Below are 230686 nucleotides of genomic sequence, written 5' to 3' on the forward strand. Positions count from 1 at the left end.
TCCGCGGATGATCCGGAGCCACCCCGTACCGCACCAAACCAAACGGCGCAGGAAGACGCTCGAACAAGTCGATACCCACCTCGACACCCGACTTCGACAGAATGTCCGCCGCATAGATCCCCGCAGGACCAGCACCAACAATGGCTACACGCAAAGGACGAGAGCTGCTCACAAGAAAGAACGCCTTCCGGTCGAGGAGGGGAGGTGCGGTCCACGCCGGGGTCGGCAGCCGCACGCTTCGACGGTACGTCCTCAACCAGGGTTGAGGTCAAGATGCACGGTGGAGGCGGCGAGGAGGACCTGGACCATCAGGGCTCGTAGCCCTCGACGAATCCCCGGATCTCCCGGCGCATCACGTCCTCGCCCAAGGGCTCCCGGGTCGACGTCCCGATCGTGAACCCGTAGCCCTCGACCGGGCCGTTCGTCCAGGAGAAGTCGTACACCCCCGGGTCGTGGGGCCTGTCGACGACCGTGAAGGCCTGACCGTCGACCGTCAGGTGCCACACCTGAGGGGCCGTCCGAGGTGCAGCGCCGGCCCGGCTCTGCAACCGCTCGATCCGCGGCCTCAGGAGCGCGTCCATCACCGCCGGGTCCTCCCATGTCTGGACGCTGACGAGCAGCCGGTGCGGACCGAGGTCCCTGTGCCACGCGCCGCCCACGGGAACGAGCTCGACGTCGTAGACCACCGCGACGTCCGGGTCGCCGATCGGCTCAGGGACGTAGCCGTCGGGGAGATCGGCCTCCGAGAAGAAGAAGTTCGGTCGCACCATCTGCTCGTCCCACGCCCGCGCCTCGTCCGCGAGGGCGTCGACCACCGTCGCCAGCCGCTCCGACGCGGGCCTGACGTCGCGCCCGGCGGGCACCTCGGCCAACCGGTCCCACCACTCGCGCCACCCGTCCGCGAGCGCCACGGCCTCGTCGCCCGGCAGGGGCTCGACCGCGATGCGGGGGACGAGCGCCGGGACGTCGTCGGCCACGGGCAGCGCCAGCCGGTCGCGGACGAACAGGGCCACCGTGAAGCCGGTGCCTCGCCCCACGTTGATGTCCCGCAGGTCCTGTTGTTCGTGCGTCATCGCTCACCTCGTCGTCGGGCCCGGCAGGAGCCGGACCGCCCATGCTAGGCCGTCGCCGACGTGCCACGACGTGCGACAGCCCCCGAGCGGCTCCCAGGTGACCGCACGGCATCCCCGATGACCACCCGACGAGGCGTCGATGAACGCCTCGGGAACGTTCGTGGAACAAGGCCGCGGAGGCCGCTTTCCGGTCACTTCGCCCTCCTAGGGTGACGGCGTCCACCCGCTCGTGACTGGAGCCCCACCCCATGACCTCCGTGTCAGCCCCCGTGCGCCCCGCGCCACCCGCACGCCGTCGGACGATCCCCGGACGGGCCCCGACGGCCCGGTCCCGCTTCACGCGGCCGACCCCGCGGGCCCTGCGCACCTGGCTCGCGTTCCTGCTGCTCGCGGGACCCAACGTGGTCCTGCTGCTCGTGTTCGTCTACCGCCCGCTGCTGCAGAGCTTCTACTACTCGACCCTGCAGTGGAACATGGGCTCCCCCACGGCCCGCTCGGTCGGTCTCGGCAACTACGTCGAGTGGTTCCAGGACCCGACGACGGCCGACGTCATGGTCACGACGGGCGTCTTCACGGTCGCGACCGTGGGCGGCTCGCTGGTCCTGGGCCTGGGACTGGCCCTTCTGCTGAACCGACGCCTCAAGGGCCGCGGGTTCGCGCGGACCGTCGCGTTCGCACCCTACGTCCTGTCGGGCGTCGCGGTCGGCATGCTGTGGCTGTTCATCTTCGACCCGCGCTACGGCCTGCTCTCAGCCGGCCTGCGCGCGATCGGGCTCGAGTCCCCCGACTGGTACACGACCTCGCCGTGGGCGCTCGTCATGATCATCGTCGTCTACCTGTGGAAAAACGTCGGGTACGTCGCCCTGATCTTCCTCGCCGGTCTCCAGGCCGTCCCGCAGGAGCTCAAGCAGGCCGCCGCGCTCGACGGCGCGTCCTCGGCCCGCACGTTCCGTTCGATCGTCCTGCCGCTGCTCGCGCCCACGACCTTCTTCCTCACGGTCACGACGCTGCTGAGCTCGCTGCAGTCCTTCGACATCATCCAGGCCATGACGAAGGGCGGGCCGCTCGGCTCGACCACGACCCTCATGTACCAGATCTACGAGGAGGGCTTCGTGACCGGCCGCGCCGGCTACGCCTCGGCCGTCGCGACGATCCTCTTCCTCCTGCTGCTGGTCGTCACGGTCGTCCAGCTGCGCTTCGTCGAGAAGAAGGTGCACTACGCATGAGCGTCCAGAACCCTGTGCGAGAGTCCCCGGCCCCCGCACCCACCCAGCACCCGACCGCGACCTCGGGCGCGTCCCGCGCTCAGCACCCCGGGTCGCCCGTGGACGCACCACCGGCCTCGGGTGGTGCCGGCCACCGCCCGAGCGGCGCCCGGACGCCGGAGCGCACGCGCCGTCGTCGGCCCCTGCACCTGGGCTCGTACGCGACCCTGCTGGTCGCGACCGTCGTCATGGCGCTGCCGCTCGTGTGGATGGTGCTCGCGAGCTTCAAGCGCCCCGACGAGCTGTACTCGATCCCGCTCCAGTGGCTCCCGCAGAACCTCGACCTCGCGAACTACGTCCAGACGACGCAGAGCATCCCCGTCGGGCAGCTGTTCCTCAACAGCGTGGGCCTGACCGTCGTCGGCTCGACGCTCAAGCTGCTGCTCGGCCTGTGCTGCGCCTACGCGCTCGTCTTCCTCGACTTCCCGTTCAAGCGCGCGGTGTTCGTCCTGGTCCTGTTCACGCTGCTCATCCCGCAGCAGATCACGATCATCCCCAACTACACGCTCGTCGCCCAGCTCGGGTGGCTCAACACCTACCAGGGCATCCTCGTGCCGGGCCTGGCGAGCGCGTTCGGGACCTTCCTGTTCCGTCAGCACTTCCTGTCGCTGCCGATCTCGATCCTCGAGGCCGCCGAGCTCGACGGGGCAGGCCACTGGCGCAAGCTGTGGAGGTTCGTCGTGCCGCTCTCCTACCCCACGATCGCGGCCGTCGCGCTCGTGTCCGTGGTCGCCGAGTGGAACGACTACCTGTGGCCGTTCCTCGTGACCGACGACGCCGAGAAGATGACGCTCCCCGTGGGCCTCACTCTCCTGCAGAGCGTCGACGGCATGAACAACTGGGGCGTCCTCATGGCCGCGACCGTGCTCGTGACCCTCCCGATCCTGATCGTCTTCCTGTTCCTCCAGCGCCGGCTCGTCGCCGGGCTCACTGCCGGAGCCGTGACCGGCTGACCTGCCGGTCCTCCCCTGTCCCCCCGGCACCTGCCGGGTCGCTGTTCCCCACCCCAAGGAGCATCACGTGAACCAGCCCCTGCCCGCCCAGTGGACCCCGTCGCGACGCGACGTGCTGCGCCTCGGCGGCCTCGGCGCCCTCGCCCTCACCCTCGCCGCGTGCGCGGGACCGACCGTCGGCGGCGGCACGTCCGCCCCGTCCGCCTCCGCGGGCACCGACTGGTCGACGATCAAGCCCGCCTCGCAGATCACGTGGTGGAGCAACCACCCCGGCGCCTCCAAGGCCATCGAGGAAGAGCTGATCCGCCGCTTCAACGCCAAGCACCCCGACATCGCGGTCAAGCTCGTGACCGCAGGCGCCGGGTACGACGAGGTCGCGCAGCGCTTCCAGGCCGCGTCGTCGTCGAACAACCTGCCCGACCTCGTCATCGCGAGCGACGTGTGGTGGTTCCGCTACTACGTCAACGGCCAGGTCATGCCGCTCGACGACGTGTTCGCGCACCTCGACGTCGACGTCGACGACTACAACCCGACCCTCTACGGCGACTACGCGTACGACGCCAAGCACTGGGCCGTGCCGTACGCGCGCTCGACGCCGCTCTTCTACTACAACAAGGACCTCTGGGCGAAGGCCGGCCTGCCCGACCGCGGACCCGCGACGTGGGCCGAGCTCGCCGAGTGGGCGCCCGCCCTGCGCGCCCAGGTCCCGGCCGACGGCGCGCCTCTGGGCCTCGCGACCGGCACGTCGTGGGCAGCCTGGTGGTTCGAGAACATGCTGTGGGGCCACGGCGGCACGTACAGCGACGAGTTCACGGTCACGCTCGACAGCCCGCAGGCGCTCGCCGCAGGCGACTTCCTGCACGACCTGTTCCACGGCTCCAAGGTCGCGGGCGTCGGGACCGACGCCGGAGCGGATTTCGCGGCGGGCATCTTCGCCTCGACCATCGGGTCCACGGGCAGCCTCACCGGACTGCTCGACGCGGCCACGTTCGAGGTCGGCACGGCCTACCTGCCCGACGGCCCGAACGGCTCGGGGACCCCCACGGGCGGCACGGGCCTGGCCATCCCGGCCTCGCGCACGCCCGAGCAGCAGCTCGCCGCCGCGATGTTCCTCGCCTTCCTCACCGACGCGGACAACACCGCATACTTCTCCCAGAACACCGGGTACATGCCGGTGCGCACGTCCGCGGTCGAGGGAGAGACCATGAGCAGCATCTACGCGGCCACCCCGCAGTTCCGCACGGCCGTCGACCAGCTCGCCGAGAAGTCGCGCTCGCAGGACTGGGTCCGGGTCTTCGTGCCGGGCGGCGACCAGATCCTCACCGACGGGATCGAGCAGATCGTGCTCAAGGGCACGCCCGCCGCCGACGCGTTCGCGTCGATCACGCCGCGCCTCGAGAAGGCGTACCAGGAGAACGTGGAGCCGTACCTGTGACGGGCGCTGTGGCGGTCGTCGCGCACCGCGGGAACTCGTCCGTCGCCCCGCAGAACACGCTCGCGGCGTTCGAGGCCGCGTGGCGCGCGGGAGCCGACAGCATCGAGCTCGACGTGCAGCTCACCGCGGACGGCGAGGTCGTCGTGATCCACGACGACACGCTCGACGCGACGACGGACGGTCGCGGCCGCGTCGACGCGCACACCCTCGCAGAGGTCCGTACCGTCGACGCGGGCTCGTGGTTCGCCCCCGCCTACGCCGGGCAGCAGGTCCCGACGTTCACGGAGCTCGTGGACTTCCTCGTGACGCACCCCGGCATCGACCTGCTGCTGGAGATCAAGGGCGACTGGGGGCCCGACGACGTCCGCAAGGTCACCGAGCCCGTCCAGCGCGCCGGGCTCACGGGCCGCGTGATCGGGCAGAGCTTCTGGCCCTCGACGGTCGCAGCCCTCGCGAAGGTGGCCCCGGACCTGCGCCGCGGGCTGCTGGTCGGCGAGCTCCCCGACGACCTGCTCGCGACGTGCGCCGAGCTGGGCGTCATGACGTGCAACCCCGCAGGGCACCTGCTCGTCGAACGGCCCGGCCTGGTCGACGAGCTGCACGCCGCCGGGCTCGAGGTCATGGTGTGGACCCTGAACGAGCCCGAGCAGTGGACGCTGGCCCTCGTGGCAGGCGTCGACGCGATCATCACCGACCGGCCCGATCAGCTGCGGGGGTGGCTCGCAGGACGCTGATCCTGGCCCGGCCCCGCGGCCCGGCCCGCGGCCCGCGCGGCCGCCCGGCCGCCCGCGCCGAGAAGTGAGCAGATGCCCCCGGATCGCGCGATCCGGGAGTAACTACTCACTTCTCGGCGTGCTCGTCCTGGCCCGGGCGCGAGCAGTCAGCCCCGAGCGTCGACCATCCGGGCACCCGACACGACCCCCGACACCCCGCGCCGGTCGCGCGTGAGCAGGACCGAGACGACCGCCACGAAGGCGACGAGCGCACCGAGGGGCGCGGCGACGTCGGGCAGAAGACCACCACCCGGGACCTCCGCCACCACCAGGCACACCCCCCAGAGCCCGCCCGACGCGAAGCCGCGCACCACCCGACGCACCGTGGTCCCGCGGCCGAGGCCACCCGCACCGACCGGGCCCTCGGCGACGTCCGCCGTCCAGCGAGGCTCGAGCCACAACGCCCGCTGCCCCCACGACGCCCCGCTCCCCAGGAACGGCGGCACGAACAGGACCAGGACCACCGGCACGAACGATCCGAGCACGACGTCGACCGCCCCCGCCTCGGCCGGGACGTCCTGCCCCGACGCGACGAGCACCACCCGGTAGAACAGGACCAGCACCATCCCCGTCACCGACACCAGGAACGCGTCGATCGCCATGCCCAGCCACCGCCGCCACACCGTGACCGGGCGCGGCACGCCCCGCTCCGTCGCGAGGTCGGTCGAGCGCGGCATCCACCGCAGGACCACCGGCGCGATCAGCGCGCCGACCAACCCGCCCAGGGTGTTCGTCAGGAGGTCGTCGACGTCGGCCAGCCGGTACGAGCACGGGACGAGACCGAAGATCCCCGTGCCCTGCGTCGTCTCGATGAGCAGCGACGCCGCGAACGCGGAGAGCACCGTGAGCGGCAGGCGCCACCCGAAGAAGCGCCGCACCAGCACGCCCCACGGGACGAACAGCACCACGTTGAACACCGTCTGGAGCACGGCAGGGCTGCGCAGGCGCGCCGCGGCGCTCATGCCGGCGGTGTCCCGGCGGACGTCCTCGACGAACTGGAACGGGTTCAGCTGCGGGCCCGAGAACCCGTGCTGCGCGCACCACTGCGCGAGGTCTCCCGAGGGCAGCGGCAGCAGCGTGTACGCCACGAGCGCGACACCGTAGACCGCGACCGCCGCCGACCCCAGCAGGCGCAGCCAGCTCAGCCGCCCGTACCGGCGGTACTGCCAGACCACGATCGGCAGCAGGAACATCACGAAGACGACGACTCCGCCGATCACGCCCACGTACGCGGGCCAGGTCCACCTGCTCACGACGAGACCCTAACCAGCGGCGCCCTGCGCGGCGCGGTGGACCCGGGTCGTGTGCGTCACCCTCGACGGGTGAGGGCGTCACCCTCGACGGGTGAGGGCGTCACCCTCGGCAGGTGAGGGCGTCACCGTCGACGGGTGGGGGCGTCACCCTCGGTGTCAGGCGTCGCCGTCGTGACCGGCATCGCCCTGCGACTCCCCGCGCCCCAGGTCGCGGTCGCCGGGGCGGTCACGGTCGGCGGTGCGGCGCACCGCGTCCTGGTCCTGCTCCCGCTCGTCGGCGTCGTCCTGCGACGCCGCTGCATCGCGCTCGTCCTCGACCCGGTTCCGCTCGGCCGTCTCCTCACGCTCGTCGATGACCTCCTGACCCGGGCCGGCGAAGGCCTGCGCACGCTCGACCCCCTCGGCCGTGCCGCTGAAGAAGGCCGACTCGGACGCGCCGCCAGGCAGGTCCTCGGGTCCGATCTCCCCCGTGTCGCCCGCGCCCGGCGCGCCCGCGAGCGCCGCCTCGACCGGTGACATGACCCGGGTCTCGACGACGTCCTGCGGGGCGCTGACCGTCCCGATCACCCGCGTCTGGTCGCGTACCGACACGCGGCGCGTCGCCTGACGGGTCGACAGGGGCGGCTGGCCCGGGATGCCCGGCCCCACGGGGATCGAGGGCGGGAGCTGGACCTCGGGTTCGGGGATCGCGGGCTGTGCCGCCGCACCGTCGGCCTGTGAGCGGCCGGGCGCGACGTCGGGCTCCTCGCTGATGCGCCCCTCCTCGACGCCTTCGAAGCGCGTGCGTGGCAGCGAGTCGGAGCTCGACCGCTGGAGCCACTCGACGAGCCCCTCGCGCACGAAGCACCGCAGGTCGAACAGCGTCGGGGCGTCGCGCGCGCTCACGAGCGCGCGCACCCGGACGACGCCGTTGATCGCGTCGGTCACCTGCAGGATGCCGACGCGCTGGTCCCAGAGGTCGGTGTGCGCGAGGAGCCGCTTGAGCTCGGCGCGCATGGCGCCGAACGGCACCCGGAAGTCCAGGTCGAGCTCGACCGTGCCGAGCAGGTCCGCGGCCCGTCGCGTCCAGTTCTGGAAGGGGGTCGTCGTGAAGTACGTGCACGGCATGATGAGGCGCCGGTCGTCCCACAGGTGCACCACGACGTACGTCATGGTGATCTCCTCGATCCGCCCCCACTCGCCCTCGAGGACCACGACGTCGTCGACCCGGATGCCGTCCGTGAACGCGATCTGCATGCCCGCGAACACGTTCGCGAGGGACGTCTGGGCCGCGAGGCCCGCGACGATCGAGATGACACCGGCTGACGCGAGGATGCTCGCGCCCGCGGCGCGCGCCGCAGGGAACGTCAGCAGGACCGCCGCGATCGCGCAGACCACGATGATCGCGACGGTCAGCCGCCGCACCACGATGATCTGCGTGCGGATGCGCCGCGCGTGCCGGTTGTCGACCACGTCGACCCGGAAGCGCTTGAGCGCACTGTCCTCCAGGACGAACGCGAGCGCTCCCACCCACCATGCACCTGCCGCGATGAGCGCGATCAGGAGGGCGTGCTCGACCGCTGGGCGCCAGCTCACCGACGGGTCGGTCGTGACCCGCACCGCGATCCACACCGCGACGACCATGAGCACCGCACGGTCCGGGCGGCGCAGCCGCTTCGAGATGCCCCGTGCGAGCTCGCTGCGCCGCCCGAGGCGGTTCACGACCGCCGAGAGGATCGTGCCCAGCACGAACGCGACCACCAGCGCTCCCGCGACGGCGGCCAGGGTCAGTGCGACATCTGTCGCGTTCTCGATCTCGTCGTCCATCCGTCCACGCTATGGCCGGGCGCTGGGCGGCGCCCGGACAGGGCGGGAATGAGACGGTCCTCACAGGCCGGGCAGGCGTGCCTCAGCGTGCGAGCCACGGTGCCAGACGGCGGGTCACCCACGGCAGGACGGCGTAGGTCATGATCGGGGTCAGGACGAGCGTCGTCACGAGGACCCTCGGGACGACGGGCAGCTCGCCGAAGCTCGGGACCGCCCATGACACGAGCAGCGTGAACGCCAGGTTCACGGGGAAGAACCCGAGCCAGATGCTCACCGACTGCTTCCACCGGGCCGGCGCACGCTCGGCGCCGAGCTGCGGCTCCTCGACGCGGGCAGGGACGTCGAACCACCCCTCGATGCCCGTCCTGCGCTCGACGCGCTGGTCCTCCACGAGCCCCTGCCCCTCCTGGAGCCACGCGACCCGCTCGGGCGAGGAGTCCCACGCGTCGAGCGTCGCCTCGTCGGCGAAGCGGTAGAGCATGTGCCAGTCGTGCGAGTCCTTCGCGGCGCGCACCCAGCCCGACCCGAGGAACCCCGGGTACGTGTTGGCCATGTTGACGCCGGTCTGGACCCAGCGCGTCGCGTCCGGGACCAGGTCGGGGTGGATGCGGCGGTGGATGGAGACGGTGACGGGTCGGTCCGGGGATCGCCCGGCCGTGCCCGTGGAAGGAACGGTCATGAGGGCGAGTACACGACGCCGACGTTTCCGGGGTGTGACGACCCGGCCGTCGTGGGACGGCGCGTCCCGACAGGTGGGCGCCCGCCGGGCCGCGCCCAGCGTCCTCCGGAGCGACGGCTCGCTACGCCGAGGCCCCGTGCTGGTCGAGCAGGTGCCGCGAGACCGTCTCGATCACGCCGTACGGGATCGGCTCGGACAGCATGAACTTGAGCGTCCCCTTCGAGGCCCGGTACGGGGCGACGAGGCGCTCGAAGTCCACGTCGCCGTCGGGCACGGGGTACAGGCTCACGTGGTGCTTCCACCCCGCGAAGTACACGACGACCCGGCCACCGACCGTCACCGCCGGGATCTGGTAGCTGATCTTCTCGCCGGCGTCGGGCACGACCCGGTGGATCGTCCGGCGCATCTCCTGCAGGACCGCCTGGGTCTCGGGCGGGAACGAACCGATGTAGTCGTCGACGGTCGCGAACGTCCCGGTCATGCCGGCCTCCCCGTGCTCGGGCCCCGCGGGCTGCGGGAGTCCTTCCCCTACTGTCTCGCGCGAGCGGGTGAAGGGCCTGCGGAGCGTCACCGTCGGCGGTGCCGGGCGTCACCGCCGACGGCCTCGGCGGTCACCCTCGGCGGACCGGGGCGTCACCCTCGGCGCGCCCGGGCGGGCCGACCCGACCATACTGGCGAGATGATCTCCTGGGACCTGGCACTCGCCCTGCGCGAGGCGGGAGTGCGCTGGCACCCCGAGTCCGGCGACCGCTTCCGGCTCCTCGGCACGGGTCCCACGGGCGACCTCTTCACCGTCAGCGACATGACGATCGAACCGCACGAGTTCGACACCGGCGTGATCCTCGGCTTCAACGGGACCACCGAGTGGGCGCTCGACTCCGTGGCGCTCGAGGACGCGCTGTGGCACCCGCTCGAACCCCAGCTCCGTACCCTGCTCGGCGGCACCTTCCGCTGGCTCCAGCGCTTCGTCGAGGACGACGACCACCCCGCCTACCTCGTCGAGATCGAGCTCGGCGGACGCCCGCTCACCTTCCGCGGCCACGACCCCGCCGACGCCTACGCCGAGGCCCTGCTGCACCTGGTCGCGGCGTCGACAGGACCGGCGGACGCGTCACCCGGCTCCTCCGACGCCGGGACCGACCCTGCCGGTGGACGCGGGGTGGCGAGCTGAACGCCGCGGGTCCGCCCACGGACGCACCACCCGAGCAGGTGACGACTCCCGACGGCGCCCCCGCGGCCGCCCTCCGCGACATCCCGCCGGACACGACGGGGACCGGTTCCTCCCCGGCCGACACCCCCCAGACGGCTGAGAGGTCCGAGACGGCCCCCGGTTCCAGGCGCCGGCCACGGTTCCCCGTGCTGTCCGGGATCCGTCGCGCCCCCTCGACCCTCCGCCGGGTCCTCCAGGCGCTCGGCAATGAGGCGACGCCCGACGACGAGCCCGACGTCCCGGAGATCTCCCCGGACCTCGTCCCGCTGCTGCGCACGCTCGGCCGGGCGATGCTCGACTCGGGGCAGTCGGTCAACGACGCGCAGGACGTGCTCAAGCAGGTCGCCGACCTGCACGGGGCGCACACCGTGCAGACCCTCGTCCTGCCGACGTGCGTCTTCATCCGCGTCCAGACCGCGTCCGGCGTCGTCACGGACTTCACCGACGCCGCGGGCAGCGGGCTCGACCTGGACCAGATCGGCGCGCTCTACGCCGTGATCCGCAAGCTGCGCAACCAGACGATCGACCTCGCCGACGCGCGGGCCGAGCTGCGTGTGATCCGGAGCCGCCCGCCCAGGTTCGGCGCCGTGCTCACGGTCGTCGGGCACGCGATCCTGACGCTGGGCTTCGGCCTGATCCTCAACCCGACCCTGGACCTGCTGCCCGTCTTCGTGGTCCTGGGGCTCGGCGTCGGGCTCCTGCGGTGGCTCGCCGCGCGCTGGCCCACGCTCAGCACGGCCCTGCCCGTCGTCGCGTCCTTCCTCGTGACGGTCCTGGCGATCCAGGTGGTGCAGCCCTGGCTCGGCGACAGCCCGCTGCAGGTCCTGGTCCCGCCGCTCATCAGCTTCCTGCCGGGGTCCGTCCTGACCGTGGCCGCGATCGAGCTCACGAGCAACCAGATCGTCTCGGGCGCGAGCCGTCTCCTCTACGGGATCGCCCAGCTCCTGCTCCTCGTGTTCGGCGTCGTGGCCGGCGCGGCGGTCGCGGGCGACCTGATCGCCGGGCACGGGGGCGAACGGATGGGGTGGTGGGCCCCGTGGGTCGGGGTCGTGCTCGTGGGCGTCGGGCAGATGCTCTTCGCCTCGACCCCGCGCCGGAGCCTGCCCTGGGTGCTCGTGGTCCTGTTCGCGGCCTACGCGGCCCAGCTCGTGGGGTCCTACGTCGCCCCGGAGATCTCGGGCTTCTTCGGTGCTCTCGTGATCGTGCCGCTCGCGACCCTCGTCGAACGGACCCGCACCGGCCCGCCGGCGATCATCACGACGCTCCCGGCCTTCTGGCTCCTGGTGCCGGGCGCCCTGAGCTTCCTGGGCCTCTCGGAGCTCGTGGCGGGCAGTGCGGGCTCGGTGTCGGACATCGCCAACGCCGTCGTCGCCGTCTTCGCGATCGCGTTGGGCATGCTCGTGGGTACGGCGCTGACTCGCGACGCGAGACGCGTCGGTCGTACCTTCTTCACCGAATAGGCTCGGACCCGGCACACCATCGCCAGCGGATCCTTGCTCTGCGGGGCCAGAGCACTCACAAACGTAGTTGAAGATGGAACGAGTCGGCAGGCACCGAGGACCGCCCTCGCATCCCATCTGCCGGCGCACGCGGCTCCCACGTCATCCGGACGCGCCGCGACTCAGGCCGCTGAGGCTCCAAGAACGATTCCCGTCACCACGACGGCACGGTACGGCGTCGAGCTCCCGCTCGACCGCCGCAGTGCGCACGTGGTCCCGGCCTCGGCCCGACGAACGGAACATCGGAACACCGTGACACCTGCACTGCTCAGTTCTGCCGCGCCCACAGCGCGCCGCCCGCTCCCGGGCACGGACGACCGCACGACCACACTCCTCGGCGCAGCCGACCAGCCGGGACCCGGCACGAGAGGGGGTCGCTGATGGGGAAGCACTCCCAGCGCCGCTTCGCCGCGACCCTCCCCGGACGCTCCGTGCGCCGACGATCCCCCTTCGCGGTCGCGGCAGCCCTAGCCGCGGTCGCCGTGACCACCACCGCCGGCGCCGCCAGCCTCGTCACCACCCCCACCACCGCCCAGGTCGCCGCGGCGAGCACCACCGGTACGGCGGCCTCGACGGTCACCAGCATCGCCGGGGCGAGCGCCTCGACCCCTGAGGAGCAGGCTGCCCTCGAGGCGGCGAGCACCGAGCTGGTGCGCGCCGAGTACCTGGCGAGCGAGGGCACGTCCTCCCTGGCCCCCGAGCAGCTGGCCCAGATCACCGCGACCCGTGACCAGCTCCGCCAGCTCCTCAGCGCCGCGACCACGAGCACGTCGGAGAACGGCGGCGAGACCGGCCGCGGTGCGACGACCTCGCCCACCGACGTGCCCACCGGCACGGTGGCCGACCCGTCGCTCGACGCCGGTGGGCTGGCCCCCGGACCGACGCTCGAGGCCTCCGGGGCGGATGCCGCCCTCGACGGTCGCGACACGTTCCGCGCGAGCCGCGCCGGCACCGAGGGGCGCGAGTCCCTCAGCGCCGACACCGCCACCACGATGCCCGAGACCGCGACCGCCGACCCGGCCGACCCGGCCGACCCGGCCGACGCTGCCGACGCTGCCGATGCGCCGGCCGAGCCCGCTGCGGCGGACGCCGACCCGGCGACCGTCGAGGAAGACCCGTCCGGCCAGGCACAGGTCGCCCCGACGATCGAGGAGATCGGAGCGGCGACCGAGGCCCTGCGCACGCTCCTCGACGCGACGACCGTGACGGTCTCGGTCGAGCCGGGACCGCCGACGGCCGAGGAGGTCGCCGCCCAGCAGGCCGCAGAGCGTGAGGCCATGGCCGCCCAGCTCGCGGCGTGGGCGAACAGCACCGCGGGATACTCGAACGGCAACATCCCGACCGAGATCCTGTGCTCGCCGAGCTTCGCGCCCGGTCACTTCGTGCGCTGCGACGGGGTCTACCACCTCGAGCAGCTCAACACGGCCTACCGTGCCGCGTTCGGGACGGACATCTCGGTGACCTCGTCCTACCGCTCGTACGCCTCACAGGTCTCCGTCAAGGCGTCGAAGGGCAGCCTCGCGGCTCCCCCCGGTACCTCGAACCACGGCATGGGCCAGGCGCTCGACCTGGGCGGCGGCATCAACCAGTTCGGCACCGCCCAGTACAGCTGGATGCGGGAGAACGCTCCGGCGTACGGCTGGGACAACCCGACCTGGGCGCGCCCGGGCGGGGCGAACCCCGAGGCCTGGCACTGGGAGTTCGGCACCACGTACTGACCTGACTGCCAGGGACGTCCGAGGCGCCACGACGGCCGCCGACCCGCGCGGGTCGGCGGCCGTCGTCGTGCCCGGGACCGTTCAGCCCCAGGTGGCGGCGATGAGCAGCATCGTCACGAGGAACCCTGTCACCAGGTTGAGCCAGAGGAAGCGACGCCAGCCCGCGTTCGCCCGTTCGCAGTCCTCGTCCTGCACAGACCAGGACGCGGCGACGTTGGCGAGGTACGGGAGCGGGAGCAGTGCCGCCAGCCATCCCGGCCAGGGGAGCAGCGCGAGCAGCACCGCGGCGACGAGGTAGGCGCAGGCCGCGACCACGACGGTCCGGTGCGCCCCGATCACGGTCGCGACCGAGCCGATGCCGCCCTCCCGGTCGGCCCGCACGTCCTGGACCGCGCCGAACGCGTGCGACGCGGCTCCCCACAGCACGAACGCGACCAGCACGGGCCACACGCTGGGGGCGCCGAGGTCGGTCCCGACGAGCACGAGTGCGTACAGCAACGGCCCGACGAAGTGCATGGCGGACGTGAACGAGTCGAGGAACGGCCGCTCCTTGAAGCGCAGCACGGGCGCCGAGTAGGCGACGACGAGGAAGACCACGACGGCGAGCGTCAGGTTCGCGGCCACGTCGCCCTGGACCAGCAGCCACGCGAGGAACGGGACGTTCGTCACGGCACACGCCCACAGGATGCGCCTGTGGGTCACGCGCGCCGTGGCAGGGTCCGCGAGCGCGCCCTCGATCCCGCCCTTGCGCGGGTTCCGCAGGTCGGACTCGTAGTCGAACACGTCGTTGATCCCGTACATGAGCAGGTTGTAGGGGATCAGGAAGTAGAGCGTCCCGACGACGAGCGCGGCGTCGATGCGGCCACCGGTCGCGACGAGGTAGCCGGCCGCGAAGGGGTAGGCGGTGTTGATCCAGGAGAAGGGCCGCGAGGCCGCGACGATCTCCCGGAGCGCGACGAGTGGCCCCGGTGCAGCCCCCGGCTCGACCGCGAGCCCCGTCATGACTGCCCTCCCGCGTGCCGTCGTCGCCGACCGTCCCCGACCCAGGTCCAGACTGCGGGCAGCAGCAGCACCGCGGCCAGCGGGTAGGCGAAGTCCTCGAGCGGCGCCCCGGCGAGGTAGATCCCGAGGATCTTGTCCGGGGCGTACGTGTAGAGCCCGACCGCGATCATGATCGTGTCGAACACGAGCGTCAGGACCACCATGACCGCGGCCGTCCACAGGAGCGGGCCGGCCCGGTGGCGCCGGAGCGTCCATCCGGTGACGGCGGCGACGAGCGCCAGGACCACGAGGTTCAGGACGATGTTGGTCATGCGCCGGTTCCCGTCGTCGGACGGTCCGAGGCCCTGGCGGGCAGGTCTCTGGGGTCGTCGGCCGCCCGTCCCGGCCTCCTCGCGCGCACGCGCAGGTCGAGGAACCGCCAGACGAGCAGGGTGTTGTAGCAGAGCAGCGTGAGGAACACGGCCTCCTCGACGGGCAGCTCAGGGGCGAGCTGGAGCCCGGTCATGTGCGGCGAGTCGCCGCGCGCGAAGATCTTCAGCGCGAGCCCGGCGACGTCCCACGCGAGGAAGAACAGCACGCCGACCACGAGCGTGATCGCGGTCCGGGCGGGGTCTGCCCAGAACGCGAGGCGGAACCGGCGGTCGAGCACGGCGAGCCCGCCGAGCGAGACGAGGAGCGCCGCGAGGTACGCGAACCCGATCACGAGACGCCACCTCGCAGGCGCTCGGGGCGACGGCTCGCGGCGAGGAAGCCCGGGCGCAGCGGCGTCGGGAGCGGCCGGGACGAGGTCTCTCCGAGGAGTCGCTTGGCGACGAGCTCGGCGCTGATGAGGCACATCGGCAGACCGACGCCGGGGGCCGTGCCCGCGCCCGTGTAGTAGAGGTTGGCGACCTTGCGCGACGCGCCCGGGGGGCGGAACATCGCGCTCTGCGCGAGCGTGTGCTCCATCCCCAGGGCCGTCCCGCGCCAGGACGAGAACTCGGTCGCGAAGTGCGCGGGCCCGAGGACCCGCCTCGTCACGACGCGCTCGCGCAGGTCGTCGATCCCGGCCCAGGCGCCGACCTGGTCGAGGTAGCCGTCGGCGAGCCGTTCGAGGTCGGCCTGCGACGCGACGGAGCCGCCGAGCGCGGGGTCGGCGGGGAAGGGGACGAGGACGAACAGGTTCTCGTGGCCGGGCGGGGCCGCGGGGTGGTCGATGGTCGCGTCGTCGGTGGCCGAGGTCCGTGAGACGTAGAGCGATGCGGGGGTCGGGACCCGCAACGAGTCGACGGGGCTGTTGGCGGCGTCCCCCAGGACGTCCGCGAAGTTGCCCCGCCAGTCCTCGGTGAAGAAGAGCGAGTGGTGGGCGAGCTCGGGCAGCTCGCCCCGCACGCCCGCGAGGATCAGCAGTGCCGAGATGCCGGGCCCGCGGTCGTCCCACGCGGGCGCGGGGAGGTCGGCGTAGGCCGGGGGCAGGAGTGCGGTCTGCGTGTGGTGCAGGTCGGCACCGGACACGACGACGTCCGCGGGCACGACCTCGCCCGTGCTCAGCCGCACCCCGGTGGCGACGCCTCGCGTGCGTCGCCGGGACCGGCCGGCCCGCGCGCGGGGTGCGGCCCCGCCGTCGGGCACGGGCGCGGCAGGTGCGATCTCGATCCCGACGACGTCGCTCCCCGTGCGGATCGTCACGCCCTCGGCGCGGGCCAGCTTCTCCATGGCCTCGACGATGGTGTACATCCCGCCGCGCGGAAAACGTACGCCCTCGACGAGGTCGAGGTGGCTCATGAGCGAGTACAGCGCGGGCACCCTGTAGGGCGAGGAGCCGAGGAAGACCGCGTGATAGCCGAGGACCTGGCGCAGGCGCGGGTCGCGCACGCGGCGTTCGACGCGGTCCGAGAGAGAGCGCCCCAGCAGGGCCGCGAGGCGCGGCAGCCGTCGCAGGACGTCACGCCCGATCGCCCGGTCGGGGCGCTCGAACGTCGTGTAGAGGAAGTGGTCCAGGGCGAGACGGTAGGCCTCGCCCGATTCCTCGGCGTAGGCCCGCATCCGTTCGCCGTCGCCCGGGGAGAGCGCGTCGAAGCGCGCCCAGTTGGTCTCCTGGTCCCGAGTGACGTCGAGGACGGTACCGGCCGGGGCGAGGTGCGTGGCGCCGTCGTGCTGCTCGGACGACGGTGGCCGCTCGAAGAAGACACGGTACGACGGGTCGAGCGGGACGAGGTCGAGGTGGTCCTCGACGCGCTCGCCGAGGAGCGCGAACCAGTGCTCGAAGACCTCGGGCATGAAGTACCAGGACGGTCCTGTGTCGAAGCGGAACCCGTCGAGGTCGAACGTCCCGGCCCGCCCCCCGACCCGCTCGTGGCGTTCGAGCAGCGTGACCCGCGCGCCGCCCCGGGCCAGGAGCGCGGCCGTCGCGAGTCCGCCGACACCACCGCCCACGACCACGACGTGCGGCATGTCGGGCGGGGCGTCGTTCACAGGGCTCCTCGGGGATCGGCGAACCGGGCAGAGCGCGGGGGCACGGCAGGCACGTCGCGCCGCAGCGACTCGCGCGCCACGGCACGGGCGGCGACGACGAGCTTGACCGGGTCCGGGACGCGCACGCGTGCGCGAAGCAGGGCCGCGGGCGGCGTCGAGGCGAGTCGGCCGAGCAGGGAGTCGTAGAGCGCGAGCGTCGCGGCGACCGCCATCCGGGCCCGCCGCGGGAGCGACGGGAGCGCGGCACGCGCGGCGTCGAGGTCGCTGCCGATCTCGGCGAGGATCGCGTCGACGTCCTCCTGCGTGAGGTCCGCAGGCGTGATCCCGGGGAAGTAGCTGCGCCCCAGCTCCTCGTGGTCCGTGCGCAGGTCGCGCAGGAAGTTGATCTTCTGGAACGCCGCGCCGAGCCCTTGCGCACCACGCTGCACGGCCGCGTCGGCGCGGACGACAGGCTCCCCGGGGCGGCGGTCTGCGTTGAGGAACACCGCGAGGCACATGAGTCCCACGACCTCGGCCGAGCCGTGGACGTACTGCTCGTAGCTGGCCTTGTCGTGCACCTGGACCGTGAGGTCCATGCGCATCGAGGCGAAGAACGGGTCGATCTCCGCGTGGCCGATGCCCGTGCGCCGGGCCGTGCGCGCGAACGAGTGGACGACGAGGTTGGTCGAGTAGCCGCTCGCGAGCGCGCGGGCGGTCTCCTCCTCGAGGCCCGTCAGGAGCGCGTCGGCGCCCTCGCCCCGGCGGGTGTCGACGACCTCGTCGGCCACCCGGACCAGGCCGTAGACCGCGTCGATGTCGCGCCGCGCGACACTCCCCAGGAGCCGGGACCCGAGGCCGAAGGACGTCGAGTACCCGGTCAGGACCGCGCGGCTCGCGCGGGCGGCTGTGCGGTCGTACAGCATCTGCGACACGTGGACCTCCCCCTTCATGGTCTCGGATGCTCGGCCTCCCGGCATCCCAGGCGTTCCGGGCATGGCACACCCCTTCATCCTCAGCCTGCTGAGTAATTTTGCTCAGCATACTGAGGATCTGACGGGTTGTCAGCGCCCGACACCCGCCCGACACCCGGAAGGGCCCCCTCGCCCGAGGCGAGGAGGCCCTTCCGACGGCCGGTGACGCTCAGACGTCGATCCGCCGAGGACCCGCCTGCCAGGCCTCCCAGGCCGACGAGATGATCTCTTCGAGCCCCTGCGAACCGCTCCACCCGAGCACCTTGTTGATGCGCTCGGGCGAGGCGACGAGCTGCGGCGGGTCGCCCGCACGACGCGGCAGGATCTCGGCCGTCACGTCGAGGCCCGAGACCTTGCCGATCTCGTCGATGACCTCGCGGACCGAGGAGCCCGTCCCCGTCCCGACGTTGAAGACGTCGTACGCGCGCTCGTCCTCGTCGAGGTAGTCGAGCGCCGCGAGGTGCGCCTCGGCCAGGTCCAGGACGTGGATGTAGTCGCGGATGCAGGTGCCGTCGGGCGTCGGGTAGTCGTCACCGAAGATCTTGGGCTGCTCGCCACGCTCCAGACGGTCGAGGACCATGGGGACGAGGTTGAGGATCGCCGGGTCACCCAGGTCGGACCAGCCGGCACCCGCGACGTTGAAGTACCGCAGCGCGACGAACCGCAGGCCCCACGAGCGCCCAGCCGCCCGGCCCAGCCACTCGCCGACGAGCTTGGTCTCGCCGTAGGGGTTGATCGGCTCGGCGTGCAGCTTCTCCTCGACCAGGGAGACCGAGGGCATCCCGTACGTCGCCGCCGACGACGAGAACACCAGCCGGTCCACCCCCGCCGCCTCCATCGCGGACACGAGGTTCGTGAAGCCGCCGACGTTCTGCTGGTAGTACCAGGCCGGCTTCTCGACCGACTCGCCGACCTGCTTGCGGGCCGCGAAGTGCACGACCGCGGTGACCTCGTGCTCCGTGAGCGTCCTGGTCAGGACCTCGACCGCCTCGGGGCTCGACACGTCCAGGCGCACGAGGGGCGCGCCACCGACCCGCCCTTCCTGACCGGTGCTCAGGTCGTCGACGACGACGACCTTCTCACCCCTCTCCTGCAGGAGGCGCACCACGTGCGCCCCGATGTACCCCGCTCCACCCGTCACCAGAATCGTCATGGGACGAGCGTAGATCGATCCGGGAGCCCGCCTCGACATCGGCGACCCTCGCGAGACGCCCGGGGTTCAGTGGTGGACCGACTCCTCGGTCGCCTGCATCGACGGCGGCTCGATCTGGAACGTGCAGTGGTCGACGTCGAAGTGCCCACCCAGGCAGTCCTTGAGGCGCCGCAGCACCTCGGTCCCGCCACCGCTCGCGAGGAGCCCGTCCTCCACGACCACGTGCGCCGACATGACGGGGACCCCCGAGGTGATGGTCCACGCGTGCAGGTCGTGGACGCCCACGACTCCGGGGATCCCCTCCATGTGCGTGCGGACCTTCTCGAGGTCCACGCCGGCGGGGGTCGACTCGAGCAGCACCGCCGCGACCTCACGCAGGAGCATGAACGCGCGCGGCAGGATCATGAGCCCGATCGCCACGGACGCGAGGCCGTCCGCCCCCGGGAACCCGATCGCCACGAGGACCCCCGCGACGATCACGGCGACCGACCCGAGGAGGTCGCCCAGCACCTCGAGGTAGGCGCCTCGGACGTTGAGGCTCTCGGCCTGCCCCGCGGACAGCAGCCGCAGCCCGATCGCGTTCGCGACGAGCCCGACGACCGCCACCCCGATCATCAGCCCCGCCTGGATCTCCGGGTCCGGGGCCCGGAAGCGCGAGATCCCCTCCACGATCGCCAGCACGGCGACCGTGCCCAGGATCAGTGCGTTGGTCAGGGCGGCGAGGATCTCTGCGCGCTGCCACCCGAAGGTCCGGGTCGGGGAGGCCGGACGCGTCGCGAGCCAGCTCGCGAAGAGCGCGATGCCGATCCCGGTCGCGTCGGTGAGCATGTGCCCCGCGTCCGCGAGGAGGGCGAGCGATCCGGAGACCAGGGCGCCCACGACCTCGAGCGCCATGACGCCCAGCGTGATGCACAGGACGATCACGAGCCGACGGCGGTGCGCGCCCGTCGCGGTCGACGCACCGTGCGAGTGGGAGTGGCCGCTCATCGGGGGTCCCTCGTGGCGTCGACGACCCGCTCGGCGTCGGCCAGGATGTGCGCGACCTCGGGGCGGGCGAGGCGGTACCAGGACGAACGCCCCTCCCTGCGCGTCTCGACCAGACCCGCCTCCCGGAGCGTCGCCAGGTGGGCCGACACCGTGGACTGGGCGAGCCCCAGCTCGCGCGTCAGGTCGACCACGCGGTGCTCCGCGACCGCGAGGAGGTGCACCACCGAGAGCCGGTGCGGCTCGGCGAGGGCGTGCAGCAGGCGCGCGACCGCGGTGTGGTCGTGCCCGACGACGGGCGGCGTGCACGGTTGCTGCGGATGCTCGGCCGCCGCCTGCTCGGCGAGAGTATCGGTCACGGGTCGGCGCGCTCGCAGGTGCGTGCGGGCACTCGTCTCCCTCTTCATCGTCATGTGGCGATGATATCGCTAGTCGACGATGAATGCTAGGCCCATCCGAGCTCGTGCAACCGGTCGTCGTCGATCCCGAAGTGGTGCGCGATCTCGTGGACCACCGTGACCACGACCTCCTCGACCACCTCCTCGCGCGTCTCGCAGATCGCGAGGGTGGGGTTGCGGTAGATCGTGATCCGGTCCGGGAGGGCGCCCGCGGCCCACATGAGGTCCCGCTCGGTCAGCGGGACGCCCTCGTACAGCCCCAGCAGCTCGGGGTCGTCGGCGGGCGCGTCGTCCTCGACCAGGACGACCACGTTGTCCATCTGCTCCGCCAGCTCCTCCGGGATCTCGTCCAGCGCATCGCGCACCGCGTCCTCGAAGTCCTCGCGCGTCATCTCCACCACGGGACCATCCTCCCCCGGCCCTGGCCCCGCCGAGGCTCGGCCAGGTCCTCACCCAGCCAGGTCGCACTCCCCCGCGCACACCTCGCGACGGCCCCGTACAGCGCACCGAGCACCGTTTTGCACCGCGACCCCGCTTCCCCGTATGCTGACGGAGGTCTCTCGGCGACTCGTGCTCCGCAGGCGGTACGGGTTGTCCAGGAAACTAGGCCCCCATCGTTTAGCGGCCTAGGACGCCGCCCTTTCACGGCGGTAGCACGGGTTCGAATCCCGTTGGGGGTACTCGGAAGGATCCGATTAACGGATTCGCCCGGCAGTGAGATACGATTCTCGAGGTTCGAACGGCCCCGGCCGGGAGAAACTCACGCAAGGCCCTGTAGCGCAGTTGGTTAGCGCGCCGCCCTGTCACGGCGGAGGTCGCGGGTTCAAGTCCCGTCAGGGTCGCTCGACAGCGACTGCCCGGTCATCATGACCGGGCTTTCGTGTCAAGGCTCTGTAGCTCAGTTGGTAGAGCGTTCGACTGAAAATCGAAAGGTCACCGGATCGACGCCGGTCGGAGCCACGTCCACGAAGCCCCGTCTCGTTCACGCGAGACGGGGCTTCGTCGTTCCCACCGGCCCGGCCATCATGCTGCCCGCCCGACCGGCGAGACGGGACTTCCCGCCACCCGCCCAGCACACCGGACGAGCACTCGCACGCCCGGCGCGCGGAATTGCCCTCGGGGCGGTTGACCGGTTGAGTGGGACATGAAGAACCGACTCTTCAGGGCGCGGGTCCCCCTCGCGCGCACGGGCGCCCCGACCGGAGCGCCAGGAAGGTGACCACCATGAGCGACTGGGACGACGGGCAGCCCCCTCCCCCGAGCCCGAAGCCCTCGATCGGCAAGCTCGTCGAGCAGATGTCCGAGCAGGCCACGCGCCTCGTCCGGACCGAGATCGCGCTCGCCAAGAAGGAGCTGACGACCAAGGCCGCCAGGTCGGGGATCGGGATCGGCATGTTCGTCGTGGCCGGTGTGCTCTCGCTCTACGGCCTGGGCTTCCTCCTGCACTCGGCGATGGTCGGGCTCGCGCACGCCGTGCCGCTGTGGCTCGCTGCCCTCATCGTCGGGGTCGCCCTGTTCCTCCTCGCGGGCGTCCTGGCGTTCGTCGGCAGCAAGCAGCTCAAGAAGGGGATGCCCCCGACCCCGGACGTGGCCATCGCCGGCATCAAGGAAGACGTCGCCACCGTGAAGGAAGGACTGCGCCCGTGAGCACCGAACCGACCCAGGCCGAGCTGGAAGCAGAGATCGCCCGGACCCGGTCCGAGCTCGCGAGCACGATCGACGAGCTCACCACGCGCCTCGACCCGCGGACGCAGGCGGCGAACGTCGCGCACCAGACCAAGCAGGCCGCGGCCGACACGGGGAGCTTCTTCACGGGACGCGGGCTGCCCGAGCACGACCCGGCGCGCGCCCGCAACGTCAAGATCCTCATCGGGGGCGCCGTCGCGACGGTCGCCCTCGTCGCCGCGGCGATCCTGCGGCGCCGCTCCTGACGCACGGAGGACGCCCCACCCGAGCCGGGCGGGGCCGGCAGGACCGGTTCAGCCCCCAGGAACGACCGAGCCCGGCGCCGCAGGCGCCGGGCTTTCGGCTGGTCGTGAGGAAGTTCCAGGTCAGGACGCGACGGGAGCTCCGGGAACGGGTCCCGGGGCTCCGCACGGCCCGACGGCGAAGGCTGGGCGCGGGAAGTCCACCACCGCGCCGTCGGTCAGCCCTTGTCGACGCCCTCGGCGTTCTCGCTCGCGGCACCCAGGAGTGCACGAACCTCGGACTCTCGATAGCGACGATGCCCCCCGAGGGTCCGGATCGACGACAGCTTGCCGGCCTTGGCCCAGCGAGTGACGGTCTTGGGATCGACGCGGAACAGGCTCGCGACCTCGGCCGGTGTGAGCAGAACTTCGGACTCTCCATGGACGGACATCACTGCACCTCCTCCTAGCGACTGGCTGGTCCGACGGTGACGTCGGAACGCGACGACAGCCCTGCGCTAGCCCTTCCATTGTCGCAGCATGAGGATTTTGGGCGACTTGGCGGACAGGGTGAATTAGACGGGGTATGGGTGGTACAGGTGTTTCGGACCGAGATCCGGGCGTGTCGCGCACCGTCCGAGGCCCTCGCTCAGCCGCTCCGACGACCCGTCACCTGCGGGCCGGCCGCCGGCCCGCTGACAGCCCACCGGCAGCCCACCGGCAGCCCAGCGGCCGCCCGCCGTGGCGTCGTTGTGTGGAGACAGTGTGACAAGCCACCCGATCGGGGGACCCGAGTGGCTGGAATGCATCCGGAGCATGTACCGTTGGACTCTGAACAGACGAAACAACACTCCCGGGGCCGCACGTCTGAGTACGTTGCCGCCCCGCTTCTACGTTGAGGGGGTCGGAGCCATGGGCCGCGGCCGTCAGAAGGCTAAGCAGACCAAGGTCGCTCGTGCGCTGAAGTACTACAGCCCCGAGACGAACTACCAAGCTCTCGAACAAGAGCTCACCGGTCATAGCCACACGGATCTCGCGACAGATCCTCGCTACGGAGCGAGGTCTTCCGAGGACAACAACGGAGACTACGACCAGCCGTTCACCGGCTGGTCCGACGACCGCTGACACGACCTCACCCTCCTCCTGCGACCTTCGGGCCCCAGGTGGTCCGTGAGTCGACAGATCGCGAGTTCGTCCCTCGACGACCGACCCGCGAGTCTGATCCTCGTACGACGAAGGCGCGCCCCGCGCGTCAGGCCTCGGCCTGAGCTGCGGAGCGCGCCTTCGTCGTCTCGTCAGTTGCGGTAGTCGCCCGTCAGGCGCACGGCGCCCGCGTGCACGCCCTTGGTGCCGACCACCAGGTCCTCGCCGCCCACCGAGGCCGTCACGGAGTCGTCCAGGACGCCGACGGTGCCCAGGACCCAGGCGGTGAGGCCCAGTTCCGCGCACCGCGCGAGGGCGGCGTCCGCGCCGCCCTCGCCCACGATCGCGACCATGCCCACACCGAGGTTGAGCGTGTTCTCCAGGTCGCGGCGCGGGACGTTCCCCAGGTCGCGGACGACGGTGAAGACCGGCGGCACGTCCCAGGAGCCGCGGTCGATCGTGCCGACCAGCCCGGCCGGCAGCACGCGAGCCAGGTTCGCCGCGAGCCCACCACCGGTGACGTGCGTGAACGCGTGAACCTGCGCGGCGTCGTCGTGCGCCAGGGCGAGGCAGTCGCTCGCGTAGACGCGCGTCGGCTCGAGCAGCTCCTCGCCGAGCGTCCGACCGAACTCCTCGACCTCGCGGTCCAGCTCCCAGCCCGCGTGCTTCACGACCGCACGCACCAGCGAGTAGCCGTTCGAGTGCAGGCCCGACGAACCCAGCGCGATGAGGACGTCGCCCTCGCGCACACGCTCCGGACCCAGGAGACGATCGGCCTCGACCACGCCCGTCGCGGCACCCGCGACGTCGTACTCGTCCTCGCCCAGGAGCCCCGGGTGCTCTGCCGTCTCCCCGCCGACGAGAGCCGTACCGGCAACCTCGCACGCCGCCGCGATCCCGCGGACGATGCCCGCGATGCGCTCGGGCACGACCTTGCCGCACGCGATGTAGTCCGTCATGAAGAGCGGCTTGGCCCCCACCACGACGATGTCGTCGACGACCATCCCGACGAGGTCGAACCCGATCGTGTCGTGGACGTCCAAGGCCTGCGCGATCGCGACCTTGGTCCCCACGCCGTCGGTCGAGGTCGCCAGCAGGGGCTTGGTGTAGGTCGCGACCTCGCTGAAGTCGTAGAGCCCGGCGAAGCCGCCCACTCCCCCGAGGACCTGCGGGCCGTGCGTGCGGCGCACGGCGTCCTTCATCAGCTCGACGGCCTTGTCGCCCGCCTCGGTGTCGACACCGGCTGCGGCGTACGTGAGACCTTCAGACACGAATGAACTCCTGGTGGTTGCGTCGCGCCCCCGGTGGGGCGTACGTCGTACGGGGTCAGGGGTGGTCGAGGGCGGTCCCGCCGCCGACTCCCACGGAGAGGCTGCGCAGCCCGTCCTCCGGAGCGCCCAGCGGCAGCTCCGCCTGCTCGAGCAGGTGCTTGCCGAGCTGGTCGTCCGGGGGCAGCTCGATGGGGTACCTCCCGGTGAAGCAGGCCGTGCACAGCTGGGAGGCGGACTGCTCGGTCGCCGCGATCATGCCCTCCTCGGAGATGTACCCGAGCGTGTCGGCACCGAGCGAGGCGCCCACCTCCTCGGGCGACAGGCCGTTGGCGATGAGCTCGGCACGCGACGCGAAGTCGATGCCGTAGAAGCACGGCCACTTGACCGGCGGCGAGCTGATGCGGACGTGGACCTCGGCGGCCCCCGCCTCGCGCAGCATGCGGATCAGGGCGCGCTGGGTGTTGCCGCGCACGATCGAGTCGTCGACGACGACCAGTCGCTTGCCCCGGATCACGTCACGCAGCGGGTTGAGCTTGAGCCGGATGCCGAGCTGGCGCAACGTGTCCGACGGCTGGATGAAGGTTCGCCCGACGTACGCGTTCTTGGTCAGCCCCTGGCCGAACGGGATGCCCGACTCCTGCGCGTACCCGACAGCCGCAGGAGTGCCCGACTCGGGGACCGGGATCACGAGATCCGCCTCGATGCCGTGCTCACGAGCGAGCTGACGACCCATCTCGACGCGCGCGGCGTGCACCGAGCGACCGTTGATCGAGGTGTCCGGTCGGGCCAGGTACACGTACTCGAAGACGCAGCCCGCGCGCTCGACCGGGGCGAAGCGCTGCGACCGCAGGCCTTCGCCGTCGATCGCGATGAGCTCGCCCGGCTCCACCTCACGAACGAACGACGCACCCACGATGTCCAGGGCCGGGGTCTCGCTCGCGACGACCCAGCCGCGCTCGAGACGTCCCAGCACGAGCGGGCGCACACCCTGCGGGTCGCGCGCGGCGTAGAGCGTCTTCTCGTCCATGAAGACGAGGCTGAAGGCGCCACGGAGCCTCGGGAGGACTTCCATCGCGGTGTCCTCGAGCGAGTGGTCGTCGTCGCCCGCGAAGAGCGCGGTGATGAGCGCCGTGTCGGTCGTGTTGCCGCGGGCGAGCTCACCCCGTCGCTGCGCGCCGTAGCGCTCCGCGACGAGGTTCACGAGCTCGGCAGAGTTGGTCAGGTTGCCGTTGTGCCCCAGCGCGACCGTGCCCGACGACGTCGCGCCCAGCGTGGGCTGAGCGTTCTCCCAGGTCACGCCACCGGTGGTCGAGTAGCGGCAGTGCCCGACGGCGATGTGCCCCGTCAGGGCGTTGAGGGCCGTCTCGTCGAAGACCTGGGAGACGAGTCCCATGTCCTTGTAGACGAGGATCTGCTCACCATTGCTGGTCGCGATCCCGGCCGACTCCTGACCGCGGTGCTGCAACGAGTACAGACCGAAGTAGGCAAGCTTGGCGACCTCTTCGCCGGGCGCCCAGACACCGAAGACGCCACAAGCGTCCTGGGGGCCTTTCTCGCCGGGCATGAGGTCGTGGTTGAGAAGTCCATCTCCGCGGGGGGCCACGGCTCAAGTGTCCCACACGGTCGCAGGCTGACCGAAGTCACGACCAGGGGATGGACCACGCGGCCCGACGGCGTTCCCGGCTCCGCCTGCTCGCTCAGCGGCGCAGGCTGCGCCTGTCCGCCCAGATCGCCAAGGCACCCGCCACGAGCGTCGTGAGCGTCGTCGTCCCGAGCACGACGACCGTGAGGTAGACGCCCGGTTTGAGGACGCCCAGAGACTCCGGCGAGCCGAGCCAGACGATCCCCAGGCACAGCCCCAGGACGACCCCGACCAGGGCACCCGTCATGAAGAACGCCTTGTAGCGAGGTGCGCGACGGATCGTCGTCGGGTCGACCACCGACTCGATCTCGACCTCGTCGCCGCGGATCCCGCCGTCGTTCACGTCACCGGGTTCGGTCGACACGGTGTCCGTGGCAGCGGGCGTGGTCAGAGGTGCCGGGGCGGCCGGTGCGGCTGCGCCGGACTCCGGCGGAGCGGCGGGAACGGGACCGTCGGGGGCCGCGTTCACGTCGGGGGTGGGGGTGCTGGGGCTCACGCGCCGACAGTACCCCGTCCGGCTGAGAATCCCCTGGGCCGCACCCGTGCGCCCCGGGCGCGAGACGCCGTCGGGCCTGCCTCCCCTCAGCAGGGAAGCAGGCCCGACGGCCCCTCAGACGATCAGCGCGTCAGCCGCACGAGACCGCCGGGTAGGACACGTCGTAGGTCTCGTAGAAACCCTGACCGTCCTGCCACTTGTACGCCGCGACGCGCACCGTGCCGGCCGGCACGGACGTGGCGCGGGTGTTGAACGACTGCGCCGCGATCTTGCCCGGCGCCAGCTTGGTGAACTTCTTCTCGCCGTACGCCGTCGTGAAGCGCACGTCGATCGGGAGGGTCTCACCGTTCACGCCCTTGACCGCCAGGTGCACGCGGCCCCCGACACACTGTGCCCTGGCGCTCAGGTCGTTCATGACGACGTCGGGCAGGTCCGCCCCCTCGACCGTGAGCGCCAGGCGCGCGACCGTCCTGCTCGGGGCCGCCACGACGTACACGCCGTACTCGCCGCCCACCGTGGCCGCCGGGACCGTGACGTCGAGGCTCGCGGCCCCGTCCGTGACGGTACCCGTCGCGACGACCGTACCCGGGTTCGCCGGGTCGAACGCCGTGCCGGCAGGCACGAGGTACGCCGAGACCGCGGTGTTGGCCGGGGCGCCGAGCGACGTGAGGTTCAGGCGGGAGACCGCCGCAGAGACCGTCTCACCCGCCGTGACCGTCCCGAGACCGTCCGCGACGACGCCACGACGGGCGAAGTCAGGGGCCAGGTTCGGGTGCGCCTGCAGGTAGGAGATCCACGCGTCGCGGTCGATCAGACCCGAGTCGCGCGGGTCCGTGCCCTCGGTGAAGACCCGGAAGTTGTCCCCACCCGTCGCGAGGAACGAGAACGTCGCGACCCGGTAGACCTTCGCCGGGTCGAGCGGCTCACCGTTGATGAGCACCGACGTGATGTTGTCGCCAGGGGTGGCGTTCACGTCCGCGGTCTTCGCGGTGTAGCTGACGTTGTCCGACAGGCCCAGCGCCAGGTAAGGGCGCGACGGACGCGTGCCGTCCGGGTTGGTCTGCCACTGCTGCTCGAGCATCGTCTCGACCTGCGCACCCGTGAGGGACACGGTCCACAGGTTGTTGACGAACGGCAGGACCGCGTTCGCCTCGGCGTACGTGACGACACCGTCCGGGCTGTGGAACAGCTCGTTGCGCAGACCACCCGGGTTGACGACGCCGAAGTCGGCCCCGCCACGGGCCGGGTCGGCCAACGTCTCGCGCAGCGAGTTCGCGACGAGGTTCCCGAGCGTCGACTCCGACGCCCGGTCGTCACGCCCCGTGGACGGCAGCGGGCCCGAGCCCGTGTACTTCCCGTCCACGTACGAGCCGCCCAGGTAGGCGGTCGTGATGTCCGCCGTGACCGAGCCGACCGGCTGCGCACCGATGACCTCGGCCTGCGCGAGCGCCGCGTCGACGATCGTCTTGACCTCAGCCACACGGGGGTAGGTCGCGACCAGCTCGCCGGCGGGCGTCGTGGTGCGCTTGACGTTCTGCACCGAGTACTCCGTGACCAGGTCGGTCGCGGTGTCGAACGACAGGCTCACGTGCCCGACGTTCTCGCCGTAGCTGCCGGTCTGCACGACCGGGCGGGTCCGGTCCGTGCCGGGGATCGGAGCCTCCCACGCGTACTGCTTGTGCGTGTGGCCCGTGAAGATCGCCGAGACGCGAGCGTCCGTGTCGTTGACGATCTGCTCGAACGCGCCCGGGTGGGCGAGCTCCTGCTCGAGCGTCGAGCCGTCGGGCGTGCCGGCGCTCGCGCCCTCGTGGTACAGCGCGACCAGAAGGTCCGCCTCACCGTTCGCGGGGTCGCCGTCACGCAGTTGCGCGGCGACACGGTTCACGGCCTCGACAGGATCGCCGAAGTCGAGGTCCGCCACACCGGACGGGGTCACGAGCGTCGGGGTCTCCTCCGTCACCGCGCCGATGACGCCGACCTTGACGCCGTCGACGTCGATCACCGCGTACTCGGGCAGCGCCGCGTCCTCAGTGCCCTTGGCGTACACGTTGGCGCCCAGGTAGGGCCAGTCGGACGCGTCGGTCACACGACCGGTCAGGTCCGCGAAGCCCTTGTCGAACTCGTGGTTGCCCACCGCGGACGCGGACAGCTCCAGGGCGTTGAGCACGTCGATCGTCGGCTGGTCGTCCTGCAGCGCCGACGCGAAGAGCGACGCACCGATGTTGTCGCCGACCGACAGGAACGCCGTGCCCGCCGGGTTGGCAGCACGCAGCTGCTCGACCGTCCCCGCGAACGCGACCGTGTTCGCGTCGATCCGACCGTGGAAGTCGTTGATCGCGAGCAGGTCGAGCTCCTTGACCCCGCCCGGCTCCTCACCGCCCAGCTCGAGGCCGACGACGATCGGGTCGTGATCGGAAGACCGGAACGCCGTCGTGTCGTACAGGATCGAGACGTTGTAGTTGTAGCGGCTGTACTCGTTCGCGATGGGCTCGACCGAGTTGATGTTCCAGATGTCGGTGTCCGCCACCACGGCAGCAGCGCCGGGCGAGGCCAGCACGTGGTCGAGCGAGCCGACGAGGCCGTCGAACAGGTACGTCTCCTTGCCCGTCGTCGGCCCCAGGTCGACGTAGCCCGCGTCCGTGAGGACCTTGATCGGGTCCTCCTGGGCGTAAGCGTTGAAGTCGCCCGCGAGCAGCACCTTGTCGGTGCCCGCCGCCGACGAGACCTCGTCGGCGAACGTCACGAGCGCCGTGGCCTGGTTGACCCGCGAGGCGTTCGAAGCACCCTGCCCGTCTCCCTGGTCGGCGTCGGCCCCCGAACCGGAGCCCTTGGACTTGAAGTGGTTCGCGATGACGACGAAGTCCGTCGATGCCTCGCCCCCGGCGACCCGGAAGGTCTGCGCGAGCGGCTCACGGGCGTTGTCGAAGGCCGCGACGTCGTGGATGACCGAGGCCCCCACCGTCTCGACGGCCGCCGGGCGGTAGATGTACGCCGTACGGATGACGTCCTCCGACGCCGGCAGAGCAGCCGGGGAAGGCACGAACGCCCAGGTCCCGGCGCCGGCCGCGGCGTTGAGACGGTCCGTGAGCGTCGAGAGCGCCGCGTCCCGGTCCTTGCCGAACGCGGCAGAGTTCTCGATCTCCTGGATCGCGACCACGTCCGCGTCGAGCGCGTTGAGCGCCGCGACGATCTTCGTCTCCTGTCGCTGCAGGTTGACCGCGTTCGCGGCGCCGCGGGCGTCGCAGCCCGTGCGCACCGTGATCGGGTTGCCCTCACGGTCCGTGTAGAACTGGCAGCCGCTGAGCTGGTCGCCCGTCGTCGTGAAGTAGTTCAGGACGTTGAACGCCGCCACCTTCACGTCACCGCCCACGGCCTCGGGGGCGTCCGTGCGCGTGTCCGCGAACGTCGCAGGCTGGACCGCGGCCGCGTTGGCCGGGGTCAGCTCGGTGACGGGCTGGAAGTTCCAGCCGTCGAATCGGTAGTCGAGCACCACGGGCGACGTGAACGTCGCGAGCGCACCGACACGCACCGGTGCGCCACCGGTCAGGTACGGCAGGGGCTTGGCCTTGTTCGCGGCGTTGTTGAAGTTGGTCGTCGCACCGTCGTCGAGCGTGACGCGGCGGGCGTTCGCGTCGGCGACCGCGGCCGCGGCCTCCGCGCTGCCCGGGCGACCGACCGACGTCGGCTGCCGCAGCGGCTCGGTGCCGCTCGCCAAACCGACCGCGCCGTAGTAGTTCGTGTCGTAGTTGTCGGCGACGACGTAGTCACCGGCAGGCTGGACGAGCATGCCCTCGAGCTTCTCGCGGTCCGCGGCGGACGCGGGGTAGGCGACGTTCGCCGGCTTGACGACCTCGGCCGGGTCCGTGAGAACCTTCCAGCCGGTCGCCGCGGGCGTGACCTGCGTCAGCCCGAAGTACTCCGAGACGACCCCCGTGACCTCGACGTGCTGACCGACCTGCAGCGCCGTCGCCGCAGCCTTCGAGTACACGAACAGGCCGTCCGAGGCGGTGTGCGTCGCGAGGTCCAGGTCGCCGCCCGAGCCCGCCGTCTGGAGGTAGAGGCCGTCGAAGCCCCCCGTCGGGTAGGTCGCGGTCACGACACCGCGCGTCGTGACGGTCTGGCCCACGAAGGGGCTCGCGTCACCCGTGCCCTGGATCTCGGCGATGGTCCTGGCCGTACCGGGCTCGGGGTCCGGGCCGGGACCTGAGCCACCACCGCTGTTCTGCGGGGTCACGGTGCTGCTGACCGCGAAGTCCTTGGAGTTGTCGTCCGTGTCCGCACCGGCGGCACGGTTGAGCGAGCTGGGCACGGTGTTGGCCGTCCCCGCGGGAGCCGCCGCGGTCTCGAACGTGTTGGACGAGCCGTACCCCAGGAGGTCGACGACCTGCGGGTCGGCGACGACCGAGCCGGGCGTGATCGTGATCGCCGACGCCGACCTGACCAGTGCGAGCGTCCCGTTCTGCCCCTGCGGGGCGATGGTGCCCGTCGCGTCGGGCGTCGGGAGAGCAGCGCCGTTGGCACCGTTCGAGGCGCCCTGGACCAGGTAGTAGCCACCGGCCTTGATCGTCCCCGTGAGCGGGACGACTCCGTTCGAGGCGCCCGTGCCCGTCGCGGACCGGTACTGGACCGACCAGCCCGTGAGGTCGATGTCCGCAGCCGTGGGGTTGTAGAGCTCGACGAACTTGTTGAGGTAGGGCGCGTTGGCGCTCCCACCGTTGAGGTAGGCCTCGTTGATGACGACGGACGAGCCGTCGACCACAGCAGATGCCGACCCCGCGGCCACCGTGCTGAGCGCCGCCGTGGCGACGAGCGACGCCGACAGGGTGGCCGCGACCACACCTCTCCTGCGTCGGGACTGATGGTGACTACCGATCACGCTGACTCCTTCGTGTCGTGGCCGGGTTCCCGGCGCGCCCGCCTCGGCGCGGGTGGCGCGTGTGCAGGCTCTGGAATCCAACAGCAGGCTGATGAACACGTGGTGTCCGGCCGGTCTCCACCGGTCGAACGCTCGTTCCCCCTGACGAACGGCTCCTGCGGCCGGGGTGCGCGACGTCGTCGTGCGCTACCGGTCGACGGGCGCCATCGCCCGTTCGACACGCACGCTATCTCACGGTGAAGACACTGCGTACCTCGAAGGGCCCCGTGCTCGCGCCGAGGGTGACGTGCCACCCGCCGAGGGTGACGTCCTCGTACCCTCGGGGGCGACCTACCGGTCGCGGCGGCGTGCAGCCTGCAACGGCAGCAGCGACGAGATGTCCGAGCGTTCGCCCGACGCGCTGATGCGCCCGTCCGCCACGGCCTCCGCCCAGTCGACCGCACCGGAGACCAGGCCGAGCCACGTCTCGGGGTCGGTCTCGACGACGTTGGGCGGGGTCCCACGCGTGTGCCGCGGGCCCTCGACCGCCTGGACCGCACCGTACGGGGGCACCCTGACCTCGACCGCGTGGCCGGGAGCGACCTCGGCCAGCTCCTCGAGCGTGAAGCGGACGGCGATCGTGACCTCGGGGCGTCCGGCGGCACCGTCCTGCCAGGCGGCGAGAGCGGTGCGGCCGACGGCCGGGTCGGTGCGGCGACGAGGAGGCATGGGGTCATCCTCTCGCGCCGGTCGCTGAGTGCGGAGTTCTTGCGCGACTCGCCCGGCGTTTCGCGCAAGAACTCCGCACTCAGCGGCAGGGCAGGTCAGGCGAGGTCGAAAACGACCCGGCGGCGCTCGATCGACGCGTCGCGCAGCCGGACCCGGACCCTGTCGCCGAGCGGCAGCGCAGGCCCTTCGACGCTCGCCCGGACCGCCGGGTCCGCGATCACGACCTGGCCGCGCATCACGTCCCGCGGCTCTGGTGTCGGCGCGCCGGCGCGGGCCACCTCGACGTCGACGACCACCGCGTCGAACACGTCGCCGACCCGACGCGTGAGCAACGCCGCCTCGACGATGTCGACGCTCGCCCGCTCGTACGAGCCGGCGCGCTGTCCGGTCCGCGCCATGGTGCGCGGCAGCCCCGGCAGGGCGTCGCGCACCCAGACCGGCACGTCCTCGTCGGCGCACAGCGCGAGGCAGATCTCGGTACCGTAGCGGTCGACCAGACGGCGCAGGGGCGCGGTCACGTGCGCGTACTCGGCGGCGATCGCGGCGTGCGCGACGTCGTCGGGAACCTCGGCCGGCTGGCCCGTCCCGCCGAACGCGGCGTACGACGCCCCACGGAACAACGATGTCGCCTCGTTGAGGAAGGCCGCGTGCCGCGCGCTCGCCGAGTCGAGCGTCGCAAGCAGCTCGCCGTAGGACAGGTCCCGGGGCCAGTCGATGCCGAGCGCCCCGGCGGTACGGCGCAGGCGCGCGAGGTCGCGCGGGTCCGCCGCCGGGAGCGTCCGGAAGATCCCCACCCCACCCGTCCGCATGATCCGGGCTGCCGCGATGCCGGTCAGCAGGGAGATCTGCGCGTTCCACCCCTCGACGGGCAGCGTCGAGCGGAACTCGAGCCCGAACGACCCGTCCTCGTGCGCCACGACGTCCTGCTCGGGCACGTCGAGGGAGACCCCGCCCCGCTCACGCTCGCACGCCTCGCGCAGCAGGCCGACCTCGCGCAGCAGGTCCAGCATCTCCCCGGCATCCCCCGCGTCGAGCCTCGTCTGGACCTCCTCGTACGTCAGCCGGGCGGTGCTGCGCACGAGAGCCCTTCCGACCCGGGCGCCCTCGATCTCCCCCCGGTCGTCGAGCTCCACGTGCCAGACGGCGGCAGCCCGGTCCGTGTCCGGCAGGAGGCTCGCGGCGGCCTCGGACAGCACCGCCGGATGCAGGGGCGTGCGCTCGTCAGGGCCGTAGAGCGTCATCCCCCGCTCGTGCACCTCGGCGTCGAGCGCACCTCCCGGGGTCACGAAGGCCGCAAGGTCGGCGATCGCGTACCGGACGAGGTAGCCACCGGGGCGGCGCTCGAGGTGGAGCGCCTGGTCGAGGTCCATGGAACCGGGCGGGTCGATCGTCACGAACGGGACGTCACGCAGGTCCGCGCGCCCGGCCGTGACGTCCCGCTGGGCTGCCGCTGCGGCCTCCTCGAGGACGGGCCGCGGGAACTCCGCGGGAATCTCCATCTCGTCCCGCAGCGTGGCGAGAGCGGTCAGGACGGGATCGATCGCGGGAGCGACGGGGGCGGCGATGGGCGCGACGCGCAGGTTCCGGGTGGGCACGTCCCGACTCTAGGGCGTTCCCAGGTCCGCCGGGCGGTGCAGCCGCGCCCGGTACACCTGCACCCCGTGACGCACGAGTGACGGCCCCGGGTCGTGGACCCGGGGCCGTCACTCGTGCGTCGGTCGCCTGCTCGCGCCGACACCGCCTGACGTGGCCGCCCTAGAGGCCGGCCGTGCCGAAGCGGTCACGCACCGCGGCGGCCTCCCCCGAGGCGGCCGACGTGGATGCGAGCTCAGAGCGCACCTCGTCGCGCAGCTTGCCCTGGTTCCTCGGGTCAGGTGCGGCAGACAGGAGGAGCTTGGTGTACTCGTGCTGCGGATTCAAGATGACGTCGTCCGCCGGTCCCCGCTCCACGATGTTGCCACGGAACATCACGATGATCTCGTCGGAGAAGTGCCGAGCCGTCGCGAGGTCGTGCGTGATGTACAGGACCCCGAGGTTCTCCTCGCGCTGCAGACGCGCGAGCAGGTTGAGGACACCGAGGCGGATCGAGACGTCGAGCATCGAGACCGGCTCGTCCGCGATGAGGAAGCGGGCTCCCGGAGCGAGCGCACGGGCGATCGCGACGCGCTGCCGCTGGCCTCCCGACATCTCGTGCGGGCGCTTCTCGGCGAAGGTCGCCGCAGGCGTCAGGTTGACGCGGGTGAGGAGCTCCTCGACCGCCTGGTCGAGCTCGGCGTTGGTCTTCGCCCGACCGTGGATCCGGAGCGGACGCTCGAGGTGGTGGCGGATCGAGTGGAACGGGTTGAGCGACGCGAACGGGTCCTGGAAGACCATCTGGACGTTGTGCCGGTACTTCGCCAGCGCGCGGCCGCGGTGGGCGCTCGGGGTGCCGTCGATCAGGATCTCTCCCGACGACGGGGTCTCGAGCTTGGCGATCATGCGCGCGACGGTGGACTTGCCCGACCCGGACTCCCCGACGATCGCGATCGTCTTGCCAGGCTCGAGCGTGAACGAGACGTCGTTCACGGCCCGGAGCCGGGACCTCTTGAGACCGTTGCGGATCGTGAAGTCCTTGGTCACGTTGCGGACCTCGAGCGTGCCCATCAGGCCACCTCTCCCGTGTTGTCTTCCGAGCCCCCGCCGGACCGGACGAACGCCCCGCGCTCCCCTGTCAGGCTGGGGAACGATGCCAGGAGCTTGCGCGTGTACTCGTGCGCAGGTGCGCGGTAGATCTCCTCGGAGGTGTTCAGCTCGACGATCTCGCCCTGCAACATGACTGCGATGCGGTCGCTGATCTCCAGGAGCATGGGCAGGTCGTGCGTGATGAAGACGACCGCGAAGCCGAACTGCTCGCGCAGGCGCATGATCTCGCGGAGGATCCCGCGCTGGACGACCACGTCGAGTGCGGTCGTGGGCTCGTCCATGATCATGACCTGCGGGTTCAGCGCGAGGGCCATGGCGATCATGACGCGCTGCCGCATGCCGCCCGAGAGCTCGTGGGCGTAGCTGTTCAGACGGTTCGGGTCCACACCGACCAGCTCGAGAAGCTCGCGGCTGCGGTGGAGCTTGTCCTTCTTGGACATCCCTGGACGGTGGGTGTCGAAGACGTCGAAGAGCTGGGCCCTGATGCTGATGACCGGGTTCAGGGAGTTCATCGCCCCCTGGAAGACCATGGAGACCTTGTCCCAGCGGAACGTCCGGAGCGCGTCCCCCGAGAGTGCGGCCACGTCGATGTCGTGACCGTCCTTGTCGTGCAGGACGATCTCGCCGCTCGTGCGGAGCGCGGGCGGCTTGAGGAGCTGGTTGAGGCCGTACGCCAGCGTCGTCTTGCCGCACCCGGACTCGCCGGCCAGGCCGAGGATCTCGCCGCGGTGGAGCGTCAGCGAGACGTCCTTGACCGCCCGGACCACGGGGTTGACCTGGTACTCGATCGAGACGTTCCGTGCCGTCAGGACAGGGACCGCGTCGGGCGCTGCTCCCGCGTCTCCCGCGGGCTTCGCGGTCAGGGTCGGCGTGCTCATGCTTCCACCTTCTCGTCGTGGCGGGCCGAGACCTCGACCGGCGGACGCTTCGCCGAGGGGGCTGCTCCACCCTTCCCACGCTTCTTCTCTGCGAGCCGGACGTTCTTCACGGCCGCGGGGGCCGTCCGGAGCTTGGGGTTGATGATCTCGTCGATGCTGAAGTTGATGAGCGCCAGGCCGCAGCCGAACAGCGCGATCAGGAGGCCCGGCGGCACGAACCACCACCAGCGTCCGTAGGCCATCGCATTCTGGGTGCTGGCCTCGTTGAGGATCGTGCCCCACGTGACCGAGCCCGAGGGCCCGAGGCCCAGGTAGGAGAGACCTGCCTCGCTGAGGATCGCGAGGATCACCGCGCCCAGGAAGTTGGCCGCGAGCAGCGGGAGCAGGTTCGGCAGGATCTCGACGAGGATGATCCGGGGCGCCTTCTCGCCCGCGACCTTCGCCGCGTAGACGTAGTCCCGGCTGCGGAGCGACCGGGCCTGGGCGCGGAGCACGATCGCGGCTCCGGCCCACCCGGTGATACCGAGGATCAGGGCGATGAGCAGGAGCGAGCGGGACTCGAGGTAGGCCGAGATCACGATGATCAGCGGCAGCCCCGGGATCACGAGCATGATGTTGGTGATGAACGAGAGGATCTCGTTGGTCCAACCGCCCACGTAGCCCGCGATGATGCCGAAGGCCAGGGACAGGACCATCGCGATGACGCCGGCGAGGAGACCGACTGTGAGGGACCCCATGCCGCCATGAGCGACCTGGGCGAAGATGTCCACGCCGATGTTGTTGGTGCCGAGCCAGTGCTCGGCGCTCGGCGGGAGGTACTGCTCGTTCTTGGTGGAGGTCGGGCTCTGGCTGAAGAACGGCGCCACGACCGAGAAGAGGATGATGCCGAGCGTCAGGACGAGCCCGACGACCAGCTTGCCGGAGCGACGAGGAAGCATGGCCCGCAGGCCCCGCTTGGGCGCGGCGCTCGTCTGGACGGGCTCACCGGCGACGACCGACTCGGGCGAGGCGATCGGAACGTCCGGCACGAGCCCACGCGTCGTGTTCTGAGGGGGGAGACCGTCGACCACGACCGATCCGGCCGGGGCTGCGTCCGAAGACGGGGTGACGGTCTCGGCGTCACGGGTGTCGTCAGCCATTGTTGCGCGTCCTCGGGTCGATGATGCCGTTGATCAGATCCATGAGGAAGTTCGCGGCGAGCACCACGACGGTGATCACCAGGAACGCTCCCTGCATGAGGGCGTAGTCCTTCGCCTGGACCGCCGTGAAGAGGAGCTTGCCGATTCCGGGGTAGCTGAACGCCTGCTCCATGACCACGGACCCCGCGACCACGAAGCCCAGCGCGATGCCGAAGCCTGTGACCGACGGCAGGACCGCGTTGCGGGTCGCATAGGTCGTGGCGACGCGCATCGGACGAAGGCCCTTGGCCTCGGCCGTGGTGACGTAGTCCTCCGCGAGGGTCGACACCATCATGTTGCGCATCCCGAGGAGCCACCCGCCCATGGCGGACAGGACGATCGTGATGGCGGGCAGGGTGCCGTGGTAGATCACGCTGCCGACGAACGCCCACGACCACTCGGGGCCGTTGTCGAACATGAAGATGTCGTAGCCGCCGACGATCGGGAACCAGCCCAGCGACACGGAGAAGACGGAGATCAGAACCAGGGCGAGCCAGAAGTAGGGCACCGCCTGGAGGAAGGTCGACGCGGGGATGATGTGGTCGACCCAGGTCCCGCGCTTCCAGCCGACCCAGGCGCCGCCACCGACGCCCAGGAGGAAGGCGATGATCGTCGCCAGCCCGACGAGGCCCACCGTCCAGGGGAGGGCCTCGCCGAGCAGCTCGTCGACGGTGGCCGGGAAGTAGACCACCGAGGTACCGAAGTCACCCTTGAAGAGGTTCCCCCAGTAGGCGAGGTACTGGTCCCAGAGCGACGCGTCGTCACTGCCGAAGAGGAGATCGATGCTGTTGAGCATCCCAGGAGTCAGTTCGCCATTCCTCCGCAGAAGCGTATCGATGTAGATCTGCTTCGGGTCGCCGGGTATGGCCCGGGGAAGAATGAAGTTGAGCGATACAGCGGCCCAGAGGGTGACCACGTAGAACGTGATCCGCCGTGCGAAATACCTCATGCGATGGACTCCTTGTTGCTCCGAGCTCCTCTTCGGCAGGACGACATCAGCTGTTGGACTCGAGCTTCGAGAGGATCACGCCGTTGCTGATGGTGGCCCACGACGGCGGGAACGCGTACATGTCACCCTCGACGGGCCAGCCCGTGTAGTCCTTCGTGTTGACGAACGACATGGTGGGGTTCACGACCAGCGCGATGTACGGGAGGTCGCGGACGATCTCCTTCTGGACCGTGGCGTACGCCTCCTGCTTGGTCGCCTCGTCGTTCGTCGCCGCGGCCGCGGCCACCGCGTCGTCGACGAGCGGGTTCGAGTAGCGCGGGAAGTTGAAGCGGCCGGCCTCGATCGTCTCGCCCACCGGCGTCGTGTACTCGGTCGTGAGCCACTGGCGGTAGATCGCGAACGGGTCGTCGAGCGAGGTTCCCGTGATTCCGCTGATCATCATCTGGTAGTTGCCGGCCGTGCGGGCGTCCGACATCTCCTGCTGCGTGATCTTCACGTGGTTGATCTGGACACCCGCGTCGAGCCCCTGCTGAGCGATCAGGTCGCCGGCTGCGTTGTGGTCGCTCCAGCCCTCGACGGAGATGAGCTCGATGACGAGCTTCTGGCCGTCCTTCTCGTAGATGCCGTCCGCGCCCTTGACGTAGCCGGCAGCCGTGAGGACCTTGTCGGCCTCCGCGACGTTCGCCTCCTGCGGGCTCTCCTTCTCGATCTCGTCCGAGATCCAGCGGTCGTCGCGACCGAGGAGCGCGAGCGAGGGCGACGCCACGGCCGCGTGACCGGAGAACGCCTTGTCGTTGATCTCGCCGCGGTCGAGCAGCAGGTTGACCGCTTCACGGACAGCGAGGTCGGTCTGGGGGCCCACGCAGCCGAGCGCGGCGTTCATGCAGGACATGATCGTCGTCGGGTCCTGCGGCGTGTTGAGGAGGGAGAGCTGCCCCTTCTCCGTGATGGGGGTGGGGTCGGCGACGAACATCGTCGTCCAGTCGATCTTGCCGGTGGCCAGGAGGTCCTGGGCGCTCTGGTTCTTGTCGAGAGCGAGGTAGCGGACCTTCTTGAGCTTGGGCGCACCGCCCCAGTAGTCCTCGTTGGCCACGACGGTGTAGGTCGCGTTCGAGATGGTGTCGAGGATGTAGGGGCCCGTGCCGACCGGCTCGTCGTTGGTGAACGTGATCTTGTCGGCGACGTCCTTGTAGATGTGCTCGGGCACCATGAGCGTCGTGCCGAGGATCTGCACCGCGGTCGTGAACTGCGCGCCGTTGAACGTCAGCTTGACCGTGGACTCGTCGACCTTCTCGGCCGTGTTGAGGTAGTCACGCTTGGCGGTCTCGTTGGTGAACGAGAAGATGACGTCCTCGACCGTGAAGGGCTCACCGTCCGTCCACTCGACGCCCTCGCGGATCTTGATGGTGAGCTCGGTGCCGTCCTCGGACCACTCGTAGGACTCGCCCAGGCGCGGCGTCGGGTCGCCGGCCTCTGCCCGGTTGTAGAAGAAGAGCGGCTCGTAGATCGCGCCGTTGGTCACGTGCAGGGGGTTCGGTGCGTAGGGGTTGAAGTTCGCGACCATGGGCGTCTGCGTCCCGGCCCACACGTTGAGGACGCGGCTGCTGTCGCCGCCACCCTCGGTCTTCTCGCCACCGGAGCTGGAGCAGCCGGCTGCGAACATCGTCACACCGGTCGCCAGGGCGACCACCGTGAGCAGGCGCTTGCGCGCCACGCTTCGAATCATCATTGGTCCTCTCGAGTCGTCAACGCGTCGTCACGCTGATCGGCCGCTCGCCACCGTGCGAGCTCGTGGCAGGAACACTAACGAATCCCGGACGGCGTTCCGACCAATACAACAGGAAAGTTACCTAAATGAAATATCGCCGACTCCACGAAGCCCAGGAACCGCTAGATCCTGCGGATCTCGGTCAAGTCGGAGGTCTTGCGCGCGGTGCGCAGTGCACAACGAATCCACACCGGCGGGCACGCTCGTCCGTCACGCGCCCGCCGTGGGAACGCTCCGACGACGCCCTCCCGGGAACCTCCTAGAGACCCGCGAGAGCCTCGTCCACCGCGGCCCGCGCCGCACGGGCGACCTCTGGGTCCGTGACGTCGTAGCCGGCCCCTCCCCCGCCGCCGGGGCCGCCGTCGTCGGGCAGCGTGCGCTTGGCCGAGAGGTGGACAGCGTCGACGCCGGCACCGACGAGGACCGCGATGTCCTGCGGCCGCACCCCGCCGCCCGCCTGGATCTGCACCCGACCGGCGGCACGGGTCGCCATCGCGCGCAGACGCGCCACCCCGTCGATGCTGCTCGGCGCCCCTCCGGAGGTGAGCACGCGGGTCACCCCCAGCCCGGCGAGCTCGTCGAGCGCCGCCAGGGCGTCCTCGACGACGTCGATCGCCCGGTGGAACGTCACGTCACGCCCACCCGCGGCCGCGACGAGAGCACGCACCGCGTCCGCGTCGACGCGCCCTTCAGGCGTGAGGGCGCCGATCACGACGCCGGACGCCCCCGCGGCCACTGCCGCGCGGACGTCGCGCACCTGCACGTCGAGCTCTGCCGCGCTGAACACGAACCCGCCCGGGCGCGGCCGGACCAGGGGGTGCACCTCGACGGGCACCCCGCCCCCCGCCACCTCGGCCGCAGCGGCGACCGCGGCCTCGACGAGCCCGATGCTCGGCGTCAGCCCGCCCGTCGCCCCGAGCGCCGCGCACAGCTCGACGCGGCGCGCGCCGACCTGTGCGGCGACCCGCACGCCGTCGGTGTCCTGAACTGCGATCTCGAGGGCGACCTCGCGTGCCATGTGGGGATGCTCCTTGGGTCGGGGGCGGCACGCCGCAGCGCGCCGGTGTCAGCGGTCAGCGTAGACCCGACGGCGCCCCGTGCGCCCCCGGCACACTCCGGCGCCCCGTGCGCCCCGTGCGCCCCCGGCCCCCGGCACCCCGGGGGCGTGCCGAGCGGCACCGCCCCTCGGGGACGACGTCAGATGACGCCCAGCGAGATCATCGCGTCGGCGACCTTGGTGAAGCCCGCGATGTTCGCGCCCAGGACGTAGTTGCCCGGCGCGCCGTACTCGTCGGCGGTCTCCTCGCAGCGCGAGTGGATGCCCTCCATGATGTGCGCGAGGCGCTCCTCGGTGTACTCGAACGTCCAGGCGTCCCGCGAGGCGTTCTGCTGCATCTCGAGGGCCGAGGTCGCGACGCCGCCCGCGTTCGCGGCCTTACCGGGGGCGAAGAGCACACCGGCGTCCTGCAGGAGCGAGACCGCGCCCGGGGTCGTGGGCATGTTGGCGCCCTCCGCGACCGCGACGACGCCGTTCGCGACGAGCTGCTTCGCGTCCTGCTCGCTGAGCTCGTTCTGGGTGGCGCACGGCAGGGCGACCGTCGCGGGGACGTCCCAGATGCTGCCGCCCGTCACGAGGCGCGCCCCGGGGCGACGCTCGACGTAGTCGGCCACGCGCCCGCGCTCGACCTCCTTGATCTGGCGGAGCAGGTCGACGTCCACGCCGGCCTCGTCGACCACGTAGCCCGACGAGTCGGAGAAGGACACGACGTTCGCGCCGAGCTGCTGAGCCTTCTGGATCGCGTAGGTCGCGACGTTCCCCGAGCCGGAGACGACGACGCGCTGGCCGTCGAAGGTCTGGCCCTTGGTGCGCAGCATGTGGTCGGCGAAGAACACCGTGCCGTAGCCCGTGGCCTCGGTGCGCACGAGGGACCCGCCCCAGCTGATGCCCTTGCCCGTGAGGACGCCGGACTCGTAGCGGTTCGTGATGCGCTTGTACTGGCCGAACAGGTAGCCGATCTCGCGGCCGCCCACGCCGATGTCACCCGCGGGGACGTCGGTGTACTCGCCGATGTGGCGGTAGAGCTCGGTCATGAACGACTGGCAGAAGCGCATGACCTCGCCGTCGGACCTGCCGCGCGGGTCGAAGTCCGAGCCGCCCTTGCCGCCCCCGATGGGCATGCCGGTGAGCGAGTTCTTGAAGATCTGCTCGAACCCGAGGAACTTGACGATCCCGAGGTACACCGAGGGGTGGAAGCGGAGGCCGCCCTTGAACGGGCCGAGGGCCGAGTTGAACTCGACGCGGAAGCCGCGGTTGATCTGGACGTGGTTGCGGTCGTCGACCCACGGCACGCGGAAGATGATCTGGCGCTCGGGCTCGCAGATGCGCTCGAGCACGGCGGCGTCGACGTACTGGGGGTTCTTCTGGAGCACCGGCCCGAGCGAGTCGAAGACCTCGCGCACCGCCTGGTGGAACTCGACCTCACCAGGGTTGCGGGCGAGGACCTCGTCGAAGACGGACTGCAGACGACTATCCATGGAGTGCTCCTCGGCAGGGCGGGCTTTGAACCGCACCAGGTTACGTACTCGTAAACATCGCCGTACTTCCGTCCCACTCTGGGAGACGCCAGGCTCATGACCTGGGACGCCGCTCTGCGGTCGCCCGGCTACCAGGTCCACCCGCGCGCGCTGAGCTCGAGCTCCTCGCGCAGCCGCTCGTCCTCGTCGCTGCGCAGTCCGGCACGCAGGGGGTCGGCCTCGACGTCGAGGCCGCTGAGCCGGCACGCCTCGCGCAGCAGCGCGTCGTACGCGCCCTGGGCGGCGAGGTAGTGGTGGGCGCGGGCGTAGACGTCCGGGTCGGCCTCGACCGCGCGCAGCTCGTCGGCGAGCCGCCCGAGGCGGACCTGGACCGCGAGGGCGACGAGAGGATCAGGTGCCCGACGGCGCCGCTCGCGCAAGGTGGTCCGGTGCGGTCCGGGCGGTGGGAGGGCGTCCGCGGACGGCCGGTGGACGCGCATCGAGGACCAGGCGACGGCGGCGACCACGGCCGCGCCCACCGCGCCGGAGACCACGAGGAGCCACATCGTCGGAGCCTTCTTCCGTGCCCGTGCCCGGCGCACGCGAGGGGCCGCCGGACACTTCCAGCCTAGGACGTGCGGGAGCCCTCTGCCAGGGTGCCTGGTCCTCCCCGCCCGCCCGGAGAGCAGCCGCGGGTCAGCGCGGGGCCATCCGGATCCCACCGTCGAGGCGGATCACCTCGCCGTTGAGCATGGGGTTCTCGACGATCGAGCGCACCAGGCGCGCGAACTCCTCGGGCCGGCCGAGGCGTCGCGGGTGCGGCACCTGGGCAGCGAGCGACTCCTGGGCCTCGGGCGGCAGGGACGCCATCATGGGCGTGCTGAAGATGCCGGGCGCGATCGCCATGACCCGGATGCGCCGGTCCGCGAGGTCGCGCGCGAGCGGCAGCGTCATCGCGGCGACCCCGCCCTTGGACGCCGCGTAGGCGGCCTGGCCCACCTGACCGTCGAACGCCGCGACCGACGCGGTGTTCACGATCACGCCGCGCTCCTCGGGCTCGTCGCGCACCTCCCCGCCCCCGTCACCACCGGAGCCCCCCAGCGCGACCATGCGCTCGGCCGCGAGCCGCGCGACGTTGAACGTCCCGACCAGGTTCACGGTCACGACCTTCTGGAACGACGCGAGGTCGTGCACCCCGCTCTTGCCGAGCACGCGCCGCGCGAGCACGATCCCGGCACAGCTCACCGCGACGTGCAGCCCGCCCAGGTCGGCGGCGGCGTCGAGGGCGCGGGAGACGTCGTCCTCGTTCGTGACGTCGGTCGGCACGAACCGGGCCGCGTCGCCCAGGGCGTCCGCGAGCGCCTGACCGGGCGAGCCCGCCAGGTCTGCGACGACGACGCGCGCCCCGGCGCCGACCAGCTCCTCGACGGTGGCCCGCCCCAGGCCCGAGGCCCCTCCGGTCACCAGCGCGACCTTGCCCGCGATCTCCACGTCCCACTCCTTCGTCGACGCCTCCGGGCAGCGTAGCCCGGGGGTGAGGTGGTCCGCAGGGCCGGGCGCCGTCGTCGGGCTGGCCGAGCGTGCCGGGCGGGGTGGCGCGAGGATGAGGCATGCTGCTCGCCGAGGTCGCCGCCACGTCCGACGCCGTCGCCGCCACCCGCTCGCGCCTCGCCAAGCGTGCGGCGTTGGCCGATCTGCTGCGTCGGGCCGCGACGGGCGAGGCCCGGTCGTCAGGTGACGACGTCGAGATCGTCGTGTCCTACCTCGCGGGCGAGCTGCGGCAGCGGCGCACGGGGCTCGGCTGGGCGTCGTTGCGCGCGCTGCCCCCGCCCGCCGAGCTCCCGACGCTCACGGTCGAGGCGGTCGACGCGACGTTCGAGGAGATGGCGGCGCTCTCGGGTCCCGGCTCGGACGCTGCCCGGTCCGCGGCGTCCACGGCGCTGTTCGCGGCGGCGACCGAGCGCGAGCAGCCGTTCCTGCGCGGCCTGGTCGCGGGCGACCTGCGACAGGGCGCGCTCGACGCGCTGGTCGTGGACGCGGTCGCGGAGGCTGCGGGCGTCCCGGTCGACGCGGTGCGTCGTGCGGTCATGCTGCGCGGGGCGACGGGTCCGGTCGCGCGCGCAGCCCTCGAAGCACCAGGCCCGACGGCGGCGCTCGCCGCCCTGGCCGGGTTCGGCCTCGAGGTGGGTCGCCCCGTGCGACCCATGCTCGCGCAGTCGGCCCCCGACGTGGCATCGGCGTTCGACAGGCTCGGGGTGCCGCCCGGCGCGGACGACCCGGGCCACAGGGTGTCGGTCGACGTGAAGCTCGACGGCATCCGCATCCAGGTCCACCGGGACGGGGACGAGGTGCGCGTGTTCACGCGCTCGCTCGACGACATCACCTCGCGCGTCCCGGAGATCGTCGCGGATGCGCGGTCGCTGGCCTCGGAGCGGTTCGTGCTCGACGGTGAGGCGCTCGTCGTCGGGCCGGACGGGGTGGCCCGGCCCTTCCAGGAGACGGCCGCCCGGTCGGCCACACGCGACGCCCCCGCGGCGAGCGGAGCGGACGAGACCGCGCTCGCGGGGGCGCTCGCGCTCCGCCCGTACTTCTTCGACGTGCTGCACGCCGACGGCGACGACCTGATCGACGCCCCGCTGCACGAGCGTCTCGACGTGCTCGACCGGGTCGCGGGGTCGTTCACGGTCCGTCGTCTGACGACCGCGTCCCCCGGGGCCGCCGAGGAGTTCTTCGCCGAGGCCGTGCGCGAGGGACAGGAGGGCGTGGTCGTGAAGTCGCTCGACGCGCCGTACTCCGCCGGGCGCCGCGGAGCCGGGTGGGTCAAGGTCAAGCCGCGGCACACGCTCGACCTCGTGGTGCTCGCGGTCGAGCGGGGGTCGGGGCGCCGGACGGGGCTGCTGTCCAACATCCATCTGGGCGCCCGCGACCCGTCGACGGGTGGCTTCACGATGCTCGGCAAGACGTTCAAGGGGATGACCGACGAGATGCTGCGCTGGCAGACCGAGCGGTTCCGCGAGCTCGAGGCCTCGGACGACGGCTGGACCGTGACGCTGCGGCCCGAGCAGGTCGTCGAGATCGCGTTCGACGGGCTCCAACGCTCCACGCGGTACCCGGGCGGGCTCGCGCTGCGCTTCGCGCGCGTGCTGCGCTACCGCGACGACAAGTCCGCCGACGAGGCGGACACGATCGAGAGGGTCAGGGCCATGACCGACGACCGCGCCGCCACCCCACCCAGCGACCTCACGCCGCGCATCGGCAAGGTCGCGACGCGCGAGCTCGCGCACCACGGGTACACGCGCTACGAGGACCTCACTCGCGCGACCACCACCGAGCTGCTCGCGATCCACGGCGTCGGGCCCCGGGCGATCCGCATCCTGGGCGAGGAGCTCGCCGAACGCGGCACGGGGTTCCGTGAGGAGTGACGCCAGCCTTCGGCCGGCGTCCGGCGTCGACGCGTCTGCGGCGCAGCCCCGGCTGACCGGGAGCACCGCGCTGAGCGGGACCGGATCCCGCTGAGCCGAACCTGCAGGTGAACCGTGCTCAGGCCGTGATGACGTCGATGACCTCGGTGTCGTCGTGGCGGCGGGCCAACGCCGTCACGACGGGCGGCTTGGGCACCGGCGGCTGCGCCTTGACGCCCGTGCTCTTGCTGCGGCGTGGGCGCGTCGGCACGGGGACGCCGAGGGACTTGAAGACCTTGCGCAGCTCGGCCTCGGTCCAGCCCGCACTGAGCGCGTCGGAGAACGCCGCCGCGTACTCGCGCTCGGCCTCCTCGAGCGCCGTCTTGGCGGCTGCGACCTGCTCGGCGCGCTCGGCCAGGACGCGGCCAGATTCCATGCGGTGCTCGAGGAGGTCGCGCAGCCGAGCCTCGTACGTGGTGGCGGTGTCGTCGTCGCTCATGCCACCAACCTAGGGCCTGACCTGCACGGTCGCCAGGATCGCCAGGTGATCGGTGGTCATCGGCGCGGCGACGCTCACGGTGCCACCTGGACCGTGACCGCGAGCGCGCGGTGGTCCGAGCCGGGGACGACGAGCGAGTCGAGGTCGTCGACCCGCATGCCCTCGTCGACCACGACGTGGTCGAGGTCGAGGAACGTCGGGGCCCGCTCCCCCACGGGCCACGACAGGTTCAGGCCGTGCCCGGCCGTGCGCGTCGCGTCGCGGAAGCGGTCGCCGAGGACCGCGCGGAACGACGCGTGGTCGTACGTCGAGTTGAAGTCGCCCAGCAGCACCTGCGGCAGGGGCTCGTCGTGCGCGCGCCGGGCGAGGTCGGCCATCTCCTGGTGCCACACGTCCGTGATCTCGGGCAGCGGCGGGACGGGGTGGACGGCGGTCACGCGCACGGGCGTACCGTCCACGTCGACCGTGGCTGCGGGCATGGCGAACGTGCTCCATTCGCTCGTGTCGGGGTCGGCCAGCGCGGACCTGCTCCACAGGCCGCTCCCGGGCGAGCCCGTGCCCACCTTGGCGTCGACGTGGTGCGGCATGACGGCCTCGATCCCCGCGGCCTCGAGACGGTCGTGGAAGGCGGCCGTGAGCTCGACGACCGCGAGCACGTCCGCGTCCTGCTCGTGGACCATCCGCACGACGGCGTCGGCGTCGGCCTGCCCGAAGTACGCGTTGACCGTCAGCACCCGCAGCGTCCCCCGGGCGTCCGTCTCGATGCCCTGCCCGGGCACGAAGAACGGCGCGACCCACGCGACCTGCGCCACGAGCGCGACCCCGCACAGCATCGCGAGCAGCCGGCGCCTCAGGACCAGGGCCGCCGGGGCCACGAGCAGCGCGAGCGGGACGACCCACGGCGTGAGGGACACGAGCTGCGCGACGGGCGTGACGCCGTCGTACGGGACGGCGCGCACGAGCGTCATGGCCAGGACCACCCCGCCCAGGACCCACAGCGCCAGCCCGACGGCGCGCCCACCCGGGCGAGGCCGGGTCGCGGGGGCGGGGGCGCCGTCGGGCAGGGTGGTCGGTGACTCCTCCACCAACGCACCGGTGTCCCCTGCGGTGCTGCTGTCCCCTGTCATGCAGCGACCCTATAGACCGGTTCGCGCTGTTCTGGGCCGATCGGTCCCTGGTGACGGGCAGACCCCGTGCAACGTGCGGAGGGATCCTGTGAACGGCGCTCACGACGAGGAGGTGCGCCGCGAGATGCGGCCAACTGGGGTCGGGGACGGTTCCGGACCCCGGTTGGCCGCATCTCGCGAACGGCGACGGGGCGGGGCGCCGAGACCAGGTCTCATGGCGCCCCGCCCCGTCGGCGGCTCAGCAGCGGATCAGCAGCGAATCAGCCGAAGATCCCCGGCAGCGTCGCGCGGAACACCTGGTCGGCCTCGCTCAGCGGGATCGTGAAGATGCCCTCGATCTCGAGCGACTCCCCGGTCTCGGTGACCTCGGCGGGCTCGGTGCCGGTCTCGCCGATCTTGAGGACGGGCACGCCGCGCGCGACGCACGCGTCGACCAGCTTGGTCTCCTCGCCACGCGGCACGGCGACGAGCGCGCGGGCCGTCGACTCGGAGAACAGGGCCTCGAACGGGGTGACGCCGTCGCGCGCGGCGAGGGCGTCGATCGAGACCTTGGCGCCGGTGCCGAAGCGCAGGGACGCCTCGAGGAGGCCCTGGACCAGGCCGCCCTCGGAGAGGTCGTGCGCGGCGGAGACCAGGTCGTCACGGCTGGCGTTGACGAGGACCTCGGCCAGGGCACGCTCGGCCGCGAGGTCGACCTGCGGGGGCACGCCGCCGAGGTGCTGGTGGACGACGTCGGCCCAGGCGGAGCCGTCGAGCTCGGGGCGGGTCGTGCCGAGGAGGTAGATGGCCTCCCCGGCCTCGCGCCAGCCGGACCCGGTGGCGTGCGCGACGTCGTCGAGCACGCCGAGGACTCCGACGACGGGCGTCGGGTGGATCGAGGAGTCGATCTGACCGGGCTCGCCCGTGCCGTTGTAGAGCGAGACGTTGCCGCCCGTGACGGGGACGCCGAGGGTCTGGCACGCGTCGGCCAGGCCTTCGATGGCCTCGACGAGCTGCCACATGGAGTCGGGGTCCTCGGGCGAGCCGAAGTTGAGGCAGTCGGTGATGGCGAGCGGGCGCGCGCCGGTCGTGGCGACGTTGCGGTACGCCTCGGCGAGCGCGAGCTGGGCGCCCGTGCGCGGGTCGAGCTTGGCGTAGCGGCCGTTGGCGTCGGTCGCGAGCGCGACCCCGAGTCCCGTGCTCTCGTCGACGCGGATCACGCCGCCGTCGTCGGGCTGGGCGAGGGCCGTGTTGCCTTGGACGAAGCGGTCGTACTGGTTGGTGACCCACTCCTTCGACGCGAGGTTGGGCGAGCCGAGCAGGCGCAGCGCGGTCGCGCGGAGCTCGTCGGCCGTCTCGGGACGTGCCAGCGCCGCAGCCACGACGGTGTCGGCGTTGAGGCCGTCCATCCAGGTGGGGCGCGCGTAGGGGCGGTGGTACGTGGGGCCCTCGTGGGCGACCGAGCGCGGGTCGACGTCGACGATGCGCTCGCCCTGGTGGTCGATCGTGAGGCGGCCGGTGCCGGTGACCTCGCCGATGACGGACGTCTCGACGTCCCACTTGCTCGTGATGGCGAGGAACTCGTCGAGCTTGTCGGGCGCGACGACCGCCATCATGCGCTCCTGCGACTCCGACATGAGGATCTCGCCGGCGTTGAGCGACGGGTCGCGCAGCAGGACCGAGTCGAGCTCGACGTGCATGCCGCCGTCACCGTTCGAGGCGAGCTCCGAGGTGGCGCACGAGATGCCGGCCGCGCCGAGGTCCTGGATGCCCTCGACGACGCGTGCCGCGTAGAGCTCGAGGCAGCACTCGATGAGGACCTTCTCCATGAAGGGGTCGCCCACCTGGACCGAGGGGCGCTTGGCGGGGACGCCGTCCTCGAAGGTCTCGGACGCGAGGATCGAGGCGCCACCGATGCCGTCGCCGCCCGTGCGCGCACCGAACAGGACGACCTTGTTGCCGACGCCCGAGGCGTTGGCGAGGTGGATGTCCTCGTGGCGCAGCACGCCGATGCACAGCGCGTTGACGAGCGGGTTGCCCTGGTACGAGGAGTCGAACACGAGCTCGCCGCCGATGTTCGGCAGGCCCAGGGAGTTGCCGTAGCCGCCGACACCCGAGACGACGCCGTGCACGACGCGCGCCGTGTCCGGGTGGTCGACCGCACCGAAGCGCAGCTGGTCCATGACGGCCACGGGGCGCGCACCCATCGAGATGATGTCGCGCACGATCCCGCCGACACCGGTCGCCGCACCCTGGTAGGGCTCGACGAAGCTCGGGTGGTTGTGGGACTCGACCTTGAACGTCACTGCCCAGCCGTCGCCGATGTCGACGACGCCCGCGTTCTCGCCGATGCCGACGAGGAGGTGCTTCTTCATCTCGTCGGTCGTCTTCTTGCCGAACGTGCTCAGGTGCACCTTGGACGACTTGTACGAGCAGTGCTCCGACCACATGACGGAGTACATCGCGAGCTCGGCGGCCGTGGGGCGTCGCCCGAGGATGTCGCGGATGCGCTGGTACTCGTCCGGCTTGAGGCCGAGCTCCGCGAAGGGCTGCGCCTCGTCGGGGGTGGCGGCTGCGCGCTCGACCGTGTCGAGGTGCGGCCGGTGCTCGGAGGTCGCTGCGGCGGGCGTCGGGGCGTTGCTGGGGGCGGTCATCGAATCCCTCGGGGTGGCGTGCCAGCCGGCGCGTTTCGACGAGCGAGTCATCGAGGAGGCGACCGGCACGGGGCTGCACAGGTGCGGCCAGTTTACCGGCGGTCGGGAGCGGTGGGGTCGAGCGTCCACGAACACGTCCGGCCGACCGCTCCTCGGCACGGCGGCGGCTGGGTGCGGCCCCCTCAGCGAGCGGAGATAGCCTCGCACGGTGACTCCCGTCGTTCGCCGCCCCTGCTCCACCCTCGCGGTGGTGGGCCTGGTCGTGGCCGTCCTGCTGACGAGCTGCTCCCTGCCCGACGGCGCCGCTCCCGTCCCGCCCACGTCCGCGGCTTCCGAGGGGGTCGCGTCGGGAGACCCCTCGACGGCACCGTCATCTGACCGGGCGACCGTGACGCAAGCCCTGGCGGCCGACGGGATCGAGCTCGTGCTGACGGTGCCGCTCGGGGCGACCCCCGGAGCAGGCGGTGCCGACGGGGCCGACGGCTTCCATGCCGGAGGCGAGCCCGTCGCCGTCACCCCGGACGAGGACGGGTCGAGCCGCGTCGCGTTCGTGCTGCCCTCGGACGAGGCAGCGACGGTCGCCTCGTCGGGGAGCACCCCGACCGGCACGACCGACGGCACCGACGTCGTGAGCACCGCGGTCCCCGCGACGATCGACCTCGTCTCCCCCGCCGACGGCTCCCTGGTGCGCAACAGCGACGGCAGCGTCACCGTCCTCGACGCCGCGGGCACCCCGCTCGGTGGGTTGTCGGCGCCGGAGGCGACGGAGACGTCCGGACCAGCGGGCCGTGCAGGAGTCGTGGTCGTGGCGCCGACCCGCGCCGAGGTGCACGTGAAGGCTCGGGGGGCGGCGCCGTCGGGCACCGGGAGCGCGACCGGGGACGGTGCCGGTCCGGCGCACGGCTGGACCGTGACCACGTGGCTCGGCGCGCAGGGCGTGCGCAGCGCGACCTGGGGAGAGCGTGAGGGCGGGCGCTCGCTCGCGGTCGACCCGACGCCGTGGGCGCGGCAGTCGGGCATCGTGGGCGAGGCGACGGCCTGGGCGCAGCTCGTCGCGAGCGAGCCCGAGGCCGCCTCCAGGACCATGCGTGACCAGTTCGACTGCCACGCCCTGGGCGCGACCGACAAGACGACGTGGAACCTGGAGCCGTGGCGCCCGGACGTCGGCTTCCTGGCGACGGCCGCGGCACGCTGCAACCCGACGACCTAGCCCCGGCCTCCCGGCCCCCTTCTCGGTGCCGAGCATGCGGTTGGCGTCGAGAATCGGCGGATTCCGGACGCCAACCGCATGCTCGACCGACAGCAACCGCATGGTCGCTCAGTCGAGGCCCAGCATCTCCCTGACCGGTCCGACGCCGTGGAGCGTCACCTCGGGGCGCAGCGCGTCCGGGCGCGCATCCCAGTCCTCGCGGTCGAGGCGGTACCGGACGTTGACCACCGGCTTACCCTCGCGGGCGAGCGTCTCCTCGCCGTTGGGCCGGTAGCCGAGCCTGCGCGTGACGCCGTGGGAGGGACCGTTGTCCACCCAGGCCGACGTCGTGGCCGTCCGGGCCTCGAACCCCGTGAAGAGGAGCTCGAGGATCATGAGCCGCGCGAGCGTGCCGACGCCGGCCCCCTGGTACCGGCGCCCCAGCCACGAACCCGACTCCGCCGTGCGCGTCACGACGAAGTCCGACGCCGTGAGGGCCTGCACGCCCAGCACCTCGCCGTCGCGGACCACGGCCAGCTCGACCGCCCAGGACGCGGGCGCGATCCGCGACGCCGCGCCCCACTGGTAGGCGAGGATGCTGCGGCCGACCTCGACCGCCGATCCGCGCGACCACGGGAACGCGAAGGGCATGGACCCCTCGTCGTGGATGCCCTCGCCGCCGACGGCAGCGAGCCGGTACAGGAGGTCCTCGTCGAGGTGACGCAGCTCGAGGTCCCCCGAGACGACGCGCAGCCCGGACGGGGGCCAGAGGTCGGTGCGCGTCGGGCGTGCGGGGGCGGTGCCTGCCGACGCGGGGGCGTCGGGCGCGGGGGCGTCGCGGACGGGCTCGGGTGCCATCGGTGCAGCCTGGCGAAGACCGCGAGGTGCGTCAACAGGAATGGCGGGGACTCGCCGTCGGGCCGACGACGGACGACGCGCCAAGACCGCCACCGACGCGACGGTCCGAGCGCCCGGACGCACGACGGGACCCGCCGACCCGACCTGACGGCTGGTGGTCGTCTGGTCGGGCGGGCGGGTCCCGGGTTCCCTCGGTGGCGGTACCGCTCCGCCGTCGGTCCGAGGTCGTTCGTGCGCCCGTAGCCGGGCCGAACATGCAGTTGTCGTTGCTCGACCATGCGGTTGTCGTCCGGAATCACCGCGATTCCGACGCCAACCGCATGCTCGGCACCGAGGCGGCGCCGAGACCGCACCGAGACGGCGTCAGCGCCTCGCGAGCTTCGAGCCGCCGCGTGCGGCCGCCTTCGCCGCGGCCTTCTCGCGGGCCTTGATCGACTTCTCGCTCACGGGCTCGTCGCCGCTCGCGCGCAGCTGCCGGTAGTACTCGCGGGCCTCGTCCTGACGAGTCTGCTCGGCCCCCGACGCGATCTTGGCGCGCAGGTGCTCGGGACCGTAGCCCCAGGCGTCGACGAGGTCCTGCGCGTGCGGGCGCAGGCGGGCGACGAGTCGGTCCACGTACCCGCTGACGGTGCGCGCACGCTGCGCGGACAGGCGCCCGTTGATGAGGTACCACGCGAGGTTGCGCTCGATGGTCGTGAGCCCGAACAGGTCGCGCACCCACGTCAGGACCTGGCGCGTGCCCGCGTCCTCGATCGTGTCGAGGGCCTGCGTGAACGCCTCCCAGTGCAGCAGGTCGGCGTGCGCCTTCGCCATCTCGATGAGCTCGTGCTGGTGCTCGTTGAAGAGCTCGGCGGCCTTCTCGGGCGTGGCCTTCTGGGCCGGGCGCAGGGCCGCGGCGACGTCGGCGACCATGGTCTCGACCCGGTCGGTCAGCAGGTCGCGCTGGTTGCCCACGTCCTTGAGGTGCCCGACGGCGCGGCGCGGGTCGCCGACGTCCGCGAGGGTCTGCGCGGCGCGCTTGAGCGGCGTGCGGTGCAGCGCGGCGTCAGCGGCCTGCTCGACGACGAACCGGGCCATCTGCCCGGGCGTGATGTCCTTGAACTCCTTGCCGTAGTCGGCCAGGAGCCGCTTGGCGACGAGCTGGAGCAGGACCGTGTTGTCGCCCTCGAACGTCACGTACACGTCCATGTCGGCGCGCAGGCTCGTGAGCCGGTTCTCGGTGAGGAACCCGGCGCCGCCGCAGGCCTCACGGGCCTCCTGGAGCGTGTCGAGCGCGAACCACGTGCTGAGCGGCTTGAGCGAGGCCGCCATGGTCTCGAGGTCCTCGCGGGTCTCCGGGGTGTCGTTCTCGCCCGAGAACACGGTGTCGAACAGGTCGAGCAGTCGGTCGTGCGCGAAGTGCATCGCGTACGTCTGCGCGATGCGCGGGATCAGGCGGCGCTGGTGCGTGCCGTAGTCGAGGATCACGACCTCGTCGACGGCCGAGGCGCCGTTGAACTGGCGGCGCTGGTTGCCGTAGGTGACGGCGGTCGCGAGGCCGAGCTTCGACGCGGTGATCGCGGCGCCGTCGAGCGAGACGCGACCCTGGACGAGCGAGCCGAGCATCGTGAAGAAGCGGCGCCCGGGGCTGTCGATCGGCGAGGTGTACGTGCCGTCCTGGGCGACCTGGCCGTAGCGGGCGAGCAGGTTCTCGCGCGGGACGCGCACGTGCGTGAAGTGCAGGCGACCGTTGTCGATCCCGTTGAGCCCGCCCTTGAGCCCGTCGTCCTCCCCGCCGACGCCTGGGAGAAAGGCCCCCGCGCCGCCGTCGGGCGTGGTCTCGCGGATGGGCGCGTAGAACGCGTGGACGCCGTGGTTGACGCCGTTCGTCACGAGCTGCGCGAAGATGACCGCCGCGGTGCCGTTGACCGCCGCGTTGCCGAGGTAGTCCTTCCACGCCCCGCGGAACGGGGTGTGGATGACGAACTCCTGCGTCGCGGCGTCGTAGGTCGCGGTCGTCGCGATCGAGGCGACGTCCGAGCCGTGGCCCGTCTCGGTCATGGCGAACGCACCGGGCACGGAGGCGTCCATCGCGGCCGGGAGCAGGCGGTCCTGCTGCTCGGGCGTGCCGAGGTGGAGGATCGCCGCGGCGAACAGGCCCCACTGGACGCCCGCCTTGATCTGGAGCGAAGGGTCGGCGGCGACGAGCTCCTCGAAGCCGGCGAGGTTGCCGCCCGCGTCGTCGTGCCCGCCGAGCCGCGTGGGGAACCCGCGGTGCACCTGCCCGATCTCGACGAGCTGCTTGACCTGGTCCATGACGCGCTCGCGGTGCTCGGTGAGCGAGAGCCCCTCGATGCGCTGGAAGCGCTCCTCACCGGCGGTCGCGCGAGCCTTGGCCCGCAGGTCCGCCCAGCGGCCCAGGAGCTGGTGGGACAGGTCGGCCACGTCGATGCGGACCTCGCCCGCGGGCATCGGGGGTGTGACGCCGGCGGCGGGGATCGACGTGGAGGTGGCTGCGCCGTCGCCGCGGGTGTCGCGGGACGCGGTGCGGTCTGAGGTGGTGGTCATCGGGACTCCTGTGTGCCGGTGGTTGCCATGAGAAGAGGTTCAGAGGTCGTCGGTCTGGGGGGCTGGGTCCTCCGCGGCGGGCGTCGCGCCCCGTCCGCGGGCCATGACGCCGACCGGCCCGCCCCACAGCCAGGCGGCTACACGCTCGGTGAGCTCGTCGCGGTCGGGGGCGTCGGGCCCGTCGTGGTTCCCGAGCCACCACTCGCCGGCGCCCCGCACGAATCCGACGGCGCCCGCGGCCCACGCGGCGGCGTCGGTGGGGCTCACGTCGGTCGCTCGCGCGAAGGGCTGGGCGACGAGCTGCGTCACGGAGTCGAGGAACGCCGCGAGGGGTGCGGAGGCGGTGCGGGCCGTGCCGTCGGTGCCCGCGATCGCGCCCGTGCGGGTCACGAAGTAGTAGACGTTGGGCGAGCTCGCGATCATCTCGAGGTAGACGCCGACCATCGCTCGCAGCGCGCGGCGCGGGGTCTCGGCGGACTCCGCGGCCTGGGTCAGGGCGTCGTGCATCTGTCCGACGACCGAGGCGCCGATCGCGATCTGCAGCCCCGTCTTGTCCTCGAAGTAGCGGTAGATGATCGACTTGGACGTGCCCGAGGCCGCCGCGATCTCGTCCATGGACACTCCGGGTCCGCCCTTGTGGACGGCCTTGCGGGCCGCGTGCACGAGCTCGGCGCGACGGATGGCGCGGTGGTCGTCCCAGCGGGTCGAGCGTCCGTCGGTCACGGGGGCGGGGGGCGCGGTGCGTCCGGGGTCGCGAGAGAGCACGGCAGTGCGGGGTCTCCCGGCTCGTCCGTTCGTGTCGCCGTTGATCACGCAGTCCTCCAGTGGTGCCCGACGTCGGTGTCGTCCCTGGTCGTCCGTCCGGCGGTCCGCGAGTGGCCGGCCGGGCGGCGCCCCTCGAGGCGGGGACCGCCGGGGCGCAGGGAGCGAGGGGTGTGACCCACCTCACGGTACCGAGAGTATCAGGTACTGTGGGTCTTGGACACCGCGTGGATCGCGCCCGCGGTCCCCACCCTCAGCAACGACGCGAGAGAGAGCAGGCGAAGTGGCCACCCCGAAGACACCCCAGACCACCACCCCCGGAACCGACGAGCAGCCGGACGCGCAGCCCGCCGAGCAGCCCGGGCGCACTCCCGCCCTTCGCGACGCCTACGTCCTGGGCGGCAACCGCATCCCGTTCGCCCGCGCGGGCGGCAAGTACACGGGAGCCAGCAACCAGGACATGTTCACGGCCGCCCTCGAAGGGCTCGTGGCGCGCTACGGCCTCCAGGGCGAGCGCCTGGGCGAGGTCGTCGGCGGTGCCGTGCTCAAGCACTCGCGCGACTTCAACCTGATCCGCGAGTCCGTCCTCGGCTCGTCGCTCTCCCCGCAGACCCCCGCGTTCGACCTCCAGCAGGCGTGCGCCACGGGCCTCGAGGCCGTCGTGACCGTGTCCAACAAGATCCGGCTCGGGCAGATCGAGTCGGGCGTCGCGGGCGGCTCCGACACCGTGTCCGACGCGCCCGTCGCCGTGAGCGAAGGACTGCGCAAGGCGCTGCTCAAGGCCGGCCACGCCAAGACCCTGGGCGCTCGCCTCAAGGCCTTCGCAGCGGTGCGCCCGGGCGACCTCGCGCCGTCGACGCCCAGCACGGGAGAACCCCGCACGGGGCTGTCGATGGGCGAGCACCAGGCGATCACGACCGCAGCCTGGGGCATCAGCCGCGAGGCGCAGGACGAGGTCGCCCTGAACAGCCACCTGAACCTCGCCGCCGCCTGGAAGGCAGGGTTCTTCGACGACCTCGTGACCCCATTCCGCGGGCTCACGCAGGACCAGAACATGCGCGCCGACTCGTCCGCCGAGAAGCTCGCGTCGCTCAAGCCCGTCTTCGGCAAGCACCTCACGCCGAGCGCACCCACGCACGGGGCGGCGGCCGGAGGGTCCGCTGGCGCGGCGCCGACGGGCCCCGCCCTGCCTACCATGACCGCCGGCAACTCGACGCCCCTGACCGACGGCGCCTCCGTGGTACTGCTCGGCTCGCGCGAGTGGGCCGCCGAGCACGACCTGCCCGTCCTCGCGCGCGTGGTCGACGCGGAGTCCGCCGCGGTCGACTTCGTGCACGGCCACGAGGGCCTGCTCATGGCTCCTGCGCACGCGGTCCCCCGCCTGCTCGCCCGCAACGGCCTGGCCCTCGAGGACTTCGACTTCTACGAGATCCACGAGGCCTTCGCCTCGACCGTCCTGACCACGCTGGCCGCCTGGGAGGACGACGACTACTGCCGCACCGAGCTCGGGCTCGACGGCGCGTTCGGGTCGATCGACAGGTCTCGCCTCAACGTCCACGGGTCGTCGCTGGCCGCAGGTCACCCGTTCGCCGCGACCGGCGGGCGCATCGTCGCGACGGCCGCGAAGCTCGTGGCCGACAGGTCGCGCGAGACGGGCCGTCCGGCCCGCGCGCTCATCTCGATCTGCGCGGCCGGTGGCCTGGGCCTCGCCGCGATCCTCGAGAGCGCCGCGAGCCCGGCCGCCACGCCCGCACAGAGCACCGAGAGCTGAGGGAGCCCACCATGACCGACAAGTACCTGTCCGCCGTCAACTCGGGCTTCACCAAGACCGTCGCCAAGAAGCTCGGTCTGCCCCGGCCCGCGGTCCTGCGCCGCTACCGCCCGGGCGACCCGCTCGTGCCCGGCCCGGTGCTCGTGATCGGCGAGCCCGGCTCGGCCGAGGACACGAACGCCGTCGCACAGGCGCTGCTCGGGTGGGACCTCGACGTCCGGCAGAACGCCGGCGACGGGGAGACCCGCTGGGGGGCGATCGTGGTCGTCCTGACGGGCGCCACCAGCCCCGCGGACTTCTCGGCCCCCGTGCTCGAGCTCGGCGCGAACCTGCGCCGCCTCGCGCCGGGCGGGCGCGTCGTGACCGTCTCGCGTGCACCGGCCGACGACGACACGCCCCTGCTCGCCGCGACCCGCCAGGGCGTCGACGGGTTCCTGCGCTCGCTCGCCAAGGAGCTGCGCGCGGGCGCCACGGCCAACGGCATCCAGCTCACGGACGGTGCCGCACCGGACTCGACGTCGGCCCTGGCCACGCTGCGGTTCTTCCTGTCAGGCAGCTCGGCGTTCGTCGACGGGCAGCTCCTGCACGTGGGCCCGGCCACGACCGAGACCACGACCGACTGGGACCGTCCCCTCGCAGGTCGCGTCGCGGTCGTGACGGGCGCCGCCCGCGGGATCGGCGCGGCCATCGCCCGCACGCTCGCACGCGACGGCGCGACGGTCGTCGTGGTCGACGTCCCCGCTGCGGGCGAGTCTCTCGCGAAGGTCGCCAACGAGATCAAGGGCACGGCCCTGCAGCTCGACGTGACGGCCGAGGACGCGGGAGCCCGCATCCTCGAGCACGCCCGGACCCGCCACGGCGGCCTGCACATCCTGGTCCACAACGCCGGGATCCTGCGCGACAAGCTGCTCGCCAACATGTCCCCCGACAAGTGGGACGCCGTGATCGCGGTCAACCTGCTCGCGCAGCTACGGATCAACGAGTACCTGCTGGGCGCGAACGGCTTCTCGGAGGCCCCGCACATCGTCTCGCTCGCCTCGACGAGCGGCATCGCGGGCAACCGGGGCCAGACGAACTACGGCGCCTCCAAGGCCGGGGTCATCGGGCACACGCGGGCGACCGCCCGCCTCCTGGCGCCGCTCGGCGGCTCGGCCAACGCGGTCGCGCCCGGGTTCATCGAGACCGACATGACAGCCTCGATCCCGCTGGTCCAGCGCGAGATGGCGCGCCGCGTGTCCTCGCTCCAGCAGGGCGGTCAGCCCATCGACGTGGCCGAGGCCATCGCGTTCCTCGCGTCCCCCGCCGCCGCGGGCGTCAACGGCCAGGTGCTGCGCGTGTGCGGCCAGAGCCTGGTGGGCGCGTGACGGCCGCCGCGCAGGAGGCCCCCGAGCACCGCAACCCGCGTCTCGTCACGCTGCCCGCGCTGCCGGGGCTCGGCGGCCTCTACGCGAAGGGCGTGGCGTCGTCGGGCCGGATCGCCGTGACGCGCTCCCCCGTGGGGCGCGTCCTGCCCGGGCCGCGCGACGTCGTCCTGCCGGACGTCGTCTACCGCGTCGCCGACGTCCCCACCGCGGACGCGACCGAGCACCTGACCGCGTACCAGCGGCTGGTCGGCGAGCGTGTCGACGACACCCTGCCCGCGGGCTACCTGCACGTGCTCGCGTTCCCGCTCGCGACCGCGCTCATGGTCCGCAGCGACTTCCCGCTGCCGCTGCTGGGACTCGTGCACGTGTCGAACGCGGTCTCGGTGCACCGGCCCGTGCGGGTCGGCGACGTGCTCGAGGTGTGCGCGTCCGCCAAGAACCTGCGCGCGCACCGGCGCGGGGTCCAGGTGGACCTCGTGACCGAGGTGAGCACGGGCGGCGAGCTCGCGTACCGCGGCGTCTCGACGTACCTGGCCAAGGGGTTCGACCTGCCGTCGGGCGAGCGCGCGCCCGACGTGGTGTCCCGCGAGGACTTCGTGCCGCCGCTCCCGACGGCCCGGTGGGCGCTGGGCGGCGGGACGGGGCGTGCCTACGGCGCGATCTCCGGCGACCGCAACCCCATCCACACCTCGGTCCTGGGCGCCAAGGCGTTCGGCTTCCCGCGGACCATCGCGCACGGCATGTACACGGCCGCCCGCGCGCTGGCCGAGGTCGGTGCCGCGCGCGGCGACGCCTACGACTGGACGGTCGAGTTCGAGAAGCCGGTCCTGCTCCCGGGCACGGTCCAGGTCGCCATCACCCGCACGCCCGACGGCGCCGCTCACCCGGGCGGGTTCACGTACGTCGGGTGGGACGGCCGCACCGGGAAGCGCCACTTCAGCGGCAAGGTCACGCCCCGCTGAGCACTGCTGCTGCCGCGACTGCCGCGCCTGCCGAGAAGTGAGTCGAGGCCCCTGATCTGGTCTGATCGGGGGCCTCAGCTCGCTCCTCAGCGGGGTTCAACCCGCCGGAGCCGGGCAGATGCCCTCCGCCAGAGAGCCGACCCCCTGGCTCAGCGCCGGTCCCGTGAAGTCGGGGAACGGCCGCTCGAAGCTCATGCCGAGGACGTTCGTCACCGTCATCGACGGCCTGGCCCACTCGTCGAGCGCGCCGCAGTCCGTGATCTTCCACAGCACGACGACCTGCACCGGGCCGCTCGCGATCCGTTGCGGAAGCGCGGCGCCGTCGAGCACCCCGGGTGCGTAGGCGTCGGCGAGGACGTCGTCGACGGTCTGCTGCGCGAGGGTCTGCGAGTCCAGCGCCGGCGTCTCGACCGGTGGCTGGAAGAGCCAGGCATCCACGACCGTCGCCCCCGGGACGTCCCCGATCCCCACCACCGTCCCCCCGATCGGCGCGATCATCGAGATGTCGACGGTCCTCAGGACCACCTCGTCCTGCGGGATCGCCGCCCACGCCCCGGCGGACCCCGCACCGACGTCCGGACCTGGTCGGAGCACGTCCGGTGAGAACCAGGCCCCGACCAGGAGGACGATGGCGATGACCACCAGGAGCAGGCTGCGTCCGCGGGTGGGGCGCGGGGTGAGGGCCGTGAGCGACGGGTCGCTCGGCAAGAGGCTTGTGGACGACATTGGCACAATGTACTGTGCCAATAGGCCAAAGGGCCACCCCCAGAAACGGAGCGTCCGTGCGACTCGTCCCTCCCCTCCTCCTCGTCGGCCTCGTGGTGCTGCTCGTCGTCGCCCTCAACATCAGCCGCCGCGTCAGCGCGGGCGACGTCCGGTGGATCGCGGGGACCGCCGACGTCCCGCCCGCCCAGGCCGACGTCTACCGCCGCTACCTGGCACGGCACCGTCAGCACAGGATGGTCGGCGGGTTGCTGGGCACTGCCCTCGGAGTCCTCCTCGGCCTGCGCTGGAACGCGACGATCCCGCTCGACCTCGTGCTCTTCTGCGGCGTGACCGGCGTCCTCGTCGGGTCCCTGTCGGCCGAGACGTACCGGCTCTCGCGTCCCCGCGCCGTGGACGGCGTCGCTCCCTCGCTGCGTACCGCGTCGCTGACCCCGCGCCCACCGCTCGAGCACGGCCGCGTCCTCGTCACCGCGCGTGTGCTCCTCGCCGTCGCACTGCTCGTCGGCCTGGTCGGCGTGATCGCCGGGCAGACCGCACCACTGCTCGTCGCGCTCACCGGGGTCGTCGTCGCTGCGGTCGCCGAGCGGACCCAGTCAGTCGTCCGATCGAGGCGGCGACCCGTCGTGTCGCCCGACGCTGCCGCCGTCGACCACCGCATCCGTGCCTTCGCGAGCAGGTCGCTCGCCTGGCTCGAGGCGGGAGCGGCGACGCTCACCGTCAGCCAGGTGCTCGCCTCGGTCCCGGTGACCTCGCCGCCGCTCGCAGCCGCCCAGACGTTCTTGTCGATCACCCTGCTCGTCACGACGTTCGTCCTGGTGCACCGGGCGTCGCCCCAACGCCCATGGTCGCTGATCCTTCGCCCGACCCCGGCACTCCCGTCGAGCGCGGGGGCCGGCGGCGTTCGATGATCGTCCAGGTCGACCCCCGCTCCCCCGTCCCGGTCTTCGAGCAGATCCGCACCCAGGTGAGCCGTCTTGTCGCCTCGGGGCAGCTCCGTCCCGGCGCCCGCCTCCCGGCGATCCGCGATCTCGCGACCGACCTCGACATCGCACGAGGGACCGTCAACAAGGCGTACGACGCGCTCGCGCGCGACGGTCTCGTCGAGACGCTCGGCAGGCACGGGACGATCGTCCTCGGCCCCGAGCGGGCGGTCGCGAGGCCAGACGACGTCACGTCCGCAGCAGATGCCCTCGCCCTGGTCGCCCAGCAGACAGGCCTCGACAGCGAGGCCGCCCACGCAGCCCTCGACGCAGCTCTGGGTCGGCTCCGCCCGCCCGAGTCGTCAGGCCCGTAGCGTCTCCAGGACGACGTCGTCCTCCATCCGGTCGTCCTGCCCGACCAGTTGTGAAGGTCTCGTGGACCGCCCGTCCCCCGAGATGCGAGTCGCCGCGCTCCCTGCCTACGGTCGTCGGGAAGCACCCACCAACACCGAGGGAGGAACCCCATGGGACTGGGAGACAAGATCAAGCACGGTGCCGAAGAGGCCAAGGGCAAGGTCAAGGAAGGTGCCGGCAAGGCGACCGGCAACGAGCGCCTCGAGGCCGAGGGCCACGCCGACCAGGCGAAGGCCAACGTCAAGCAGGCCGGCGACGACGTCAAGGACGCCTTCACGAAGGACTGACGCCCCGGCAGACGTCCGCCCCGGGACCCGATCGCGGGTCCCGGGGCGGTGCTGTGGACAGGGTGGACGGGGAGTACGTCAGAGCGCGATGACCGGGGGCAGGTCGGGGACCGCGACACCGGGCGCCCCGGCGTCGGGCTCCCCGGCGGCGGTCAGCCCGACCGGGCCGAGCACGGGCACGGTGCGTGGGCTCGTGATCCGGTCGAGCAGGCCGAGCTCGACGCCCGGCCACTCGTGCGCCAGGATCGAGAAGCACACCGAGTCGGCCCGGGTCCCGTCGGGAGCCGCGCGATGACCTCGCATGACGCCCTCCTCGTACGCGCCGAGGCGACGCATCGCGGCGAGCGAGCGCACGTTGCGCGCGTCCACCCGGAAACCCACGCGGTGCACGTCCCACGACTCGAACGCATGTCGGAGCAGCAGCCATTTCGAGACCGGGTTGACGAGGCTCCCCCACGTGGACCGGGCGTAGAAGGTCCGCCCGATCTCCACGCGCCTGTCGTCGAGCGACAGGTCACGGAAAGCGGTGCTCCCCACCACGAGACCCGAGCCCGCGTCGACGACGGCGAAGGCCGTCAGCGCGCGGGTGGCGCGGGTGTCCTCGATGAAGTTCACCATCCCGACCTCCCCCTCGGGGAGGGTCGTACTCATACCTGCCCACATCGACGGATCGACGATCTGGGCGAGCGCACCGGCGTGCGCGACAGCCAGGGGTTCGAGGCGGAACCCGTGGCCTTGAAGGTGGACATCGTGCTGCACAGCGCATATCAGAACACACGCAGGCGTCGCCGCCAAGACCACGGAGCGGTCGTTCGTGGACGACGGGATGACGCCCCGGTGAACGTTGCGCTCCCGGCAGCGTCTTCGCAGGTCAGAGGGCGTTCATGCCGGGGCCGGTCCGCAGCCCACGGCGGCCGTGATGTTGCCTGCCGCGGCCGTCGCGAACAGGCCCGAGAGCCCCGCGACCTGCAGGAGCGGACGCGGGTCGTCGCTCACGACCCAGCAGCCGTCCACGACCTCGTACCGGGCCTTGGCCCCTTCGCTGACCCAGGTGCGCAGCGCGGTGATCAGGCGCTCGATCTCCTCGCCCGTGGTGCCCACCCCGATCGACGCCCGGATCGCCCCGGCCGGGAAGCCCAGCCGGGCCAGGAGCGGGTGCGCGCAGAAGCGGCCGTCGCGCACGCCGATGCCGTGCTCGGCCGACAGGTAGGCCGCGACCAGCCCCGCGTCCGAGCCGTCGACCGAGAACGTCACGACCCCCACCGGGTCGACGGCGTCGGCCCAGGCCCGCACGACGCGCACGCCGTCGATCGCCTCCAGACCCTCGACGAGGCGGGCCCGCAGCTCGGTCTCGTGCGCGACGAGCTCGCCGGGCTCGAGGGCCGCGAGCGCGTCGCACGCGGAGGCGAGCGCGACCGCGCCGATCACGTTGGGCGACCCGGCCTCGTGCCGCGCCGGGGCGCTCTGCCACGTGGTGCCGTCGAGCGTCACGTTGCGGACCGCGCCACCACCGGCGAGGTAGGGCGTGCCGGTGTCGAGCCAGTCGCGGCGACCGACGAGAGCGCCCGCGCCGAACGGCGCGTACGTCTTGTGCCCCGAGAACGCGACGTAGTCCACGTCGCTCGCGGCGAGCGAGACGCCGCGGTGCGGGACGAGCTGGGCGCCGTCGAGCAGGACGCGCGCGCCGGCGTCGTGCGCCGCGGCCACGACCTCGGCGAGCGGCAGCGACTCACCCGTGACGTTCGACGCTCCCGTGACCGCGACGAGCGCGTACGGGAAGCGGGAGAGCTCGGCGCGCAGGCCCGACAGGGTCTCGGCGACCGTCGCACCGCCGACCAGCACCGTGGCGCCGCCCGTGCGCTGCCAGGGCAGGAGGTTCGCGTGGTGCTCGACGTCGAGGACGAGCACGCGACCCGGCGAGCCGTCCGCCTGGGCCGGGACGCAGCCCGCGAGGAGGTTGAGGGAGTCCGTGGTGTTGCGCGTGACGATCGTGACGTCGTCCTCGCGGGCTCCGACGAACGCGCCGATGGTCTGGCGGGCGGCCTCGTAGAGGGCCGTCGACACCTGCGACAGGTAGCCCGCGCCGCGGTGCACGCTCGCGTACAGCGGCAGGACCTCGTTGACCCGGTCGGCCACGACCTGGAGCGCCGGGGCCGAGGCAGCGACGTCGAGGTTCGCGTACGGGACGCTGCGCCCGTCGACGAGGGGGACCAGGGTGTCGCTGCCCACGACGGGCAGCACGGCACACGAGGCGGGTGCTTCGATCACTGCGTGTGCGCTCATGGCACGTCCTCCGGTGGTCGTCGGAGTTCGCCCTGCGGCCCCTCCGCGCTTGCCCCCCTCCAGACAGAGAGGGACCTGGTCGTCACCCGGGGCACCCCACCGCGGAGGAGGGTTGCCGGCCAGCAAACCGGGGTTTTGCGCTGGCACTCATGACCTGGGGACCAGGATGGTCGAGGCCCGCGGAGCGTGTCAACCGGTGGGCACAGCGTCTCGGATGATGGTCAGGGTGGTCTGCCAGGCGGGCGGGTCGGCTCAGCGGGGCGACGCGTCCGCGAGCGCCCGAACGCGCTGCGCGTCGGCCCGGTACATGGCCGCGTGCTCCCGGAACTCGTCGCGTCCGGTCGCGGACGCCCGCTCGTCGGTGAACGCCGCGAGCTCGTCGAGCCGCGCCACGACGGTGGTCAGGACCTCGCGACGCGAGTACGGCATCCCGTACGCGGCGACCAGCGTGTCGAGCCGCGCCAACGGGTCCAGCCGCCCGACGACGTCGGCCCCCTCCCCGTCCCCGGCGTCCGCCACGAGGGGCGCGAGCCGGTAGCCCAGGTAGGCCAGGTCCCAGATCCGGGGGCCGGGGCTCGCGGTGTCGAAGTCGATGAGCCCGACGACGACCCCGTCGCGGAAGACCAGGTTGTACGGTGCGACGTCGTTGTGGCACACGACCTCGACCGGCTCGTGCGGTGCGGTCTGCCAGGTGGGGGTTGCGGGCCCGGCGTCTGCAGACCCGGCGCCCGCGGCGAGGAACCCGGCGCTCGCGTCGTGCACGCGCCGCAGCAGCGCGCCCGCGTCCCGGAGCACGGACTCGTCCCAGACCCACGGGGGCAGCGGGTAGTGCGCGACGTCACCGGCGAGGAAGGACAGCACCTCGCGTCCCTGGTCGTCGGTCCCCAGCGGCTCGGGCACCTCGACGACGCCCTGTCCTCGCAGGTGGCGCAGGAGCGCCTGGACCGTGGGCGTCCAGGGCCCGGCGGTGCGTCGCACGGTGTCGCCGCGCCGCACGACGGTCGAGGAGTTGCCCCCGGTCAGGAGCTCCTCGGCCTGCTGGCCGTGCGCCGCGAGACAGAGGGCTTGCGTCGAGGTAGAGGCCCCTGGCCCTCTGTCTCGACGGGAAGCCTCTACCTCGCGGTCCGGTTCGGGGAGGCGTGTCATGCGCAGGAACCTACCCGACCACCCTGCGAGACGCCCGTTCCACCCCGTGGGCACGGTGGCGTACGATCCGACGCAACCATCCAGAGCGGCTGAGTGACTTGGCACGACGACGCCGCAGCAACCCCCCGGTGACGGGCGAGGGTGCTACCGCCACGACCGATGGAGGATCACCATGAGTGCCCCCGATCCCACGACCGCTGCCCCGGTCCCCGACGCCCGTCCCGCCGACGGCTACGCCGGCGACATCACGCCCCAGCAGGCGTGGGCCCTTCTCCAGAGCGACCCGAGCGCCGTCCTCGTCGACGTCCGCACCGACGCCGAGTGGCGCTTCGTGGGCGTCCCCGACCTGACCTCGACGGGCCGCGAACCGGTCCTGACCCAGTGGGTCGACGTCGCAGGCCGCCCGAACCCTGCGTTCGTCACGGACCTCACCGCGGCCGGGCTGAGCCCCGAGCGTCCGGTCGTCTTCCTGTGCCGCTCGGGAGCCCGCTCGATCGGCGCGGCCAAGGCCGCGACCGCCGCGGGGCTGGGTCCCGCGTACAACGTCCTCGAGGGCTTCGAGGGAGCGCTCGACGGCGCCGGTCACCGTGGTTCCGACGGCTGGCGCGCCGCGGGCCTGCCCTGGAAGCAATCGTGAGCGCCGCGACCGGGGAGACCCCCGACGGCGTCCTCCGCATCCCCGCCGGCATCCCTGGCGGCTCGGGTCGTGGCCCGCTCCCCCGCTCGGTCCGCCCCGACACCCTCGCGGTGCGCGGCGGCCACGCCCGCACGAACTTCGAGGAGACGAGCGAGGCGCTCTTCCTCACGCAGGGCTACGTGTACGGGAGCGCCGCCGAGGCCGAGGCCGCGTTCACTGGCGAGGTCGACCGTTTCATCTACTCGCGCTACGGCAACCCGACCGTGCACACGTTCGAGGAGCGGCTGCGACTGATCGAGGGCGCCGAGGCCTGCTACGCCACGGCGTCCGGTATGTCGGCGGTCTTCACGTCGCTCGCGGCGCTCGTCGGTGCCGGGTCGCGCATCGTCGCGGCCCGCGCGCTGTTCGGCTCGTCGCTCGTCATCTTCGACGAGATCTTCGCCAAGTGGGGCGTGCGGACCGACTACGTCGACGGCCACGTGCTCTCACAGTGGGAGGAGGCGCTGTCGACCCCCGCGGACGTCGTCTTCTTCGAGACCCCGTCCAACCCCATGCAGGACGTGATCGACGTGCGCCGCGTGAGCGACCTCGCGCACGCCGCGGGGGCCGTCGTCGTGCTCGACAACGTGTTCGCGACCCCCGTGCTGCAGAAGCCGCTCGAGCTCGGCGCCGACGTCGTCGTGTACTCGGCGACCAAGCACATCGACGGTCAGGGCCGCGTGCTGGGTGGCGCGATCCTGGGCTCCGAGGAGTACGTCAAGGGCCCCGTCCAGACCTTCATCCGCAACACGGGCCCCTCGCTCAGCGCGTTCAACGCGTGGGTCCTGGTCAAGGGGCTCGAGACCCTGTCGGTGCGCGTCAAGGCGCAGAACGCCTCGGCCCTCCTCGTCGCGACCGCGCTCGAAGACCTGCCCGGCATCACGGCCGTGCGCTACCCGTTCCTCGCCTCGCACCCCCAGGTCGAGCTCGCCAAGGCCCAGCAGAGCGGCGGCGGGACGGTCGTCACGTTCAACCTCGACGTGCCCGGCGCCGACGACCCGCACACCGACCCCGAGCTCCTCAAGAAGCGCACGTTCGCGTTCCTCGACGCCCTGCGGGTCGTGGACATCTCCAACAACCTGGGTGACGCCAAGTCGCTCATCACGCACCCGGCGACCACGACGCACCGCAAGCTGGGTCCGGAGGGGCGTGCCGCCGTCGGGATCGCGGAGACGACCGTGCGCCTGTCGATCGGCCTCGAGGACCCGCTCGACCTGATCGAGGACGTGGAGCAAGCTCTGGCCACCCGCTGAGTGGGGCCGCGCAGGAATACCCCAGCCGTATCCCGGGGTTGCATCTGGCGATGACTACCTCGCCGCGCCTCTCCGTCCTCGACCTCGTCCCCGTCCGCTCGGGACAGTCCTCCGCCCAGGCCATCGCCGCCTCCCTGGACCTCGTGCGCCTCGCCGACCGCCTCGGCTTCACGCGCTACTGGTTCGCCGAGCACCACAACATGCCCGCGGTCGCGGCGTCGGCACCGCCCGTCATGATCTCGGCGGCCGCCGCGGTGACCGAGCGGATCCGCGTCGGGTCGGGCGGCGTCATGCTGCCCAACCACGCGCCGCTCGTCGTCGCCGAGCAGTTCGCGGTCCTGGAGGCCATGGCCCCGGGGCGCATCGACCTGGGCATCGGGCGCGCGCCCGGCAGCGACCCCGTCGTCACCGCCCTGCTGCGCAGCAGCGGCCCGACGTCCGACGTCGACCGCTTCCCCCAGCACGTCCAGGACATCCGCTCACTCATGAGCGCCGAGGGGGCCTCGGTCCGACTCACGACCGGCCAGGTCTACGACGTCCACGCGACCCCGGCCGCCGAGACGGTGCCGACCGTGTGGCTGCTCGGGTCGAGCGACTACTCCGCGCGCCTGGCGGCCGAGCTCGGCCTGCCGTACGTGTTCGCCAACCACTTCTCGGGTCAGGGCATCGACGAGATCCTCGCGCTGTACCGCGAGGGTTACCGCCCGTCAGCCGAGCACCCGACGCCGGAGACGTTCCTGACGGTCAACGTGTCGGTCGCCCCGACGCTCGACGAGGCCCGCGCCCGCGCTCTGCCGCAGGCCCGCATGATGGCGCGCCTGCGCTCGGGCAAGCCGCTCGGCGCGCAGGAGAGCGTCGAGGACGCCGCGTCCACGCCGCTCGACGGGCTCACGTCCCAGATGGCCGACGAGATGCTCGACCGGTGGATCGTCGACGAGCCCGACGCCGCCGCTCGCCGTGTGCGCGAGCTCGCGGCCCGGCACGGCGTCGACGAGGTCATGGTCGTGCCCGTCGCGGGCTCGCGCGCGGACGAGTCCCTCGACGCGACGCCCGGCCGCACGCAGACGATCGAGCTCCTCGCGGCCGCGCTCCAGGACTGACGGCCGTCCCGTGCCCCCACCCCGCGACGACCGCACCCGACGGCCCGCCCACGCGGCGTCGTCGGGCGTGCCCGTGCGGGTCACGGGCCTGGCCTCGGTGCTGCTCGCACCCAACCCCGGTCCCATGACCCTCGACGGGACCAGGTCGTACGTCCTGGCCGCACCGGGGGCGGGCACACGCGTGGTCGTCGACCCGGGGCCCGACGACGTCGCTCACCTCACCGCTCTGGCCGCCGGCCCGCGCGTCGAGGTCGTCCTGATCACGCACCGCCACGCCGACCACACCGCAGGAGCGGCACGCTTCGCCGAGCTCACGGGCGCGCCGGTCCGCGCCGCGGACCCGGCCCACTGCCACCCGGCCCGTTCCCGCGAGGCGACCCTGTTACGAGGCGGGGAGACGATCCACGCGGCCGGGCTGCGGATCGAGGTCCTCGCGACTCCCGGGCACACGGGCGACTCGACGAGCTTCCACCTCCCCGACGACGGGCCGCACGGCAGCGTGCTCACGGGCGACACGGTCCTTGGTCGCGGCACCACGGTCATCGCCGAGCCCGACGGATCGCTCCGCGACTACCTCACGAGCCTCGACGCGCTCGAGCCGATCGGCGCCGCGACGGTCCTGCCCGCGCACGGCCCGCACCTGGACGACCTGGCCGCCGTCGTGCGGACGTACCGCGAGCACAGGACAGGCAGGCTCGCCCAGGTGCGTACGGCGCTCGGGAACCAAGCGGGCGACCCGGTCACGGAGGCGCTCGTCGACGACGTGACCGCCACGGTCTACGGCGACGTCGTCCCCGGTCTGCTCTCCGCAGCACGGCAGAGCGTCCGAGCACAGCTCCGATACCTCGCCGAAGGGACGTAGCCGCAGACACCACGGGACGATTCCGGCCAACGCGCCGGGCCGCGCGGCCGATGGTTGACTGACCGCGTGACGCCCTCCGGACCCGACCTGCCCTCCGACCCCGTCCCCCGCGACCGGCTCGGGCCCGGCCCCGGGTGGCGCCTGGCGGCCGGGGTCCTGGTCGGGGTGGCGGTCGGGACCTGGCTCGGTGCGCAGGGCCACCTGCGGTTCGCGGTCCTCGCGGGGTGGAGCGTCGCCGCCCTGCTGTTCGTCGTGTGGACCTGGGCCGTCATCGCGCCCATGGACGCCCGGGTGACCGCGAGCCATGCCACGCGCGAGGAACCGTCACGGCGGGTGGCGCACCTGTTCATCCTGGCGGCGGCGGTCGTGAGCCTCGTCGGGGTCGGGCTCCTGCTGCTCGCGTCCCCCGCCGACAAGAGCGCGCAGGCGCTCACCGCGGTGTTCGCCGTGGGGAGCGTCGCGATCTCGTGGGCCGCGGTCCACACCCTGTTCGGGCTGGCCTACGCGCGGCAGTACTACACGGGCGTCGACGGGGGCATCGACTTCAACCAGGCCGAGCCGCCCCGATACCTCGACTTCATGTACGTGGCGTTCACGGTCGGGATGAGCTTCGCGATCTCCGACACCAACGTGACGTCGGGCGCGGTCCGCCGGACCGCGCTGGGGCACGCCCTGCTGTCCTACATGTTCGGGACCGTGATCATCGGCGCCGTCGTCAACCTGGTCGCGGGGCTCTGACCCCGTCGTCTCACCGGCTCCGGCGGGTCAGGAGGCTCGACACGAGCGCCGCGACCGCGGCCACCGCGGTGACGAGGAAGAGTGCGAGGGCGACCCTCAGCGGGGTGTACGCGATGCGCTCGGTCATCTCGCCCGTCGGGCCGAACCAGCCCCAGTCCGCGACCACGGCCTCGATGCGCGAGCCGATCGCCCCCACCCGGCCCGGCGCCGCGCCGAGCATCCCGGTCACCCACGCGACGCAGTCGATCACATGGGCGCCGAACACGGAGGAACCGGACAAGAGGGTGAGCACCGGTCAAGGGTAACGGGTCGGGCGGCCAGGCAGCGGGTGATATCGCGGACGGACGGACCGTCAGCCACACGGAGGGACCACGACCGACGGGTCGTCGATCGTCAACAACGCACGATCCGGCGGGGTGGCGAACACGCCCTGCACCGCACCTGTCGCGTCACACGAGCGCCAGAGCCCTTCCTCGGACCATACGACCACCGGGACCTCGTCCAGAACCTCGATCTCGTAGGTGAAGACGTGACTCGCTGTCCGGCTCGGCTCGGTCATGATCCGTTCCCCCTCCCCAGAGCACACGATCACGGTCGCACCCGATTCCGTTTCCTCGACCGAGGTCACTACGAAGGACATCGGCCCCGCCCGCAACTCCAAGTCGCCGTTCTCGATGCCGTCGACGACCTCGGAGTACCACCCTCTCGCGAGGCTCTCCGTCATGATGTCCACGTGAGGTGAGGAGAAGTCCAAGGCGTTGGTCGCGGCCGCCCCGACCAGCTCGTAGTCCCGCACCGCCTGCACCCACGGCGACTCCTCGAGTTCCCCCACCGGCTCGCCCTCGGGCCACTCCACCTCCGTCGAGAACGGCGCAGGCTCCGGCGCCGACGAGCACCCACCAAGCACCAGCACCCCTGCCAGCGCCGCGACCGATCTTCCACCAGCCCCTCCCGACACCCTGCTGACCGGAACGGGATCAGGCGCCGACCCCACGGCTCGCCTCCATGTCACGGCTCGGACCCAGCCGGCGGGACCACGACCGACGGGTCGTCGATCGTCAACAGCTCACGATCCGGCGGCGTGACGAACACCCCCTGCACCGCACCCGAGGCATCACACGACCCGAAACGCTCCTCGCGCCCCCCGTCCACCACCCAGTGACCGTCGACCTCCACCAGGTAGTACTCGACCGCCGTGCTCGATGCCTCCCGAGGCTCAGCCATGACCCGATCCCGCGGCGCATGACACGCCACCACCGTCACCCCCGCCTCCGTCTCTACCACCGACGACACCACGAACGACCGCGGCCCCACCCACAGTTCCAGATCACCATCCTCGATACCGTCGACGGCCTCCTCGTACCACCCCTGCGTCACCCCTTCCGCCATCACCCCGAAGCGGGACGAGGAGAAGTCCAGCGCATTCGTCCCAGCAGCCACGACAAGCTCGTACTCTCGCACCGCCTGCACCCACGGTGTTCCCTCGAGCTCCCCCACCGGCTCGCCCTCGGGCCACTCCACCTCCGTCGAGAACGGCGCAGGCTCCGGCGCCGACGAGCACCCACCAAGCACCACCGCTCCCACGAGCGCTGCGGCCGCCCTCACTGCCCCGCGTGGCACACGACACTCTCTCTTCACTGACGTTCTCCCTCCCGCGCCCAGGCGTCGAACCCGTCGTTGTAGTCCGCGATCTGTTCGTCGACGAACCGCGGGTCCGGGTCCATGAGTCCGAGCGCCACGTAGTCCTCGACCAGGAGCCCGAGCTTTTCCCGCATGATCACGTTGCGCTCCTCCTCGTTCCCGTACTCCAGTTGCAGGGCGTCGTTGTACGCGGTGGCCCAGTGGGTCCCCACGAGGTCCCCGGCGGACCCGACAAGCTGTCCGAACGCCCAGCTCCCCAGGTACTTTCCCGGGACCGACACCGCGCCCACGAACCCACCGGCCGCGCTGATGCCGGCCTTCAACGCGTCGTCGTCTCGCCGTCCGACCGCGAGCCCCGCACCGACGGGCGCCCCTTCGAGGGCGGCCTGCGTGCCCAGCAGGCGCAGGATGGCCCCCTCGGCGGTCAACATGGAACCGGGCACGGTGGCCAGGCTCGTCACGTGCTCCTGGTACTCGGCGACGTGCGCAGCCAGGACCTCCCGCCCCGCGAGGTCATGCCCCGCGACACCGAAGAGGTCGGCGACCCAGTCCTGCTTCGCATTGACGATCGGCACGGGCTCGCCGCCCAGGATTCCCGTCACAACGACACCCGTATTCGGTGACCGCGCCGAGATCGGGTACTCCCCGAGCTGTTCGAGCTGCTGCACGAGCGCGGTCGCCAGGAGCATCGCGCCGTGGGTGCTCACGTTCTCCGGTTCCAGTGCTGCGTTCCGGCTGAGCAGCTCGAAGACGCTGGTCGAGAGGGAGGCGACGTCCTGCATCACCGCGACGTCGAGCGGCGACCCGTCGGCCGCTCCGGCCACCAGCCCTCCTTCCGCTCGCTGCAGGCCGGCCCAGAGCGCGTGCACGCCTTCGAAGCCGTCCCCGCTGGTCCCCACGGACCAGTCCCGCTGGCCGAACCAGTAGGTCAGCCGCGCGTCACCCAGTGTTCCGTCGGTCGCGAAGTCGTCCTTGTCCGCGCTGAGCCAGGCGATCGCGGCGTCGGGATACACGCCGAGCGTCGCGAGCACCCTTCCCGACGCGTCGTCGACCTGGTTGCCGTTGGTCCCGCTCTCGAGGCCGGCGAGGAACCGGCCCCCTGCGTTCGGGGACGTGTCGTACCAGGCTCCCGTCGAGGCGTTGAGGGGGTTGCGTTCCTGGTCGTCGAGCGCGTCCGCGACCGCGACCGCGAGCGTCTCCCCCAGGGGGGCGCGGAGCGGGTTCGAGAACAGGAAGCCGATCGCGGCGACCCCGCCTCCCCCCGTCGCGCTCGCCGTGCTGAGCATCTGCTCGGCGAACCTGTCCGCGGTCCGGGGAGACCAGCGCGCCGAGCCCGTACTGAGGGCGGCCCGGATGCCCGCAGCGAGCAGGAGTGCCGCCGCAGGATCGACGCGGCCCGCTTGCGCGTCGTCGCCGAGCCGGTCGACCATGGCGACGGTGGTCTCACCTCCGACCTTCAGGAAGTACTGCGCCATCACGTCGTTCGACCCGCCCCACGTGTCGAAGAAGGCCTGGAGCCGCTCCAGTTCGCGCTCGGAGGCGTCTCCGCTCGCGACGCGGTCCGCGAGACCGGCGAAGGCGGCCGCGAGCTCGGTGCTGCTCATCTCGGCCGTCGAGTCGATGCCGCCCGCCAGGAGTGCTCGGTACGTCGCCGACCATCCGTCGGGGGCGTCGGCCGCGAGGGCAGCACAGAACGTGCTGTCGGCCGCTGCCCGCTGCTCCTCGAGCGCACGCAGTGCCGCCCACGCGTCGAGCACGTCCTGCTCGGCCTGCTCGCGGACGCGTCGACGCGCACGATCGCGGTCGTCCTCGTCGTAGCAGATGGCCGAGCCGGTGTACTCGGAGTCCCAGTAGAGCCGTGCGATGACATGCTCCGCCTCGTCGAGCCGTGTCCGCTGGACGGTGGCGTCGCTCGCGATCCATGCCACGACGGTCACATAGGTGCCGACGGCCCGGGAGAACGCCTCGGCGGCCGCCTGCACCCGTGCGAGCCGTGCCTCAGGGACCGGAACCTGCGCTCGCCAGGCGTCACCGGACACTCCTTGCCACGCTTCGACACCGAGGTCGCCCGATGCGCTCGCCAACGTGCCCGCCGCGGCCCTCGCCTGGTCGGCATGGGCCCCGAAGCCGGCCGAGAGGCTGGTCAGGACGGTCAGGTCCCCCGCGTCGGGGCGTCGGGTCGTGTAGTAGCTCACGGGGCGGCCTGCGCAAGCGCCCGGTCGGCCTCTTCGACGGCCCGGGCGGCCTCCCCGGCGTGGCGTCCGAGCGCCTCGATCTCCTCGGAGGCCCCGCGGAGCTCGAGCGCCATCCGCATCGCGAATTCCTGCACCGCGTTCTCGACCGCCTGGCTTCCGCATCCGCCTGCGCTGTCGGGCACCGTCCACGGGAGCTGCGATGCTGCCGCCTGCAGGCTGGAACCTGCCGTCTCCATGCGTACCGTGTCGACCCGTAGGGACTCTGACATGCCACGCCCCCCTGTTCTTGAGATCTCGTGCGTTCCGGGGCACAGGCTAGCCGTGGCCTCGTGCGTGCGACATGGGCACCGCTCCCCCTCCGTCCCGCGGTGCGCGACGGCGGCGCTCACCTCGGGAGGTGAGCGCCGCCGTCGGGCAGTGCGAAGTGTCGCGCGAGGCGACGGGGTTCTCAGGCCTGGACGAGCGTGCTCAGCACCGAGGTGAAGAAGCCCAGCCCGTCCGTGCCCGCGCGGGGGCCGGACTCGTTCGCGGGGCCGAACCCGGCCTCGACCGCGTGCTCGGGGTGCGGCATGAGGCCCACGACGTTGCCCGCCGCGTTCGAGATGCCCGCGATGTTGCGGCGCGAGCCGTTGGGGTTCCAGCCCTCGTAGCGGAAGACGACACGCCCCTCGGCCTCGAGCTCGTCGAGCGTGCGCTCGTCGGCGACGAACTGGCCGTCCTGGTTCTTGAGCGGCACCGTGATGCGCTGGCCCGCGGTGTAGTCGCGCGTCCAGGCGGTGTCGGCGTTCTCGACGACCATGGTCTGCTCGCGGCAGATGAACGCGAGGTGGTCGTTCTTGATCATCGAGCCGGGCAGCAGGTGCGCCTCGGTGAGGATCTGGAAGCCGTTGCAGATGCCCAGGACGGGCAGGCCACCCTTGGCCGCGTCGACGAGCGAGTCCATGACGGGCGCGAAGCGGCTGATCGCCCCGGCGCGCAGGTAGTCGCCGTACGAGAAGCCGCCCGGGAGCACGACCGCGTCGACCCCGTGCAGGTCCGCGTCCGCGTGCCACAGGGACACGGGCTCACCACCGGCCAGGCGCACCGCCCGCGCCGCGTCGCGGTCGTCGAGCGTGCCGGGGAACGTGATGACACCGATCCGGGCCGTGGCCAGGCCGGTCGCTGCGGGGGCGCTCATCAGGCGCTCTCCCCGCCCAGCTCGGCCGTCAGCTCGGCGACGAGGACGACGTCCTCGATGACCGGGTTCGACAGGACCTTCTCGCCGGCCTCGCGGGCCGCGGCGAGCACCTCGGGGGTGACGTCACCCTCGACCTCGAGCTCGAACCGCTTGCCCTGGCGCACGCCGGTGAACTGGGTGAAGCCCAGGCGCGGGAGCGCCCCGACGACGGCCTTGCCCTGCGGGTCCAGGATCTCGGGCTTGGGCATGACCTCGACGACTACGCGTCCCACAGGAGCTCCTCGGGAAGTTGGTCCGGCCGGCTCGGCTCGGACAGGTCCGCACGAGGCTCGGGGCGCGCCGCGAGGGCGGCGACGAGGTCGCACGGATCTCGGTGGGTGGGGATTCCGGGGCCAGTTTACCCGGGCCGCGCACGGGGCCGGGTCGCGTCTCAGGCGTCGGTCGGGGCGGGACTTTCCCGGGCGCCGAGAACGAGGTAGTGGCCGTTCTGCGCGCCCTGGCGACCTCGACCTCGTTCTCGGCCGCAGGGATCTCCCTGCCCGACGGCGGGGCTCGCCTCAGGAGGTGGGTTCGGCGTCCCGGGGGTCGGGTGAGGCGGACGGGAGCCGCATCGGCTCGGGCACGTTGCCGTAGACCACGTGGCGGTACCAGGCGGTCCGTGTGCGGCTCTCGCGGAACGCCGTCCCTGACGCGATCACGACAGCGACGACGAAGGTCCAGAAGTACCACGTCGCGAGGAACGTGGGCCAGAGGTCGGCGAGAGGTCGTCCCGTGACCCACGCGTACCCCGCGAGCACCGCGAGCAGCGGGCTGTAGATCAGGACCAGCGTCCACGCGGCGTCCCGCACCGAGTAGAACGCTCCCCGGATGTCGTCCGCGACCCACCACCAGTAGTCCGCAGGCAGCCTGAGGCCGAACCGGTACAGGACCCACCGCCACAGCGGCGGGCGCTCCCGCCGGCGCAGGCCCCATCCGGCGCGCAGCAGGCTGCGGATCTCGTCGGTGCTCAACCGGTCGGGTGCGGGCGCACCCGCGGCCTCTGCGGCCGCGTGCGCGACGTCCTGCTGGACCGCGAGGAGCTCCTCGCCGTGGACCTCGCGCCAGCGGCGGGGGTAGGCCCGCGCCCAGAAGCGCGCCGACCGCTCGAAGCGCTCGTCGGCCGTCAGGTCGCGGCGACGCATCAGGCCAGCCCTCCCGCGAGCCTGCCCGACGTCGGGCGCGCTGCCGTGCCGCGCTGGTCGAGGGCCTCCTGCGCCCGGGCGGCGAGCTCGCGGAGCCTGTCCGTCTCCTGCTCGGCGGCGTGGCGGCCGTCGTCGGTGATCCGGTAGTAGCGCCGGAGGCGACCGTCGACGACCTCCTCGCCCGCAGGCTCGACGAGGCCCGCGCCCGAGAGCCGGTCGAGGTTGCCGTACAGCGTGCCGGCGCCGAGGGCTGTCGCCCCGTCGGAGAGCTCGGCGACGGCTTGGATGACGGCGTAGCCGTGCAGCGGCTCGGGCGTCAGGGACAGCAGGATCAGGTAGGCCTGCTCGGTCATGCGGAAGGACTTCCCGCCGGCCGGGCCGCTCGTCGCTGTGGGCATGGTCGATATATATCGTGCGACGACCTATGGGGCAACCGGGGCGCACCGGAGCGCATGGACCAGTCCGTGTCGGAGGCTCCGCCTACGATCGAACACATGTTCGATCCGTTGCTCGCAGCCCGTCCCGGGCCCGGGGTCCAGGTGATCGCCGCCGTGCTCTCGCGGGACCGCACGTGCACGTTTCCTGGCTGCTCGGTCCCCGCGTTCCGCTGCGACCTGGACCATGTGGTCCGCCCTGCGCCGCGAGAGCCGGACGCCCCCGAGCCGGACGTCCGGCCCGAGGACCTCATCTCCCTGTGCCGGCACCACCACGTGGTCCGGGCACGGTCCGGCTGGCGCCCCGACCTCGCGGCCGACGGCACGGTCCGCTGGACGTCACCGACAGGGCACCGCTACGTCCGCGAGCGCCTCGGCTCCCCGACGGGCTCGGGGCTCAGAACAGGGACTCGCCCGTGATCCGCTCGTAGGCCTCGAGGTAGCGGTCGCGCGTGCGCTCGACGACGTCCGCGGGCAGCGAGGGCGGCGGCGCGTCGGACGCGCGGTCCCAGCCCGAGGCGCCCGAGGCGAGCCAGTCGCGGACGTACTGCTTGTCGAAGCTCGGCTGCGAGCGCCCCGGCTGCCACTGGTCGGCGGGCCAGAAGCGCGAGGAGTCGGGGGTCAGCACCTCGTCGCCCAGGACGGTCGCGCCCGTGACGGGGTCGATGCCGAACTCGAACTTGGTGTCGGCGAGGATCACGCCGCGCTCGCGCGCGATCTCCTCTGCCTGCGAGTAGACGGCGAGGGTCAGGTCGCGCAGTCGGGTCGCGGCGTCGAGCCCGATGGTCCCCGCGACGACCTCGAACGACACGTTCTCGTCGTGCTCCCCCACCTCGGCCTTGGCTGCGGGGGTGAAGATCGCCTCGGGCAGGCGTGACCCGTCGACGAGCCCCTCGGGCAGCGGAACTCCGCACACCGTACGGTCCACGCGGTACTCGACGAGGCCCGAGCCCGTGAGGTAACCGCGGGCGACGCACTCGACGGGGAACATCTCGAGACGGCGGCAGATCATCGCGCGGCCCGCGACCTGGTCCGGCACCAGGCCGTCACCCGGCATGGCGCTGGCCTCGGTGCTGACGACATGGTTCGGGACGAGGTCCGCGAGCTTGTCGAACCACCACAGGCTGAGCTGGGTCAGGACGACCCCCTTGTCGGGGATGCCCGGGGACAGCACGTGGTCGAACGCGCTGACGCGGTCGCTCGCGACCACCAGGACGACGTCACCGAGCGGGTGCGCGCCGCCGAGGTGCGCGAGGTCGGGCTCGTACAGGTCGCGGACCTTGCCCGAGTAGACGTGCCGCCACCCCGGGAGTTCGAGGTGGGCCGTGTCGAGGGCGTCGCGCGAGTCAGTCACGGCGCCTAGTGTCTCATCCGCGATGAAGGGTGCCCGGGGGCGTCCGGATGTCGAGGCCCCGGTCCCGGTCAGCCGCGCGCGGCCTTCTCCGCGATGTCGGTGCGGTGGTGCGAGCCGGGCAGGACGACCTGGTCGACGCCCGCGTACACCCGGCGACGCGCCTCCGAGAGATCCGCGCCGCGTGCGACGACCGACAGCACGCGGCCACCTGCGCTGCGCAGCGTGCCCTCGTCGAGCGCCGTGCCCGCGTGCAGGACGTGTACGCCCTCGACCGTCTCGGCGCCGTCGACGCCCGTGATCGGGTCGCCGCTGCGGACCGTGGAGGGGTAGCCGTTGGCGGCGACGACCACGGTGACCGCGGCGTCGTCGGACCAGCGCAGGCGCGGGAAGTCCGCGAGCTCGCCGCGCGCCGCTGCGCGCAGCACCGCGGAGAGCGGGGTCGTGAGGCGGGCCAGGACGACCTGCGTCTCCGGGTCACCGAACCGCGCGTTGAACTCGACCACGCGGGTGCCGCGGCTCGTGAGCGCGAGACCCACGTAGAGGACACCGGCGAACGGGGTGCCGCGGCGCGCCATCTCGTCGATCGTGGGCTGCGCGACCCGGGTCACGACCTCCTCGGTCAGGTCTTCCGGGGCCCACGGCAGCGGGCTGTAGGCGCCCATGCCTCCCGTGTTGGGTCCGGCGTCGCCGTCGAACGCGCGCTTGAAGTCCTGCGCGGGGGCCAGGGGGACGACGCTCGTGCCGTCGGACAGGCAGAAGAGCGAGACCTCGGGACCGTCGAGGTACTCCTCGATGACCACGACGGGGTCGCCGGCGCCCGGGCGGGGCGTCGCGAAGCAGGCCTGCGCGTGCTCGAGCGCCTCCTGGCGGTCGTCGGTCACGACGACGCCCTTGCCCGCCGCCAGCCCGTCGTCCTTGACGACGTAGGGGGCCCCGAACGCGTCGAGCGCGTCGGCGACCTGGTCGATGTCGGTGCAGACGTGCGCGAGCGCGGTCGGGACCGACGCGGCGGCCATGACGTCCTTGGCGAACGCCTTGGAACCCTCGAGCGCGGCAGCCTGCGCGCTCGGCCCGAAGCAGTCGATGCCGGCCGCGCGCACCGCGTCCGCGACCCCCGCGACGAGCGGCGCCTCGGGGCCGATCACGACGAGGTCCGCACCGAGGCGGGTCGCGAGCCCCGCGACGGCCTCGCCGTCGACCGCACTGACGGCGTGCAGGGTCGCGAGCTCGCCGATGCCCGGGTTCCCGGGGGCGGCGTGCAGCTCGTGCGCCTCCGCACCGGTGGCCGCGGCCTCCTGGGCGAACGAGTGGACGATGGCGTGCTCGCGGGCACCCGAACCGATGACGAGGATCTTCACGGGACCGCAGTCTACCGATCCGGCGTCGGGGACCCCTGGGCGTCCACGGCGTCGGGGGTCTCGGTGGCGTCCTCCTCGTGCTCGGGGCGCTTCTTCGACGAGGGCATGAGCGCGAACCCGACCAGCGCGCACGCCGCGACGACGATCGGGATACCGACGGCCGGGCGCCGCAGGACCTCGACCGCGTCCCGGGCTCCCGGGATCCGGACCATGGGCACCAGGGCGTCCTCGACGACGTAGGGCTCGGGGTCGTCGACCGGGTTGTTGTCCCCGCGCAGCGTCAAGGTGCGGGCGTCGCCCGGCCCGTCCTCGACCTGGACGACTCGGTGCGTGACGAGCACCCCGTCGCGCGTGAACACGCTCACGACGTCGCCGACCTCGAGCGTCGAAGCCGGGACGCGGCGCGAGACGATCCCGTCGCCCACCTCGTAGGTGGGGATCATCGAGCCCGAGACGACGACGAGGGACTGCAGGTTGCCCGTCTGGATACCGAGGAACAGCACCAGTCCGAGCACGCCGGCGGCTGCGGCGACCGTGAGGAACGCGTCGCCGACGCGCTTGAGCCACTTCATGCGGTACCTCCGGGGACGGGTCGACGATGCATCCACGGTGCCACGAGCGGTCCGGCCCCCGCTGGCGCCACGCGTGTCATTCCCAGGTCGGCCAGGTCTGCGTGGCTGCCCAGGGGAAGACCTTGCGCGCGCCGGGCCCGGCGGCTCCCTCGATCCCGAGCTGCCCCTTCGCGTCGCTCCCCCAGCAGAAGACCCGGCCACCCGTCGTCAGGGTGCACCCGTGGTCGACCGACACGTCGACGGTCTCCAGGACGCGGTCCTCCCCCATCTGCTTGGTCAGGATCCGCTCGGGCCTGTCCCGCACGACCGGGACGCTCCACTCGTCCTCGTTGGCGCCGGTCTGCGCGGAGGAGTTGTCGCCCCAGCAGTAGGCGGCGCCGTCGTGAGCCAGGACGCAGGCGGTCTTCCCGCCGAGGTCGACGAGCCGCGAACGCAGCTCGGTCAGGGCGCCGCGCACCTGGAGCGGGGTCGTGGACATCTCCACCTGGGCGCCGTTCGTCGACTGCCCGAGCTGCTTGGCCGAGTTGTCGCCCCAGCAGAAGGTCCGCTCGCCGTTGTCCGGCCCGGACCCGATGACGCACGCGAACTCGTCGGCGACCGAGACGTCGCCGCTCGTGAACCCCGCGAGCGCGCCCGTCGTCACGACCCGGACGGGGGTGAGGCTCTCGCTGGTCGTCCCGTCTCCGAGCTGCCCTCGGGCGTTCTTCCCCCAGCAGTAGGGGATGCCGTCCGCGACGAGGCAGGCGGAGTCGTCGCCGACGCCGATGTCCGTCACCGTGGCGGACGCGGGCAGGGCACCGCCCGAGATCTGGACCGGGGTGCCGGTCCTGCCCACCTGGGTGTGCGTGTCACCCCAGCAGTAGGCCTTGCCCGCGGCGACCACGCACGAGCTCGACGCGCCGAGCTCGAGGTCGGTGGCCGCCGACTCGTCGCTGCGCGCCGGGACGCGCACCGGCAGTGTCGAGTTCGCGACGCCCTCGACCCCGAGCTGGCCCCGGTCGTTGAGTCCCCAGCAGAAGACGGCGTCGTCGGTCGTGGCGCACGTGTGCGACGTGCCGGAGTCGATGTCGAGCACGGTCCGGCCCTGCAGCTCCCCGCGCACGGGACCCACGAACACGTCGGACGACGTGGTGTCCCCTGTCCCCAGCTGACCCACCGAGTTGTCCCCCGTGCACCAGACCTCACCGCTCACGAGGGCGCACGAGAAGTCGGCGCCGGTGGCGACCGCGGTCGGGATGCCGGCGGTCGCGATCGCGACCTCACCCTGGGAGTCGACGGCGTCGGTCCAGGCGGCTGCGGTCGGCTGGACGCCGCCGGCACCCCAGAGCGCGGTCCCGACCACGAGCAGGAGCGCGAGCACGGCCGCCGCGCGCTCGCGCAGCCGACGGGGAAGGGACGGGCGGGTACGGGTCGTCGCTCGATCGGTCACGGTCTCTCCTCTCGTCGTCGGCGACGCACGAGCGCCGCACCGATCCCGAGCAGCGCCCCGGAGAGCGCAGCAAGGGTCCACACGTCCGCGCCGGTCAGCGCGAGGGGCCCGCCGCCGGAGCCGTCGCCGGCTGCCCCTGAACCGTTGGTTCCCGAGCCGTCGGCCCCGCCGGACCCGTCCGGACCTGACGGGTCCGTCCCGGTGCCTGGCGTCCCCTCCTGCTCGCCGCGCAGCGCGAGGTCGTACCGGATGCTGCCGGTCGCCCCCGCCGGTACGCCCTCGTCGAGCGTGACGGAGACCTTGAGCACGGTCGTGGTCCCTGCGGGCAGGACCACGTCCTGCCGAGCGGCCCCGGCCTGCCCGCCCCGCCACCCGTCGACGACGACGACCGCGCCGGTCGGGCAGTCGTCGCCCACCCACGTGGCGTGGCACGCCTCGACGACCGTGCTGATCGACGGCGCGAGCTCTCCGCTCGTCGTGACACGGACCTCGACGACGGAACCGTCGGTCGCGTGGGTCGAGGCCAGGTCGACGATGGTCGACCTGGTCTGGCCCGGCGACATGCCGTCGAAGGAGAACGACCGTGGCAGGGGGCTCACCTCCCCGGCCGACGCCCTGGCGGGCGACTCCACGGCCACGGCGGCGCCGGCTCCTCCGAGGAGCCAGGCACCGCCCAGCGTGCAGAGGGTCGTCACCCCCACGACGGCACGCGCCGTACGTGGGGTCGACGTCATGTCAGGGGGTCACCTCGGTACCCGTGACCTGGACCGTGATCTTCGCGGCCTTGCCCATGGCGCCCTGGTTCGGCCCCGTGACGCTGGTGTCGGGGTTCGTGAACTGGTAGGTGACGTCGATCGGGACGACCTCGTTGGGCGCGAGCGCGTCGGGGTTCTCGCTCCCCGTGGGGTTGTAGGCGGCCGTGACGGTGAGGAACGACGCGGCATCGCCGGTGACCGTCACGGCGGGGGTGTCGACCAGGTCTGCGGCATTGGTCGAGGTCGCCGCGTTCCTGACCCAAACGGTCCGGGTCACGGTCTCACCGGGGGCGAGGTCCTCGACGACGGGGATCGTGAGCGCGACGCTCTCGGTGGTGCCTTCCTGGAAGCCGGTGTCGGCACCGGTCACCGAGCCCACCAGGTTGAAGGACGAGGTGGACACGTCACCCGCGAACCAGACGTTGTCGCTCCACAGAGCGCTGGTCGCGGCGACTCCGACCCCGAGGACGACCAGTCCTGCGAGACCGACCTTGATCTTGCGGCTGCGTGATTCCTGCATGAGACACCCATCTCTCTCGGTCAGGGTGCGAGCGGCCGGTGCCGACGCCCCTGAAGTTCCCTCGCGGTCACCCCAAGAAAGCGCCGTTGCCTGAAGCTCCTTGGTACGCCAATACCATATCGAAGCGTCGCCGCGACATGAAGACACGCCGACATCTTCACCCGGTCGGCTTGTGCACACCTGTCCGTTTTTCTGACGGGTACGTGATGAACGCCACGCGCTTCGGCCCCGACCACGACGAAGGCCCCGCGCTCCGCACGCCTCACGGCGAACGGGGCGCAGGGCCTCGTCGTGGTCGAGATGCCCGCTCCGACCAGGTTCCCGCCCTGGAAGGGCGAGTCACGACCGGTACGTGCGTCTCAGAGACGCTTCGGGAGAGTCTCTCAGTGGAGCAGGTCGTGCAGCGGGATGATCGCGTCGCGCGACGGCCCCACACCGATCGCCGAGACCCGCGCCCCCGAGAGCTCCTCGAGCGAACGCACGTACGCCTGGGCGTTGGCCGGCAGGTCCTCGAACGTGCGGCAGCCGGAGATGTCCTCGGTCCAGCCGTCGAACTCGGCGTAGATCGGCTTCGCGTGGTGGAAGGCCGTCTGGTCCGTCGGCATCTCGTCGTAGCGGACGCCGTCGACGTCGTACGCGACGCAGACCGGGATCTTGGGGATGCCCGTGAGGATGTCGAGCTTGGTCACGACGAGGTCCGTGATGCCGTTGACACGGCTCGAGTACCGGGCGATCACCGAGTCGTACCAGCCGCACCGGCGCGCACGACCCGTGGTCACACCGAACTCACCGCCGGTCCTGAGCAGGTACTCGCCCATGTCGTCGAAGAGCTCCGTGGGGAACGGGCCCTCGCCGACACGGGTCGTGTACGCCTTGATGACGCCGATCACCGAGGTGATCTTGGTGGGGCCCACACCCGACCCCGTCAGTGCCCCGCCGGCCGTCGCGTTGGACGACGTCACGAACGGGTAGGTGCCGTGGTCGACGTCGAGCATCGTGGCCTGGCCCCCCTCGAACAGGACGTTCTTGCCCGCGTCGAGCGCCTGGTTGAGGATCAGCGACGTGTCCGCGACCATCGGCTTCACGCGGTCCGCGTACGCGAGCAGCTCCTCGACGGTCTCGTCGACCGTGATCGCGCGGCGGTTGTAGACCTTGACCAGCAGGTGGTTCTTCTGGTCGAGCGAGCCCTCGATCTTCTCCGCGAGGATCTTCTCGTCGAACAGGTCCCACATGCGGATGCCGACACGGTTGATCTTGTCGGCGTACGCCGGCCCGATCCCGCGGCCGGTCGTGCCGATGCGACGCTTGCCCAGGAAGCGCTCGCTGACCTTGTCCATCGTGCGGTGGTAGCCCGCGATGACGTGGGCGCTGCCGGAGACCAGCAGGCGCGAGACGTCGACGCCGCGCGAGATCAGGTCGTCGAGCTCCTGGAAGAGGACCTCGATGTCGACGACGACCCCGTTCGCGATGACGGGCGTGACCCCGGGCGACAGGATGCCGGAGGGCAGCAGGTGCAGGGCGTACTTCTCGTCGCCGACGACGACCGTGTGCCCGGCGTTGTTGCCGCCGTTGAACTTGACCACGTAGTCGACCCGCGACCCGAGGAGGTCGGTCGCCTTGCCCTTGCCTTCGTCGCCCCACTGGGCACCGATGAGCACCACGCCTGGCATGGATTCCCCACTTTCAGACTGCCTGTTCCTCGGACCGGGTCACGGACCGGCACCGACCGGCACGTACGTCAGGACTGTCCGGTCGGCGAGCGACCGCGTCGCGCACCATCGACCGGGGTCGACGCACGGCGCGTACCGCCGACGGGTCCTGCGCGGGCCCGAGGCGCGTCCGGGCGGCAGTCACCCGGAAGCCTGGACGAGTTTACCTGCCATTGACCTCGGCGGGCCCCTCGGCCCACCGGCGCGCTTCCCGCAGCCCGACGGCGCAGCGTGCGCGACGCCGTCGGGCCGCGGGAGCAGGCGCAGGCATGCGGCGACCCTGCGCGGACGTCAGCCCGCGAGAGCCCCGACCTCGTCGGCCGACGTCCCCGAGTCCACCAGGAACTGGGCGCAGCGCTCGGCCTCGCCCTCCTCGCCGATGAGGGACGCCGCACGCGAGAGCGCGAGCAGGGCCCGCAGGAAGCCCTGGTTGGGCACGTGGTCGGCCGGGATCGGGCCCTGGCCCCGCCAACCGGCGCGACGCAGCGCGTCGAGCCCACGGTGGTAGCCCGTGCGGGCGAACGCGTACGCCGTGACAGCCGCGTGCTCGCCGCCGTCGCGCAGCGACGCCTCGGCGAGGAGAGCCCACGGGAGCGAGGACGCGGGATGGGCCCCGGCCAGGGTGAACGCGTCGTCGCCCCGGGCGATCGCCGTGTCGACGTCCGGCTCGGCCGGCAGACGGACGGGAGCAGGCCCGTCGAGGAGGTTGCGGTGCGTGGGTGCGTGGGACATCCGGCGATTCTCGCAGGCCACGGACGAGCGCGCGTGCAACCGAGGGCCGCGCGGCCTAGAGTCATGGACATGATCGAGATCTCCACGTCCCCCGCGACGACCACGCTCGTCATCGCCGGGGACCTCGATCTCGCGGAACGTGACCAGTTCCCGGAGATCGCGGCCCGCGTCGTCGGGCTGCGCCGTCAGCTCCTCGTGATCGACATGTGCCGCGTGACCTTCATGGACTCGACCGGCGCGGCCTTCCTCATCTCGCTCGCCGACTCCGGCCGCAAGCGCGGCGGGGCCACCGTCCTGCGCGGCTGCGACGACCGGGACCTGTTCGTGCTCGAGGTGTGCGGGGCCCTCGACCTGTTCCGCATCGACGCCGACCACCGGTGCGACCCGCCCGTGAGCGCGACCGCCTGACCGGCCCTCAGCCGCCCTCGGCCCTGGCCCCTCGGTCCGCGCGTTCCGCGGCCGACCGCAGCCGGGCCCATACGAGCTTGCCCGAGCCGGACGGCCGCCAGCCCCAGTCCGCGAGCCGCTCGACGATCTGCATCCCGAACCCGCCCATGCGGTGCACGTGCCCGTCGGTCGACACGGGCGGGGCGGGGTTGGAGTCCTCGACCTCGACGCGCAGACCGTCCCCGGTGTCGAAGAGCCGCAGCGCGAGGTGCCCCCACCCGTGCAGGACGCCGTTCGCGACGAGCTCGGACACGACGAGCTCGGCGTTGGCGCTGTCGCCGAGGTCCCACGCCTGGCAGGTGCGCAGGACCGCGTGGCGCGCCCGGCCGATCGACGCGGGCTCGCTCGGCAGGAGCCAGCGGCGGCTGCGAGGGCTCAGGGCCGACGTCACGGGGTCCGTCACGGGGTCCGGGACGCGGACCACGACGAGCGCGACGTCGTCCTCGGGGGCATCCGCGAGGCGCGACAGGAGCTCCTCGCCGATGCCCGCGGAGTCGATCGCCGTGATCGCCCGGGTCGCCTCGACCAGGGCGTCGAGGCCCACGCGCAGCGCCCTGTCGCGACGCTCGATCAGACCGTCCGTGTAGAAGAGCAGCACGTCCCCCGGCTGCAGGTCCGCCCGCCCCGTCGCACGCGTCCCGACCCCGAACCCGACGAGCGAACCACCCGCCTCGTTCAGCTGCGCGACCTCGCCGCCGCGCAGGAGGAGCGGCGGCAGGTGCCCGGCCCGCGAGTACTCGATCGTCCAGCGCTGCGCGTCTCCCGTGGCGCCGTCGTCGATCCCGCTCTCGTCGGCACCCGGCTCGTCGCTGCCGTCCTCGGACGGCGGCTGCTCACCGTGCCGCACGAGCGACGCGTAGACGAGGCTCGCGGACCGCGGGATGCGCATGCCGACCACGAGCTGGTCCACGCGCTCGAGGACCGGGCCGGGCGTCGTGAGCTCGTACGCGTACGACCGCACGACCGACCTGAGCTGGCCCATGGCCGCGGCCGCCTCGACGTCGTGCCCCACGACGTCCCCGATGACGAGCCCGACGACGTCGGGCGTGATCTGCAGGACGTCGTACCAGTCGCCGCCCACCTGGGCGTGCTCGGAGTTGGGTGCGTAGTACGTCCACACGTCGAGGCCCGTGACGTCGGCCTGCTCGGGCAGCATCGCCCGCTGCAGCGTCTCCGCGAGGCGGTGCTCCCGGGCGTAGAGACGGACGTTGTCGATCGCGAGGCCCGCGCGCCGCGCGAGCGTGCGCAGGACCGCGTCGGCGCTCTCCGGGTCCGAGACCGTGCCGGGCGACGCGGGCAGCCCGCTCGTCGCGAGCACCCCCAGCACCCGTCGGCGCCCGGCGATCGCGTGGAGCAGCACCTCGCGCGGCGTCCCCGCGAGCGAGGACGTGCGCTGCCGCACGTCACGGCTCAGCCAGCCCGAGGCCGACCACTGCGGGTAGTCCGCCGACAGGTCGAGCCGGACGGGGCCCTCGATCCGTCCGTCGAGCAGGTCCTGCACGGTGTCCTGCAGGTCGATCACGGTCCCCGGGACCAGGAGGGCCGGGCCCGTCGCGTCACCCAGCGCGTCGGTCTGCCCCATGGCCCCCTCGACGATGCCCGCACCGTCCGCGATGTACCGGCCGTGGCGCTGACCTCGACCGCTCGGTGGCGTCGTGGTGTCGATGCCCTCGGCGAACCGGAGCCCGTCGTCGTTCATGTAGAAGCCGGCCCACTCCACGAGCGCCCCCTCGAGGACGTCGCAGATCTCCCGCAGCGCGAGCGGGTAGTCCAGGTCGTTGAGCAGGTCCGAGGTCTCGGTGATGATCGCGAGCCCTGCGCGCTTGCGGCGTTCGAGCTCGAGCGACGCGAGCTGGGCCGCCGACCGGTCGACGTGCTCGGTGATGTCGACCATCGAGCCCGCCCAGTGGCCGACCTCGCCACCGGCCTCGTCGACGGGTGCGAGCGTGAGCTGGACCCAGATCATCGACCCGTCGTGACGTTCGTGCTGCACGGTGCGCCGGACCTCGCGGCCTTCGAGGACCCCGGCCCGGAAGTGCTCGGCCTCCGACTGGTCCGCGAGGAGGTCCGACAGGAACTGGGGCCGTCGCCCGACGACCTCGTCGGTCGAGTAGCCCGTGAGCCTGCTGAACGCGTCGTTGACCCACAGCACGGGCATGCCCGCGGACGTGGGGCCCAGGAGGAACGCCGCGATCCCCGACCGTTGGACGGCACGAGCGAGAGTCTCCGTCCCGCCGTCCGGCAGCGACGTCCCACCGGCGCGCGGAACATGGCCCCAGGAGCCCAGACCCAGGCTCGACGAGCCGACCATTTCCACCTCCGAACGACACTGCCGTGAGCGCGTTACTGTCCCGAGTGGACATTCAACCGTAGATTGGTGATCTCCGAGACCTGTGCGGGTCCGGTCCACGCTGGGAGGAGCAACGTGCGCGACGGTAACACCACGGCTGGTAGCGAGCCCGAGGACCCCGAACTCGGGGCGAGCGGCGTCGTCACGGACCAGGCCGATCCTGCGAGCGTCCACGTCATCGTCGGGGCGACCCGGGCACGGATCGTCCTGTCAGGCGAGATCGACGCCGACCTCGGCGCCGACCTCCTGGACGCGACGGCCGACGCCGAGGCCACGGGCCTGCCCGTCGAGATCGACGCCCATCACGTGACCTTCATGGACTCCTCGGGCGTCGCGTTCCTCGCGCGGCTCGCGCCCCGAGGGCCGCACCGGGTCCGGGTGCTGCGCGCCCCGCCGACGGTGCGGTTCCTGCTGGAGGTCACGCGCATCGGGGACATGCTCGACATCGTCGACGAGGACCCCGGCTTCGACCTGCCCGACGGCGTCACGCACCTCAACGGGAGCCGTCGCCTCCCGCGCACCGACCGCTGACGCGGCCCGCCCGGCCCTCGCTCCGCCGTCGGGCACCGGCACCCCCGGACGACACGCAGCAGGCCCCGGTCCGTCACGGACCGGGGCCTGCCGGCACTCCTGGTGGCGGGACGCTCCCGCCGGGCTCACCGCCCTCGCGGGCGGCTCAGCGAGCCGTTCAGCGGATCTTCTGGCCCGCGGAACGCAGCTGCTGCGACGCCTCGACGATGCGCTGAGCCATGCCGGCCTCGGCGAGCTTGCCCCAGGCGCGCGGGTCGTAGGCCTTCTTGTTGCCCACCTCGCCGTCGATCTTCAGGACGCCGTCGTAGTTGCGGAACATGTGGTCGACGACCGGACGCGTGAACGCGTACTGCGTGTCCGTGTCGATGTTCATCTTGATGACGCCGTTGTCCACGGCCTCCGTGATCTCCTCGAGCGTCGAGCCCGAGCCGCCGTGGAAGACGAGGTCGAACGGGTTCTCCTTGCCGATCGCGTCGCCGACGGCCTTCTGGATGTCCGCGAGGATCGACGGACGCAGCTTGACCGCACCCGGCTTGTAGACGCCGTGCACGTTGCCGAACGTGAGGGCCGTCAGGTAGCGGCCCTTCTCGCCCGCACCGAGAGCCTTGACCGTCGCGAGACCGTCCTCGACCGTCGTGTAGAGCTTGTCGTTGATCTCGGCCGTGTGGCCGTCCTCCTCGCCACCGACGACACCGACCTCGATCTCGAGGATGGTGCGCGCGGCGACCGAGAGCTCGAGGAGCTCCTCGGCGATGATCAGGTTCTCGTCGAGCGGCACGGACGAGCCGTCCCACATGTGCGACTGGAAGGTGGGCAGGCCACCGTTCTTGACCTGCTCGGCCTCGATCGCGAGCAGCGGGCGGACCCAGGAGTCCAGGTTCTGCTTGGCGCAGTGGTCCGTGTGCAGGGCGATGGTGACGTCGTACTTCTTCGCGACCTCGGTCGCGTAGGCCGCGAGGGCGAGCGAACCGGTCACGCGGTCCTTGATCGTCGAGCCGGACGCGTACTCGGCGCCACCGACGGAGACCTGGATGATGCCGTCGGACTCGGCCTCGGCGAAGCCCTGAATGGCGGCGGTCACGGTCTGCGAGGACGTGATGTTGACGGCGGGGTAGGCGAACTTGCCTGCCTTCGCGCGGTCGATCATCTCGGCGTAGACCTCGGGGGTTGCGATAGCCATCTGCAGAACTCCAATGACGGAAGGAGGTGGGTGCCGACGACACTGCCGCGCGCCCTGTTATCCCCATGATTTTGTCATGGATCCCTACCGGTGGTGTCGCCCGTCCCCCAGGTGGACGCTCGTCACCACGGGTTGGGACGTCTCACGGGGTGGGCCGCGGGACCGACGCGTCAGGGGACCACGAGGTGCTGCGTGACCCACGCGTGCATCGCGATCGCCGCCGCGGCGCCCGCGTTGATCGACCGCGTCGAGCCGTGCTGCGTGATGTGCAGGACGTCGCGGCTCGCCGCCCGTGCCTCGTCCGACAGGCCCGTGCTCTCCTGGCCGAACAGCAGCACGCACTCGGGCGGGAACGCGTAGCCCTCGATCGGGATCGAGCCGGGCACGTTGTCGATCCCGATGACGGGGATGCCCGCGCCGTCGCCCTGCTGGCCCGCCCACGCCAGCAGGTCCTCGACCTGGGGGTGGTGGCTCACGTGCTGGTAGCGGTCCGTGACCATCGCGCCGCGACGGTTCCAGCGGCGCCGCCCCACGATGTGCACCCCGGCCGCGTTGAACGCGTTCGCGGTGCGCACGACCGAGCCGATGTTGAGGTCGTGGCCCCAGTTCTCGATCGCGACGTGCAGGCGCCGGTCGCGCGGCCTGCGCGCGTCCATGTCCGCGACGACCGCCTCGACCGTCCAGTAGCGGTACGCGTCCACGACGTTGCGGCGGTCGCCGTGCTCCAGGAGGTCGACGTCGTAGCGCAGGTCGGTCGGCCACGCCGCCCTGCCCCCGGGCCACGGGCCGACACCCACCTCGACCTCGTCCTCGCGGCGGGGGGCGGGTACCTCGGCAGGTACCTCGGCAGGTTCCTGGGCGGGCAGCGTGTCGGGCGGAAGGTCGGTCACCCGGCCATTGTCCTCGCTCCCCCGGGCCCGGTGGCCCACTACGCTGGGTGCGTGCTCACCGACCTGCTCCTGACCAGCGCGCTGCCCGACGCGGTGGCCGCTCTCGCCCCCCTCGACGGGGGCCACGTGGTCGCCCTCGGGCCCGACTGGCTCGACGCGCGGAACATGATCGGCGGGTTCATCGAGCGCTTCGGCGTCTACGCGGTGTTCGGCATCGTCGCCGTGATCTTCATCGAGACCGGCCTGCTGTTCCCGTTCCTGCCCGGCGACTCGCTGCTCTTCACCGCGGGGCTGCTCGTCGCGCAGGACGAGCTGAACCTGTCGATCTGGCTCGTGTGCGCCATGATCTTCACCGCCGCGTTCCTGGGGGACCAGCTCGCGTACCTGATCGGCAACAAGATCGGTCCGCGGCTCTTCACGCCCGACGCGCGCGTCCTGAAGACCAAGTACATCGACCAGGCGCACGACTACTTCGAACGCTTCGGCGGTCGCACGGTCATCCTTGCGCGCTTCGTGCCCTTCCTGCGGACGTTCGCTCCCGTCGCCGCCGGCATGAGCGGCATGCGCTACCGCACGTTCGTGGTCTACAACCTGGTCGGCGCGTTCGTCTGGGGCGTCGGGGTGACGTTGCTCGGCTACTGGCTCGGCAACGTCCAGTTCGTCAACGACCACATCGAGACGATCCTCGTGCTGATCGTCGCGGTCTCCGTGATCCCCGTCGTGGTCGAGGTGCTCCGCGCCCGTCGGGAGTCCCAGCGGGTCAAGGCCGCGAGCGCCACCACCACGACCGGGACGGGCGCCGCGGAGGCGACCACGACCCCGGTGACAGGGCCCGAGACGTCGACGGACACCGTCGAGCACACCCCAGGAGAGGACCACCGATGACCCGCGTGATCGAGAGCTGGCTCACCGACATGGACGGCGTGCTCGTCCACGAGGGCCACGCCATCCCCGGCGCCCCGGAGTTCATCCGGGCCCTGCGCGACAAGGAGCGCCCGTTCCTCATCCTGACCAACAACTCGATCTTCACGGCCCGCGACCTGCGGGCGCGCCTCGCGACCTCGGGCATCGAGGTGCCCGAGGAGTCGATCTGGACGTCCGCGCTGGCCACCGCGCAGTTCCTGAGCGACCAGGTCCCGGGTGGCAGCGCGTACGCGATCGGCGAGGCGGGCCTGACCACGGCCCTCTACGAGGCCGGCTACACGCTCACCGAGTCGGACCCCGACTACGTGGTGCTCGGCGAGACCCGCACCTACTCGTTCGAGGCCATCACCAAGGCCGTGCGCCTGATCCTGGGCGGCTCACGCTTCATCTGCACCAACCCGGACACGACCGGCCCCTCGCAGCAGGGGCCGCTGCCTGCCACGGGCGCGGTCGCGGCCATGATCACCGCCGCGACAGGACGCGAGCCCTACTTCGTGGGCAAGCCGAACCCGATGATGTTCCGGTCGGCGCTCAACCGGATCGACGCGCACTCCGAGACGACCGCGATGATCGGCGACCGCATGGACACCGACGTCGTCGCGGGCATCGAGGCGGGGCTCTACACGTACCTCGTCATGACGGGCTCGACCAAGCTGCACGAGGTCGACACGTTCCCGTTCCGGCCCAGCAAGGTCGTCGACTCGATCGCGGACCTCGTCGACCGCATCTGAGCCCCTCCGGCGGACGGCCCTGCGCGAGGGCCGGCGTGCCGACCGGCGGCCCGGCCGCCCACGGACGCCCCGGCACCCGTGGGCGGCCTCACCGCGGTTCCCCGGGCAGCGCACCGCCCCGGTACCCCGACCAGCTCGGGGTACCGGGGCGGCGGTCCGTGGGCCGCGGATCAGGCCTTGACGGCCAGTACCGGGCAGCTCGCCCGCAGCAGGATCTGCTGAGGCGTCGAGCCGAGCACGAGCTTGCCCACCGGGGTCCGGCGGCGGAGGCCGACGACGATGAGCTCGGCGTCGACCTCGTCGGCGACCTCGAGGACCACGTCGGCCGGCAGGGCGCCGGACTTCAGGTGGCGCACCTCGTGGTCGACATGGGCCTCGTCGAGGATCTCGATGACGTGGGCCAGCTCGGCCTCGTCGGCCCACCGGGGGTCGACGAGCCGGTCGGACCGGGTCGCGTTGACGATCACGACCTTGGACCCGAGCAGCGCGGCCGACCGGCCCGCGGTACGGGCGGTGGCGGTTCCGAGGTCGCCGGGCGCGTAGGCGAGGACGACGGTCATCAGTTCACCTCCTGCGACTGGGATTCTTCACGAATCTCCTCGCCGAGCCGGGACAGCTCGGCGTTGGCACGCTTCTCGCGACTCTTGAGCCACAGGCCCAGGCCCACGATCACGAGGATCGAGACGTACGCGGTGGCCGCGAACGGGCTCGTCACGAGGTAGGAGAGGTCTCCCTGACTGATGGTCAGGGAGCGCCTCAGGCGGTCCTCGGCCATGGGGCCGAGGATCATGCCGACCACCATGGGGGCCACGGGGTAGCCGTAGCGCCGCATGAAGAAGCCGACCACACCGACGACGAGCAGGATGAGCACGTCGATCGGGGAGAAGTTGAGCGCATAGGACCCGAGCGCCCCGAACAGCAGGATGCCCGCGTACAGGTAGTGCCGGGGGATCTGCAGGACCTTGACCCACATGCCGACGAGCGGCAGGTTGAGGACGATCAGCATGAGGTTGCCGATGTAGAGGCTCGCGATGAGCGCCCACACGAGCGACGACTGCGTCTGGAAGAGCAGCGGACCGGGCTGGATCCCGTACGACTGGAACGCGACGATGATGATGGCCGCGGTCGCGGTAGTTGGCAGCCCCAGGGTCAGCAGCGGGACGAGGACGCCCGAGGCCGCGGCGTTGTTCGCCGACTCCGGGCCGGCGACGCCCTCGATGGCTCCCTTGCCGAACTGGTCCTTGTGCTTGCCCGCGAGCTTGCGCTCGGTCGCGTACGACAGGAAGGTCGCCACGTCGGCGCCACCGGCCGGGATGGTCCCGACGGGGAAGCCGATCGCGGTGCCGCGGAGCCAGGGCTTCCACGAGCGGCGCCAGTCCTCGGGCTTCATCCAGGAGCGCCACCCCTTCTCGACCGGGATGACGTGCACCGGTCCGTGCCGCAGGCGAGAGGCCACGTAGAGCGCCTCGCCCACCGCGAACAGCCCCACGGCGACGATGACGACGCTGAGCCCGTCGGCGAGGTTCGGGACGCCGAACGTGAAGCGCTGCTGCCCGGTCAGGGTGTCCGTGCCCATGAGCCCGAGGAACAGGCCGAAGGCCAGGGCGACCATGCCGCGTGAGACGGACCTGCCGAGGAGCGCTCCCACCGTGATGAAGGCGACGATCATGAGCGCGAAGTAGTCGGGTTCGCCGAGCTGGACCGCCCACTTCGCCATGACGGGGGCCACGAGCGTCAGGAGCACGGTCGCGATGGTGCCTGCGACGAACGACCCGATCGCGGCCGTGGCGAGCGCTGCCGCGCCGCGGCCGAGCCGGGCCATCTTGTGGCCCTCGAGCGCGGTCACGATCGAGGCGGACTCCCCCGGGGTGTTCAGCAGGATCGAGGTCGTCGAACCGCCGTACATGCCGCCGTAGTAGATGCCCGCGAACACGATGATCGCGGCCGTCGCGTCGAGCGAGTACGTCAGGGGAAGGAGGAGCGCGATCGTCATGGCGGGGCCGATGCCCGGCAGGACGCCGACCGCCGTCCCGATGAACACGCCGAACAGCGCGTAGAGCAGGTACACGGGCTGCGCGACGGTCGCGAAGCCTTCCATGAGTGCGGAGAGGTTATCCACGGAAGAAGCTCACCCCTTCGAGGAACGGGCCGGGGGGCAGCGACAGGCCGAGCAGTCCGCCGAAGACGAGCTGGATGACGAGCGCGAGGACGACGGCGAGCGCGATCGCACGCCACCAGGGGCGGGCGCCGAGCACGATCGCCGACCCGCCGAAGAGCAGCGTCGCCGCCACCGGCCAGCCGGCGAGGTTGATCGTGTAGACGTGCGCCACGAAGATGCCGCCGAGGAGCGCGACCGTCTTCCAGTCGGTCCTGACGTCCGGGTCGACGTCCTCGCCGTCGTCCTCCTCGCCGAACTTGCCGCGCAGGAGCCCGATCAGGACGAGGACGCCCGAGATCAGCAGCAGGCCGCCGACGAGATAGGGGAAGGCCCGGGGGCCCATGGTGGTCGCCGACCCCGGGACCACGATGGTCCCGGCGTCGACGATCACGAACACGCCGAGCGCCACGGTGACCCCGGCGACGACGTACTCGCCGATCCGCCGCCGGGGGGCCGGGACGGCGTTCGCCGCTTCGGCACCCGACGGCCCGGTCCCGTCGGTGAGCGGGACCTCTTCGGTCACCGGGTCCTGGCCGCGCGGGGCGGCACGGCGGCCCGTGGTGGCCTGGGGGGAGGCCCCGCCCGGTGCGGGGGATTCACCGGGCGGGACGACTGAGGACGGGGACATGTCAGACGACCAGACCGATGTCCTGCAGGACCGTCTGGATGTCGACGATGTTCTGCTGGAGGTAGTCGTCGAAGTCGGCGCCGGTGAGGAACGCGTCCGCCCAGCCCTTCTCCTCGAGCGTGGCCTGCCACTCCTCGGAGGCGTGCAGCTCGGTGAGGACGGCCTCGAGCGCGGCGCGCTCCTCGTCCGTGATGTCGGCGGGCGCGAGCACGCCACGCCAGTTCGTGAGGTCGAAGCCGTAGCCCGCGTCGTGGAGCGTGGGGACGTCGGGGAGAGCCTCGACCTTCTCGGGGCTCGTGACCGCGAGCGCGCGGACCGTGCCCGCGTTGACCTGCTCGACGTACTCGCCCACGCCGGAGATCCCGGCGCTGACCTTGTTGCCGAGGAGGGCGGCGAGGGACTCACCACCGCCCGAGTACGCGACGTAGTTGAGCGTGTCGACGACCTTCTCCGACGGGACGCCGGCCTGCTTGAGGAGCATCCCCGCGAGGATGTGGTCCGCGCCGCCCGCCGACCCGCCGGTGACGGTGACGTCCTTGCCGTTGGCGACGATGTCGTCCACGAGCTCCTTGAGCGTCGTGTACCTGGACTCGGCCGGGACGACGATGACGAGCGGCTCCTCCGTGAGGCGTGCGATCGGCGTCGTGTCCTCGATGCGGGCCTGGGACTTGTTGGTCTCGACCGCACCGACCATGACGAGCCCGGTCACCATGAGGGTGTTGGGCTCCGTGACGTTCGCGAGCGAGGCCAGGCCGACGGTCCCGCCCGCACCGCCCACGTTGGTCACGTTGACGGTCTTCGCCAGCCCGGTGCCCTGCAGCTCCTTCTGGAGCGCGCGGCCTGTCTGGTCCCAGCCGCCGCCGGGGTCGGCGGGCACGATGATGTCGAGCGAGGCCAGGCCGACCGCGGCGGGCTTGTCGCCGCCCTCGGAGGCCGGGGCCTCGCCGCCCGGGGTCAGGCCTGCGCAGGCGCTGAGGGCGAGGGCGAGGCTCGTGAGTGCTGCTGCGCCGACCAGGCGGCGACGCCCCGGCCGGCTGGTGCTGTGCCCGCTGCGCGGGCTGACGACGGATGCCATTTCTCCTCCTTGAGACCGGCCTCGCGACGTCGTGGTCCCGGGCCGTTGGTGTGCAGCGGAGCCTAGGAGCGCGGAGGCGGTGCGTGGTCGCTGAGGTCGTAATGGACGTTGTGGTCGTTGTGGTCAGGGCGATTTCCGGCGCCAGGTCACGGGTACGTCTCGGTTCTGCGCCCGAGTGGCGGACCGCCCCCGGGGCCTGAGGCACACTGGTCCGGTGGGATGGGCAATGCCGCTCAGGGTTCAGCTGCTCCTGCTGCAGGTCGTCATCGTCCTCGCCGTGGTCTCGGCCGCAGGCGTGGTCGCGGGGACCCTGCAGGAGCGGCAGCTTCGTGACGCGTACCTGGATCGGATGACCGGGGTCGCGCAGTCCGTCGCGGGGCTGCCTGCCATCAGGGACGCGCTGGGCTCGGCCGACCCGTCGGCCACCATCCAGCCCATCGCCGAGGTCATCCGCGAGGCCTCGGACGTGACCTACGTCGTCGTGACCGACGACGAGGGCATCCGCATGTCCCACCCCACGGAGGAACGCATAGGGGAACGTGTGTCCACCGACCCCTCGGTCCCCCTCTCCGGGGGGACCTACATCGGGACCCAGACCGGCACCCTGGGCGAGTCGTGGCGCGTCAAGGTCCCGATCTACGACGAGTCGGGGCGGACCGTCGTCGGGGCTGCGTCGGTCGGCATCCTCGAGTCGCAGCTCCACGCGGACTTCCGCGAGGACCTGGACGGCCTGCTCCTCGCGCTGGGCACCGCCGCAGCGGGCGGCGTCGTGTGCGCCTGGTGGGTCACGCAGCTGGTCCGTCGCAGGATCTTCCGGCTCGAGCCGGAGGAGATCGCGTCCCTGCTCGAGACGCGTGACGCGATGCTCCACGGCATCAGCGAGGGCGTCGTGGCCCTGGACCGCACCGGGCGGGTCGCCCTCGTGAACGACGAGGCGCGTCGCCTCCTGGGTCTGGGACCCGGCGAGGCCCCGGTCGGGTCGCTCGCGACCGACGTGCTCGACGGCCAGCTCCTGGAGCTCGCCGACCGGCCGGGCGACCACTCGAGCGGCGAGCTGCTCCTCGCGGGCGAACGCGTGCTCCTGGCCCGCGCCAACCCGGCCACGGTCGACGGGAGGGCCGTGGGCGCGGTGCTCGTCCTGCGCGACCACACCGAGCTGCACGCCCTCCTGCAGGACCTCGACGGCGCCCGTGACCTGACCGACGCGCTGCGCGCGCAGTCGCACGAGTTCGCCAACAAGCTGCACGTCGTCTCGGGGCTCCTCGAGCTGGGGCAGCACGTCGAGGCCGTCGCCTTCATCGAGCGTGCCGGGCACGGCGGGCTCCTCACGGCGAGCGTGATCGCCCCGGGCGTCCACAGCCCGCAGGTCGCGGCACTGCTCCTGGCCAAGGCGACCACCGCGCGCGAGCGCGGGATCGACCTCGAGGTCGACCCCTGCTCGGTGCTCGACGCCCCCGGCTCCCCCGAGGCGACGGCCCTCCAGCAGGACGTCCTGACGATCCTCGGCAACGCGATCGACAACGCGATCGACGCGGCGGGCCCCGGCGGGACGGTCCAGGTCCTCGTCCAGGAGGACGCCGAGGAGGTCGTCGTCCTCGTCGACGACGACGGCCCGGGCGTCCCGACGGCGTTGCGCGCCGCGGTCTTCCGGCCCGGCTTCAGCACCAAGCACGCGGGGGCCCAGGCTCCTCGGTCCGTCCGCCGGGTGCCGCGTGCCGGCGTCGGGCCGTCGTCGGTGCCCCGGTGGGACGCCCTCCGGCACGACGACGCCCCCTCACCCCAGCTCCAGCCGACGCCAGGCTCCGACGCGGGAACCGCGCGCGGCATCGGGCTCGCCCTCGTGCGACGGATCGTCGCCCGGCGGGGCGGCACCGTCGGTTTCACGACCTCACCGCTCGGTGGCGCGCGCCTGACGCTGACGCTGCCAGGGCGCTCCTCCGCGGCCCTCTCGGGGGCCGCACTCGACCGACTCGCCGGGACGGTGCACCGATGACTGCCACAGACGACCGACTGCGCACCCTGATCGTCGAGGACGATCCGCTCATCTCCCGCCTGCACCGCGGGTTCGTGGAGAGCCACCCACGCTTCGTCGTCGTCGGCGAGGCGCGCACGGGCGCGGAGGCGGTGCGAGCGATCTCGGTGCTCGAGCCGGACCTCGTCCTGCTCGACATCTACCTGCCGGACACGAGCGGGTTCGCGGTCCTGAACCAGCTCCGTCGGCGGCCCGGTCCGCCCGTGGACGTCATCGCGACGACGGCGGCGCGCGAGCTCGACAGCGTGCGACGCGCCATGGCGGGCGGGGTGCAGCACTACCTCGTCAAGCCGTTCACCGCGGCGGTGCTGCGCGGGCGGCTCGACGAGGTCGTCCGGTTCCGCGCGCAGGTGCGGGCGACCGACGGGGCGCTCGACCAGGCCACGGTCGACCGGCTCGTCCGGCAGGCCCGCAACGAGGGCCCTCAGCTGCCGAAGGGCCTGTCCGACCGCAGCCTGGAGCTCGTCGTCGGGGCTCTCGTCGACGTGTGCAGGACCGGCTCGGTCGACGCCTCGGCGGTCGACGTGGCCGAGGCGACGGGCATGTCCCGGGTCAGCGCCCGACGCTACCTCGAGCACCTCGTGGCGATCGGCCAGGCCGAGGTCAACCCGCGGTACGGCTCGGCCGGTCGGCCCGAGAACCGCTACAAGCCGCTCCTCGCGGTCAGCGCGGAGTCGCCGGCCTAGCGGCAGCGCGGAGCAGGAGGACGAACGGGCGGGCCGGGACCTCGAGAGGTCCCGGCCCGCCCTGGTCGTGCAGGTGGGTCGTCAGGCGTCGGCGCGTGCCCGACGACGCTTGCTCACCGCGAGCAGGCCGGCGCCACCCAGGAGCAGCATCACGGCGAAGGCCGTGAGCGTCGCCGAGTCGGTGCCGGTGTCCGCGAGGCCCGAGTAGACGTCGCACTCGACGTCACCGCCGATCGGGAAGCTGAACGTGACGGGGGCGAGCGCCGTCCCCGGCTCGTAGAAGCCCGCGAACGCCTTGGCGCCCGCAGCGGTCAGCGTGGCGGGGGCCCCCGACCACGTGATCGTGCTGCCCGAGGTCGACTTCTTGCCCGAGAGGTTCAGGCTCGCGAACGCGACGCCCTTGCTCGTGGACTTGTTGCCCTGCATGTCGCTGCTCACGACGTCGACCACCAGGGTGCCCTTGCTGCCGTCGACCTGGACCCGCGGGTTGGAGACCCGCAGGTCGAGGATGCCGTCGTGGCCCGTGAACGTGACCGAGCCGGCGAAGCTCGCGCGTCCCTTGCCGAGGTCCGTGTTGAAGGAGCCCTTGCCGCCGCTCCACGTGAAGGACGAACCGTTCTTGACGCCGCTGGTCGAGACCGAGCCCTTCGCGATCGGCCCGGCGATGTACGCACGGAACGAGTCGCTCACGCCCCAGCTCAGGGTCGCGCCGTTGACGCCCTGCGCGTAGCACTGCTGGGCGGTGGAACCACCCGAGGTGCTGGTCGTGCCCGTGACGGTGATGACCGCGGACACCTTGTGGTTCGCGCCCTCGAGGGACAGCGTGTGCTCGCCGGGCTCGAGGTCCTTCGGGATCGTGACCGTGGCCGACGCGGCGCCGCCGGCGTTGGCCGTGACTCCGGTCGCGAGGGTACGCGGCGTCGACCGGATGATCGACGTCAGGCCCGTCTCGTTCGCCCCGAAGCCCACACCGCTGATCGTGACCTGCCCACCGGGAGCGACCTGGTAGGTCGAGAGGGTGGCCTTGGTCGTGTCGATGGGCTGCGGGGTCCCGCCGGGCTCGGTGGTCGGGAGGTCGCCCTCGTGGTCCGCCCCGACCGTGAACGTCACCGGGTCGAGCACGGTACCGGCGGCGTAGAACCCGGAGAACGCGTCCGCGCCCTCCGCGGTGAGCACCGCGGGGACCCCTGCGAACGTCTCGACGTCACCGGTGGACGTGACCGTGGCCGCGTCCAGGTCGAGGGTCGCCAGGACAACGGTCCCCTCGACGATGCCGCCGCTCGTCGTCGCGGAGCGGACGTCCATCACGAGGCCGGCCGAACCGTCCTCGGAGAGGACGACCTGCGGGTCGGAGAGGGTCGTGTCCAGGACGCCTTCGTGGGCGGCGAAGCGGACCGAGCCCGCGTACGAGACGTGGTCCTCGGCAGAGCTCGTCTGGACGAACGAGAAGACGCCGTCCGCGCCCCACGTCGCACCGCCGCCGAGCGTGATCCCCGACGGTCCGACGTAGCTGCGGAAGCTCTCCTTGAAGCCCCACCGGAGGCTGCCGACCGTCCTCGCGCCGACGACCGCGATGCTCGTCTCGCCCGTCGCGCCCAGTGCGCTCGTGACCATGACCGGGTGTGCGCCCGGGGTCAGGCCGGCCGGGACGGTCACGGTGACCTTCCCGCCCTGTGCGGTGAACGTCCCGGGCACCCCGCCGAGCCGGACCGAGGCCACGGAGTCGCCCGACCCGAGCCCCTCGACCGTCAGCGTGAGCTTCTGGCCGACCTTCACCGCGGCCGAGCCGGGAGTGACCGTGAGCGGCGCCGGGGCCGGTGCGTCGGTGTACCTGACCGGGACGGAGAGCTCCTGGGCGGCGTTCGTCACGCCGCCGGCGCCGTAGGTGTAGACACCGAACGAGCCCGTCTCCGGCCACGCGACGTCCACGCCCGAAGCCTGCTTGGGCTTGACCGTCAGCTCGGCCGTGAACTCGCCCTCGGGCGAGACCGTGACCCACTGACCACGCACCGCCCCCTGGAAAGCAGGCGAGATCGCGTCGAACCCGGCCTGGCTGAGCGCCCACCGCTGGTCGCCGACCACGCGGGCCGACGACGGTGCACCTGCGGACGGCTTCCACGCGTCGGCGAACTTCCCGAAGACCACGTACGTCCCTGCGGGGTTGCCCGCCGAGATCGGCGGACGGTTGCCCTCGGGGGCGACGTTCCCGGCCGGGTCGAACCCGGAGCCCTTCACGACGACCTTGTCCCCCGCGCGCACCAGCGTGTTACCGAGCGGCGTCGTGCCGTCGGCGGCGAAGACCTCGATCTGCGGCTCGAACACCGGGGCCGGCGCGTTGGTGAAGTTCACCGCGACCGTCTTCTCCTGCGCGGCGTTCTTCACGCCGCCCGCGGCGTACGTGTAGACACCGAACGCACCGCCCTCGATCGCGTCGAGCGTCGTGAGCTTCAGCGTCGCCGTGAACGAGCCGTCGGCGGAGATGTTCGCCCAGTCCTTGCGGATCGCGCCCTGGAACTGCGGCGGCACCTGGTCCAGCACCGACTCGGCCAGGGCCCAGACCTGCGGCCCGACCCTGCGAGCCGACGACGGCGCCCCCGTCGAGGGCTGCCAGTCCTTCGCGAACGACCCGAACACCACATAGCTGCCCTGCGGCAGGTGCGCCGGGATCGGCATCCCACGGCCCCCGACGTTCGCCGCCGGGTCGAAGCCGGTTCCCTTCACGACGATCTCGTGACCCGGACGCACCAGGGTGGTGCCGAGCGGCGTCGTCCCGTCTGCGGCGAAGACCTCGACCTTCGGCTCGAACACCGGGGTCGCGGGCTCCGCGCCCTGGAGAGTGATCGGGGTGAACGTGTCGAGCGAGCGGTCGGTGACCGACAGCCCGTGCGCGGCCGACGTGGCGACCTGGTAGGACGTCGACGCGTCGAGCGTGCCCGCCGGGACCGTGATCGTGGTCGTGAACGCGCCGTCCTTGACGAGCGTGCTCGGGACGAACACCTGCTTGACCCAGCCTGTACCGGGCAGGGCCGATCCACCGCTCCAGAGCGACGTCTCACCGAGGAGCACGTACGCGCCGTACCTCGCCCCCGCGCCGACGAACCCGGTGCCCGAGATCGTGAACGTGTTCTCGACCGCGGGGTCGACGTCCTCGGTCGGGCTGACCGTGACCTGGGGGTCCGCGACCGGGGCCGGCGGCTCGACCTGCTGGGCCGTCACGGTGTGCGTGACCGACGCCGAGGTCGAGGGCATGAACGCCGCGGCGTCCGTCGGCGTGAAGTGCGCGCTCACCGAGTGCGTGCCGACGGCCGGGGCGGGCACGTCCAGGCTCGCGACGCCGTCGGACACCGTGGCGGTGCCGAGCGGCGAGGCGCCGTCACGGAACTCGACCGTGCCCGCGGCGGCGGGGGCCACCGTCGCGCTCAGGGCGAGGGCCGTGCCCTCGACCGAGGTGCCTGCGGGTGAGACGGCGAGCGTGGTCGTCGTCGAGGTCGCGGGCGCCACCGGGAGCGGCGCGTCGAGCGTCGCCGTCAGGGTGGACATCGCCTGACCGGCGTACCGTGCGAGGTTGGCGTCCACGTCACCGAGGGCCCCTGACAGGTTGCCGTCCGCGACGACCGTGAGCGTGTCACCCTTGCGGGCGGTCGTCACCGCCACCTCCGCGACCTTGACGTCACCCGACGTCTTGGCGGGCGTGACGAAGTCCGCGGTGAGGAAGCCGGACGTCGGCGAGCTGACCGTCAGGCGCAGGTCCGAGACCGTGACGTCCAGGACGCCACCGTGGGCGCTGTAGCGCGTCGACCCACCGAATCGGACCTCCCCGACCCCCGAGACCGGGTCGACGGTCCCGCCCGCGGGCGAGTACACCGACACGCCGCCCGTCAGCGCGGGGGTGATGGTCCCCGCAGCACCGACGTAGTCGGTCCAGCTGTCCTTGAGGTTCCAGGTGGCGCTGCCGCCCGACACCGTGACGGTGTCCGCGGCCGCGCCCGCCGGAGCGACCCCGACGACGGTGAGACCGGCGACGAGCGCTCCGGTCAGGAGTGACGCGAGGGCGCGTCGGCGCCCTCCCCGTTGCGTGATGAGCACTCGATCTCCTGTGAAGGTCCAGGGCCGCCCGCGGTGGCGACGCACGGCGACGGGTCTCTCGACCACCGCCTCGTGGACCATATAAGGGCTACCTCACTAAAGCAAGGCAAACCTTATCTGGTGTGCGTGGAGTCACACCCGTGCATCGCCCGGCCCCCAGACCCTCTCCGGTGCCCGCTCAGGGACCCGCTCAGGGCTCGCTCTCAGCGGTCGACGATCGACCCGTTCCCGTGGAAGTCGACACGCGGCGCGGCACGCACCGCCGGGTTCTCGACCTCGAAGTACTCCGCCCGCTGGAACCCGAACATCCGCGCCACGACGTTCGGCGGGAACGTCTCGACCTTCGTGTTCAACGTGCGCACGTTCGCGTTGTAGAACCGGCGACCGGCCGCGATGCGGTCCTCGGTGTTCGTCAGCTCGTCCTGGAGCCGACCGAAGTTCTCGCTCGCCCGCAGCACCGGGTAGGCCTCGGCGACCGCGAACAGCCGCCCCAGGGCCTGCGTCAGCTGGTTCTCCTTGGCCGCCTGGTCCGCAGGACCCGACGCCGGGCCGGCCGCGGCCGCACGAGCCGCCGCGACCTCGTCGAACACGCCGCGCTCGTGCGCCGCGTACCCCTTCACGGTCTCCATGAGGTTCGGGATGAGGTCGTGACGACGGTGCAGCTCGACGTCGATCTGGCGCCACGACTCCTGCACCAGGTTCCGCAGCCGGACGAAGCCGTTGTACTGCGCGACCGCCCAGAACAGGACGATCAGGACGACGATGCCGATGACGATCAAGGCGATGGTGCCGCCTGTCATGCTGCCCCCTTGGGCTGAGCCGGTCGGACCGCCCGCCCGAGCATCGCACGACCGGACCTGACGGACCGGGCGCGAGACGCCGTCGGGCGACGCGGAAGGTAGGTGCATCGTAGCGGTGCGACCACCCGCCGGACCGCGCGGCTCACGGCGCCGGCGTGCCCCACGGCGGAACCTCGGCCGCCGACCCCGCGCCGGCGCCGCCCGGCCCTCGCGGCGGCCTCTCCGCACGCCGCGGCGGGAGCGCCCCTCGATCCAGCCACACGAAGTCCGGGACCGCGTCGACGACCACCGCGAGCCGCGAGAGCATCGGGAAGACGTTGTCCGGCACCGTCCTCCCGCCCGTCCACGCGAGGATCGCGTCACCCTCGATCCGCAGGAACCGGCGCTCGAAGTCCGCCTCCAGCAGCCGGTGCATGGTCCGCGGGTGCAGCACGTCGTGCGCGAACCGCAGGTCGCTCGACTCGACCCGCCACGCCCGGTTGAAGGCGTCCGACTCGAGCTGGATGTCCTGGCCCCCGAACACCTTGGCCAGCTTCGCGCCGAGCCCCTCGGGCGTGAGCTGGAGCGTCGGGAACGACACGTCGAGCAGCAGCGCGACCACGTGCGCGGAGTGGGTCGTCGACTCCTTGCCCGAGCCCGTGGTCCACGAGTACGTGAAGGACAGAGCCGAGCGCCCCTCGAACGGCCCCGTCAGGACCTCGGTCGCACGCCGCGAGCGCCCCTCGTCGAACGGAGCCCCCCGCCATCGGCGCGCGAGCGCAGGATCCACGCCGTGGTGCTCCCACCCGTTCGCCGCCGCCCAGCGCTCGAGCAGCGCGATCCGCGCCCGGTGCCCCCACCAGCCGACGAGCACCCCCGCGACGGCGAGCAGCGCCATCACGACCACGAACCACGAACCGTCCATCGCTCCCCCTGCTCGTCGGGACCCGTCAGGTCAGCGGGCCGGCCAGGCCAGTCAGGCCCGTCGCGGGCCCGTCGCGGGCCCGTCAGGCCAGGTCGAAGTCGGTCAGGCCGAAGATCGAGTGGTACGGCACGCCGAGCGCCTCGATCTTCTCGCGCGCCCCCGTGTCGCGGTCCATGATCGTCGCGACACCCACGACCTCGGCGCCCGCAGCCCGCGCCGCCTCGATCGCCGTGATGGGCGAGCCGCCCGTCGTGGTCGTGTCCTCGACGACGACGACCCGGCGCCCCGCGATCTCCGGCCCCTCGATCTGGCGCTGCATGCCGTGCGCCTTGGCCGCCTTGCGGACCACGAACGCGTCGAGGTCCTGACCGCGCGAGGCGGCGGCGTGCAGGAGCGCGGTCGCGATCGGGTCGGCGCCCAGCGTCAGGCCGCCCACGGCGTCGACCTCGGCCGTGCCCAGCCCGACCTCCTCGAGCTGGTCCAGCAGGACGTGCCCGATCAGCGGGGCCGCACGGTGGTGCAGCGTGACGCGGCGCAGGTCCACGTAGTAGTCGGCCTCCTTGCCGGAGGACAGCGTCACCTTCCCGTGCACGATCGCGAGCTCGGCGATCAGGTCGCGGAGCTGCTCGCGGGGTGTCGGGGACAGGTGCGTGGAGGTCTCGGTCATGGGGTCAAGGCTAACGGTCCGGCGCCTGCGCCGGCCGTGCGTCCTCGCCCTCCGGACGCCCGGGGGCACCGACGTGCCCGAGCACACCGGCGAGCAGCAGCGCGAGGTCGCGCACGTCCTCGACCGGCGCCGGGCCGTCCGTCCACGACAGGAGCGCTCCCGACTCGAACCGCAGCCGCGTCCCGGCGTACGCGGGGGCCAGGAGCTCCTGCCGCACGCGCGCCGTCAGGAGCTCGTGAGCCGCGAGCTCGTCGGGGGCCCGCACCGTCCAGGCCGCGGCGAACGCGGGTTCGTCGAACACGACCTCGCGCCCCACGACCCGCTGGACCGACGGCTGCCGGTAGCCCACGGGCACGACCTCGACCGTCGGGACGTCCCACGGGGCGTCGAGGGCCACGACCTGGCACTCGACCATCGTGGGGCGTCCGCGGCCCGCCATGGTCGCGGCCGAGCGCCACGCGTACCGGAACGTCGTCAGCGGGCGGCCCTCGAACGTCCCTCGCCGCAGGTCCTCGACACGGCCCCGGTCCTGGACGTCGAACGGGGCGCCCCGCCACCGGTCGAGCAACGCGTCCTCGGGCGGTGCGCCCTCCCAGCCGAGGTCACGGAGCAGCGCGTCCTGCGTTCCCCGCCGCGCCCGCCGGGCGACGACGCCCAGCACGGCCACCGCGACCACGAGCACCAGCAGGACCCCCAGCACGACCAGCCCGACGACGGACTCCCTGCTCATGTGCACCTCCCCCTGCGCCGCACTCCCCTAGCGTCCCTCGAACGCCCGGACGGCCGCGCGCGGCGCGACCCGCAGCAGTCCCGACGCCAGGCGGTACCGCAGCGAGGGCGTCGAGATCACGACGCCGCGGCGCACGTCTGCGAGGGCGGCCGCGACGACCCGGTCGGCGTTCAGCCACGCGACCTCGGGCAGCTGCGTGTAGTCGATCCCGGCGCGCTCGTGGAACTCGGTGTGCGTGAGCCCGGGGCACAGGGCCGTGGCCGTGACGCCCGTCCCGCGCAGCTCGACCGCGAGCCCCTCGGTGAAGGTCCGCACCCACGCCTTGGCGGCCGAGTAGGTCCCGCTCGCGGTGAGCGCCGCGACCGACGCGACGTTCAGGATCGCGCCGCGCCCGCGCTCGGTCATCTGGCCCGCCGCGGCGTGCGACAGCACGAGGACGGCGCGCACCATGACGTCCAGGGCCGTGACCTCGGCGTCGACGTCGCCGCCCACGAAGCGCTGGTGCACCGCGTAGCCGGCGTTGTTGACGAGCAGGCCCACGGGGCGATCCTCGGGTTCCACGAGGGCGAGACGCGCTGCGACGCGCGCGACGTCGTCGGGCACCGAGAGGTCCGCCGGGAGCACCTGGACCCGCACGCCCGCGGCCGCACGGATCTGCGCCGCGACACGCTCGAGGCGTTCCTCGTCGCGCGCGACGAGGACCAGGTCGTGACGGGCCGTCGCCAGCTGCCACGCGAACTCGAGCCCCAGGCCGGCGCTGGCGCCGGTGATCAGTGCAGTCGCCATGGCCTCAGCCTAGGGGGCGCGGGGCGGTCAGGAGACCCGCACGCCCGACGGCGCCGCGCACCCGCTCCCGCCGCCTCGCCCCACGGCGTCGGCCGCCCCGGATAGCCTGTCGCCATGCGTCTCGCCACCTGGAACATCAACTCGATCCGAGCCCGCGCCGAGCGGGCCGTCGCCTTCCTCGAACGATCGGGCACCGACGTGCTCGCGCTGCAGGAGACCAAGTGCAAGGACGCCCAGTTCCCGCACGAGGTCTTCGAGGCCGCGGGCTACGAGGTCGCGCACTTCGGCCTGAGCCAGTGGAACGGCGTCGCGATCGCCTCCCGCGTGGGCATCGAGGACGTCGAGACGGGCTTCGCGACGCAGCCACACTTCGGGGCCGAGCCGCACCTGGAGGCCCGCGCGATCGGGGCGACGTGCGGAGGCGTGCGCGTGTGGAGCCTGTACGTGCCCCACGGCCGCGCGCTCGACGACCCGCACTACCCGTACAAGCTCGAGTGGCTGCACAACCTGCGCACCCAGGCCGCGGGATGGCTCGAGGCCGACCCCGCGGCGCAGGTCGCGCTCGTCGGGGACTGGAACGTCGCGCCGCTCGACACCGACGTGTGGGACCCGGCCGTGTTCGCGGGGCACACGCACACCTCCCCGGCCGAGAGGGCGGCGTTCTCGGCGTTCGCGGCGGCCGGGTACAACGAGGTCACGCGGGACTTCTTCCCCGAGGAGCACAAGTACACGTACTGGGACTACCAGCAGCTGCGCTTCCCCAAGAACCAGGGCATGCGGATCGACTACGCCTACCTGTCGCCCGCGCTGCGTGCCCGCGCGACGGGCGTCGAGATCGACCGCGACGAGCGCAAGGGCAAGGGCGCCTCGGACCACGTCCCGGTCATCGTGGACCTGACAGACTGACGTCCCGCCCTCCGGAAACGCTGAGTGCGGAGTTCTTGTGCGACATGCCGGGCGTGTCGCACAAGAACTCCGCACCCACGGGTCGGTGACCCGACACAGGAGGCTGTGGACGGCCCTGTTCTCCACAGGGCGGTCGCTCACCCAGCGCTGAGCGACCGACGTCCGGCAGCCTGCTCGAATGACGACGCCACCTCGGCCCGAAGGCCCGTTCCTTGCCCGCACCGCGCTCGCTGCCGGGGAGTCGCCGCACGAGCTCCGCCAACCGTGGTGGGGGTCGCCGTTCCGTGGAGTCCGGACCGTCGGGGAGCAGGACCCCCACGACGTCACGGCACGGTGCCGGGCAGCCGCGCTGTTCGTCCCGCCCCCGGCAGCGTTCAGTCACGTCACCGCCCTACGTCTCCTCGGTGTCGAGGTCCCCTGGAGGATGGAACGACGCCCAGGATCGTCAGTCACCGCTCCGGACGACGTCGAACCGCTGCACGTCGTCGCACCGCGGCGAGCCCAGCGCTCGACCCGGGCGGGGATCGTCTGGCACTTCTGCGGTCAGTCGAACCTGACGACGGTGCTGCATCAGGGGCTGCTCGTGACGTCGGCTGCTCAGACCTGGCTCCATCTGTCGCACCGGCTGACCATCGACGAGCTGGTCGTCCTGGGCGACGCGATGCTCCGGCGCAAGGGAGCGGCCACGAACCTCGCCGAGCTGCGCACCCTCACGGACTCGACCCGCAAGATGAAGGGGCTGACGAAGGCCCGCGCTGCGCTCGATCTCGTCCAGACTGGTACGGACTCCAGCATGGAGACCAGGGCCAGGCTCCTGCTTGTCCACGCCGGGCTTCCCTGCCCGGTCGTCAACCGGGCGGCGATCGACGACCAGGGCCGTTTCCTCGCCCTGCCCGACATGTCCTACCCCGAGCGACGCATCGCGATCGAGTACGACGGCGACGTCCACCGCACCGACCCCGCCACCTGGCGGCGCGGACGCTGGGGTCAGCCCAGAGTGACTACCACCTTGACCTCGGAGCCCTCGGGCTGCACCGGGACCGGCTGCGTCGGGTCGAGCGGGGCGCCGTCGAGCGTCACCGACTTCACGCCCTTGGACACGTGGTCGGGGTTGCGGACCTCGATCTCGTAGACCGCCCCGCGCCACTCACGGCGCACCTCGAAGCCGTCCCAGTCCTTGGGGATCGACGGGTCGACGACCAGGCCGTCGAGGGCCAGGCGCACACCGAGGATGTACTTCGTCGCGGCCGTGTACATCCAGCCCGCCGTACCCGTGAGCCACGGGTTCTGCGCCTTGCCGAACCACTCGTGGTCGCGGCCGTACAGGAACTGCACGTAGGCGTAGGGCTCGGCCCCGCGGACCTCGATGTTGTCGTTCTGGTTGTACGGCAGGATCGCGTCGTAGAACTGCACGGCCTCGTCACCGCGGCCCAGCATGGCCTCGGCGATGATCGGCCACGCGTTCGGGTGCGAGAAGATCGCCGCGTTCTCCTTGATGCCCGGGTACACGCGCGTCACGAAGCCGACCGTGTCGTCGATCTTGGTGAACGCCGGCCAGTTCAGGTGGTTGCCGTACTCCGACCCCAGGAGCTCGCGCACCGAGTCCATCGACGCCACGCCACGCTCCTGCGTCGTGATGCCCGCGATGACGGGCCACGCCTGGTGCTCGAGGAAGATCTTGCCCTCGTCGTTGTCGTTCGAGCCGATCTTGACGCCGTCACGCGTGTAGCCGCGGATCCACCAGGCGCCGTCCCAGAGCTGGGTGTCGGCGACCTTCGCGATGCGCTCGAGCTCGGCCTCGTACTTGGCGACGTCCGCTGCCGCGCTCTGGTCCCCGCCGGCCGCACGGTGCCGTGCGACCTCCAGGAACGCCTGGATGGCCCACGCGTGCAGGAACGTGACCAGCGAGGTCTCGCCGCCGCCGAGGTTGAGGCAGTCGTTCCAGTCCGCACGCAGCCCCAGGGCCACGCCGTTCTGGCCGATCTGCTCGCTCGAGAAGTCGAGCGCACGCGTGAGGTGCTCGTACACCGTGGCGGGCGTGCCCTCGGCGAACGGGATCACCTCGTCGAGGAACTCGAGGCGACCGGTCTCCTTGACGAACTCCACGACCGACGGCACGAGCCACAGGTGGTCGTCCGAGCACGTGTCCTCGAGCCCGTGGATGAGGTCCTTGGGGTCGGGCGTCGGGACGATCGTGGGCGACGGGACGTCGGGCAGCTTGGGCGCGTCCGGGTCGAACGCCTTGGGCTCGAACAGGTGCAGGCCGTACCCGGCCTCCGTCTGGGCCCGCAGGAGCTCGACGATGCGCTGATGCGTCTTGGTCGGGTTGGTGTGGATGACGCTCATGACGTCCTGAGCCGTGTCGCGGAAGCCCAGGCCGCTGCGGCCACCGACCTCGACGAACGACGCGAACCGCGACCACACGACACAGGTCTCCGCCTGGAGCAGCGTCCACGAGTTGATCATGGTGTTCATGCCCTCGTGGGGCGTGCGGATGCGCAGCTTGTCCTGCTTGGCCTTCCAGTACGCGGCCAGGCGTGCACGCTCGGCGTCGACGGTCGCGACGTCCGCGTACTTGGCCTGCATCGCACGTCCGGCCTCGGCGCGCGAGCCGTAGCCGAGCATGTAGACCAGGCGCTTGGTCTCACCCGGCTGGAGCGTGATCTTGTGCTGGAGCGAGCCGCAGTGGTTCTGCGTCGTCGCGCTCTCGTTCGAGCCGTGCCCGCGCTCGATCGCGATCGGGTTGGCCTCCGAGCGGTAGGGGCCGATGAAGTTGTCGCGCAGCGAGTCGTACGACGACGGCGTCTCGCTCGACGCGAAGTAGTGGAACGTCCACGGCTCGTAGTAGGCGTCGTACTCGATGATGCCGTCCTCGTAGGACGAACCCGTCGAGTAGAGCGACATCTGCAGGTTCTGGTTGTCGATCGTGATCGTGTGGAAGGAGAACTCCACGTACGACCCGACGCTCAGCTCGCGGACCTCGTCGGTCGTGTTCGTCAGGCGCACGTCCCAGATCTCGACGTCGTCGTCCAGGGGGATGAAGATCGTCTGCTGGGCGTCGATGCCCTTGTACTGCGCCTCGAACGTCGAGTAGCTCAGGCCGTGGCGCGTCGTCCAGCGACCGGCACCGCCTGAGGGGTCCAGTGGCGCCCCGTCCTCCGCGAGCGGCTTGCCCACCGGCTGCCACGACACCGACCAGAAGTCGCCGTCGGCCTCGTCACGCAGGTACACGTAGTGCCCCGGGCGGTCGAGCGGGACGCCGTTCTGGCGGAACCGCGAGATGCGACCCGTCTGCGCCGACTTGTAGTACGAGTAGCCGCCGCCGTTGTGCGACAGCACGGTGCAGAAGTCCTTGGTGCCCAGGTAGTTCGTCCACGAGACGGGGACGTCTGGGCGCTCGATGACGTACTCGTCACGAGCGGTGTCGAAGTGGCCGTAGCGCATCGTCGGGTCGGTTCCTGTCGGTGAGAGGTGCGGGTGGGTGGGGGGTGCTCGGGCTCAGACGCCGGCGGTGACGAAGCCCTTGAGCCAGTCGAGCAGCTCGGCGGCCTTCTCGGGCGAGTCCGCCTCGACGAACATGCGCAGGACGGGCTCGGTCCCGGAGAACCGCAGGAGCGCCCAGTTGTCGTTCTCGAGGACGATCTTGGTGCCGTCGAGGTGGGAGATGCTCACGACCGGGTAGGGGCCGATGTGCGTGAGCGGGTCCGCCTCGAGGCGGCGGGGCACGGCGACCCGCATCTCCGGCGTGGAGTCCACACCGGCCTCGAGCGTGTAGAGGCGCCCCGTGATCTCGTAGATCATCTCGCGGAGCTCGGAGATCTTCTTGCCCGTGCGGGCCAGCATCTCCACGACCAGGGCGCACGCGAAGATGCCGTCCTTGCCGAGGATCCAGCCGCGGACCGTGAGGCCGCCCGACGACTCGCCGCCGAGGACGGCGCCGATCTCCTCCATGCCGGCCGTGACGTGCTTGAACCCGACCTTGACCTCGCGCGACTCCTCACCGAAGTGCGCGGCGAGCCGGTCCAGCAGGTGCGTCGTCGCCAGGTTGCGCACGACGCCGCCCTTCTCGCCACGGAACTCGTGCAGGTACCAGTACAGGAGGAGCAGGAGGTCGTTCGTCGAGATGTACTCGCCCGTCTCGTCGACGATCCCGATGCGGTCCGAGTCGCCGTCGGTCGCCATGCCCAGGTCGTAGCGGCCACCGCCCTGCTGGATCATCGAGATCAGCGTGGACAGCCGCTGGAGGTCCGGTGCGGGGGCGATGCCACCGAACAGCGGGTTGTGCGACGCGTGGATGAACTCGGAACGCACGCGCATGTCGTTGAGGATCGTGCCGAGCGTGAGCTGGCTCGTGCCGTACATCGGGTCGACGATCACGCGCAGGTCCGAGCCGCGGACGGCGTCGACGTCGACGATCTTCTCGATCGCGTCGACGTAGGGCTCGGTGAGGACCCTGTCCACGACGAGGCCGGCCTTGCGCGCGACCGCGAGGTCGAGCGTGATGACGTCGTCGACGCTGAGCGCGTTGGCCTCGTCCTGGTAACGGTCGGTCTCGTCGTCCAGGGGCAGCGAGCCGTCCTGGCGGAACACCTTCATGCCGTTCCACTCGGGCGGGTTGTGGCTCGAGGTGACGATGATGCCGTACGCCGCGCCGAGGTACGGGGCGGCGAACGTCACGAGGGGCGTGGGGACGTCGTCGGGCAGGAGCGTGACCGGGATGTTGTTGCCCGCGAAGACCTCGGCCGCCGCGATCGCCGACTCGCGCGAGAGGAAGCGGCGGTCGCCGCCGATCACGACGCCCAGGCCGTCGATGCCCTTGCGGACCGTCTCGTTCGCGATCGCCTGGCACAGACGGCGCACGTTGGCGAGCGTGTAGCCCTCACCGATGATCGCGCGCCACCCGCCCGTGCCGAACACGATCTTCGTGTCGGTGTTCTTCTTGGGCATGAACAGGCGCTTGAGGAGGATGTCCGCGGCCTCCTGCAGCTCGTCGGCGGTGTTGATGCCCCGGACCTCGTCGGTGTCGTAGATGCGGTACGACGAGATGCTCTTGTGCTTGGCGATGACCCGGCGCGCGAGCTCGGTGAGCCGGTGCTCGCCCCCGGCGACCATGGCCTCGAGCTCGGTGAACAGCAGGCTCGGGGCCGCGACGTAGGCGCCCACGTTGACCTCGATGGGCTCGCCGTCGGCGTGCGCGTCGGCAGGCCGGTCCTCCTCCTCGAGGATCGCGGTGATCTCGCCGTCGTGGCGGACGATGCGTCCGTAGGTGGGCAGGTCCTCGGTCACCACGGCTGCGAGCAACGACAGGTCGGCGCCCTTGAGCGTGTGGCGGGTCAGGAGCCCCAGCAGAGACTCGGAGCGCAGGAGCGGGGTGTCCGCGTAGGCCACGAGGACCTCGCTCGCGGGCGTCCCGAGCGCCTCGACCGCAGCGCGGGCCGCGAGCACGGCACCGCCCGTCCCCGGCAGGTCCCGCTGCTCGACGTACCGGAATCCTTCGCCCAGCAGCCCGCGGACGGTCGTGTCGCCGGGCGCCACGACGACCACGATGCGGTCGTCGGAGATGATCTTGCGGACGTTCGCGACCGCGAGCTGGACGACGGTCGCGTCGCCGAGCGGGCGGGTGATGAGCTCGCGGGACTCGTCGTCGTGACCTGCGGCGAGAACCACCGCCGCTCGATCGTTCGTCGTGGCGGAAACCTGTACGGCCTGTGGCAGGGTCATGACGTCCTCACTGCTCGGTGATGCGTCGTGCGCGGCCCGTGCAGACCGCGCTCGGTAGGGCACCGGAGAGCCGAGCGAAAAAAGCACGACTCCTTCCAAATCCCTCGCGCGAGGGACCGCGGATGCCCGGTACCACCACCGATCATAGACGCGACGAGCGGCGTCCCGAAGGCCCCCGGGGGCTTTGGGGTGGAATCCTCACAAAATATTCGTCCACCGCGCTGGTGCGTGCCCGGCACAGCGACCTGTGGGTGCTCTCGGCAGGGGGGGCGCGCCATGGCTACGGTTCTCCCATGACGACACCTCCGCCGCAGGACTCGGGCACCCCGGACCAGGATCCGTTCTCTCCACCGGTCGCTCCGTACGCCCCCAGTGGAGCGTCGCGTCAGCCCCCGCTCGTGCCCTACCGCCCCCCGTACGGCGCGGACGAGGCCCCCGGCCCGTACGCCGCGCCAGGCACCCCCGTGTACGGGACGGCCCCGGAGGTGTACGGGGCCCCCACCTCCGACGGCGGGTTCCCACCTCAGCCCACGGGGTACGGTCCCGGCCACCCGGTCGGCTACGGCCCGGGTCACCCCTCCGGGTACGGTCCTCAGCCGGGCTGGTCGCCAGCACCCTCGTGGAACGCCTCGTTCGCCCCTCTGCCCCGGCAGAACGGCCTGGCCCTCGCGTCGATGATCACGTCGCTCGCGGGACTGCTCCTGTGCATGGTCCCGGGGATCGTCGGGCTGGTCCTCGGCATCGTGGCGCTGCAGCAGATCGGGCGCGACGGGACGACGGGTCGTGGCTTCGCGATCACGGGCGTCGCGGTGGGCGCGGTCGGCACGGCCTTCGTGCTGCTCTGGTTCTTCGCGACGGTGGGGACCTGGTGAGCATCCCGCCCTCCCCGCACGGGTACGACCAGGACGTCTACTACGCACCCGGTTGGCAGCCCGCTCCTGCGCGGATCGAGCCGCTGGCCGTCGCAGCCCTCCCGACCGGGCTGCTGCTCGGCCCCGTCGGGGTGGGGGTCGGGGCGGTGGCGCTCACGCGCATCCGGCGGGACGGCACGAGGGGCACGGGCCTCGCCTGGGCGGGCATCGCCCTGGGGGTCGCGGTGACGCTGACGGCGATCGCCGTCGTGGTCGCCCTGCTCGTCGGGGATGCCGCGACGCGTCCGCTGCCCGCCGAGGTGAGCGAGCCGCGGTCCGCGCACGCCCGTCAGCTCGTCCTGGGAGCCTGCCTGGCCGACCTGCCCGACGACGGCGAGGTCTCCACGGTCCGGGTCGTCCCGTGCACGGACCCGCACGAGGCCGAGGTCGTCGCGAGGACGGACTTCCCCGCGGACGCGGCGTGGCCGGGGCAGGACGCGGCAGACGCCCGGGTGTCGCGGGTGTGCACGCCCGCGGTGCTGTCGGCAGACGTCCCGGCGGACGACGTCGAGCTGTTCGTGTGGTCGCCGTCCGAGGCGTCGTGGGCGCAGGGTGACCGGACCGGGCTCTGCGTCGCGAGCACCGGGGCGCTCACGGAGGGTTCCCTGATCGACTGATCGCGTCCCGTGCGAGGGCCCGACGGCGTCGCTCACCGTGGGTATGGGCGTCACCACCGCAGCGCTGGTCGACCGGGCGGTCAGCGCGAGGGGTCTGTGCCGTCCGCGGTCTCCCCGGCGGGCTCGGTGGACCCGGCCGTCGCGTCGGGCAGGATCAGCGACAGGTAGGACCGCAGGCCGGCCGCCATGTCGACGGGCGGGCGCGGCCCGTCGCGCTCGAGCAGGAACTGCACCTGCAGCCCGTCCATGAGGGCGACGATGGCTCGGGCGGTCGCGGCGACGTCGGCACCGGCGCGCAGCTGCCCCCTGGCCGCCCGCCGCGCGAGCTCCTGACGGCTGCGCTGGAGGACCTCGTCGTAGCGGCGCTGGAAGTAGTGGTGCGCGGGGTGGTCGGGGGCCGTGGCCTCGGCCGACAGGATGCAGAAGAGCTCGACGATCCCGGGGCGGGCGGCGTTGCGCTCGACGACGCGCACGAGGGCGTCGAAGTAGTCGAGACCTTGCTCGAGGTCGGCCTCGAGCAGCGCGAAGTCCACGGTGTCGCGGTGCTCGAGGACGGCCTGGAGGAGCACCTCCTTGGTCGGGAAGTGGTGCAGCAGACCGGGGTGGGAGATCCCGACGCGCGAGGAGATCTCGCGGAGCGAGGCCGAGTGGTAGCCGACCTCGCCGAACAGGCCGGTGGCCGCCTCGAGGATCTCGTCGCGCTTGGCGCGCCCCTTGGCGTATCCACGGGACGCGGTCCCGGTGGAAGCGCCCGGCGTGACGCGCCGGGCGGGCGGGCGCTGCGCCGTCGGGCCTTCGCTCGGGCGTGGCTGCGTGGTCTTGGACGTCGTGCTGGGCATGTGCCCTCCCCCGTGAGTGTGTCCGTGCCCGGTCCTGCGGCGCTTACCACGGTGGACCGGTCACGCGAGCCTAGCGCCGCGGACCGTCGACGGTGGGTCGTGTCCCACCGCGGCGCCCTTGCCTCGTGCTGCCGCCGATCCACCGAACCGGACGGGCGGGCACTACCTCCCCACCGAATGCTCGGTCGTGTCGCCCGGCTCGTCCGCGTCGAGCCGCGACCCGGTCTCGACCGTCAGGAGGCTCGCCGCCACGAGGTCGCGGACCTCGGAGTCGGAGAGGCCGTGGTCGCGGGCGATGCGGACGAAACGCTCGGCCGCGTCGACCACGGCGGCCCGGTCGAGGGTCGCCGGGGGCGCCGTCACGAGCGTCCCGACCCGTCGGCGGGTCGTCACCAGACCGGCGGCCTCGAGGTCGCGATAGGTCCGGGACACGGTGCCCGGGGCGATGCCGAGGTCGTTCGCGAGGGCGCGGACGGTGGGGAGCCGCTGGCCGTCGACGAGGGTCCCCGCGGTGACGAGGGCCGCGAGCTGCGCGCGGAGCTGCTCGTAGTGCGGCGTGGACGAGTCGAGGTCGATCCGGACGGCGAGGCTCACGACGTCGCTCCGACGGGTCGGACCGGCTCGACGTCGGGCGCCGGGTCGCTGGCCGGCCACACGGCGGTGGCGACCGCCACGAGGAGCAGCGCGAGCGCGAGCACCAGGAGCGAGTTCCCGGCGACCACGTGCACCGTGCTGGGCGGCGGCGCATAGACCCCTGAGCCGTTGCCGAGCCCAAGCGTACGCAGCGCCAGGCCCGCGAGTGCGACGAGTCCCCCGAGCGTCAGGCCGATCATGAGCTGCACGATGCGCAGGAGGCGCCGCGCAACCCGGCGGCGCAGCCACATGTCCCATTCCTCGCTCACGTCGGGGACTGCCGGCCGGGACGCGACGAGACGGAGCACCATCTCGCACAGCACGAGGACCACGAGCATCACGGCGACGACCGGTCCGGTCCAGAGCACCCCCGGGAAGGACCCGACCGTGAAGGCGTCGTGCTGGTCGATCACCCGCGACACCCGGCGGGGGCCGGACGCGACGAGAGCGAACGCGATCGCAGCGACCACCGTGGCCCCCGCCCACCCCCAGATCATGTGCCGAAGAGCGGACGGCGAGACATCCGCTGCGGTCCTCGCCGTCAGGGTCGCCTGCCGGGTGGCTCCCTGCGGCCTGGGCCAGGTCATCTCACCGATCCCGTTGATCACCAGGACCCCGACGAGCAACGCCAACGGCAGCGAGGCCAGGAGAAAAGGCGGCGGCACGCGCGCACTGCCGAGGGCCCCGAACAGCGGGAGCCCGAGGCCCACGACGAAGGGCACCGTCGCCACCGCGGTGGTGACCCTGGCGTGACGGATCGCCCGGCGCGCTGCGGTCGACGGCACGACGAACCGTCGTCCGTCGAACCATAGGAAGCCTCCGGCTCCGAGCGTCGCCAGGAGCAGGAGCAGCACGGACAGCACCACCAGCGGTGGAAAGGTCTCGTACACAGGGTCCCCCTCGTCAGAATGACTATTGACCACAAACTATGATCATTGAAACCCGCGGTGTCAAGGGGTCTCACCCACGAGCACTGCACCCGGCCGACCACCACCTCCACCGGAAGTCGCAACCCACCTTCCCCCCTCCGCCAGAAGCGCCCACCACCGCCCGCGAGACAGGCTGGAGGCACGGCGTGCGGCACCCGGCTGCGCAGCCGGAGGAGAAGGGACCCCCCGATGCCAGCCATCGAGATCGTGGGCCTGCGCAAGTCCTACGGGACGTTCGACGCCGTCCGCGACGTGAGCTTCGCCGTCGAGCCCGGGAGGGTCGTGGGGCTGCTCGGCCCCAACGGCGCGGGCAAGACGACCACGCTCAACGTCCTGCTGGGGCTCGCGTCCGCGAGCGCCGGGACCGCGACGATCCAGGGCAGCCCGTACGCGGCCCTCGACAGGCCCGCCGAGACGGTGGGCGCGCTGCTCGACGCGGGCGGCCTGCACCCGGGTCGCAGCGGACGCGACCACCTGCGCGTGCTCGCGACCGCGGCCGGGATCGGGGGCCGGCGGGTCGAGGAGGTGCTTGCACTGGTCGGGATGGATCGCGCCGCCGACCGGCGGGTCAGGACGTACTCGCTCGGGATGCGTCAGCGCATCGGGCTGGCCGCGGCGCTCCTGGGCGACCCGCAGGTCCTGGTGCTCGACGAGCCCGCGAACGGCCTGGACCCCGCGGGCATGCGGTGGATGCGCGAGGTGCTGCGCTCGTTCGCGGACGGCGGCGGGGCGGTGCTGCTCGCGAGCCACGTCCTGGCCGAGGTCACGCAGGTGGCCGACGACCTGGTCGTGATCGGCCAGGGCCAGGTCATCGCCGACGGCCCGCTCACGGACCTCGTCCGCGGCGAGTCCCTCGAGGACTTCTACCTGAACCTGACCGCCGAGACCGAAGGAGTGCGCTGATGTTCCGCGCCGAGCTGCTCAAGCTACGCACGACCCGCACGCCCTGGGTCCTGGGGGTCGTCGCCCTCGCGGGCATGGTCCTGGTCCAGGCCCTGACGATCGTCCTGCCGCGTGTCCTGTCGAGCCTCGAGGGCCTGGCGGGCGGTGCCACCGTGGGCGTCCAGGCCTCGCCCGAGCTGACGGCCGACCTCGCCCCGGACCTGGGCAGCCTCACGGACCTGGGGGCCGCGCCCGTGCAGCGCGCGATGCTGGACCTGCTGGGCAACGGCCCCGCGGGCTCGGGTTCGGCGGGCGTGTCGGTCATCTGCATGCTTCTGCTGGGCGTCCTCGCGGTCACGACGGACTTCCGCACGGGTGGCATCGTCCCCACGGCCCTCGTCGTCCCGTCGCGCCTGCGTGTCCTCGCTGGCAAGGCGGGCGCGACCGCGCTCGTCGCGCTCATGATCGGCGTCGCGCTCGCGGTGCTCACCGCCCTGGGCCTGTTCGCGGCCGTTGCGTCGACGCCCGGCGCGCAGCTCATGGTCGGCGCGGGCGACGTCCTGGGCGTGTGGGGGCGCGGGTTGCTCGTCCTCGTGCTGTTCGCGTGGCTCGGGCTGGGCATCGGGACGCTGATCCGTGGGCAGGTCGCAGCGATCCTCGTCGTCGTCGGGTTCGTGGTGGTCGAGCCGCTGATCCAGGCTGCGGTCGTGCTGCTCTCGGGCGGCACGTCGAGCGCGGCGGCGTGGCTGCCGCTGGGACTGGGGTCGCTCGCGTCGACCGGCCAGAGCGCGACGTCGGTCCTGGGCGGCCTCGCCCCCCTGGGCGTCGGGACCGCGGTGCTGGGCCTGGTCGCCTGGGTCGCGGTCGCGCTCGGGTCGGGCGCGGTGACGTTCCGTCGCCGCGACCTCGTCTGATACGTCGCTCGTCGGGCGCCACGGCCACGTACCGTGGTGCCCGACGGCGCCACCGACCCCGACCGCCCGACCGGACCTGAGAGGAGCTCCCGTGCTCGACGCCCTGCACCGCCGCCTCGCCGCCGTCGGCGTCCGTACCCCGACGGGCCGCGACGCCCTGCTGGGCGCGGTCGTCGCGATCCTCACGGTCGGCTTCCTGCTGGTGATCGAGCGTGTCGCGCTGACGGACCTCGGCGTGGTCTTCGAGGGGTCGCCCGACTCCCTGCGGTTCTCGACCGGTGGCCGGGTCGCGGCGATCATGATCGTCGTCGCGCAGGCCATGGCGCTCACGCTGCGGCGTCGGGCGCCGCTGCTCGCGCTGGCGCTGGTCGTCGTGGGCCAGGTCGCGCTCGTGCCCGTCCTTCCTGCGCTCGTCTCGTTCCAGGCCCCGGCGACGCTCGTCGCGGCCTACTCGGTCGGGGCGTACGCGCCGCGCCGCACGGCCCTGTGGGCCGCCGGGGCAGCCGCAGGGGTCCAGGTCCTGCTGGGCTTCGCGCTCGGCGGTCCTGCGCCGATCACGTCGGCGGGTCCCACGCCGGTCGCGGTCCAGGTCTGGGGAAGCCTCGCCTCGGCCTTCCTGACGTACGTGGCCTCGGCGCTCGTGGGCGCGTACGTCGGCACGCGCCGCGAGCTGTTCGCCCAGCTCCAGGGGCGGGTCGCCCAGGCCGAGCGGGAGCGCGACATGCTCGCGGCGCAGGCCGTCCTGGAGGAGCGGGGGCGCATGGCGCGCGAGCTGCACGACGTCGCCGCGCACCACCTGTCGGGCATCGTCGTGCAGGCGGCCGCGGCCGAGCGGCTGGTCGACCGCGACCCCGAGCGCGCCAAGGAGTCGATGCGCTGGATCCGCACCCAGGGGCGCGAGACGCTCGACAACCTGCGGCTGGTCGTCGGCATCCTGCGCAGCTCGTCGCACACCGGTCCCGGCGAGCCGGGCGAGGAGGCCCCGGCGGCGCCGCAGCCCACGCTCGACGACGCGGGCGAGCTGCTCGACCTCGCACGCAGCGCAGGCGCCGAGGTGCGCGACGTGCGGCTCGGCGAGCCGTTCGACCTGTCCCCCGCGGCCCAGCTCACGGTCTACCGCGTGCTCCAGGAGGCGCTGACCAACGCGCGCCGGCACGCGCCCGGGCGCGCGATCGAGGTCGTGACCGACCACCAGCGGGCCGCGCTCGTCGTCACGGTGACCAACCGGTTGCCCGTCGGGGCGATCGGCGCGGGGGGTGGCGCCTCGACCACGCAGGCCACGCCCGGCCACGGCCTCATCGGCATGACCGAGCGCGCGGCCCTCGTCGGCGGGACGCTCGACGCCGGCCCCGTGCCCGGTGACGGCTGGCGGGTCCGGCTCACCGTCCCTCGGCCGGTCGACCCCGTGGCCCCCACGATCCCCGAGCGCTCGGCGACGTCTGCGGACGCGCCGGGCTCCGCCGTCGGGCAGGAGGCCCCATGACCCGAGTGGTGCTGGTCGACGACCAGGCCGTCGTCCGCGCAGGCTTCACCGTGATCCTCGAGAGCGAGGGCTTCGAGGTCGTGGGCGAGGCGGCGAACGGCGCGGATGCCGTGCGCGTCGCCCGCCGCGAGCGGCCCGACGTCGTGTGCATGGACGTCCGCATGCCCGGCGGGGACGGCATCACGGCGACGCGGGCGCTCGCGGGACCCGGCGTCGTCGACCCGGTCCCGGTGCTCGTGGTGAGCACGTTCGACCTCGACGACTACGTGTTCGGCGCCTTGGAGGCCGGGGCGAGCGGGTTCCTGCTCAAGGACGCCGAGCCCGACGTCCTGGTCGACGCGGTGCGGCGCGTGGCGTCGGGCGAGGGCCTCGTCGACCAGACGCTCACGCGGCGAGTGATCGACGAGTTCGCCCGACGTCGGTCCCCCGCCGCGCCCGACGAGGTCGCCTCGGGCCTGCTCACCTCGCGCGAGCACGACATCCTGGCGCTGCTCTGCCGGGGCTCGTCCAACGCGGAGATCGCCGCCGCGCTCTTCCTCGAGGCGAGCACCGTGAAGTCGCACCTGAGCCGGATCATGACCAAGACCGGCATGCGCGACCGCGTCCAGCTAGTGGTCTGGGCGTACGAACGGGGAATCGCGGCGCCCGCACGCTGAGCCGCTACCTTGCCCGCGAGGTAGCGGCCTGGGCCGCGAGATAGAGGGCTGGACCCTCTATCTCGCGCGGCAGACCTCTACCTCGGCGTCACGGTGGTGGCGGATGCCACGGGGAGATACACGCGGCCGCCCGCGTCCGCGAACTCGCTCGACTTGGCCGCCATGCCGGCCTCGATCGCCTCGACCGACGTCAGGCCGTTCTTCTCGGCGTACTCGCGCACGTCCGCCGAGATGCGCATCGAGCAGAACTTGGGTCCGCACATCGAGCAGAAGTGCGCGGTCTTGGCGGGCTCGGCCGGCAGGGTCTCGTCGTGGAAGGCGCGCGCGGTGTCGGGGTCGAGGGAGAGCGCGAACTGGTCGTGCCAGCGGAACTCGAACCGGGCACGGGACAGCGCGTCGTCCCGCAGCTGCGCACGCGGGTGCCCCTTGGCCAGGTCGGCAGAGTGCGCCGCGATCCGGTACGTGATGACACCCGTCTTGACGTCGTCGCGGTCGGGCAGGCCCAGGTGCTCCTTGGGCGTGACGTAGCAGAGCATCGCCGTCCCGGCCTGGGCGATGATCGCAGCCCCGATCGCGGACGTGATGTGGTCGTACGCGGGAGCGATGTCCGTCGCGAGGGGCCCGAGCGTGTAGAACGGCGCCTCCTCGCACAGCTCCTCCTCGAGGCGCACGTTCTCCACGATCTTGTGCATGGGGACGTGCCCCGGGCCCTCGATCATGACCTGCACGCCGTAGGACTTCGCGACCTTCGTCAGCTCGCCCAGCGTGCGCAGCTCGGCGAACTGGGCCGCGTCGTTGGCGTCCGCGATCGACCCCGGGCGCAGGCCGTCGCCGAGCGAGAACGTCACGTCGTAGTCGCGCAGGATCTCGCACAATTCCGCGAAGTGCGTGTACAGGAACGACTCCTGGTGGTGTGCGAGGCACCAGGCGGCCATGATCGAGCCGCCGCGCGACACGATGCCCGTGACGCGGCGCGCCGTCAGCGGGACGTAGCGCAGCAGGACGCCCGCGTGCACGGTCATGTAGTCGACGCCCTGCTCGGCCTGCTCGATCACCGTGTCGCGGTAGATCTCCCACGTGAGCCTCGCGGGATCGCCCTTGACCTTCTCGAGCGCCTGGTAGAGCGGCACCGTCCCCACCGGGATCGGGGAGTTGCGCAGCACCCACTCGCGAGTCTCGTGGATGTCCTTGCCCGTCGAGAGGTCCATGAGGGTGTCCGCGCCCCAACGCGCGGCCCACACCATCTTCTCGACCTCCTCCTCGATCGAGGACGTCACGGCCGAGTTGCCGATGTTCGCGTTGATCTTCACGCCGAACGCCTTGCCGATGATCATGGGCTCGATCTCGGGGTGCCGACGGTTGGCCGGGATCACCGCCCGGCCGCGGGCCACCTCGTCGCGCACGAGCTCGACGTCCACGCCCTCGCGGGCAGCGACGAAGCGCATCTCGTCGGTGATGATCCCGGCGCGCGCCCAGGCGAGCTGGGTCCGGGCGCCGCCCGCGCCGCGCTCGGTGGGGACGGCGTCGGGGCGGAACCAGTCCGCCCGCAGCGCGGGCAGGCCGCTCGCGAGGTCGAACGTTGCCGGGTCGTCGACCTCGGTGTACGGGCCCGAGGTGTCGTACAGGTCCAGGTGCTCGCCGTTGCTCAGGTGCACGCGGCGCTCGGGGACGCGCAGGTGCTCAGCGCCCGAGACCGGGTGGTAGACCTTGGCGGAGCCCACGATGGGTCCGGTCGTGATGGTGTGCGCGGGCACAGTGCTCTCAGAGCTCATTGCTCTCTCCCTACGTCGGCATGATCCGAACAGGTTCGAACGGTCGGCGGCGCTGAGCCGCCCTCTCAGCTCGCTGCTGCGAGCTCCCGTGGGTGTGTGGAGTTGTGGGTCGTGCTGGATGAAGCGGGTGGTGCGCAGGCCACCGTAGCGCACGGCGGCGCGCGCGGGCGCGCCCGTCCCGCTCAGCCCCCTCTCCCCCGCTGAGTGCGGAGTTCTTGCGAGAAACGCCCGGCGTGTCGCACAAGAACTCCGCACTCAGCGGCGAGGGGGCGACCTCAGCGCTCCTTGAAGTACCTGAACAGGTGCTTCTCGCGGGTCGTGAGTGCCCCGGCCACCGCTCCGACGAGGACCGCGCCGGCGCCTGCCAGGACGGTCCGCATGCCGAGGACCCACGTGCTCAGGTGGTCGGCCAGAGGCCCGGCGCCTCCCGCGAGCCACCAGAGCACCGGGATGGTCACGATCACGGCGGTGCCCGTCCAGGCGGCGGTTTCCAGGAGCACCTGCCAGGTCAGGGCCGAGCGCGGGACCCTGGCGTGCAGGGCGGCGGCGAGCTCGAGGCGGCGCAGGCGAGTCGCGACGAAGCCCAGGGACAGGCCCAGCACGATGGCGGCGACCGGGGCCGGCTTGGTCAGGCGATCGGAGAACTCGGCGCTCGCGTCGTAGGTCGCGCCGAGGCGGCCGTTGAGCTGCTTCTGGGTGGGCTGCGCCTCCGAGGACGGTTCGGCGACGACGGCCGTGCGCAGGAGCGTCGCGGTCTCGGGGTTGACGGGCCAGATCTCGACCCAGCACGAGTCGAACAGCCCCGTCGCGGGTATGGGGGCGACGGCCGCGTAGCCCAGCACGCGGTCGCGACCGTCGTCGGGGTAGGGGTAGACGGCGCCCACCCTCGCTGGCCCGGCATTGGTCGCGATCGAGTCGCCGGCGACCGCGCCGAGCGCCTCGGCCAGGTCTGCGGAAAGCCACAGTCCCGCCCCGGCGACCCGGCCGCGGTCGAGCGCGCCGAGCAGCCCGGGGGTCGCCTCGAAGCCGGTGAGCTCGCTCGACGGAAGGTTGAGCGCCCGCAGCGGCTCCCCGGTCCGCAGCGCCCCGGCCGCGTGGACGCCGTCGACCCCGGCGAGGGCCTCGCAGCGCGCCCCGTCGACCTGCCCGGCGGCCTCGAGGATCTGCACGCTCGCGCCCGCGTCGCGGTACTCGCGGGCGCCCTCGATGACGCCAACGACCGCGCGCACGTCGACTGCGGCCAGCGCGCCGACGACCACGACGAGGACCGCCGCGAACAAGGTCGCGCGCGTCGTGCCGGTCGCGACGTTCCGCCATGCTTCGGACACCACGGACGCAGCCCGGATCGCGCGCGCCCGCCCGGCCCGCGCAGCCTTGTCCCCCGGCCCGACGCCGTCGCTCGCCTCCGCGCGCGGGTGGAGGTCGCCGTCGAGCAGGGTGGCGAGACCGGGCCGCGCGCCGTCGTCGGGCGCGGTCATGCCGCCTCCTGCGCAGACTGGAAGTCGGCGAGGTCGATCACGCGGGTGCAGGCGTCGCGCGTGTGCGGGTCGTGCGTGGCGACCACGACGATCGAGTCGTCCTGCGCGATGCCCGCCAGGACCTCGTTGACGGTCGCGGCCGTGCGCAGGTCGAGCTGTGCGGTGGGCTCGTCGACGAGCAACAGGTCCGGCGCCAGCGCCACGGCACGCGCGAGCATGAGGCGCTGGGCCTCCCCGCCCGACAGCGCCCGGAACGGGCGGTCCGCGACGGATGCCAGGTTGAAGCGCGCCATGATCTCGAAGGCACGGGCTTCCGCGTCGGAACGGCGCAGGCCACGCGCGAGCAGCGGCAGCACCACATGGTCCAGGGCCGCGCGGCGGGCGACTCCGTGCGGGTTCTGGAAGACCCACCCGGTGGTCGCGACCCCGACGCGCTCGACCTGCCCCAGCGTGGGGCGTTCCCACCCCGCGACGATGCTCAGCAGCGTCGACTTGCCGCTGCCCGAAGGCCCGACGAGCGCGACGACCTCGCCCGGCACGATCTCCAGGTCCAGCCCGGTGAACAACAGCCCCGTGCCGGGGAACGCGTGCCCCAAGCCCGACCCGACCAGCCGCTTGCCCCCTACCGGCACGTCTGCCCCTCACCCTGCGAGGTGAGATCGACCTCGGTCGGCGCCGTGGCGGCGTCGAGACCGTCGAACGTCACGAGGGTCTGCCCCAGGCTCGACGCGACGACCGTCACGGGGAACGCCGTGCCGTCCACTGACACGCACCCCGCGGTGCCGCTGAGCGCGAACAGCGCCCCCGGCGGCACGACCGAGACGTCCAACGGCGCCGCCAGGACGTACTCGAGCGTCAACGGCTCGGAACCCTCGGTGCGCTGCCAGCCGGCGAACTCCACGCTGCCGCGCACGGCCTCGAGGAACGCCGGGTCGGTGACGATCCCGCCCTCCCCGACCGGCGCGCTCACCTCGCCCAGGCGCAGCACCCGGTCCCCCGGCGTGACGCCGGTGAGCGTGTCCGACAGTCCCAGCGAGGCCAGCGTCCCGGCAGTCGTCGCGAACGCCTCCGCCGAGGTCGCGGCCCCCACGGGAACCTCGCACGCCTTCACCGTGACCGACGGCGCAGGCAGCCACAGCACCGACGCCACCGGCAGGTCACCGGTCGGCTTGGCCACGCCCGCAGCCTTGAACAACGTGGTCACAGCGGCCTTGGTCGCGTCGCCGTAGGTGCCGTCCGTGGCGACCTTGTGCCCGAGGCGTGCGAGCTCGACCTGCAGGGCCTTCACGTCGTCGCCCTTGGCCGTGGGAGCCAGGTCCCGCCACAACGGGATCGACGTCGCGAGCGCCACGACCGGACGGTCGTCGACCGTCACGGGGCTGGACCCCGACTCGATCACGGCCCCCGGGGCGCACTGCGACCGTGTCACCTTGCCCGTGTCCGTGACCTGGAGGGTACCCTCCTCCGCGACCACCGGGGTGACCTTGACCCGGCGCGCGTCGTCGAACACCTGACGCGACACCGGGACCGCCGCGGGCAGCGTCGCACTCCGCACGCTCTGCGGCTCCGACTGCGGCGCCAACGCCATGCCCGCCGTGACACCCCCCGCGAGGAGGACGACCGCCGCGAGCGCGAGCGCGCCCGCCCGTGCCGCTCCGGATCGGGCGGGCCTAGGCCGGGCGGGACGTCGATCTCTGGTCACTGCTGCTCCTCAGGTGGTGCGCGTGCATGGTTGCCGCTGGGTCGTGCGGTGTCGTGCTGTCGGGGACTACTGCTCCGGGTCCCGCTCGCAGGCCGTCATCTCAGAAGGTGGCGCCTGCCCGGCCAGTGCTCCCGGAGTCTCGGTCGTGGAGCCGTCGTCGGCGACATTCATGCTGGTCGCGTAGCTCGACATCTCCTCGATGTAGTCCGCCTTGTCGTAGCCCTCGTCGCGGTGGCCGCCACGGACCAGGCAGTCGGCGACGGCCTGGAGAAGGTCCTTGTTGTCGGGGTTGTCTGTCACCGACCCGTAGAGGCTCTCGAGCACGGGGATGTCGAACTTCCCCTCGCACTCGTCCATGGCCGTCGTCATCCGCACTTCCCAGGCGTCGAGCTCCTCCTGCGAGGTGTCCCAGGTGGACCCGACGTTCTCGAAGGTGAGCCCACCCACCTCGTTGAGCTCGACCGTGAGCCCCTGGTCCCGCATGCACTGGATCGACGCGTCCTTGACCGGCCTGTACTCGGCCGCGGTGATGACGTCGTCCTCAAGGATCTTGCGCGCGACCTCGGTCGTGACCTCACTGCGGGCCTTGGCGAACTCGGCCGCGTAGGGATTGGGCGCCTCGGCCTCACCCGAGCAACCAGTCACCCCTACCGCTGCCAGGGCGAGCATCAGCACCGTGCCCTGTGCTCGCCGTCGAGCTTCACCCTGCATGCGAACTCCCCTACTCCGCAAACCCTGCGATGCCGAAACCGGTCGCTGACCTGAACACGCGCGACAGCGGCCCAGGGTTCCATCACATTCCGGCCGTTCCGAGACCGTCTCGCGGCTCTTCCGCCTGGCACGGCGCAAAGCCGGGCGCCTCGACGATCCGGCCCAGCGCCGGCATCGGAACGCCACGTCACGTCCCTCGTAGTCCGCGGCGAACGAGTCCTGGAGAGCGCTCGTCCACGACATCTTGGCAGCGTGCCCCTGCCAGCACAAGGGTTTCGTACGGGCCGCTCACGAATGGTCGTCGATGCGTTGCCCCAGCGCTCTGTGCGACGTCGAGAGGCGCGTCGGCGCCTCTCCTCTCCAAGGTGGACGCGCCGCTCAACACGTGCCGCTGGTGATGTGCGTGGCCTGGTGCCGCCGAGCGCCTCACCGCTCCGGGCTCTCCTGGCAGGCCGCCATCTCAGGTGGCAACTCCTGACCGGACATGTCGCCCTCGACCTCGACATCAGTGCCATCGGCGGCGGCCTTGAGCGTGATGGAGTACCGCGCCAGCTCCTCCGTGTACGCCTCTTTGTCGTAGCCCTCGTCCCGGTGCCCTCCGCGGACCATGCAGCCGGCGATGGCCTGGTTGAAGTCCACGTTCTCCGGGTTCCTGCGCAGCTCCCAGTACAGATGGAGGACGCCCATGTCGAACTTCGCCCAGCACTCAGCACGCACCGCGTCGACCTGCGCGCTGATCGCGTCGCTCTCCGCCTGCGGGGTGTCCATCGTCCACCCCTCCTTCCCGATCGTGACCCCTCCCCCGTCCTCGATCGTGACGCCGAGGCCCTGGTCCCTCATGCATTGGACCGACGCCTCCTCGACCTCCTGGTACTCGGCCGCGGTGATGACGTCGTCCTCGAGGATCTTCCGGCCGGTATCGGTCGTGGCGGCGTTGCGGGCGCTGGCGAACTCGGCGGCGTAGGGGTTCTCTTCCTCCTCGGGCCCCGGCGCACAGCCGGGGACCGCCATCACCGCGACCGCCACCAGGGCGAGCACGGATCACCCCTGCCATCGTCGTGCTCCCGACGGAGCTTCCTGCACTGCTTCGTCCCCTGTCTCGCCGAGCGCTGTGCGTCGACATTCTTCATCTCGGCCGACGCGCCGGTCGGAGTATCGGGTACGCAGTCCTGGCCGTCATGTCCCCGCTACGGGTACCAGCACGTCGGTGGGCTCTTGCCGTCGGCTCTCGCGCTCGGCGGTCACCGCCCGGTGCCGCGTCGCCCCGGTCATGACCATTCGCTCCTTCGCGTCCCCTTGCACGCTCCCCCTGGTGGAGCCGGCGCAGCGAAGCGGGGTTCACGTCGAGTTCGCCGTAGAGGGGCTCGATCTCCAGCTACCCGGACACGGCGAGCACTCCTTGCCCAACGTCTCCCAGGCCTCGTCCGAGCCCCCGCGCCTGGCGGCGGGACTAATGCCCCGCCGCCTGGGCGCAGGCTCAGGTCGTCCCACCGTGCGCCCCACGTGGGTCGTCGTAGCACGCGACCACCAAAGGGTCGTTCGTGTCGTATGGCGGATCCGCCAGCGTCTCCGAGTAGTCCTGTCCACTGAACGGAGCATCGACCACGCTGCCACGCACCAGACAGTCAGCTAGCAGCGTCGACATGTCCTCACGTTCTGGATTCTGGCGCATGACGTGGTAAAGAGATTCCACCATTCCCATTCGCTCCGCGAAGCACTCGTCCTGCGTGGCGGTCCCGATCTCTCCGTCCGCCTCGCTGTCGAATCCCTCGCCGTCCGGCATCGTGAGCTTGTACCCGCCGTTGGTTATCTCGAGCAGGTACCCGCGGTCGGCGACGCAGCGGACGACGTCCTGCTCGATCTCTGAGAACTCTGCATCCGTGACTTTCCCGTCCTCGAGAACCGCCCTCTGCAGGTCGGTCGTCGCCACCGCACGCGCCTGTTCGATCTCAGCCGCGTACGGGTCGGGCGTTTCCGCCGACTGCGTGGTGCAGCCGGCGGAAACACTCAGGACCAAGAAAATGGAGGCGGCAATTGCCTTCTGCCTCCCTGCCCCAGACATCAGTACGCCTTCCACGGACCCGGGGTTGCGAAGCCACCACCTGCCGCGAGGAAGCTCGTAAAGCCGAACGCGGGACCTACTGTTACGACGGATCTCGAGACACCGTAGGAGCCGGTGAGATAGACCAGCTTTCCGCCCGTGTAGTAGCCGGCCTTCGCACGGCCGTACACGCAGCTCCCTGAGGTCCCGGCTGAGTAGACCTCGGCCTTGCGTGTCTCCTTGACGGCGACGACATGGCAGTTGTAGACGCCGTTACTGACCCAGACGATGTGAGCCGACGCCTGGGCAGCTGACCCCAGCAGGACCGACGTCCCGAACGCCATCACCGTAGCCGTCAGAACAGCCATGATCTTTCGCTTCATTGCGTTCCCCTCTGCAGGCCTCCCCCCCCCCTGGGAAGCCCCTGCACCCCATACACTGGCAGCACTCGATGCGGCCCCACAAGGGATTCGTCAGGAGTTCTCACTGTTTGAACGGGGCGTACATCCCGGTCTGGTGCTCAGGCCGTCGTCGACACGCCCGCCCCTCCCGCGAGAGCCACCTCTCCTGTCTCGTCAGGCGGATCCCGCAGCTACGACCTATCCACCTCGAGCCCCGGCTGGACCACCTCCGAATCGACACCGTCGAGAGTGACGACGACGGGATCAGTCCCCAGCAGACCGCGTTCCTCGATCATCCGGGCGGTCGCGGCCAGCGCATCGGCTGGGGTCGGTTCATGCAGCCTGGTCGCGTCGGTGTCCTCGACGTAGACGACACCCCACCCCTCTGACGCCACGCCTGCATCGTCGGTCGCGCAGGAGACGACGTGCCGCCTGGCGGAACGACTTGGGTATTCGCCGCCGCGTCATCGATCCGACCTCGCACTCGATCGCCTTCTGCGAAGCCGCCTCGGTCTCGGTCGCGTTCGACGCGTCGACTCCCGGGTACTCGATACGCATCCCGAGCTCACCGAACGAGACGGTGTACCCCAGGTCCTCGACACAACGGGCAAACCTCTGCCGTGCCTCGTCGAGCTCTGCCACGGCGATCTCGTCGTCCTCGAGAACGTCTCGCTCGAAGTCCGTCGTGGCCTGGTCGCGCGCCTGAGCAAACTCGGCCGCGAACGGCCCTGGGGACTCGGACGGCACCGTCGGGCATCCACTCAGCACGACCAGGACTGCGATTCCCCCCAGCTACAACCCCCTGTCCGCGATCAGGTCGCGACCTTCCCTGCGGACGTCACGCCACGGAAGATCGCCTGCCCGTAGTTCTGGGTACGGATCCAGCTCGGATACGCGCTGTTCACCAACAGCCATGATCTTCCGCTTCATTACGTTCCCCCTACAGGCCTCCCCCCTTGGAAAGCCCCTGCGCCGCACATCCTCGCAGGAACTCAGCCCGACCTTGAGCCCTGCTCACCATTCCGTCAGAGGATTTCAGCGCAGCGACGTGGGCATGGCACCTCGGGCTGTGGATCAACCTCCGGCCGGCGGCCCGTCAGCGATGTCGTCCGACGTGTCGGGCTGGTGCACGCACACCCACAGCGCCCCGGCGCGGACGGTCACCTCGAGCTTCTTCGAGGGCTCTATCACGTCCCCGTCGAGCTGGCGCGGCTGCGGCCGGTCGGAGATCACGGAGATCCGCGACCCGCGCAGCACCTCCATGTTGGGGACGCGCTTGCGGCCCCGCAGCACCCCGACGAGGAGCTGGATCCAGTGGCCGAGGTTGCGGGGGGCGATGATCGCGACGTCCATCTGCCCGTTGTCGGGCTCGGCGTCGGGCAGCAGGTTGACGCCCGCCTGGAGGCGGCCGACGTTCCCGACGACCACGGTCCGTGCCCGACGGCGCAGCATCGGCCGGTCGTCGACCTTCACCTGGACCTTCATCTCGTCGTCGGCGAGGTGCTTGAACGCGGAGACGACGTACGCGATCACTCCCGCCTTGGCCTTGAGCGCGGTCGGGGCGTCCTCCATCATCGCGGCGTCGAGCCCCATGCCGGCCATGACGGCGAAGGCCTGCCCGTCGACCTCGCCGATGTCCACAGCGCGGCGACCGCGGTCGAGCGCGAGACGGATGCCGTCCTCGGGCCGGGGCGGGATGCCCAGGTTGCCCGCGAGGAGGTTGCCCGTGCCGCCGGGCAGGACCGCGAGGGCGGCGTCGGTCCCGACGAGGCCTTCGATGCAGGCACGCACGGTGCCGTCGCCGCCGCTCACGAACACGACCTCGGCACCGTCCTCGACGGCCTGGCGGGCCTGCCCGGTGCCGGGGTCCTCCGCGGTCGTCTCGAGCCAGGCGGGGGCGGGCCAGCCCGCGTCGGCGAGCTGGGTCTCGATGGTGCGGCGGAGCTCGTCGAGGCCTTCGACGCGGTTCGGGTTGACGATCACGGCCGAGCGGAGCGGCGCGTGGTCGAGGCGTTGCTGGGCGGCGGGCTCGGGCGCTTGTTCCTGGGACGGGTTCACACCTGAGTATGTCGTGCGCGGCACCCGCTCGCCCGACAGGGGGACGAGTCGGGCACTCCGGACGTGCTCAGTACCCGAAGACCTGCACCCAGGTGTTGCCCGCGCGCCCCAGCCCCATGGTCGTGAAGTCGCAGTTGAGGATGTTCGCGCGGTGCCCCTCGGACGCCATCCACGCGTCGACCACGGCCTGGGCGGTCTTCTGCCCGGCGGCGATGTTCTCTCCGCCCGGTCGCGCGTAGCCCTGGGCCGTGACGCGGTCGCCGAACGTCCGACCGTCGAGGCTCGTGTGGCTGAAGTACCCCTGCGCGACCATGTCCTGCGCGTGCAGGGTCGCGGCGCGCCCGAGCTGGTCGTCGGCGCGCAGCGCGGGGCAGCCCGCGGTCGCGCGGTGCGTGTTGACGAGCGCAAGGGCGGCGGCCGTGTCACCCGCGGTCTCGCCCCCGCCCGACGACGTCGCTCCCCCCTCACTCCCGGTGGCACCTGGCGTCGTGGTCGGGTCGGCGAGCAGCGCGGCCCGGGTCGCGGGGCCGGCGACGCCGTCGGGCTCGAGGCCGTTCGCGTCCTGGAACGTGCGCAGCGCGCGGTCGGTCCCGGGCCCGAACACGCCGTCGGCCGGGACAGTGGCCCCGTGCACCTGGAGGCGCTCCTGGACCTGCTGGACCTCCGGTCCGGTCGCGCCCTGCTGGGGCGGCGCCGCGGGGTCCTCCGGGGCAGGCGGGGGTGCCGGGACGGGGGCCTCGTCGGCGGAAGGCTCCGGCGCTGGGGCCACGGCGGTGGGCTGCTCGGCGGCGGTGCCCCCGGGCTGCTGCGGAGCGTTCCCGGCGGGTCCGCTGCTGCCCGCCTCGGCGAGCAGCGGCTCGCGCCCGTCAGCACTGCGGCTGGCGCGGTCGTCCCCCCGGCCGAGCGCAGCGTCCCAGCGTGCACCGATCGGTTCGAGACCAGGTCCCTCGCCGCCGAGCTCCTGCGTCGCCGGGACCACGAGCAGCCCGCCCACGAGGCCGAGGGTCACGACCGCCACCTGCGGCAGACCACGAGGTCCGCGCGCTCTGCCGGTAGAACCGGTGGCACCGGTCGAGCGGGCGTGCCGGACTGCCTCGGCCCGCCGACGACGCTGCACCCGCGACGGCGAGTCGGCCTCCTGCTCGGCGAGGCGGCGCGCAGCGCGGGTCGGGGGAAGGTGGTCGAGCATCGGGGACTCCGGCGGCACGAGCGACCTTCCGTCGGTGGAATGTGGGCTGATTGCCCAGTATGCCCCGAGACTGCGGGTGAGAACCAGACGCTCGGCAGGTCTCGGCTCACCGCTCCGGAGCCGATGGCACGAGCACCTCACCCGGGACGCACGAAGGCCCGGCCCCTTCCGGGACCGGGCCGTGGACGCCTGGGATGAGCGGCGCCGTCGGGCAGGAGGAGCTACCGCCGACGGCGCGCGCCGCCCCGCGAACGGCGTCAACGCTGGACGGTCAGCTCCAGCCCTTCGCCCTCGGCGAGCGACCGGTCGACGACGATCGTGTCGCCGTCCGCGACCTCGCCCGCCAGGAGCTTGCGCGCCAGGCGGTCGCCGATCTCGCGCTGCACCAGGCGGCGCAGCGGGCGCGCCCCGTACGCGGGGTCGAACCCTTCGAGCGCGAGCCACTCGCGCGCGGCGGGCGTGACCTCGAGGGTGAGGCGACGGTCCGCGAGGCGTTCGCCGAGCCGGTCGACCGCGATGTCCACGATCCGCCCCAGCTCGTCGAGGTTCAGCGGGTCGAAGATCACGACGTCGTCGAGCCGGTTGATGAACTCCGGCTTGAAGTTCGACCGGACCGCCGACATGACGGCCTCGCGCTTGGCCGCGTCGTCGAGCATGGGGTCCACGAGGAACTGCGAGCCCAGGTTCGACGTCAGGACCAGGATGACGTTGCGGAAGTCGACCGTGCGGCCCTGTCCGTCGGTCAGACGGCCGTCGTCGAGCACCTGCAGCAGGATGTCGAAGACCTCGGGGTGCGCCTTCTCGACCTCGTCGAGCAGCACGACCGAGTACGGCCTGCGCCGCACGGCCTCGGTGAGCTGGCCGCCCTCCTCGTAGCCGACGTACCCCGGAGGGGCACCCACAAGACGTGCGACGCTGTGCTTCTCGCCGTACTCCGACATGTCGATGCGCACCATGGCGCGCTCGTCGTCGAACAGGAAGTCCGCGAGCGCCTTCGCGAGCTCGGTCTTGCCGACGCCCGTGGGTCCGAGGAACAGGAACGAACCCGTGGGGCGGTCGGGGTCGGCGACTCCCGCGCGCGAACGCCGTACGGCGTCCGAGACGGCCGCGACGGCGGCCTTCTGCCCGATCAGGCGCTTGCCGATCACGTCCTCCATGTGGAGGAGCTTCTCGGACTCGCCCTGGAGCATGCGGCCCGCGGGGATGCCCGTCCACGCGGACACGACCTCCGCGATCTCGTCGGCACCGACCTTGTCGGCGATCATGGGTGCCTGCTCGGCGACCGAGTCGTCGACCGACGCCTCCTCCTGCTCGGCGGCCTGGAGCTGCTCCTGGAGCTGCGGGATCTCGCCGTACTGGATGCGGCCGGCGGTCTCGAGGTCGCCCTCGCGGATGGCCCGCTCGACCTGGACGCGCAGCTCGTCGAGCTTGGCGCGCAGGTCACCGACACGGTTGTGGCCCGCCTTCTCGGCGTCCCAGCGCGCGGTCAGCGCGGACAGCTCCTCGCGACGGTCGGCGAGGTCGGCGCGCAGCTTCTCGAGGCGCTCGCGCGAGGCGGGGTCGTCGGACTCCGAGAGCACGACCTCCTCCATCTCCAGGCGCGTGACTGCACGCTGGAGCTCGTCGATCTCGATGGGCGAGGAGTCGAGCTCCATGCGCAGGCGCGACGCGGCCTCGTCGACCAGGTCGATCGCCTTGTCGGGGAGCTGGCGGCCCGTGATGTAGCGGTCGGACAGGGCGGCCGCGGCCACGAGCGCCGAGTCGGCGATCGTCACCTTGTGGTGCGCCTCGTAGCGCTCCTTGAGCCCGCGCAGGATCGCGACGGTGTCCTCGACCGAGGGCTCGCCCACGAAGACCTGCTGGAAGCGGCGTTCCAGGGCCGGGTCCTTCTCGATGTGCTCGCGGTACTCGTCGAGGGTCGTCGCGCCGACCAGGCGCAGCTCGCCGCGGGCGAGCATGGGCTTGAGCATGTTGCCCGCGTCCATGGCGCCCTCGCCGCCCGCACCCGCACCGACCACGGTGTGGAGCTCGTCGATGAAGGTCACGACCTCGCCGTCGGAGGACTTGATCTCTTCCAGGACGGCCTTGAGACGCTCTTCGAACTCGCCGCGGTACTTGGCGCCCGCGACCATGGCCGCGAGGTCGAGCGAGACGAGCTTCTTGCCCTTGAGGGAGTCGGGGACGTCGCCCGCGACGATGCGCTGGGCGAGGCCTTCGACGACGGCCGTCTTGCCGACGCCGGGCTCGCCGATCAAGACGGGGTTGTTCTTGGTGCGGCGCGAGAGGACCTGCACGACGCGGCGGATCTCCGCGTCGCGCCCGATCACGGGGTCGAGCTTGCCCTCGGCCGCGGCCGCGGTGAGGTCCTGGCCGTACTGCTCGAGAGCCTTGTACGTGCCCTCGGGGTTGGGGCTCGTCACGCGGCCCGAGCCGCGGACCGCGGGCAGCGCCGAGCGCAGCGCGTCGGCGCTCGCCCCGGCGTCGCCGAGGATCTGCGCGGCGGGCGAGGAACCCGCGGCGATGCCGATGAGCAGGTGCTCGGTCGAGACGTACTCGTCCCCCATGCCCTGGGCCTCCTTCGAGGCCAGGTCGAGCGCGGCCGACGTGCTGCGCGACGCGGTGGGCTGGGCGACGGCCGAGCCGCTCGCGGTGGGCAGCGCGACGAGCGCCGCACGCACCTTCTGGCCGATGGCCTGGGCGTTCGCGCCGACGGCGTCGAGCAGCCCGACGGCGACGCCACCCTCCTGCGTGAGCAGCGCGGCGAGGAGGTGCACGGGTTCGAGCTGGGGGTTGCCGGCGGCCGACGCGGTCTGGATGGCCTCGCCGACGGCCTGCTGGGACATGGTGGTGAACTTGGTGTCCATGGGGTCTCCGGATACTTCAGGGTCTGGGTCTACCTGGAACAACAGGACCTGACTTGAGCCTATTCCACTCAACTCTGCCCGTCATGTCTGCACTGCGCTCCGCACACAGCAACTCGGACCTTCAGCCACCATCGCACCGGACCCCGCCCACCGCACGACGTCCCCGCCTCCCCGGGCGTGTTGTCAGAACCAGCGAGAACTCCAGGTCACGCTCGCTCTGACAGGTCTGGGTGGGCGGTGGACAATGGCGCCATGACGCACGGCTGGCAGCAGGACGTCCTCGGACCCGACTGGGTCGCCCGCACGCTCGACCTCCCAGGGGGCGACACCGCGACGCTCGTCCGCAGGGCGACGAGCCCCGGAGGTGAGCGGCGCCGTCGGGCCGTGCTGTACGTCCACGGGTTCGTCGACTACTTCTTCCAGACCCACCTCGGTGACGCCTTCGAGGAGCACGGCTACGCGTTCTACGCGATCGACCTGCGCGGGTACGGCCGGTCGCTCGCGCACTGGACCGAGGCCGGCAAGGACCCCAACATGGTCGACGACCTGAGCCTCTACGCCCAGGACCTCGACGCGGCGGCCGCCGTGATCCGGGCCGAGGGGCACGACGAGCTCGTGGTCGTCGGGCACTCGACAGGTGGCCTCGTCACGAGCCTGTGGGCCAACGCGCGCCCCGGCAAGGTCGCTGCGCTCGTCCTCAACAGCCCCTGGTTCGACCTCAACTCGTCCTGGTTCGACCGTGTGATCTCCACCCGGGTGATCGACGTCGTCGGACGCTTCGCCCCCCGGCTCGTCGTCGGCTCGCTCGACGACGCCTACGGGCAGGCCCTGCACACCGGGACCGGCGGCGAGTGGACCTACGAGCTCGGCTGGAAGCCGCACGAGGGATTCCCCGTCCGGGCCGGCTGGCTGCGCGAGATCCGGCGCGGGCACGCGCAGGTAGCACGCGGGCTGCACGTCCAGTGCCCCGTGCTCGTCCTGACGTCGACACGGTCCGGGCCGAACAAGGGCTGGCACCCCGAGGTCGTGACGACCGACAGCGTGCTCGACGTCCAGCACATCAAGGACCGAGCGCCCGGGCTGGGCGACGACGTGACCCTCGTCGAGATCGAGGGCGGCGCGCACGACCTCGTCCTGTCGCCCGAACCGGCCCGGACGGCGTTCCTCGACGAGGTCTTCACGTGGCTCGACGAGCGGCTGCCGGACTGACCGGCCCGGTGCCGTAGCGCGACCCGCCGCGGCACGCCGCCCTACGCAGTCGCCGGCGCCGACGGCTCCAGCGACGGCTCGCTCGCCGGGGACACCGAGATGACCGCCCCCGCGATGACGGGCGCCGCGGTCGCCCGCCGTTCGAGCGCGTCGATGCGCTCGGCGACCACGTGCTCGTCGTCGTCCCCCACGAGGTCGACGCTCGCGACGAGGTACAGCGACCGCGGCCCGACGAACTCCAGGCGCAGGTACGTGACCCGGTCGACCTCGGGGTCGGCGAGCAGCTCGCGCAGCACGGCGTCGCGCGTCGCGACCCCCGCGGGCTCACCCACCAGGAAGCGCCGGTTCCGGTCGATGAGGATCCACGAGATGACCCCGAGGATCAGGCCGACGACGATCGAACCGATCGCGTCGGGCACAGGCGAACCCGTGACCTGGTGCAGGAAGATGCCGACGAACGCCACGACGAGGCCCATGAGGGCCGCGGCGTCCTCGGCGAACACGGCCCGCAGCGTCGGGTCGGACGTGACCAGGACGTGCTGGAGCAGGTCGCGCTCGGCCTTCTTCGCCTCCTTGCGCGCCTGCCGGTTCGCCTGGAGGAACGAGACTCCCTCGAGGACGAACGCGACACCGAGCACCGCGTACGCGATCCCGAAGTCGTCCGCGGGCTCAGGATGAACGAGCTCCTGGATGCCGTGCGTGATCGAGACGCCCGCACCCACCGCGAACAGCCCGAGCGCCGCGAACATCGACCACACGTACGCCTCGCGCCCGAACCCCAGGGGATGGTCGTGGTCAGCGGGCTTGCGCGACCGCTTGTTCGCGATCAGGAGGAACACCTCGTTGCCCGTGTCCGCCCACGAGTGCACGGCCTCGGCGACCATCGACGCCGAACCCGTGAGCACCGCCGCAGCCGACTTCGCGACCGCGATGAGGAGGTTCGCGCCGAACGCGACGATGACCGTGAACGCGCTCTCGGCATGCTCCTCGGTCTTCACGACGCGCGGGCTGTCGGCCACAGGCCGCGTGGGGGGCTGTGCACCGGGCGACGAGGTCATGTAGCGGGTCTATCACCGGACCTGCCGGGGCGCGCGGGGGCCGGTCGCCCTCGGCGGGCGGGTTCGTCACCCTCGGCGGGCGCCCGTCGCTCGTGCCGTCGGCTGCGCCTGTGCGAGTCGCACCGGTCGTGCTGTGTAGTCTCAGGCCACACACGGTCACGACGGGGGTGCGTTCATGCGAGGAAGCACGGCGGCCGGGGCTTCGGCTCTGGTGCTGGTGGCGCTGATGGCGGCTGGTTGCAGCGGCGGGAGCAGTGCCCTTCCCGGACCCACGGAAGTGGTGCAGGCGAGTACGTCCGAGGATGACGTGGCGCAGGACGTCGCCGCGTGCGCGGCGGTCTCCGACGTCCAGTCGATCGTGGAGAACGCGGACATCGCCCTCGCCGAGGGGCGCATGGCCGTCCAGGAGCAGCAGGGCTGGTACGAGGTCGCGACACATGTGCTGCACCGCATCCCCTCGAGCGGCGACAGTGCCGTCGGCCAGGCGGTCGCCGACCTGCAGGAGGCCGTCCCGGCGGTCGAGCTGTGGACGAGGACCGAACCCGCGGTCATCAGGTCGGACGCCTGGTCCGTCGCCCTCGACGCCCTGGCCGGACCCTGCCTCGCGGTGGACTCTGAGCTGACGACTTCGATGTTCACCGGCGGCTGAGGCAAGCTCACCCTCGTCGGGCGCCGTCGTCACCCTCGTCGGGTGCCGTCGTCACCCTCGACGGTCCGGGGCGTCACCTTCGGCGGGCGCGGCCGTCACCCTCGGCGGTCGGTCGCGTCACCCTCGGCGGGTTCCGCTCGGGCCGCCGCCTCGCGGTCGGCCACGTCCTTCTCGCGGTCCGCCGCCTCCTGGTCCGCCGTGAGGTCGTCGAGCACGAGCAGGTCCGGGCGGACCTTCCCGGTCCGGTAGCCCGCACGGCCCACCATGTGCGCGGCGACGGGCGACGTCATGAGCTGGAAGATCACGACGAGCACGAGCATGCCCACGGCCGACCAGCTCCGCAGCCGCAGCCCGAGCGCGATGAGCACGAGGATCAGCCCCAGCACCTGCGGCTTGGTCGCGGCGTGCATGCGCGCGAGCAGGTCCGGGAAGCGCACGACGCCGACACCGGCGGCGAACGCGAGGAACGCCCCGCACAGCAGGAAGATCGCGGCGAGCACGTCGGCCACCAGGGTCCAGCTCATGAGCGTGCCTCCTCGGGTCCGGTCGAGCCGTCGACCTCGGGGGCCGCGGCCTCCTCGACCTCGTGCAGCGCGTCGGGTTCGTGCTCCGCGCCGTGCTCGGGGTCGGCGGCCTTGTCATGCTCGCCCTCCTCGGCTGCGAGGCGTTCGGCCTCCTCGGCCGCGATCTCCTCGCGGGTCTTGATGCGCCCCTCGCCCTCGGGCTCGACCGACGCGAACCGGGCGATGGTCACGGACCCGACGAAGCCCACGAGCGAGAGCACGACGAGGATCGGGATGGTCTCGGTACGCCGGGACCAGGCGGCCTCGAGCGCGATGGTGCCGACGAGCGTCGTCGTGAAGACGTCGAGCGCGATGGTGCGGTCGAGCATCGACGGGCCCTTCTCGGCCCGGACGACGGCGAGCGTCGCGGCCGCGGCGAGGAGCACGGCGCAGATCAGGACGACGACGATCATCGCTGCCCCTCCCCTCGGTCGGTACGTGGTTCGGTCCGGCGAGCGGCGCCGTCGGCCCCGGGCGCCCCGGCAGCCCCGGGTCCCCCGCCCGACGGCGTCGCGCCCGCGGGCTCGGGCGTCCCGCCCCGGGGGTGGTACAGCCCGGCGGCCTTGAGGTCGTCGTTCGACGCGAAGGCGCGCAGCACGCGGGCCTCGAGGTCGAGCGTGTCCTGGCGGACCTTGTCGGCACCGCCCGCGGCGTCGAGGTCCAGCACGTGCAGGTAGAGCATCCCCGTGAGGCGGTGGGCCTCGATGACGAGCGAGCCGGGCACGAGCGAGCTGAGCTCGGACGTGATCGTCATGTAGATGTCCGACGGGTTGCGCAGCCGCACCCCGACCACGGCCCCGTGCGGGGTGTGGTGGAGACGGAAGGCCTGCATGCTCACCTGGAAGGACGCGACGACGAGGTCGGCGACGAACCGGCCGACCAGAACGAGCAGCGGCCAGGGGCGCGCCGTGCCGCTCGTCGCGATCGACGGCAGCGGCATGAACGTGATGAGCAGGCTCGCGAGGAGGACCCCTGCGAGGACGTTGCCCCACGACAGGTCTCCCCACAGCATGACCCACACGACGGTCAGCCACACGACGGTGCGCCACTGCGCGGTGAGCCGGCTGAACCAGCCGCCCGCGAGCGGGCCTCTACGACGGTGCAGGCTCACGACCCCTCACCTCCCTGCTCCTCCTCGACGAGGTCGCTCGAGACCCCTTGACCGCGACCGGAGTCGTCGGGGAAGACCGCGTCGACGTACGTCGACGGCTGCATGAGGTTCCCGGCGGCCCGCTCGGCGTACGAGTACAGCGGCCCGGCGGCGAACGTGAGGGCCAGACCGAAGGCGACGAGCGCCGTCGTCGGCCCGACCATGCCGCGTGGCGTGCCGGTCGACGGCAGCTCGACCGGGGCCGTCTGCCAGAACGCCTTGTTCCACGCCTTGACGATCGCGTAGAGCGTCAGGAGCGAGGTCACGACGCTGCCGACGACGAGCGCCCACGTGAGCGGCGTGCCCTGCGCGACGCCCTCCTGGAGCAGCCCGACCTTGCCGAGGAAGCCCGACAGCGGCGGGATGCCCGCGAGGTTCATCGCGGGGACGAAGAAGAGGATCGCGAGCCCCGGGGCGATCTTCGCGAGACCGCCCAGCTTGTCCAGGGACGTGGACCCGCCTCTCCGCTCGATGAGCCCGACCACGAGGAACAGCGTCGTCTGGACGGTGATGTGGTGCACGACGTAGAAGATCGACGCCGCCATCCCGGCCTCCGACGCCATCGAGATCCCGAAGATCATGTACCCGATGTGACTGACCAGCGTGAACGACAGCAGACGTTTGATGTCGTTCTGCGCCACGGCACCCAGGATCCCGATCACCATGGTCAGCAGCGCGAGCCACATGAGGACGGTGTCGAGCCGGTTGTCGGGGAACAGCAGCGTCTGCGTGCGGATGATCGCGTAGACGCCGACCTTGGTCAGCAACCCGGCGAACACCGCCGTGACGGGCGCGGGCGCCGTCGGGTAGGAGTCCGGGAGCCAGGCCGAGAGCGGGAAGATCGCCGCCTTGATCCCGAACGCGAGCAGCAGCAGGAGCTGGAGCGTCATGCGGACCCCGGGGTCCACGTCGGGCAGCCGTTCGGCGAGCTGGGCCAGGTTGACCGTGCCCGTCGCGGCGTACGTGATCGCGATCGCGACGAGGAAGATGACCGACGACAGCAGCGCGACGACGACGTAGATCGACCCCGCGCGGATGCGTTCGCCCGTCCCGCCGAGCGTCAGCAGGACGTAGGACGCCGCGAGCAGGATCTCGAATCCCACGTAGAGGTTGAACAGGTCGCCCGAGAGGAACGCGTTCGCGACCCCCGCGGCCAGGACCAGGTAGGTCGGGTGGTAGATGGCGACGGGGGCCTTGTCGTGCCCGTCCGCGACGCCCTGCCCCAGCGAGTAGAGCAGGACGCACAGCAGCACGAAGCTCGACACCGTGAGCATGAGCGCCGAGAGCCGGTCCGCGACGAGGTCGATGCCGACGGGCGCCGCCCACTCCCCGACGTCGACCACGATGGGGCCGTTGTCGACCCCGACGAGCAGTCCGACGGAGGCCGCCAGCACCAGGGACAGCGCGGCGACGGAGATGATGTGCTGGGCGCGCGGGTGGCGCCACAGCGCGAGCGCGAGGCCCGCCGCGAACAGCGGCAGGACCACGGGCAGCGGAACGAGGGTCGCGAACCCGTAGGTGAGGTTCATCGGCCCTCACCTCGCTCGGCGCTGGTACTGCCCGCCGGCGGGACGTCCTTCTCGGGACGGCCGACGTCGCGGACGTCGGTCTCCCCGTCCCCGTCGCCGTCGGTCTCGTCGAACACCTGCGAGGCCTCGTCGTCCAGGGTCTCTCCGCTCTCCTCGGTGTCGCTGTCCTCGAAGGCCGGGGCGTTGCGCGCCGCGTGGCGCGCGACCCGGCGGTCCTCGAGGTCGTCCTGCACCTCGTCGTGGCCGTGCAGCTGCCACGACCGGTAGGCCATCGCGAGCACGAACGCCGTCAGGCCCAGGGTGATGACGATGGCGGTCAGCACCATCGCCTGGACGAGCGGGTCGCTCATCTGGTCAGGGGGCGTCGTCCCCGTGAGGGGTGCGCCCCCGGCGCGCCCGCCGGCGACGAGGAACATGAGGTTCGCACCGTTGCCGATGAGGATGAAGCCGATCAGGACGCGGGTCAGGCTGCGCTCGAGGAGCAGGTAGACACCGGTCGCGAACAGCACGCCGATCGCGAGCACGAGGATCAGGCTCGGGGTCATGTCGATGCTGTCGGTGGTGCGCGCCACGTCGGCGGGGTCGACGTCCGCGGCGGGCAGCAGGAGCGGCGCGAGCAGGTGGTTCGTCAGGCTCATCGTCGCCCCCCTCCGATCTGGTCCGGTTCCATCGCTTCCATGGGCCCTGCGTCCTCCCGGGCGGAGGCTTCGGCCTGCCGGTCGATCTCGGCGCCGAGCGTGCGCAGGATGTCGAGCACGAGGCCCACGACGACGAGGAACACCCCGACGTCGAAGAACAGGGACGTGACGAGGTGCACGGTCCCGATGAGCGGCAGGCTGATGTCGATCGCGGTGCTCAGCAGGACGCTCTTGCCCATGAGCAGGCCGATCAGCCCGACCCCGACGGACAGGAACAGGCCGGTGCCGAGCAGCAGGCCCGGGTGGACCGGTGCGGCCTCCCCGAGCTCGTACCGCCCGCCCGCCAGGTATCGCACGATGAGCGCGATCCCGACGACGAGCCCGGCCGCGAACCCGCCACCTGGCGCGTTGTGCCCCGAGAACAGCAGGAAGATCGCGAACACGATCATCGAGTGGAAGAGCACGCGCGTGACGACCTCGAAGATGACCGACCGCCGCTGCGGCGCGAGCGTCCGCCCGGCGCTGAGCCACACGAGCATGCGCGGCTGCTTGCCCGCCTCGGTGGCCGCCTCGACGCCCCGGCGGCGCAGCGCCGCGCCCGGGTCCTCCTCGTTGGCCCAGATGCCGGGAGTGGTCGCGCCCGACGACGTCGCGTCGCGCTCGCGCAGGATCTCGCCGCTGCGGGTACGCAGGAACACGAGCGACGCGACCCCGGTCGCCGCGACGAGGAGCACCGAGATCTCACCCATGGTGTCCCAGGCGCGGATGTCGACGAGGGTCACGTTGACGATGTTCTTGCCGTAGCCGTGGATGTACGCCTCGGCGGGGAAGTCGAGCGAGATGGGGCTCGCGACGCGCGCGAGCGGGACCGTCAGGGCGAAGCCCATCATGACGACGCCGACCGCGACGCCCAGCCCCAGGCGCACCCACCGCGACGCGACGAGCGGACGGTTGGAGAAGTAGGGGGGCAGGCGGCGCAGCACGAGCACCATGACGACGAGCGTGATGGTCTCGACGAGCACCTGGGTCAGCGCGAGGTCCGGGGCGCCGTGCAGCAGGAACAGCATGGCGTTGCCGTAGCCCGCGATCCCGACGAGGATCACGGCCTTGAGGCGGCGGCGCGAGCGGGCCGCGAGGATCGACGCGACGCAGATGGCCGCGACCGCGGCGACCTGCGCCGGACGGTCCCAGGGCTTGACCTGCTCGGGCCACTGCCCGCCGACGAACATCAGCAGACCGGGCCCCGCGACCAGGACGACGAGGATCGCGCCGAGGTAGAAGGGCAGCGAACCACGCTGGGTGACCGCGGTGACGTCCGCCGCGACCTCGTCGAGGCGGCGCATGATCCGGCGGTACGTGCGGTCGGCCTCGGGGCCCGTCCACAACGAGGCCTGGAACCGTTCGACGGCGTTGCGCTGCCAGAACAGCACGGCACCGACCCCGAGGATCAGGACCGTCAGACCCAGGGCCGGGGTGAAGCCCGCCCAGAGGACCAGGTGTCCGGGCTCGCCGACCGGGTACGTGTCGGCGTAGGGCGCGAGCAGGTCCTCGCCGAAGTGCGGCACGAGCGCCGTCGCGAGCCCGAGGAGGGCCAGCACGAGGGCGGGCCACACGAGCAGCGCGGGCTGCCGGTGGATGCGTGCGGGGTCGATCGGCTCGTCGTCGGGCAGGAACCCGGTACCGCGCTGCGCGGGCGTCGACGACGCGGGCGAGCCCTGCGCGGCCGCGTCCTTGGTCACGGCGTCGACCCGGACGTGCTCGTTGGCGCGCGCCACCGCCGCGGCGACGTGCCGCTTGGTCGCGAACGCCCCCCAGAAGAACCGCACGCCGTAGGCGACGGTGAACATCGAGCCCACGACGACACCGACCAGCACGACGGTGTCCACCCAGGCCGGACCCTCCCCGTGCAGGAGGGACTCGAGCGCGGCCTCCTTCGCGACGTAGCCCGCGAGCGGGGGCAGACCGATCATGGACGCGGTCGCGAGCCCGCCGGCGAGCGCGGTCAGGGGAAGCGCGCGCCCGACGCCCGTCAGGCGGCGCAGGTCGCGGGTGCCGGTCGCGGCGTCGACCACGCCGACGACGAGGAACAGCGACGCCTTGAACATCGCGTGCGCCCCGATCATCGCGAGGCCCGCGAGCGCGGCGGACCGCGTCCCGAGGCCCACGAGCAGGACGATCAGGCCGAGCTGGCTCACGGTGCCGAACGCCAGGACGAGCTTGAGGTCGTGCTGGCGCAGCGCGCGGTAGCCGCCCACGAGGAGCGTGCCGACCCCCAGGACGATGACGATCGTGCGCCACACCGTGGTGTCGGAGTACGCGGGGGCGAAGCGCGCGACGAGGTAGACGCCGGCCTTGACCATGGCGGCGGCGTGCAGGTACGCGCTGACCGGGGTGGGCGCTGCCATGGCCGCGGGGAGCCAGAAGTGCAGCGGGATGAGCGCGGCCTTGCTCGCCGCACCGGCCAGGAGGCACACGGTCGCCGCGGTCACGGCACCACCCGTCGGCGGGTCCGCGATGATCTCCGAGAGGCGGAACGTCCCACCCTGGACCCCCAGGATCACGACGCCCACGAGCATCGCCAGGCCGCCCGCCGTCGTGACGACGATGGCCTGCATCGCGGCTCGCCTGCTCGCCTTGCGGTCCGCGTAGTGGCCGATCAGCAGGTAGGAGAAGACCGTCGTGAGCTCCCAGAAGACGAACAGGAGCAGCATGTCGTCCGACGTGACGAGGCCGACCATGGCCCCCGCGAACGCCGTGAGCACGGCCCCGAACCGCCCGAGCCCGGAAGCGGTGGGAGAGAAGTAGGCCGAGCAGTACACGAGGACCAGCGCACCGACGCCACCGACGAGCAGCAGCATGAGCCAGGACAGGGTGTCCATGCGGAAGGCGAGCTCGAGCCCCAGCCCGGGCACCCACTGGGTGACCTCGGTCGGGTGCACGCCTTCCATGACGCGGGTGGTCCAGCTGAGGGCGTAGACGGCGGCGGAGGCGGGCGCGAGGGCCATCACCAAGAACGCCTTGCGGCCCAGCACCGACACGAGTGCGGGCGCGCCGAGTGCCATTGCCAGATGCGCAACGAGCAGATAGAGCACGTCCGCTCCGTCCTGGTCGGGGGCGGGTGGGCGAGAACGCGGAGCAGTCACGTCGCACTGGCCGACCGTTCCTGCTCGACGTCGCGCAGGAGGAGGACGGCCCGGAGACGCACCGGGTCCGGTAGGTATTTTACCGTTCAACGAGACCCGCAAGACCACTCGACGCCCCGTCGGCCGGTGGGAGATGTCACAGGTTCAGCGGGAATGCACCACCGGGCCACGGATCGGCCACCGCAGGGACCCTGCTAGCTGGAGGTCGTCGCCCCGTCGGAAGGCCTCGCCCGCCAGTCGTCGAGTCCGCGGAGCGTGCCGTCGCCCAGGCGGCGGACCAGGGCCTCGGTGTACCGGAGCTCGGCGAGGAGCAGCGCGAGCTCGTACTCGGTCTCGGCCGTGAACGGCGCCGGCACGGCCTCGACGCGACGCTCCACGTCGTCCTCGAGCCGGCGGACCGCGACCCGCAGCGCGACGAGACGGGTGCGCAGGAGGGCGGCGGCGTCGTCGGGCGCGAGGACCTGCATGAGGCTGAGCGCCGCAAGGAACTGCGGGAACTCCTTGACGGGGACGCCGAGGAGGCTGCGCATCCAGTCGTCGACCTCGTCGCGCCCGGCGTCCGTGAGCCGGTAGACCGTGCGCTGGGGACGGTTGCCGTCCTGCTCCGTGCCCGCGGGCTCGATGAACCCGTCCCGCGCGAGCGCCGTGATGACCGAGTAGAGCGAGCCGTAGTTCAGCCTGACCGACTCGTCCTTGCGGCCGTCCTTGAGCACGCGCGCGATCTCATAGGGGTGCATGGGCTTGTCGCCGAGCTGCGCGAGGACCGCGAGCGCCAACGGGTTCCCCCGGCGGCGGGCTGCGGCCGCCCTGCTGCCCGCTGCGCCCTGCGCCATGCCCACCTCGCCCTGTTCATCCCGTTCCGACCGGCCGGTCGAGAGTATGCGGGCTGCCGTGAGAGCGCAACCAACCCTCAGACGTCCTGCGGGTCCACCAGGAAGTCGGCCGCGTCGGCGATCTCACCACCCACGGCCGCGTAGATCGCCCGGGTCACGGACGCGACGAGCTCGGTCGCACGCTTGCGCGCGACCTTCAGCTCGAACGACGGCACCTCCATCTGCGACTCGACGAGGTCGCGCGGCTCCCAGCGCACGCGGTACGCGACCGCGCCCTGCGACGCCCACGGCACGTTGCGCAGCAGCAGCGGGAGCTGCTCCTCACCGCCCACCTCGACCGCCACGAGACCGTCGACGCCCATGTCGATCAGGAGACCGTAGCCGTCGAGCACCTTGCCGCTCGTCAGGGCCGCGATGTCGATGTCGTCCGCCTGCGCGTGGAGCGCGCGACGCAGCTCCGGGTCGAGCGTCTCACCCCGGTACAGGGGCAGCTCGCCGATGCCCTGCGGCGGCCCCTGGTACGGGCTGCCCTCCGTCGCGAGCACGACGCGCGGGTGGACCGCCCCGACGACGGCCATCGCGGCCTGCGGGTCGAGCCACACGTCCGAGAAGACCGACATGTCGACCGCGACGCCCGGGTCCGGCGTCAGGACCACGGCCGGCGAGGCCGCGTTGGCCGTGTCGACGCGGATCGAGCCGCCCAGACGCCGCGCGACCTCGACGAGCCAGGAGATCACGCGCTCCTCCTCGCGCGTCGGCAGCCCCGCCGGGAACGCACGCCCCACCCCGTCACGGTCGCCGCCACCGGGGAGCGGGGCGTCACCGCGGTCGCGCGGGCACACGACGTCGAACACCTGGTCCGTGCCCGGCGGCAGGCCGGGGTTGACCCCGTCCGCCGACCACGGCGAGTACGGCCCGGTCAGCGTCGTGTGCCGTGACGTCCGCAGCACACCGGGCTCGCCCGGCTTGGCGGTGCGGGGCGCCGGGGTCAGGGGATCCGTGCCCGACGGCGCCACGTCCCACCGCGCGCCCGCGAACCTGGACACGGCGAGGGTCTCGACCTCGTCGACCTCGACGTCCCCCGGGAGCGCGAGCAGGTGCCGCGCCTGGTGGGCCTGCGCCGAGGACGCGGGGAACGGCTGAAGGGTCGGGCTGGTCGGCTGCGACACGGTGGGATCGCCCTCTCTGCGATGGCGACGTCCGATCAGGCGGGCTCGCTCGAGCCGGCTCGGGATCACACGTCGGTACGGTGGAAGTTCTGCCAGGAGCGCGAGGCCGTCGGACCCCGCTGACCCTGGTACCGAGAACCATAGATCGACGAGCCGTACGGGTGCTCCGAGGCCGACGACAGCCGGAAGAAGCACAGCTGGCCGATCTTCATGCCCGGCCACAACGTGATCGGGAGCGTCGCGACGTTGCTCAGCTCGAGCGTCACGTGGCCGCTGAACCCCGGGTCGATGAAGCCCGCCGTCGAGTGCGTCAGGAGCCCGAGCCGGCCCAGCGAGGACTTGCCCTCGAGGCGCGCCGCGACGTCGTCGGGCAGCGACACCTGCTCGAACGTGGCCCCCAGGACGAACTCCCCCGGGTGCAGGATGAACGGCTCGCCCGGCTCGACCTCGACGAGACGCGTCAGGTCCGGCTGGTCCGTCGACGGGTCGATGAACGGGTACTTGTGGTTGTCGAACAGCCGGAAGAACTTGTCGAGCCGCACGTCGATGCTCGACGGCTGGAGCATCGCGGGGTCGTACGGGTCCAGGCGGACCCGCTGGGCGTCGATCTCGGCAGTGATGTCGCGGTCGGAGAGGAGCACGGGGCAACCGTACTCCGCGCCGGCAGCGCGCCGGTGCGCGGTCCCGGAGGGCGGTCCCGAGGGGCGACCCGAGGCCGGTCGGGCGACGACGTGCGGTCGTCGACCGGCCTCGGGGCCGGCCTCGGTTCAGCGAGGCGACCCGTGCCGTCAGCTGCGCAGCGGGCGCCCCGTCGAGTCGACCGAGTACTGGCCGCTCTTCGACGTCAGGTAGAGGATGCCCTCGACGAGGCCCCAGATCCAGACCGCCCAGCTCAGCATGCCCAGCGAGAGGACCGAGATCAGCAGCATGGTCACACCGATGCCGGTGTACCCGAGGTAGAAGCGGTGGATGCCGAACGTCCCGAGGAAGATGCCGAGCAGGCCCGCCGCGAGGCGCGACTTCGCGTTCGGGTCCTCGTAGTAGCCGGGCTGCTGGGCGCCGTACGCGCCGTACGCGCCGTACGGCTGCTGGTAGCCCTGCTGGTAACCCTGCTGGTAATCCTGCTGAGGGGCTCCGTAGCCGTACCCGGGCTGCTGGGCGTAGGGGTCGGCCGGTGCGCCGTAGGCAGGCTGCGGCTGCTCGCCGTAGGCCTGCGGCGGCCCGTACGGGTCCGCTCCGTAGGACGGCGCCGTGGGCTGCTGCGGCGCTCCGCCGTACTGGCCGTACGGGTCCGCTCCAGCCGCAGGATCGGTGGGCTGCTGCTGGTACGGGTTCTCGGACAAGACGCCTCCTCAGGCAGTGCTCAGGCACAAGATGCTGGCATCCTGGCCCGACGTGGGTATGATCGTGGACGCACGCCGGTTCCTCACCGGCTCGCACCGGCCGGAGACGGCCCGCGAGCTGCGGGGTTCCACGTCACGCGGATGTAGTTCAATGGTAGAACTTCAGCTTCCCAAGCTGATAGCGCGGGTTCGATTCCCGTCATCCGCTCCACGACACGAGGCCCCGCACCGGATGGTGCGGGGCCTCGTGCGTTGATGTGGGACCGGTCGGCGGGTCTGGCCTGCCGTCACGCCGCCGTCACACCTCGTCGCGCGAACGGGAGCGGACGACGGCGCTCCCGATGCCTACCAGCACGGCCGCGCCCCCGAGCACCACGAACAGGATCGGGGACTGCGGTCCGTCCTTGCCGGTCAGCGCGGCGATCCCTCCGCCCAGCGCCCAGACGGCGCCGATCACGACGAGGGCGAGCGAGCTCCAGTACCGACGAACCACGAGTCCTCCTACCGGTCCCGGCGCACCAGCACGTGCGCACCTTCCGAGCATGCCACGCCGCAGCCGAAAATGGGGCATATGGGCTTGAAACGGTTCTCAATCGTCGCGATGCGATCATTGGAGTCCGCACCTGCGGGCCTATAGTCGCTCTCATGCCGCACTATCGGATCAAGGAAGCAGCCGACCTGCTCGGCGTCAGCGACGACACAGTGCGCCGCTGGGTCGACGCGGGAGACCTCGACGCGACCCTCGACGGCTCCGGCCGCAAGGTCCTCGACGGCGCTCAGCTCGCCGCCTGGGCCGCACGCACCGCCCAGGCGGCGCCCGACCCGTCCGGCGTCGCCCGCTCCGCCAGGAACCGGTTCGTCGGGATCGTGACCCACGTCGTGAGCGACACCGTCATGTCCCAGGTCGAGATGCTGTGCGGCGGACAGCGCGTCGTGTCGCTCATGAGCACCGAGGCAGTCCGCGAGCTCGGTCTCGAACCGGGCAGCCTCGCCGTCGCCGTCGTCAAGGCCACCACCGTGATCGTCGAGACGCCGGCAGGCCTCGCGTGAACCGCACCATCCGCACCCCCCGCACCACCGCACGCCCCGTCCGGCGCGCGCTCGCCCTGACGACCACGGCCCTGCTCACGGCCGCCCTCGCGGCGTGCGCGGCGCCGTCGGGCACCGGAAGCTTGGACGGCGAGACGCATGCCGAGAAGCAGACCCTCACCGTGCTCGCGGCCGCGTCGCTGCGCGACGTCTTCACGGGCCTTGCCGAGGGCTTCGAGGCCGAGCACGACGGCGTGACCGTCGCGCTGTCGTTCGCGGGGTCGGCCGACCTCGCCGACCAGCTCCTCGCAGGCAGCCCGGGTGACGTGCTCGCCACGGCGGACACCGCCACCATGGGCCGTGCCGTCGCGGGCGGCGACGCGGCCGACCCCGTGGTCTTCGCGACCAACACCCTCACGGTCGTCGTCCCCACCGGGAACCCCGGCGGCGTCACGTCGTTCGCCGACCTCGCGCGCGAGGACCTCAAGGTCGTCGTGTGCGCGGCCGAGGTGCCCTGCGGGTCCGCGACCGCCACCGTCGAGGCCACCGCCGGGACCACGATCCACCGCGTGAGCGAGGAGGCGAGCGTGACCGACGTCCTCGCCAAGGTCACCGCCGGAGAAGCCGACGCCGGACTCGTCTACGTCACCGACGCGACCCTCGCCGGGGACGACGTCGAGGTGATCGACGTCCCCGAGACGGCGACCGTCGTGAACACCTACCCGATCGCCGTGACCTCCGGCGTCGCCGACGCCGCGCTCGCAGAGAAGTGGGTCGACCTCGTGACCGGACCCGTCGGCCGGGCCGCGCTCGCGAAGGCCGGCTTCGGGACGCCATGACGCCCGACGACGTGCGTCACCTCAGGCGAGGACGGTCCCCTCGTCCGGGCGACGGGCACGCACGGACCGAGGAGGCCCCCTGATGCGCGGCCTGCCCCGCTGGGTCCTGGCCCCCGCGATCATCGGTGCGCTGTTCGTCGTCGTGCCCGTGGTCGCGATGGTCGCGCGCCTCGACGTGTCCGGGGGGCTCGGCGGCATCTGGGACCTGCTCACGTCCCCGACCGCGACCGACGCCCTGTGGCTCTCGGTCCGGACCTCGCTCGTCGCGACCGTGTGCTGCGTGCTGCTCGGCGCCCCCATGGCCCTCGTCCTCGCGCGGACCACGTTCCCCGGGCAGCGCCTGGCCCGCGCACTCGTGCTGCTCCCCCTCGTCCTGCCGCCCGTCGTGGGAGGCATCGCGCTGCTCTACACGTTCGGGCGACGCGGGCTGATCGGCCAGCACCTGTCCGTCCTGGGCATCGAGGTCGCGTTCACGACCACCGCGGTCGTCATGGCCCAGACCTTCGTCGCGCTGCCGTTCCTCGTGCTGAGCCTCGAAGGGTCGCTGCGGACGCACGACGCACGCTACGAGGAGGTCGCCGCGACGCTCGGGGCCTCCCCCACGACCGTGCTGCGCCGTGTGACCCTGCCGCTGGTCCTGCCCGGGCTCGTGTCCGGGGCGGTGCTCGCGTTCGCGCGGGCGCTCGGGGAGTTCGGCGCGACGATCACGTTCGCCGGCGCGCTCCAGGGCGTCACCCAGACCCTGCCGCTCGAGATCTACCTCCGGCGCAGCGCCGACCCCGACGCCGCCGTCGCGCTGTCGCTCCTGCTCGTGGTCGTGGCCGTGATCGTCACGGCGGCCGTGCACGGCGGGCCGTTCGGGCGCGAGTCCTCCGCCGAAGGTGACGGGCATCCGGCCGAGGGTGACGGGCTCCCCGCCGAAGGTGACGGGCTCCCCGCCGAAGGTGACGGGCTCCCCGCCGAGGGTGACGGGCATCCGGCCGAGGGCGACGGGCTCCCCGCCGAGGGTGACGGGCATCCGGCCGAGGGCGACGGGCTCCCCGCCGAGGGTGACGGGTATCCGGCCGATGGCGACGCGTCGCGTCACCCTCGGCAGGTCGGCACGTCACCCTCGGCGGTCGGGACCGTCACCCTCGGCGCGCCCCTGCACGTCCGGGTCCGCCTCGCCGAGCGCGGCGTCGACCTCGACCTCACGGTCGGACCCGGACAGGTCGTCGCGGTCCTCGGCCCCAACGGCGCAGGCAAGTCGACGCTCCTCCAGGCCGTCACCGGCCTGCTCCCCCACCGCGCCCACCGTGCCCGGCCCCGGTCGGCGCGCCCCGACGAGCTCCACGTGTCGATCGACGACACCGTCCTGACCGACACCACCCGCGGGACCGCCGTCCCCGCACGACGGCGCAGGGTCGGCTGGCTCACGCAGCGCCCCCTGCTCTTCGCGCACCTCGACGCGGTCGACGACGTCGCGTTCGGGCTCCGCGCCCGGGGCACGCCCCGGCCCGAGGCCCGTGCCACGGCCCGTGAGCGCCTCGCCGAGCTCGACGCGGGGCACCTCGCGGGGCGCCGACCGCACGAGCTGTCCGGGGGGCAGGCTCAGCGCGTCTCGATCGCACGTGCCCTCGCGACCGACCCACGCGTCCTGCTGCTCGACGAACCGCTCGCGTCGCTCGACGTCGGGGTCGCCCAGCAGGTGCGCCGCGCCCTGCACGACGCCCAGCGCACCCGCCCCCGCACGACCCTGCTCGTGACGCACGACCTGCTCGACGTCCTCCTCCTCGCCGACCGCGCGGTCGTCCTGGAGGGGGGCCGGGTCGTCGAGGACGGTCCGGCGCGCGAGGTCCTCACCCGCCCCCGCTCACGGTTCGCGGCCCGCCTCGCGGGCATCAACCTGCTCACGGGCACCGCGACCGACGACGGCGGGCTGCGGCCCGGCCCGAGCGGCGGCGGCGCAGCGACCGGCACGCGCAGCACGAGCAGCGCCCAGGTCGTCGCAGGAGTCGTCGCCGACGGCGCGGGGCTCGTCGAGGGCGCCCCGGCGGTCGCGATGTTCGAGCCGCGGGCGGTCGCGATCCACCGCGAGCCACCGTCGGGCAGCCCGCGCAACGCCTTCGTGGTGACGATCACGTCGCTCGAGCCGCACGGGCAGCTCTTCCGGGCCTGGGGGGAGGTGACGGGACCTCGTGAGGTGCGCGACGCCGTCGGGCACCTCGCTGCGGACCTGACCCCGCGGTCCGTCGCGGACCTGCACCTGACTCCGGGCGAACGCGTGTGGTTCGCGGTCAAGGCGGCCGAGGTGCAGATCTACGACGCCCGCTGAGCGCGCCAGGCGCGGACCGACTCCGCGAGGCTCCCCGTGACCGGCACGTCCGCGAGGAGGAGCGCCTGGCCCGCGTGGTAGATGTCGGGCTTGCCGTCCCACACGACCGCCGACGGACGGTTGTGCGCGTCGAGCTCGTGGTGCCACGAGCCGCGCTCGACGTCGACGAGGTGCGTCCGCGCGTAGGCCCACCAGTCGTCGGCGAGCCGCGCGTACCGCTCCTCGCCCGTGACCCGGGCGAGGACCTCGGCGGCCGCGATCGCCTCGGCCGCGACCCAGTGGAACCTGCGCTGCTCGACGGGTCGCCCCGACCAGTCGACGGTGTAGACGAACCCGCCCTCGCCCGGGTCCCAGCCGTCGGCCGCGGCACGGTCGAACAGCCGGCGGGCGGCGTCGAGGCGAGCCCCCGGCACGCCGGGGATCCCACCGGACGTCGTGGGGTCCTGCGCCGCGTCGAGCTGCAACAGCAGGCGCGCCCACTCGAACCCGTGCCCGGGCGTCGACCCGTAGGGCTTGAACTTGTCGTCGGGCCGCTCGGCGTTGAGCTCTGGTAGCGGTCGCCACGCCTCGTCGAAGTGCTCGACGACCCGCCAGTCCCGCTCGGCGGCCCAGCCCACGACGCGCTCCGCGATCGTGCTCGCGCGCTCGAGCCACCGGGCGTCGCCCGTCGCCGAGTGCGCGGCGAGCAGCGCCTCGACGCCGTGCATGTTGGCGTTCGCCCCCCGGTAGGGCGCGCACGTGGTCCAGGCGCGGTCCCACTCGTCGCGCAGCATGCCCTGGTCCGCCTCCCAGAACTCCCGGTCGAGGACGCGCAGCGCGTCGTCGAGCAGCGCGCGCGCCCCGGGCCGTCCCGCGACGACGCCGCTCGACGCGGCGAGGACCACGAACGCGTGCGCGTACGCGCTCTTGGTGTCGTCGACCGCGTCGCCCGGCCCGCGCGACGCGAACCAGCCGCCGTCGGCGGGGTCCACGAGGTGGGTGCGCAGCCCGTCGAGAGCCAGGTCCGCGAGGGTGTCCGCCCCGGGCACACCGAGCAGGGTCCCGAGCGCGTACATGTGGGCCGTGCGCGCCGTGATCCACGTGTGCACGGGTGCGTGCGCGTCGGGGACGCCGTCGTCGTCGAGCCACCGCGCACCGCCGTCGGGCCCGAGCGACGCCTGCGCGAAGGCGAGCAGCCTGCGCAGCTCGTCGTGGCGCCACGCAGCCCCGTCCGCCGTGCGTGCGGGTTCGTCCCTGACCGTCATCGTTCCCCGTTCGTCGTCCTCGTCAGCGATCTTCCCCGGCTGGGTGCACCTGCGTCGAACGCCCGACGGCGGAGCCCCCGTCCGGACGTCGGGTCCGGCCAGGCCGGTCCGCCCCGTGGGGCGGGCAGCCTCACCCCTTGACCGACCCGGACATGAGCCCGCCCATGAAGTACTTGCCGAGCAGGATGTAGACCAGGAGGGTCGGGAGCGACGCGAACAGCGCCCCGGCCATCGACACGCCGTAGTTCTGCAGCAGCGCCCCGTTCGCGAGGTTGTTCAGGGCGAGCGTGACCGGGCCGTTCTGGCTCGAGGAGAAGAACACCGCGAAGAGGAAGTCGTTCCACGCGGACGTGAACTGCCAGATCAGCACGACCACGAAGCTCGGGATCGAGATCGGCAGGACGATCGACCAGTACGTGCGCAGCATGCCCGCCCCGTCGACGCGTGCGGCCTCGATGAGCTCGGCCGGGACGGTCTGGTAGTAGTTGCGGAAGATCAGCGTCGTGATCGGCAGGCCGTAGATCACGTGCAGCACGATCAGCGTCGGGATGCCGCTCGGAAGGCCGAGGCTCAGGACGAGCTGGTTGAGCGGGATGATCACCGCCTGGTACGGGATGAACATGCCGAAGAGGATGAGCGTGAAGACGAGGTTCGCCCCCCGGAACCGCCAGCGCGAGAGCACGAACCCGTTGAGCGACCCGAGGAACGCCGAGATGAGCGCGGCCGGGACCACCATCTGGAGCGTTCGCAGGATCGCGGGCGACAGGGCGTCCCACGCGCCCTGCCAGTTCTCCGTGGTCCACACCTGCGGCAGGTTCCATGCGCGGGTCGGCGCCGCGTCGCCCGGTCCCTTGAAGCTCGTGACGAGCAGGACGTAGACGGGCACGAGCACGACCAGCACGAACAGGATCAGGAGCGCGTACCGCAGCGTGCGGGCCACGGAGAACCGCTCCACGGGCTTCTTGCGGCGACGCGAGCCGACCGTGCCGGGCCCGGAGCCCCCCGAGCCCGGGGCCGTCGCCTCGACGGGGGTGGTGACCGTGGTCATCGGATCTTCTCCTTGCGGTTCAGGGAGATCAGGTAGGGCACGATCACGAGGGCCACGATGATGAGCAGGATCGCGCCCACCGCGGCTGCGTTCGCGTAGTCGAAGCTCGACTTGAAGACGTACATGTCGACGGCCGGGACCTTGGTCTGGTAGTTGGACGGCTTGGAGATCGACATGATGAGGTCGAACGCCTTGAGCGACATGTGGCCCACGATGATGAGCGCGGACAGCGCGATCGGTGTGAGCTGCGGGAAGAGCACGTAGCGGTACAGCTTCCACTCGCTCGCGCCGTCGATGCGGGCCGCCTCGCGCAGCTCCTCCGGGATGCCGCGGAACCCTGCGAGGAAGAGCGCCATCACGTAGCCGGAGAGCTGCCAGATCGCGGGGATCGCGATGGCCGCGATGCCGAACGTGACGTTGTTCCACCAGTTGTTCTGGAGGGCGTCGAGCCCGACCATCTGGAAGAGCCGGTTGAGGCCGCTCGCCTTCTCGTCCTGGTTCGAGTTGAGGAGCCAGCGCCACACGACGCCCGAGGCGATGAACGAGACAGCCATGGGGAACAGGTAGACGGCGCGGAAGAAACCTTCGCCCTTGACGGGCTTGTCGAGGAGCCAGGCCCAGACGAACCCGATGAGCATGGTGCCCACGAGGAAGACCACGGTGTAGATCAGGAGGTTCAGCAGGGAGTGCTGGAACTCCGGGCTCGCGAGCAGGTCGAGGTAGTTCTGGAGGCCCACACGGGACACGGGCGCCTGCCCCGTGGACTGTGCGGCCTTGTGCATGTCGGTGGTCGAGGTCGAGAAGTTGATGGCGATGAGGCCGTAGACGAACACCCCCACCAGGACGAGGGAGGGGGCGACGAGGAGCAGCGGCGGCCCCCAGCGTCGGGCGGAGTGGATCACCGGTGATCCTCCAAGGGTGCGGGCACGGTCCGGGTCGGACGCCGCGCACCTGGGTGCGGGAGCGCCCACCGACCGGTGCGGCGGGGAACGAGGTGGAGCGGCGGGGCACCGCAGGCTCGTGGCACGAACGGGCGGCGGTGCCCGTCGCGGGGCGGCGTGAGCAGCTCCGCGACGGGCACGCCCTGTGCCCTACTCTGCGGTGGCGGCGGCCAGGTCGGCCTGGTACTGCGCCAGGTCGGAGGCGCCGGAGGTGAACTTGCTCGTCGCGTCCGAGATGGCGTTGAGCACGGCGACCGAGGCAGCCGCGCCGTGGGCGAGCGACGGCACGATCGTGTCGTCCGCGAACGAGGTGATGGCGGTCTGCTGGTACTCGGAGAAGTCAGCAGGGTCCGCGTCGGTGCGGGCGGGGATGGAGCCCTTGGCCTGGTTGAACGCCGTCTGGCCCTCGAGGCTCGCGACCGTCTCGATCCAGGCCTTGGTGCCGTCGGGGTTCTTGGCGCCCACGGGGAGCGTGAACGAGTCGGCGAGGAATCCGAACATGCCGTCCGTCCCGGGGACCGGGAAGTAGGTGAAGTCGGTGCCGGCCGTCTTGTCGGCCTCCTCGAACGCCGCCACGGCCCAGTCACCCATGACGTTGAACGCGGCCTCGCCGTCCATGACGAGCTGGGTGGCCTCGGGCCAGTCCAGGCCGTCGCGGTCGGTGTTGGTGTAGCTCATGAGCTTCTGGAAGTCCTCGAGCGCGGCCGTGACCTCGGGGCTCTCCCAGTCGGTCGAGCCGTCCCACAGCCCGTTGTAGGCGTCGGCGCCGAGCGCGGCCATGAGTACCGTCTCGAGCAGGTTGACCTGGGTCCAGGTCTGCGCGACCGAGAGGGGGGTCTTGCCCGTGGCCTGGACCGCGTCGAGGGCGGTGAACCAGTCGTCGAGGGTCGCGTAGGTCGCGGCGGGGTCGAGGCCCGCCTCGATCAGGACCGCGGGGTTGGCCCAGACCATGTTCGAGCGGTGGATGTTGGAGGGCATCGAGTAGATCTGGCCGTCGACCGTGAGGAGGTCGATGAGGTCCTGCGGGAAGACGTCGGTGACCCCGAACTCGTCGTACAGGTCGGAGATGTCCTCGATCTGGGCGGCGTCGATGTAGTCCGTGAGCTCGGCGCCGGCATGGGCCTGGAAGGTGTCCGGCGGGTCGTTGGCCTGGAGCCGGGTCTGGAGCAGGTCCTTGGCGGCCGACCCTGCGCCGCCGGCGACCGCGCCGTTCACGAACGTGTAGTCGGGGTGCTGCTCGCCGAAGACCGAGACGAGCGCGTCGAGGCCGGCTTTCTCAGAGCCTGCGGCCCACCAGGTGAAGACCTCGACGTCTCCGCCCGCGGCATCGCCCGAGCCGTCCGTGGAATCGCTACCGGAGTCGCCGCTGCAAGCTGCGAGGGCCAGGAGGGCTGCGGTGCCCACCAGTGCCCCGGCGACGCGTAATCCGTTACGCATGGGGTCCTACTTTCGTCGTTGACAGCGCTGTCAGGAACACGTCGAACGTAAGACCGCACACCGAGCCCTGTCAAAGACCTGCGCCGAATCGTTACCTCGGAGAGACCTTGACGCAGTTCGAAGAGGACGACGGCGACAAAGCGACCGCCGCGGCAGGACCGGCGGGACCGGTCACCCCGGACGGACCGGTCACCCCGGGTCGCCCGGTCGCCCCGGGCGGGGCCGCCCCCGGGCGGGCCGGTCGCAGCGCACGCCGCACGCCCGCCCGACGCGTCGCACGGCCGCGTCGGGTCACCGCGCTGCCGGGACCTCCACCGCGGCCAGGCGCGGTGCGATCTCCCCGGAGCCTCGGGGGACCAGCACGGTCGGGACGACGCGCAGCCGGGGAGCACCTCCGGGCGACTCGATGCGGTCGACCGCGAGCCGCGCGGCCGCCTGGCCCATGGCGGAGATCTCGTACCCGACGACGGTCACGTCGAGGACGTCGGCGAGCTCGAAGTCGTCGAACCCGACGAGGGCGACGTCGCGGCGCGTGCCGTGACCGGTGCGCAGGGCCCGGAGCGCACCCTGGGTGATCTTGTTGTTGGCCGTGAGGATCGCGGTGGGGGGCTCGTCGAGCGCGAGGAGCTCCAGGACGGCCTCGCGGGCTGTCGTGGCGTCGTGCAGCCCGTCGCGCACGTAGCGCTCGGGGTCCTCGATCCCGGCGGCGTGCAGTGCGCCGACGAAGCCCTCGTGCCGTTCGCGGAAGGTCCACAGCCGGGACAGGTCGCCCGCGAGCGCGATCCGACGGTGCCCCTGCGCGAGCAGGTGCCGGGCGGCGGCGGCGGCGCCGGCACGGTTGTCGAGCACGACGGTGTCGGCCTCGATCCCGCTCGGTGGGCGGTCGAGGAACACGACGGGCACACCGGTCGCGAGCTCGGCGTGCAGGTAGGAGTGGTCGGCGGCCGTGGGGGCGATGAACAGGGCCGCGACGCGGCGTTCGATCAGCGCGTCGATGAGCTCGCGCTCCTGGTCCGCGTCCTCGTCGGAGCTCGTGGTGATGAGCTGGAGCCCGTGCTTGCGCAGCTCGCGCTCGATCCCGCCCGCGAGGTCCGAGTAGAAGGGGTTCGCGATGTCTCCGGTCACGAACCCGACGAGGCGGGAGCCGCCACCGCGCGCGAGGTCGGCTGCGACGGCGTTGCGGCGGAAGCCGAGCGTGTCAGCGGCTGCCCGCACCTTGAGGCGGGTCGCCTCGGCGACGCTGGGTTCGTCGTTGAGCACGCGGGACGCCGTCTTGAGGCTGACTCCCGCGGCCTCGGCCACCGCGGCGAGGGTCGGGCGACCTCCGCCGCGTGCGGTGCGGCCTCCTGCGGCCATGTGCACCCACCCCCGCACGGTTCGACTGGCGGGGATTCTTCCACACCCCCGGCTGGTTCCGCTCCGACGTGTCACGACCGGCGCGGTTCGGGCGGTCAGGGCCGTCCGGTGCTTCCTGGGGTGAGTAGACCCTGAATCTGACAGCGCTGTCAAGAGCGGTGCGCACCCGACCCGATCCCCCTCTCCATGAGATCGCACCCACACCCCGCTCCAGGGACGCGCCGGACCGATTCGTGACCACCCGACGCTCTCCGCTAGCCTTCGATCGCCCTGTCGGTCCAGGACGCCGCCGGCGGGTTGCACGCAGGCGACCAGAGCAGCAGGAGGCGTCATGGGTCGCACCGCTCCGGGGTGGTACCCCGACCCCTCCGCGGCCGGGACAGAACGCTGGTTCGACGGCGATCGTTGGTCCCAGCACACCCGCCCCACGGTCCTGCCCACCAGCACGCAACGCCTCCCGCTCGGCGTCGGGACGCTCGGCGGCGACACCACGCGCCCGACGAGCCCGTCGGGTGAAAAGTCCTCCGGCATGCCGTTCGCCGAGGTCCGACCGGCCGTCGAGGAGGCGCCCGCGTCGTACGCTCCCGCCTCGACCGTGCGGGCGCTACCTCCGATCCCGCCCCCGCCCGGCCCGGTCGCGCCGCCCCCGGCATCTGCAGGCCCGACGGCGTCGCGCACCTCGACCCGTCGTGACACCTCGGCGACTCGGCCCGCTTCCCGGCACGGGCTCCTGTCCGGGCCCGCGCTCTGGGCGGGCTGCGCCGTGCTCGTCGTGGCCCTCGCCGGGAGCGGGATGGCCCTCGCGCAGAAGGGCGGCTCGGACAGGCCGCCGGCTCCCGTGACCTCCAACGCGACGAACGCCCCGCCACCCGCCGAGGAGCCCGCGGAGGACCGGACCCCGGACCACCTCGAGGTGGCCAACTCGGCCGTCCTCGAGACGGCGACCCTCGACGTCGACGCGGTCGTGGCCGCGGCACCCTCCCAGTCGGCGCTCGCGACGGTCGCGCTGCTCGAGGTCGGCGACCGGGACGTCTCGGCCGCGTTCTCGGTCGAGGCGTTCGGGGTGCGGTTCGCCGACACCGACGGCAACGGGTGCGACACCCGCAACGACGCGCTCGCCAGGTCGTTGTCCGGGGCGTCGTTCAAGCCCGGGACGAAGGACTGCGTCGTCCTGACGGGCCTGCTCGCCGACCCGTACAGCGGCACCGAGATCGCCTTCGAGCGCGGCCCGCTGTCCTCGGAGAAGGTCCAGGTGGATCACGTGGTCGCCCTGACCGACGCGTGGCACAAGGGTGCGCGGGCGTGGGACGCGGCGCGACGCGAGGCCTTCGCGAACGACCCGCTCAACATCCTCGTCGTCGACGGCACCCTCAACCAGCAGAAGGGCGACGGAGACGCCTCTGCCTGGCTCCCCCCGAACGAGGCGTTCCGTTGCGCCTACGTCGCCCGCCAGGTGGGCGTCAAGTACACCTACGGCCTGCGCGTGACCAGCAGCGAGAAGGCAGCACTCGTCGCCGTCCTCTCGACGTGCCCGGCCGAACCGCTGCCGACCGGCAGCACGCTCCCTCCGCCCCGCGACCCCGTCGTCCCGCCGGTCGAGAAGCCCCGGCCGCGCCCCACGCCGACCCCGACGCCCGAGGAGCCGCCGGTCGCCGAGCCGCCGCCCGCCCCGGCGCCGCCGACGCCCACCCCGACCCCGACGCCCACCCCCAGCAAGACCCCGATCCCCGAGAACTGCAAGGTCAAGGGCCTCTACGAGCGCGAGATCGACGGCGCGACGAACGTCTACTACGTGCGGGGCGAGGAGTGGAACTTCCGGGAGGTCAAGGCCGACGTGTGCTTCGAGAGCCGCAAGGACGCGGAGGCGGCAGGCTTCAAGCGGGCGTGGTGGTAGAGCGCCCGACGCACGCTCCGCCGTCGGGCCGAACCGGTGCGCCCACAATTGCCTTGCCCGCGACGCAAGGGCTCCGGTGCACTGACCCGATGGACACCACCGCACGAGACCTCTTCCCCGACTTCACCGTGGTCGAACGCCTCGACACCTCACGCGAGGTCCTGGACCACGCGGGCATCGTCCTGGCCCAGGGGCGGCACTCCTGGTACAGCGGCCACTACCACCGGGAGAGCTTCGCGGGTCGTGCCCGCTACCTGTTCGCCGACTCCCCCACCTACCGAGGCGTCCCGACGGACAAGCTCGTGATCGGCAACTTCTGCCAGTTCGCGTCCGGGACCACGTTCCTGCTGGGCGGCAACCAGGGCCATGACATGGATGCCGTCACGCCGTACGGGTTCAACTTCGTCGACGGCGCGACCGACGCGTGGAAGCCCGTCGGGGACACCGTCGTCGGGCACGAGGTCTGGTGCGGGTACGAGTCGACGATCCTGGGCGGTGTGCACATCGGTGTCGGCGCGATCATCGGGGCGCGCGCCGTCGTCGCGAAGGACGTGGCGCCCTTCTCGGTGGTCGTGGGCGACGGGCGCGTGGTGCGCCACCGGTTCGATCCGCTGCGGCGCAAGCTGCTGTGGCGCGCCCGGTGGTGGACCTGGGACGACGGGCACGTCCGCGAGGCGCTGCCGCTCCTGCAGGGCGGGGACGTCGAGGCGCTCGCCAGGTCGGTGGGCATCACGCCCGACGACGTCGCGCACGACCCGGACCCGGCCCACCTCACGGGAGCGCGGGCCGCGCTGCCCTGACCGGTGAGGCGGTCGGCCGCCGGGAAAGCACGAAGGCCAGGAACCTTGCGGTTCCTGGCCTTCGTGTTCTGTGCGCCCGGAGGGATTCGAACCCCCAACCTTCTGATCCGTAGGAACACGGTGGCGGGCTCTCCCGCAGGATTCCGCGGTTCCCTTCGCGGGGTTCGCCCGGGAAACTGGCCCTCGGGCGAGGAGTTCGCGTCGTTTGGCGGGGAGGACGGCGGGGAGCCGAGCGGCGGCTTGCAGTTGGCACACTCGGAGGCGCCGTACCGATAGCGGAGCCCAAGAGGCTGTCGGAGTCCTGGGTCAAGGGTGGCCGCAGGCCATCGCGGAGCGACGCCGCAGGCGCCCTGGACGCAGGGCGGAGACGGCCGGATGCTCGGCTGTCGGTGCGGAGCCGGATGGCACGACCACGGCGTCGGCAACCAGCAACGACGCGAGGGCGGTCCCGGAAGGACACGGGACCGCCCTTCGTCGTGGCGGCTGGACGGGTGGGCCAGCGCCGCGGGGTGCGCGCAGCGAGCTTGCGAGCGGAGCGCGGGGTCCTGCGGCGCAGGCCCACCCGGGAGGTCGCCCGCGCGGCGAAGCCGCGCGCTTGAGTCAGTAGAGAAAGTCCTCACCCGGAGCAAGATCGAGGAGCAGCACCAGAAAGCGTATCCCGACAAGAGGATCACTAATCAAGCAAGTCACGCTAGAATCTGGACCGATGCACCCGTGAGACAGGATTTGGATGATGACGAAGCGCACCACAAATCGGCGCGGCGGACCCAGGGACCGAGCCGACCGCGGCAGCGCCTTCGGCGTGCCCGGCCATGACTGGCAGAAACCCGACACGACTGGACATGAGTTCTCCGACCCGTTCGAGGACGAATCCGTTACGGCGCCACCACTCCTAGCGGACTGCCTCCCGGCGGACGTTGCGCAGACGATCGAACAATCGACGCACCTTCTGATCTTTAATGGTTCCCCACTCTATCAAGCGCTTGATGGAAGCCATCCCGCGATTAAGATGGTGTTGACCGCTGCTACGAACGATGTGCTGGCACTTCTCCGTCACGTGAATCATCTTGATGGTCGCAGTGCTGCACACTCGGCCCGGACGTTGTTCGAGCATGCTGTCACGATCTACGACCTCTATGAGCCGGGTGGTCCGAATCCGCCCGAAAGATACGAGGCCCACCAGCACGTCACGCGTCAGTTCGTTGCCCAGCGACGATGGTGGTTGACACTCCTTTCTGCTAAACAACGACGGCGTGAAGAAGCACGCCTAGACCGGATGCAACGAGAAGCCGACGGCGCGTTGACCGGCACGCAGTACGCGGCTGGAACTTTCCGACGGCAATGGCATGAAGGCAACCTGTATGACCGCGCCGCTGGACACGGATTGACCCCGGGGTACGACGGCTACCGGATTCTTAGTTCTGTCGTCCACGGGAGCGCGGGCGGGCTTAGCGGTGTTGTGAAAAAGATCGACGGCACCGACGTACACCGGGTCGGTATGGACCTTGACCTCGCGGCCATCGCATTCGCTGAGGGACTGTGGTCATGGCGCGAGTTCGCCCGAAAGTTGCAGAAGGAGACCGCGCGCGACGAGGCAGCCAACATGGTACGGGTGGCAGACGAACTCTTGGGGTGCCTCCCTCGCGTTCGTGCGACCCTCGTCGATATCGACAAGAGACTTTGGCCGAAGGATGCGCCCGCACGACCCATCGCCATGCTCGCAATCTACGGTCAAGGTCGCAAGCTTCGGTGGTTCCTGGCGGATCATCGCACCGGAAGCGCCATTCGAACCGCCGCTCCGGAAGCTGACGTGCCACAGTTGGAATTTCTGCTGCGGCAGGCGCGCGATTTCGACCACGACGCCTTTGGAGGGCGCCCAATGACGGCCGTATTCCCTGGACTCACCGTTGTTCCGAAGCCTGACGCGAAACCAGTTCCGTTGACACAAATTGCGGCGCCTGCAGGCCATCCAGGAATTCTCCGGCGGCCCAGAGTCTTCCGCTCGTAACTCGGGTGAGTGCTCGGCGCATCGGCAGGATGCACGACGCTATCGCTCGAAGAGTTCGTACTCGGCCACGCCGTACGAGGTCGCTCGCATAATTATGGGCTTCCCCTCGAACGCCGGCAGGTCTTCGAAGATTGTCTGCAATTGAGCGCCAGCCTCCGCGTCAATCTGCCACGCGCGGTCCAACACCTCGTCACCAGCGAATTGTCTGGCACAAAGAAGAACGTCGCGCGCCACGTCCTCACTGATGCCGGCCGCCTGAACTGTGCCTATAAGTTCGACCCAAGCCCTAGCGTTGCCGGGGTCGGAGAAAGTTGCCCCGAGCAGGTACCGGACGCCGGGCTCCACATCTCCTTCCTCTAGGAGCTGGACCCCGACGCGCCAAAGTGCAGCCGGACACAGCAAGTCCTGCACAAGCGCCTGCCGTGCGCCTTCGATTGAAAGGCTGTCCGTGTCGCAGATACGCTCCGCACGGAAACAATCTCTGGTTTGCTCTGTGATACCGGATTCCTCGACGAGCAGCTCCAAGCACCACGACTTCAGGCGAAATTCCGCCTCATTTACCGAGTCACCTACAGCCCCCAGGCACTCAAGCGACTCCGCATAACGGCCAACGTGCATTAGCGCATCTCCGAGCAGCACCCTTGCCGACTCGTCGCCTAGCTCAATGGCCCGCCTATAGTGGTTCGCCGCAGCGTCGAATTCGGCCGCAAGAAAAAACAACCCCGCGATTTCACGGTTCCAATAGTCGCGGTCGCGGTAGGACAGGTCAAGGTCGGCAGCCTGGTTCATCAGCTGTATGGCTACGCACAATTGTCGCTGCGCCGCCCGTCCAGCAAGGTTGTACGCAAGTGGAGCTGCGGACTCGAAATCTCCGGCCTTTACGTTCGAGTCCACCCAGCTCCGCAGCATCACCGCGATTGAGTCCCCCTCGTCAACCGGTGTCGAGACGAGTGAAGCCACGAGGGACGCGTGGTCGGCTCCGGCAACGCGCGCCCTGTCCAGTAGTCGAGTCATTGCTTTTCGTTCCCCGCTGCGCGACAGCACCGCAATGGCTGTCGCGAGTCCATCTGAGTACGCAACGGAAGGCTCGTCCAGGATTGAAAGGAGAATCTTGGCGGCCTCCTTGGTGCAGCCAATGCTATCGAGTTGCGCCGCTGTCGCAAAGAGTGCATCGTTCACCAGGGTTCGAAGGCGGTCATACTCGTCGCCGCTTGATCGCGGCCTTTCCGTTTTCCCGTACTGGATGATCCTGGGAGAGGTTCCGGGCACATCTACACGGAGTTCGTTCCGCTCGATGCGGATTCGGAGCACCATCTCCGTCGGCCCCGAAATCGCGGTTGAGACGATCGAAGGATACCGCCGCATCGCGCGACGTATCTCGTTAACCGCACTCCCGGCAGATACCCCAATCGTGCTCCCCGAGCCTGTGCAGGTTACTCGAACAGGGAGCCGAATTGCTCCTCGGCGTATCGTTCTCGCCGCCTGCACTTCCCGTTCTATCTTGGCTGGCGTGTCTTCTTGCCATATGTCCGCGTCGGAGAACGCAAGACGCAGGGTTTCTTGTGCCGGTTGCTGTGGTGGTTGAATGAGGTGCGCCCATCTGAACCAGGCGCGTCCGAGTTCGCTACTCCATCGAAAGACTAGCACTGGGATGTCTTGCTCAAGCCAGTAGTTTAGGGAGGCGACTTTCACCGACACGGCGGATGTTGGCCCCTCGGTGGCCTTGAGCTGCACCCCGAACCGAAGGCCCGTTGCCTCGTCTCCACGGAATATCTCTACCGTTAGGTCGAGGCCATAGTCCGGCTCGATCGGTCCCGACACGGCCCAGCTCGCGGGCGCTCTTGCCGCGAACTGGACTCTAGAGGCCTCTTCCAGACGGTGCTGGCTAGGGCGCTTCGGCATCGTTCGTTCGATCCCCACCCCCGTAGTCTGCCTCACTACGATCCCGAGGGGCAATGTCGAGCGCCGTGTCCGGGTCATCTCTGGTCTGTTGTGCCTTGGCGCGAACGACGAGAAGCTGTCCTAGCTATGGCATGTTTCGATGCTGTCGACGAATTCGCTCTTTGTCCGTCGACGGGACGCCGCCAAGCTCCCTGCGTTCGCGTTGGGTCAGATGCCGTGCATCGTGAGCCCGTTCTCGACGAACCCCGCGAGTGTCGCGTCCGATACGCCCTGACACAGCCTCCGCAGCCGGGCCGGACATACTGAGCCCGGTCAGACCACTGCACCCCGGTCATCACCGCGCTGAAACGCCATTCGAGCAGCTCGGCTCCACCCCGCGTTGCTCGCGCGAGTCCTACGTCCGTCCCAGGGAGCGTCAGCAGACGCTCCTGGTCCGAGACGGCCGTGGTGCGCAAGATCATCGACATCTAGCGGCGCCCTGGGGCACCACGGAGCGCAGGCAAGGTCACTCCCGAGATGAACCGAGCACGGTTAGAGTGGCGCCGTGTACGCCCGGTATCGTCGCGAGCAAGTCGCGCCCACCTAGGGTGTATGCGCTTCCGTCGATGTGCGTAATCACCGCGCCCGTCGCGCGTGCGAGGGCGATTCCCGCGGCGACGTCCCATGTGCGGTTGGCGTCGATGACGACCGCGTCGAGGCGACCAGCCGCCAGCCACGCTAGGTCTGTCGCGGCGGAGCCGAGCATGCGGACCCGTCCGACGGATGCCGCGACGCTGCCGAGCATTGCGAGCCTTCGAGCGTTCTTTTCGTCGCTGCCCGCTCCCGTGGCGAAGTCGCCGAAGGAGACGATGGCGTCGTCGAGGTTCGCAGTCTCGGCGACACGGATGGGGCGTTCGTTGAGCAACGCCACACCGTCCCGGGTGACGTACCGCTCACTGTGCGCTGGTAGCGCGATGGTGCCGAAGACAGGGTCACCGGCCTCGATCAGCGCGAGCGACACACCGTAGTTCGGCAAGCCGCGCGAGAAGTTGGTGGTCCCGTCAATCGGGTCGAGGCACCAGTACTGCCCGCGATCCCCGGTATGTCCGCGCTCCTCGCCGAGGAAGCCGATGTCGGGAGTCTCACGGGCGAGCAGCTCCCGGACGGCATCCTCAATGGCAAAGTCGGTGGCGGTGGCGAAGTCGCGGTCCGTCTTGTAGACGCGCTCCCCCGTCTCACCCGCACCAAGGAGCGAGAGGGCGAGGTCGATCGCCGCGTCAGCCGCCCGCTCAGTTGCTGACAACATCAGCACGCTCCCAGGTCTCGTCGAAGATCGCCTCAAAGATCGGGAAGAGGCCGTGCGGGTGCGCGTCGTCGGCCTCGATCAGGAACGTGGGTGCGTCAAGGCCGCGTAGGCGCGGCAGGTACGGCTGCACGAGGGCGCGGGCTCCGTCGAACCGAGCGATGTTGAACCGCACGGGCTCGTCGTAGGTGCGGACCTGTACGCGCCCCCTGGCCTCCGACGAGAGTCGCTTGCGAAGACGAGCGACGGCCAGCATGTTCGCGCGCGTGAGCTCGGCCAGGTGTCCAGGTGGCTGCTCTTCCTCCACCTCCCGTGCCGCCGTTGCCGCGCCGTTCGGGTCGAGGAACAGGCACCGCAGGGTCAGACCGTTCTCCACAAGCTCCGCGAGCGTCACATCAGACACCCCCTGGCAGAGCGCGTTGAGGCTCAGTCCCATCGCGTCGACACGCTCCGACGTCGCGAGCGTCCGCAGAACCGGCATCGCCGCCTGCGCCTCCGACCTGGTCGGAAAGACGCCTCGTACGTCGCGAGTGGAGAACGTCGCGTCGTCGGTTGGCGGGGCTAGGCGCTCGTACACGAGCTTCTCGAGTCGTTGGAGAGCGCCGCGCAGTTCCGCGACATCGCCGGCCCCCTCCCCTTCCGGCTCTGGTGCGAGTCCAAGCCGGGTGTCGAGAGACAGCCCGTAGAGAGACGCAGCGGCGAGAACAACGTCCGCCGGGGGCCGTGCGCGTCCCTTGATCCAGTTGCTGACTGCCGACTCCGAGTACGTGCCCGACTCAGGGCCGACGTCGGCCGAACGCAACGCCAGGGCGAGCGCTGCCCCGCCTCCGGCCGCTCGCCGGGCATTGTCGAGCACCTCGCGCACCACTGTGTCCCATGTCGTACTCACGCTGTCGATTCTCGCACGAGTCGCCTGAGATGCGAGACCGATCGACCCAATCGCTTGACAGGCAACTCGTGCGAGTGTGTAGTTGGTCGCAGGAGCAGCGACTTACGCGCTCCACATGCGAATGGAGTTGGTTGAAGTGGCTATCGCCAAGCGTTTCCCCGTCGCCCACGGGCTCGTCTTCCCGAACGGCGCGTTCCTGCACGGACTCGTCGAGCCCGTCGCGGACTTCCAGGCCGAGAAGCGCCAGGACGGCTCGCGCCCCCAGCAGCGAGACAAGGAGAGCGGCCTGCCGATGTGGCAGTGCACCGTCATCGACGCCGACGCCGACGCAGGCCGACGCGAGATCGGCGTCTCGGTGAAGTTCGCCGCCGAGGTTCAGCCGGTGCCGCCGAAGAACACCTCGCCCCTGCCGTGGACGCCGGTGGAGTTCGTGGGCCTCACGGCCCTCCCGTACGTCGACGACGCTGGCAGCCGTCCTCGGATCGCGTGGTCCTTCCGCGCACAGGGCTTCGTCACCCCGGGACAGGCCGGCAAGCCGTCCGACTCGAAGGACGCGGCCTGATGTCTGCACCGATCGCGAACGCGATCGACTCGCCTGAGTCGGCGGTGGCGTGATGGACGCGCTCAGCACGACGTGGGCGGTCACCCGCCAGATTGCGGGCGTGGTCTGGCACCTGTTCGCCTGGACTCTGCGGCCCTGGCGGCTGCTGCTGGCCTGCGTCGTGCTGGGCAACGTCCTCCTGCTGGGGTCGCACACCGCCGCCGGCTACGCGGTGCTGTGGAGCCTCCCGGCCTTCTCGCTCGTCCGGGCCGTGTGGTTCGCGGTCCACCCGCTCACATATGACGCAGTTCTCGGCGGACCGATCCGCCGCCGTGGGTGGCGACGCAAGGCTCGGCGCAACTGGGTCCTGGTTGCCGAGCGCTGCGGTTTGGCGTCGACACCTCGTGGCAACGAGCCCCGCGTGATTCCCCGGTTGCGGCGCGTCCGTGCGTCCGAGAACACGTTGTCCCTCCAGATCCGTGCTCGCATCGGGCAGACGGCCGACGACATCACCGAGGCGGCGGAGGCGATCGCCACCGCTTTCAGCGCTCAGTCCGTCGAGACCCGCCGGCTCGGTGCGGGTTGGGTCGAGCTCGTCCTCACGATGCGCGAACTGCTCGACGTCCCCACGCTCCCGACCATCCCGGTACGGGTCGAGACGTGCGCCGTCACGCTCGGGCGGTGCTCGGACGGGCAGCCGTGGCGTCTCGACCTCAGCGGACGGCACACGCTTGTCGTCGGCCGCACCGGCTCGGGGAAGGGCTCGCTCTTCTGGGGCGTCGCGGGCAACCTCGCGCCGGCTGCGCACGCGGGCATGGTCAACCTCTGGGGTATCGACCTCAAGGGCGGCGTCGAGGTCGCCGTCGGTGCGCCGATGTTCTCCCACGTCGCGATGAACGAGGACAACGCAGTCCGCCTCCTCCGGGCTCTGCACCGCGTGATCGTCGAGCGGCAGCGGATCATGCGTGGGCTGACCCGGCAGTTCGCGCCGAACCCGGGGGACCCGGTGCACGTCCTGATGATCGACGAGCTCGCCGTGCTCACTGCCTACGCCTCGAAGGAGGTCGTCCACGAGGCCGCGAGCCACCTCAAGCTCATCTTGACCCAGGGGCGCGCGTTCGGCGTGATCGTCGTCGCGTTCGTGCAGGACCCCCGCAAGGAGACCGTCGGCATGCGCGACCTGTTCACGCAGACCGTCGCCCTCCGCCTGGCCTCCGCTGCTGAGACGCGGATGGTGCTCGGGGACGGCATGGCCTCGGACGCTCCCGCGCACCACATCCCCCGCACCATGCCGGGGACCGGGTACGCCCTCTCCGACGATGGGTTCGTCCAGCGGGTCCGTGCGGACTTCTGGGCTGACGACTTCATCCGCATGGTCGCCGCCACCTACCCAGCACCGCCCGCTCCGCCGCTGCCCGAGGATGCACCCCACGTCGCCCCGGTGCTCTCGGATGTCTCGCAGCCACAGGAGTCGGCAAGGGCCGAAGGCGCCTCTCGGCGTCCTCGCGCACCCCGCAAGCCCCGTACGCCCAGGACCACGACCGAAGGCTCCGAGGTCGCCTGATGACGACGGCTGAGGCGGTGGACACGGGCTTCTGGGGCCACTCCCCCGACGCACCGCTCGACCTCGGAGACCTGGGGCCGTTCGAGGTCCAGTCCATCGCCTCACGCCTGATCGACCGCACTATGCCCGCTCTCGCAGACACCCTTGCACGGGTCGGCAACTGCTCCCACCCGGTGCGCCTCGTCGGACGCTCCGATGTCGTCAACACGCGGACGGGGGAGCTCGTCGAGACGTTCCGCTCCTCCGACCAGCCGCTCGGGATGCTGTACAAGCCCTGTGGGAACCGGCGCGAAGACGTCTGCCCTGCCTGCTCGCGCGTCTACGCCCGTGACACCTTCGAGCTCATCTCCACCGGCCTGCACGGCGGCAAGGGCGTCCCCTCGACCGTCGCGGCAAACCCCCTCCTGTTCGTCACCCTCACAGCGCCATCGTTCGGCACCGTCCACGGTGTGCGGGAGAAGGACCAGAAGCCGCAACCCTGCCACCCTCGATCCCGTGCGGCGGTCTGCGGGCACGGTCGATCCAGAGCATGCTGGACCCGGCACGAGAAGGATGACGCCGTCGTCGGTGCTCCACTGTGCCCGGACTGCTACGACGTGGACTCCGCGGCCGTCTGGCAGTGGTTCGCTCCCGAGCTGTGGCGTCGCTTCACCATCGCCCTGCGCCGACACCTCGCTGCAGCCCTGGGCGTCGCGGCGTCTGGCCTGAAGAACCATCTCCGCCTCGAGTACGCCAAGGTGGCAGAGTTCCAGGCTCGCGGCCTCGTCCACTTCCACGCCCTCGTACGCATCGACGGCCCGGATGGACCCGGCTCTCCTTCCCCCGTCCCCGCCGCCTCACTGGCCGACGTCGTTCGCGCAGCCGCGGAGTCCGTTCGGTACACGGCTCCCGCTGTCGACACCGACGACGTCGACCGGGTACTCCGTTTCGGTCAGCAGGTCGACGTGCGAAAGGTCCGTGGAGGCACGCTCGCTGGTCAGGACGTCACCGCCGAGGGAGTCGCCGCCTACCTGGCGAAGTACTCGACCAAGTCAGCAGGCGTCGACCCCGCCCGGCCACGCCACCACCTCGCAACGATGGCCGAGGCCTGCCGCCTACTCGCCGCCCGTGCGCTCACCGGCTGTCCGTTCCAGTGCTCTGAACGCGCCGCAGACCGGCACCCGAGCCTGTGCGGTGACTGCTCCGCCCACCCGTACGCGCTGCTCGGTCACTGGTCCTCGATGTTCGGGTTCCGAGGACACTTCTCCACCAAGTCTCGGCGCTACTCCGTGACCCTCGGTGCGTTGCGGCGTGCTCGGCACCGGTTCCAGCGACTCATGGCCGACGCACGCCGCGACGGTCGAACCCTCGACACCCGCGAGCTCGAAGCCCGGCTCATGGCCGAGGACGCCGACGAAGCGACACTCGTCGTCGGATCGTGGACCTTCGAGGGGGCAGGCTGGCCCCGGGCTGGCGACAAGGCCCTTGCCGACGCTGCCGCCTCACGCGCCCGGGAGTACGCGCAGTGGCGGAAGGAGCAGCGCACCACCCACCGCCCGGCGCGATAGCCGACCCAGACGATCGAGGCACGAAAGGAACAGCTCATGAGCACGCTCACCGGCGAGTCACTGGTTCTGACGCAGGCCGAGGTGGCAGCCCTTCTCCGGATTCCGGAGGCGACGTTGCAGGACCTCGCGAGGCGGGGACACAGCTCGATCCCGCGCGCATGGAAGGTCGGGAGGGCATGGCGGTGGCTCGCGTCGGACGTGGACGCGTTCATCGCCTCCCGTGGCGAGCGGCAGGCACCGTGAGCGTCAAGAAGCGCGTCTACTCGTACACGGGCGACAACGGTGAGTCCCGGACACGTACCGTCTGGCGCGCTCGCGTCTGGACCTACCCGCCGCACGGCCCCCGCCGCGAGGTCGAGGAAGAGTTCTCGACACGCGCCCAGGCCGACGCATGGGAGCGCAAGCAGCGCGACTCGGCCAGGGGACGCAACCTCGACCTCGAACGCACCCGGTTGTCCGACTCCGGGCTCTGGGAGCGCGCCGAACCGGTCCTTCGACGCCGGCTCGCACCGCGGACGTTCAGCTACTACCGCGACGGATGGAACGCACGCGTGATCAAGACCTTCGGTGCCACGAAGGTCGGAGACATCTCGGTCGGCGAGGTCGAGCGCGCTCAGGCGGAGTGGGCACGGACCGGCAGCGTCCACACGGCGCGACAGGCACGCTTCGCCTTGTCGGCCGTGCTGGGCGTCGCCGTCCGGGACGGGCTGCTCTCCGCGAACCCCGCGAGGTCAGCGACGTCGTCGAACGCCGAGAAGCGCCACCGCCAGGAGCGCAAGGTCGGCATGACCCTCACCCCCGCGCAGCTCGCCGCCCTCGTCGAAGCGATCCGTGCGCTGCCGAACGGCGAGCCCTACGCGGTGATGGTCGACCTCATGGGATCCGCCGGCCTCCGCTACGGCGAGACGGCCGCACTCCAGGTGGGTGATGTCGACCTCGTGCGCGGGATCCTGAGCGTCACGCGTTCCGTCTCCGAGATGACGAAGGACGATGCCGACCTCGCAGCCGGCTACTCGCGTGAAGGCAACCTCGTCTGGGGACCGCCCAAGGGAGGCAAGAGCCGCCTGGTCCCGATCCCGAGGCACCTGGTCGGCCCGTTGAGCGAGCTGCTCGCCAAGCAGCCCCGGTCGGCTCAGGTGTTCCGATCGGAGCGCACCGGCTACGTGATCCGAGGAAACGTCCTCAAGTCCAAGGTCAAGGCGACCAAGGGCAACGGCGAGACGGCCCAGGGATGGACCGTGTTCGTCGCGTGGCTCGGGTTCGCGGGCCTCCGGGTGCACGACCTGCGAGCCACGGCCGCCACGAACATGCTTGCGGCTGGCGTCCCGCCGCACGTCGTGCGTGACATCCTGGGACACGAGGACATCAAGGTGACGAACGGCTACGCGCGGTCCCACGACGACGCGTTCACCCGGGCCGTGGAGTCGCTGGCGGCCTACTCGCAGCGGGGCGGTGTGTGACCGTGACGGGGAACGCGACGGGGAGCAGCCGCAACCAGCCCGAGAACGACGAAGGCGCGGCCCCTAGTTTCCTAGGAACCGCGCCGATTCGCGTACTGTGCGCCCGGAGGGATTCGAACCCCCAACCTTCTGATCCGTAGTCAGATGCTCTATCCGTTGAGCTACGGGCGCCCGGCTGTTCGTGATTTCTCTTGAGCAGCCGTCGAGAAGACTACAACGAGATTCGCCGGATACTCAAACCGATACGGCCTGACCGGCGGGTTCGTGACGCAGGACACCCTGGACCTCCAGCGGCGAGGTGTCCCGACGGCTCGGGGGACCTCTCTCGGCCCGAACGGCTCGACAGGTACATCGGACGTCATACGTCCGGTACTCTCGCCTCAGCCGGCACGACCGCGCCGACGCTCGCGGGCGAGTGCCCGCGGACTGCTCGCCCGCAGACGGAGGAACCCACCGTGAGACTCGCTCGGATCGACACCCCCACGGGCCCCCGGCCCGTCGTCCAGGACGGCGACGTGTGGGCCGTGGTCGTGGACCACCACGCCCCGGTCCTCGAGCGCACGGGCGAGACCCACCCTGTCGACGGCACGCGCCTCCTCGCTCCGTGCGAGCCGCGGGTCGTGCTCGGCATGGCGCACAACAGCGGTCCGGCGGACCGTCTCGTCCCGCCGCAGGCGTTCACCAAGTCGGCGCGCACCGTGATCGGCCCGGGCGAGCCCGTGCGCCTCGACCCGGCCGCGGGCAAGGTCGTGGTCGAGGGCGAGCTCGCGATCGTCATCGGCCGCACGGCCCGCCACCTGACGCCCGAGCAGGTCCCCGGCGTGATCCTCGGCTGGACCGTGGGCAACGACGTCACGGCGTACGAGCAGAGCGCGCTCGACGACAAGTTCACGCAGTCCAAGAACGGCGACGGCTTCACGCCGCTCGGCCCGTGGATCGAGACGGACCTCGCGACCCCGGGCGACCTCGCGATCGAGGTCCAGGTCGACGGCGCCACGCAGGCTGAGGCGTCGACGTCGGGTCTGGCGTGGGACGTCGTCGAGCAGCTCGTCTACCTGACGTCGCACCTGACCCTCGGTCCGGGCGACGTGGTGCTCACGGGGTCGCCGAGCACGTCGGCGCACGTCGTGCCCGGCCAGACCTCCTCCATCACGATCGAGGGCATCGGGACGCTCACCAACCCGATCACCTGACCCCGTCACCGCCACACCTGTCAGTGCGAGCGTGACCCCGAGGGCTCGCTCGTTCTGACAGGTGTGCGGGCCGACGGGCCGCCCGGGCGTACGCCGCGAGGACGGCGACCGGTCCCCCCAGGGCATGACGCGCCGTCGGGCAGGTCCACACCGCGGCGGGACGCGGCGCACCCCGTCCTCGCCGAAGGATGAGGGCATGACGAACTTCGACCCTGCCCCCTCGACCGGCTCGCCCCTCGTCGCCTCCGGGCTGACGAAGGTCTACGGCACCGACCACACCGCCACGCACGCCCTCGCAGGCGTCTCCCTCACGGTCTCCCCCGGCGAGTCCGTCGCCATCATGGGCCCCTCGGGCTCGGGCAAGACGACGCTCCTGCACTGCCTCGCGGGCATCGTCAAGCCCACGTCGGGCACGGTGTCCTGGCGCGGCGAGGACCTGACGACCCTGAGCGAGGGCCGTCGCACGGCCCTGCGCCGCCAGGACTTCGGCTTCGTGTTCCAGTCGGGCCAGCTCCTGCCCGAGCTCCCCGCGGTCGAGAACGCCGCCCTGCCCCTCATGCTCGCGGGCACCTCGCGCGCCGAGGCCACGCAGGTCGCGGCGGCGTGGCTCGCGCACCTGGGCCTGGCGGGCATGGAGCAGCGTCGCCCGGGCGAGCTCTCGGGCGGCCAGGCTCAGCGCGTCGCGATCGCGCGGGCCCTCGTCGGGTCCCCCGGCGTCGTGTTCGCCGACGAGCCCACGGGCGCGCTCGACCAGGGCACGGGTGCCGAGGTCCTGTCGGTCCTCACGGCAGCGGTCCAGGCGTCGGGCGCGGCGCTCGTGATCGTCACGCACGACGCGGGCGTGGCCCGCCACTGCTCGCGCACGGTCACGATGCGCGACGGCCGCATCTCGGGCGAGTTCCACGCGGCCCCCACGCAGGGAGCGGCCCGATGAAGGCCACCCTCGACCTGTGGTGGCTCCTGCGCCGCCGCAGCTCCGACAGCCGCGACCCGCAGGGGCTGACCAACGTCCTGGCGATCATCGCGTTCGCCGCGACGACCGCGATCCTGCTCGTCGTCGTCGGCGGCGTGGGTGCCTTCCTGGGGCGTGCAGGAGGGATCGACGGCATGAGGGACGGGACGGGGGCCGACGTCACCTCGTACGACGTCCAGTACCCGGTCTTCGCGGCCATCGCCGCACTCCTCCTGCTCATCCCGCTCGTCACGCTGGGCGGGGCCGCAGCCCGTCTTGCCGTGGCCCGTCGTGACGCCCGGCTGGCGTCGTTGCGCCTGGCCGGGGCGACGACCGGGCAGGTCGCGACGCTCACGGTCCTCGACGCGGCCGCTCAGGCGCTCGTGGGCGCCCTGGTGGGGCTCGTGGGCTACGCGGTACTGCTGCCGCTGGTCGCACAGCTGCGCTTCCAGGGCCGCACGTTCGAGATCTCCGAGCTGTGGGTCGGCGTGCCCGCGCTGCTGCTCGCGGTCGTGGGTGTCGTGCTCGTCGCGCTGGTCTCGGCGGCCGTCTCGTTGCGCCGGGTCGCGATCACGCCCTTGGGGGTCGCGGCCCGCGTGACTCCTCCGGGCATGAGGGCCGTGCGCCTGGTCAGCATGGGCCTGGCCTTCGTCGCGATGATCGTCGCGACGAACGTGTCGTTCGGCAGCGACGCCGTGGCGGTCACGATCCTCGTGCTGGTCCTCGTGGCCGGGTTCGCGACGCTCAACGTCGTCGGCCCGTTCGTCATCTGGGTCGTGGGGCGGATCACCGCTCGCAGCGCGAAGGGGGTGCCGACGCTCCTCGCGGGCCGCCGCATCGTCGACTCGCCCAAGACGGCGTGGCGCTCGGTCGGCGGGGTCGCGCTCGCGACGTTCATCGCGGGCATGACGAGCGTCTTCGCGCTCTTCGACCCGGGCATGGGCGCCGACGCGAGCGAGGCCCAGTTCATGGGCGACCTCACGACGGGCGGCTTCCTCACGCTCGCGATCGCGGGCGTGCTGGCCGCGGTGTCGACGGGGGTCATGCAGGCCGGGCGCGTGATCGACCAGCGCGGCGAGTACCGCGCGCTGACCCTCGCGGGCACCGACCTCAAGACCCTCGACAAGGCGCGCCTGCGCGAGACCGTGATCCCTCTCGCGGCGGGCGTCGGCCTCGCGACGACGGGCGCCCTGATGTTCATGGCACCGATCATCGGTCTCAACGCGTTCGCGAACGTCGACGTGGTGCTGCAGTTTCTGGCGTGCGTCGTGGGAGCCTCCGCGCTCGTGCTGGCCGGGGCGGCCGCGTCGCGGTTCGTGGTGCGGTCGGCCATGGCGGCCTGACGTCACGCGGTTGCCGATCCCGGGCTCGTGCCGCGCAGACCGGCGCCCGACGGCGGAGCTCACGTCCCGCCGTCGGGCCGCGGTGTGCGGGGTGTGGGGCGCAGAGCAGCGTCCGGGTGCGGCGTTCCGGGCAACAGAAAAGGCCCCGGGCCTGACGCAGCCGGGACCTTCCTGAGCGGAGACGGAGGGATTTGAACCCTCGAACGGGTTGCCCCGTTACCACCTTAGCAGGGTGGCGCACTAGACCTGACTATGCGACGTCTCCATGCTCGGATGCTAGGCACCGAGCGTCGCAAGGCTACCTTCTCGGGGCGCTGCGGAGCAAAACAGAGGCGCCTGGGGCGGCGTTCCGCGCTCTGCCGCCACGCGTCGACCCTGCCCAGGACGGCCGGAGCCGCCCTCCTCGTGGCGAGGAGAGCGGCTCCGGCCCCGTCACGACGGGGGCTGTGGGCGTCAGCCCCGGACGCCCGCGGCGTCCTTGTCGAGGTCGTCCTCGGGAGCGGACCGCGTGCCACCTGCGGCCACGTGCGGGTGGCGCCGCTCGAGCGACGCCCCCTCCACGTCGACGTCGGGCAGGATCTTGTCGAGCCAGCGCGGCAGCCACCACGCCTTGTCCCCCGCGAGATGCATGAGCGCGGGCACGACCATCATGCGGATCACGAACGCGTCGACGAGCACCCCGAATGCGAGCGCGAAGCCGATCGGCCGGATCATCGCGCTGTGCGAGAAGATGAAGCCGCCGAACACCGCGATCATGATGATCGCCGCGGCCGTCACGACCGAGCGACCGGCCCGGACACCCTGCACGACCGCGATGCGCGCCGGCGCACCGTGCGCGTACGCCTCACGCATGCCCGACCCGAGGAAGAGCATGTAGTCCATCGCGAGCCCGAACAGGATGCCCACCAGGATGGTCGGCAGGAAGTTCAGGATCGGGCCGGGGGTCTCGACGCCGAACACACCGCTCAGCCAGCCCCACTGGTAGATCGCGACGACCCCGCCGAGAGCGGCGAAGTACGACAGGATGAAACCGAGCGTCGCGATGACCGGGACGAAGATCGACCGGAACACCAGGACCAGGATGACCAGCGACAGACCGACCACGACCGCGAGGTAGACCGGCAGCGCGGACGCGAGCTTCTCCGAGATGTCGACGTTGCCGCTCGCCGAGCCCGCGACGCCGATCTCGTACGTCCCGTCGATCGGCGACATGTCGCGCAGCGTGTGCACGAGCTCCTCGGTCGACTCGCTCGTGGGCCCCTCGGCGGGCACCACCTGGAACGCCGCGACCGTGCCGTCCTCGGACGTGCCCACGGGCGCGACCGCCACGACGTCGTCCTGGTCGAAGAGCGTCTGGGCGATCTCCACCTGGGCCGTCATGGACTCGGCCTCGGACCCTGCCTCGACGGCGGGCAGGTCGGCGACGACGAGCAGCGTCCCGTTCTGGCCCTCACCGAACTTCTCGGCGAGCGTCGAGTACGCCTGGTACTGCGTCGAGTCGTGCGGCTCGGTCGAGCCGTCCGGCAGGTTGAGCCGCAGGTCGAGCGCGGGCAGCGCGACGAGCAGCAGCGCAGCGACACCCACGACGACGCGCACCACGGCCCAGCCCGTCGACATGGGACGGACCTCGGCGGGTGCCGGGGCGGCTCCCTGGGCCTCCTGCGCGCCCTGGGCCGCAGCACCGGTCCCGGCCCCCGACATGCCAGCCGACGTGCCCGCCGACGTGCCCGCCGACGTGCCCGCGAGGCGTGCACGCTCCTTCGTGCTGAGGATCCGCTCCCCCACGACGCCGAGCAGCGCGGGCGTGAGCGTCACGGCGACGAGGACCGCGATCGCGATGCAGGCCGCGCCGACGGTGCCCATGAGGCCCAGGAACGGGATGCCCGTGACGTTGAGGGCGAGCAGCGCGACGAGCACCGTGGTGCCCGCGAACACGACCGCGTTGCCCGACGTCCCGTTGGCCAGCGCGATCGACTCGTGCAGCTCGTCGCCCGCCTTGAGCTGACGACGGTGCCGGTTGACGATGAAGAGCGAGTAGTCGATCCCGACCGCCAGCCCGAGCATGAGCCCGAGCACGGGCGTCACCGACGCCATCTCGACGACCCCGGACAGGGACAGCGCGCCGAGCGCGCCGATGCCCACACCGATCAGGGCGGTGAGGATCGGCAGGCCGGCACCGACGAACGTACCGAGCATGACGACGAGCACGACCGCGGCGACCAGCAGACCGACGATCTCGCCCGCACCGATGATGCTCGGGGCACCCATGGTCATGTCGGCCGAGAGGTTCACCTCGAGGTCCGCGGGAGCGGCGTCGAAGACCGTGACGAGGGCGTCCTTGGTCTCCTGCGGGATCTCCATCTGCGGGTCCGTGAACGAGATCATGACGATCGCGGTCGTGCCGTCCTCGGAGACCATGCGGATCTCGGACGCCATGTCGAGCAAGGTCGCGCCCTGCTCGAGCTGGGCGCTCTGCTCCTCGAGCTCGCTCGCGCCCTCGTCGAGGGCGGTCTGCTGCGCGTCGAGCGCGGCGAGCCCCTGGTCGATCGTCGCCTGCTGCGCGTCGAGCTGCGGCTGGGCCTGTGCGAGCACGCCCGCGGCCTCCGCCTGGGCGCGGGCGGCGTCGAGCTGGGCCTGACCGGCCTCGAGCTGTGCACGGCCCGCATCGAGCTGGGCCTGACCGGCCTCGAGCTGCGCGCGCCCGGCCTCCACCTGGACGCGGCCGTCCTCGACCTGCTGGCGCTGCGTGGCACGGTCGGCCTCGGTCACGAACGGGTCCATGACCGCCGTGACACCGTCGACGTCCGCGGCGTCCGCTACCAGCCCGGCGATCTCGTCCTGCTGCGCAGCGGTGAGCTCCTCGCCGTCAGCCGACTGGACGACGACGGTCCCCGTCCCGCCCGACGCGTCGGGGAAGTCGCTCTGCAGCCGGTCGGTCACCTCGGCCGTGGGGGTGCCGGGGATCGAGAAGGTCGTCGCGAGCGTGCCCGCGCCGAGCGCGAACGCCACGCCCGCTGCGACGAGGATCGCGAGCCACGCGACGATCACCGTCTTCGCGCGTCGCGCCGACCAGCGGCCGACGCGGTAGAGAAATTCAGCCATGAGAGTCCTTCGGTTGCGCGCGAGTACGCGGATGGGTGGGTCAGCGGGTGCGGCGTGACGAGGCGACCGGCTCGTGGCCGGTCCGGGTCGCGTCGAGGAGCCGTTGGAGCAGGTCGGTCCAGGCCCGGCGGGCGGCGGGGTCGTCGACCGCCCCCGTCACCTCGACCCAGCGGAGGTAGACCACGATCAGCCCGCTCATGAGCGAGCCGACGAGGAGCTCGACGTCGAACGGGTCGGCGTCGGGGTGGCTTGCGGCCAGGGCTGCCGTGAGGCGCATGCTCACGTCGGCGAAGACCTTGATGAGGGTGAAGGCGCGCCGGGGCGAGGGGCCTCCCTCGTCGCCCAGCACGCGGGTCAGGTAGACCAAGGGGGTCACGAAGTCGGTCGACCGCAGGGCGTCGGCGACCTCGTCGAACAGCGTCACGTCGGCGCCGCGCTCGCCCTGCCCGTCGCGCGGGGAGTCGTGGTCGCGCCCGACCGGCTGGTCCTGCCCGCCCCGCTGGTCCGACGCGATGGCGTCGAGCCGGTCGAGCGCCGCGCCGACCACCTCGCTGCAGACCTCGGTCACGACGTCGTCGAGCGACGCGAAGTGGTTGAAGACCGTGCGCCGGGAGACGTCGGCGCGCTCCGCGAGCTCGTCGACCGAGAACCGCGTCCCGCCCGACTCGCCGATCAGGGCTGCGGCGGCGTCGACGATGGCCCGTCGGTGGCGGGCCTTGAGCGCAGCGCGACGATCGACGGCAGGATGGGACATGTCTCTACGCTAAGTGCATCGATGCACTCGGTGCAACAAGCCTGGTCGGCGGCGAGCCGCCCGTTCCGGCTACCGTTCGAACGTCCAGTTCCTGTCGGTGAGCATGCGAGCGACCGCGAGCCCGATCGCGAGCGCGACGATCACCAACCCCGCCTCGACCGTCGACGCCAGGGCCTCGAGCGTGGCGCCGCTGTTGAACTCGTAGACGGCCCGGTAGGCCGTGACCCCCGGGACCATGATGACGACGGCAGGCACCGACATCGTGATGCGCGGCACCTTCATGGCGGGGGCGATGTACGCGGCGAGGACACCCACGACGAGCGCGGTCACCGCCGCAGCGGCCTGGGACGCGAATCCCGCGTCGATGAGCTCGAGGCGAGCGACGTTCGCGACCATGCCGATCGACGCCGCCCCCACCGCCATCTTCCACGGGCTGTTGAACATCAGCGCGAAGCCGAGCACCCCCGCGAAACTCGCCAGTGCCCGCAACGCGAGGAACAAGGCCTCGTCCAGGGCGGGGGGTGGGAGCCGGTCTGGCTGGAGGCCGGCGATCGCGGAGATCGCCCACACCGCGAGGGCCGCGGACGCCAGGATCATCAGGGCGTACGTCATGCGGGCGATACCCGCCGAGAAGTCGAGCTTCGCGAGATCGAGCGCGGCCGTCACGAGAGCGAACCCCGGGACGAGGAACAGGACCGCGGACACGTAGCCGGCCTCGTGCCCGCCCGCGTCCCCCACCAGGTTCTCGAAGACCAGGACGACCAGCAGGTAGGCCGTGGCGGCCACGGTCGCCGCGAGCATCGTGGTGCCGAACTGGTTGATGCCCTTGTGCAGCATGGCCCGGCGCACCATCTGTCCGAGGAACGCCCCGACGAACACCGCGCCGCACTCGATGACCCCGCCGTTGTTGAGGAACGCGAACGCCGCACACGCGATCGCGGCCCACAGCGCGTTGAGGAACGCACCGTAGAGCAGCGGCTTGGCCGCGATCCGTTCGAGCTCGGCGTCGACCTCCCCGGCCGTGACCTGGTCCGGCAGCTCGCCGACGTACGCCTCGAGCTCGGACAACCGGTCGGAGTTGATGCCGACGGCCCGGACCTCCGCGACCTCGGTGCGGAAGTTGCGGTCCCGGTAGGACGTCGCGGTGATCTCGGTGAGCGTCACGTGCGCCGCGGTGCGGTCGAGCCCCAGCGCGCGACCCACGCGCGTCATGTGGGACTTCACGCGGTAGCTGCCGGTCCCGGCCGAGAGCGCGAGGTGGCCGACTCTCAGGACGGTCCCCGACTGCCGCACCAGCTCGCTCGGCCCCAGGCCCGGTTCGTCGGTCACGTCTGCTGTCACCCCGACATGATCGCCCGTCCGGCGAGCGCGTGCACCCAAGGTCCGGTGCGGTGAGACGGTCCGGTCCACGCTCCCCGACAAGTGGTCAGCATCCTGCACGAACGTCGAGAGGCCCCGGACCGCGCGGGTCCAGGGCCTCTCGGACAGCGGAGGGCGAGGGATTCGAACCCCCGGTTGCTTGCGCAACAACGGTTTTCAAGACCGTCACATTAGGCCGCTCTGTCAGCCCTCCAGGTTGCTCCGACGCACATTCTGGCACGTCCGAGCGGTCGGACGCCCCCGCCCCCCAGGCCAGGCACCCAGATCGCCACACGACGACGGCGGGTCACCCTGGAGAGGTGGCCCGCCGTCGTGCGGTGAGTCGCCGTACGAAACGCCCCACGGGGCGGCCGACGAGCAACGGTTCAGGCAGCGCCCGAGCGAAGCTGGCGCATCGCGAGCTGCACGAGCGAGATCAGCGTCTGCTTGGTCGCCGCACGCGAACGGGCGTCGGTGTACAGCATCGGGACGTGGGCAGGGATCTGCAGGGCCTCGCGCACGTCCTCGAGCTTGTGCTTGGCCACGCCGTCGAAGCAGTTGACGCCCACCACGAACGGGATGCCACGCGACTCGAAGTAGTCGATGGCCGGGAAGCACTGTTCCAGACGGTCGGTGTCGACGAGCACGACGGCTCCGATCGCACCACGCACCAGGTCGTCCCACATGAACAGGAAGCGATCCTGCCCCGGGGTGCCGAACAGGTAGAGCCAGAGCGATCCCGGCAGCTCGATGCGCCCGAAGTCCATCGCGACCGTGGTCGTCATCTTCCGGTCGCTCACGCCTCCCGCGTCGTCGACGCCCACCGAGTGCTCCGTCATCGCGGCCTCGGTGTTGAGCGGCTCGATGTCCGAGATGGAGCCGATGAACGTCGTCTTGCCGACGGCGAACCCGCCCGCGACGACGATCTTCACGACCGTCGGTGCGGTGCGCGCGGCCTGCGGGGCGGGCGCGGTCGCGGGCGCGACAGGCTGCGGTGCCGTCGGAGCCGGGTTCGCCTGGGGCTGGACCGGAGGGGTCTGATGGACCGTCGGAGCCTGCTGCGAGGCGACAGGGGCCGGGCTCTGCGGTGCCGCAGCGGGCGTGCTGCCGGACTGGCCGCCCAGCACGCTCTGGCGCACCGGTGCGGCGGACGGCGACCCCGCGGACGGGGCCGAGGCCGCGGGGGCGGTCGCCGGCGCAGGAGCCGCCGGTGCCGCGACCGGAGCCCACGAGGGACCCGACGCACCGTTGGCAGCCGGCGCCCCGGGGGCGCCCGTGATCAAGGTGCCACCAGCAGCCTGTTGCTGGCCGCCAGCACCCTCAGAGGGTGGAAATGCCATTGAGAACACTCTCCAAGATGCTCAGGGACAGTCCCGAGTTGCTGCTGCCGTGGCCGGTGTGGACGTTGAGCGGGGTCGACGTGTGCACCGTGAGGTAGTTCTCCTCGGCGAGGTCGGCGACCAGGATGCGGGTGACGCCCAGAGGCATCCGCAGGAGCGCCGAGAGCTCGGCGATCGACACGTAGTTGTGCGCGGCGTGCTGGAGGATCGCACGCTTCTCAGGAGGCAGGCCGTAGCTGTTCACAGCACCCGGCATCACCTCGACCAGCGCCTCGAGCGGGAGGTCCGAGGTGGCCGAGCGGACACGTCCACCGGTCACCGCGTACGGACGCACCGTCGCGGCCTCGTACGAGTCCGAGCTGTGCGCTCCCAAGCTGCCAAAAGGTGCGTTCGTCATCGACCTGTCCTCATCCCACCGGGGCTCGTGTTGCTCCGTCAACGGGCAGGCTACCGCGCATCTCCGAGATGAGCTGAGGCGTCAACGTCGCCTCGGTGCGGGAGACGAGGAGCGCCATCTCGTAGCCGATCAGCCCGATGTCGCACGTCGACTCGGCGACGACGCCGAGCACCGACCCGTTCGACACGTTCATGAGGAAGAGGAACCCGTTGTCCATCTCGACGATCGACTGCCGGACGTTGCCCCCGTTGAGCTGGCGGGCGGCACCGCGGGTCAGGCTCGACATGCCGGAAACGATCGCGGCGAGCTGATCGCCGCTCGTGCGGTCGAGCTGGTCCGACATCGCCATGAGCAGGCCGTCGGCCGACACCACCAGCGTGTGCCGGCTTCCCGGGACGGTCCGCACGAAGTTGTCGAGCAACCACCCGAAATTGGTTGCTTCGGTGCTGAGCGCGTTCACACTTCCTCCTTGTCAGTTGCCACAGATCGCGAGCTGTACGTCACCGCGACTGCGGCGCTGAGTCGGGGACATCATTGCCGTGCGAGGCAGGTTGCGTCGAACCTGTCTCGTCGTCGGCCTCGACCCGTCCCCGTGCGGTCGCCGACTGGAAGGCTGCGAGACGGGCCCGCAGCTGCTCCGGGTCACGATCGATCTTCGCCGTGAACCGGTCGACGTACTCCTCGCGGTTCACGGTCCGGGCCCGACGCGTCAGGCCCGAGCTCGTCACGTCCGGACGCTCCTGGGGGCTGTACGTCCCCGCGGAGTCGGCGTACGCCTTGCCCTGGACCTCCGGACCGTTGCGCAGCAGCGTCGACATCTCCTCGTACAGGACCGCGGAGGCGATCCAGTCCGAGCGGGCCTCGACGGAGTCCGAGACATAGCTCGGGTCGAGAGGCTCGATGGGTTCGGGCGCCGGGCGACGCACGAGCGGCGTCGGACCGGCAGGCACACCCGCGGTCTGCTGACCTGCTGACGGAGCCTGGGCCGGCGGCTGCGGCGGAGCGAACGCCGTCGGAGCAGGCTGCTGGTAGGCGGCCGGCTGCGGTGCAGGAGTCTGCTGCGGTGACGGAGCAGGCGGCTGGTACGCGGACGGCTGCTGCAGCGGAGCCTGCTGCGGCGCGACCGGCGCCGCGCCGGCCGGCTGCGACGCGAGCGCTGCGGCCGAGGGCGTGACGACCGGCATGGCCCCGGTCCGGGGACGGCGGTTGAAGATGCCACGCTTGCGCGCCTGGCTCTCCCGCAGCGACCTGCGCGTCGGCAGGTCTGCCATGAGGTCCTCGAACTTGGGGAGCGCCTCGAACGACAGCTCCTCCGGGATCTCCTCCCGCGCCGGGGGCGCTGGCTGCTGCGACACGGGCTGGGGCACGGCCTGCGCCGTGGGAGCCGAGTACTGCTGCTCCTGGGCAGGCTGGACGGGCACCTCGAAAGGCGCCGGAGCCGGACGGGCGTCGACGTGCGCAGCGGGGGCCGCGTACGGGACCGGCTGAGGAGCCGCAGCCGAGCGCTGGGGGAGCTCGACGGCAGCGGCCGAGCGCTGCGGGAGCGCCGCGGCAGGCGCCTCGGCGACCTGCGGTTCGACCATCTGCGGTTCGGCGATCTGCGGCTCGGTCGCAGCGGGCGCCGGGGCCTGCGCGATCGGGCTCGACTCCTCGCTCGGCGCGAGCGGCTCGATCGCGAACTGCGGGGCCCACGTACCGTCGTCGGGCACGAAGTCCGGGACCGAGATGTCGGTCGCCGACACGTCGGGCGCCGCGTCGAGCTCGACGGCCTGCTGCTCGGACGTGGCCGTGTCCGCCGCACCGAGAGCGCGGAAGCTCGTGAACATCGCCGAGCGCGTGCTCACGTCGAGCACGGGGATCTCGGCCGACTGAGGCTGCAGGGGCGGCAGGACGCCCGTGGTCTCCGCGGGGCTCGCGGCACGGGCCCGGCTCGGGAGCGAGCTGCCCGACGACGCCACGCCCTCGGGCGGGGACCAAGCCTCGGGAACGGCCGGCAGGTCGAGCGGGAGCGAGGGGGTCGCGAGCGGCGGCAGCACGATCGAGCCGGTCTGCGGACCGGGGACGAACGAGGCGCTCGGCGCGGAACCTGCCGGGTCCATGCCGCGCGAGCGACGACGGGGCATGCCCGTCGAGGTGGCGCCGTCGGTCAGGGCGGCGAGGTCGACCGGGATCGCGACGGGCGCATCCTCGTCGACGTGCGGGGTCGTGGTCGTCGCCGGGCCCGAGTAGACGGGACCCGACGGCTGCGCGGGAGGCGCCGAGAGCTGGTTCGCGGCGACCTGCGTGCGGTTGTCCAGCGGGTCGGTCGGCATCGGCAGCGGGACGTTCGAGTCCGGCACGAACAGGACGTTCGGGAAGCTGACCGTGACGAGCGTCCCCGCGCCCTCGGGTGCGCGCTCGAAGGTGACGCTCGCGCCGAGGCGGTCCGAGATGCGCCCGACCACGTACAGGCCCAGTCGCTGCGAGCCCACGACGTCCGATGCGGCGTGCGCGTTGACCTTGCGGTTCGCCTCGACGATCTCCTCGGGCGTCATGCCCAGGCCGTGGTCGCGGACGATGATCTTGACGAACCGCTCGTCACGCGCGGTGCTGACCTCGACCGGCGTGTGCGGCTCGGAGAACATCGTCGCGTTCTCGAGGAGCTCGGCGATGAGGTGTGCGGCGTTGAGCGCGTTGTGCCCCAGCATCAGCGGGTCGACGACGAGGTTCAGGCGGACGCGGTCGTACAGCTCGATCTCGGACGACGCCGTACGGATGACGTCGGAGGCGGGCATGGGCTGACGGACGCGACGGCCCGAGTCGATGCCCGCGAGCACGAGGAGCGACTCGGCGTTGCGGCGCATACGGGTCGCGAGGTGGTCGAGGCGGAAGAGGTTCGACAGCGTGTTGGCGTCTTCCTCGGAACGCTCGAGGTCGTCGAGGAACGCCAGCTGGCGATTGAGCAGCACCTGGTCACGACGAGCCACGTTGACGAACATCTCGGCGATCGAACCACGCAGGGCCGCCTGCTCGCGGGCCACCTGGATCGTCGTGGAGTTCACGTCGTTGAACGCGTTCGCGAGCTGACCGACCTCGTCGCTCGACTCGACCGTGATGGGCTGGATGTTGATGCCCGGTCCCTGACCCGGCACCGAGACCTGCTCGACCATGCGCGGGAGCTGGTCCCGGACGTCCTGGGCCGCGCTCGTGAGACGGCGCAGAGGGTTCACGATCTGGCGGGCGATGGCGCCTGCCACGAAGATGCTGGCACCGAACGCGACGAGCGTCACGAGGATCGTCAGGACGGCTCGTGTCACGGCCGCGGCGGCGATGTCCGACGCCATCTCGCCGGCGTCCTTGCGGACGTCGTCACGGACCGGGGTGATGTTCGCGAGGTCGTTGGCGGAGGCCGTGGCCCAGTCCTCCTTGTTCGTCACGCCCACTGCCGCGTTGGCCGCGAGCGAGTCTCGCAGGTTGACGTAGGAGCCGATCGGGGAGGGGATCGCGAGGCCGGTGCGCAGCCCGCGCACCTCCTTGCGGGCGGCCGCGGCCTTGGTCTGGCCCTCGCTGACGATGCGGGCGGCGCGTTGGGCGTCGTCGAGCACACCCGGCGTGACCGTGCCGCCGTTCGCCTGGTCCTGGGCGATGTCCTGGAAGAGGAACGAGACGACGGGGAGCTCGAGCGCGACCTGGCTCATGAGGACGTTCGACGCGACGTACGCGTCGAGGACCTGGGCCAGTCCGCGGTCCTGCGCGGTGTCGGCCAGCACGCGGGGGACGTCGAGCGCGTCGTCGATCAGCGTGTTGTAGGACGACGTGAAGCCGAGCTCCTGGATCGTCTTGTTGTCGATCTTCTTGCGGAGCGCCTCCAGCTCGTCGCGGTCCTTGACGGTCGCGTCGACGGCCCGGGTCACGCGGGGGTCCAGCATGGACATGTTGACGTCGCCGTACACGCGGTCACGTCGGTCGAGCGCCTTGTCGGTCTCGGCTCGCGCCTCCTCGACCAGCGCGTCGGCGTTCTCGACGCCACGCACCCGCTGGAGCTCTGCGGCGCGCTCGGCGGCCACGGCCTTCCCGGCGACGTCCTGGGAGGCGAAGGCCTCCACCAGGGCGACGGTCTGGTTGGCCACGCGCGCCTCGTTGATCGCCTGAACCGAGAAGACCGTTGCGGCCAGGAACAGGACGAAGACAGGCAGCGCGAGTGCCGCAAGGATCTTCCCGCGAACGCTCAACCTGCGGAGCATACGAACCTCTCTCCATACCCTGTGACCAGCGGATCGTCGTGAGGTCCGGTCGGCTGCGACCATCCCCCACTCGCCAGACGTGCGTACTAACTATCGGTGCACTTGCCCCAGGGACCTAATCCGGTCATCCAGGGCAGGCAGAGGGCTTCGTGGAGGATCCCGACGATGCCCGACACCCGCCCTCACCCACGAGGCCGTAGTGTCTTTCGCGTGCGAGCCGTCACGATAGCCGCCCCGGGTGGCCCAGGGGAACTCACCGTGTCCGACCTCCCTGACCCCGTCCCGGGTCCGGACGAGGTGCTGATCGACGTCGTCTCGAGTGGCGTGAACCCTGCTGACCTGCTACAACGCGCCGGAAAGTACCCCCCGCCAGCGGGTGCGCCGGTCTGGCCCGGTCTGGAAGTTTCTGGGGTGATTTCGTCCGTCGGGTCCCGTCTCACAGGGTGGGACGTCGGTGACGAGGTCGCCGCTCTGCTCGACGGGGGCGGGTACGCGGAGAAGGTCTGCGTCCGCGCGTCCCAGGTCCTCCCCCTGCCGCGCGGCGTCTCGCTCGTCGACGGCGCCGCCCTCCCCGAGGCGGTGTGCACCGCGTGGAGCAACCTGGTCGACGTGGGTCGCCTCACGCGCGGCGACGTGCTGCTCGTGCACGGCGGGTCGGGCGGGGTCGGCTCGGTCGCGACGCAGATCGGCGCCGCGCTCGGCGCACGCGTCGTCACGACCGCGGGCGGACCCGAGCGCGTGGCCCGCTGCCGCACGCTGGGAGCCGACGTCGCCGTCGACCACCGCACCCAGGACTTCGTGGCCGCGGTGCGCGAGGCCTCGGGCGGCGCAGGTGCGGACGTGGTGCTCGACGTCGTCGGGGCCGCGTACCTGACCGACAACCTCCGGGCGCTCGCCACGGGCGGGCGGCTGGTGGTGATCGGGATGCAGAAGGGACGTCGCGGCGAGCTCGACCTGGGCGTGCTGCTCGCCAAGCGTGCGACCGTCGCCGGGACGACGCTGCGCGCCCGTCCCGCGCAGGAGAAGGCCCGGCTGGTCCGCGACGTGCTGACGCACGTGTGGCCCCTGGTCGAGCAGGGACGGGTACGACCCGTGGTCCACGCGCGGCTGCCGCTCGACCGCGCAGCCGACGCGCACCGCCTCATGGAGTCGGGCGAGGTGTTCGGCAAGGTCCTGCTCGTGCCGTGAGAACGAGAAGGAGCGCGAGCACGACCCCTGCGCCTCGTGCCGTGCGCGATGCCGGGCCCCGGCCGTCGCGCACGGCGGCTGTTCGGGACAGACTGGGTCCATGAGCGACGACGCACGAGGCGACCTGCCCACCGAACCGTCCGGGCAGCCCGCTCCCCCGCAGCGCGGGCGCGAGCAGGACGGGCGCGAGCAGGACGGGCGCACAGTCGACGGGGGGAAGCACGGGTACACGGTCGTCGCCCCGGACGGGAGCGAGGTCCCGTCCGGGGACGACACGAGCCCGGACCAGGTGCGCGAGGAGCGTGACCCGGGAGCGGCCGTCGAGGAGCCCGCGAAGGTCATGCGCATCGGCGGCATGATCAAGCGGCTGCTCGAGGAGGTGCGCGACTCACCGCTCGACGAGGCGGCCCGCAGCAGGCTCGCCGAGATCCACGAGCGGTCGCTCAAGGAGCTCGAGGAGGGGCTCTCGCCCGAGCTCGTCGCGGAGCTGCACCGCATCTCGCTGCCCTTCACCGACGACGCCGTGCCGTCCGACGCCGAGCTGCGTGTCGCGCAGGCACAGCTCGTGGGGTGGCTCGAGGGGCTGTTCCACGGCATCCAGACCGCCCTGGTGGCGCAGCAGATGGCCGCGCAGGCGCAGCTCACGCAGATCCGCCGCGCGCTGCCGCCGGGGACGATCCCGGTGCCCGGCATGCCGGGCCAGACCGGGCACCCCGGGCATCCCGCGCAGCGCGAGGGGGACGACTCGCGCCCGTCGCCCGGGCAGTACCTCTGAGGACCGCCCGCGCAGCCCTCCTCCGGGTGACGGGCTACGCGGGCGGCGGGTCGGTCCGCTGGGCGGTCATCGCGATCGCGCCGGAGACGAGCAGCAGGCCGACGAGCTCGAGCCACGAGGGGAGCTGCTGCAGCACGACGGCGCCGATCACCACCGCGGTCGCCGGCAGCATCGCGAGGAGCACGGAGAACGTCGCCGCGCTGACGCGCCGCAGGATGAGCTGTTCGAGCACGTAGGGCACGACGGACGAGCAGACGGCGATCCCGACGACGGCGAGCAGCAGCGTCCAGTCCTCGAGCACGGCGCCCGACGACGGCGCGAGGAAGGGCGCGAACACGAGCGCCCCGGCGGTCATCGCCACGGACAGCGACGTGACCCCGGACCCCGCGAGCGCGACGCGGCGCCCCAGCAGGATGTACGCGGCCCAGCAGGCGGCCGCGATGCCGATCGCGACGAGCCCGATCACGACGTCCCCCCGCGGGATGTCCGACGTCAGCGTCACGCCCGCGAGCAGCACGACGCCGACGGCCGCGACCGCGATGCCGCCGCGCTCGCGCCAGCCGCGCCCGGTGATCGCGGCGACGGCGACGGGGCCGATGAACTCGATCGCGACCGCGGAACCGAGGGGCAGGTGGTCGATCGCGACGTAGAACGTCACGTTCATCGCGGCGAGCGCCACGCCGAACACCGCGGCCCACGCGAGCGTCCGCCACGTCCACCGCTGCCGCCACGGGCGGCGCCACGCGAGCAGCAGCACCGCGGCGACGACGATGCGCAGCCAGGCGACCTCGGGCGCCCCGACGACGGCGAACAACCCGACCGCGATCGCGGCACCGAGGTACTGCGTCAGCCCCGATACGACGAAGAGGGCGGGCGGCGGGATCCGGCCCGCCACGGCACCGAGGGCACGACCGGGACGCGAAGACACCAGACGACCCTACGTCGGCGCGAGCGACGCCCGGAACGGCCCGAGCCGGGCCCGACCGGGGTGCCGGGCGGCGCCGTCGGGCCGCGCGACGAGGCTCACACCGCGGGTGACCCGCCCACCGGAGCCGAGCACCGCCGTCGGGCGACGGACACCACCCCGGCCGCCCCAGGAGCCCCCACCCCCCACCATCACCCCCTGAGCCCACCACGGCCCCAGGGCGAGACGCTTCGGCACAGGCGAGGGTGGTGCCGGGTGTGCGCGCGGTCGTGGTCGGGCCTGGCGGGGCTTCGAGGAACGAGGAGCCCTGGAAGACCGCGCGCGCACCCGGCACCACCCCCCACCGGAACCACGAGGCGTCACCCCTTGACGGAACCCGCCAGGAGGCCGCGCACGAAGTACCGCTGCAGCGCCAGGAACACGACGAGCGGCACGATCATCGACACGAACGCGCCCGCGGTGAGCAGGTGCCAGGCGTTGCCGCGGGTGCCGGCGAGGTCGGCGACCGCGACGGTCAGGGGCCGCGAGTCCTGGTTGGCGAACGTGAGGCCGACGAGGAGGTCGTTCCACACCCACAGGAACTGGAAGATCGCGAACGACGCGATGGCCGGGACGAGCAGCGGCATGAGGACCTGGAAGAAGATCTTGACGTGCCCTGCTCCGTCCATGCGGGCGGCCTCGATGAGCGACGACGGGATCTCCTTCATGAAGTTGTGCAGGAGGAAGATCGCGAGGGGCAGCGCGAAGATCGAGTGGGACAGCCACACGGTCCAGAACGTGCCGTTGATGTCGGCGTCGACGTAGGCCGCGAGGAGCGGGATGAGGGTGATCTGGATGGGCACGATCTGCAGCGCGAACACCGCGACGAACAGGAGGTTGCGCCCCTTGAAGTCGATCCACGCGAACGCGTAGGACGCGAGGAGCGCGATCGAGATGGGGATGACCACCGCGGGGAGCGTGATGACGATCGAGTTGACGAAGAACGACGCGAGGTTGGCGGAGCCGAAGAGGACGTCGTCGTAGTTGTCGAGCGTGAACTGGGGGTCGCTGAGGGTGGTCCACCACCCGGAGCGGCGGATGTCGAGGGCGGGCCGGAAGGACGTGACGAGGAGCCCGATCGACGGGATCGTCCACAGGATCGCGATGATGATCGCGAGGCCGGACGCCCACGGGGAGCTGAGCCGGCCCTTGACGGCGATGGCTCGTCGTTCGGCGCGCGAGAGCTTGCCGACGCGCTGGATGTCCTTCGACGCCTCCGCGTCGACGGATGCGGGCACCGTGGGCGGGACGGCGGTCATCGGACCTCCTCGGAGAGGCGGAGCTGGCGGACGTTGTAGACCACGATCGGGATGACGAGGACGAACAGGATGACCGCGAGCGCGGCCCCCAGTCCTTCGTTGGACTGGCGGAAGCTCTGCGTGTAGAACTCGTTCGCCACGACGGACGTCCCGAACTGGCCGCCCGTCATGGTCCGGACGATGTCGAAGACCTTGAGCGTTCCCATGGCGATCGTCGTGACGACCACGACGAGCGCGGGCCGGATGCTCGGCACGGTGATGTACCGGAACATCCCGACCCCGTGGAGCCCGTCGAGACGTGCGGCCTCGACGATGTCGTCGGGGATGGCCTTGATCGCGGCCGACAGGATGGTCATCGCGAACCCGGTCTGGATCCAGATCATGACGACGATGAGGAACAACGTGTTGGTCGGCTGGTTGATGAGGAACTGCTGCGGGGGGATGCCGATCCACACGAGGAGCTGGTTGAGGAGCCCGGTCTGCTGGATGTTCGCCTGGTCGGGGCGGTACTCGTACACGAACTTCCAGATGATCGAGGCGCCCACCATGGAGATCGCCATGGGGAGGAAGATCAGGCCCTTGGCGACCTTCTCGAACCGGGTGCGGTCGACGAGCACGGCGTACACGAGGCCGATGAACGTCGAGACGATCGGGACGAGGATGACCCAGATCGCGGTGTTGCGCAGCACGATCTGGAACTGGTCGGTCGTGAACGCCGTGACGTAGTTGTCGAGGCCGACCCACTCCGCGCCCGTGCGGTTCTTGAACGACGAGATGATCGTGAGGACCCCGGGGTAGACGAGCCCGCCCACGACGAGCAGGATCGCCGGCCCGAGGAAGCACAGCACGACGACCCAGCGCGGGACGCGTTTGGGCTTGTCGACCGCGAAGAGCAGGCCGCCCATCACGACGACGAACAGGAGCATCGCGAAGACCATCAGGCCGAGCTTCTCGGCGGTGGTCTCCGGTGTGGTGAAGAAGTCCATGAGGGCCTCCGGTCTGCCCGACGGCGTCGGCGGGCTGGGGCGGTTCGGTCACCCGGGGTCGTGGTCCGGCGGGCGGGGTGCTGCTCGGTTGGGCGGTCGCCGACGAGGACGTGCTGAGCCGGGGCCCGTCGCGTGGACGACGGGCCCCGGCTCCTCGTGCCTCGTTGCCGAGGTCGACCTCGATCAGGAGGTCGGCCAGGAGGCCTCGATCTGGTCGACGACCTCCTGCGTGCTGGCCCCGGTGAGCCAGTTGACGATGCCCGTCCAGAACGTCCCGGCGCCGACGGCGCCCGGCATCAGGTCGGAGGCGTCGAACCGGCTGACCGTCTTGGGGTCGGCGAGGATCTCGGCCGAGAGCTTGTCGAACTCGGTCGAGAGGTTCTCCGGGTCGAGCCCCTTGTTGGCGCTGACCCACCCGCCGTCGGGCGTGGCCTTGGCCTTGGCGTTGGCCCACTCGGCGCTCGACAGGTACGTCTGGAAGGCCTGGACCTCGGGGCGGTCGTTGAACGCTGCGACGAACTCGCCGCCGACCTCGACCGGCTTGATGTCGGTCTGGTTGGTGGGCAGGTAGAACGCGAACACCTCGCCCTCCTCGGAGACGTCGGTCCCCTCGGGGAACTGCGTCTGGTAGAAGTTCGCGGCGCGGTGCAGGAAGCACGTCCCGTCGAGCAGGCCGAAGCCCGCGTCGGTCCACGGGGTCGTGGCGATCGAGTCGACGCCGCCGAGGCCTGCGTTGACCATGGCCGGGTCCTTGAGCACCTCGCCGGCGGTGTCGAACGCCGTGACGACCTGCGGGTCGTTGAAGGGGATCTCGTGCTTGTACCACTGGTCGTAGACGTCGGGGCCGGCGGTGCGGAGCATCATGTCCTCGACGAAGTCGGTGCCCGGCCAGCCGGTCGCGTCACCGGACTCGACGCCGGCGCACCACGGGAGGGCCCCGTCGTTGTCCTCGGAGTACTGCTTCGACAGCGTCATGAGGTCGTCCCAGGTCTCGGGGACCTCGTAGCCACCGTCCTCGAAGGCGGCGGGCGAGTACCAGACGTACGACTTGACGTTGGCGCCGAGCGGGGCGGCGTAGAAGACGCCGTCGACCGTGCCGTACTCCTTCCAGGAGGCTTCCCAGTTCTCGTCGACGTTCGTCGCGGTCGCGTCGGGTGCCGGGACGATGGTGCCGGTGTCGCGCACGATGGTCTGGAGGAGGCCGGGCTGCGGCAGGTAGGCGATGTCGGGGGCGTTCCCGGCCTTGACGCGGACGAGGAGCTGGGCCTCGAACTCGCGGGACCCCTCGTAGTCGATCGTCACGCCCGTGCAGTCCTCGAACGGCTTGTAGGAGTCCTTCTGGGTCTGTGCCTCCGGGTCGACGATCGAGGTGTAGACGTTGACGGAGGTGCCGTCGATGTCGCCGAACTCCTCGTAGGGAGCGCAGTCGATGCTGGCGGCCTCCCCGGTGGAGCCGCCGGTCTCGTCGTCTCCTCCGCTGCCGCCGCAGGCGGTGAGCACGAGCGCGAGGCTTGCTCCGCCGGCGACGGCCGCGAGGGCACGGCGCTTGGGTGACAGGGTGCTTCTGGTCATGACATTCCTCCACAGCGTTGTGGTGCTGACGTCGCGGTCGGCCCGCGGGTGTCGCGGCCCGTCGTCCTCGACTCGACCGCCCCACTTGCCATGCAAGCGTTTACATCACGGTTGCGCAAGCGCAGGAGGCCCGTTCGCGAGTAACGATTCCGTTACTCATGACACCTCGCAACCGCTCGAGGTGGTCGCGCTCCCACGGTCGGTGACCTGCGGAAGCCCCGAGGTGACCAGCGAAACCCCCGCCAGTACGCGAGGAACCACGGCCCCGCCCCGGGACGCACGGCTCGAGCCGAAAGGAGTCAGCGACGACGCGGCTGCGACGTCGACGACCGACGGACCAGGTGCGTCGGATACGTCAGGCTGTCCGGCACCGGAGCACCGTTGATCATCTCCATGAGCAGCATCGACGCGTCCGCACCCTGCTGGTAGGCGTCCTGCCCGATCGTCGTCAGCCCGACCAGCTCGCCCAGGTCGTGCCCGTCGACCCCGATCACCGACAGGTCGCGCGGCACGTCCAGACCCAGGTCGCGCGCCGCGAGGATCGCGCCCATCGCCATCTCGTCCGACGCCGCGAAGATCGCCGTGACGTCCGGGCGCCTCCGCAGGAGAGACTTGGTCGAGGACCGCCCACCCTCGACGTCGAACCCACCGTTCACCACGAGGTCGGGCGACGGCTCGATCCCGGCCTTCCTGAGGGCACGCTCGTACCCCGTCGACCGCTCGATCGGCGGCGACCAGGACGAGACCAGGTCCGGCTGGCCCGTGATGTGGCCGACGACCCGGTGCCCCAGGTCCAGCAGGTGACGGGTCGCGAGGGACCCCGTCCGCACGTCGTCGAGGCGGACCGTCACCTGGTCCGCCGGACCCGAACCCACGAACGCCAGGGGCGTCCCCAGCGCCACGAGCGAGGCCACCTCGTCGTCCTCGAGCGGGAGCCCGACCACGAGGGTGCCGTCGACGCGGTGCCGCAGGACCGTCGGGTCGACCGTGCGGCGCGGGCGCCCGTCGTCCACCTCGAACGTGTAGAGCAGCACGTCGTAGCCCACCGAGCGCAGCGCACGCTCCGCGCCCTCGATGACGTTCGCGAAGAACCACCTGCTCACCCACGGCGTGATCACACCGATCGTCCGGGTGCGCCCCGTCGCGAGCGACGCCGCCGACGGCGACGGGACGTACCCCAGGCGCTCGGCCTCCGCCCGGACGCGCGCCCGGGTCGAGGCCGACACGTTCGGCAGCCCCCGCAGCGCGCGCGAGACCGTCGCCGTCGACACACCGGCTGCCTGCGCTACCTCGTCAATACCTGCCACGAGGAGCGATTGTCCCCCGTCCCCGGGGCAGAAGCGATTCGCGCCACGGACGGACGGGGATCGTCCAGGCACGGTGCGCAGCCCACCAGGGGTCCCTCGGTTGCACCCCGGGCGCTCCCCCGTGACACCCTGGGAGCAGGCCGGACGCCGCCGCGGCCTCCCGCAGCGGCCCGGCACCTACACGCACGCACCGAGAGGAACACCATGATCGAGCTGAGGACCCCCCGCGAGATCGAGCAGATGCGCCCGGCGGGCCGCTTCGTCGCGGACGTCCTCACGCAGGTCAGCGCGGCCGCGAAGGTCGGCGTCAACCTGCTCGAGCTCGACGCCCTGGCCCACAGGATGATCAAGGACCGCGGCGCCGAGTCGTGCTACATCGACTACCACCCGTCGTTCGGCGCGAGCCCCTTCGGCAAGGTCATCTGCACGTCGGTCAACGACGCCGTCCTGCACGGCCTGCCGTTCGACTACCGCCTCCAGGACGGCGACCTGCTGAGCCTCGACTTCGCGGCCTCGGTCGACGGCTGGGTCTCGGACAGCGCGGTGTCGTTCGTCGTCGGGAACCCGCGCGGGGGCGACCGCGGCGCCGCGGACCAGAAGCTCATCGTCGCGACCCAGGACGCCCTGGCCGCGGGGATCGCGGCCGCGCAGCCGGGCAACAAGGTCGGCGACATCTCGGCCGCGATCGCGGCCGTGGGGCACGGGGCGGGCTACCGGATCAACACCGACTTCGGCGGTCACGGCGTGGGCCGCACCATGCACGGCGACCCGCACGTGCCCAACGACGGCCGCAAGGGCCGCGGGTTCCCGCTCAAGCCGGGCCTCGTGATCGCGATCGAGCCGTGGTTCCTCGAGACGACCGACGAGATCTTCACCGACCCCGACGGCTGGACCCTGCGCAGCGCCGACGGCTCGCGCGGCGCGCACTCGGAGCACACGGTCGCGATCACAGAAGACGGGCCGGTCATCCTGACGGCCCGCGACTGACGCCTGGCCCCCGGGGCCGCGAGGTAGAGGCCTGGCGTCGAGGTAGAGGGCCGGGGCCCTCTACCTCGACGGTTCGCCTCTACCTCGGCGCAACCGACTTCTTGAAGAAGGTCGCCGAGTCCTCGTACCCGAGGGCTTGGTAGAAGGTCCCCGACCGGCGGCTCGCGAGCGACACGTACGCCGCCCCGGACACCGCTGCCCACGCCTCGGCTGCCGCCATGAGCTTCCGCCCGACGCCCTGTCCACGCAGCACCGCGTCGACCATGACCTCCTCGACCCAGACGACGGGTGCGTTCGCGAGGAACGTCCGGTGTCGGTGCGCGAGCAGGTACCCGACGGCGCCGCTCCCCCGGTCCGCGACCAGCAACAGGGCGTCGGCGGTCGTCAGGAGAGCACGGAACGTCGTGGCGAACGGCTCGCGCTCGGGGCAGAAGGACGTCGCGAAGTCCCGCGCGAGCGGCCAGACGGCGTCGAGGTCGTCGGCCGTGGCCCGTCGGACGATCGTGGTGACTGCTGCGTCGTTCACGCGCGCAGCCTAGCGCCGGCCCCGTCCCCCGCGAAGTAGAGGCCTGACGTCGAGATAGAGGGGCCGGGCCCTCTATCTCGACAGTTGCCCTCTATCTCGCGAGCAGCCCGCGGGCCGTCAGACCAGGCTGCGCAGCACCGCGACCGCGCCGGCCTCGTCGATGCTGCCCGTGACCTCGTCCGCCGCCGCCTTGACCTCGGGCTCGGCGTGGCCCATGGCCACCCCGCGACCGGCCCAGCGCAGCATGTCGATGTCGTTGCTGCCGTCCCCCACGGCCACGGTCGCTCCCGGCGCCACGCCCAGCAGCCCCCGCACGCGCTCCAGGGCGCTCGCCTTGGTCACGCCCAGCGGCGCGATGTCCATCCACGCCGTCCAGCCCACCGCGTACGTGACGTCGCTCAGCCCCAGGGAACCGGCCAGCGCGCTGAACTCCTCGCTCGTCGACCCCGGGTTGCGCACCACGACACGCGTGACCTCGCCCGACCACAGCTCCTCGAAGTCGACCACGTCGTGCACGCCGTCGAGCTCACCGTGCGGGAACAGGTCGTTCATGCGGAAGCCGATCCCCACGTCCTCGACCGCGAACAGCGCGTCGGGGAGCTGGTCGCGCAGCAGCCGCAGCGCGTTCTCCGGGTTGAACGTGATCATCTCGTCGACCACGTAGCCCGTGGGCGACGAGTCGTCGAAGCGTGCCGTCACGGCGCCGTTCGAGCACACCATGAACCCTTCCGTGAGACCCAGGCGCTCGGCGATGGGCAGCACCGCGATGAGCGAGCGGCCCGACGACAGCAGCACGTGGTGCCCCGCCGCCCGTACGGCCGCGACCGCGTCCGCGACACCGTCGCTCAGGACGTCGTCGTGGCTCAGGATCGTCCCGTCGATGTCGAGCGCGACGAGCAGCGGCCCCACCCCCGGACGGGCCGGGTTCGCGGCACGGGCCGCGTCGGACCGGGTGTCCGTGCCCGACGGCGCCACCCCGCCCGGGTGCGACGGCGCGCCTGCGGGAGCGACGTCGTCGGGCCGGGGGGTGCTCGTGGTGACCTTCGAAGGGCCCGTCACTCCGTGCCCCTCGACGTGCCCTTCGACGAACCGGCCGACGCGCCCACCGGCTCCAGGACCTCGAGCCCGCCCAGGTAGGGCCGCAGGCCCTCGGGGACGCGGACCGAGCCATCAGGCTGCTGGTGGTTCTCGAGGATCGCGACGATCCAGCGCGTCGTGCCCAGCGTGCCGTTGAGCGTCGCGACCGTGCGCGTCTCGGACTTGCCGTCGACGTCGACGCGCTCGCGCACGCCCAGGCGGCGGGCCTGGAACGTCGTGCAGTTCGAGGTCGACGTCAGCTCGAGGTAGCGCTCCTGCGTCGGCAGCCAGGCCTCGCAGTCGAACTTGCGGGCCGCGCTCGACCCCAGGTCACCGGCAGCCGTGTCGATCACGCGGTACGGCAGCTCGCACGTGCGCAGCATGGCCTCCTCCCAGGCGAGAAGACGCTGGTGCTCGGCCTCGGCGTCGGCCGGGTCGACATAGCTGAACATCTCGACCTTGTGGAACTGGTGCACGCGGATGATGCCCCGTGTGTCCTTGCCGTACGAACCGGCCTCGCGGCGGTAGCACGCGCTCCAGCCCGCGTACCGCTTGGGGCCGTCCGACAGGTCGAGGATCTCGCCCGAGTGGTAGCCCGCGAGCGCGACCTCGCTCGTGCCGACCAGGTACAGGTCGTCGGCCTCCAGACGGTAGATCTCGTCCGCGTGCTCGCCCAGGAACCCCGTGCCCTGCATGATCTCGGGGCGCACGAGCGTCGGCGTGATGACGGGCGTGAAGCCCGCCTGCGTCGCCTGGTCCATGGCCGCGTTGAGCAGCGCGAGCTCGAGGCGCGCCCCGACCCCCGTCAGGTAGTAGAACCGGGCGCCCGACACCTTGGCGCCGCGCTCGGTGTCGATCGCGCGCAGGCCCTCACCCAGCTCGAGGTGGTCGCGGGGCGTGAAGCCCTCGGCCGCGAAGTCGCGGACGGTGCCCTCCTCGCGGAGCACGACGTAGTCGTCCTCGCCGCCAGGGGGCGCCCCCTCGATCACGTTCGAGATCTTGTAGAGGATCGTCTTGAGCTGCGCCTCGGCGTCGTCGGCGTCCTTCTGACGGGCCTTGACGCCCTCCGCGAGCTGCTTGGTGTGCGCGAGCAGGGCGGTCTTCTCGTCGCCCTTCGCCTGCGCGACCTTCTTGCCCAGGGACTTCTGCTCGGCGCGCATCTGCTCGAAGTCCGTCAGCGCGCTGCGACGGCGGGAGTCGGCGTCGAGCGCCTGGTCCACGAGGGCGGGGTCGTCGCCGCGAGCCACCTGGCTGGCGCGGACGACGTCGGGGTTGTCGCGCAGAAGTCGAAGATCGATCACCACTAGAGGGTATCCAACGTGCGGGAGGCCGCGGCACGGGGCCCGCCGACGGTGACGCACGCGGACGCCGACGGTGACGTACGCGTGCGCCGAGGGCGACGGGCCGACCGCCGAGGGTGACGGGCACGTCACCCTCGGCGGTCGGGCACGTCACCCTCGGCGGCCCAGCGGGATCACCAGCGGCGTGCCCGTGACCGGGTCGTCGATGATCGTGCAGCGCAGCCCGAACACCTCCTCGACCAGCTCGGCCGTGACGATCTCGCCCGGCGCCCCCTGCGCCACCACGGCCCCGTCCTTCATCGCGACCAGGTGGGTCGCGTAGCGGCAGGCGTGGTTGAGGTCGTGCAGCACCGCGACGAGCGTGCGCCCTTCGCGGTTGAGGTCGCCGAACAGCTCGAGCAGCTCGATCTGGTGCGCGATGTCGAGGAACGTCGTGGGCTCGTCGAGCAGCAGCAGCTCGGTCTCCTGCGCGAGCACCATGGACACCCACACGCGCTGGCGCTGGCCGCCGGAGAGCTCGTCGACGGGCCGCGCCGACAGCGGCGTGACCTGCGTGGCCGCGAGCGCCCGTACGACGGCGTCCTCGTCCTCGCGCGACCACTGCCGCAGGAGCTTCTGGTGCGGGTAGCGGCCGCGGGCCACGAGGTCGGCGACGGTGATGCCGTCGGGCGCGATCGACGTCTGGGGCAGGAGCCCGAGCCGTCGCGCGACCTCCTTGGCCTTGTAGGACGTGATGGTCTTGCCGTCGAGCACGACCTGCCCGGCGCTCGGGGTGAGCAGCCGTGACAGGGCACGCAGCAGGGTCGACTTGCCGCACGCGTTGGGCCCGACGATCACGGTGAAGGACCGGTCGGGGATCGCGACGTCGAGCCCTTGGGACACGATGCGTTCGTGGTACCCGATGCTGAGCCCTTCGGCGCGCAGCCGGGGCTCGCCGGGTGCACCAGGGACGGCTTGCCCGACGGCGGAGCCCGCCGCGGGCGCGTCGGCCGCGGCCGGGTTCGTGGTCGCCGGGGTCACCGGCGTCACCGGGGTGGTCGTCGTGGCGGTCATCGCCGTCTCCTCGGGAGGGGTGGGGCTGGTCGGGGCCGTGCGGGTCCGGGTGGTCACTGCCGCCTCGCCTCCCGGGCGAGCAGCCACACGAGGTAGCAGCCGCCGATGCTGACGGTCACGACGCCCACGGGGAGCTGCGTGGGCGCGAACGCGCGCTGCGCGACGAGGTCGCTCGCGGCGAGCAGCGCGGCGCCCATGGCGGCCGAGGACGCGAGGCCGACGGTCGCGCCGCGCGTGAGGCGGCGGGCAAGCTGGGGCGCGGCGAGCGAGATGAACGCGATGGGTCCGGCCGCGGCCGTGACGAGCGCCGTCAGGGCGACGCCCACGACGACGAGCGAGAGCCGCGTGCGTTCGGAGCGGACGCCGAGGGCCTGCGCGGCGTCGTCGCCCATCTCGAGGACGTTCATGCGGCGCCCCAGGAGGAACAGGGGCGGCACGAGCGCCGCGAGGATGAGCACGACGGGCAGCACCTGGGTCCAGGACAGCCCGTTGAGGCTGCCTGCTCCCCAGGTCGCGGCGGCCATGGCGCGCGCGAGGTCGGCCTTGAGGATGAGCCAGGTGTTGACGGACGCGAGCATGGCGCTGATCGCGATGCCGACGATGATGAGCCGGAAGCCCTGGACGCCGTTCTTGTACGCGAGCAGGTAGACGACGCCCGCGGTGACGAGCCCGCCGATCATTGCCCCGGCGGCGACCGCGCTGTACGAGCCGCCGAGCAGCAGGATCACGACGAGCGCACCGGTGTACGCGCCGGTGTTGAACCCGATGATGTCGGGGCTGCCGAGGGGGTTGCGGGTCAGGGACTGGAAGATCGCGCCGCTCATGCCGAGGGCGCCGCCGAGCAGGATCGCGAGCAGGACGCGCGGGAGGCGCCACTCGACGACGACCATGCGGATCACCTCGGGGGCGTCGCCGGTGAGGGCGCGCAGCACGTCGGGCACGGCGACGGCGTAGTCGCCGACCCCGAGCGCGACGACACCCACCGCCGCGGCGAGCGCCACGAGCACGAGGGTCACGACGGCGGCGCGCACGTCGAGGCGGGCGGAGAACCGTCCGCGGCGCGAGCGCACGACGCGCGTGGGTCGGCCGAAGTCGAGGCGGGCGCGCGGCGTCTGCACGGGCACGGTCACAGCCCGCTCACCTGCCTGCGTCGCACGAGCCAGATGAGGACCGGGGCGCCGACGAACGCGGTCACGATGCCGACCTGCAGCTCGGCGGGCCGCAGGACCAGGCGCGCTGCGACGTCGGACACGAGGAGCAGGACGGGCGACAGGACGAGCGTGCAGGACAGGATCCACCGCTGGTCGGGGCCCACGATCCAGCGCGCGACGTGCGGGACCATGAGCCCCACGAACCCGATGGGGCCTGTGGCGGCCGTGGCCGCGCCGCACAGGAGCGTGACCGCGACGACCACGATCGTGCGGGTGCGGTGGATGTGGGCGCCGAGGGACCGGGCGAGGTCGTCGCCGAGGGCGACCGCGTTGAGCGGGCGTGCGGCGACGATCGCGAGCACGACGCCCACGAGGATGAACGGCGTGACCGTCCCGACCATGTCCCACGAGCGGTTGCTGAGCGTGCCAGCCCCCCAGTAGCGCATCGTGTCGAAGACCTGCGGGTTGAGCAGCGTGATGCCCGACGAGATCCCGCCCAGCACGGCGCCGATCGAGATGCCGGCGAGCGTGAGGCGGATCGGTGTCGCTCCCCCGCGCCCGAGCGAACCGATGAGGTAGACCACGACGGTCGTGACGATCGCCCCGAGGAACGCGAACCAGATGTACTGCTGGATGGTGACGACGCCGAACGTCGCGACCCCGAGCACCACGGCGAACCCCGCACCCGCGTTGACGCCCAGGATGCCGGGGTCGGCGAGCGGGTTGCGGGTCAGCGCCTGGATCAACGCGCCCGAGAGTCCGAGCGCGACCCCGACCAGCAGGCCCAGGGCCGTGCGGGGCAGGCGCAGGTCGCGCAGGACGACCACGTCGTTCGGGTCGGCGCCGGGCGCGCCGACCAGCGCGGACCACACCGAGGCGAGGGGGATCGTCTTGGAGCCCACGGCGAGGCTCACGAAGACCATCACGACCAGGACCCCGACGGCGACGAGCAGCCACGCGGTCCGCGTCGCGTTGGTCGCGGCGAGGCCGGGCGCCCTGTCGGCGGCCGCGACGGGGGCCGCGACGGGGGCTGCCGACGAGGACGGCGGGGCGCCGCCCCCCGCAGGGGCCCGTTCGGTCGTCGTCATCTCACAGCCCCAACGACTCGAGCTTGTCGTGATAGGCGTCGGTGACCTCTTCCTCGTCGCGGTCCTCGTCCGCCCAGAGGGCGTCGATCCACGCCTTGACGCTCGGGTCGAGGTTCTCCCAGCGCTCTGCCCACTTCTCGGCCCCCGCGGTCCAGTACCCGATGGTCTTGTAGGCCGTGACCGGCAGGCCGCGCTCGTGGCGCAGGTACTTGCGGACGGCGCGCAGCACCTTGGTCTCGCCCGCGAACCAGACGTACCCGACGCCGTCGGGCAGGTCGATGCTCCGCAGGATCTCCTCCAGCCGGCACGGGCCGTGGCCGTTGCCGCCGTAGACCCACGCGATGTCGACGTCGGGGTTGGCGGGGAAGGACTGGCGGTGGCCCGCGTCGGGCACCTCGACGACGACGCGCGTGCGCACGCCCGCCGGCGCCTGCTCGATCAGGCGGCCGACCGCGGGCAGTCCCGTCGCGTCCGCGAGGAGGATCTGCCACGCGAGGTCGGCGGGCGGGTCGTACAGCCCGCGCGGCGAGTTCAGCCCGACGACGTCGCCCGCCTTCGCCTGCTGGGCCCAGGCGGCGGCGACTCCCCCGTCATGGACGACGAAGTCGATCACGACCAGGCCCGGCGCGGGCACGGCGCGGACCGTGTAGGTCCGCATGGGCGACGCCTGGACGCCCTCGGGGTAGTCCCAGGAGTCCTCGGTCGCGAACGGCAGGACGGGCTCGGCCTCGCCCGGCGAGGGCAGGAAGACCCGCAGGTACTCGTCGCCCACCCCCGTCGACTCGAAGTCCGCGAGCCCCCCGCCACCGAAGGTGACCCTGATCATGCCGGGGGTCAGACGCTCGACCGCCACGACCTCGGCGCGGTGGATGCGCATCACGGCAGCAGGGCCTTCTCGACGACCTCGAGGAACGCGTACTGGCCGCTGGGCGAGCCGTAGACCATCTCCATGTCGTGCACGGCGATGTTCCCGTTCGCGACGAACGGCAGCGACGTCCACAGGCCGTTGCCCGCGAGCTCGGTGAACGGGTCGGTGAGCTCACCCGTCTTCTCGTCGGGTGCCGTCGAGGTGAAGACCCAGTCGATGCCCGCGAGCTGCTCGAGCTGCTCGGTGCCGAGCGTCGTGCCCTCCTCGGGCTCGACGAGCGGCGTGATCTTCAGCCCGAGGTCCTTGAAGACGAGGCAGGGCGTGCCGTAGCAGGACGTGATGACCTCGCCGTCGCCGTACCCGACCGGCCCGACGACCGGGTCGATCCCGGCCGCGGCGAGCCGCGCCCTCACGTCGTCGACCTTGGCCTGGTACTTCGCGGTCCAGGCGTCGTGCTCGGCGACCTTGTCGAACGCCTGCGCGACCTCGGCGAAGCTCTCACGCCAGTCGCGGCCGTCGAACCCGTTGAAGCTGTACGTCGGGGCGATGTCGGGGAGCTTGGCCACGAGCTCGTCGTCGTAGCCCAGGCCGTTGAGGATCACGTCGGGCTGCGCGGCGAGGATCTCCTCGTAGTTGTACTCGGGGAAGTTCTTGAACGTCTTGATGCCCTCGAGGGCCTCCTGGTCGAAGAACGACGGGAAGGTCGTGTACCCCTGCGAGCGGATCGGCTGGGAGCCCGCGAGCGGGATGCCGAGGGTGATGAGCATGTCGAGGTCGGTCGTGTAGACGCCGAGCGCGGCCTGCGGGTCGGTCGGGATCGTGGTCTCGCCGAACGCGCTGTCGACCGTGCGGGTCTCGGTTCCTCCGGCACCGGTGCCGGAGGTCGAGCCGGAGCCCGAGCCCGCGTCGGTGCCCGAGGCGCACGCGCCGAGCAGCAGGGCGAACGTCGCCGCGGAGGCGGCGAGCAGGGTGGTACGGGCGGAGCGGGCGGTACGGGCGGTACGGGCGGTACGGGCGAGGGTCACAAGGGCTCCCGGGCAGGGGACGGTGACGACCACCGTCAGGCTGGTTAGGTATCCCTACCCTAACCAGGCGTGCGCCTCGGGAACCGGCCGATCGTCGCCACCAGCGGCCAGGGGGTGTTCCGCATCGGCCCTCACCGACGCCACGTACCAGCCCGGCGTATGACCCAGCACCCGCCGGAACGACTGCACGAACGCGCTCGGCGTCCGGTACCCGACCCTGCGCCCGACCGTCCCCACCGGCATCCCGCCCGCGAGCAGCCCGATCGCGACCCGGACCCGCGCATGGATCCGCCACTGCGCGAACGTCATACCCGTCTCCCGGTGGAACAGCCGGGAGAAGTTCCGCACGCTCACCGACACCTCCCGCGACCACGCCTCGAGCGACCGCGTGTCGGCAGGGTCGTCCAGCAGACGCCTGGCGACCGACGCCAGGCGCGCGTCCGAGGGCATGGGCAGCACCATGGGCGTCACGTCCACGGGAGACAGGAGGTCGACGACGACGCGCTCGCTGCGCCGTCGGGCCGCCGGAGCCATGTCGCGCTGCGACAGGTGGACCATGAGCTCGCGCGCCGCGGGCGGGACCGAGACCGCGGTGGTGCGGTGCGCCCGGTCCAGGACCGCGACGAAGGCCTCGCCCGCCGGCGCCCCGCCGCCCCCCGGCGCAGGTGACGCCGCCACGTCCGCGTCCACATACGTGCAGTAGAAGCCCGTGCCGCCGGCCGTCTGGACCGCGTGCGCGACACCTGCAGGGATCCACAGGCCGATCGTCGGCGGGACCGCGAAGAAACCGTGCTCGGTCTCGACGGTCAGCACGCCCTGCGCGCCCCACAGCAGCTCGTGGAACGCGTGCACGTGCACGGGCCACAGGCCCGGGGTGCTGGGCGGGAAGTGCGACGTCGACACGGACCGGACCTCGCGCGCGGCCGCCAGGAGCGCGGCGGCCTCGACGGCGTCGGAGTCGCGCGGTTCACCGGTGGCCTCGTGGCCGCCGCCCGGGAGCCGGACGGGCGCGAGGGGGACGGAGAGTTCCTGGCCGATGAGCGACATGGTTCGGCAGGCTATCTCACATCGGCTCAGGTAGGTAAGCATTACCTTAGCAAGCATGCCCCTCCGTTCCCGTCGCCCCGCACGCCCGGAACCGGGCAGCCCACCCCGTCCGACCGCGGGAGCACACCCGCCACCCGGCCACGCCGGGCCACCGCCGACGACCGTGAGCGGCATCTTCCGCCTCGTCCTCGCGGGCGACCGCCGATGGCTCCTGCTCGCAGCGGGCGCGAGCGGCTTCATGGTCCACCAGGTCGCCGAGGCGCTCGTGCCCGTCCTCATCGGCGTCGTCGTGGACCGCGCGATCATGCCGCGCGACGGCGCCGCGCTCGGCCTGTGGCTCGGCGTCCTCACAGGCGTCTTCCTCGTCCTGACCATGGCCTGGCGCATCGGCATGCGCTCGACCGTCCGCGCATTCTCGTTCGCCGCGCACGACCTGCGCCAGCTCACCGTCGCGCGCGTCCTCGACCCGCGCGGCATGGCCCGTCGACGCGCGGCCGGCGAGACCCTGACCATCGCGTCCTCCGACACGAACCGCGTCGCCGGGATCGCCTGGCTCGTCACGGGACAGCTCGGCGCGCTCGCCGCGATCGGCACGACCGCCGTGAGCCTCCTCCTCGTCTCCGTCCCGCTCGGCGTCGCGGTCCTCGTCGCGACCCCCCTGATGCTGCTCGTCATGCACCGGCTGTCCGTCCCGCTCGAGGCCCGCAGCGAGGCCGAGCAGGAGACCGCCGCACGCGCCGGCGGCCTCGCGACCGACCTCGTCACCGGGCTGCGCGTCCTCAAGGGACTGGGGGCGGAGCAGGCCGCCGCCGACCGCTACCGTCGCGCGAGCCGCGGCTCCCTCGCGGCCGCGTTGCGCGCCGTCCGCTCCCGCGCCGCGTACCAGGCCGTCAGCGCGGCGCTCTCCGTGGTCTTCCTCTCGACGGTCGCCCTGTTCGCGGGCCGCATGGCACTCGCCGGGCAGATCACCGTGGGCGAGCTCGTCGCCGTCGTCGGGCTCGCCCAGTTCGTCCAGGAGCCCATGTCCCGGACCGGGTTCCTGGGCGTCGAGCTCGCGCAGAAGCGGGCGTCCGCCCGCCGCCTGCTCCGCCTGCTCGACGAACCCACCGTCCACAGCACCACGGCCCGGCCTGTGGACACCGGAGTGGCTGGCGCGACGCCGTCGGGCGGCACGGTGACCCTCGCCGGAACCTTCGGCGGCTCCGCGCTCGGGCCCGTCACGGTCCGCCGCGGCCAGGTCGTGGGCGTCGTCGTGCCCGACGCCGGAGACGCGGCCGCGCTCGTCGACGTCCTCGGGTGCCGCGCACCCGCCCCACCCGGGACCGTCGTCATCGACGGGACCGACCTCTCGACGCTCGACCCGACGACCGGACGCACCCTCGTCTTCGCAGCCCGGCACGACGCGACGCTGTTCAGCACGACCGTGCGCGACAACCTCGCACCCGACGGCCCCCTCGACCCCCGCGCGCTCGCCGCGTCCGGGACGACCGAGGTGCTCGGGCACCTGCCCGACGGTCTCGACACCCACCTGACCGGCCGCGGACAGCACCTGTCCGGCGGACAGCGCCAACGCCTCGTCCTCGGCCGGGCCCTGCACCGCCCCCAACCCGTGCTCGTGCTGCACGACCCGACGACCGCCGTCGACACCGTGACCGAGGCCCGGATCGCCGCGGGGCTCCGGGGGCTCCCCGACCGTGCGCTGCTGCTCGTCACGACCAGCCCGACGCTCCTCGCGGTGTGCGACCAGGTGGTGGTGGCCGTGAACGGGGTCCCCGAGGCGACGGACGCCGACGCCGAGCTGGTCGCCTCGTGAGCGCCCATGCCGCGACCGAGGCCGACCGCGTCGCCCCGGCCCACGAGATCCTGCCCGTCGCCACGACCACCGCGACCAACGCGGCCCTGTGGCGCATGCTCACACGGCGCCGGTGGCTCTTCGCCGGGACCGTCACGGTCCTCCTGGCCGGGTCCGTCGCAGGCCTCGCGACCCCCGCGCTCCTCGGAACCCTGGTCAACGTCGTCGCGGAGGGCGGTGAGACCTCCGACCTCGTCCGCTGCGCGCTGCTGCTCCTCGGGGCCGGCGTGCTGAGCGCGGGCCTCGGCTACCTCGGCCAGACCCTGCTCGCCCGGATCTGCGAAGGAGCCCTCGCCGACCTGCGCGAGGACGTCCTCGCGAGCGCGCTCGACCTGCCCCTCGAACAGGTCGAGCGAGCGGGCGTCGGCGACGTCGTCGCGCGCGTCTCGGGAGACGTCGACGCCGTGAGCGAGGCGATCTCGGGCGTGCTGCCCGCAGTCACGTCGGCCGCGTTCACGATCGTCCTGACGCTCGTGGGGCTCGGCGCCCTGGACTGGCGCTTCGCGCTCGCCGCGCTCGCGGCCGCTCCCCTGCAGGTCGTGTCGCTGCGCTGGTTCCTGCGCCGCTCGGGCCCCGTGTACCGCGAGGTGCGCGTCGCCGAGGCGCAGCGCACCGAGCAGGTCATCGAGACCGTCGCGGGCGCGACGACCGTCACGACGCTCGGCCACGGCGACAGGCACGAGGCGCTCGTCGCCCGGTCCTCGCTGCGCGCGATCGACCTGTCGCTGACCGGGATCGGGCTGCTCACCCGCTTCTACAACCGGCTCAACGTCGCCGAGCTGATCGGGCTCGGCGCCGTGCTCGCCGTGGGGTTCTGGCTCGTGTCGGACGACGCCGTGACGGTCGGCGCGGCGACCGCAGCCGCACTGTACTTCCACCGGCTGTTCGGGCCGATCGGCACGGTGCTGGGCGAGTTCGACGAGATCCAGAAGGCCGGTGCAGGACTCGCGCGGCTCGTGGGCGTGACGGCGACGGTGACGGTGACGCCAGGGACCGCCGAGGGTGACGGAATCCCGGCCGAGGGTGGCCGGACTCCTGCCGAGGGTGACCGGACTCCTGCCGAGGGTGACCGTGTTCGTGCCGAGGGTGACCGTGTTCGTGCCGAGGGTGACGCCTTGTCCGCCGACGGTGACGGAATCTCCGCCGACGGCGACCAGACCTCTACCCGGGGTGACCACCGCGGTCCGGCAGCCATCTCCCGGGAGGCACGCTCCGCCGTCGTGCTCCGGGGCGTGACGTTCAGCTACACGCCCGGGCGCGACGTCGTCACCGACGTCGACCTCGACGTCGCCGAGGGCGAGCACGTCGCGCTCGTCGGAGCGTCGGGAGCCGGCAAGACGTCGGTCGCGAAGCTCGCGATGGGCATCCACCGCCCGACGCGCGGCGCCGTGCGCGTCCTGGGCGAAGCGCCGGGGCGACGCCGTCGGGCCGTGAACGACTCCACCGGCCGGCCGAGCGGCGCCGCGATGGTGAGCCAGGAGGTCCACGTCTTCAGCGGGACGCTCGCCGAGGACCTGCGCCTCGCGGCCCCCGACGCGAGCGACGCCGAGCTGACCGCGGCCCTCGACGCGGTCGAGGCGCACTGGGCGCACGACCTGCCCGACGGCCTCGCGACCGTCGTCGGCGCGGGCGGGCTCGACCTGTCACCCGACCGCGCGCAGCAGCTCGCGCTCGCGCGGATCCTGCTGCTCGACCCTGCGGTGGTCGTGCTCGACGAGGCGACCGCGGAGGTCGGGACGGACGGCGCCGCGACCCTCGACCGGGCCGCGCGGGCAGCGCTCGCGGGGCGGACCGCCGTCGTCATCGCGCACCGGTTGAGCCAGGCCCGGACCGCGGACCGCGTGGTCGTCATGGAGTCGGGGCGGATCGTCGAGTCGGGGACGCACGACGCGCTGCGCCAGGCTGGTGGCCGGTACGCGGAGCTGTGGGCAGCGTGGGAGCGAGGCACGAAAGGCACGACAGACCGCCGAGGGTGACCGTCCCGAGCGCCGAGGGTGACGGCGCCGTCACCCTCGGCGGGCATACGCGTCACCGTCGGCGGGCATACGCGTCACCCTCGGCGGGCATACGCGTCACCGTCGGCAGTCGAGTACGTCACCTTCGGCGGGCTCGCACGTCACCCTCGGCATCCCGGGCGCTACCGTGTCCGACATGGCTTGGGAAATGTGGTTGGGGGTCGCAGCGGTCGCCATCTCCGCGGTCGCGCTCACCGTCGCGATGGCGGTCTGGTCGCAGCAGCGGCGCCGGCGCCGCCTCGACCCCCCGCTCGCGGTCACCGAGGCCGCCACGGAGGACGTCGGCCAGCTCATCGCGTTCGTCGCGAACCCGTCCAAGCCCGCGGTCGCGAACCTCGAACGGACGGTCCGGCGCGTGTGCGCCGAGGCTGACCTGCCCGAACCCCTGTGGCTCGAGACCACGATCGAGGACCCGGGCGTCGGGCAGACCCGCGAGGCCCTGGCCCGCGGTGCCGACATCGTCGTCGCGGTAGGCGGCGACGGCACCGTCCGGGCCGTCGCCGAGGGCATGGTCGGCACGGGCAAGCCCATGGGCCTGGTGCCGCTCGGCACGGGCAACCTCCTCGCGCGCAACCTCGACCTGCCCGTCACCGACCCGGACGAGGCCCTGCGCATCGTCGTCGCGGGCGCGGACCGCGTGATCGACGTCGGGTGGGCGCGCGTCCTGGAGTTCGCCCGGCCCGACGGGGCCCACGGGGATTCCGACCGGGGCGAGACCGACACGACCGGGACACCCCACGCTGCCGGTGACGCCCTCCCCGAGCAGGACACCGAGACGGCGCACATCTTCCTCGTCATCGCAGGGCTCGGGTTCGACGCCGCGATGGTCGCCGACGCCGACGCGACCCTCAAGGCCCGCGTGGGCTGGGTCGCGTACTTCGTCGCGGGCATCCGCCACCTGCACGGGCGCCGTCTGCGCGCGACGATCCAGCTCGACGACACGCCCCCGGTCAACGCCAAGCTCCGCACGCTGCTGGTCGGGAACTGCGGCAAGCTGCCGGGCGGCATCACGCTGCTGCCCGACGCGGTGCTCGACGACGGCATCCTCGACGTCGCCGCGATCGACACGCGGGGCGGGGTCGTGGGCTGGGCGCAGCTGTTCGGCGACGTCGTCATGCAAGGGTTCGGGGTGCGCAACGACCTGCCCGCGAAGATCGGCCGGATCGACCACGCGCGCGCCAAGCGCGTCCGGGTCCGGGTCGAGGGCGGCGAGCAGGCGCAGGTCGACGGCGACCTCCTGGGCAGGGCGGTCGAGCTCGAGGCGTGGGTCGAGCCGGGCGGGTTGGTCGTGCGGACCGCCTGACCGGCAGGCATCATTCGACCTGACGTACCGACCTATCGAGGAGCACCGCCCAGATGACCGCACTGCAGGACGCCCCTCGGCCGCCGGGTCTGGCTCCCTCGACCCGCACCCTGCTCAGCCTCGCCGCGGCCGTGATCGTCCTCGCGGGGGTCTACCTCGCGCGCGACCTGTTCGGCCCGCTGGCTCTCGCCGCTGTCGTGGTCATCATCGTGCAACCGGTCCGGGCCCCGCTCCAGCGGCGAGGGTGGCCCCGGTGGGCGGCCACGACCGCGACGATCGTCGTGGCCTACCTGATCCTCGGCGCGCTCGCAGCGCTCCTCGCGTTCGCGGGCGTGCAGTTCGCCGACCTCGTCGGGCAGTACCTCGACGACCTGTCCACGATCGTCGATCAGGCCACGACGTGGCTGGAGTCGTTCGGTGTCGAGGGCCAGGTCACGGACGCCGTCGCGTCCTGGCTCGACCCGAGCACGCTCGCGGGCTTCGCCGCGACGATCGGCGGGACCGCCATGTCGGTCCTCACGGCCTTCTTCTTCGTGCTCGCCTACGTGATCTTCATGGCGGCCGACGCGACGCGCTACCAGGACGCCCGCTCGCGCTTCGGCGGGCAGCGACCCGCGACGCTCGACCGCGTCACGGCGTACAACTCGGGCGTCCGCCGGTACTTCGTGGTTAACGCGTCGTTCGGCGCGGTCGTCGCGATCATCGACGGCGTGGCCCTGTGGTGGATGGGCGTCCCCGCTCCCGCGGTCTGGGCGATCCTCGCGTTCGTGACGAACTTCGTGCCCAACATCGGGTTCGTGCTCGGTCTGGTCCCGCCCGCGGTCATGGCGCTCGTCGTGGGCGGGTGGCCGCTCGCGCTCGCCGTCATCGCGGTGTACTGCGTCGTCAACGTGGTCCTGCAGGTGCTGGTGCAGCCCAAGTTCGTGGCCGACGCGGTGAACCTGAGCCTCACGCTGAGCTTCTTCTCGGTGGTGTTCTGGACGCTCGTCATCGGCCCGCTGGGCGCGATCCTCGCGATCCCGCTGACCCTGCTCAGCCGGGCGCTCGTCATCGAGGGGGACCCTGGTTCCGGCTGGCTGCGCTACCTGTCGGGCGACACGGCCGCGGCCCCGCCGCCGGCACGGTCCGAAGGCCCCGCGGCCGAGGCCGCCGAGGTCGCCGAGGTCGCCGAGCCAACCGATGCGCTCACAGGGGCGGCGGCCCCCGAGCCCTCGCAGAGCACCCAGAGCCCCGACAGCCCCGACGACCGTCCACAGGCCTCGACCGGCCCCTGACCTGGCCCGTCGCTCGTCACCGTGGCGCTCCCCATGAGCCGACCTCGTGGAGGAACGGTGCCCGACCCGCTGGTCGAGCGGGCCCCCGGAAGCGCTCACCGTACGCTGGTCCGGTGACGAATCCGGCCGCTGACCTGCCCTTCTCGCGACCGCGCACGCTCCGGACGGCCGTCGCCGCCCTGCTCGCGCTGGCCTGCCTGATCGGTACCGCCCTGCCAGGGCACGCCCTGTCCGGGGCTCCGGCGGCCACCCAGGGTCGGTCGGCGCTCGCACAGGCCCCGGCCGCGCCCTCGGCCGTGGAGACGACCGAGGAGGCGGCCGAGGAGTCGGCCGAACCGACGCCGACCATCCTCGTCGCCGTAGCGGGGCTGTACTGGCGAGACATCTCCCGAGCCGCCACCCCGACGCTGTGGAGCATGATCCGCACCGGTTCGGTCGCCTCCGTGAGCGTCGCTCGGACGGCCTGCACGATCGACGCCTGGCTGACGCTCTCGGCGGGTCAGATGGTCTCGACGGCCACGAGCCCCGCCCCGACGGACGCTGTCACCGACACGGGCGAGACGGATCCTGCGGACACCGGTTGCCCGGAGCTCCCCCAGCCGGTCATGTCGGGCCAGGCCGTCGAGGGACCCGCCACGGTCCCTGGCTGGACCGCTCTGACCCAGCAGCCCGACGACGTCACGACCCAGCACCCGGCGGGCACCGTCGCGCAGCGGCTCGCCGACGTCGGCGTCTGCACGACGGCGGTCGGGCCCGGTGCCGCGGTCATGCTCGCCGACGCGGCCGGGCACGTGTCCCGCTACGTCTCGGGGATCGACCAGATCCCCGCCGGCGACCTGCAGTCGTGCCCCGTCACCGTGATCGACCAGGGGGAGCTCTTCGACAGCACGGGACGACGGGGTGAGAGCCTCGAGGCCCTGGACGCGACGCTGCGGCGGATCGTGAAGGAAGCCGACCTGGGCACCCGCGTCCTGATCGCCGGGGTCTCGGCGGGGCCGGTCGGCGAGCCCGGGCCCCAGGTGGTGGTCGACTGGCGTCCCGAGGTCGCGACAGGCACGTGGCTCCACTCCCCCTCGACGCAGACGGACGGTGTCGTCCAGCTCGTCGATCTCTCGGCGACCGTCGTCCACGAGGCGGGCGGGAGCACCGAGGGACTCGACGGCGCCCCCGTCTCCCTGGGCGAGACCCGCCGCCTGGACGTCGCCCGGACGGTCGAGAACCGGCAGTACTTCACCGTCCTGACGAGCACCATCCCGAGCCTCTACCCGGTGCTCGTCGGCTTGCTGATCGCGACGCTCGTCGTGACGCTGGGCGGGTTGCTGTGGGCGCGCAGGGCGGCTCAGCGACGCGGCTCCCCGACGCCGGCGCCGCCCGGCAGGGTGGGACGGCGGGTCACGACGGCCGTCCTGCTGGTGGTCGCCTCCGCACCTGTCGGCGCGTCGCTCGCCAGCCTGTCCCGGTGGTGGGTCTGGAGCGCCCCGAACGCCGCTGCGACGCTCGCCCTGACCGCTGCCACGGTCCTGGTCGCCGTCGTGGCCTGGTCGTGCTCGCGCCTGCTGCCCCGACGTCCGTGGGCGCTCCCGACCTCGCTCGCGGGGGTGACGTGGCTCGTCCTGACGATCGACGGGGCGACGGGCACGACGTTGCAGCAGGCTTCGCTGCTCGGGACGTCCGCGGTGGTCAACTTCACGCGCTTCTACGGGTTCAACAACGTCACCTTCGCGGTCTACGCGGTCGCGGGCCTCGTCCTCGCCGGCGGCCTGGCGTCCGCCGTCGTCGCACGGGGGCGACGACTCGCGGCTTCCCTCGTCGTGGCCGTCGGCGTGGTGACGGTCGTCATCGACGGCTGGCCGGGGTTCGGCGCGGACTTCGGGGGGATCCTGGCCCTCGTGCCCGCCTTCGCGGTCCTCGCGCTCCTGGTCGGGAAGGTCCGGCTGACCATGCTGCGGATCGCGGTCGTGGCCGGGGTGACGGTTCTCGTCGTCGCAGTCATCGCGGTGGTCGACTGGCTCTCCCCGACCAGCAGCTCGCACCTGGGGGGTTTCGTCCAGTCGTTGCTCGACGGCGGCGCCTTCGAGGTCGTCGCCCGCAAGGCCGCCGGGGCGTGGAAGACCATCGCGAACCCGGGGGGTGTGCTCGCCACGCTCCTCGTGATCGGGCTGAGCGTGGTCCTCCTGCGCCCTGAGCGGTGGCGCCTGCCGGAGGTGTCCGCGGCGTACCGCGACTGGCCGCTGCTCCGGCCCCTGGCGATCGCGCTGGTGGTCGTCGCGGCCGTCGGGTCGGTCCTGAACGACTCGGGCATCATCATCGGGATCATGGTCGTCGTCGTCGGGTCCGCGATGATCGTCCCGGGCTTCACGGTGGACGCCGCCGTCCCGGCGGGCGGCAGCAGGGACGGCGGCAGCGAGGGCGACCGCCGTGACGGTTCCCCGCGCGCCGTCCACGCCGCGGCGGCCACGGCCCACGACGAGCCCGGTGTCCGGCGCATGCCCACCATGGTCGCGACGGTCGGTGGCGGCATGTTCCTCGTGGTCCTCCTCGCTTCGAGCGTTCTCGGGGCGGCCGGCGTGCGCTTACCGGCCGCCTCGGTCCCCGCCGGGACCGAGGTCGCCCCGGGCAGGTCCGACGTGATCGCTGCGGACCAGCCGCTGGTCGTGGTCGGCACCGCCGGGGTCACGTGGGACGACGTGTCGTCAGGGACGACGCCGACGCTCAACGACATGCTCACCGACGGCGCGGGCGCGGCAGGTGTCTCGCAGCCCACCGGTGCTGCCGGTCGTTGTGTGGCGGGTGGGTGGCTCTCCCTGTCCGCGGGTCAGCTCGCCGAGGTCGCGACCGAACGCGGGCCGGACGGCGCCTGGACCTGCCCGGACCTCTCCCCGGTCGCGACCGGGGAGGGTGCCCAGGTGTCGGGTTGGGCGGACCTGGTCTCCTTGCAGCCCGGCTCGACCTATCAGGCCCGGCTGGGCGTGCTGGGTGGTGCCCTGTCCTCCGCGACGTGCGCGACCGCCGTCGGGCCGGGGGCTGCTGCCGCCCTCGCGTCGCCGGACGGCAGCGTGTCGCGCTACCGTGACCCCGCCGTGGCGTTCGCACCGGGCGCCGACACCTTCGCGTGCCCCGTCACGGTGATCGACGCCGGTGACGCGACCCTTCCTCCCCTGGACCCGAGCCGGACCGCTGCCGAGCAGGCCGCCGACCGCAAGGAGCTCCGGGCCGAGCGCCTTCGCGCCGTCGACGAGCGGGTGCGTACCGTTCTCGACCGGGCACCGTCCCTCGCGACGGTGCTGGTCGTGGACGTGAGCGGCACCCCGGGTGCGCGCCCCGTCCTCGGGGTCGCTCTTGCCCGCCCGTCGCTCGACGGTCCGGAGCAGCCGCGCTTCCTCACGAGCGCGGCCACCCGGACCGACGGCGTGGCGCGGCTCCTCGACGTCCCCGCGACGATCCTGGGCGCGGCCGACGTGGCGCCTCCGCCGCGCATCCAGGACACCCCGCTGGCGTGGGGGTCGGTCCGGGCGCCCGACGCGGCCACGACGGCGGCGTCGCTGGCGGACCTGACGTCGCGCGACCATGTGCGACGCACGGTGTACTCGTTCTTCGTCGACGCCCCTCTCTACGCGGCTCTCGCGCTCGGGGTCGTGTGCCTCGCGCTCGCCCCGGTGGCGTCGCGTGCACGCTCGGCCCGGGCGCGGGCGTGGTGGGCGCGCGGCTGGGCGTGGGCTCGGGGGTCGGCTCTCGTGATCGCCGCGGTCCCCGCCGCGGCGTTCCTCACCTCGCTCACGGGGTGGTGGCAGTTCGCGAACCCGACGTTCGCGCTCGTCGTGGCGACGGTCGGTGTGACGGCGACCGTCGCGGCTCTCGGGGCCCTCGCTCCCCGTCGGCCCGTCTGGTTGGCCCCGGGGATCGTCGCGGGCATCACCTTCGTGGCGCTGAGCCTCGACGGGGTGATCGGCACGCCGCTCAACCGCGCCAGCCCGCTCGGGTCGGCGCCGACGTTCGGCGCCCGCTTCTACGGGTTCGGGAACCCGACCTTCTCCGTCTACGCCGTCGCGGCTCTGTTCCTGGCGGCCGCCCTCGCGCAGTGGCTCGTGCTGCGGCACCGGAGGGTCGCGGCGGCCGTGACCGTCGGGGTCATCGGCGTCGTCACGATGGCGATCGACGTGTGGCCCACGTGGGGTGCCGACCTGGGGGGTGGCCTGGTCCTCGTGCCCGCGTTCGCGGTGCTGGGTCTGGCGGCGTCGGGGGCGCGGGTCACGTGGCGAAGATTCCTCTCGGTCGCTGCGACGGGCGTCGCGGCGGTCGCCGTGGTGGGCGTCCTCGACTGGCTGCGGCCACCGGACGAGCGGTCGCACCTCGGGCGTTTCGTCACGCAGGTGCTGGACGGCAGCGCCTGGGAGACCCTTGCCCGCAAGGCCGGGTACGCCCTGCGCTCGGTCCTGGGCGGTGTCCCCGTGTGGCTCACGATCCTGGTGCTCGTCGCGGCAGCCGTGGTCCTCTTCGGCTCCCGGCGGTTCACGCCGCGGTGGTTCGCACGCACCGAGACGGCGTGGCCGCTCCTGCGCCCGGCCCTCCTCGCGCTGTGGATCGTCTGTGTCGCGGGGTCCGTGGTGAACGACTTCGGGGTGCGGATCGCGATGATCGCCCTCATCCCGGCGGTCCCGCTCCTGACGGTCGCGGTGCTGCACGCCTCGCCGCGGCAGGCGCGTGGCCCGGACGGGGTACCGGACGGCGTCGGGTCGGGTCGGCGTGAGGAGGGGCCCGACGACGGAGCCGCACCTCCCGACGCGACGGAACCTGCGGCGTCGGGCAGGTAGGACGCCGAAGCGCCCGGGCGGAGGCCGCCCGGGCGCTTCGGCGTGGAGGACTACTTGGAGTGCTTGCTGCCGCTCAGCGCGTCGATCGCGCTGCGCACGCGGCGCGCCCCGACCGCGAGCTGCACGTCGCGGTACTGGTTCGCGCGGTGGATCTGCCCCTTGAGGTCCGACCCGGACGGCCGGTGGCGCAGGTCGCACGGCACCTCGACCGCGACGTACCCCTTGCGGAGCAGGTCGATCGTCAGGCCGGTCTCGACGCCCCAGCCCCGTGCGAGCGGCGTCGCTGCCTCGAAGGCCTCGCGCGTCAGGCAGCGCATGCCCGACAGCGGCTGCGTGGGCGTCCACCCCGTCATCGACTGGATCGCGCGGCGTGCGGCGCCCACGACGATGCCGCGGCCACCCGCGCCGGGCTGGGGCGGGAGCAGGGCGATCGACATGTCCGCGGCACCGTTGAGGACCGGGTCGACGAGGGGCGACGTGTTGACGGCCGTCTCCCCCAGGTCGCCGTCGATGAAGAGCAGGAGGCGCGCGGGCCGGTCGGCGACGTCGCGCATCGCGACGACCGCGGCGCCCGTCTCCATGGCTGCGGCCTTGCCGCGGTTGTGCGAGTGGCGCACGACGACGGCCCCCGCCTCGCGTGCGACGTGCTGCGTGCTGTCCTCGCTGCCGTCGTCCACGACGAGGACCAGGTCCACGTGCGGGATCGCCTTGGCCGCGCGGACGGTCGCCGCGATGCGGCGCGCCTCGTCCTTGGCGGGGATGATCACCGCAACGCGCTGCTTCTGCCGTCCGCCGCCTGCGAGCGGCGCGGGACGCGGGGTCTTCGCCACCGGGAGCGCATGCGTCCCGTTCGCGGGGACGCCGACGGTCTCGCCGGTGGTTCCGGTGGTGGTGTTCTTTCCTGACTCGGTCGACCGATGGTCCGCGTTCACGCCGTCCAGCCTAGTAGTGCAAAGAGTTTCCCGCAGTTTGCCACACTCTTGGTGGCAAAGTCACGGCCGCCCCCGGGAACGGTGTGCCCGGGTTCTTGACGAGGTATTGCTGCCTGCACCCTGTCGGCGAGCGGCCGCGTCGTCGCGACCGTGCCGTGAGCACACGCCCTCCAGGAGCGCCCGGGGCTCCGGAGGGCGTAGGCGGAGGGGGCGTCAGCACCCGGGCGCCGTACCGGCGCCGCCCGGGTGCTGTCGCCCCCTGCCGAACCTCTATGCCCTCGGTGCCCCGATCAGCGCAGCGTGACCTGACGGGACACGATGCCCGCCCGCGCACGACGCTCGTTCGCGTCGAGCGGCTCGGTCACCGCGAGCGCCGCGTCGAGCCTCGCCTTGAGCTCCTTCGCGGGCTCCTCGATGTCGGCCGCCTCGGTACCGCGCGGCAGCTCCCACACCGGGACCAGCAGCCCGCACGAGCGGAAAGCGCCGACGAAATTGCCACCGCCGAGACCCGACTCCCGCTTGGCGTGCAGGCGAGAGATCGCGTCGATCAGCGCCTCCTCGCCCACGGGCCATGCCCAGCGCAGGAACTCGCGGCTCATCGAGCACCAGTAGGCCGACTCGACCGAGGAGAGCTTGACCGTGGGAACGATCGACTCCGACGCCTGGTCGAGCGACGCCTTGAGGTCCGGCGTGACGTCCGTCGACGGGTCGAGCCAGAACGAGAAGTCGTCGTGGACCGTGACGTCGAACGGCACCGACAGGTCCAGGACGTCCTGCAGGCGCGGGCCCGGGCCCGGCAGCTCGCCCAGCTCGATCGACGTACCCGGCTCGGCCTCGACAGCCTCCAGGAGGGCGGCCGCGAGGTCGCGGCTCGTGTCCCCCGACCCGGCGATGGTCTGGAGAGCCAGGAGGATCGTGCCGTCCTGGCGGTGCAGCGCGGCCCAGCCGGCAGGGAGGACCGTCACGACCAGGACGTCGTGCGCACCGAACTCCTTCGTCGTGCGGGCAGGTGCCGAGGCCGACGGGACGACCTCTCGCAGGGCGACCCAGTCGGTCTCCCCGGGGAGGCCCTCGAAGGGGCGCAGCACGAAGTCGGGCGTCGAGTTCTTGGCCATGGGGGAAGTGTAGTAGGACTGAACTGCACGCCGACCCGTGTGACGAATCAGCCCCTGACGCGCCCGGCGCGCCGATGGCGACCTCCCTCCTGATCGGCAAGGCTGGACCCGATGAGCACCACGCACCGCACGCCGCCCCGATGGGTCCGCTGGGCCCTCTCCGTCGTCGCGGTACTCGTCCCCTGCGTCGTCTGGGGCGTGACGACCGCGACCGCGGACCTCAGCCTCGGCCCCCACGAGGCCCGCTACGAGGTCACCACGGACAGCGTCGTCACGGTCGACCTGGGGCCGCTCGGCACACTGCAGATCGACTCCCCCCTGCCCGCCGGGCTCGGCGCGAGCGTCACGGTCAAGGAGATCCCGGCAGACCTCACCGCCGTCGACCAGGCCACGACGCTCGCCGGCCTCACGAACGACCTCGAGGGCTACCTCCAGTTCTTCAGCGGCCCGCAGGAGTCGATCGGGCACGCCGTCCGCGCCCTGATCCTCGACGCGCTGAGGCGCACCGGGTTCGCGATCCTCGCGGTCGGCGCCGTGGGCGCCCTCGGGTACGTGGTGCTGGGGGCGGCCAGACGGGACGAGCTGACCTCGATCCTCGCTCCCCGCACCTGGGAGATCACGGCGAGCGTCGCGATCGTCTCGCTCGTCGCCGGGTCGCTGTCCTCGTCGACCCAGGGCCGCGACCTCGAGACGACGACGCCCACGTCCGCCGTCTTCGCCGGCACCCCCCTCGAAGGAGCCCGCATCACCGGACGGCTCGCCGGGATCGTCGACACCTACGGGGGCATGGTCGTCGACTTCCTGCGGGAGAACGACGAGTTCTACGACATGGCCGACAAGAACCTCGTGGCCGCGTGGGACGCACGCGACGCGATCGACGAGGCAGACGCAGCGGCTGCCGCGGCAGCCGCTGCGTCGGACGGGGAGCCGGGCGCCGGGCCGGACGGGGAGCCGGGCGCCACCACGGCTCCCGGGCCCGACGACGGAGCGCCACCAGCGGACGCCGGCGAGGGCCCCACACCACCCGCCCAGCCCGGGGACGCGAGCCCCGCCGCGACCACCGGACCGTCCCCCTCGAAGACCCCCACGGACGACGCCGAGCTCGTGACGATGCTGCTCATCAGCGACCTGCACTGCAACATCGGCATGGCACCACTGATCCGGACGACGATCGACCGGTCCTCGGCGACCCTGGTCCTCAACGCGGGCGACACCACCATGAACGGGACCGCCGTCGAGAACTTCTGCGTCGACGCCTACATGTCGGCGCTCCCCAAGGGCACGACCATGGTCGTCGCCGACGGCAACCACGACTCGACCGAGACCTCGGCCCGCGAGCGGTCCCGCGGCGCGAAGGTGCTCGACGGCGAGATCCTCGACATCCAAGGAATCCGCATCCTCGGCGACAGCGACGCCATGGCCCCCGGACTCATCGAAGGCCCCACGACCCGCGGCGGAGGCGCCGTCGCGCAGGCCGCGCGCCTCACCGACGTCGCGTGCGAGGCCGACGACGGGATCGACATCCTGCTCATCCACACCCCACGCGTCGGCAACGTCCCCATGGAATCCGGCTGCGTACCCGCCCAGCTCTCCGGACACATGCACACACGCGCCGACCCCGAACAGGTCGGAGGCGGCATCCGCTACGTCAACGGAAGCACCGCCGGAGCCATCGCGAACGCGTCCCGCATCGGCCCCCTCAAGGGCACGGCCGAGATGACGCTGCTGCGGTTCGACCCCACCGAGCGACGGATCGTCGACTGGCAGATCATCTCCGTCACCCCCGACGGGGCCGCAGACGTCGGACCACGACAGACCTGGCCGCTCGTCGTGCCCCCAGACGACGAGGGCGCGGTACCTCCGTCGCTCCCGGGCGACGAAAGCACGGTACCCCCAGGCGATCAGAACACCGACGTGCCGCCCGTCGAGGACGACGCCCCGGTAGACGGAGTCCCGGCGGGATAGGACCCCGGAGCCCACCCCCGCTCGCGCGGGGAGCACCAGTCGCGTCATGTGGCGTTGCGTCACCTGGCGGGATCACCCCCGCTCGCGCGGGGAGCACACTGAATGACAGGCGACGATACCCTCGTTCAGGGCCTGTCCCATTCACTTCGTCGGGGTGTCGCGGTGGTCGCTCGGGTACGTCGCCCGTGGCGCGTCCTCATCTCCGCTCGAAACTGATGCGGTACCGTCGCCCGGCCCGGCTCCAGGTTCGTCCTGAGCCGGGGCGGGGTGGGGTGTCTCCGTCGTCGGACACATCGGTGCGCTGGCGTGCTGCTAGTTGCCGCACGATCCGGTGCTCTGCGGCGAGGACTCGAAATTCTGCGGTACGAAAAGAGGCTTCGGGACCGATGTACCGATTTCACCCTCGGCCCGGGACCGCCCCCGACAGCCGGGGGAGGAACACGGGGCTCGACAAGGCGCTACCGCTCGACCGGCAACCCCCGCTGCGACCACGCGACCATGCCGCCGTCGAGGTTGGTCGCATCGAAGTCACCCTGGTTGAGCCACGCGGCGGCGCGCGCCGACCGGCCGCCCGAGTGGCAGATCACGAGGATCGGCACGTCGGGGTCGAGCTCGCCCCAGCGGACGGGCAGCTCGCCGAGGGGGATGTGGACGGCGTCGGGCGCGTGGCCTGCGTCCCACTCGTCCTGCTCGCGCACGTCGAGGAGCACGACGCCCTCGGGGACGGGGCGCTCGGCGTCGAGCTCGGACACGTCGGTCGTGGGTACCTGAGGCGGGAACATGGTGACCAGCCTACGTTTCTGACGCGGGCGCCGTCGGGGTACGTTCACGGCCCAGGCCCACCCTGGGGTCCGCCGAACATGCGGTTGCCGTTCGTCGAACATGCGGTCAGCGTCCAGATCCGGCCCGATCACGACGACAACCGCATGCTCGGCACCGAAGCGACGTCTGACCGGCACCGACACCCCGAGCAGTGGCAGGATCGGTGCATGGACCCACGCGCCGGTACGCCCGCCCAGCCTCAGGACCTCATCGACGTGGACGCCGTGGTCGGCGCCTACTACGACCTCTCCCCCGACGTCGACGACCCGACGCAGAAGGTGGTGTTCGGGACGTCGGGCCACCGTGGGTCGAGCCTGGACCACGCGTTCAACGAGGCGCACATCGTCGCGATCACCGCGGCCATCGTCGAGTACCGGCGTGCGCAGGGCACCGACGGCCCGCTGTTCATCGGCCGTGACACGCACGCCCTGTCGCTGCCCGCGTGGCAGACCGCGATCGAGGTCCTCGCGGCGGCGGGTGTCCAGACGTACATCGACGCCCGCGACTCGTACACGCCGACGCCGGCCGTGTCGCAGTCGATCCTGCTGCACAACGGCGCGGCCACCGAGGAGGGCGTCCGCACGAGCGGCCCCGAGCTCGCGGACGGCATCGTCGTGACGCCGTCGCACAACCCGCCGCGCGACGGCGGCTTCAAGTACAACCCGCCGCACGGCGGCCCGGCGGACTCGGAGGCGACGGGCTGGATCGCGGACCGTGCGAACGAGATCCTGCGCTCGGGCGTCGGGCAGGTCCGGCGGGTCCCGCTCGAGCGGGCGCTGGCGGCGGAGACCACGCACCGGCACGACTTCCTGACGGCGTACGTCGACGACCTGGCCTCGGTCCTGGACCTCGACGCGATCCGCGGCGCGGGCGTCTCGATCGGCGCCGACCCCCTGGGCGGGGCGTCGGTCGAGTACTGGGGCGAGATCGGTGAGCGCTTCGGGCTGGACCTGACGGTCGTGAACCCGCAGGTGGACCCGCGCTGGGCGTTCATGACGCTCGACTGGGACGGCAAGATCCGCATGGACTGCTCGTCGCCGTACGCCATGGCCTCGCTCGTGCAGAAGATGACGGACCCGGACGCGACCTCGACGTTCGACGTCGCGACGGGCAACGACGCCGACTCGGACCGCCACGGGATCGTGACCCCGGACGCGGGCCTCATGAACCCCAACCACTACCTCGCGGTCGCGATCGACTACCTGTACGGCGGGGCCCGTCCGGGCTGGCGTCCGGATGCCGCGATCGGCAAGACGCTCGTGTCCTCGTCGCTCATCGACCGGGTCGGTGGTGGGCTGGGTCGCCGCGTCGAGGAGGTGCCGGTGGGCTTCAAGTGGTTCGTCCCGGGCCTGCTCGACGGTTCGGTGGGCTTCGGCGGCGAGGAGTCGGCGGGCGCGTCGTTCCTGCGCAAGAACGGCGGGGTGTGGACCACGGACAAGGACGGTCTGCTGCTCGCGCTGCTCGCCTCGGAGATCCTCGCGACCACGGGGAAGACCCCGTCGCAGCACCACGCCCGGCTCGTCGAGCAGTACGGCGAGTCCTGGTACGCGCGGGTCGACGCCCCTGCCTCGCTCGAGGAGAAGTCGGCGCTCGCGAGGCTGAGCCCGGAGCAGGTCACGTCGACGACGCTCGCGGGCGAGGAGATCACCGCGAAGCTGACGACGGCACCGGGCAACGGTGCGGCGATCGGCGGCCTCAAGGTCACGACGGAGAACGCGTGGTTCGCGGCGCGCCCCTCCGGCACGGAGAACGTGTACAAGATCTACGCCGAGTCGTTCGTCTCGGCCGAGCACCTGGCGCAGGTGCAGGACGAGGCCAAGCAGGTCGTCTCGGACGCGCTGGGCGGCTGACGCACGCGGTGAGGGTGCGGCGGGCCCTCAGTGCGCGACCAGGTCCTGGTACTCCTCGTGGAGCTGGACGAACGCCCGGACGAACGGGCACAGCGGCACGACCTTCTGCCCCGAGGCCCGCACCTGGTCGAGCGCGCCGCGCACGAGCGTCGACCCGACGCCGTGGCCGGCGTACGCGTCGTCGACCTCTGTGTGCGTGAGCACGAGCCGGCCAGGTTGTCGCACGTACGCGGCGAAGCCCGCCACCTCCCCCTCGGGGGTGCGTGCCTCGAAGCGCTCCTCGGCCGTGTTGTCCACGACCGCGATCTCCTGCGTCTGCTCGCTCACCCGTTCATCATGCGGGCCGGGATCGGTTCGCGCGCGCCCGGTGGAACGGTGACACTCGGTACGTGCCGACGAGTCGCCGGCTCCCCGGTCCGCACCCGCCGGGCGGGGCGCGTCGACCGGGGCGACAGATGGGAGAATGAGACGGTGGTACAAGACCCCCCTCGCGCAGCGGCAGACGACTCCCGCAACCCCTACCGTGTCGTCCTCAGCAAGCCGGGGGCGCTGAACTTCTCGGCCGCCGCCGTCGTGGCGAGGCTCCCGATGTCCATGGTCGGCATCGGCATCGTCCTGATGGTCCAGGGCATCTACGGCTCGTACGCCCTGGCCGGACGCGTGTCCGCGGCCTACGTGATCGCGCAGGCCATCGCCTCGCCGCAGATCGCGCGCTACGTCGACCGCGTCGGCCAGGCCAAGGTCATGCGCCCGCTGCTCGTCGTGAGCACCCTCGGGCTCGTGGGCCTGATCCTGGCCGCCGTCAACCAGGCCCCCGAGATCTGGCTCTACGTGAGCGCCGTCGTCGCGGGCGCGAGCATCGGCTCGTACGGCTCGATGGTCCGCGCGCGCTGGAGCCACGCCGTCAAGGACCCGCGGCAGCTCCACACGGCCTACTCCCTGGAGTCCGCGCTCGACGAGCTCGTGTTCGTCGTCGGCCCGGTCCTCGCGACCCTGCTCGCGACCGAGGTCACCGACTCGGCGGGCATCATCGTCCCCGCGGTCGCTGCCGTCGTGGGCGGCGTGTGGTTCCTGTCGCAGCGCCGCACCGAGCCGCCCGTGATCCCGGTCGTCCCGGGCGTCAAGCACGGCTCGGCGATGCGATCCCCCGGCATGATCGTGCTGGCCGTCGTCTTCGTCGCGATGGGCTTCATCTTCGGCGCGACCGACGTCTCGACCATCGCGTTCGCCGAGGAGCAGGGATCCAAGTCGGCATCGGGCCTGATCCTGGCGATCTTCGCGCTCGGCTCGCTCATCTCGGGCCTCGCGTACGGCGCACGCCACTGGGTCTCACCGCTGTGGAAGCGGTTCGCGATCGGCATGGTCGCCCTCGCCCTCGGCGTCTCGCTGTTCTTCGTGGTCACGTCGCTGCCCATGCTGGCCGTCGTCATGTTCGTCACGGGCTTCACGATCGCCCCGACCCTCATCAACGGCAACGCCCTCGTGCAGAACCTCGTGACGCCGCACCAGCTCACCGAAGGCCTCGCATGGGTCGGCACGTCGCTCGGGGTCGGCGTGTCGTTCGGGGCGTCGATCGCGGGCTCGCGCATCGACGCCGCAGGCGCGCACGCCGGGTTCCAGGTCGTCATGATCGCGGCAGGCCTCGCGGTGGTCGCCGTCCTCGCGTCGCTGCGGGTCCTGCGCCGGGGAGCGCCGCGCCCACACCTCGCCGACGACCCGTCGTGACCGACGCGACGTAGCCGCTGGCGCACCCGCGGTCTCGTCGAGTGTGCACCGTGACGCGGACCTGACACCCGGGCGTGACCAGCGGAACAGCCCCAGCGGCTGCGTCCCGCGGGCTCCCGACGCACGATGGAGAGGTCCCCAACCCTTTCGTGCGGAGGTTTCCCCATGGCTCTCGGACTCGGCCGGCCCCAGGACAAGCGCAACAGGACGGTCGCCGACCTGCTCGTCGCGCAGCTCATCGAAGCGGGGGTCGAACGCATCTACGGGATCGTGGGCGACAGCCTCAACCCCGTGGTCGACGCGGTCCGGCGCAGCCAGAAGGGGAAGGGCAAGGGCATCGAGTGGGTGCACGTGCGCCACGAGGAGGCCGCCGCGTTCGCCGCCGCGGCCGAGGCAGAGGTCACGGGGAAGCTCGCGGTGTGCGCAGGCTCGTGCGGGCCCGGCAACCTGCACCTCATCAACGGCCTGTACGACGCCAACCGCTCCAAGGTGCCCGTCCTCGCGATCGCGAGCCACATCCCCAGCACGCAGATCGGCACGAGCTTCTTCCAGGAGACGCACCCCGACCGCCTGTTCACCGAGTGCTCGGTGTACTCCGAGATGATCTCGTCGGCCACGCAGGCGCCGCGCGTCATCAACTCCGCGATCCACCACGCGTACGGCGCCCCGGGGGTCTCGGTCCTGACCATCCCCGGCGACGTCGCGGACCTCGACGCCGCAGCAGAGGTCATCGACGTCGCCGTCCACCCCGCCAAGCCCCGGATCATCCCCGACCCGGACGCGCTCCGGAGCCTCGCCGACGCGATCAACCAGGCCAAGAAGGTCACGATCTTCGCGGGCGCCGGGACACGCGGCGCGCACGACGACGTGATCGCCCTCGCCGACAAGATCGCCGCACCGATCGGCCACTCGCTGCGCGGCAAGGAGTGGATCCAGTACGACAACCCGTTCGACGTCGGGATGAGCGGACTCCTCGGCTACGGCGCCGCGCACGACGCCATGCAGGAGGCCGACCTCCTGGTCCTGCTCGGCACCGACTTCCCGTACGACCAGTTCCTGCCGGACTCCGTGCGCACCGCCCAGGTCGACACCGACCCCACGCACCTGGGCCGCCGGACCCGGCTCGACGTCGCCGTGGTCGGCGACGTCGGCGAGACCGTGCGACTCCTGCTGCCGCTCGTGAACACGGCCAAGAACCGCTCGTTCCTCGACGGCATGGTCGCCAAGCACGAGAAGTCCATGACGGGCGTGGTCGGCGCGTACACCAAGGACGTCGAGAAGCACTCGCCCATCCACCCCGAGTACGTCGCGGACGTCCTCGACCAGGAGGCCTCCGACGACGCGGTGTTCACCGTGGACACGGGCATGTGCAACGTGTGGGCCGCCCGATACATCAGCCCCAACGGCAAGCGACGCGTCATCGGGTCCTTCCTGCACGGGTCCATGGCCAACGCGGTGCCGCACGCGATCGGCGTCGCGGCCGCCCAGCCGGACCGCCAGGTCGTCGCCATGGCGGGCGACGGCGGGCTGTCGATGCTGCTGGGCGAGCTCATCACGATCAAGGCCTACGAGCTGCCCGTGAAGATCGTCCTGTTCGACAACGCGAGCCTGGGGATGGTGCGCCTCGAGATGCTCGTCGACGGGCTGCCCATGTTCGGCACCGAGTCGCCGCACATCGACTACGCCGCGGTCGCGAACGCGATCGGTATCCCGTCGGTGCGGGTCGAGCGCGCCAAGGACGTGCGCGGCGCGCTGCGCGGGGCCCTCTCGCGGCCCGGGCCCGCGCTCGTCGACGTCGTGACCGACCCGCGCGCGCTGTCCCTGCCCCCGACCATCACGGCCGGGCAGGTGCGCGGCTTCGCGGTCGCCATGAGCAAGGAGGTCCTGGGCGGCGGCATGGGGGAGGTCGTGTCGATGGCCCGGGCGAACCTGCGCAACGTGCCACGGCCGTAGGCCCGGGCCGGCCCGGACCCGGCCCCGGCCCCGGCCCCGGCCCCGGGGCCTCGGCGAGTGTGCAGTTCGGGCTGCCAGAACGCTCCCGGGACAGCCCGAACTGCACGCTCGACGTCCGGCGTCGGGCGTTCGACGCCCCTCAGCGGGGGAGGTAGCGCACGAGCAGGTCGAGGTAGCCGTCGCGGTCGAAGTCCTCGACGAGTGCCGACTGGAGCATGCACCCCTGGCACGCGCTGACGAACAGCGGCGCCTGCTCGGCTGCGAGCGCCGCGGCCTCGGTCTCGCCGTGGCCGTTCGTGTTCCGGTGCCACACCGTGAGGTAGTCCTCGAAGGTCCGCAGGATGCGGTCGATGACGCCCGCGGCGAGCTCTCGCAACGCGGGGTCGGTCATGGCTTCTCCCCAGAGCTGGACGAGGATCCGGGGGTCGCGGAGCTCACGCTGCACGCCGGTCATGAGGACCCTGACGACCTCGGCCGGGACCGGGAGCGGTTCGCTCGCGGCGAGCTTCTCGACGTCGAGGACCCGCGCGCCGACGATCCGGCTCGCCGTCTGGTGGACGAGCTCGGTCTTGCTCGCGAAGTAGCCGTAGATCGCGCCGGCCGACACCCCCGACTCGGCGATGATGTCCGCCATCGAGGCAGCTTGGAACCCCTTGCGGCGGAAGACCCGCAGGGCCGCCTCGACGATCTCTTCGCGGCGCGCGGCTCGGTACTCCTCGGTCACTCTGGGCACCGACCCACCATAAACCGAACGTTCGCTCTTGACAGGCACGGCCCGCGGGCGCGAGTCTTTAAAGAACGAACATTCGTTTTAAGGAATCCAGAGATGAACGCCCTGCCCCCTCGCCCTGGCACCACCCCCTGGCCGCGCACCCTCGGTCTCGCCCTCGGGCTCGTCGCCCTCGTGAGCACCCTGGTCCTGGCCTTCCTGTGGCCCTCGGTCACGGCCGACCCCCGGGACCTCCCGATCTCCGTCGCCGGCCCGGCCGAGCAGGTCACCCAGGTCGAGGCCGATCTCGAGGCGAGCGCCCCCGGCGTCCTCGACGTCACCGCCGTCGCCGACCGCTCCGAGGCCGTAGCGCTCATCGAGGCGCGCGACGTGTACGGCGCGATCGTCCTGGGTCCGGCTCCGGAGATCCTCACAGCCTCGGCCGCGAGCCCGGCCGTCGCCCAGCTCCTCGGCGAGCGAGCGGCCACGCTCCAGGCCCAGGTCGACGCCGCGGCGGCCGCTCACGGCGCACCGGTCGGCTCGGCACCAACGGTCGTCGTGACCGACGTGGTGCCCCTCTCCCCCGACGACGCCCGTGGCACGACCCTCGCCGCGGCCACGTTCCCCCTCGTGCTCGGGGGACTCGTCGGCGGCATCGCGACCACCCTCGTGGTGCGCGGCACGTGGCGCCGTCTCGTGGGGCTCGGTGCCTATGCGGTCGGCGGCGGACTGATGATCGCGGCGATCCTCCACGGCATGGGAGGACTGCACGGTGCGTTCCTCGCCGACTCGGCTGCCGTCGCGCTCACGCTCCTCGGGATATCGGGCACGATCGTCGGCGCCACCGCGATCCTCGGACGGCCGGGCTTGGCCGTCGGGCCAGTGGTCTTCCTGCTCTTCGCCAACCCGATCTCGGCTGCCGCGTTGCCCGTCGAGATGCTGCTGTCCCCATGGGGAGGCGTGGGGCAGTGGTTCCCGCCCGGCGCGTCGGTGACCCTCCTGCGCACGCTGTCCTACTTCCCGGGCGCCGACGCGTCGTTCCCCTGGCTCGTCCTCGCCGGCTGGGCGGTGCTCGGCACCGGCCTGGTGCTCGCCGGGGCGGCCCGTGGCAGGCCTTCGCGGTCGACGATGCCCACGGCGACCAGCATCCCCGCGGACGACTCTCTGGCGGCCGTCCGCTGAGGAGCGCCGGGGCGGGCGACGCTCGTGCGCCCGCCCTGCACTCCCCCTTCCGCAGCCCGGCTCGAATCGATACGATCGCCAGCGTGCTCACCAAGATGACGGTCACCGACGACCAGCTCTCCCGCATCCTGTCCCCGCTCGGCGAGATCGCCGACTCCGCCCCCCTGGAGGGCGGCCTGTTCGCCTCGACGTTCCGGGTCGACCTCACGGACGGTCGGCGCCTCGTCGTGAAGATCACGAGCGCCGACACGTCCCGCCTCCTGCGCTACGAGCACGGGATCCTCGGCACCGAGGAGGACGTCTACCGGCGCGTCGCGGACCGTCCGGACCTCCTCATGCCGCGCGTCGTCCACAGCGACTTCAGCCGGTCCGCGCTCGACGGCGACGCCCTGGTCGTCACGTTCCTCGGCGGCGACGTGTGGAACGCTCTTCCCCCGCTCGACGACGCCGCGACCGAGGGTGTGCGGCACGACCTCGGCGCGTTCATGGCCCGCCTGCACACCGTCACGGGCGACGCGTTCGGCTACCCCGCGCCCGCGTCCGGGATGAGCGCACCGACGTGGCCCGAGGCGTTCGGCCTCATGGTCGACGCCCTGCTCGCGGACGCCGAGGACTGGGACGTCGACCTCCCCGCCGACGCCCTGCGGGCCGTGGTCGCACGCCACCACGACGCGCTCGCCGAGGTCACGGTCCCGCGCCTCGTGCACGCCGACCTGTGGCCGGGCAACCTGTTCCTGTCCGCCGAGGCATCGGCCCCCGCGGACCCAGTGGCCCCCGCGGGCCCGGCACGCTCCGCCGACGAGGAGTCGCCCCTGCGGCTGAGCGGCGTGATCGACACCGAGCGCTGCCTGTGGGCCGACCCTCTGTACGAGCTCGCGGGCGCCGACCAGCTCGGCCTCGGACCCGTCCCGCCCGCGATCGCCGCGGGGTACCGCTCGGCGGGTGGCCACCTCCCCGTCGAGGAGCCGTGGTTCGCGTCTCCCACCCCGGGTGAAATCCCGCCCGACGACGGAGCTCCCCGCGCGCGCGACGCCGTCGGGCGGGTGCGTCCCGGGGCGAGCACGCTCGGGGCCGGTGACGTACGACTGCTCCTGTACCGCGCGTACATCTCCGCGGTGCTCGTGACGGAGGTCGTCCCACGCGACTACCAGGGCGAATGGGTCCAGGGGTACCGCGACACGGCCGCAGCGAACCTCGAGGTGCTGCTGGACCAGCTCTCCCGGTGACCCCTGAGCGCAGTGTCAGAACCAGCGTGACCCCGAGGCCTCGCTGGTTCTGACACGAGCGGTCCCGATGGGGAGTAGTGCCCATCTTGTCCCTGGGTAGGGTTGAGTCACGCTAGAGTTCGGTCAAGTTCACGATCACGTCAAGTGTTCGGGCGGCCCATGCTCGGCGGCGCGACGTGACCGACCCTGGGGGGTATGCGGTGATCACGTTCGTCGTCGTCGGCATCGTCGG

The 230686-nt window shown here is 71.9% G+C and carries 202 protein-coding genes, 7 tRNA genes and 3 riboswitches (1 of these 212 cut by a window edge); of the genes, 72 read left to right on the forward strand and 137 right to left on the reverse strand.

Features of this window, described 5'->3' with window-relative positions; translation table 11 throughout:
• On the reverse strand, positions 1 to 172 hold a 172-nt coding region (locus IE95_RS20365), incomplete at its 3' end, for an NAD(P)-binding protein (protein ID WP_157283422.1).
• A 136-nt stretch (positions 173 to 308) separates the two neighbouring features.
• Entirely contained in the window at positions 309 to 1073 is a 765-nt protein-coding gene (locus IE95_RS18740) for a hypothetical protein (protein WP_036571449.1), read from the reverse strand.
• 248 nt (positions 1074 to 1321) lie between these two features.
• On the opposite strand from IE95_RS18740, the gene IE95_RS0107335 reads away from it, so the two are divergent.
• The 4 genes from IE95_RS0107335 to IE95_RS0107350 all read left to right on the forward strand — a co-directional run bounded on the left by IE95_RS0107335 (position 1322) and on the right by IE95_RS0107350 (position 5460).
• Positions 1322 to 2299 carry a carbohydrate ABC transporter permease gene (locus IE95_RS0107335; protein WP_030150978.1) on the forward strand — a complete coding sequence of 326 codons (978 nt, stop codon included), beginning with the start codon at positions 1322 to 1324 and terminating at the stop codon, positions 2297 to 2299.
• Positions 2296 to 3291 (forward strand): carbohydrate ABC transporter permease, encoded by a 996-nt coding sequence (locus IE95_RS0107340; protein ID WP_084689942.1) that lies wholly within the window; start codon positions 2296 to 2298, stop codon positions 3289 to 3291. The genes IE95_RS0107335 and IE95_RS0107340 overlap by 4 nt, the downstream gene beginning before the upstream one ends.
• Positions 3292 to 3358: 67 nt before the next feature.
• On the forward strand, positions 3359 to 4726 hold the full coding sequence (locus tag IE95_RS0107345; protein WP_051702861.1) for an ABC transporter substrate-binding protein: 1368 nt from the start codon (positions 3359 to 3361) through the stop codon (positions 4724 to 4726).
• A complete protein-coding gene (locus IE95_RS0107350) occupies positions 4723 to 5460 on the forward strand; it encodes a glycerophosphodiester phosphodiesterase (protein WP_030150981.1) in 738 nt (245 codons plus the stop codon). The genes IE95_RS0107345 and IE95_RS0107350 overlap by 4 nt, the downstream gene beginning before the upstream one ends.
• 146 nt (positions 5461 to 5606) lie before the next feature.
• Here IE95_RS0107350 and IE95_RS0107355 read toward each other — a convergent pair whose 3' ends face one another.
• The 4 genes from IE95_RS0107355 to IE95_RS0107370 all read right to left on the reverse strand — a co-directional run bounded on the left by IE95_RS0107355 (position 5607) and on the right by IE95_RS0107370 (position 9718).
• On the reverse strand, positions 5607 to 6752 hold the full coding sequence (locus IE95_RS0107355; protein WP_129429504.1) for a VanZ family protein: 1146 nt from the start codon (positions 6750 to 6752) through the stop codon (positions 5607 to 5609).
• Positions 6753 to 6908: 156 nt separating this feature from the next.
• Positions 6909 to 8558 (reverse strand): mechanosensitive ion channel family protein, encoded by a 1650-nt coding sequence (locus tag IE95_RS21305; RefSeq protein ID WP_051702863.1) that lies wholly within the window; start codon positions 8556 to 8558, stop codon positions 6909 to 6911.
• Positions 8559 to 8640: 82 nt separating this feature from the next.
• Positions 8641 to 9237 carry an antibiotic biosynthesis monooxygenase gene (locus tag IE95_RS0107365; protein ID WP_051702864.1) on the reverse strand — a complete coding sequence of 199 codons (597 nt, stop codon included), beginning with the start codon at positions 9235 to 9237 and terminating at the stop codon, positions 8641 to 8643.
• Between the two features lie 121 nt (positions 9238 to 9358).
• Positions 9359 to 9718: an iron chaperone gene (locus tag IE95_RS0107370; protein ID WP_030150985.1), complete on the reverse strand. Its 360-nt coding sequence runs from the start codon at positions 9716 to 9718 to the stop codon at positions 9359 to 9361.
• A gap of 198 nt (positions 9719 to 9916) precedes the next feature.
• On the opposite strand from IE95_RS0107370, the gene IE95_RS0107375 reads away from it, so the two are divergent.
• From IE95_RS0107375 to IE95_RS19515, 3 genes are all read left to right on the forward strand, one after another.
• Positions 9917 to 10408, forward strand: a complete 492-nt coding sequence (locus tag IE95_RS0107375) for a hypothetical protein (RefSeq protein WP_051702865.1) — start codon at positions 9917 to 9919, stop codon at positions 10406 to 10408.
• 38 nt (positions 10409 to 10446) lie between these two features.
• Positions 10447 to 11907, forward strand: a complete 1461-nt coding sequence (locus IE95_RS0107380) for a threonine/serine exporter family protein (protein ID WP_051702866.1) — start codon at positions 10447 to 10449, stop codon at positions 11905 to 11907.
• 419 nt (positions 11908 to 12326) lie between these two features.
• Positions 12327 to 13664 carry a M15 family metallopeptidase gene (locus IE95_RS19515; RefSeq protein ID WP_051702867.1) on the forward strand — a complete coding sequence of 446 codons (1338 nt, stop codon included), beginning with the start codon at positions 12327 to 12329 and terminating at the stop codon, positions 13662 to 13664.
• A gap of 81 nt (positions 13665 to 13745) precedes the next feature.
• On the opposite strand, the gene IE95_RS0107390 is transcribed toward IE95_RS19515, so the two are convergent.
• The 9 genes from IE95_RS0107390 to IE95_RS0107430 all read right to left on the reverse strand — a co-directional run bounded on the left by IE95_RS0107390 (position 13746) and on the right by IE95_RS0107430 (position 20997).
• On the reverse strand, positions 13746 to 14666 hold the full coding sequence (locus tag IE95_RS0107390; RefSeq protein WP_036571452.1) for a prenyltransferase: 921 nt from the start codon (positions 14664 to 14666) through the stop codon (positions 13746 to 13748).
• On the reverse strand, positions 14663 to 14977 hold the full coding sequence (locus IE95_RS0107395) for a lycopene cyclase domain-containing protein (RefSeq protein ID WP_030150990.1): 315 nt from the start codon (positions 14975 to 14977) through the stop codon (positions 14663 to 14665). The genes IE95_RS0107390 and IE95_RS0107395 overlap by 4 nt, the downstream gene beginning before the upstream one ends.
• On the reverse strand, positions 14974 to 15369 hold the full coding sequence (locus tag IE95_RS0107400; protein WP_206053333.1) for a lycopene cyclase domain-containing protein: 396 nt from the start codon (positions 15367 to 15369) through the stop codon (positions 14974 to 14976). The genes IE95_RS0107395 and IE95_RS0107400 overlap by 4 nt, the downstream gene beginning before the upstream one ends.
• Positions 15366 to 17099 (reverse strand): phytoene desaturase family protein, encoded by a 1734-nt coding sequence (crtI, locus tag IE95_RS0107405; RefSeq protein WP_030150992.1) that lies wholly within the window; start codon positions 17097 to 17099, stop codon positions 15366 to 15368. The genes IE95_RS0107400 and crtI overlap by 4 nt, the downstream gene beginning before the upstream one ends.
• 17 nt (positions 17100 to 17116) lie before the next feature.
• On the reverse strand, positions 17117 to 18049 hold the full coding sequence (locus IE95_RS0107410) for a phytoene/squalene synthase family protein (RefSeq protein ID WP_084689943.1): 933 nt from the start codon (positions 18047 to 18049) through the stop codon (positions 17117 to 17119).
• 190 nt (positions 18050 to 18239) lie between these two features.
• A complete protein-coding gene (gene galE / locus IE95_RS0107415) occupies positions 18240 to 19223 on the reverse strand; it encodes a UDP-glucose 4-epimerase GalE (protein ID WP_030150994.1) in 984 nt (327 codons plus the stop codon).
• A 66-nt stretch (positions 19224 to 19289) separates the two neighbouring features.
• Positions 19290 to 20210 carry a cation diffusion facilitator family transporter gene (locus tag IE95_RS0107420; protein WP_030150995.1) on the reverse strand — a complete coding sequence of 307 codons (921 nt, stop codon included), beginning with the start codon at positions 20208 to 20210 and terminating at the stop codon, positions 19290 to 19292.
• Positions 20207 to 20620, reverse strand: a complete 414-nt coding sequence (locus IE95_RS20060) for an ArsR/SmtB family transcription factor (RefSeq protein WP_240666380.1) — start codon at positions 20618 to 20620, stop codon at positions 20207 to 20209. Before IE95_RS20060 ends, IE95_RS0107420 begins: the two co-directional genes overlap by 4 nt.
• A gap of 32 nt (positions 20621 to 20652) precedes the next feature.
• Positions 20653 to 20997 carry a metallopeptidase family protein gene (locus IE95_RS0107430; protein WP_084690000.1) on the reverse strand — a complete coding sequence of 115 codons (345 nt, stop codon included), beginning with the start codon at positions 20995 to 20997 and terminating at the stop codon, positions 20653 to 20655.
• A 215-nt stretch (positions 20998 to 21212) separates the two neighbouring features.
• Here IE95_RS0107430 and IE95_RS0107435 point away from each other — a divergent pair.
• The 5 genes from IE95_RS0107435 (at position 21213) to IE95_RS0107455 (ending at position 22536) form a co-directional block, all read left to right on the forward strand.
• Positions 21213 to 21285 (forward strand) — tRNA-Glu (locus IE95_RS0107435).
• An 88-nt stretch (positions 21286 to 21373) separates the two neighbouring features.
• Positions 21374 to 21447: transfer RNA gene (locus IE95_RS0107440), tRNA-Asp, on the forward strand.
• Positions 21448 to 21492: 45 nt separating this feature from the next.
• Positions 21493 to 21565, forward strand: a tRNA-Phe gene (locus tag IE95_RS0107445).
• Between the two features lie 264 nt (positions 21566 to 21829).
• On the forward strand, positions 21830 to 22252 hold the full coding sequence (locus IE95_RS0107450; RefSeq protein WP_030150998.1) for a phage holin family protein: 423 nt from the start codon (positions 21830 to 21832) through the stop codon (positions 22250 to 22252).
• On the forward strand, positions 22249 to 22536 hold the full coding sequence (locus IE95_RS0107455; RefSeq protein WP_030150999.1) for a DUF3618 domain-containing protein: 288 nt from the start codon (positions 22249 to 22251) through the stop codon (positions 22534 to 22536). The genes IE95_RS0107450 and IE95_RS0107455 overlap by 4 nt, the downstream gene beginning before the upstream one ends.
• Positions 22537 to 22751: 215 nt before the next feature.
• Here IE95_RS0107455 and IE95_RS0107460 read toward each other — a convergent pair whose 3' ends face one another.
• Positions 22752 to 22964, reverse strand: coding sequence for a BldC family transcriptional regulator (locus IE95_RS0107460; protein WP_030151000.1), 213 nt, complete (start codon positions 22962 to 22964; stop codon positions 22752 to 22754).
• A 460-nt stretch (positions 22965 to 23424) separates the two neighbouring features.
• Between IE95_RS0107460 and IE95_RS0107465 the strand changes: the two genes are divergently transcribed.
• Complete coding sequence (locus IE95_RS0107465; RefSeq protein WP_030151001.1) at positions 23425 to 23637, forward strand: DUF3073 domain-containing protein; 213 nt, start codon at positions 23425 to 23427, stop codon at positions 23635 to 23637.
• Between the two features lie 170 nt (positions 23638 to 23807).
• On the opposite strand, the gene purM is transcribed toward IE95_RS0107465, so the two are convergent.
• The 15 genes from purM to IE95_RS0107540 all read right to left on the reverse strand — a co-directional run bounded on the left by purM (position 23808) and on the right by IE95_RS0107540 (position 44108).
• Positions 23808 to 24926 carry a phosphoribosylformylglycinamidine cyclo-ligase gene (purM, locus tag IE95_RS0107470; protein WP_030151002.1) on the reverse strand — a complete coding sequence of 373 codons (1119 nt, stop codon included), beginning with the start codon at positions 24924 to 24926 and terminating at the stop codon, positions 23808 to 23810.
• Positions 24927 to 24981: 55 nt separating this feature from the next.
• The gene (purF, locus tag IE95_RS0107475; protein ID WP_030151003.1) at positions 24982 to 26529 is read right to left on the reverse strand and encodes an amidophosphoribosyltransferase; all 1548 of its coding nucleotides are present in this window, start codon (positions 26527 to 26529) and stop codon (positions 24982 to 24984) included.
• A 94-nt stretch (positions 26530 to 26623) separates the two neighbouring features.
• The gene (locus tag IE95_RS0107480) at positions 26624 to 27064 is read right to left on the reverse strand and encodes a hypothetical protein (protein WP_030151004.1); all 441 of its coding nucleotides are present in this window, start codon (positions 27062 to 27064) and stop codon (positions 26624 to 26626) included.
• 130 nt (positions 27065 to 27194) lie between these two features.
• The gene (locus tag IE95_RS0107485) at positions 27195 to 31901 is read right to left on the reverse strand and encodes an ExeM/NucH family extracellular endonuclease (RefSeq protein WP_051702868.1); all 4707 of its coding nucleotides are present in this window, start codon (positions 31899 to 31901) and stop codon (positions 27195 to 27197) included.
• 369 nt (positions 31902 to 32270) lie between these two features.
• Positions 32271 to 32648, reverse strand: coding sequence for a sterol carrier family protein (locus IE95_RS0107490; RefSeq protein WP_030151006.1), 378 nt, complete (start codon positions 32646 to 32648; stop codon positions 32271 to 32273).
• A gap of 95 nt (positions 32649 to 32743) precedes the next feature.
• Entirely contained in the window at positions 32744 to 34243 is a 1500-nt protein-coding gene (locus IE95_RS0107495; RefSeq protein ID WP_030151007.1) for an RNB domain-containing ribonuclease, read from the reverse strand.
• 160 nt (positions 34244 to 34403) lie between these two features.
• Entirely contained in the window at positions 34404 to 35291 is an 888-nt protein-coding gene (locus tag IE95_RS0107500; protein ID WP_030151008.1) for an ABC transporter ATP-binding protein, read from the reverse strand.
• Positions 35291 to 36208: an ABC transporter ATP-binding protein gene (locus IE95_RS0107505; RefSeq protein ID WP_084689944.1), complete on the reverse strand. Its 918-nt coding sequence runs from the start codon at positions 36206 to 36208 to the stop codon at positions 35291 to 35293. The genes IE95_RS0107500 and IE95_RS0107505 overlap by 1 nt, the downstream gene beginning before the upstream one ends.
• Positions 36205 to 37347 (reverse strand): ABC transporter permease, encoded by a 1143-nt coding sequence (locus tag IE95_RS0107510; RefSeq protein ID WP_084689945.1) that lies wholly within the window; start codon positions 37345 to 37347, stop codon positions 36205 to 36207. Before IE95_RS0107510 ends, IE95_RS0107505 begins: the two co-directional genes overlap by 4 nt.
• On the reverse strand, positions 37340 to 38335 hold the full coding sequence (locus tag IE95_RS0107515; RefSeq protein WP_030151011.1) for an ABC transporter permease: 996 nt from the start codon (positions 38333 to 38335) through the stop codon (positions 37340 to 37342). The genes IE95_RS0107510 and IE95_RS0107515 overlap by 8 nt, the downstream gene beginning before the upstream one ends.
• A 46-nt stretch (positions 38336 to 38381) precedes the next feature.
• Positions 38382 to 40061, reverse strand: a complete 1680-nt coding sequence (locus IE95_RS0107520; protein ID WP_036571578.1) for an ABC transporter substrate-binding protein — start codon at positions 40059 to 40061, stop codon at positions 38382 to 38384.
• A 301-nt stretch (positions 40062 to 40362) separates the two neighbouring features.
• On the reverse strand, positions 40363 to 41121 hold the full coding sequence (locus tag IE95_RS0107525; protein WP_030151013.1) for a copper homeostasis protein CutC: 759 nt from the start codon (positions 41119 to 41121) through the stop codon (positions 40363 to 40365).
• A gap of 179 nt (positions 41122 to 41300) precedes the next feature.
• A complete protein-coding gene (gene gdhA / locus IE95_RS0107530) occupies positions 41301 to 42638 on the reverse strand; it encodes an NADP-specific glutamate dehydrogenase (protein WP_030151014.1) in 1338 nt (445 codons plus the stop codon).
• A 128-nt stretch (positions 42639 to 42766) separates the two neighbouring features.
• Positions 42767 to 43183: a hypothetical protein gene (locus tag IE95_RS0107535; protein ID WP_240666379.1), complete on the reverse strand. Its 417-nt coding sequence runs from the start codon at positions 43181 to 43183 to the stop codon at positions 42767 to 42769.
• A 130-nt stretch (positions 43184 to 43313) separates the two neighbouring features.
• Positions 43314 to 44108: an SDR family NAD(P)-dependent oxidoreductase gene (locus IE95_RS0107540; protein WP_030151016.1), complete on the reverse strand. Its 795-nt coding sequence runs from the start codon at positions 44106 to 44108 to the stop codon at positions 43314 to 43316.
• A 119-nt stretch (positions 44109 to 44227) separates the two neighbouring features.
• On the opposite strand from IE95_RS0107540, the gene IE95_RS0107545 reads away from it, so the two are divergent.
• A complete protein-coding gene (locus IE95_RS0107545; RefSeq protein WP_084689946.1) occupies positions 44228 to 46039 on the forward strand; it encodes an ATP-dependent DNA ligase in 1812 nt (603 codons plus the stop codon).
• Between the two features lie 118 nt (positions 46040 to 46157).
• Here the strand turns inward: IE95_RS0107545 and IE95_RS0107550 are convergent, their stop codons facing one another.
• From IE95_RS0107550 to purL, 3 genes are all read right to left on the reverse strand, one after another.
• A complete protein-coding gene (locus IE95_RS0107550) occupies positions 46158 to 46517 on the reverse strand; it encodes a hypothetical protein (RefSeq protein WP_030151018.1) in 360 nt (119 codons plus the stop codon).
• A 74-nt stretch (positions 46518 to 46591) separates the two neighbouring features.
• Positions 46592 to 47644 (reverse strand): endonuclease/exonuclease/phosphatase family protein, encoded by a 1053-nt coding sequence (locus tag IE95_RS0107555; RefSeq protein ID WP_129429505.1) that lies wholly within the window; start codon positions 47642 to 47644, stop codon positions 46592 to 46594.
• Positions 47645 to 47904: 260 nt separating this feature from the next.
• The gene (purL, locus tag IE95_RS18750; RefSeq protein ID WP_036571463.1) at positions 47905 to 50277 is read right to left on the reverse strand and encodes a phosphoribosylformylglycinamidine synthase subunit PurL; all 2373 of its coding nucleotides are present in this window, start codon (positions 50275 to 50277) and stop codon (positions 47905 to 47907) included.
• 208 nt (positions 50278 to 50485) lie between these two features.
• Between purL and IE95_RS19520 the strand changes: the two genes are divergently transcribed.
• On the forward strand, positions 50486 to 51487 hold the full coding sequence (locus IE95_RS19520; protein ID WP_084689947.1) for a DUF2599 domain-containing protein: 1002 nt from the start codon (positions 50486 to 50488) through the stop codon (positions 51485 to 51487).
• 108 nt (positions 51488 to 51595) lie between these two features.
• Here the strand turns inward: IE95_RS19520 and IE95_RS0107580 are convergent, their stop codons facing one another.
• From IE95_RS0107580 to IE95_RS0107595, 3 genes are all read right to left on the reverse strand, one after another.
• The gene (locus IE95_RS0107580) at positions 51596 to 52324 is read right to left on the reverse strand and encodes a GNAT family N-acetyltransferase (protein WP_084689948.1); all 729 of its coding nucleotides are present in this window, start codon (positions 52322 to 52324) and stop codon (positions 51596 to 51598) included.
• Positions 52325 to 52687: 363 nt separating this feature from the next.
• Positions 52688 to 54871, reverse strand: a complete 2184-nt coding sequence (locus tag IE95_RS0107590) for an acyl-CoA dehydrogenase family protein (RefSeq protein WP_051702870.1) — start codon at positions 54869 to 54871, stop codon at positions 52688 to 52690.
• Positions 54872 to 54910: 39 nt separating this feature from the next.
• Positions 54911 to 55594, reverse strand: a complete 684-nt coding sequence (locus IE95_RS0107595) for a TetR/AcrR family transcriptional regulator (protein WP_036571585.1) — start codon at positions 55592 to 55594, stop codon at positions 54911 to 54913.
• Between the two features lie 322 nt (positions 55595 to 55916).
• Between IE95_RS0107595 and IE95_RS0107600 the strand changes: the two genes are divergently transcribed.
• The 3 genes from IE95_RS0107600 to IE95_RS0107610 are packed head-to-tail and all read left to right on the forward strand — an operon-like array spanning position 55917 to position 59730.
• Entirely contained in the window at positions 55917 to 57404 is a 1488-nt protein-coding gene (locus tag IE95_RS0107600; protein WP_051702871.1) for an acetyl-CoA C-acetyltransferase, read from the forward strand.
• Between the two features lie 11 nt (positions 57405 to 57415).
• Positions 57416 to 58768, forward strand: a complete 1353-nt coding sequence (locus tag IE95_RS0107605; protein WP_030151026.1) for a 3-oxoacyl-ACP reductase — start codon at positions 57416 to 57418, stop codon at positions 58766 to 58768.
• Positions 58765 to 59730: a MaoC/PaaZ C-terminal domain-containing protein gene (locus IE95_RS0107610; RefSeq protein WP_030151027.1), complete on the forward strand. Its 966-nt coding sequence runs from the start codon at positions 58765 to 58767 to the stop codon at positions 59728 to 59730. The genes IE95_RS0107605 and IE95_RS0107610 overlap by 4 nt, the downstream gene beginning before the upstream one ends.
• 96 nt (positions 59731 to 59826) lie before the next feature.
• Here the strand turns inward: IE95_RS0107610 and IE95_RS0107615 are convergent, their stop codons facing one another.
• Positions 59827 to 60456: a hypothetical protein gene (locus IE95_RS0107615; RefSeq protein WP_129429507.1), complete on the reverse strand. Its 630-nt coding sequence runs from the start codon at positions 60454 to 60456 to the stop codon at positions 59827 to 59829.
• 56 nt (positions 60457 to 60512) lie between these two features.
• On the opposite strand from IE95_RS0107615, the gene IE95_RS0107620 reads away from it, so the two are divergent.
• The 3 genes from IE95_RS0107620 (at position 60513) to IE95_RS18755 (ending at position 62077) form a co-directional block, all read left to right on the forward strand.
• Complete coding sequence (locus IE95_RS0107620) at positions 60513 to 61364, forward strand: hypothetical protein (protein ID WP_030151029.1); 852 nt, start codon at positions 60513 to 60515, stop codon at positions 61362 to 61364.
• Entirely contained in the window at positions 61361 to 61750 is a 390-nt protein-coding gene (locus IE95_RS0107625) for a GntR family transcriptional regulator (protein WP_036571465.1), read from the forward strand. Before IE95_RS0107620 ends, IE95_RS0107625 begins: the two co-directional genes overlap by 4 nt.
• A 150-nt stretch (positions 61751 to 61900) precedes the next feature.
• Positions 61901 to 62077 carry a CsbD family protein gene (locus IE95_RS18755; RefSeq protein WP_036571468.1) on the forward strand — a complete coding sequence of 59 codons (177 nt, stop codon included), beginning with the start codon at positions 61901 to 61903 and terminating at the stop codon, positions 62075 to 62077.
• A 78-nt stretch (positions 62078 to 62155) separates the two neighbouring features.
• Here IE95_RS18755 and IE95_RS0107635 read toward each other — a convergent pair whose 3' ends face one another.
• From IE95_RS0107635 to IE95_RS0107645, 3 genes are all read right to left on the reverse strand, one after another.
• Positions 62156 to 62878, reverse strand: a complete 723-nt coding sequence (locus IE95_RS0107635; RefSeq protein ID WP_338068436.1) for a GNAT family N-acetyltransferase — start codon at positions 62876 to 62878, stop codon at positions 62156 to 62158.
• Positions 62879 to 62959: 81 nt separating this feature from the next.
• Positions 62960 to 64360, reverse strand: a complete 1401-nt coding sequence (locus tag IE95_RS0107640) for an aminotransferase class V-fold PLP-dependent enzyme (protein WP_036571470.1) — start codon at positions 64358 to 64360, stop codon at positions 62960 to 62962.
• A gap of 40 nt (positions 64361 to 64400) precedes the next feature.
• A riboswitch (SAM riboswitch) is annotated at positions 64401 to 64515 on the reverse strand.
• 97 nt (positions 64516 to 64612) lie between these two features.
• The gene (locus tag IE95_RS0107645) at positions 64613 to 65506 is read right to left on the reverse strand and encodes a phosphotransferase enzyme family protein (protein WP_084689950.1); all 894 of its coding nucleotides are present in this window, start codon (positions 65504 to 65506) and stop codon (positions 64613 to 64615) included.
• 73 nt (positions 65507 to 65579) lie between these two features.
• Positions 65580 to 65672, forward strand: a riboswitch (SAM riboswitch).
• Between the two features lie 6 nt (positions 65673 to 65678).
• On the opposite strand from IE95_RS0107645, the gene IE95_RS0107650 reads away from it, so the two are divergent.
• From IE95_RS0107650 to IE95_RS0107670, 5 genes are all read left to right on the forward strand, one after another.
• The gene (locus IE95_RS0107650) at positions 65679 to 66143 is read left to right on the forward strand and encodes a rhodanese-like domain-containing protein (protein ID WP_051702872.1); all 465 of its coding nucleotides are present in this window, start codon (positions 65679 to 65681) and stop codon (positions 66141 to 66143) included.
• A gap of 38 nt (positions 66144 to 66181) precedes the next feature.
• Complete coding sequence (locus IE95_RS0107655; protein WP_051702922.1) at positions 66182 to 67435, forward strand: O-succinylhomoserine sulfhydrylase; 1254 nt, start codon at positions 66182 to 66184, stop codon at positions 67433 to 67435.
• A 50-nt stretch (positions 67436 to 67485) separates the two neighbouring features.
• Entirely contained in the window at positions 67486 to 68535 is a 1050-nt protein-coding gene (locus IE95_RS0107660) for an LLM class flavin-dependent oxidoreductase (protein ID WP_030151036.1), read from the forward strand.
• Positions 68536 to 68602: 67 nt separating this feature from the next.
• The gene (locus IE95_RS0107665) at positions 68603 to 69397 is read left to right on the forward strand and encodes an MBL fold metallo-hydrolase (RefSeq protein ID WP_030151037.1); all 795 of its coding nucleotides are present in this window, start codon (positions 68603 to 68605) and stop codon (positions 69395 to 69397) included.
• Between the two features lie 66 nt (positions 69398 to 69463).
• The gene (locus tag IE95_RS0107670; RefSeq protein WP_030151038.1) at positions 69464 to 70135 is read left to right on the forward strand and encodes a DUF1345 domain-containing protein; all 672 of its coding nucleotides are present in this window, start codon (positions 69464 to 69466) and stop codon (positions 70133 to 70135) included.
• A 10-nt stretch (positions 70136 to 70145) separates the two neighbouring features.
• Here the strand turns inward: IE95_RS0107670 and IE95_RS0107675 are convergent, their stop codons facing one another.
• From IE95_RS0107675 to IE95_RS0107715, 9 genes are all read right to left on the reverse strand, one after another.
• The gene (locus tag IE95_RS0107675; RefSeq protein WP_030151039.1) at positions 70146 to 70427 is read right to left on the reverse strand and encodes a hypothetical protein; all 282 of its coding nucleotides are present in this window, start codon (positions 70425 to 70427) and stop codon (positions 70146 to 70148) included.
• 60 nt (positions 70428 to 70487) lie between these two features.
• Positions 70488 to 71129: a hypothetical protein gene (locus tag IE95_RS0107680; RefSeq protein ID WP_129429508.1), complete on the reverse strand. Its 642-nt coding sequence runs from the start codon at positions 71127 to 71129 to the stop codon at positions 70488 to 70490.
• Positions 71130 to 71143: 14 nt separating this feature from the next.
• Positions 71144 to 71632, reverse strand: a complete 489-nt coding sequence (locus tag IE95_RS0107685) for a hypothetical protein (protein ID WP_129429509.1) — start codon at positions 71630 to 71632, stop codon at positions 71144 to 71146.
• A gap of 137 nt (positions 71633 to 71769) precedes the next feature.
• Positions 71770 to 73971, reverse strand: a complete 2202-nt coding sequence (locus IE95_RS0107690) for a hypothetical protein (protein ID WP_030151042.1) — start codon at positions 73969 to 73971, stop codon at positions 71770 to 71772.
• Positions 73968 to 74240, reverse strand: coding sequence for a hypothetical protein (locus IE95_RS0107695; RefSeq protein ID WP_030151043.1), 273 nt, complete (start codon positions 74238 to 74240; stop codon positions 73968 to 73970). The genes IE95_RS0107690 and IE95_RS0107695 overlap by 4 nt, the downstream gene beginning before the upstream one ends.
• A gap of 179 nt (positions 74241 to 74419) precedes the next feature.
• Positions 74420 to 75148 carry a phosphoribosylformylglycinamidine synthase subunit PurQ gene (gene purQ / locus IE95_RS0107700; protein ID WP_030151044.1) on the reverse strand — a complete coding sequence of 243 codons (729 nt, stop codon included), beginning with the start codon at positions 75146 to 75148 and terminating at the stop codon, positions 74420 to 74422.
• Positions 75148 to 75420, reverse strand: coding sequence for a phosphoribosylformylglycinamidine synthase subunit PurS (gene purS / locus IE95_RS0107705; RefSeq protein WP_030151045.1), 273 nt, complete (start codon positions 75418 to 75420; stop codon positions 75148 to 75150). The genes purQ and purS overlap by 1 nt, the downstream gene beginning before the upstream one ends.
• A 285-nt stretch (positions 75421 to 75705) precedes the next feature.
• Positions 75706 to 76329: a chitin-binding protein gene (locus IE95_RS0107710; protein ID WP_030151046.1), complete on the reverse strand. Its 624-nt coding sequence runs from the start codon at positions 76327 to 76329 to the stop codon at positions 75706 to 75708.
• Entirely contained in the window at positions 76329 to 76727 is a 399-nt protein-coding gene (locus tag IE95_RS0107715; protein WP_240666378.1) for a PadR family transcriptional regulator, read from the reverse strand. Before IE95_RS0107715 ends, IE95_RS0107710 begins: the two co-directional genes overlap by 1 nt.
• A gap of 96 nt (positions 76728 to 76823) precedes the next feature.
• Here IE95_RS0107715 and IE95_RS0107720 point away from each other — a divergent pair, with 96 nt between their 5' ends.
• Positions 76824 to 77183, forward strand: a complete 360-nt coding sequence (locus IE95_RS0107720) for an HNH endonuclease signature motif containing protein (RefSeq protein ID WP_129429510.1) — start codon at positions 76824 to 76826, stop codon at positions 77181 to 77183.
• Here IE95_RS0107720 and IE95_RS0107725 read toward each other — a convergent pair.
• The 8 genes from IE95_RS0107725 to IE95_RS0107760 all read right to left on the reverse strand — a co-directional run bounded on the left by IE95_RS0107725 (position 77161) and on the right by IE95_RS0107760 (position 85192).
• Entirely contained in the window at positions 77161 to 78117 is a 957-nt protein-coding gene (locus IE95_RS0107725; protein ID WP_030151049.1) for a phosphoribosylaminoimidazolesuccinocarboxamide synthase, read from the reverse strand. The genes IE95_RS0107720 and IE95_RS0107725 overlap by 23 nt on opposite strands.
• A 68-nt stretch (positions 78118 to 78185) precedes the next feature.
• Positions 78186 to 79475 (reverse strand): phosphoribosylamine--glycine ligase, encoded by a 1290-nt coding sequence (gene purD / locus IE95_RS0107730; protein WP_030151050.1) that lies wholly within the window; start codon positions 79473 to 79475, stop codon positions 78186 to 78188.
• Between the two features lie 11 nt (positions 79476 to 79486).
• Positions 79487 to 80047, reverse strand: a complete 561-nt coding sequence (locus tag IE95_RS0107735; protein WP_051702873.1) for a signal peptidase I — start codon at positions 80045 to 80047, stop codon at positions 79487 to 79489.
• A 76-nt stretch (positions 80048 to 80123) separates the two neighbouring features.
• A complete protein-coding gene (locus IE95_RS0107740) occupies positions 80124 to 81476 on the reverse strand; it encodes an RCC1 domain-containing protein (protein WP_030151052.1) in 1353 nt (450 codons plus the stop codon).
• The gene (locus tag IE95_RS19525; RefSeq protein WP_030151053.1) at positions 81473 to 82210 is read right to left on the reverse strand and encodes an LPXTG cell wall anchor domain-containing protein; all 738 of its coding nucleotides are present in this window, start codon (positions 82208 to 82210) and stop codon (positions 81473 to 81475) included. The genes IE95_RS0107740 and IE95_RS19525 overlap by 4 nt, the downstream gene beginning before the upstream one ends.
• 1 nt (position 82211) lies before the next feature.
• Positions 82212 to 82751, reverse strand: coding sequence for a hypothetical protein (locus tag IE95_RS19530; protein ID WP_051702874.1), 540 nt, complete (start codon positions 82749 to 82751; stop codon positions 82212 to 82214).
• Between the two features lie 383 nt (positions 82752 to 83134).
• Complete coding sequence (locus IE95_RS0107755) at positions 83135 to 84421, reverse strand: adenylosuccinate synthase (protein ID WP_030151055.1); 1287 nt, start codon at positions 84419 to 84421, stop codon at positions 83135 to 83137.
• Between the two features lie 330 nt (positions 84422 to 84751).
• Positions 84752 to 85192, reverse strand: a complete 441-nt coding sequence (locus IE95_RS0107760) for a DUF3151 domain-containing protein (protein WP_030151056.1) — start codon at positions 85190 to 85192, stop codon at positions 84752 to 84754.
• A gap of 69 nt (positions 85193 to 85261) precedes the next feature.
• On the opposite strand from IE95_RS0107760, the gene IE95_RS0107765 reads away from it, so the two are divergent.
• Positions 85262 to 85600 carry an STAS domain-containing protein gene (locus IE95_RS0107765; protein WP_030151057.1) on the forward strand — a complete coding sequence of 113 codons (339 nt, stop codon included), beginning with the start codon at positions 85262 to 85264 and terminating at the stop codon, positions 85598 to 85600.
• A 7-nt stretch (positions 85601 to 85607) separates the two neighbouring features.
• Here IE95_RS0107765 and IE95_RS0107770 read toward each other — a convergent pair whose 3' ends face one another.
• Positions 85608 to 87950 (reverse strand): SpoIIE family protein phosphatase, encoded by a 2343-nt coding sequence (locus IE95_RS0107770; protein ID WP_129429511.1) that lies wholly within the window; start codon positions 87948 to 87950, stop codon positions 85608 to 85610.
• 114 nt (positions 87951 to 88064) lie between these two features.
• Here IE95_RS0107770 and IE95_RS0107775 point away from each other — a divergent pair, with 114 nt between their 5' ends.
• Positions 88065 to 88520 (forward strand): STAS domain-containing protein, encoded by a 456-nt coding sequence (locus tag IE95_RS0107775; protein ID WP_084689952.1) that lies wholly within the window; start codon positions 88065 to 88067, stop codon positions 88518 to 88520.
• 157 nt (positions 88521 to 88677) lie between these two features.
• On the opposite strand, the gene fbaA is transcribed toward IE95_RS0107775, so the two are convergent.
• Together fbaA and IE95_RS0107785 are read right to left on the reverse strand one after the other, a co-directional pair.
• Entirely contained in the window at positions 88678 to 89700 is a 1023-nt protein-coding gene (gene fbaA / locus IE95_RS0107780) for a class II fructose-bisphosphate aldolase (protein WP_030151060.1), read from the reverse strand.
• Positions 89701 to 89870: 170 nt separating this feature from the next.
• Positions 89871 to 90566 (reverse strand): TrmH family RNA methyltransferase, encoded by a 696-nt coding sequence (locus tag IE95_RS0107785; RefSeq protein ID WP_030151061.1) that lies wholly within the window; start codon positions 90564 to 90566, stop codon positions 89871 to 89873.
• A 75-nt stretch (positions 90567 to 90641) separates the two neighbouring features.
• Here IE95_RS0107785 and IE95_RS0107790 point away from each other — a divergent pair, with 75 nt between their 5' ends.
• Both IE95_RS0107790 and IE95_RS0107795 read left to right on the forward strand, forming a co-directional pair.
• Positions 90642 to 91475 (forward strand): DedA family protein, encoded by an 834-nt coding sequence (locus tag IE95_RS0107790; RefSeq protein WP_084690011.1) that lies wholly within the window; start codon positions 90642 to 90644, stop codon positions 91473 to 91475.
• Entirely contained in the window at positions 91472 to 92245 is a 774-nt protein-coding gene (locus tag IE95_RS0107795; protein WP_030151063.1) for an HAD-IIA family hydrolase, read from the forward strand. Before IE95_RS0107790 ends, IE95_RS0107795 begins: the two co-directional genes overlap by 4 nt.
• Positions 92246 to 92415: 170 nt before the next feature.
• On the opposite strand, the gene IE95_RS0107800 is transcribed toward IE95_RS0107795, so the two are convergent.
• From IE95_RS0107800 to IE95_RS0107815, 4 genes are read right to left on the reverse strand one after another with little or no spacing between them, the layout of a single operon-like run.
• The gene (locus tag IE95_RS0107800) at positions 92416 to 92805 is read right to left on the reverse strand and encodes a universal stress protein (RefSeq protein ID WP_030151064.1); all 390 of its coding nucleotides are present in this window, start codon (positions 92803 to 92805) and stop codon (positions 92416 to 92418) included.
• Positions 92805 to 94364: a tripartite tricarboxylate transporter permease gene (locus tag IE95_RS0107805; RefSeq protein ID WP_030151065.1), complete on the reverse strand. Its 1560-nt coding sequence runs from the start codon at positions 94362 to 94364 to the stop codon at positions 92805 to 92807. Before IE95_RS0107805 ends, IE95_RS0107800 begins: the two co-directional genes overlap by 1 nt.
• Positions 94357 to 95031 carry a tripartite tricarboxylate transporter TctB family protein gene (locus IE95_RS0107810; protein ID WP_084689954.1) on the reverse strand — a complete coding sequence of 225 codons (675 nt, stop codon included), beginning with the start codon at positions 95029 to 95031 and terminating at the stop codon, positions 94357 to 94359. Before IE95_RS0107810 ends, IE95_RS0107805 begins: the two co-directional genes overlap by 8 nt.
• A 1-nt stretch (position 95032) precedes the next feature.
• Entirely contained in the window at positions 95033 to 96106 is a 1074-nt protein-coding gene (locus IE95_RS0107815) for a Bug family tripartite tricarboxylate transporter substrate binding protein (RefSeq protein ID WP_084689955.1), read from the reverse strand.
• 226 nt (positions 96107 to 96332) lie between these two features.
• On the opposite strand from IE95_RS0107815, the gene IE95_RS0107820 reads away from it, so the two are divergent.
• Both IE95_RS0107820 and IE95_RS0107825 read left to right on the forward strand, forming a co-directional pair.
• Entirely contained in the window at positions 96333 to 98099 is a 1767-nt protein-coding gene (locus IE95_RS0107820; RefSeq protein ID WP_051702875.1) for an ATP-binding protein, read from the forward strand.
• Positions 98096 to 98824, forward strand: coding sequence for a response regulator (locus tag IE95_RS0107825; protein WP_036571473.1), 729 nt, complete (start codon positions 98096 to 98098; stop codon positions 98822 to 98824). The genes IE95_RS0107820 and IE95_RS0107825 overlap by 4 nt, the downstream gene beginning before the upstream one ends.
• An 81-nt stretch (positions 98825 to 98905) precedes the next feature.
• Here the strand turns inward: IE95_RS0107825 and IE95_RS0107830 are convergent, their stop codons facing one another.
• The 6 genes from IE95_RS0107830 to IE95_RS0107855 form a co-directional block, all read right to left on the reverse strand.
• Positions 98906 to 102910: an HtaA domain-containing protein gene (locus IE95_RS0107830; protein ID WP_030151070.1), complete on the reverse strand. Its 4005-nt coding sequence runs from the start codon at positions 102908 to 102910 to the stop codon at positions 98906 to 98908.
• A 203-nt stretch (positions 102911 to 103113) separates the two neighbouring features.
• Entirely contained in the window at positions 103114 to 103710 is a 597-nt protein-coding gene (locus IE95_RS0107835; protein WP_036571475.1) for a LemA family protein, read from the reverse strand.
• Positions 103711 to 103852: 142 nt separating this feature from the next.
• Entirely contained in the window at positions 103853 to 104614 is a 762-nt protein-coding gene (locus tag IE95_RS19535) for a hypothetical protein (RefSeq protein WP_051702876.1), read from the reverse strand.
• Between the two features lie 82 nt (positions 104615 to 104696).
• Positions 104697 to 105281, reverse strand: coding sequence for an orotate phosphoribosyltransferase (pyrE, locus tag IE95_RS0107845; RefSeq protein ID WP_030151073.1), 585 nt, complete (start codon positions 105279 to 105281; stop codon positions 104697 to 104699).
• A 10-nt stretch (positions 105282 to 105291) separates the two neighbouring features.
• Complete coding sequence (locus IE95_RS0107850) at positions 105292 to 106011, reverse strand: hypothetical protein (RefSeq protein WP_129429512.1); 720 nt, start codon at positions 106009 to 106011, stop codon at positions 105292 to 105294.
• Positions 106012 to 106038: 27 nt separating this feature from the next.
• Positions 106039 to 106797 (reverse strand): SDR family NAD(P)-dependent oxidoreductase, encoded by a 759-nt coding sequence (locus tag IE95_RS0107855; RefSeq protein WP_030151075.1) that lies wholly within the window; start codon positions 106795 to 106797, stop codon positions 106039 to 106041.
• A gap of 114 nt (positions 106798 to 106911) precedes the next feature.
• Here IE95_RS0107855 and IE95_RS0107860 point away from each other — a divergent pair, with 114 nt between their 5' ends.
• Positions 106912 to 107703, forward strand: coding sequence for an exodeoxyribonuclease III (locus tag IE95_RS0107860; protein WP_030151076.1), 792 nt, complete (start codon positions 106912 to 106914; stop codon positions 107701 to 107703).
• Between the two features lie 987 nt (positions 107704 to 108690).
• Here the strand turns inward: IE95_RS0107860 and IE95_RS0107870 are convergent.
• The gene (locus IE95_RS0107870) at positions 108691 to 111147 is read right to left on the reverse strand and encodes a glycoside hydrolase family 94 protein (protein ID WP_030151078.1); all 2457 of its coding nucleotides are present in this window, start codon (positions 111145 to 111147) and stop codon (positions 108691 to 108693) included.
• A gap of 54 nt (positions 111148 to 111201) precedes the next feature.
• Positions 111202 to 113370, reverse strand: coding sequence for an NTP transferase domain-containing protein (locus IE95_RS0107875; RefSeq protein ID WP_240666377.1), 2169 nt, complete (start codon positions 113368 to 113370; stop codon positions 111202 to 111204).
• Between the two features lie 347 nt (positions 113371 to 113717).
• Between IE95_RS0107875 and IE95_RS20065 the strand changes: the two genes are divergently transcribed.
• Positions 113718 to 114296 carry a DUF4190 domain-containing protein gene (locus IE95_RS20065; RefSeq protein ID WP_164984140.1) on the forward strand — a complete coding sequence of 193 codons (579 nt, stop codon included), beginning with the start codon at positions 113718 to 113720 and terminating at the stop codon, positions 114294 to 114296.
• Complete coding sequence (locus IE95_RS18775; RefSeq protein WP_240666376.1) at positions 114293 to 114952, forward strand: DUF4190 domain-containing protein; 660 nt, start codon at positions 114293 to 114295, stop codon at positions 114950 to 114952. Before IE95_RS20065 ends, IE95_RS18775 begins: the two co-directional genes overlap by 4 nt.
• An 80-nt stretch (positions 114953 to 115032) precedes the next feature.
• On the opposite strand, the gene IE95_RS0107890 is transcribed toward IE95_RS18775, so the two are convergent.
• From IE95_RS0107890 to IE95_RS21040, 3 genes are all read right to left on the reverse strand, one after another.
• Positions 115033 to 115791 (reverse strand): TetR/AcrR family transcriptional regulator, encoded by a 759-nt coding sequence (locus IE95_RS0107890; protein WP_084689958.1) that lies wholly within the window; start codon positions 115789 to 115791, stop codon positions 115033 to 115035.
• Between the two features lie 162 nt (positions 115792 to 115953).
• A complete protein-coding gene (locus tag IE95_RS21035) occupies positions 115954 to 116385 on the reverse strand; it encodes a GntR family transcriptional regulator (protein ID WP_030151083.1) in 432 nt (143 codons plus the stop codon).
• On the reverse strand, positions 116382 to 117314 hold the full coding sequence (locus IE95_RS21040) for a hypothetical protein (RefSeq protein ID WP_240666375.1): 933 nt from the start codon (positions 117312 to 117314) through the stop codon (positions 116382 to 116384). The genes IE95_RS21035 and IE95_RS21040 overlap by 4 nt, the downstream gene beginning before the upstream one ends.
• A 228-nt stretch (positions 117315 to 117542) precedes the next feature.
• Here IE95_RS21040 and IE95_RS0107905 point away from each other — a divergent pair, with 228 nt between their 5' ends.
• The 4 genes from IE95_RS0107905 (at position 117543) to IE95_RS0107920 (ending at position 121288) form a co-directional block, all read left to right on the forward strand.
• A complete protein-coding gene (locus IE95_RS0107905) occupies positions 117543 to 118256 on the forward strand; it encodes an ABC transporter ATP-binding protein (RefSeq protein WP_030151085.1) in 714 nt (237 codons plus the stop codon).
• Positions 118256 to 119149: a hypothetical protein gene (locus IE95_RS0107910; RefSeq protein ID WP_030151086.1), complete on the forward strand. Its 894-nt coding sequence runs from the start codon at positions 118256 to 118258 to the stop codon at positions 119147 to 119149. The genes IE95_RS0107905 and IE95_RS0107910 overlap by 1 nt, the downstream gene beginning before the upstream one ends.
• A 91-nt stretch (positions 119150 to 119240) precedes the next feature.
• Positions 119241 to 120632: a sensor histidine kinase gene (locus IE95_RS0107915; protein ID WP_051702879.1), complete on the forward strand. Its 1392-nt coding sequence runs from the start codon at positions 119241 to 119243 to the stop codon at positions 120630 to 120632.
• Entirely contained in the window at positions 120629 to 121288 is a 660-nt protein-coding gene (locus tag IE95_RS0107920) for a response regulator (protein ID WP_030151088.1), read from the forward strand. Before IE95_RS0107915 ends, IE95_RS0107920 begins: the two co-directional genes overlap by 4 nt.
• Before the next feature lie 77 nt (positions 121289 to 121365).
• Here the strand turns inward: IE95_RS0107920 and thiC are convergent, their stop codons facing one another.
• The 12 genes from thiC to clpB form a co-directional block, all read right to left on the reverse strand.
• Complete coding sequence (thiC, locus tag IE95_RS0107925) at positions 121366 to 123060, reverse strand: phosphomethylpyrimidine synthase ThiC (protein WP_030151089.1); 1695 nt, start codon at positions 123058 to 123060, stop codon at positions 121366 to 121368.
• A riboswitch (TPP riboswitch) is annotated at positions 123051 to 123160 on the reverse strand. It overlaps the preceding gene by 10 nt.
• 175 nt (positions 123161 to 123335) lie before the next feature.
• Positions 123336 to 124538 (reverse strand): hypothetical protein, encoded by a 1203-nt coding sequence (locus IE95_RS0107930; protein ID WP_051702880.1) that lies wholly within the window; start codon positions 124536 to 124538, stop codon positions 123336 to 123338.
• On the reverse strand, positions 124535 to 125170 hold the full coding sequence (locus IE95_RS0107935; protein WP_051702881.1) for an ABC transporter ATP-binding protein: 636 nt from the start codon (positions 125168 to 125170) through the stop codon (positions 124535 to 124537). The genes IE95_RS0107930 and IE95_RS0107935 overlap by 4 nt, the downstream gene beginning before the upstream one ends.
• Positions 125161 to 126240 (reverse strand): peptidoglycan-binding domain-containing protein, encoded by a 1080-nt coding sequence (locus tag IE95_RS0107940; protein ID WP_129429514.1) that lies wholly within the window; start codon positions 126238 to 126240, stop codon positions 125161 to 125163. The genes IE95_RS0107935 and IE95_RS0107940 overlap by 10 nt, the downstream gene beginning before the upstream one ends.
• 66 nt (positions 126241 to 126306) lie before the next feature.
• A complete protein-coding gene (locus tag IE95_RS0107945; RefSeq protein ID WP_129429515.1) occupies positions 126307 to 126951 on the reverse strand; it encodes a hypothetical protein in 645 nt (214 codons plus the stop codon).
• A gap of 426 nt (positions 126952 to 127377) precedes the next feature.
• Positions 127378 to 127989: a hypothetical protein gene (locus IE95_RS0107950; protein WP_030151094.1), complete on the reverse strand. Its 612-nt coding sequence runs from the start codon at positions 127987 to 127989 to the stop codon at positions 127378 to 127380.
• Positions 127990 to 128428: 439 nt separating this feature from the next.
• Positions 128429 to 129013 (reverse strand): hypothetical protein, encoded by a 585-nt coding sequence (locus tag IE95_RS0107955; RefSeq protein WP_030151095.1) that lies wholly within the window; start codon positions 129011 to 129013, stop codon positions 128429 to 128431.
• Positions 129013 to 129375, reverse strand: a complete 363-nt coding sequence (locus IE95_RS0107960; RefSeq protein ID WP_129429516.1) for a hypothetical protein — start codon at positions 129373 to 129375, stop codon at positions 129013 to 129015. The genes IE95_RS0107955 and IE95_RS0107960 overlap by 1 nt, the downstream gene beginning before the upstream one ends.
• Positions 129376 to 129726: 351 nt before the next feature.
• Positions 129727 to 130140 (reverse strand): hypothetical protein, encoded by a 414-nt coding sequence (locus IE95_RS20370; RefSeq protein ID WP_129429517.1) that lies wholly within the window; start codon positions 130138 to 130140, stop codon positions 129727 to 129729.
• Between the two features lie 327 nt (positions 130141 to 130467).
• The gene (locus IE95_RS0107970; RefSeq protein ID WP_036571480.1) at positions 130468 to 131451 is read right to left on the reverse strand and encodes a diacylglycerol/lipid kinase family protein; all 984 of its coding nucleotides are present in this window, start codon (positions 131449 to 131451) and stop codon (positions 130468 to 130470) included.
• 67 nt (positions 131452 to 131518) lie between these two features.
• On the reverse strand, positions 131519 to 132640 hold the full coding sequence (locus tag IE95_RS19540; protein ID WP_051702883.1) for a CAP domain-containing protein: 1122 nt from the start codon (positions 132638 to 132640) through the stop codon (positions 131519 to 131521).
• Between the two features lie 257 nt (positions 132641 to 132897).
• A complete protein-coding gene (clpB, locus tag IE95_RS0107980) occupies positions 132898 to 135504 on the reverse strand; it encodes an ATP-dependent chaperone ClpB (RefSeq protein ID WP_030151100.1) in 2607 nt (868 codons plus the stop codon).
• A 252-nt stretch (positions 135505 to 135756) separates the two neighbouring features.
• On the opposite strand from clpB, the gene IE95_RS0107985 reads away from it, so the two are divergent.
• Positions 135757 to 136713: an alpha/beta hydrolase gene (locus IE95_RS0107985; protein ID WP_030151101.1), complete on the forward strand. Its 957-nt coding sequence runs from the start codon at positions 135757 to 135759 to the stop codon at positions 136711 to 136713.
• A 41-nt stretch (positions 136714 to 136754) separates the two neighbouring features.
• Here the strand turns inward: IE95_RS0107985 and IE95_RS0107990 are convergent, their stop codons facing one another.
• Positions 136755 to 137771: a cation diffusion facilitator family transporter gene (locus tag IE95_RS0107990; protein ID WP_084689961.1), complete on the reverse strand. Its 1017-nt coding sequence runs from the start codon at positions 137769 to 137771 to the stop codon at positions 136755 to 136757.
• 307 nt (positions 137772 to 138078) lie between these two features.
• On the opposite strand from IE95_RS0107990, the gene IE95_RS0107995 reads away from it, so the two are divergent.
• Positions 138079 to 138420 (forward strand): hypothetical protein, encoded by a 342-nt coding sequence (locus IE95_RS0107995; RefSeq protein WP_030151103.1) that lies wholly within the window; start codon positions 138079 to 138081, stop codon positions 138418 to 138420.
• Between the two features lie 95 nt (positions 138421 to 138515).
• Here the strand turns inward: IE95_RS0107995 and mnhG are convergent, their stop codons facing one another.
• From mnhG to IE95_RS21045, 10 genes are all read right to left on the reverse strand, one after another.
• Complete coding sequence (gene mnhG, locus IE95_RS0108000; protein WP_051702884.1) at positions 138516 to 138944, reverse strand: monovalent cation/H(+) antiporter subunit G; 429 nt, start codon at positions 138942 to 138944, stop codon at positions 138516 to 138518.
• Positions 138941 to 139396: an MrpF/PhaF family protein gene (locus tag IE95_RS20080; protein ID WP_084689962.1), complete on the reverse strand. Its 456-nt coding sequence runs from the start codon at positions 139394 to 139396 to the stop codon at positions 138941 to 138943. The genes mnhG and IE95_RS20080 overlap by 4 nt, the downstream gene beginning before the upstream one ends.
• Positions 139393 to 140094, reverse strand: a complete 702-nt coding sequence (locus IE95_RS0108010) for a Na+/H+ antiporter subunit E (protein ID WP_084689963.1) — start codon at positions 140092 to 140094, stop codon at positions 139393 to 139395. Before IE95_RS0108010 ends, IE95_RS20080 begins: the two co-directional genes overlap by 4 nt.
• Positions 140091 to 141662 carry a Na+/H+ antiporter subunit D gene (locus tag IE95_RS0108015; protein WP_030151107.1) on the reverse strand — a complete coding sequence of 524 codons (1572 nt, stop codon included), beginning with the start codon at positions 141660 to 141662 and terminating at the stop codon, positions 140091 to 140093. The genes IE95_RS0108010 and IE95_RS0108015 overlap by 4 nt, the downstream gene beginning before the upstream one ends.
• Complete coding sequence (locus tag IE95_RS0108020; RefSeq protein WP_030151108.1) at positions 141659 to 142207, reverse strand: Na(+)/H(+) antiporter subunit C; 549 nt, start codon at positions 142205 to 142207, stop codon at positions 141659 to 141661. Before IE95_RS0108020 ends, IE95_RS0108015 begins: the two co-directional genes overlap by 4 nt.
• 89 nt (positions 142208 to 142296) lie before the next feature.
• Complete coding sequence (locus IE95_RS0108025) at positions 142297 to 145392, reverse strand: Na+/H+ antiporter subunit A (protein WP_051702885.1); 3096 nt, start codon at positions 145390 to 145392, stop codon at positions 142297 to 142299.
• 245 nt (positions 145393 to 145637) lie between these two features.
• Entirely contained in the window at positions 145638 to 146276 is a 639-nt protein-coding gene (locus IE95_RS0108035) for a PadR family transcriptional regulator (protein ID WP_084690014.1), read from the reverse strand.
• A gap of 77 nt (positions 146277 to 146353) precedes the next feature.
• Positions 146354 to 147445: a hypothetical protein gene (locus tag IE95_RS0108040; RefSeq protein WP_030151111.1), complete on the reverse strand. Its 1092-nt coding sequence runs from the start codon at positions 147443 to 147445 to the stop codon at positions 146354 to 146356.
• Between the two features lie 65 nt (positions 147446 to 147510).
• Complete coding sequence (dcd, locus tag IE95_RS0108045; RefSeq protein WP_030151112.1) at positions 147511 to 148086, reverse strand: dCTP deaminase; 576 nt, start codon at positions 148084 to 148086, stop codon at positions 147511 to 147513.
• Between the two features lie 147 nt (positions 148087 to 148233).
• On the reverse strand, positions 148234 to 148788 hold the full coding sequence (locus tag IE95_RS21045) for a TM2 domain-containing protein (RefSeq protein ID WP_030151113.1): 555 nt from the start codon (positions 148786 to 148788) through the stop codon (positions 148234 to 148236).
• A 137-nt stretch (positions 148789 to 148925) separates the two neighbouring features.
• On the opposite strand from IE95_RS21045, the gene IE95_RS0108055 reads away from it, so the two are divergent.
• A tRNA-Gly gene (locus IE95_RS0108055) sits at positions 148926 to 148999 on the forward strand.
• Positions 149000 to 149086: 87 nt separating this feature from the next.
• Here IE95_RS0108055 and IE95_RS0108060 read toward each other — a convergent pair.
• Complete coding sequence (locus IE95_RS0108060; RefSeq protein WP_030151114.1) at positions 149087 to 149281, reverse strand: hypothetical protein; 195 nt, start codon at positions 149279 to 149281, stop codon at positions 149087 to 149089.
• Between the two features lie 152 nt (positions 149282 to 149433).
• Between IE95_RS0108060 and IE95_RS0108065 the strand changes: the two genes are divergently transcribed.
• The 3 genes from IE95_RS0108065 to IE95_RS21310 all read left to right on the forward strand — a co-directional run bounded on the left by IE95_RS0108065 (position 149434) and on the right by IE95_RS21310 (position 152970).
• Positions 149434 to 149838, forward strand: a complete 405-nt coding sequence (locus tag IE95_RS0108065) for a TOBE domain-containing protein (RefSeq protein ID WP_030151115.1) — start codon at positions 149434 to 149436, stop codon at positions 149836 to 149838.
• Entirely contained in the window at positions 149835 to 150656 is an 822-nt protein-coding gene (modA, locus tag IE95_RS0108070) for a molybdate ABC transporter substrate-binding protein (RefSeq protein ID WP_240666373.1), read from the forward strand. The genes IE95_RS0108065 and modA overlap by 4 nt, the downstream gene beginning before the upstream one ends.
• A gap of 82 nt (positions 150657 to 150738) precedes the next feature.
• Positions 150739 to 152970: an ABC transporter permease gene (locus IE95_RS21310; RefSeq protein ID WP_036571482.1), complete on the forward strand. Its 2232-nt coding sequence runs from the start codon at positions 150739 to 150741 to the stop codon at positions 152968 to 152970.
• On the opposite strand, the gene IE95_RS0108080 is transcribed toward IE95_RS21310, so the two are convergent.
• The 5 genes from IE95_RS0108080 to IE95_RS0108100 all read right to left on the reverse strand — a co-directional run bounded on the left by IE95_RS0108080 (position 152955) and on the right by IE95_RS0108100 (position 158996).
• Positions 152955 to 154214 (reverse strand): AGE family epimerase/isomerase, encoded by a 1260-nt coding sequence (locus IE95_RS0108080; RefSeq protein ID WP_036571485.1) that lies wholly within the window; start codon positions 154212 to 154214, stop codon positions 152955 to 152957. The genes IE95_RS21310 and IE95_RS0108080 overlap by 16 nt on opposite strands.
• A gap of 130 nt (positions 154215 to 154344) precedes the next feature.
• Entirely contained in the window at positions 154345 to 155262 is a 918-nt protein-coding gene (locus IE95_RS0108085) for a carbohydrate ABC transporter permease (RefSeq protein WP_030151119.1), read from the reverse strand.
• Positions 155259 to 156164 (reverse strand): carbohydrate ABC transporter permease, encoded by a 906-nt coding sequence (locus tag IE95_RS0108090; protein WP_030151120.1) that lies wholly within the window; start codon positions 156162 to 156164, stop codon positions 155259 to 155261. Before IE95_RS0108090 ends, IE95_RS0108085 begins: the two co-directional genes overlap by 4 nt.
• 189 nt (positions 156165 to 156353) lie before the next feature.
• Positions 156354 to 157640 carry an ABC transporter substrate-binding protein gene (locus IE95_RS0108095; protein WP_030151121.1) on the reverse strand — a complete coding sequence of 429 codons (1287 nt, stop codon included), beginning with the start codon at positions 157638 to 157640 and terminating at the stop codon, positions 156354 to 156356.
• Positions 157641 to 157931: 291 nt separating this feature from the next.
• Positions 157932 to 158996: a LacI family DNA-binding transcriptional regulator gene (locus tag IE95_RS0108100; RefSeq protein WP_030151122.1), complete on the reverse strand. Its 1065-nt coding sequence runs from the start codon at positions 158994 to 158996 to the stop codon at positions 157932 to 157934.
• A gap of 331 nt (positions 158997 to 159327) precedes the next feature.
• On the opposite strand from IE95_RS0108100, the gene IE95_RS19545 reads away from it, so the two are divergent.
• The 3 genes from IE95_RS19545 to IE95_RS20375 all read left to right on the forward strand — a co-directional run bounded on the left by IE95_RS19545 (position 159328) and on the right by IE95_RS20375 (position 163698).
• Positions 159328 to 160890 (forward strand): GmrSD restriction endonuclease domain-containing protein, encoded by a 1563-nt coding sequence (locus IE95_RS19545; protein WP_051702887.1) that lies wholly within the window; start codon positions 159328 to 159330, stop codon positions 160888 to 160890.
• 89 nt (positions 160891 to 160979) lie between these two features.
• On the forward strand, positions 160980 to 161690 hold the full coding sequence (locus IE95_RS0108110) for an LbetaH domain-containing protein (protein WP_051702888.1): 711 nt from the start codon (positions 160980 to 160982) through the stop codon (positions 161688 to 161690).
• Positions 161691 to 162423: 733 nt separating this feature from the next.
• Entirely contained in the window at positions 162424 to 163698 is a 1275-nt protein-coding gene (locus tag IE95_RS20375; RefSeq protein WP_129429519.1) for a DUF5677 domain-containing protein, read from the forward strand.
• A 39-nt stretch (positions 163699 to 163737) separates the two neighbouring features.
• On the opposite strand, the gene IE95_RS20085 is transcribed toward IE95_RS20375, so the two are convergent.
• From IE95_RS20085 to IE95_RS20380, 3 genes are all read right to left on the reverse strand, one after another.
• Positions 163738 to 165618, reverse strand: a complete 1881-nt coding sequence (locus IE95_RS20085; RefSeq protein WP_164984167.1) for a DUF4365 domain-containing protein — start codon at positions 165616 to 165618, stop codon at positions 163738 to 163740.
• A gap of 487 nt (positions 165619 to 166105) precedes the next feature.
• Positions 166106 to 166885 carry an inositol monophosphatase family protein gene (locus tag IE95_RS0108120; RefSeq protein ID WP_030151126.1) on the reverse strand — a complete coding sequence of 260 codons (780 nt, stop codon included), beginning with the start codon at positions 166883 to 166885 and terminating at the stop codon, positions 166106 to 166108.
• Positions 166869 to 167771 (reverse strand): DUF5919 domain-containing protein, encoded by a 903-nt coding sequence (locus IE95_RS20380; RefSeq protein ID WP_129429520.1) that lies wholly within the window; start codon positions 167769 to 167771, stop codon positions 166869 to 166871. Before IE95_RS20380 ends, IE95_RS0108120 begins: the two co-directional genes overlap by 17 nt.
• Positions 167772 to 167907: 136 nt before the next feature.
• Between IE95_RS20380 and IE95_RS0108130 the strand changes: the two genes are divergently transcribed.
• From IE95_RS0108130 to IE95_RS0108150, 5 genes are all read left to right on the forward strand, one after another.
• The gene (locus tag IE95_RS0108130; protein ID WP_030151128.1) at positions 167908 to 168333 is read left to right on the forward strand and encodes a hypothetical protein; all 426 of its coding nucleotides are present in this window, start codon (positions 167908 to 167910) and stop codon (positions 168331 to 168333) included.
• A gap of 100 nt (positions 168334 to 168433) precedes the next feature.
• Positions 168434 to 169876 carry an FtsK/SpoIIIE domain-containing protein gene (locus tag IE95_RS0108135; RefSeq protein WP_164984168.1) on the forward strand — a complete coding sequence of 481 codons (1443 nt, stop codon included), beginning with the start codon at positions 168434 to 168436 and terminating at the stop codon, positions 169874 to 169876.
• Entirely contained in the window at positions 169876 to 171423 is a 1548-nt protein-coding gene (locus tag IE95_RS0108140; RefSeq protein ID WP_051702892.1) for a replication initiator, read from the forward strand. The genes IE95_RS0108135 and IE95_RS0108140 overlap by 1 nt, the downstream gene beginning before the upstream one ends.
• A 36-nt stretch (positions 171424 to 171459) precedes the next feature.
• The gene (locus tag IE95_RS0108145; RefSeq protein WP_030151131.1) at positions 171460 to 171666 is read left to right on the forward strand and encodes a helix-turn-helix domain-containing protein; all 207 of its coding nucleotides are present in this window, start codon (positions 171460 to 171462) and stop codon (positions 171664 to 171666) included.
• Positions 171663 to 172883 (forward strand): tyrosine-type recombinase/integrase, encoded by a 1221-nt coding sequence (locus IE95_RS0108150; RefSeq protein WP_030151132.1) that lies wholly within the window; start codon positions 171663 to 171665, stop codon positions 172881 to 172883. Before IE95_RS0108145 ends, IE95_RS0108150 begins: the two co-directional genes overlap by 4 nt.
• Positions 172884 to 172981: 98 nt before the next feature.
• Here the strand turns inward: IE95_RS0108150 and IE95_RS0108155 are convergent.
• A tRNA-Arg gene (locus IE95_RS0108155) sits at positions 172982 to 173054 on the reverse strand.
• 284 nt (positions 173055 to 173338) lie between these two features.
• On the opposite strand from IE95_RS0108155, the gene IE95_RS0108160 reads away from it, so the two are divergent.
• The 3 genes from IE95_RS0108160 to IE95_RS0108170 all read left to right on the forward strand — a co-directional run bounded on the left by IE95_RS0108160 (position 173339) and on the right by IE95_RS0108170 (position 176371).
• Positions 173339 to 174076 carry a fumarylacetoacetate hydrolase family protein gene (locus IE95_RS0108160; protein ID WP_030151133.1) on the forward strand — a complete coding sequence of 246 codons (738 nt, stop codon included), beginning with the start codon at positions 173339 to 173341 and terminating at the stop codon, positions 174074 to 174076.
• A gap of 196 nt (positions 174077 to 174272) precedes the next feature.
• Entirely contained in the window at positions 174273 to 175010 is a 738-nt protein-coding gene (locus tag IE95_RS0108165) for an ABC transporter ATP-binding protein (RefSeq protein ID WP_036571489.1), read from the forward strand.
• Positions 175007 to 176371: an FtsX-like permease family protein gene (locus tag IE95_RS0108170; RefSeq protein ID WP_051702893.1), complete on the forward strand. Its 1365-nt coding sequence runs from the start codon at positions 175007 to 175009 to the stop codon at positions 176369 to 176371. The genes IE95_RS0108165 and IE95_RS0108170 overlap by 4 nt, the downstream gene beginning before the upstream one ends.
• A 176-nt stretch (positions 176372 to 176547) precedes the next feature.
• Here IE95_RS0108170 and IE95_RS0108175 read toward each other — a convergent pair.
• From IE95_RS0108175 to IE95_RS0108215, 9 genes are all read right to left on the reverse strand, one after another.
• Positions 176548 to 176636: transfer RNA gene (locus tag IE95_RS0108175), tRNA-Ser, on the reverse strand.
• Between the two features lie 188 nt (positions 176637 to 176824).
• Positions 176825 to 179473 carry an MMPL family transporter gene (locus IE95_RS0108180; RefSeq protein WP_030151136.1) on the reverse strand — a complete coding sequence of 883 codons (2649 nt, stop codon included), beginning with the start codon at positions 179471 to 179473 and terminating at the stop codon, positions 176825 to 176827.
• A gap of 40 nt (positions 179474 to 179513) precedes the next feature.
• The gene (locus IE95_RS0108185; protein WP_030151137.1) at positions 179514 to 180227 is read right to left on the reverse strand and encodes a TetR/AcrR family transcriptional regulator; all 714 of its coding nucleotides are present in this window, start codon (positions 180225 to 180227) and stop codon (positions 179514 to 179516) included.
• Between the two features lie 69 nt (positions 180228 to 180296).
• Complete coding sequence (locus IE95_RS0108190) at positions 180297 to 181568, reverse strand: threonine/serine exporter family protein (protein ID WP_084689969.1); 1272 nt, start codon at positions 181566 to 181568, stop codon at positions 180297 to 180299.
• Positions 181569 to 181715: 147 nt separating this feature from the next.
• Positions 181716 to 181800 (reverse strand) — tRNA-Ser (locus IE95_RS0108195).
• 172 nt (positions 181801 to 181972) lie between these two features.
• The gene (locus IE95_RS18785) at positions 181973 to 182518 is read right to left on the reverse strand and encodes a GTP-binding protein (RefSeq protein ID WP_084690016.1); all 546 of its coding nucleotides are present in this window, start codon (positions 182516 to 182518) and stop codon (positions 181973 to 181975) included.
• A gap of 388 nt (positions 182519 to 182906) precedes the next feature.
• Positions 182907 to 183323 (reverse strand): DUF742 domain-containing protein, encoded by a 417-nt coding sequence (locus tag IE95_RS0108205; RefSeq protein ID WP_030151140.1) that lies wholly within the window; start codon positions 183321 to 183323, stop codon positions 182907 to 182909.
• A gap of 10 nt (positions 183324 to 183333) precedes the next feature.
• A complete protein-coding gene (locus IE95_RS0108210) occupies positions 183334 to 183783 on the reverse strand; it encodes a roadblock/LC7 domain-containing protein (protein WP_030151141.1) in 450 nt (149 codons plus the stop codon).
• Positions 183784 to 183823: 40 nt separating this feature from the next.
• Positions 183824 to 187534 (reverse strand): sensor histidine kinase, encoded by a 3711-nt coding sequence (locus IE95_RS0108215; protein WP_164984138.1) that lies wholly within the window; start codon positions 187532 to 187534, stop codon positions 183824 to 183826.
• Positions 187535 to 187711: 177 nt separating this feature from the next.
• Between IE95_RS0108215 and IE95_RS0108220 the strand changes: the two genes are divergently transcribed.
• Both IE95_RS0108220 and IE95_RS0108225 read left to right on the forward strand, forming a co-directional pair.
• A complete protein-coding gene (locus IE95_RS0108220) occupies positions 187712 to 188734 on the forward strand; it encodes an NAD(P)H-quinone oxidoreductase (protein ID WP_338068438.1) in 1023 nt (340 codons plus the stop codon).
• Between the two features lie 100 nt (positions 188735 to 188834).
• Complete coding sequence (locus IE95_RS0108225) at positions 188835 to 189509, forward strand: bacterial proteasome activator family protein (protein ID WP_030151144.1); 675 nt, start codon at positions 188835 to 188837, stop codon at positions 189507 to 189509.
• A gap of 34 nt (positions 189510 to 189543) precedes the next feature.
• On the opposite strand, the gene IE95_RS0108230 is transcribed toward IE95_RS0108225, so the two are convergent.
• The 5 genes from IE95_RS0108230 to IE95_RS0108250 form a co-directional block, all read right to left on the reverse strand.
• A complete protein-coding gene (locus IE95_RS0108230) occupies positions 189544 to 190437 on the reverse strand; it encodes an EamA family transporter (protein ID WP_420819385.1) in 894 nt (297 codons plus the stop codon).
• A 356-nt stretch (positions 190438 to 190793) separates the two neighbouring features.
• Complete coding sequence (locus IE95_RS0108235) at positions 190794 to 191732, reverse strand: carbohydrate ABC transporter permease (RefSeq protein ID WP_030151146.1); 939 nt, start codon at positions 191730 to 191732, stop codon at positions 190794 to 190796.
• Positions 191729 to 192718 (reverse strand): carbohydrate ABC transporter permease, encoded by a 990-nt coding sequence (locus IE95_RS0108240; protein WP_030151147.1) that lies wholly within the window; start codon positions 192716 to 192718, stop codon positions 191729 to 191731. Before IE95_RS0108240 ends, IE95_RS0108235 begins: the two co-directional genes overlap by 4 nt.
• A 183-nt stretch (positions 192719 to 192901) precedes the next feature.
• Positions 192902 to 194290, reverse strand: coding sequence for an ABC transporter substrate-binding protein (locus IE95_RS0108245; protein ID WP_030151148.1), 1389 nt, complete (start codon positions 194288 to 194290; stop codon positions 192902 to 192904).
• A gap of 299 nt (positions 194291 to 194589) precedes the next feature.
• Entirely contained in the window at positions 194590 to 195597 is a 1008-nt protein-coding gene (locus IE95_RS0108250) for a LacI family DNA-binding transcriptional regulator (RefSeq protein WP_030151149.1), read from the reverse strand.
• Between the two features lie 204 nt (positions 195598 to 195801).
• On the opposite strand from IE95_RS0108250, the gene map reads away from it, so the two are divergent.
• Entirely contained in the window at positions 195802 to 196584 is a 783-nt protein-coding gene (gene map, locus IE95_RS0108255; protein WP_030151150.1) for a type I methionyl aminopeptidase, read from the forward strand.
• Between the two features lie 79 nt (positions 196585 to 196663).
• Here map and IE95_RS0108260 read toward each other — a convergent pair whose 3' ends face one another.
• From IE95_RS0108260 to IE95_RS0108300, 9 genes are all read right to left on the reverse strand, one after another.
• Positions 196664 to 197110 (reverse strand): GNAT family N-acetyltransferase, encoded by a 447-nt coding sequence (locus IE95_RS0108260; protein WP_030151151.1) that lies wholly within the window; start codon positions 197108 to 197110, stop codon positions 196664 to 196666.
• 117 nt (positions 197111 to 197227) lie between these two features.
• The gene (locus IE95_RS0108265; protein ID WP_338068439.1) at positions 197228 to 198169 is read right to left on the reverse strand and encodes an HAD family hydrolase; all 942 of its coding nucleotides are present in this window, start codon (positions 198167 to 198169) and stop codon (positions 197228 to 197230) included.
• On the reverse strand, positions 198166 to 199488 hold the full coding sequence (gene serS, locus IE95_RS0108270; RefSeq protein WP_051702927.1) for a serine--tRNA ligase: 1323 nt from the start codon (positions 199486 to 199488) through the stop codon (positions 198166 to 198168). The genes IE95_RS0108265 and serS overlap by 4 nt, the downstream gene beginning before the upstream one ends.
• A gap of 150 nt (positions 199489 to 199638) precedes the next feature.
• Entirely contained in the window at positions 199639 to 200541 is a 903-nt protein-coding gene (locus IE95_RS0108275; RefSeq protein ID WP_084690020.1) for an ABC transporter ATP-binding protein, read from the reverse strand.
• Between the two features lie 53 nt (positions 200542 to 200594).
• On the reverse strand, positions 200595 to 201671 hold the full coding sequence (fepG, locus tag IE95_RS0108280; RefSeq protein ID WP_030151155.1) for an iron-enterobactin ABC transporter permease: 1077 nt from the start codon (positions 201669 to 201671) through the stop codon (positions 200595 to 200597).
• The gene (locus IE95_RS0108285; protein ID WP_030151156.1) at positions 201668 to 202780 is read right to left on the reverse strand and encodes an iron chelate uptake ABC transporter family permease subunit; all 1113 of its coding nucleotides are present in this window, start codon (positions 202778 to 202780) and stop codon (positions 201668 to 201670) included. Before IE95_RS0108285 ends, fepG begins: the two co-directional genes overlap by 4 nt.
• A gap of 1 nt (position 202781) precedes the next feature.
• Positions 202782 to 203657, reverse strand: a complete 876-nt coding sequence (locus tag IE95_RS0108290) for a siderophore-interacting protein (protein ID WP_030151157.1) — start codon at positions 203655 to 203657, stop codon at positions 202782 to 202784.
• Positions 203657 to 204673 carry an ABC transporter substrate-binding protein gene (locus tag IE95_RS0108295; RefSeq protein WP_084689972.1) on the reverse strand — a complete coding sequence of 339 codons (1017 nt, stop codon included), beginning with the start codon at positions 204671 to 204673 and terminating at the stop codon, positions 203657 to 203659. Before IE95_RS0108295 ends, IE95_RS0108290 begins: the two co-directional genes overlap by 1 nt.
• Positions 204674 to 204727: 54 nt before the next feature.
• Positions 204728 to 205720 carry a helix-turn-helix domain-containing protein gene (locus IE95_RS0108300; RefSeq protein ID WP_084689973.1) on the reverse strand — a complete coding sequence of 331 codons (993 nt, stop codon included), beginning with the start codon at positions 205718 to 205720 and terminating at the stop codon, positions 204728 to 204730.
• A 163-nt stretch (positions 205721 to 205883) separates the two neighbouring features.
• Between IE95_RS0108300 and IE95_RS0108305 the strand changes: the two genes are divergently transcribed.
• From IE95_RS0108305 to IE95_RS0108325, 5 genes are all read left to right on the forward strand, one after another.
• Positions 205884 to 207533: an ABC transporter transmembrane domain-containing protein gene (locus IE95_RS0108305; protein WP_036571502.1), complete on the forward strand. Its 1650-nt coding sequence runs from the start codon at positions 205884 to 205886 to the stop codon at positions 207531 to 207533.
• Positions 207530 to 209548 carry an ABC transporter ATP-binding protein gene (locus IE95_RS0108310; RefSeq protein WP_240666357.1) on the forward strand — a complete coding sequence of 673 codons (2019 nt, stop codon included), beginning with the start codon at positions 207530 to 207532 and terminating at the stop codon, positions 209546 to 209548. The genes IE95_RS0108305 and IE95_RS0108310 overlap by 4 nt, the downstream gene beginning before the upstream one ends.
• Positions 209549 to 209723: 175 nt before the next feature.
• A complete protein-coding gene (locus IE95_RS0108315; RefSeq protein ID WP_030151162.1) occupies positions 209724 to 210890 on the forward strand; it encodes a diacylglycerol/lipid kinase family protein in 1167 nt (388 codons plus the stop codon).
• Between the two features lie 53 nt (positions 210891 to 210943).
• A complete protein-coding gene (locus IE95_RS0108320; RefSeq protein ID WP_084689974.1) occupies positions 210944 to 212164 on the forward strand; it encodes an AI-2E family transporter in 1221 nt (406 codons plus the stop codon).
• 113 nt (positions 212165 to 212277) lie between these two features.
• Positions 212278 to 216975: a RodZ family helix-turn-helix domain-containing protein gene (locus tag IE95_RS0108325; RefSeq protein ID WP_051702895.1), complete on the forward strand. Its 4698-nt coding sequence runs from the start codon at positions 212278 to 212280 to the stop codon at positions 216973 to 216975.
• Between the two features lie 50 nt (positions 216976 to 217025).
• Here the strand turns inward: IE95_RS0108325 and IE95_RS0108330 are convergent, their stop codons facing one another.
• Positions 217026 to 217805, reverse strand: a complete 780-nt coding sequence (locus IE95_RS0108330) for a glycosyltransferase family 2 protein (RefSeq protein ID WP_051702930.1) — start codon at positions 217803 to 217805, stop codon at positions 217026 to 217028.
• Between the two features lie 392 nt (positions 217806 to 218197).
• Complete coding sequence (locus tag IE95_RS0108335; protein ID WP_030151166.1) at positions 218198 to 219022, reverse strand: DUF5926 family protein; 825 nt, start codon at positions 219020 to 219022, stop codon at positions 218198 to 218200.
• Between the two features lie 111 nt (positions 219023 to 219133).
• Here IE95_RS0108335 and IE95_RS0108340 point away from each other — a divergent pair, with 111 nt between their 5' ends.
• Positions 219134 to 220987, forward strand: a complete 1854-nt coding sequence (locus tag IE95_RS0108340; RefSeq protein ID WP_051702896.1) for a metallophosphoesterase family protein — start codon at positions 219134 to 219136, stop codon at positions 220985 to 220987.
• A gap of 458 nt (positions 220988 to 221445) precedes the next feature.
• Here the strand turns inward: IE95_RS0108340 and IE95_RS0108345 are convergent, their stop codons facing one another.
• A complete protein-coding gene (locus IE95_RS0108345; RefSeq protein WP_030151168.1) occupies positions 221446 to 221769 on the reverse strand; it encodes a rhodanese-like domain-containing protein in 324 nt (107 codons plus the stop codon).
• Positions 221770 to 221976: 207 nt separating this feature from the next.
• Here IE95_RS0108345 and pgm point away from each other — a divergent pair, with 207 nt between their 5' ends.
• Positions 221977 to 223659 (forward strand): phosphoglucomutase (alpha-D-glucose-1,6-bisphosphate-dependent), encoded by a 1683-nt coding sequence (pgm, locus tag IE95_RS0108350; RefSeq protein ID WP_030151169.1) that lies wholly within the window; start codon positions 221977 to 221979, stop codon positions 223657 to 223659.
• A gap of 27 nt (positions 223660 to 223686) precedes the next feature.
• Here pgm and IE95_RS0108355 read toward each other — a convergent pair whose 3' ends face one another.
• The gene (locus IE95_RS0108355) at positions 223687 to 223986 is read right to left on the reverse strand and encodes a GNAT family N-acetyltransferase (RefSeq protein WP_129429521.1); all 300 of its coding nucleotides are present in this window, start codon (positions 223984 to 223986) and stop codon (positions 223687 to 223689) included.
• A gap of 144 nt (positions 223987 to 224130) precedes the next feature.
• Here IE95_RS0108355 and IE95_RS0108360 point away from each other — a divergent pair, with 144 nt between their 5' ends.
• Together IE95_RS0108360 and IE95_RS0108365 are read left to right on the forward strand one after the other, a co-directional pair.
• Complete coding sequence (locus IE95_RS0108360) at positions 224131 to 225384, forward strand: MFS transporter (RefSeq protein WP_051702897.1); 1254 nt, start codon at positions 224131 to 224133, stop codon at positions 225382 to 225384.
• 165 nt (positions 225385 to 225549) lie between these two features.
• Positions 225550 to 227337, forward strand: coding sequence for a pyruvate dehydrogenase (locus IE95_RS0108365; protein ID WP_051702898.1), 1788 nt, complete (start codon positions 225550 to 225552; stop codon positions 227335 to 227337).
• Positions 227338 to 227476: 139 nt separating this feature from the next.
• Here IE95_RS0108365 and IE95_RS0108370 read toward each other — a convergent pair whose 3' ends face one another.
• On the reverse strand, positions 227477 to 228070 hold the full coding sequence (locus IE95_RS0108370; protein ID WP_030151173.1) for a TetR/AcrR family transcriptional regulator: 594 nt from the start codon (positions 228068 to 228070) through the stop codon (positions 227477 to 227479).
• Between the two features lie 93 nt (positions 228071 to 228163).
• Here IE95_RS0108370 and IE95_RS20650 point away from each other — a divergent pair, with 93 nt between their 5' ends.
• The 3 genes from IE95_RS20650 to IE95_RS0108385 all read left to right on the forward strand — a co-directional run.
• Positions 228164 to 229228, forward strand: coding sequence for a hypothetical protein (locus IE95_RS20650; protein WP_051702900.1), 1065 nt, complete (start codon positions 228164 to 228166; stop codon positions 229226 to 229228).
• Positions 229229 to 229311: 83 nt separating this feature from the next.
• The gene (locus IE95_RS0108380; RefSeq protein ID WP_051702901.1) at positions 229312 to 230454 is read left to right on the forward strand and encodes a phosphotransferase family protein; all 1143 of its coding nucleotides are present in this window, start codon (positions 229312 to 229314) and stop codon (positions 230452 to 230454) included.
• Positions 230455 to 230630: 176 nt separating this feature from the next.
• Positions 230631 to 230686, forward strand: the beginning of a protein-coding gene (locus IE95_RS0108385; RefSeq protein WP_240666359.1) for an NfeD family protein. Its footprint extends 439 nt past the window's final position; the window shows 56 of its 495 coding nt (coding positions 1-56); its start codon is at positions 230631 to 230633; its stop codon lies off the right edge, out of view.

It is taken from the genome of Oerskovia turbata, assembly GCF_000718325.1.
Classification (GTDB): Bacteria; Actinomycetota; Actinomycetes; order Actinomycetales; family Cellulomonadaceae; genus Oerskovia; species Oerskovia turbata.

Bases quoted from the DNA above. Each gene is read 5' to 3' on its own strand.
- IE95_RS18740 (WP_036571449.1), bottom strand. From the start codon at position 1,073: ATGACGCACGAACAACAGGACCTGCGGGACATCAACGTGGGGCGAGGC.
- IE95_RS0107335 (WP_030150978.1), top strand. From the start codon at position 1,322: ATGACCTCCGTGTCAGCCCCCGTGCGCCCCGCGCCACCCGCACGCCGT.
- IE95_RS0107340 (WP_084689942.1), top strand. From the start codon at position 2,296: ATGAGCGTCCAGAACCCTGTGCGAGAGTCCCCGGCCCCCGCACCCACC.
- IE95_RS21305 (WP_051702863.1), bottom strand. From the start codon at position 8,558: ATGGACGACGAGATCGAGAACGCGACAGATGTCGCACTGACCCTGGCC.
- IE95_RS0107365 (WP_051702864.1), bottom strand. From the start codon at position 9,237: ATGACCGTTCCTTCCACGGGCACGGCCGGGCGATCCCCGGACCGACCC.
- IE95_RS0107370 (WP_030150985.1), bottom strand. From the start codon at position 9,718: ATGACCGGGACGTTCGCGACCGTCGACGACTACATCGGTTCGTTCCCG.
- IE95_RS0107375 (WP_051702865.1), top strand. From the start codon at position 9,917: ATGATCTCCTGGGACCTGGCACTCGCCCTGCGCGAGGCGGGAGTGCGC.
- IE95_RS19515 (WP_051702867.1), top strand. From the start codon at position 12,327: ATGGGGAAGCACTCCCAGCGCCGCTTCGCCGCGACCCTCCCCGGACGC.
- IE95_RS0107390 (WP_036571452.1), bottom strand. From the start codon at position 14,666: ATGACGGGGCTCGCGGTCGAGCCGGGGGCTGCACCGGGGCCACTCGTC.
- IE95_RS0107395 (WP_030150990.1), bottom strand. From the start codon at position 14,977: ATGACCAACATCGTCCTGAACCTCGTGGTCCTGGCGCTCGTCGCCGCC.
- crtI (WP_030150992.1), bottom strand. From the start codon at position 17,099: ATGCCGCACGTCGTGGTCGTGGGCGGTGGTGTCGGCGGACTCGCGACG.
- IE95_RS0107410 (WP_084689943.1), bottom strand. From the start codon at position 18,049: ATGAAGGGGGAGGTCCACGTGTCGCAGATGCTGTACGACCGCACAGCC.
- galE (WP_030150994.1), bottom strand. From the start codon at position 19,223: ATGACGATTCTGGTGACGGGTGGAGCGGGGTACATCGGGGCGCACGTG.
- IE95_RS0107420 (WP_030150995.1), bottom strand. From the start codon at position 20,210: ATGAGCGGCCACTCCCACTCGCACGGTGCGTCGACCGCGACGGGCGCG.
- IE95_RS20060 (WP_240666380.1), bottom strand. From the start codon at position 20,620: ATGACGATGAAGAGGGAGACGAGTGCCCGCACGCACCTGCGAGCGCGC.
- IE95_RS0107430 (WP_084690000.1), bottom strand. From the start codon at position 20,997: ATGACGCGCGAGGACTTCGAGGACGCGGTGCGCGATGCGCTGGACGAG.
- IE95_RS0107450 (WP_030150998.1), top strand. From the start codon at position 21,830: ATGAGCGACTGGGACGACGGGCAGCCCCCTCCCCCGAGCCCGAAGCCC.
- IE95_RS0107460 (WP_030151000.1), bottom strand. From the start codon at position 22,964: ATGTCCGTCCATGGAGAGTCCGAAGTTCTGCTCACACCGGCCGAGGTC.
- IE95_RS0107465 (WP_030151001.1), top strand. From the start codon at position 23,425: ATGGGCCGCGGCCGTCAGAAGGCTAAGCAGACCAAGGTCGCTCGTGCG.
- IE95_RS0107490 (WP_030151006.1), bottom strand. From the start codon at position 32,648: ATGCCTCCTCGTCGCCGCACCGACCCGGCCGTCGGCCGCACCGCTCTC.
- IE95_RS0107500 (WP_030151008.1), bottom strand. From the start codon at position 35,291: ATGGGCACGCTCGAGGTCCGCAACGTGACCAAGGACTTCACGATCCGC.
- IE95_RS0107505 (WP_084689944.1), bottom strand. From the start codon at position 36,208: ATGAGCACGCCGACCCTGACCGCGAAGCCCGCGGGAGACGCGGGAGCA.
- IE95_RS0107510 (WP_084689945.1), bottom strand. From the start codon at position 37,347: ATGGCTGACGACACCCGTGACGCCGAGACCGTCACCCCGTCTTCGGAC.
- IE95_RS0107515 (WP_030151011.1), bottom strand. From the start codon at position 38,335: ATGAGGTATTTCGCACGGCGGATCACGTTCTACGTGGTCACCCTCTGG.
- IE95_RS0107520 (WP_036571578.1), bottom strand. From the start codon at position 40,061: ATGATTCGAAGCGTGGCGCGCAAGCGCCTGCTCACGGTGGTCGCCCTG.
- IE95_RS0107525 (WP_030151013.1), bottom strand. From the start codon at position 41,121: ATGGCACGCGAGGTCGCCCTCGAGATCGCAGTTCAGGACACCGACGGC.
- gdhA (WP_030151014.1), bottom strand. From the start codon at position 42,638: ATGGATAGTCGTCTGCAGTCCGTCTTCGACGAGGTCCTCGCCCGCAAC.
- IE95_RS0107535 (WP_240666379.1), bottom strand. From the start codon at position 43,183: ATGTGGCTCCTCGTGGTCTCCGGCGCGGTGGGCGCGGCCGTGGTCGCC.
- IE95_RS0107545 (WP_084689946.1), top strand. From the start codon at position 44,228: ATGCTGCTCGCCGAGGTCGCCGCCACGTCCGACGCCGTCGCCGCCACC.
- IE95_RS0107550 (WP_030151018.1), bottom strand. From the start codon at position 46,517: ATGAGCGACGACGACACCGCCACCACGTACGAGGCTCGGCTGCGCGAC.
- IE95_RS0107555 (WP_129429505.1), bottom strand. From the start codon at position 47,644: ATGACAGGGGACAGCAGCACCGCAGGGGACACCGGTGCGTTGGTGGAG.
- purL (WP_036571463.1), bottom strand. From the start codon at position 50,277: ATGACCGCCCCCAGCAACGCCCCGACGCCCGCCGCAGCGACCTCCGAG.
- IE95_RS0107580 (WP_084689948.1), bottom strand. From the start codon at position 52,324: ATGGCACCCGAGCCCGTCCGCGACGCCCCCGCGCCCGACGCCCCCGCG.
- IE95_RS0107590 (WP_051702870.1), bottom strand. From the start codon at position 54,871: ATGACCACCACCTCAGACCGCACCGCGTCCCGCGACACCCGCGGCGAC.
- IE95_RS0107605 (WP_030151026.1), top strand. From the start codon at position 57,416: ATGACCGACAAGTACCTGTCCGCCGTCAACTCGGGCTTCACCAAGACC.
- IE95_RS0107615 (WP_129429507.1), bottom strand. From the start codon at position 60,456: ATGTCGTCCACAAGCCTCTTGCCGAGCGACCCGTCGCTCACGGCCCTC.
- IE95_RS0107625 (WP_036571465.1), top strand. From the start codon at position 61,361: ATGATCGTCCAGGTCGACCCCCGCTCCCCCGTCCCGGTCTTCGAGCAG.
- IE95_RS18755 (WP_036571468.1), top strand. From the start codon at position 61,901: ATGGGACTGGGAGACAAGATCAAGCACGGTGCCGAAGAGGCCAAGGGC.
- IE95_RS0107640 (WP_036571470.1), bottom strand. From the start codon at position 64,360: ATGAGCGCACACGCAGTGATCGAAGCACCCGCCTCGTGTGCCGTGCTG.
- IE95_RS0107645 (WP_084689950.1), bottom strand. From the start codon at position 65,506: ATGACACGCCTCCCCGAACCGGACCGCGAGGTAGAGGCTTCCCGTCGA.
- IE95_RS0107650 (WP_051702872.1), top strand. From the start codon at position 65,679: ATGAGTGCCCCCGATCCCACGACCGCTGCCCCGGTCCCCGACGCCCGT.
- IE95_RS0107660 (WP_030151036.1), top strand. From the start codon at position 67,486: ATGACTACCTCGCCGCGCCTCTCCGTCCTCGACCTCGTCCCCGTCCGC.
- IE95_RS0107695 (WP_030151043.1), bottom strand. From the start codon at position 74,240: ATGTCAGAGTCCCTACGGGTCGACACGGTACGCATGGAGACGGCAGGT.
- purQ (WP_030151044.1), bottom strand. From the start codon at position 75,148: ATGAGCGCCCCCGCAGCGACCGGCCTGGCCACGGCCCGGATCGGTGTC.
- IE95_RS0107710 (WP_030151046.1), bottom strand. From the start codon at position 76,329: ATGCGTCGCCGCGACCTGACGGCCGACGAGCGCTTCGAGCGGTCGGCG.
- IE95_RS0107715 (WP_240666378.1), bottom strand. From the start codon at position 76,727: ATGCCCACAGCGACGAGCGGCCCGGCCGGCGGGAAGTCCTTCCGCATG.
- IE95_RS0107720 (WP_129429510.1), top strand. From the start codon at position 76,824: ATGTTCGATCCGTTGCTCGCAGCCCGTCCCGGGCCCGGGGTCCAGGTG.
- IE95_RS0107735 (WP_051702873.1), bottom strand. From the start codon at position 80,047: ATGAAGTGGCTCAAGCGCGTCGGCGACGCGTTCCTCACGGTCGCCGCA.
- IE95_RS19525 (WP_030151053.1), bottom strand. From the start codon at position 82,210: ATGACGTCGACCCCACGTACGGCGCGTGCCGTCGTGGGGGTGACGACC.
- IE95_RS19530 (WP_051702874.1), bottom strand. From the start codon at position 82,751: ATGCAGGAATCACGCAGCCGCAAGATCAAGGTCGGTCTCGCAGGACTG.
- IE95_RS0107755 (WP_030151055.1), bottom strand. From the start codon at position 84,421: ATGCCAGGCGTGGTGCTCATCGGTGCCCAGTGGGGCGACGAAGGCAAG.
- IE95_RS0107760 (WP_030151056.1), bottom strand. From the start codon at position 85,192: ATGTCCCACGCACCCACGCACCGCAACCTCCTCGACGGGCCTGCTCCC.
- IE95_RS0107765 (WP_030151057.1), top strand. From the start codon at position 85,262: ATGATCGAGATCTCCACGTCCCCCGCGACGACCACGCTCGTCATCGCC.
- IE95_RS0107770 (WP_129429511.1), bottom strand. From the start codon at position 87,950: ATGGTCGGCTCGTCGAGCCTGGGTCTGGGCTCCTGGGGCCATGTTCCG.
- fbaA (WP_030151060.1), bottom strand. From the start codon at position 89,700: ATGGCTATCGCAACCCCCGAGGTCTACGCCGAGATGATCGACCGCGCG.
- IE95_RS0107795 (WP_030151063.1), top strand. From the start codon at position 91,472: ATGACCCGCGTGATCGAGAGCTGGCTCACCGACATGGACGGCGTGCTC.
- IE95_RS0107800 (WP_030151064.1), bottom strand. From the start codon at position 92,805: ATGACCGTCGTCCTCGCCTACGCGCCCGGCGACCTCGGAACCGCCACC.
- IE95_RS0107810 (WP_084689954.1), bottom strand. From the start codon at position 95,031: ATGTCCCCGTCCTCAGTCGTCCCGCCCGGTGAATCCCCCGCACCGGGC.
- IE95_RS0107815 (WP_084689955.1), bottom strand. From the start codon at position 96,106: ATGGCATCCGTCGTCAGCCCGCGCAGCGGGCACAGCACCAGCCGGCCG.
- IE95_RS0107820 (WP_051702875.1), top strand. From the start codon at position 96,333: ATGCCGCTCAGGGTTCAGCTGCTCCTGCTGCAGGTCGTCATCGTCCTC.
- IE95_RS0107825 (WP_036571473.1), top strand. From the start codon at position 98,096: ATGACTGCCACAGACGACCGACTGCGCACCCTGATCGTCGAGGACGAT.
- IE95_RS0107835 (WP_036571475.1), bottom strand. From the start codon at position 103,710: ATGACAGGCGGCACCATCGCCTTGATCGTCATCGGCATCGTCGTCCTG.
- IE95_RS19535 (WP_051702876.1), bottom strand. From the start codon at position 104,614: ATGGACGGTTCGTGGTTCGTGGTCGTGATGGCGCTGCTCGCCGTCGCG.
- pyrE (WP_030151073.1), bottom strand. From the start codon at position 105,281: ATGACCGAGACCTCCACGCACCTGTCCCCGACACCCCGCGAGCAGCTC.
- IE95_RS0107850 (WP_129429512.1), bottom strand. From the start codon at position 106,011: ATGAGCAGGGAGTCCGTCGTCGGGCTGGTCGTGCTGGGGGTCCTGCTG.
- IE95_RS0107855 (WP_030151075.1), bottom strand. From the start codon at position 106,797: ATGGCGACTGCACTGATCACCGGCGCCAGCGCCGGCCTGGGGCTCGAG.
- IE95_RS0107860 (WP_030151076.1), top strand. From the start codon at position 106,912: ATGCGTCTCGCCACCTGGAACATCAACTCGATCCGAGCCCGCGCCGAG.
- IE95_RS0107870 (WP_030151078.1), bottom strand. From the start codon at position 111,147: ATGCGCTACGGCCACTTCGACACCGCTCGTGACGAGTACGTCATCGAG.
- IE95_RS20065 (WP_164984140.1), top strand. From the start codon at position 113,718: ATGACGACACCTCCGCCGCAGGACTCGGGCACCCCGGACCAGGATCCG.
- IE95_RS0107890 (WP_084689958.1), bottom strand. From the start codon at position 115,791: ATGCCCAGCACGACGTCCAAGACCACGCAGCCACGCCCGAGCGAAGGC.
- IE95_RS0107905 (WP_030151085.1), top strand. From the start codon at position 117,543: ATGCCAGCCATCGAGATCGTGGGCCTGCGCAAGTCCTACGGGACGTTC.
- IE95_RS0107910 (WP_030151086.1), top strand. From the start codon at position 118,256: ATGTTCCGCGCCGAGCTGCTCAAGCTACGCACGACCCGCACGCCCTGG.
- IE95_RS0107920 (WP_030151088.1), top strand. From the start codon at position 120,629: ATGACCCGAGTGGTGCTGGTCGACGACCAGGCCGTCGTCCGCGCAGGC.
- thiC (WP_030151089.1), bottom strand. From the start codon at position 123,060: ATGAGCTCTGAGAGCACTGTGCCCGCGCACACCATCACGACCGGACCC.
- IE95_RS0107930 (WP_051702880.1), bottom strand. From the start codon at position 124,538: ATGACCGCGCCCGACGACGGCGCGCGGCCCGGTCTCGCCACCCTGCTC.
- IE95_RS0107945 (WP_129429515.1), bottom strand. From the start codon at position 126,951: ATGCAGGGTGAAGCTCGACGGCGAGCACAGGGCACGGTGCTGATGCTC.
- IE95_RS0107955 (WP_030151095.1), bottom strand. From the start codon at position 129,013: ATGTCTGGGGCAGGGAGGCAGAAGGCAATTGCCGCCTCCATTTTCTTG.
- IE95_RS0107960 (WP_129429516.1), bottom strand. From the start codon at position 129,375: ATGAAGCGAAAGATCATGGCTGTTCTGACGGCTACGGTGATGGCGTTC.
- IE95_RS19540 (WP_051702883.1), bottom strand. From the start codon at position 132,640: ATGCTCGACCACCTTCCCCCGACCCGCGCTGCGCGCCGCCTCGCCGAG.
- clpB (WP_030151100.1), bottom strand. From the start codon at position 135,504: ATGGACACCAAGTTCACCACCATGTCCCAGCAGGCCGTCGGCGAGGCC.
- IE95_RS0107985 (WP_030151101.1), top strand. From the start codon at position 135,757: ATGACGCACGGCTGGCAGCAGGACGTCCTCGGACCCGACTGGGTCGCC.
- IE95_RS0107990 (WP_084689961.1), bottom strand. From the start codon at position 137,771: ATGACCTCGTCGCCCGGTGCACAGCCCCCCACGCGGCCTGTGGCCGAC.
- mnhG (WP_051702884.1), bottom strand. From the start codon at position 138,944: ATGAGCTGGACCCTGGTGGCCGACGTGCTCGCCGCGATCTTCCTGCTG.
- IE95_RS20080 (WP_084689962.1), bottom strand. From the start codon at position 139,396: ATGATCGTCGTCGTCCTGATCTGCGCCGTGCTCCTCGCCGCGGCCGCG.
- IE95_RS0108015 (WP_030151107.1), bottom strand. From the start codon at position 141,662: ATGAACCTCACCTACGGGTTCGCGACCCTCGTTCCGCTGCCCGTGGTC.
- IE95_RS0108020 (WP_030151108.1), bottom strand. From the start codon at position 142,207: ATGACCCCGAGCCTGATCCTCGTGCTCGCGATCGGCGTGCTGTTCGCG.
- IE95_RS0108035 (WP_084690014.1), bottom strand. From the start codon at position 146,276: ATGGCGCAGGGCGCAGCGGGCAGCAGGGCGGCCGCAGCCCGCCGCCGG.
- IE95_RS0108065 (WP_030151115.1), top strand. From the start codon at position 149,434: ATGCCGCACTATCGGATCAAGGAAGCAGCCGACCTGCTCGGCGTCAGC.
- IE95_RS21310 (WP_036571482.1), top strand. From the start codon at position 150,739: ATGCGCGGCCTGCCCCGCTGGGTCCTGGCCCCCGCGATCATCGGTGCG.
- IE95_RS0108080 (WP_036571485.1), bottom strand. From the start codon at position 154,214: ATGACGGTCAGGGACGAACCCGCACGCACGGCGGACGGGGCTGCGTGG.
- IE95_RS0108085 (WP_030151119.1), bottom strand. From the start codon at position 155,262: ATGACCACGGTCACCACCCCCGTCGAGGCGACGGCCCCGGGCTCGGGG.
- IE95_RS0108095 (WP_030151121.1), bottom strand. From the start codon at position 157,640: ATGCGTAACGGATTACGCGTCGCCGGGGCACTGGTGGGCACCGCAGCC.
- IE95_RS0108100 (WP_030151122.1), bottom strand. From the start codon at position 158,996: ATGGCCGCAGGAGGCCGCACCGCACGCGGCGGAGGTCGCCCGACCCTC.
- IE95_RS19545 (WP_051702887.1), top strand. From the start codon at position 159,328: ATGGGTCGCACCGCTCCGGGGTGGTACCCCGACCCCTCCGCGGCCGGG.
- IE95_RS0108110 (WP_051702888.1), top strand. From the start codon at position 160,980: ATGGACACCACCGCACGAGACCTCTTCCCCGACTTCACCGTGGTCGAA.
- IE95_RS20375 (WP_129429519.1), top strand. From the start codon at position 162,424: ATGACGAAGCGCACCACAAATCGGCGCGGCGGACCCAGGGACCGAGCC.
- IE95_RS0108120 (WP_030151126.1), bottom strand. From the start codon at position 166,885: ATGTTGTCAGCAACTGAGCGGGCGGCTGACGCGGCGATCGACCTCGCC.
- IE95_RS0108140 (WP_051702892.1), top strand. From the start codon at position 169,876: ATGACGACGGCTGAGGCGGTGGACACGGGCTTCTGGGGCCACTCCCCC.
- IE95_RS0108145 (WP_030151131.1), top strand. From the start codon at position 171,460: ATGAGCACGCTCACCGGCGAGTCACTGGTTCTGACGCAGGCCGAGGTG.
- IE95_RS0108165 (WP_036571489.1), top strand. From the start codon at position 174,273: ATGACGAACTTCGACCCTGCCCCCTCGACCGGCTCGCCCCTCGTCGCC.
- IE95_RS0108170 (WP_051702893.1), top strand. From the start codon at position 175,007: ATGAAGGCCACCCTCGACCTGTGGTGGCTCCTGCGCCGCCGCAGCTCC.
- IE95_RS0108180 (WP_030151136.1), bottom strand. From the start codon at position 179,473: ATGGCTGAATTTCTCTACCGCGTCGGCCGCTGGTCGGCGCGACGCGCG.
- IE95_RS0108185 (WP_030151137.1), bottom strand. From the start codon at position 180,227: ATGTCCCATCCTGCCGTCGATCGTCGCGCTGCGCTCAAGGCCCGCCAC.
- IE95_RS0108205 (WP_030151140.1), bottom strand. From the start codon at position 183,323: ATGACGAACGCACCTTTTGGCAGCTTGGGAGCGCACAGCTCGGACTCG.
- IE95_RS0108220 (WP_338068438.1), top strand. From the start codon at position 187,712: ATGCCCGACACCCGCCCTCACCCACGAGGCCGTAGTGTCTTTCGCGTG.
- IE95_RS0108225 (WP_030151144.1), top strand. From the start codon at position 188,835: ATGAGCGACGACGCACGAGGCGACCTGCCCACCGAACCGTCCGGGCAG.
- IE95_RS0108235 (WP_030151146.1), bottom strand. From the start codon at position 191,732: ATGACCGCCGTCCCGCCCACGGTGCCCGCATCCGTCGACGCGGAGGCG.
- IE95_RS0108240 (WP_030151147.1), bottom strand. From the start codon at position 192,718: ATGGACTTCTTCACCACACCGGAGACCACCGCCGAGAAGCTCGGCCTG.
- IE95_RS0108245 (WP_030151148.1), bottom strand. From the start codon at position 194,290: ATGACCAGAAGCACCCTGTCACCCAAGCGCCGTGCCCTCGCGGCCGTC.
- map (WP_030151150.1), top strand. From the start codon at position 195,802: ATGATCGAGCTGAGGACCCCCCGCGAGATCGAGCAGATGCGCCCGGCG.
- IE95_RS0108275 (WP_084690020.1), bottom strand. From the start codon at position 200,541: ATGACCGCCACGACGACCACCCCGGTGACGCCGGTGACCCCGGCGACC.
- IE95_RS0108285 (WP_030151156.1), bottom strand. From the start codon at position 202,780: ATGACGACGACCGAACGGGCCCCTGCGGGGGGCGGCGCCCCGCCGTCC.
- IE95_RS0108290 (WP_030151157.1), bottom strand. From the start codon at position 203,657: ATGCGCATCCACCGCGCCGAGGTCGTGGCGGTCGAGCGTCTGACCCCC.
- IE95_RS0108300 (WP_084689973.1), bottom strand. From the start codon at position 205,720: ATGTCGCTCATCGGCCAGGAACTCTCCGTCCCCCTCGCGCCCGTCCGG.
- IE95_RS0108315 (WP_030151162.1), top strand. From the start codon at position 209,724: ATGGCTTGGGAAATGTGGTTGGGGGTCGCAGCGGTCGCCATCTCCGCG.
- IE95_RS0108320 (WP_084689974.1), top strand. From the start codon at position 210,944: ATGACCGCACTGCAGGACGCCCCTCGGCCGCCGGGTCTGGCTCCCTCG.
- IE95_RS0108335 (WP_030151166.1), bottom strand. From the start codon at position 219,022: ATGGCCAAGAACTCGACGCCCGACTTCGTGCTGCGCCCCTTCGAGGGC.
- IE95_RS0108340 (WP_051702896.1), top strand. From the start codon at position 219,134: ATGAGCACCACGCACCGCACGCCGCCCCGATGGGTCCGCTGGGCCCTC.
- IE95_RS0108345 (WP_030151168.1), bottom strand. From the start codon at position 221,769: ATGTTCCCGCCTCAGGTACCCACGACCGACGTGTCCGAGCTCGACGCC.
- pgm (WP_030151169.1), top strand. From the start codon at position 221,977: ATGGACCCACGCGCCGGTACGCCCGCCCAGCCTCAGGACCTCATCGAC.
- IE95_RS0108365 (WP_051702898.1), top strand. From the start codon at position 225,550: ATGGCTCTCGGACTCGGCCGGCCCCAGGACAAGCGCAACAGGACGGTC.
- IE95_RS20650 (WP_051702900.1), top strand. From the start codon at position 228,164: ATGAACGCCCTGCCCCCTCGCCCTGGCACCACCCCCTGGCCGCGCACC.